This window comes from Pedococcus soli, assembly GCF_054782575.1.
Map to the genome: position 1 here is coordinate 226570 of NZ_BAAGSF010000005.1, position 227288 is coordinate 453857.

Here is a 227288-nt window from a genome sequence, read left to right on the forward strand (position 1 = left end):
GCACGAGCCGGCGTTGCGCGGCGTCACCGGCGCGGTCGCCGGGACGACGATGGGCCGCACGGGTGAGGACGCGGCAGAGCACCCGCGTCCGGCCGAGCCGGCACCGGATCCGCGCCCGGTCGCGCAGGACCCGCCACCCGCCGACACGTCCCGGACCGCGGTGACCCAGGGCTTCGCCTGGACGCCGGAGTCCGACGAGGAGCTGCGTGACGGGGTCGAGCTGGGCCTGGACCTCGCCGAGCTCGCCGAGAGCCTCGAGCTGCCCGAGGACGTCATCGCCGCCCGGCTCAAGGGGCTCGGCCTCGAGACCGGCGCTGCCGCGATGAAGTTCGACTGACCCGAGCACGGGCTCGGACCCGGCTCAGCCGGAGGTGCGGTCGAGGAGCTGCAGGAGGCCGTGGGCCGCGAGCTCGACGTCCTTGTGCCGCCACTCCGAGGCGCGGTACACGCAGGCGATCAGCGCGCTGCGGTGCACCCGTCGGAAGTCGCCTGCCACGAACGCGTAGCGCGCCTTCGTCTCGTCGTTCGCGCCCTCGGTGAGCCCGAGGTGCCAGGCGCCGTAGGCCTCCCAGTCGTGCTTCTCGAGGTAGGCGTTCTGGGCCTCGGCGTCGGGCTGGACGTCCCCCCAGTTGCTGTCCAGGACGTACTGCCTCGCCTCGATCAGGCGGGCCACGTGGTCGACGGCCGCGGAGTTCACCGTGTACTTCGCCATACGGGTGATACTGGCCCCATGGACGACACCCCGCACCTGCTGCTCGTCGGAGACGGACCGGTCGTCGAGGCCCTGACCGCCCTGTGCGTGCCGATGGGTTGGACCACCACGGTGTCGGCCGAGCAGGTGGCCGTAGGACCCGAGCACGATGCCGTCGTGGTCACCAGTCACCACGAAGGAGTGGACGGACCGGTCCTGCGGGACGCGCTCGCAGCCGGCACGGCATACGTGGGGGCGATGGGGTCGCGGAAGACCCAGGCGCGGCGCAGGGAGTGGTTGCTCGCCCACGGTGTGTCCGAGGACTCGTTGGCGACCCTGCACGCCCCCATCGGCCTCGACATCGGCGCGCAGGCGCCGGGGGAGATCGCCGTGGCGATCCTCGCGGAGGTCGTGGCGGTACGCCGCGGCGCGGGCACGGCGGTCACGTCGGTGGCCGACCGGGCCGGGGCCATCCACCCCGAGCTCGCACCCGGCGAGGCGTACTGCCCGGGCGGCTGAGGCTGTCCCCGGGCCGTGGCAGGCTGACCCCGTGACCACCACCGCGACGTCCGTGCCGCCGCTCGTGCTCATCACCGGCCCGGAGCAGGTGATCGCCGACCGCGCGCTCGCCTCGACCCTCGACGAGCTCCGCCAGGGCGACCCGGACCTCGAGGTCGTGCGTCTCTACGCCGCCACCTACGAGGCAGGCTCGCTGGGCATGCATGCGAGCCCATCGCTGTTCGGCGGGTCGAAGGCGATCGTCGTGCACGACCTCGACGAGGCCCCGGACGAGCTGCAGGAGGACCTCCTCGCCTTCCTCGCCGCCCCGGAGGCGGACGTGACGCTGGTGGTCACCCACAAGACGGGTCAGCGCGGCAAGAAGGTGCTCGACACGATCAAGAAGTCGCAGTCCCGGGTGGTCGAGGCTCCGGCCATCAAGTCCGACCGCGACAAGACCGATTTCGCGATGCACGAGTTCCGCCGGGCAGGCCGCAAGGCCACGCCCGATGCCGTGCGGGCGCTCATCGAGGCCGTGGGCAAGGACGTCCGCGAGCTCGCTGCCGCCTGCTCGCAGCTCGTCGCCGACACCACGGGAACCATCGACGACCAGCTCGTCGCCAAGTACCACGGTGGCAAGGTCGAGGCGAGCGGCTTCCGCGTCGCCGACGCCGCGGTGGCCGGCAACGCGGGGGAGGCCCTGCGCCTGCTGCGCCACGCCATCGCCACCGGCGTCGACCCCGTCCCGATCGTGGCGGTCCTCGCCCAGCAGCTGCGCCAGCTGGTCAAGGTCGGCGCCGCCGGCCGCGGGCGCTCCGCCGACGTCGCGCGCGACCTCGGTATGGCGCCGTGGCAGGTCGACAAGGCCCGCCGGGGACTGTCCGGCTGGGGCCCGGAGGGCCTGGCCGACTCGATCCAGGCCGTCGCGCTGGCCGACTTCGAGGTCAAGGGCGGTGGTCGTGACCCCGTCTACGCCGTCGAGCGCGCCATCCTCACCATCACCTCCGCGCGGAACGGCCGCTGACCTGCGGGTCCGTCGGGCCGAGGGACGTTTTGGGGGTGGAGGCTCCTCGCTGGTAGATTTACCCGTCGCGTGCGCGCATGGTCGTGTGCGCATGCAAGCACCACCCAGAGCGTCTCAACCACGGGTGCCCCACGCCCGGTCCCGAGATGCTTCTGCCGCCCTCTAACGGCAACCACCGACCAACCAAGAGAGACACACGTGGCAAACATCAAGTCCCAGCTCAAGCGGATCAAGACGAACCGCACGGCGACCGAGCGCAACAAGGCCGTCAAGAGCGAGCTCAAGACCTTCATCCGCAAGTTCCAGACGGCCGCTGCTGCGGGCGACAAGGACGCGGCAGCGGAGGCGCTCAAGGCTGCCTCGACCAAGCTCGACAAGGCCGTGAGCAAGGGCGTCATCCACGCCAACCAGGCCGCCAACAAGAAGTCGGCCATGGCGAAGAAGGCCAACTCGATCTGATCGAGTCCCTGACATCACGAAGGGGTCCGGTCACCGCACGGTGACCGGGCCCCTTCGTCGTCCCTGCCGGAGTGCCCAGCCGACGGGACGACCGGCTGGGCACCCAACCGGAGCGGAGTTCCGGCTCAGCCGAGTGCCAGCCTCTGCAGGCCGGCGAGGTCGCCGTTGAAGTAGTCCTGGTCGACCGGGGTGTCGCTGTACTGCCAGAACGTGTAGTAGGACCAGCCGGCCGGGAGCGTCCCGACGGTGGTGTTGTACCGCGCGATCCACAGCGGGTTCGTCGACGCGAACTGGCTCGTGTTGCCCGTGCAGGTGCTCCACCAGCTCGTGGTCGAGTAGATGACCGCGTCCCGTCCGGTCCGTGCCTTGTAGCGCGAGGTGAAGGCGGCGATCCAGCTGTTCATCGAGGCCTGGCTCAGCCCGTAGCAGGTGGCGCCGTAGGGGTTGTACTCGATGTCGAGCACGCCCGGGAGCGTCTTCCCGTCGCCGGACCAGGCTCCGCCGTGGTCGACGAACCAGTCCGCCTGGGCCGTGCCTGAGGAGTTGTCCGGCAGGGCGAAGTGGTAGGACCCGCGGACCATCCCGACGCCGTAGGACCCGTTGTACTGCTGGGCGAAGTACGGATTCTGGTACGTCGTGCCCTCGGTGGCCTTGACGTAGGCGAACTTCTTCCCCTGGCCCCAGTAGCTCGCCCAGTCGACGTTGCCCTGCCACTTGGACACGTCGATGCCGGGCGTCTGGGTGGCGGCCGCCAGGCTCGAGGCCCGGGCAGCCTGCTGCGCGGTGGGCTCGGTCCTGCCCGTGGAGTCCTGCGACCACCCCATGTACGCGTCACCGCCGCGCGCGATGCCGGCTCCCCTGGCGTGGTCGGTGGGCCGCGGCGTGCTGGTCGGGCTGGCCGACGACGGTGAGGCCGTGGCGGCGGTGGCCGCGACCAGCGCAGCAGCCGCGGCAGCCAGGGCGATGGCTCGGTGCCGGCGAAGACGCTTCATGGGGTTCCCCTCGGTGGCAGGTGGACGAACACCGCAAAAGGTACAAACGTCACTTCTCCCACGGGGTCAAGGAAGCGTGAGGGGTTCCCCCGGTGCAGGTCAGGACTCGCCCAAGGTGGGCCGCGCCGGCCCCCGGGCGGCCGGGCGCGGGGTGTCCGCGCTCGGGTGGGCGGCGGTGCTCCGGGCTCAGCCGAGGGCGCGCACGGCGGCGGCCACGGCGTCGAACCTGGCGCGGTCCAGGGTGGCGCCTTCGCGACGCACGGCGGCGGGGTCGACCCGGATGACGCGGTCGAGCCGCACCTCGCTGGGGCGACCGGCCCGGTCCCACGCTCCGCTGCCGATGTCCTGCCAGTGCCGACCCCGGCGTGACTCCTGGGCGGCATCACGATCGTGGTCCTTGCTCGTGAGCATCAGGGCGAGCAGCCACCCGCCGTCACGTCCGACGAGCAGCACCGGACGGTCCTTGCCCTGGCTGTGGTCCTCCTCGTAGGGCACCCACGTCCACACGATCTCACCCGGGTCCGGTCGGCCATCGGGGTTGGCGGCATACCTCAGGTCGGGGACGCCACTGAAGTCCCCAGGGTAGGACCCGCCCGCGGCGGGGACGGTGCCTCCGCGGGCCGTGCCGCCCCCGCGCGTGCGGCGGGCGGGGGTACGACCAGTGGTGCCGCGGCCGGGGGTGCTGCTCCTGGATCCCGTGCGGCTCCGCAGCCAGCTGCGGGCGCCGTCGCCGACCGCCCGCCCGAGGAGCTGTGCCAGCTGTTCGCCGAGCCCGCGTCGTGCCATGGCCGTCACGCTACCGGGACGGGCGCTCGGTCAGCCCGCCCAGCCGCGCCGCTGCGCGAGCAAGTCGAGGCAGAGCCGCCCCAGCAACCGCTGGTGGTCGCGGATCGCGTTGAGGGTGGCGGGTGGGGCAGGGTTCCCGGCGTGGCTCAGGAGGTATCCGGCCAGCACGGCGAGGAACGCATCGATGGCCTCGGGTTCGGTGTCCCGGGTGAGCGGTGATTCCCGGCAGAGCCGGTCCACGTCGATGCCGTCCCTGGCCATCAGCGGCCAGAGGCTCACGAAGTCGGTCCACGCGGGACCACGCGTGACCCAGTTCCAGTCGACGATGCGCACCTGCCCTGCGGTGTCCAGCAGCAGGTTGTCGGGACGCAGGTCGCAGTGGACGAGCCGGTCGCCCTCGAGCAGCCGGCACGCGAGGTGCCCGAGCCGGGCCACCTCGCGCATCAGCTCGGGCCGAACCGGCGGCACGGACTCGGGCCAGTCCCGCCTGCCGGCGGCGAGCTCGTCGAGCGTGGTGAGGGCCACCTCGTCACCTCCGACGTCGGCGGCCAGGGACGACGGGGTGAGGGCGGCGACGTCCTCGGGCGGGACGGCGGCCAGGCGCAGGCAGGCGTCGTGGACGACGTCGACCTCGGCGTCGGTCCAGGGCACGCCCGGCATCCGCCCGTCGATGGCCTCGACGACCACGACCTGCCAGTCCTCCAGACCGGCAGCACCGACGAGGGCCGGTGCGGTCAGACGTCCCTCGAAGCGTTCGAGCCGGCCCAGCACCAGGGCCTCCTGCGGGATGGCCACACGCGCGTGCGGTGCCGCCGGCCCGGCCGCCTTGGCGAACACCCGTCGGCCGTCGGCGAGGTCGAGCAGGGCGGCGAACGCCCCGGTGAAGCCCGAGGTCACGCTGGGCCGCGCCGACGCGACCGGTGACCCGGCCACCTCGGCGAGCAGGGCCCGGACGTCTGCGGGGAGGTCGGCGAACTGGGGGCGACGGGAGGTGTGCAGGTAGTCGACCTGCACCGTCACGCGTTGCTCCTCGGGCGCCACAGCAGCCGACCCGGGCGACGGCGGTCCCGCAACGCGTGCGAGCGCCAGACGAGGACGGGGTGGCTGGCCAGGGCGTTGACCAGCCAGACGAAGAAGCCCTTCTCCGTGGTCGCGCGGTCGGCGAAGGCGTTCACGTCGACGGTGCGGTTGAGGTACTTGCCGGCGGCGAGGGTCGACATCGCACCGGCGCTGCCCTGCGGCACGAGGGAGTAGCCGAAGTTGTCCGCGGTGTACTCCTGGCTGCGGCTCAGCGTCGACCCGAGGAACGGCACCCACTGCGCGCCGCTGATCGCGACGACCCGCCAGTAGCTGGTGTGACCTGCGGCGATGTGGCCGACCTCGTGGCCGATGATGAAGCGCAGCGCGTCGGGCTGCCGGGCCTCGCCACCGATCTCGAACAGGTCGCTGTACAGGAAGATGAACCGCTTGAACCCGTGTCCCGAGGCCGCGGCGTTGATCATGCCGTTGCCCAGCACGACGTAGGCGTCCGGGACCCTCGGCAGGCCGTAGTGGGCGCAGGCGTCGAGGAGCATCCGGTGCGCCTCGGGGTACTGGCTCTCACTGATCTTCACGCCGGTCAGCCGCTGCTGGGCGTAGAGCTGGCCACGGAGGAAGTAGACGAGGACCGGCGCGGCCAGGAGGAGCACGGCATACGGGTCGGGGCTCCGGCGGTCGATGATCGCCGAGGAGATCTCGTAGGCGCAGAACGACCAGACGACGACCGAACCGATGATGACCAGCACCAGGCAGAGGTTCTCCAGCGGGTGGCGCAGGTGGGAGCGCACCCGACGGCGGAACCCCGGGGGAGCGAACGGCCCCGCTGGGCCGGTGGGACCGGCGGGTGACCCGAACTGGTCCAGCGGGTGCGGCTGGCTCGGCTGCGGCTGTGGTGCGTGGGTCTGCTCGGCCATGGTCCCCTCGATGTGTGGTCGGCGTCGGGGTCGATGCTATGTCTCGACCGCTGACGGCTCGCGTCGAGGCGGGTACAGGTCGTGGGACAGTCGGGGAATGCACCACGACGCACGATCCGTTGCACCGCTGTGACCGAGTCCGCTCCGCCCGCGCCCGCCGCACTGACCACCGAGCCGAGCGACCCGGTGGGTCCCGCCGTCCGCTCGAGCCACACCAACCTGGCGCTGCTCGCGCTCGCCATCGGCGGGTTCGCCATCGGGACGACCGAGTTCGTCACGATGGGTCTTCTCCCCGAGGTCGCCGACGGGGTGGGCATCTCCATCCCGACGGCCGGTCACGTCGTCTCCGCGTATGCCGCCGGCGTGGTCGTCGGCGCCCCGGTCCTGGCGACCCTGGGCTCGAAGATGCCGCGCAAGCGCCTGCTGCTCTGGCTGATGGGCGGCTTCGCCGTCGCGAACGGCCTGTCCGCGCTCGCCAGCAGCTACGGCCTCCTCATGGGGGCGCGGTTCCTCTCCGGCCTGCCGCACGGCGCCTACTTCGGCGTGGGTTCGCTCGTGGCCGCCTCGCTCGTGCCCGCGCACCGCCGCACGTGGGCGGTCTCGATGATGATCACCGGACTCACCGTGGCCAACATCGTGGGGGTCCCGCTCACCACCCGCCTCGGCCAGTCCTACGGCTGGCAGTGGCCGTATGCCGCGGTGTCCGTCCTCGCGGCCGTCACAGTGCTCGCGGTCTGGCGCTGGGTGCCCTTCTGCCCACCCGACGGGGGAGCGACGATGCGCTCGGAGTTCTCCGCCCTGCGTCGGCCCCAGGTGTGGTTCGCGCTCGCCATCGGCACGGTCGGCTTCGGGGGCATGTTCGCGACGTTCTCCTACATCGCGCCGACGATGACCGAGCTGGGTGGCTTCAGCAAGGGGGCGATCCCCCTCATCCTCGCCGTCTACGGCGTGGGGATGACCGCCGGGGCGGTGGCCTCGGGGCCGGTCTCGAAGCTGGGGCTGCTGCGCGGGATCTGCGTCCTCATGGGGACGATCGCCGTGATGCTGGCGCTCTTCGGTCCTGCCGTCCACCAGGCCAAGTGGCTGGCCATCGTCGCCGTCTTCATGCTCGGCCTGCTGCCGAGCGCGCTGGTGCCGATGCTGCAGACCCGGCTCATGGACGTCGCGCACGAGGGACAGTCCCTCGCGGCGGCGCTCAACCACTCCACGCTCAACCTGGCCAACGCGCTCGGCGCCTGGCTCGGCTCGATCGTGCTGTCCGCGGGCCTGGGGTACGAATGGCCCTCGAGGGTCGGCGCCATACTCGCCGTGCTCGGAGTGGGGATCGCACTGGCCTCGGGGCTGGCGCAACGGCGCACGACCCGACGCTCTCGCGGCGACGTCTCTTCGGCGGTGGCGACCGCCTGACCTCGGGGACCGCGCACGTCGCGTCACGGACAGTGGCGCGGTCGTGGGAGGATGAACCGTTCCCCGCCGTCCCACCCGTGAGGTCGAGTACACCCGTGTCCCCGATGGCCCGCACCGCGCTGCAGCCGCACGCAACGCCGCCGGACCTGATCCGGAACTTCAGCATCATCGCCCACATCGACCACGGCAAGTCGACCCTGGCCGACCGGATGCTCCAGGTCACCGGGGTCGTGGACGGCCGGGCGATGCGCGCGCAGTACCTCGACAAGATGGACATCGAGCGCGAGCGCGGCATCACCATCAAGAGCCAGGCCGTGCGCATGCCGTGGGAGCTCGACGGGATCACGTACGCGCTGAACATGATCGACACCCCCGGGCACGTCGACTTCACCTACGAGGTCTCGCGCTCGCTGGCGGCCTGTGAGGGCGCCGTCCTGCTCGTCGACGCCGCCCAGGGCATCGAGGCGCAGACGTTGGCGAACCTCTACCTCGCCATGGAGAACGACCTCACGATCATCCCGGTCCTCAACAAGATCGACCTGCCTGCGGCCCAGCCGGAGAAGTTCGCCGAGGAGCTGGCCGGCCTGATCGGCTGCGAGCCCGAGGACTGCCTGCGGGTGTCCGGCAAGACCGGTGAGGGCGTCGAGCCGCTGCTCAACCAGATCGTGCGGCAGCTGCCGCCCCCGGTCGGTGACCCGGACGCCCCGGCCCGCGCGATGATCTTCGACTCCGTCTACGACACCTACCGCGGCGTGGTGACCTACGTCCGGGTGATCGACGGCAACCTCAACCCGCGCGAGAAGATCGCGATGATGTCGACCCGTGCGACGCACGAGCTGCTCGAGATCGGCGTGAGCTCGCCCGAGCCCACACCGGCCAAGGGCCTGGGCGTCGGCGAGGTGGGTTACCTCATCACCGGCGTGAAGGACGTGCGCCAGTCCAAGGTCGGCGACACCGTGACCAACGCGGCCAAGCCGGCCAAGGAGGCCCTCGGCGGCTACCGCGACCCCAAGCCGATGGTGTTCTCGGGGCTTTACCCGATCGACGGCTCGGACTACCCCGACCTGCGCGACGCGCTCGACAAGCTCAAGCTCAACGACGCGGCCCTGGTCTACGAACCGGAGACGTCCGCGGCCCTCGGGTTCGGTTTCCGCATCGGGTTCCTCGGGATGCTCCACCTCGAGATCGTCCGCGAGCGCCTCGAGCGCGAGTTCGACCTCGACCTCATCTCGACCCTGCCCAACGTCGTCTACGACGTGACGATGGACGACGGCAAGGTCCTGACGGTCACCAACCCGAGCGAGTACCCCTACGGCAAGGTCTCCTCGGTCACCGAGCCGGTCGTCCGCGCGACGATCCTCGTGCCCAGCGAGTTCATCGGTGCGGTCATGGAGCTGTGCCAGCAGAAGCGCGGCAGCCTGCGCGGCATGGACTACCTGTCCGAGGAGCGCGTGGAGATGCGCTACACGCTGCCCCTGGCGGAGATCGTGTTCGACTTCTTCGACCAGCTGAAGTCCCGGACCCGCGGCTACGCCTCGCTCGACTACGAACCCGACGGCGACCAGGTTGCCGACCTGGTCAAGGTCGACATCCTGCTGCAGGGCGAGACGGTGGACGCGTTCTCCTCGATCGTCCACAAGGACAAGGCCTACGCGTATGGCGTGATGATGGCCAGCAAGCTCAAGGACCTCATCCCGCGACAGCAGTTCGAGGTGCCGATCCAGGCCGCCATCGGGGCGCGCATCATCGCCCGCGAGAACATCCGCGCCATCCGCAAGGACGTGCTCGCCAAGTGCTACGGCGGTGACATCAGCCGCAAGCGCAAGCTGCTCGAGAAGCAGAAGGCCGGCAAGAAGCGGATGAAGAACATCGGTTCCGTCGAGGTCCCGCCCGAGGCCTTCATCGCAGCCCTGTCCAACGACGAGCCCGGCGCGACCAAGAAGTAGCCGCCTCCTCTCCCGCTTTGGGTGCCCAGACGGCCGCCTCAAGTTTTGGGCGCCCAGACGGTCGGATTTCCGACCGTGCGGGCACCCAAAGCGGAGGTGCGGCAGGCTCCCGGTGGTTACCGGTGGGTAATATCGCGCCATGGTCGACACCTACGCGCTCTACCGACGCCTGTCGCGACTGCCTCGCGGTCGCACCGTGTTCTCGCTCGTCTTCGAGCGGGCGGCGCCGTACTTCCGCACCGCGCGACCGCGTTTCGTCGAGCTCGGGCCGAACCGCGCCGAGCTGACGATCCGCAAGCGGCGACGGGTGCAGAACCACCTCGGGACCGTTCACGTCATCGCGATCTGCAACGGGCTCGAGGCAGCGATGGGTGCGCTGGCCGAGGCGACGATCCCGGCGCACCGGCGCTGGATCCCTCGCGGGATGGAGGTCGACTACGCAGCCAAGGCGACGACCGACATCACGTGCGTGGCCACCACCGACCCGGCCGAATGGGCGCGGACCGGTGACGTCGAGGTGCCCGTGCACGTGGTTGCCACCCGCGCTGACGGCACCGCCGTGGTCGAGGGCACCATCCGACTCTGGGTGACCGACAAGCCCGCCCGCTGAGCGCAGGAGACGGGCTTGCGGTCGCCGACCTCCCCGGTGGCGCCGGCCGAGGTCCTCAGCCGGCGGCTCGACGCCCCCGTGACCGTGCGTCCCGGGGGACGCCGCGGGACGCCGCGTAGTCGCTGAACTCGGCACGGCGGGATCCGGGGAGGTCCAGGGCGACTGGCTCACCGTGCTGGGTGATGACCCCGACGACGTCATCCCACGTCCACCGACCCGCCTCGGCCACGGCGGCGATGTCTTCCCACGGCAACACGCGCCACCTCAGCCACCGCCTGGTCCGGATTCCCTCGGGGGAGACGACGGTTCGGTTCCACCACCGCAGGACCATCGGTAGGCCGAAGAGCACTCCGGCGAGCAGCGACCCCCAGCCGAGGTCGGTCACGGCCACCAGCACGACACCAACGCCGATCATGGACAGCGGTGCGACCACGGCCGTCCACACGAGGGCCGGCAGTCGGTGCATCCCCTCGATCTCGGTACCCGCGCGGTCGTCCACCATCCGTTTCCCCCCGTCGATCCGGACCCTGATCGTGGCCCCGCCAGCGAACGTGGTCAGAGTACGGCTCGTCGCGGGCAAAGGGGCCCTGACCTTGTCCGGGTGACGTGGGTATGGAGCGCAGATGCGGCCTGACTCGCCCGTGCTTCGCAGAGGTGCGCAACCGGCGCCGGACCGTGGCCGGTCAGACGGGGACTGTCGACTCCTCGACGGTGCCGAGGTCGCGCGGTGGAGTCGTGGCACCGGAGGCGAAGTCGTCCGCCAGCGACCAGAGCTCGAGCACGGTGCGCGGCCAGACCTCTTCGTCGGTGGCCTCGAGCTCGGCCCGGCTCCACCACCGGTGGTCGGTCATCGTCAGCAGCTCCTGCTCGGTGTGCCCGGCGGTGCTCACCTCGAAGGCGGGCACCCGGACGTACCAGAACGCCTCGTCCTGGGTCGTCACCACGTCGCTGTAGCCGTGGACGACGACCCGGGTGGCCAACGGACCGACCAGGTCCTGCGCCGGGACCTGCACGCCGGTCTCCTCGAACACCTCGCGCACCGCAGCCTCGACATCCGACTCGTCGGGCTCGACGCCCCCGCCGGGGGTGATCCACCAGCGGGGCACGGGCGTCATACCGGGGTCGCTGTCGCGGAAGAGCAGCAGGCGGTCACGGTCGTCGACGAGGAGCACGCGCATGGCGCGCCGTCGCCCGCGCGGGCGACGGTCTGCGTCGTCGGCGGAGGTCATGCGCGCAGGTGGCCGCGGAGCGCCTCGACCTGGTCGACGCTCCAGCCCTGCTCCTGCAGCCAACCACCCGCGCCACCGTGGCGCTCGCGGAGCACCGTGAGGATGCGGGTCATCGTCTCGGGCTTGGGGCGGTGGTGGTCCATCGGCTGGTCCTTGAGCACCTCGCCGTACGCGGGTCTCGCCATGAGCCGGCCCACGATCTGCTCGATGCGTTCACCGGTCGCGACGTAGTCGGCGACGACGTCCTCGTCGGAGACGCCGGCGACCGACAGGGCCAGGCCCACGACGGTGCCGGTGCGGTCCTTGCCGGCCGCGCAGTGCACGACCGTGGCTCCCTGCGCTCGAGAGATGACCTCCAGGGCTCCGAGGATCGAGTCCGGCCGGTCGACGAGGTAGCCGAGGTAGTGGCTGGCCCAGTAGTCGTCATCGAGCCGGGGACGGGCGTCGGCCTCCTTCTGGTTCTTCTTCGACCACGGCACGACCAGGGCGTCCCCGGCGGTGATCTCGCGCTCGTCGTCGCGGAAGAGGGAGTACCGGTGGTGCGTCGCCAGTCCGCGCACCTGCAGTGGTGCCGGGCCCTCGATGTGCACCTCGACGTTGCTGCGCAGGTCGACGATGTCGCTGACCCCGACGACCTCCACGAGGTGGTCGATGTCGGCGTCGCTGAGGTCCTGCAGGTTGTCCGAACGCAACAACCGTCCAGTGGCGACGGTGCCTCCGTCTGTGGTGGGCAGCCCGCCCACGTCACGCATGTTGACGACACCGTCGAGGTCGATCCAGCGGGAGGTGCTCACCCTTGGACCCTACGCGGACCCGGTGTCCACCAGGTGTCCGGCACCCTGCGCCTCGGCGGCGTCGGCCACCGCTGCGGCGACGACCAGGTCGCTGAGCCCGTTGCCGAGGTTCTGGCAGACGATGCGTCCGTCGGGTCGCGGCTGGTCGAGCAGCGAGCCGGTCCACGTCGTCGTCGCCGGGTACTCACCGAGCGTGCCGGCGACCCGCACCGCCTCGAACTGCGGGACGTGGTCGGCCGCGAGCACCGAGGCTCGCGCCAGCGCCGGACCCACCGAGCTGACGTAGTCCAGCGGCAGGACCAGCGCGTCCGGTGCGATCCACGACGGGTCGAGCTCGGCGCCGGTCAGCCCGATCGACAGTCCGGTGACCACGACCGGGCGTCCCAGGACGGCTTCCCGCGCGTCGTCGGTGACGCGAAGCCGTACCCGGGGGACGTGCTCCTCCGCCCACGCCATCAGCTCAGCCCGGGCGTCGGCGCGCCGCGCGTACACGGTGACGTCGAGGTGACCCAGCGCCTCCAGCACGCGCAGGTGCGAACGTGCCTACAGGCCGGCACCGGTGAAGCCCGCGGGCGCACCGGTCGCGGCGAGCGCAGCGATGCAGGCACCCGAGACCGCGGCCGTCCGGGCTGCCGTCAGGGTGCCGGCGGACATGACGGCCCGTGGAGCTCCGGTCCGACCGTCGTTGACGGCCATGAGCCCGCTGACGGTCGGGAGCCCGTGCGACGGGTTGTCCGGGAAGATGCTGATCCACTTGCACCCCAACAGGTTTCGAGCCGGGTATGCCGCGGGCATGGCATTCGCGAACGCTCCGCCGGGTGCGTGGACGGTCGGCTTCGGCGGCACCTCGGCCTCACCCCGGGACAGGGCGACGAGCGCGTCGTGCACGAGGCGCACTGCCTCGGCCGGCGGGGGGAGCAGGGCCTCGACGTCCGCGTCGGAGAGGTGGCGCATCCGACGACGGTAGCTGCGCGGCAGGCTGAGAGGATGGCCGCATGCCCAGCGCCCTGCCCGACGGCGACCCCGCGCCCGCGGACGGTCTCCTGCCCGAGTCGGCCCTGGCGACCCTGTCGTCCCGGCCGTTCGGGATCTACCTGCACGTGCCGTTCTGCTCGGTGCGCTGCGGCTACTGCGACTTCAACACCTACACGCTGACCGAGCTCGGCAACGACGGTGCGAGCGTGGCGACGTTCGCGGGTGCGGCGGTCCGGGAGCTCGACCTCGCCGCCTCGGTCCTTGGTGACCGGGCACCCGAGGTGCAGACCGTGTTCGTCGGCGGCGGGACGCCGACGATGCTGGCCGCCGCCGACCTCGCGAGCATGCTGCACGGCATACGGGACCGGTTCGGGCTGGCCGGTGATGCCGAGGTGACGACCGAGGCGAACCCCGACTCCGTGACTCCCGAGGGCCTTCGCGTGCTGGCCGATGCCGGGTTCACCCGGGTCTCGCTCGGCATGCAGTCCGCGGTGCCGCACGTACTGCGCACCCTCGAACGCACCCATGACCCGGCCAACGTCGCCCGCGCCGTCGACGCGGCCCGGTCCGCGGGCCTGCAGGTGAGCCTCGACCTCATCTACGGAACGCCGGGGGAGAGCCTCGACGACTGGCGCACCAGCCTGCGCACCGCGACCGACCTCGCACCCGACCACGTCTCGGCCTACGCCCTCGTCGTCGAGGACGGCACCAAGCTGGCCGCCCAGGTCCGTCGGGGGCAGGTGCCGGCGCCGGAGGACGACGACGAGGCGGCGAAGTACGAGATCGCCGACGAGCACCTCACCGCCGCAGGCTTCGGCTGGTACGAGGTGAGCAACTGGGCCACCCGCGAGGACGCCCGCTGCCGCCACAACGAGGGCTACTGGGCCGACGGCAACTGGTGGGGGATCGGCCCCGGCGCGCACAGCCACGTCGGCGGCGTGCGGTGGTGGAACGTCAAGCACCCCAACGCGTATGCCGCCCGCGTCGCCTCACCCGGCACGAGCCCGGCCCACGGCCGCGAGACGCTCACCGACGAGCAGCGCTACGACGAGCGCGTGCTGCTCGGGGTACGCCTGGTCGAGGGACTGCCGATCGACGACCTCCAGCCGGAAGGGCGGACGGCTGTCGCAGGTCTCATCGCCGACGAGCTCGTGGACGCGGCAGCGGCCCTGCGCCGTCAGCGGGTCGTGCTGACGAGGCAGGGCCGCCTGCTGGCCGACACCGTGGTGCGGCGGTTGCTCGGGCTGCGTTAGCCCGAGGTCACTTCACCAGCTCGGGCGTGAACGGGTAGCGGTACCACTCACCGTTGTTGGCCTTGATCGCCGCGATGATCGGCAGGACGATCCAGGCGATCCCCGTGGCGATCACGAACGGGATCCCGATGAGCACGAACGACAGCAGTCCGAAGACCCACAGCGCGACGGTGGTGATGATCTGGAAGTTCAGCGCCTGGGCGGCGTGGGCCCGCACGAACGGTCCACGGTCCTTGAGGAGCAGGAAGACGATCAGTGGTCCCAGGAACGGCAGCCCGACGAGGGCGGCGGCGAAGGGAGCCAGGTGGGCCAGGGTCGCCCAGGTCTTCTCGTCCTGCTGCGACATCGGCTTGGGGCCGGAGCCGTAGACCGGGGGCGGTCCGGACGGACCGGGGGGCGGCGGCACCGACTGGGAGCCGGGGGGCGGCGGCACCGACTGGGAGCCGGGGGCCTGGGGCTGCGGTTGTTCGGTCATGGTGTTCCTCCGTGGTGGTGTCTTCCACCAGTGAAACGCATGACGACCCGTGCAGACAGGACTTTCGGGGTCTGGCGAGGGGCGGGTCAGGGGTGCGTCAGGGTCGACCCCGACCCTGCCCCGGTTCAGTGCCCCGGTTCAGTGCCCCGGTTCAGTGCCCCGGTTCAGTGCCCCGGCTCGGTCACGAAGTCGATGAGCTCCTCGACACTGGCCAGCAGGGTGGGCTCGAGGTCGGCGTACGACCGCACCGTGCCGAGGATCTGCTTCCACGCCCGGGCGATGTCGGCCTGGCTGTCGGCCTGCCAGCCGAGGTGACGGCAGATCCCGTGCTTCCACGACTGGCCCCGCGGGATGACGGGCCACTGCTGCAGGCCCAGTCGCTCCGGGCGCACCGACTGCCAGACGTCGACGTACGGGTGGCCCAGGATCTTGACGTGCGCGGCATACGGGCCCCTGCGGCACGCCTGGACGACCTTGTCCTCCTTGGTGCCGGGCAGGAGGTGGTCGACCAGGACCCCCATCCGCTGGCCGGGGCCGGGACGGAAGTCACGGATGGCCCCGGCGAGGTCGTCCACGCCGTCGAGCATCTCGACGACGACTCCCTCGATGCGCAGGTCGTCGCCCCAGACCTTCTCGACGAGCTCGGCGTCGTGGCGGCCCTCGACGAAGATCCGTGAGCCGCTCGCGACCCGCGCCTTGGCGCCCTCGACCGCCCTCGACCCGGACGCCGTCCGCGCAGTCGCCGCCTTCGCCTCGGCGAGCTTCGCGCGGGCGGCAGCGGTCGGCGGCGTGAGGATCACCGGGGCCCCGTCGAGCAGGAAACCTGGCCCCATCGGGAACCCCTTGGTGCGGCCGCGGCGGTCCTCGAGGTGCACCACCCGCATGCCGCCGGCCTTCTCGACGCGCACGACGGCGCCGCACCACCCGGTGTCGACGTCCTCGACGACCAGGCCGGTCTCGGCCTCCACCTCGCGGGAGCGTCCCCTCGGGGGAACCTTCCAGTCGCCGGAGAGGACATCGGAGCCATAGCGGTCGGACACCGACGCAGGGTATGCCGCGTGGCCGACGCCACCGGAGAGGACGCGCCGCCGGTGCGGCCCCGGACCCGGGAACACCGTAGACTTGGCACTCGCTGAGCATGAGTGCCAGCAGACCCGGCGTCGGCCGCCCGACCCGGACCCGCCTGCTGCCACCCGTCGCCAGCGCCGACTCAAGTCCCGTCTCCAGTCCGACCGCAAAGGAGGTGTCCGATGAGTGAGGAACGCCGTCTCGCCGTGCTGCGCGCGATCGTGCAGGACTACGTCGAGACCTCCGAACCCGTGGGGTCCAAGGCCCTTCTCGAGCGCCACCACCTCGGGGTCTCCGCCGCCACCGTCCGCAACGACATGGCCGCCCTCGAGGAGGAGGGGCTGATCGCAGCCCCCCACACGAGCGCCGGGCGCGTGCCCACGGATGCCGGCTACCGCTTGTTCGTCGACCGCCTGAGCTCGGTGAAGCCGATGTCGCCGGCCGAGCGCTCCGCCATCGCCCAGTTCCTCGAGGGGGCGGTCGACCTCGACGACGTCGTGGCCCGCACCGTGCGGCTGCTGTCCTCGCTGACGCGGCAGGTCGCGGTCATGCAGTACCCCTCGTTGACCCGCTCGTCGGTGCGGCACATCGAGTTCGTGCCGATGGGCGCGACCAGGCTGATGGTCGTGCTCATCGTCAACACCGGCCGCGTCGAGCAGAGGGTCATCGAGACGACCCACGACCTGTCCACGACCGAGGGCGAGGCCACCCTGGGGCTGGTGCGAGCGAAGATCAACGCCAGCGCCGTGGGCCAGCGCCTGGTCGACGCAGCCGCTTCCCTCGAGTCGCTGCCGGAGGAGTTCGAGCCGGCCGACCGCGACCTCGTCCGGGCCGTCGTCCGCTCCCTGGAGGACGCCCTGGTCGAGGAGCGCGAGGAGCGCGTCGTGCTGGCAGGCACGTCGAACCTCGCGCGCGTCGGCACCGACTTCCCCCTCAGCATCGGCCCGGTGCTCGAGGCGCTCGAGCAGCACGTCGTGCTGCTCAAGCTGCTCGGCACCGCCAGGGAGACCAGCGACGCCGTCTCGGTCCGCATCGGGCACGAGAACCCGTTCGCCGGACTGCAGTCGACCTCGGTCGTCGCCACCGAGTACGGCAGCGGCTCCGACCTGGTCGCGGGCCTCGGCGTCCTCGGCCCCACCCGCATGGACTACCCCACGACGATGGCGTCGGTGCGGGCAGTCGCCACGTACGTCTCCCGGATCCTGGCGCAGTGACGCCTGTGCCCGACCGGGCTCACCGATCCACCCCTCGCACCACTGACAAGGACTCTCGTTGAACGACTACTACCAGGACCTGGGCGTCTCCAAGGACGCGTCGCCGGAGGAGATCAAGCGGGCCTACCGCAAGATGGCCCGGCGCTTGCACCCGGACGTCAACCCCAGCCCCGAGGCGGAAGAGCAGTTCAAGAAGGTCTCCCAGGCCTACGACGTGCTCTCCGACGCGGAGAAGAAGCGCTCCTACGACCAGGGCGCCGACCCGTATGCCGCCGGTGCCGCCGGGTTCGGCCAGGGCTTCTCCTTCAGCGACATCATGGACGCCTTCTTCGGCGCCGGTGCCGGTCAGGCCCAGCGCGGCCCCCGGTCGCGCCAGCGCCGCGGCCAGGACGCCCTGATCCGGCTCGACCTCGACCTCGCCGACGCCGTCTTCGGTGGCGAGCAGGAGCTCACCGTCGAGACCGCGGTCGTCTGCTCCACCTGCCACGGTGACGGGGCCCAGCCGGGCACGTCCCGCCGGACCTGTGACGTCTGCGCCGGTCGCGGCGAGATCCAGCAGGTGCAGCGCTCGTTCCTCGGGCAGGTCATGACGACCCGTCCCTGCATGACCTGCCAGGGGTACGGCGAGGTCCTCGTCAGCCCCTGCTTCGAGTGCTCGGGCGACGGACGCGTCCGCACCCGTCGCACCCTGAAGATCAAGGTTCCCGCAGGCGTCGACACCGGCACCCGCATCCAGCTCACGGGGGAGGGCGAGGTCGGCCAGGGTGGCGGTCCCGCCGGGGACCTCTACGTCGAGGTCGCCGTCCGTCCGCACCAGACCTTCCAGCGCCGTGGCGACGACCTGCACTGCACGGTCGAGCTGCCGATGACGGCCGGTGCGCTCGGGACGACCCTCAAGCTCGACACCTTCGACGGTGTCAACGAGCTCGAGATCAAGCCCGGCACGCAGTCCGGTGACGCCATGACCCTCCGTGGCCTCGGTGTCACCCACCTGCGCGGTGGTGGTCGTGGCGACCTCATCGTCCACGCGACGATCCTGACCCCGACGAAGCTGGACGAGCAGCAGGAGGAGCTCCTGCGCCAGCTCGCCGCCCTGCGCGGCGAGGAGCGCCCCGAGGGTCGTATGACGCCCGCCCACCCGGGCCTGTTCGGCAAGCTCCGCGACGCGTTCAAGGCCAAGTAGCGGGGCCCGCCCGCACCGCCCCAGGCTGCGCCCATGACCCTCCCGCTCTTCCTCGTCGACCCGGCGCTGCTCGCAGGAGCGGTCCCCGGGGCGAAGGTCGTCCTCGACGGGCCGGAGGGGCGGCACGCCGCGACGGTGCGCCGCATCGCCGCGGGGGAGCGGGTGCTCCTGGCTGACGGGCTGGGGCTGCGCGCGACGTGCGACGTCGTGGCAGCCGGGAGGGCCGAGCTCGACCTGGTCGTCGCCGAGCTGGCCACCGAGCCCGAGGGCGAGCCACGGTTCGTCCTCGTCCAGGCCCTCGCGAAGGGCGACCGCGACGACCAGGCCGTCGAGGCGGCGACCGAGTTCGGGGTCGACGAGGTCGTCCCGTGGCAGGCGTCGCGCTGCATCGTCCAGTGGCGTGGGGAGCGGGGCGACAAGGCCCGTCGCAAGTGGGAGTCGGCCGTGGTCGCGGCTGCCAAGCAGTCGCGCCGGTCTCGCGTCCCGGTCGTCGCGGAGCTGGCCACGACGAAGACCCTGGCGGCGCGTGTGGGCGCCGCGGCGGCGGCATACGTGCTGCACGAGGACGCCACCCAGAGCCTTGCGGCGCAACGGGTTCCGGACTCCGGCGAGGTGCTCGTGGTCGTGGGGCCCGAGGGAGGCATCACCCCTGAGGAGGTGGCCGCGCTCGAGGCTGCTGGCGCGGTGACGGTGCGACTCGGGCCGACGGTGCTGCGTTCGTCGAGCGCCGGACCGGCTGCCCTCGCGGTGCTCAGCGCCGCGGCGCGCTGGCGCTGAGCCCGTCCGCGAGGGCTACTTCACCGTGAAGGTGACCGAGTCCTCGGCTGCGATCGACCCGTCCTTGGCGCTGGCCTCATAGACCTTCACCGTGTAGGTGCCGGGCGCGAGGGTGCCGAGCGAGAAGGAGTAGGTGCCCCGGCTGGGCGCACCGATGGTCGCCATGGCGTTGCCGGTCTTCACGGAGGTCGTGCCTCGGGTGAGCTCCCAGCCCACGGTGGCCTCGAACACGCTCGCCTCACCCTTGACCGTGACGGGTGACGCCGACGGCAGCACCTGGTCGCGCGACGGTGCGGTGACCCAGATCGGCGCGAGGTCCTTCCAGGACTCGTCCGCCGAGGGCCGGGTGAAGGACTGGTCCGTCGAGATCGACCCGAACAGCTTCGTCGCGCCTCCCTCGATCTCGAACCTGACCGGGAGCGGGCCCCGACCGACTGCTGCCTCCGCGGTCCACACGAGCTGCTGCACCGCGAGTCGCTGGACCTCGGGGGGGAAACCTTCGGCGCCGGGACCGCTCAGCCGCACCTCGATGACGTCGTTCGCCACCGTCGCCGCGGTCACGGTGGTGCCCGACCACGGCTGGAGGTAGCCGTCGGTGTTCGAGTACGGCTGGGCGTTCATGGCCAGGGTCAGCGCGACCGTCACCTTGTCCGCCGGAGTGGGGTCGGCTGCCACCTCCTGGCGGATGAACTCCCTGAACAGCTTGTACGTGGGTGTGGAGCCTCCGACAGGCCCGACGAAGTAGGCCGGGAACGTCATGACCACACCGGGCCCGCTGTTCGGGGACGTGGTCGGGCTCGAGGTCTGGGTGGGGGCGGTGGTGGGCTGGTCGGTGGCCGAGGGGCCGGTGGCGGTGGGTGCCGGGACGGTCGCCGACGGGCTGCCCGCGGGGGGCCCGGGGGTCGCCGTGGGGTCCTGGTTTGACAGCCACACGCCGCCGGCGATGGCGGCCACCACGGCGGCCGCGGCCGCGGGCGCGAGCCAACGACGGATCCCGGTCCCACCGGTCGCCGTGACCGGACCGGCGCGGTGGGCCTCGTGCAGGATCGTGTCGAGCCGGTCCGTGGGGCGCATCCGGCCCGACTCCTGGGTCAGCGAACGCCGCAGCTCGCGCTCGATGCGGTCGAACTCGCCCGGCTCGAAGTCGGGGTGCAGGAACTCGGTGCGGTCGCTCATGACGAGGTCTCCATCCGGTCGCGCAGGGCGGCGAGGCCGCGGTGGGCGTGGGCCTTGACCGATCCGGCGGAGATGCCGAGGGCGTCGGCGATCTCGGCCTCGCTCAGGTCGAGGTAGTAGCGCATCGTCAGGACCTCTCTCTGGCGCTGGGGCAACCGCCCGAGCGCCGTGACCATGGAGCTGGTGGCTTCGGCGTCGAGGGCGCGGTCCTCCGCGCTCACCTCGGTGCGTCGTGCGTATGCCGTGGGCTCACCCTGCTCGCGCGTCAGGTACCGCTCCTCGACGCCTCGGTGGCGCAGGCCGGACCGGGCGCCGTTCACCACGGCGCGGCGCAGGTAGGCGGCCGCGCTCTCGTGGCTGCGCAACGAGTCCCACCGCCGGTGGACGGCGATGAAGGCGTCCTGGACGACCTCCTCGGCGGCGAGGTCGTCCCGCAGGAGGAGCCAGGCGAGGCGGACCAGACCGGTCCAGTGCGCGGCATACAGCTCGGTGATGGCGACGTCGGCGCTCGGCACGTCGGCGCCCGGGGTCCTGGCGCCGGCCCCACCGGTGCCCGCACCGCCCCGCCGTCCCCGGGTGTCCCCACCGGGGTCGCGCTCTGCCACGCTCAACAGTCTCACGCTCCCTTGACGCGCAACCAGCGTCCGAGGTTGACGCGCCGATACCCTCGCCTGCATGACCGATCCGACCCGCTCGACGGAGCGCAGCACCGACCCCGACTGCCTCTTCTGCAGGATCGTGGCGGGGCAGATCCCGGCCTCGGTGGTGCACGAGGACGAGGCGACCGTGGCGTTCCGCGACCTCGAACCCCAGGCCCCGACCCACGTCCTGGTCATCCCGCGCCACCACGTGCCGACGGCGGCCGCTCTCGCCGCCGAGCGGCCCGAGGACGCGGCCGCCCTGCTGGCCGCGGTGGCCCGGGTCGCCGAGCAGGAGGGCATCGCCGAGAGCGGCTACCGCACGGTGTTCAACACGGGTGCCGACGCCCAGCAGAGCGTCTTCCACGCCCACCTGCACGTGCTGGGTGGGCGGGCAATGACGTGGCCGCCCGGCTGAGCGGCACCGTAGACTGGGCGGACCATGCCTGAAGCAGATCAACCGACCACGCCGGGGGGCACGCCCGAGGGCGCGCACTCCCTGCCCACCCACACCGTCGAGATCCCTCCGCAGGTCCAGATGGTCACCCTTCTCGGACCCCGCGACGAGCTGCTCCGCACGATGGAGCGAGCGTTCCCGCAGCTGGAGATCCACGTCCGCGGCAACGAGTTCCACCTGTCCGGCCCGAGTGCCGAGGTGGCCCTCGCAGAGCGGACCATCGACGAGCTGCTGCTCGTGATCGAGGGCGGCCAGCCGCTGAACCGCGATGCCGTCGAGCGCTCGATCAGCATGCTGCGCGCCCAGACGACCGAACGGCCCGCCGACGTCCTGACGATGAACATCGTCTCCTCGCGCGGCCGCACGATCCGTCCCAAGACGCTGAACCAGAAGCACTACGTCGACGCGATCGACAAGCACACCGTCGTGTTCGGCATCGGTCCCGCCGGCACGGGCAAGACCTACCTCGCGATGGCGAAGGCGGTCCAGGCCCTCCAGGCCAAGCAGGTCAACCGGATCATCCTGACCCGTCCTGCGGTCGAGGCCGGCGAGCGGCTCGGCTTCCTGCCCGGCACGCTCAACGACAAGATCGACCCCTACCTGCGTCCCCTGTACGACGCGCTGCACGACATGGTCGACCCCGAGTCGATCCCGCGCCTGATGGCTGCCGGGACGATCGAGGTGGCGCCGCTGGCCTACATGCGTGGCCGCACGCTGAACGACGCGTTCATCATCCTCGACGAGGCGCAGAACACCTCGCCCGAGCAGATGAAGATGTTCCTCACCCGTCTCGGGTTCGGCTCCAAGATGGTCGTGACCGGTGACGTGACCCAGGTGGACCTCCCCGACGGGTCGCGCTCCGGCCTGCGGGTGGTCCGCGACATCCTCACCGGTGTCGACGACATCCACTTCTCGGTCCTCAGCCCCCAGGACGTCGTCCGTCACCGCCTCGTGGGTGCGATCGTCGACGCCTACGGCCGCTGGGACGACCTGCAGGGCGAGACGCACGGACAGCAGCAGGGAGGGCGGGCACAGCGTGAGCGTCGACGTTCTCAATGAGACCGACCACCAGCTCGACGAGCTCGAGCTGGTGGCCCTGAGCAGGTACGTCCTGGGCGAGATGCGGGTGCACCCCGGTGCGGACCTCTGCCTGCGCCTCGTCGACGAGGCGGCCATGGAGGTGCTCCACGTGCAGTGGATGGACCTGCCGGGTCCGACCGACGTGATGTCGTTCCCGATGGACGAGCTGCGCCCGGGACGGGAGGGCGAGGAGCCCGAGGAGGGTGTCCTCGGCGACATCGTGCTCTGCCCGTCCGTGGCGGCGAAGCAGGCGGCCGAGGCCGGCCATGCCACGGAGGAGGAGCTGCTGCTCCTCACGACCCACGGCATCCTGCACCTGCTGGGCTACGACCACGCCGAGCCCGAGGAGGAGCGCGAGATGTTCGAGCTCCAGCGCCAGCTGCTGCTGACGTTCCTCGCGGGCCGTGGTCGACCCGCCGGCTGATGGTGCTCCGATGACCCGTCTCGTCCTGGCCGCGTTGTTCAGCATCGCGGTCGCCTTCCTCCTCTCGGCCGCGGAAGCAGCCCTGTGGCGGATGTCCCGGGTGCGCGCCCACGAGCTGCTCGAGGAGAAGCGACCCGGGTCGGCGTCGCTCATGCGCATCGTCGGCGACAGCGCGGCATACCTGTCCGTCACGGCGTTCCTGCGGGTCATCGCCGAGGCGACGACAGCCGTGCTCATCACACTGGGCGCCGTCGACCTCGTCGACGGGTTCTGGAAACCGCTGCTCATCGCCATCGGGGTGATGGCGCTGGTGTCGTTCGTCGTCGTCGGGGTCTCGCCGCGCACGCTCGGACGGCAGAACTCCGACGCCGTCGCCCTCATCGCCTCACCGGTCATCGTGTGGCTCCGTGCGCTGCTGGGCCCGGTCGCCCGTGTCCTCATCGCGCTCGGCAACGCCGTGACCCCCGGTCGTGGCTACCGTGACGGCCCGTTCCAGAGCGAGTCCGAGCTGCGCGACCTCGTCGACCTCGCCGGAGAGAGCGCCGTGATCGAGGCCGGGGAGCGGGAGATGATCCACTCCGTCTTCGAGCTCGGTGACACCGTCGCCCGCGAGGTCATGGTCCCGCGCACCGACATGGTCACCGTCGACAGCGAGAAGACCCTGCGCTCGGCGATGTCGCTGTTCCTGCGGTCGGGGTTCTCGCGCATCCCCGTCGTCGGCGACGGCTCGGACGACATCCTCGGCCTGCTCTACTTCAAGGACGTGGCGCGGCGGGTCAACGCCGACCACGAGGCCGGGTCGCTGCCCGTGACGACGCAGATGCGACCGATGCACTACGTCCCGGAGAGCAAGCCGGTCGACGACCTGCTGCGCGAGATGCAGCGGGACCAGAGCCACTTCGCCGTCGTGGTGGACGAGTACGGCGGCACCGCCGGACTGGTCACCATCGAGGACATCATCGAGGAGATCGTGGGCGAGATCGCCGACGAGTACGACCGGGAGGCACCCGGGGTCGAGGACCGCGGCGACGGCACGTTCCGGGTGCCGGCGACGATGGACATCGACGACCTCGCCGACGAGTTCGACGTCGAGATCGAGGAGGACGAGGTCGACACCGTCGGTGGGCTCATCGGCAAGAGCATCGGCCGGGTGCCCATCGTCGGGTCGCGCGCAGAGGTCGCCGGGCTGGCCCTCACGGCCGAGCGGATGGCTGGTCGCCGGCACCGGATCGCCTCCGTCATCGTGTCGCGCCTGCCGGAGCCGCACGAGGGTGGCGACGAGGGGGTGCCCGAGCGCACTACGGTGGAGCCCGAGCGCGAGGGAGTGTCATGACTGAGAGCGGAACCGGACCGACCGAGGGGTATGCCGCGGGGTCACCGTCGGAGGAGAAGCCGTACCTCGCCGGTTTCGCCTGCCTCGTCGGGCGCCCGAACGCCGGCAAGTCGACGCTGACGAACGCCATGGTCGGCCACAAGGTCGCCATCACGTCCTCGAAGCCGCAGACGACCCGCCACACCATCCGCGGGATCGTCACCAACGAGCGGGCGCAGCTCGTCCTGGTCGACACACCGGGCCTGCACAAGCCCCGGACGCTGCTGGGGGAGCGGCTCAACGACGTCGTCCGCGAGACGCTGCTCGAGGTCGACGTCATCGGGTTCTGCCTCCCGGCGGACCAGAAGATCGGCCCCGGCGACGGGTTCATCGCCCGCGAGCTCAAGGAGATCCAGCAGGGCAAGCGTCGTCCGGTCGTGGCCATCGCCACCAAGACCGACCGCGTCGACCGCCAGCGCCTGGCCGAGCACCTCATCTCCATCGACCAGCTCGGCTCGTGGGACGCGATCGTCCCCTGCTCCGCGGTGGACGGGTCACAGGTGGGTGAGGTGACCGAGGTGCTGTCGAGCTACCTGCCCACGTCGCCCGGCCCGCTGTACCCGGAGGGCGTCCTCACCGACGAGCCGCAGATGGTCATGATCGCCGAGCTCGTCCGGGAGGCCGCCCTCGAGGGCGTCCGCGACGAGCTGCCGCATTCCCTGGCGGTCGTCGTCGACGAGATGGTCCAGCGGGAGGGCCGTCCCGCGGACAAGCCCCTGCTGGACGTGCGGGTCAACGTGTTCGTCGAGCGGTCGTCGCAGAAGGCCATCATCATCGGTCGTGGCGGGTCGCGGCTGCGCGAGGTCGGCACGAACGCTCGTCAGGGCATCGAGGAGCTCCTCGGCCAGAAGGTCTACTTGGACCTGCACGTGAAGATCGCCAAGGACTGGCAGCGCGACCCCAAGCAGCTCCAGCGCCTGGGTTTCTGACCCGCTCGCGACGATCCCGGCCCACCGTGGCGAGGCTCACGGCACACGTGGGATCGATTGTGCTGCAACGGTTTTGGTGAGGTGCGCGGGAAGTTCCCGGCATCCGCGATTTGAGATGTGCCGTGCTTCTCGGCACAGTGGGCGGTCGACCAACGACGGTTTTGATACGCAACCAATCCAGAAACAGCGAAGGAGCGGCGCCCTCCCCAACGAGGGCGCCTACACCACGTGGACTCGACACTGACCAAGACAGGCCCGGCCGCACCGGCCCAGGCCACGGGCGAGAACGAAGCCCTCGACACGCCCCACCCCGCCCTCGACCCCGTCATCGAGGAGCACCCTGCCGAGGAGCCGCAGAAGGTCGACACCATCGTGTTCGGCGTCACCGCGGCGATCGCGATCGCGTTCGTGCTGTGGGGATTCCTCAGCACCGACACGCTGAGCGCGGCGTCCGGCGCAGGGCTCGGGTGGGTCGTGCACAACATGGGCTGGCTGTTCTCGCTGGTCGCCTCCGGGTTCGTGCTGTTCGTCATCTGGCTCGCCGCCAGCAAGTACGGGCGCATCCCGCTCGGGCGCGACGACGAGGAACCGGAGTTCAAGACGGTCTCGTGGATCGCGATGATGTTCTCCGCCGGCATGGGGATCGGCCTGATGTTCTACGGGGTCTCCGAGCCGCTGTCGCACTTCGTCAAGCCGCCGCCCGGGACCGGTGCCGCCGGCAACCCGCAGGCCGTGCAGAACGCCATGGCCACGACGCTCTTCCACTGGACGCTCCACCCGTGGGCCATCTACGCGGTCGTCGGGCTCGCCGTCGCGTACGGCGTCTTCCGCAAGGGGCGTTCGCTGCTCATCAGCTCGGCGTTCGCGCCGCTGCTCGGCGAGAAGCGCGCCGCCGGCCCCGCCGGTCGGGTCATCGACATGCTCGCGATCTTCGCGACGCTGTTCGGTTCGGCCGCCTCGCTGGGCCTGGGCGCGCTCCAGATCGGTTCGGGCCTGCAGATCGTCAGCGGGCTCGGGAAGACCGGCAACATGGTGCTCGTCGGCATCATCGCCGTCCTGACCGTCTGCTTCATCCTCTCGGCCGTCTCCGGGCTGGCCAAGGGCATCCAGTGGCTGTCCAACATCAACATGGTGCTGGCGCTGGCCCTCGCGGTCTTCGTCTTCGTCGTCGGCCCGACCGTCTTCATCCTCAACCTCGTCCCCACCGAGATCGGTTCGTACTTCCAGAACCTGGCGATGATGTCCGCGCGCACCGACGCTGCCGGGGGCGACGCCATGAAGACCTGGCTCTCCGGTTGGACGATCTTCTACTGGGCCTGGTGGGTCAGCTGGACGCCCTTCGTGGGCATGTTCATCGCCCGCATCTCGCGCGGTCGCACCATCCGCCAGTTCGTCACCGGGGTGCTGCTGGTGCCGAGCGTCGTTTCGCTCGTGTGGTTCGCGATCTTCGGCGGCGCGGGCATCGACATGCAGCGCAGCGGCACCGACCTCGCCGGAGCCGGATCCACCGAGGGCACCCTCTTCGAGATGCTCTCGCACATGCCGTTGTCGACCGTCACGTCGGTGCTCGTCATGGTCCTCGTCGCGATCTTCTTCGTGTCGGGTGCCGACGCCGCCTCGATCGTCATGGGCACGCTCTCCGAGCGCGGCACCCTGGCCCCGAGCCGCAAGACGGTGATCTTCTGGGGCGCCGCAACCGGTGCCGTCGCCGCCGTCATGCTCCTCGTGGGTGGCGAGGACGCCCTGTCCGGCCTGCAGAACATCACCATCGTTGCGGCTCTGCCGTTCCTCATCGTGATGATCGGCCTGGCCGTCGCCCTGGTGAAGGACCTCAGCAACGACCCGCTCATCGTGCGTCGCGCGTATGCCGTGGCTGCCGTCGAGCAGGCCGTCGTCGCGGGCGTCACCGAGCACGGTGACGACTTCACCCTGACGTTCGAGGAGTCCGCTCCCGGTGAGGGCGTCGGCGACCTGGTGCCGACCGCGCCCGTGACCGGCAGCGGTCCGGAGGACGAGCTCGAGACTGCCGATGTGCGCGCAGGTTCTGCCACATCGTGAGCCGCTGAACCGTTGCACGACCGAGCCGACCTATCCTTGGTCCCATGAGAATTGGTGTCTTCGGGGCCACCGGGCAGGTCGGCTCGGTCATGCGTGCACTCCTCGCCGAACGGGCGTTCCCGGTCGACGAGATCCGCTTCTTCGCGTCGGCGCGCTCCGCCGGCACGACGCTGCCGTGGGCCGGTGGCGAGGTCACCGTCGAGGACTCGGCGACCGCTGACTTCTCCGGCATCGACATCGCGTTGTTCTCCAACGGGGGAGCGGCCTCCAAGGAGCTCGCACCCAAGGTCGCCGCTGCCGGCGCGATCGTCGTCGACAACTCCTCCGCCTGGCGCAAGGACCCCGAGGTCCCGCTGGTCGTGAGCGAGGTCAACGCCGACGACCTGGACACCATCCCCAAGGGGATCGTCGCGAACCCCAACTGCACCACGATGGCGGCCATGCCGGTCCTCAAGCCGCTGCACGACGAGGCGGGTCTGGTGCGGCTCACCGTCGCGTCATACCAAGCCGTCTCCGGCTCGGGAGGCAAGGGCGTGCAGGAGCTCGACGGCCAGCTGCGTGGCGGGTATGCCGCGGGCGAGCCCGCCGACCTCGCGCTCGACGGGCGTTCGGTCCAGATCCCCGCGCCGAACGTGTACGCCGTGCCCGTCGGGTTCAACGTGATCCCGCTGGCCGGGTCGATCGTCGACGACGGTTCGCTGGAGACCGACGAGGAGCAGAAGCTCCGCAACGAGTCGCGCAAGATCCTGCACATCGACGACCTGCTGGTCTCGGGCACCTGCGTCCGGGTGCCCGTCTTCACCGGCCACTCGCTGGCGATCCACGCCGAGTTCGACCGCGAGATCAGCCCGGAGCGGGCGTTGGAGCTGCTGGCCAAGGCGCCCGGCGTCGTGGTGTCCGAGGTGCCCAACCCGCTCGAGGCGGCTGGGCGCGACGACGTCTACGTCGGGCGGGTCCGTGCCGACCAGGCCGCGTCGGCCGGCAAGGGCCTGGTGCTGTTCGTCGTCGGCGACAACCTGCGCAAGGGTGCCGCCCTCAACGCCGTGCAGATCGCCGAGGAGCTGCTCAAGCGCCGCTGACGCCGGTGACCACCGCGAAGGGTGGCGATCTGCCGTTCCAGGCCCGTGCGAGGCGGCAGATCGCCACCCTTCGTCGTGCCCTCGCGCCGGAGGGCTGACCGTCAGACGTCGGTCATCCAGTGCTGGTAGCTCTGGCTGACCTGCATCCCGACGTGCTCGTACAGCGGGAGGGCGCCGGTCCGTGAGTCGGTCGACAGCTCGCTGCGGGCGGCGCCGTGCTCGCGTGCCCGACCGAAGGCGTCGACGAGCAGCGCCCGGGCCAGGCCCTTCCCGCGCTGGTCGCTGCGGACGGCCAGCTGGTCGACGTACCCGCACCCCTCGGTCACGATCAGGAACGCCACCCCGACGGCGGTGCCGCGGTCGTCCACGGCGAACCGGATCTGCCACGGCTCGAACCCCGGCCGGCGCACCGTGCTCGCGGCCCAGTCGTCGAACGTGCTGGGCTGTCGGTCGGGCCATTCGTTGAACGCGTCCTCGACGAGCCGGTAGGCCGTCTCCTCGTCCTCGCCGACGACGAGGTCGCGCAGCACGTACCCGCGGGGGAGCGGCTGGGGCTCGATCGCCGCGCCCTCGGGGACGACCAGCACCCAGGCCCGCCAACCCTCGCGGTAGCCGAGCGACTGGTAGAGCCTCTCCGCGGAGCCGCCCACCGGCACGCTCTGGCCGACGAGACTGCCCCCACGCCGCCGCGAGCAGTCCTCGACCCAGCGGGCGAGCCAGGTACCGATGCCGCGGCCGCGGTGGTCAGGGTGGACGGTGGCCTCGGCGCGACGGGTCTTGTAGACCTCGCCGGCCGCGACGAGGGTCCCGTCTTCGAACACCCCGATGCTCTCCTGCTCGAGGTCGAAGCTGGGTCGCTGCCAGCCACCCTCGATGTCCTCGAGCTCGACGGCGACCTCACCGGTGTCGGCGAGCTCGGCTGCGGCGAAGAGCGCGTGGACCGCCGAGGCGTCGGACATCACGAGGGGGCGGGCCACGAGACCCGGTGGCAGGTTCATGCCGCCATCGTGGCGGGCCGGGTGAGGTGTGCGCACGTGGATTTCCGCTCTGGCCTGCTCCTGCGATTCGTGAGAGAGTCCTCTCGAAACAGTTCTCTCACATCAGTGGCACAGCCTCCGGGAGGTCCGGTGTCCAACCCGTACGACGACGTCGAGCTCACGCCCAAGGGCATGCGCGCCCTGGCCCACCCGACCCGGCTGGCCATCCTCAGCCGGCTCCAGAAGGACGGTCCCAGCACCGCGACGGCACTCGCCCCCGAGGTGGGCGCGACGCCCTCGGTCACCAGCTGGCACCTGCGGCACCTCGCCGAGCACGGCCTGGTCCGCGACGCCGAGGTGGAGTCCGACGGGCGGCAGCGCTGGTGGGAGGCGGTGGGTCGGGGGTTCCGGTTCACGCCGCCGGCTGACGAGGCCGGCCGCGACGCGGCCACGCTGCTGTCCCGCGTCCTGTTCGAGCAGGCCCAGGACCTGCCCGCGCGCTGGGTCCGCGAGACCGAGCCCCTGCTCGAGGACGGGTGGCGCCGGTCGGCCGGCCTGTCCAACACGACGGTCGTCGTGACCGCGGACGAGCTCGACACGATCGAGGCCGCCATCGAACAGGTCCTCGCGCCATACGTGCTGCGCTCGAAGGGGTCCGCGCCGGAACCGGGCGCACGCCCGGTCCGGATGCTGCGCTACGTCCTCCCCGAAGCGCCGACGCCGTGACGGCGCCGCTGTGGCGGGACCACCGGTTCGGGCGCTACTGGGTGGGTCAGGGGATCTCGCAGTTCGGCGACCGGATCACCGACCTCGCGCTCCCACTGATCGCCGTGACGACCCTGCACGCGAGTGCCCCGACGGTGGGGCTGCTCACCGCCGCCGTGTGGACCCCGAACCTCCTGTCCCTCCTCGTCGGCACCTGGGTCGACCACCACGAGCGGAAGAGGCGGCTGCTGGTCCTCGCCGACCTGCTCCGGTGCGCGGTCCTGCTCAGCCTGCCCGTGGCCCACTGGTTCGGGCTGGTGACGATGGCCCAGCTCTTCGTCGTGGCCCTGGTCGCCGGGCTCGGACAGGTGCTCTACCAGACCGCCTACCCCAGCTTCTTCGTCGCCCTGGTGCGCCGTGACCAGTACGTCGAGGCCAACAGCCTGCTGAGCACGACGCGCTCCTTCTCGTTCGTCGCGGGCCCGGCTGCGGCCGGTGGCCTGATCCAGCTGCTGACGGCCCCGGTCGCGATGTTCGTCGACGCCGTCACCTTCCTGGCATCCGCGGTGCTCATCGGGGGCGTGGACGTGCAGGACCCGCCGGTGGACCGCGAGGGCGCCGCCCCGCTCCTGCGCAGGGCCCGAGAGGGTATGGCGCTCGTGCTGCGCCACCCGTACCTGCGGGTCTCCTTGGCCTTCGCCACCACCGTGAACTTCTTCAACTTCGTGGTGGCGGCCCTGCTGGTGCTGTTCGCCAGCCGCCAGCTGGGACTCTCGGCCGGAGGCATCGGTCTCGCCCTCGGGGTCGGGGCCAGCGGTGGGTTGCTCGGCGCCGTGCTGTCCCGCAGGGCGACCGCAGTCCTCGGGATGGGGCGGACCATCATGGTGGGGGGCGTCCTGTTCTCGGCGCCGGTCGCCCTGCTGCCGCTGGCCGGTGGGCCCCTGTGGCTGCGGGCCGGCGTGCTCGCCCTGGTCGAGTTCGTCACCGGTCTCGGCGTCATGTGGCTCGACGTGCCCCTCAACGCGATGCAGACCGCGGTCGTCCCGGACGAGATCCGCAGCCGGGTGGCGGGAGCCTTCTCGACCGTGAACTACGGCGTCCGCCCGCTGGGTGCGGTGCTCGGCGGGTTCCTGGGGGAGTGGATCGGCATCGCCCCGACGCTGTACCTGGCTGCGGCCGGTGGGACCCTCGCGGTGCTGTGGCTCGTGGGGTCGCCCATCGGCCGGACCCGGACCATCGAGGATCTCGACGGCGTCGCGGAGTCCGCCCGCGGGACTTGACCGCAGGAGCCGAGTGATATGCAATATATCGCGTGCCTGTCCCCGAGTCCTCGATCGCGCCGCGGGCGCTGCTGCGTGACGACGTCTACCTCCGCCTGAGGGACTCCATCGTCGACGGCACGCTCCAGCCGGGCGAGCAGCTGCGCGACCAGGAGCTCGCGGCGTGGCTCGGGGTGAGCCGGACCCCGGTGCGGGAGGCTCTGCTCCGGCTCCAGCAGGCCGGTCTGGTGCGCGCGCTCCCCGGCCGCTCGACCCGGGTCGCGTCCCTCGACGCCCGAGCCGTCCGCGATGCCCAGGCGGTGGTGGCTGCCATGCACGAGCTCGCCGTGCGCGAGGCCGTGCCCCAGCTGACGAGCTCGGACGTCGAGCGCATGCGTCGGGCCAACCTCCGCTTCGCCACCGCACTCGAGGCCGGGGACGCGGACGCGGCGCTCGAGGCGGACGACGAGCTGCACGGCATACCGGTCGCGGCTGCGGGCAACGCGGCGGTGTCCGCCGTCCTCGAGCAGTACACACCCGTGCTGCGGCGCGTCGAGCGGCTCCGGTTCGCCTCCCTGGCGGGTCGGGGCTCGGTCGTGCTGCACGCGCGCCTCGTCGACCTCTGTGAGCAGGGCGATGTCGACGCAGCCGCGCGGGTGTCCTTCGAGACCTGGCAGACCCTCGAGCCGCTGCTGGACTCCCTGGCCCACGATGCTGCAACCGTTGCAGAACAAGGAGATTGACCGTGTCCATCCATGACTTCCCACGCCACCCTCTGACCTTCGGCCCGAGCCCGGTCCACCGGCTGGCCCGCCTGACCGAGCACCTCGGTGGGGCGCAGGTGTGGGCCAAGCGGGAGGACGTCAACAGCGGTCTCGCCTTCGGTGGCAACAAGACCCGCAAGCTGGAGTACATCGTCCCCGACGTCCTCGCGTCGGGCGCCGACACGCTCGTCTCGATCGGCGGCTACCAGTCGAACCACACCCGGCAGGTCGCGGCCGTCGCCGCGCACCTCGGGCTCAAGTGCCGGCTGGTGCAGGAGAAGTGGGTGGACTGGGACGACCCGGTCAACGACAAGGTGGGCAACCTCCTGCTGTCGCGCATCATGGGTGCCGACTCCCGGCTCGACCCGCACGGTTTCGACATCGGCATCCGCTCCTCGTGGGAGGACGCACTGCGCGAGGTCGAGGAGTCCGGCGGGACGCCCTACGGCATCCCGGCCGGGGCCAGTGAGCACCGCCTCGGCGGACTGGGTTTCGCGAACTGGGCCTACGAGGTCGCCGAGCAGGAGGAGGCGCTCGGCGTCTTCTTCGACACGATCGTCGTCTGCACCGTCACCGGTTCGACGCACGCCGGCATGATCGCCGGGTTCGCCGCGATCGAGGACGCGGGAGGTCGGCCGCGACGCGTCCTCGGCATCGACGCCTCGGCGACGATCGACAAGACGCGTGGTCAGGTGCGTCGCATCGCCCAGCACACTGCGGACCTCATCGGCCTCGGGCGTGAGCTGCGCGAGGACGAGGTCAGCGTCCTCGAGGGGTGGGCCGGGGACCTCTACGGCATCCCCGTCCAGTCGACGATCGACGCCATCCGGCTCAGCGGGAGCCTCGAGGGCATGATCATCGACCCGGTCTACGAGGGGAAGTCCATGGCAGGGCTCGTCGACCTCGTCACCTCGGGTGAGATCCCTCGGGACTCCACGGTCCTCTACGCCCACCTCGGCGGGCAGCCCGCCCTCAACGCGTACTCCGGCATCTTCGAGGAGGGGTGGGCCGGCGCGTGAGGCGTCCGGATCGTGGGCCGTGCCCACGTGACGATGGACGTATGCCGCGCGGGCGGCATACCCTCAACACGTGCGTCTCTCGCGCCTCCTTCTTCGCCGCCGCGGCGGGGCCTGATCGATCAGCCGCCCCTCGTCGCGGAGTAGCGTTGCCCAGGCTGAGGTTCTGTCGGAACCATCCAGCAACGAATCGATAGGCGAGAGAACATGATTCATCCCCAGCAGCCGTCAGGCATGCCGGTAGCGAAGTACCTGCCCTTCCAGGAGCAGATCGCGGTCGACCTGCCTGACCGCACCTGGCCGACCAAGGTGCTCGAGTCCGCACCCCGCTGGTGCGCGGTCGACCTCCGCGACGGCAACCAAGCGCTCATCGACCCGATGAGCCCGGACCGCAAGAAGCGGATGTTCGAGCTGCTGGTGCGGATGGGCTACAAGGAGATCGAGGTCGGGTTCCCCTCGGCGAGCCAGACCGACTTCGACTTCGTGCGCATGCTCATCGAGGACGACATGATCCCCGACGACGTGACGATCCAGGTGCTGACGCAGTGCCGCGACCACCTCATCGAGCGGACGTTCGACTCGATCCGTGGTGCCAAGCAGGCCATCGTCCACTTCTACAACTCGACCTCGGTGCTCCAGCGTCGCGTCGTGTTCGGGCTGGACCAGGACGGCATCGTCGACATCGCGCTGCAGGCCGCCCGCCTGTGCCGCAAGCTCGAGGAAACCATCCCGGACACGGTCGTCTACTACGAGTACAGCCCAGAGTCCTACACCGGCACCGAGCTGGAGTTCGCGGTCCGCATCTGCAACGAGGTCGCCGACGTCATCGACCCGACGCCGGACCACAAGATGATCATCAACCTGCCCGCGACCGTGGAGATGGCGACGCCCAACGTCTACGCCGACTCGATCGAGTGGATGATCCGCCACCTCGAGCGGCGCGACTCCATCGTCGTCAGCCTCCACCCGCACAACGACCGTGGCACGGGTGTCGCGGCCGCCGAGCTGGGCTACCTCGCGGGAGCCGACCGCATCGAGGGGTGCTTGTTCGGCAACGGTGAGCGCACCGGCAACGTCGACCTGGTCACCCTCGGCATGAACCTGTTCAGCCAGGGCATCGACCCGCAGATCGACTTCTCCGACCTCGACGAGATCCGCCGCACCGTCGAGCACTGCAACCAGCTGCCCGTCGCCGAGCGCCACCCGTGGGGCGGTGACCTCGTCTTCACGGCGTTCTCCGGCTCGCACCAGGACGCGATCAAGAAGGGCTTCGAGGACATGGAGCGCCAGGTGGCCTCCTCCGGCAAGTCGATCAACGAGCTGGTGTGGGGTGTGCCCTACCTGCCCATCGACCCGCACGACGTCGGCCGGTCCTACGAGGCCGTGGTCCGCGTCAACAGCCAGTCCGGCAAGGGCGGGGTCGCCTACATCCTCAAGGCCGAGCACCAGCTCGACCTCCCGCGTCGCCTGCAGATCGAGTTCAGCGGTGTCGTCCAGGCCAAGACCGACAGCGAGGGCGGCGAGGTCAGCCCGGCCGAGCTGTGGAGCGTCTTCCAGGACGAGTACCTGCCCGCGGTCGACGGCGAGGCCAACGCCTGGGGGCGGTTCACGCCGATCAGCCACGCGCTCGAGAGCCAAGCCGGGGGTGCCGACCGCATCGTCGCGACGATGCTGGACAACGGTGTCGAGGTCTCCATCGAGGGCACCGGCAACGGCCCGATCGCCGCGTTCATCGACGCCCTGTCGACCGTCGGCGTGGACGTCCGCGTCCTCGACTACGCCGAGCACGCGCTGTCCTCGGGTGGGGACGCCCGGGCGGCCGCCTACGTCGAGTGCGCCGTCGGGGACCGGGTCCTGTGGGGCGTCGGGCTGCACAGCTCGATCGTCAAGGCGTCACTCACCGCCGTGCTGTCCGCGGTCAACCGGGCCCTGCGCGACCAGGACTGACCACCACGACGTGCAGTGGCGGCCCGCCGCCGGGAGCTCCTACCGGACGCCCGCGGTGAACGGCGCCACTGCACGTCGTTGCGTCAGCGGACGCCGTGGGGCCGCCGTCGGGTCGGACCTCAGCGCGCTGCGGGGAGCAGCCGTTTGCTCCACAGGCGGATGCCGTCCTCCCCACGGATGGTCACGTAGGTGGTGTCCTCGACCGTCTCGGCGTCGAGGATGGTGCCTGCCGGCAACGGCGCCGAGCTCCAGGTCCCACTGTCGGGCCTGATCCAGACCTGTGGTCCGTCGGCGGTCTGCACGGCCAGGACGAGGCCGTCGTCGAGGAACGAGGTCCGGGCGAGCAGGACCGTGGGCCGCTCTGGATCCAGCTCGGCGACCGGTAGCGGGACCGAGACGAGGCCTCGGCTCGTCGACCTGGTGGTGATGACCACCGCTCGACCGTGGGTGCTCCCGGCCAGCCAGTGGTCGAGGGTCTGGCCCTGGGCGTCGCTGACGCGCTCCATCGCCGTCGGGAGGGGAACGTCCTGCCACTCCCAGCTCCCCTCGGGCGCCGAGTCGTCCGAGGACCCCCACCACGCGTGGACGGTGAAGGGCTCGGTGCTGGAGGCGCCGCGCACCTCCGCGGCGACGAGGATGTCCGGGTCGGTGCCGGCGGCCACCACGGCGCTGCCCGGTCGCACCTCGCAGCACAGCGCTCCACCGGGAGCAGCGATGCCCTGCACCGTGTCGGTCACCGACCAGACCTGCAGCCGCTGCGTGGCGCCGGCCGGGACGGTTCCAGCCACGACGGGGAAGTAGGAGTCGTCGTCGATGGCCGCCGCCGTGATCCGTGCGTCCGCCGGGAGCGAACCATTCGCCGGCACGTGCCGCCCTTCGGCAGCATCGGCGTCGGGAGCCCGGACGTATGCGGTGTCCGCGGTCCAGGTGCGGGGTGCGTTCCCCGCGGCCCCTGTCGCCGCGAGCATCCACTCACCGTGGCCGGCAAGAGCCGTGACCGGTGCGTTCGTGTCGAGCATCGTCCTGCACTGGAGGCTCGTGCCCGGCGTCATCTCCAGGAGGCACGGGTGGCCGCCCCGCAGCCCGGCCGCGAGCAGGTACCCCAGGCCCTCACGGCTGAGCGGACCCGAGAGCTCGTAGGCGCTCTGCACCTGTGACCAGCCCTCGGAGGTCGCTCCGGCCCCTGACGCCTGACGCACCCCACCGACCGCATCCCTCAGGTCGGTGTCGATGCGAGCCAGGACGCCGGGAGCGAGGAACGCCAGCGCCGCGACCACGACCAGCGCCAGGAGGACGTCGCGTGCTCTGCTCATCACTCCTGCTCGGACGGGGGTCGGATCCGAGTCAGTGTGGACCAGGTCGCAGGTCGGTGTGCGGCTTTTCGCCGAGGTCAGCGGACGCCGCGGGGGCGGAACTGGATCGAGATGCGTGGACCGACGGCGTGGCTCGTCTTGGGGATGCAGTGGTCCCAGGTCCGTTGGCAGGATCCGCCCATGACCACGAGGTCGCCGTGGCCGAGGGAGAACCCGATGGACTCGCCGCCGCCGCGGGGTCGCAGCATGAGGGACCTGGCCGAGCCGATCGACAGGATGGCCACCATCGTGTCGTGCTCCTTGGACCGGCCGATCCGGTCGCCGTGCCACGCGACCGAGTCGCGTCCGTCCCGGTAGAGGCACATGCCGGCGCTGACGAAGCGCTCACCCAGCTCCGCGGCATACCAGTCGCTGAGCTGCTCACGGGCGTCGGTGAGCACGGGGTGGGGGAGGCCCTCGCCCTCGGAGTAGAACTTGAGCAGGCGCGGGACATCGACGACGCGCTCGTACATCTCGCGCTTCTCGGCGTACCAGGGGACGTCGTGGTGCAGCGCGTCGAAGAGCTGTTCGGCGCCCCCGAGCCAGCCGGGGCGGTAGTCCACCCAGGCGCCGCGGCTGAGCTGCGTGCGCGTCAGGCGTGAGTCGAGTCCGTGCAGCTCGATCTCGTCGGCGGTGTCGAGGAGGGACCCTTGGAGTGCCATGGCCATGCGCCGAGCATAACCCGGATTCGAACACATGTTCTAGTGTTGTCGGCGGCGGGATGCTTCGTGGTCAGGCGCGCTGGCGTTCGGCCTTGCGCTGGACGAGCTCCTCGACCGCGGAGGGGAGTGTGGTCTCGAAGTCGATGAGCTTCGCCCACGTCGGCGTGACGACGATGCGCACCATGCCGTCGTAGAGCGACCGCACCTCCGCCTCCCACTCCACCCGCTGCTCCGCGGTCATCTCGTAGCTGCCGTTCATCTGCAGGTACTCCTCGGGGATGCCGTCGACGTCGTCGAGCTCGACCCGGCCGCGCAGGAGCAGGATCTTCGGCGGGTGGACCTCGGTGTCGATCGTCAGGGCGACCACGGGGTTGTGCCGCAGGGCATGGAGCTTCGGTGCGTTCCTCGTGGTGCACAGGACGATCTCGCAGCCGTTCCAGGTGAAGGCGATCGGGATGCTGCGCGGAGTGCCGTCCTTGGCGACATAGGCCAGGCGCAGCAGGTCGCGCTGCAGCAGCTCACGGCTCGTGGGGAGGTCCAGGATCCGGGTGATCTCGTCGATCTGCATGGTGTCGCTCCTTCGTCCCGGGTGGCGGGGGCCGGTGCGGCCCCTCGCACACCGGGAACGAAGCCGACCCACCGTTCTCGACATCAGGTCGCGAGCGACTTCTCCCGCTCCGCGGTCAGCCGGTCCAGCTCGCACAGGAGGGCGGCGCGCAGGTCGTCGTGCTGGGGGCCCAGGACGGTCTCCGGCTCCGGTGCCCGCCACCGCTCGATCGGGTGCAGGGCGACCGGTCGCCAGGTGTGGTCCGGCCCCTCCCACTCGTACCGCGGCCACACGTGGGCGTGCAGGAACGCGTCGTGGTTGCCCTGGATCTCGAGGTTGATCCTGCGGAACGCCGGGTCGCGGTCGGCGCACACGCCCTGGACCGCCTCACCGAGCAGCTCCATGTCGGCCAGGAAGTCGAGGCGGCGCGCACGCGGGAGGTCGGTGAGCCGGTCGACCCCGGGGGTGTCGGTGAGGAGCACGCAGTAACCGGGCAGGAACTGCACGTCCCCCATCACCGCGAAGCCGGCTGCCAACCGCCTCAGTACCGTGGGGTTCTCGTCGCGCAGGGCGGCGCCCACGCGGTCCCGTCGCCAGTCCGTCATGGGCCCGGAGAGTAGTGGACGCGGTGAGCACGGCACCGCCTCCCTGCGTCCTGCCGCCCGTGGGAGACAATGGCGCCATGCCCCTGTACCGCGACGAAGGCATCGTCCTGCGCACCCAGAAGCTGGGCGAGGCCGATCGCATCGTCACCCTCCTGACCCGCGGGCTGGGCAAGGTGCGCGTGGTGGGCAAGGGGGTCCGTCGCACCAAGAGCCGCTTCGGGGCGCGGCTCGAGCCGGCGATGATGGTGGACGTCCAGTGCTACGAGGGCCGCAACCTCGACACCGTGACCCAGGCCGAGTCCCTCGCCTCCTGGGGGGACGTGCTCGCCCGCGACTACACGACCTACACCGCGGCGGCCGCGATGCTCGAGACCGCCGACCGGCTCACCGAGGAGCGTGAGCCCAACCTCCAGCAGTACCTCCTCCTCCAGGGCGCGCTCCGCTCGATGGCCGAAGGGGTCCACGACCCGGGCCTCGTCCTGGACGCCTACCTCTTGCGCGCGCTCGCCGTCGCCGGCTGGGCGCCGAGCTTCCACGACTGCGCACGGTGCGGCGCGGAGGGTCCGCACCGCGCGTTCAACCTGGCCTCTGGAGGCACCGTGTGCTCGGTGTGCCGCCCGCCCGGCTCCGCCGCGCCGGCTCCGGAGACCCTGTCCCTCCTCGCGGCGCTGCTCGCCGGCGACTGGTCGATCGCCGACGCGTCGAGCGGACGGCACCGCCGGGAGGGCAGCACGCTGGCGAGCGCGTTCCTCCAGTGGCACCTTGAGCGGGGTGTGCGATCGTTGCGCCTCGTGGACCGACGAGACCCCGACGCCCTGAACCCGTCCAGCTCCCGCGTCACGTGGTCAGCAGTCCCGCTGACGGCGACCGAACCGGTCGACGAGCGCTTCGCTGACGCATTCGCGGCCGTGACGAAGGTCGAGCAGGCGCACGCCGCAGCCCGGGCGGCCCAGGCGTGAGCGCGTCATACGCGAAGCCGTTTGCCCACCCCAGCGGAGCCCAACCGCCATCTCTGCCAAGGGAACTCGTGCCCAACCACGTGGCCGTGGTCATGGACGGCAACGGCCGCTGGGCCAACCAGCGCGGGCTGGCCCGCACCAAGGGCCACGAAGCCGGTGAGGCGGCGCTGCTCGACGTCGTCGCAGGGGCCATCGACATCGGTGTGACCCACCTGTCGGCCTACGCGTTCTCGACGGAGAACTGGAAGCGCAGCCCGGACGAGGTGCGCTTCCTCATGGGGTTCAACCGCGACGTCATCCGTCGTCGCCGTGACCAGCTGCACGAGTGGGGCGTTCGGATGCGCTGGGTCGGCCGACGTCCGCGCCTGTGGGGCTCGGTCATCAAGGAGCTCGAGACCGCGCAGGAGCTGACCAAGGACAACACGGGGCTGACCCTGTACTTCTGCGTCAACTACGGCGGTCGCGCGGAGATCGCCGACGCCGTGCAGAAGATCGCCGAGCAGGTCCAGCGGGGCAAGCTCAGGCCGGGGTCGATCGACGAGAAGACCATCGCGCGCCACCTGCCCGAGCCGGACATGCCGGACGTCGACCTGTTCGTGCGGAGCTCGGGGGAGCAGCGGACGAGCAACTTCCTGCTCTGGCAGAGCGCGTACGCCGAGATGGTCTTCCAGGACACGCTGTGGCCGGACTACGACCGGCGCCACCTCTGGGCCGCGATCCAGACGTACGCCGAGCGTGACCGCCGGTACGGGGGCGCCGTCGACGTCCCCAGCAGCTAGCCGTCAGCAGGCACCGAACCCGCCGTCGCAGTGGACGGTTGTCGGATCAGCGCGAGCAGTCGGCGCAGGTGCCGAAGATCTCCAGCGTGTGGTGGACGTCGGTGAAGCCGTGCTGGGAGCTGACCTTCGTCGCCCATGCCTCCACCGTCGGGCCCTCGACCTCGACCGTGCGTCCGCACACCCGGCACACGAGGTGGTGGTGGTGCCCGGTCGAGCAGGCGCGGTAGACGGCCTCGCCCTCGTCGGTGCGCAGCATGTCGATCTCGCCGTCGGCGGCCATGGCCTGGAGGTTCCGGTAGACCGTGGCGAGCCCGACCTTGTCGCCGGCCTCGCGCAGCAGCGCGTGCAGCTCCTGGGCCGACCGGAACTCGCCGGTGTCGGCGAGCACCGCGGCCACGGCCGCGCGCTGGCGGGTGGGGCGACGGGCGCCTTCGCCGGGCTCGGTGAGTGCGGTCGGGCGTTCCTGGACTCCGGTCATCGCGGTGCCGTCTCCTTCGGTGCGAGGTCGCCGTGGCCCTGGCCGTCGTGGCCGTCGTGGTGGCCGTGTGCGTCGGGGGCGTGCTCGTCGTAGTGGCCCTCGTGCGGCGCGTGACGGTGCCCGTCATGGACGTAGTCGACGTGGTCGTCGTGAGCCACCGCCGCGTGTCCGCAACCCGGACCGTGCTCGTGGTCGTGGCGTTCGGCCAACCGGTGCCGCGCGGCACGGGCCCTGGAGCCGAGCGCGCTGACCGTGGCCACCACGACGAACGCGCCGATCGCGAGCAGCACGATCGTCCCGCCTGACGGGGTCTCCGCGTAGTACGAGGCGATGACACCCCCGACGCTGGAGAGCACGCCGACCAGGACCGCCCAGCGGACCGAGGCGCGGAAGCTGCGTCCGAGCAGCTGGGCCGTGGCGTTGGGGATGATCATTAGGGCGCTGATGAGCAGCAGCCCGACGACCCGCATCGACACCACGACGGTGACCGCGGTGAGGATGGCCAGGGCGATGTTGAGGGCCGTGACGGGCAGGCCGCTGGCCCGCGCGTACTCCTCGTCGTTGGCGACCGCGAACAGCCAGGGCCGCAGCAGCCACGTGGTGAACAGGACGACCGCGGCGAGCCCGGCGAACACCCAGAGGTCGTTCTGGTCCGCCGTGGTGATCGCCCCGAAGAGGTATGCCGTGAGGTTGGCGGGGCTGCTGCTGGGCGACTTCGCGATGATCACGACGCCGGCGGCGATGCCTCCGTAGAACATCACGGCCAGCGCGATGTCGCCGCTCGTGCGCCCTCGGCCCCGGATCACCTCGATCGCGATGGCCGCGGCGACGGCGAAGAGCAGGGCGGTGAGGACGGGGGCTTGGCCGGTGAGGAGCCCGACGGCGACACCGGCGAGCGCGACGTGGCCCATGCCGTCACCGATGAGGGACAGCCGCCGCTGCACGAGGAAGACCCCGACGAGGGGGGCGGCGATGCCGACCAGGAGGGCGGCCACCAGGGCCTGCCGCATGAAGTCCAGGGCGAGGATCTCGCTCATCGACGCGCTCCTTGCCGGGGGTCGAGGGGTCCGGCGGACGGTGCCCCAGGGAGGTGCGGCGCCGACGGGTCGACCTCGTCGTCGTGGTGATGGTGGTCGTGGTCGTGCGCGAAACCGCTTCCGTGAGCGGCGAACTGCTCCGGCGTCCCGTCGAAGGCGATGCGACCGCCCTGCACCAGGACGATGCGGGTCACGATGCCGGCCAGGGCGGCGAGCTCGTGGGTGACGATGACCATCGTCGTGCCGCGGTCCGCCAGCCGGGCCAGCACCGTCGACAGGACGTGCTGGTTCGCGGCGTCGACGCCGGCGGTCGGCTCGTCCATGAGGAGTACGTCGGGGTCGGACGCCAGGGCGCGCGCGATGAGCACTCGCCGCTGCTGCCCGCCGGAGAGGGTCGAGACGTCGGCGGTCGCGCGGTCGGACAGCCCGACGACGTCGAGCGCCTTGTCGAGGATGGCGATGTCCTGCGCGCTGCGCACGACCGGTCGCCACCACCGGTGGTGCGACAGGCGGCCGACCGCGACGATCTCCTCGACGGTGGCGCGCACGGACGCCGACAGCGTGTGGCGTTGCGGGACGTACCCCAGTCGGGCGTGGTCGTGGAACGAGTCCCGCGGCTGGCCGAAGAGGCGCACCTCGCCGCCGAGCTGGTCGTTGAGCCCGAGCAGGCCGCGGACGAGCGTGGACTTGCCCGAACCGTTCGGGCCGAGCACGGCCACCACCTCACCGGCGTGCACGGCGAGGTCGGCGGCCTGGACGATGGTCTGGTCGGCGTAGCCGAACGAGGCGCGCCGGAGCTCGATGATCGGGTCGTCGGTCACGAACACTCCTGTCCTGCCTTGAGGGTGGCCAGGTTCGCGCGCATGACGCCGGGGTAGTCCTGGGCCGCCGACTTCGTGGTGATGCCCTCGATGGGATCGAGCACGGCCAGTGTGGCACCGGTCTCGCGGGCGAGGGTCCTGGCCACGTCCTCGCTCACGAGCGTCTCGGCATACACGGTCGTCGCACCGCTCTCGCGGATGTGCCGGGTGAGGTCGGCGAGGGCGGCGGGGCTCGGCTCGCTGTCGGGCGTCAGGCCGGTGATGCTCTCCTGGGTGAGCCCGTACGCCTTCGAGAGGTAGCCGAACGCGGCGTGCGAGGTGACCAGGTCCTTGATCCTGCAGGACCGCAGCCCGGTGCGGAACTCCCCGTCGAGCGTGGTCAGCTGCGCGCGGAACGCCGTCGCGTTCGCCGTGTATGCCGCGGCGTTGGCCGGGTCCCGTCGGCCCAGCTCGGCAGCGATCGCGTCGCCGACGTCGGCGTAGCGCATCGGGTCGAGCCAGAAGTGGGGGTCCTTCGCGCCGGTGGCGTGGTCGGAGTGCTGCTGCTCCGTCTCGCCGGCGTGGTCGTGACCCTCCTCGGTAGCAGCGAGGTCGAGCCGAGCGGCGGGGGAGACGTCGAAGCCGGTGCCCTTCGCCTCGCTCTTCACCGCGTCGTCGACGGCGGGCTGGAAGCCCTTCTCGTAGACGACGAGGTCGGCCTGGGCGACCTCACCGACCTGCTTGGGGTTGAGCTCGAGGTCGTGTGGCTCGGCCCCCGGCTTGGTCAGCGCCTGGACGTCGACGTGGTCGCCGCCGATCTGCGAGACGGCGTACTCCAGGGGGTAGAAGGCGGCTGCGACGGTCACCGTGCCGTCGGTGGAGCCCGACCCCCCGGTCGCCCCGCAGGCGGAGACCATGGCGATGGCGATTGCGGCGGCGGGCCAACCGAGGTGTCGGGACTTCATGACAACCATTCTCATCTGAAATGAGAACCATTGTCAAAAACCTCACCGAGGTGGCAGTGGTCGGGGGGAAGTCAGGTGCGGGGGAATGCCTGCGTCACGGTGATGGCCGCAGCGATCAGCACGATGGTGATGCGCATCAAGCGCTGCGTGGAGTCCATCGCCGGCCAGGCGAGGTACAGCGTCCAGAGCAGGAACAGGACGACCAGCAGCAGCAGGACCCAGCCCCAGCCGGGCACGAAGAGCCCGGCGAGCATCAGGGCGAGGATCGCCACGAAGGGCACGAAGCGGGGGAGGGCGTTCAACCGCTCGACGGCGGGAAGGCTGGCTCGCTGGATCGACTCACGCAGGGAAGGCACGCAGGAAACCCTAGATGGTGGCCGGCGAACACCGGTGCGGCGGCCGCGCGGCATACCCCCTCCGGTGGCGGGGAAGGGCACAGTAACCTTGCGCGCATGGCTGCGCCCTCCACCGTCGACACCGTTGTCTCCCTCTGCAAGCGCCGGGGGTTCGTGTTCCCCTGCGGCGAGATCTACGGCGGGACGAGGTCGGCCTGGGACTACGGCCCCCTCGGTGTCGAGCTCAAGGAGAACATCAAGCGGCAGTGGTGGAAGAGCACCGTCACCAGCCGTGACGACGTCGTCGGCCTCGACTCCTCGGTGATCCTGCCGCGCCAGACGTGGGAGGCCTCCGGCCACGTGGCGACGTTCTCCGACCCGCTGGTCGAGTGCCTGTCCTGCCACAAGCGCTTCCGCGCCGACCACCTCCAGGAGGCCGTCGCCGAGAAGAAGAAGCTCGACAACCCGGACGACGTCCCGCTGTCGGAGATCGCCTGCGCCAACTGCGGCACCCGCGGCCAGTGGACCGAGCCGCGCCAGTTCTCCGGCCTGCTCAAGACCTACCTCGGCGTGGTGGAGGACGAGTCCGGCCTGCACTACCTGCGGCCCGAGACGGCGCAGGGCATCTTCCTCAACTTCCTCAACGTCATGCAGTCGGCGCGCAAGAAGCCGCCGTTCGGCATCGCCCAGACCGGCAAGAGCTTCCGCAACGAGATCACGCCGGGCAACTTCATCTTCCGGACCCGCGAGTTCGAGCAGATGGAGATGGAGTTCTTCGTCCAGCCGGGTGAGGACGAGACCTGGCACCAGTACTGGATCGACGAGCGCACCAAGTGGTACACCGACCTCGGCATCAACCCCGACAACCTGCGCCACTTCGAGCACGCCCAGGAGAAGCTGAGCCACTACTCCAAGCGCACCGTCGACATCGAGTACCGCTTCAACTTCGCCGGCAGCGAGTGGGGCGAGCTCGAGGGCATCGCCAACCGCACCGACTTCGACCTCAAGACGCACAGCGAGCACTCGGGCACCGACCTCGTCTACTTCGACCAGGCCAGCGGTGAGAAGTACACGCCCTACGTCATCGAGCCGGCGGCCGGACTGTCGCGCTCGCTGATGACCTTCCTCGTCGACGCCTACACCGAGGACGAGGCCCCCAACACCAAGGGTGGGGTCGACAAGCGCGTCGTCCTCAAGCTCGACAAGCGCCTCGCCCCGGTCAAGGCCGCCGTGCTCCCGCTGTCACGCAACGCCGACCTGTCGCCCAAGGCCCGCGACCTCGCGGCCACGCTGCGCCAGCACTGGAACATCGACTTCGACGACGCCGGCGCCATCGGCCGCCGGTACCGCCGCCAGGACGAGATCGGCACGCCGTTCTGCATCACCGTGGACTTCGACACCCTCGACGACCACGCGGTGACGATCCGTGAGCGCGACACCATGGCTCAGGAGCGCGTGGCCCTCGACCAGGTCGAGTCCTACCTCGGGGCGCGCCTGCTCGGCTGCTGACGCTCGGCTGGCGACCTCCGGCTCGCCCACTCTGCCTGTCCCACTTCACCCTGCCCACGATGCGTAGTGGGCAGAGTGCTGTTTGATGGGCAGAGCGTCGCGTACGGCGCGCCGGGGCCAGCGAGGGAGGTGGCATGCAGCACGAGGTGGATGCGGACTTCGCCCGCTACGTCCGTGCGCGCCAGCACCGGCTGCTGCGGGCGGCATACCTCGTCTGTGGTGACACGCGACAGGCGGTGGAGGTCCTCGAGGAGGGCCTCGCTGACGTCGCTGCACGCTGGGGAGCGGTGCGCGAGTACCCGGACACCGTGGTGCGGCAGCACGTGTACCGCAGGGCCGTCGCCGCTCTGAAGCGTGCTCGGCGCGATCCGCAGACACGGTCGCTGGCCGATGAGGTGGGCGACGCGTTCGAGGGGGACGGCACGAGGACCCCGGACGTCCGCAGTGCCCTCGACGCCCTCTCGCCCCGGCAGCGGGCGCTGCTCGTGCTGCGGTACTTCGACGAGCGCAGCGACCAGGACGTCGCCGAGGTGATGGGCGAGTCGCGAGCCCGCGTCGTGGCCGACACGCAGGCGACGGCCGAACGCGTGGCGCAGCAGGTGTTCGGTGGTGGCGACCTCGTGGACCTGTTCGACGTGGCCGCTCAACAGGTGGTCGAGGTGGACGTGGCCGACCGCGCCTGGGCCCTTGCCCTGACCCGACGGCGCACACGTCGTCGGCGGGTGCTCGGCGCCGTGGCCAGCTTCGCGGCGGTGGGAGTGGTGGTCGCCGTGGCACAGGGGGCCGAGCGCGGAGGGGGCACGCCTTCTCCGGCACCGACGACGACGGTCACCGCTCCGGTGAAGCGGCTCTCGGACGGCACGCTGTACGCGTCGATGCCGCTGGAGGGGGACGAGGACCAGCTGCCCGACTACGACGCGGGGCTGCCCTCGCAGATCGACCCGACCGGGCCCGCCATGAAGCTGTCGTCCTCGAAGGTGCCGCCGACCGACGTCGTCGCGGTCTACCTGCGACGTGCCGGCGCCCACTACCGGGCGGTGCTCGTGCCCAAGGGCCGCACGCAGGTCGTGGTCGACTCGCTCGACCTGCTGCCGACGCGCGACGCCGACGGCAACGAGGGAGTTCCCCTGGGGCCCAAGGCGGTCAGCGCCGACGGGCGATGGGTCGTGTTCGCCCAACCCGGTGCTGTCGTGCGGCTCGACCTGCGGACCGGCAGGACCCAGCGGTATGCCGTGCCGGCCTCCGACCTCGAGGTTGCCGGGTGGGGAGATGGCCTCGAGGTCGTGGCTCGCTCCGCCAGTCGGGCGTGGACCCTCGACCTCGGTCAGCAAGGGGCTGCCAGCGGTGGTGGCGCACCGCCGGCTGTCGCGGCTGACGTGCCCGTCCCGATCAACTCCGGTCTGGGCGTCCCGGTCACGGACCTTGCGGGCGAGACGGTCTCTGCCGGTCAGTGGTCGGCGAGCGGGGCCTACTTCGACCAGGACGTCACGTCGCCGGTGATCGTCCGCGGCAACGGGCCGATCTACCAGGGGCTGCTGGCCGTCGACTTCGAGGCGCACTCGGGCCGCGTGCTGCTCGCTCCGGAGTCTCCTGACGGCAGGACCGGGCGGTTCAAGGGGTGCTGCACGGTCCTCGCGTGGGCCGACGCCTCGACCGTGCTGTTCCGGTCCACCGGGTACGACGGTTCCTGGGTCCTCGCGTGGAACGTGCAGACCGGCCGGGTGTACGACGTGACCCGGCTGGACGAGGGCGGGGGAGTCGACTACCCGCAGGCCCTCGCGCTCGCCGTGGGCAGCCGCGGCTAGGGATATCCTCGCGACGTGAGCAGGATCTTCACCGTCAGCGTCGCGTCCGTCTACCCGGGCTACGTGGCCAAGGTCGAGCGCAAGGGCCGTACCAAGGCCGAGCTGGACGAGGTCATCACGTGGCTGACGGGGTTCGACGAGTCGGAGCTGGACCAGCACCTGGCCGGGGGCACGACCTTCGAGGACTTCTTCGGCCAGGCCGAGCTCAACCCGAACGCGTCCCTGATCACGGGGACGGTGTGCGGCATCCGGGTGGAGGACGTCGAGGACCCGCTCATGCAGAAGATCCGTTACCTCGACAAGCTGGTCGACGAGCTCGCCAAGGGCAAGGCGATGGCGAAGGTGCTGCGGGCCTGAGCGGGCCCGCCCGGTCGGTGCCACGGAGGCGTGGCTCGTCAGGCGCGTGGAGGCCTGCCCCGGTCCTCGTCGTGGCCGACTCGTTCGACGGACTCGATGGGCAGGCGCACGGTCACCGTCGTGCCCTCGCCCTCCACCGAGGCCAGTGACACGGTCCCGTGGTGTCGCTGCACGGCCGCTTCGACGAGGGCGAGGCCCAGGCCGGTGCCCTGGATCTCCTCGGCGACCGAGCGGGACGAACGGAAGAACCGGGTGAACACCCGATCCTGCTCGTCGGCAGGGATGCCGATGCCGGTGTCGGCGACGTGGACCACGACGTGCGCGTCGTCCCGCGCCACCCGGGCGCAGACCCTGCCGTCCTCCGGGGTGAACTTCACGGCGTTGTTCAGCAGGTTGAGCACCACGCGCTCGAGGAGGGTGCGGTCACCTTCGACGCTGGGGACCGACTCGTCCGCGGCGACCGTGATGGCCAGCCGTCGGCGTGTCGCCACGGGGAGCAGGGAGCGACGCGCCTCCTGCACGATCTCGACCAGGTCGACCTGCTGCAGCGCCATCGCCTCCTGGTGCTGCTCCAGCTCCGAGAAGGTGAGCAGCTCCTCCACGAGGTGGCGGAGGCGGTGGGCGTTTCGGCTCATGACGTCCACCGCGTTGGACATGGCCGGACCCGAGGGGACGTCACCGTCCTCGATCATCTCCAGGTAGGCGATCATGCTGGTCAGGGGTGTGCGCAGCTCGTGGGAGACCGTGGACAGGAAGGCGTCCTTGGCGTGGTCGAGGTCGCGGAGGCGGCGGATCGCCTCGTCCTGCTGGTCGTGCAGCTCCCGCAGCTCCTGCAGCGAGCCGTACAGCTCGGCCGTGACGCGCTCGCCGATGTCCTCGGCCTCGAGCCTGGCCGCCCGCTCCCGCTCCAGCCGTCGCCGGAGGCGCACGTTCTCCTGTCGATCACGCGCGCCGTCGTCATCGGCGCGCAGCGCCGCTGCGGCGCCACCGTCGTGGGGCAGCACCAGCTAGGCGACGGACTCGATGTCGACGGCGAACGTGCAGTGGTCCCGCCCCTGGAGCATGCAGGCCTCGTGCCGGATCGTGACCTCCTGGCCGTAGTACTCGCCGGCGCCGGCCAGCATGCCTTCGGCCAGGGAGCAGAGCTGGCGGTCAGAGCGGTAGTGGATGTGCAGGGGCTGTGCATCCGGGTCGTCGAACCAGAACTCGGGCGGGCTCGAGTCGGCGTGCAGCTTGCGCACCTCGGCGTGGATCACGTCGTTCAGGGTCAGGACGAAGCTGCGCACGTTGGTGTGCGGCTCGAAGAACTGGGGGTACCGCTCGGCCAGACCGAGGAGGGCGTCACGACCCAGCGCGCGGGTCAGGGCGTCGGGAGGAGTGTCCAGGGCGACCGACCCAGCAACCACGAGCTTGGTGAGGTCCTCGTCGGGGTAGTTGCCCAGAGCCGTGTAGGCGCCCTGGACGTCGGCGGCGTCGACGAGGTCGTCCCACGCGTCTTCACCGTGGTTGCTGACGACTGCATCCTCGATCTGGTTGAAGATGATGCCCTTCACGTCCGCCTCTGCTTCGCTGGGTGGAGCCTGCTCCGGATGAGCAGTGCAACTTTCAACGAGCGTAGGTCGGGGGTGTGGCCTCCGCCCGCCGTGGGGCCAGATGGGTACTTTCGGCCCATCCCGCCGAGAGACAAATGGCTTGGCGATGGTCGGTCCCACGAATCCCACCTCGGACTCGGTCACCAGGCCCAGGGCTGCTCGGTCCGGCACCCTCAGCGGCGCACGGCATACCGCAGGTGGAGCACCCGGTCACCCTCGATCACGACGTCCGGGTCGTCGAGCAGCAGCTGCGAGTCCACCTGCCCGAAGTACCTCTTGCCCTTGCCGAACACCACGGGGACGACGTCCATCGCCACCTCGTCGACCAGACCGAGCGCCAGGGCCTGGCCACCGACGTCCCCGGCGCAGATCGCGACGACCCCATCACCGGCCCGACGCTTCGCCTCCTCGACCGCGGCCGCGACGTCGTCGAAGAACGGGACGTCGGCCTCGGGGTGCCAGCCCTCGGGCTTGGGGCGGTGGGAGACGACCACGAGGTGATCACCGGCTGGCGGCTTGGCCTCCCACCCGTTGGTCAGGTCGAACAGGTGCCGCCCCTGGACGGTGGCGCCGATGCCGGCCCAGAACGTGCTGACGTACTCCTGCGAGGTCGCGCCGACCCGGAACGCGGGGTGGCCATCCTCGCTCCCTGCGTCGGTGATGGGACGGTCGCCGTTGAAGTACCAGTCGAAGAGCGGACCGACGTCGTCGTCCTCATCGGCGATGAAGCCGTCCACGGACACCACTGCATGCATGATCACGGTTGCCATGTCAGTACAGACCGGTCGGCGCGGCGCAACTCATCGCCGCACGTCACCGGCGTCGGGCACGCGACCACCGATGGCGAGCAGGGGTGCTCTCACCTCGACGGTGTCGGGGTACTTGATCCCGGTGCCGGTGTTGATGACGAGCACGTGCTCGTCCTCGCCGATCCAGCCGGACTCGCGCAGGTCCCTGGCCGCGGCGAGGCAGGCCGCGCCCTCGGGGCAGATGAACGCCCCGTCGGACGAGGCCAGCCGACGCTGTTCGGCCAACAGGTCCTCGTCGGTGACCTCGACCGCGCACCCGTCGGTCTCCCGGATCGCGTCGAGGACGAGGAAGTCGCCGAGCGCCTTGGGCACGGTGATCCCGAAGGCGACGGTGCGGGCGTCCGGGAACGGCTCGCTCTCACGGGCCCCCGCGGCATACGCACGCACGATGGGGGCGCACCCGGTGGCCTGGACGGCGACCCACCGCGGCAACGGTCCACTGATCCAGCCCAGCTCGCGCATCTCGAGGAGGGCCTTGTGGATGCCGATGAGGCCGACCCCACCGCCGGTCGGGTAGAGGATCACGTCGGGAAGTCGCCACCCGAGCTGCTCGGCGAGCTCGTACCCCATGGTCTTCTTGCCCTCGAGCCGGTAGGGCTCCTTGAGGGTGGACACCTCCTGCCAGCCGCGGCGCCTGCCGATGGCCTCGTGCACGATGGCGCCGGCGTCCCCGATCAGTCCGTCGACGAGGTACAGCTCGGCTCCGGCCGCCGCGCACTCGACGCGGGTGATCTCCGGTGCGCCCTCGGGCATGATGATCAGCGAGGGGAGTCCGGCGCGGGCGGCGTACGTCGCCCAGGCCGACCCCGCGTTGCCGTTGGTCGGCATCCCGATGCCACGGACACCGAGCTCGGCCGCGCGGGACACCCCGACGGCCGCGCCACGGGCCTTGAACGTGCCCGTGGGGATGAGTCCTTCGTCCTTCATCGCCAGCCGCGGCAACCCCACGGACCGCCCGTATGCCGGGAGGTCGACGATCGGTGTCCACCCCTCTCCCAGCGTGGTCACGAAGCGCTCGTCCCGGACCGGGAGCACCTCGTGGTAGCGCCACAGGTTCGCCGCGCGGGTGGCCAGCTCGGCCTTGTCGAGGGTGGCGGCGACGCGCTCGAGGTCGTACCTGGCCAGGAGGGGCGCGCCGGCCGTGCTCACGCCCTGGACGAGGTCGGCGTCGTGTCGCTCGCCGGTCCGGGAGCATTCGAGGTGGCTGAGGTGGGAGTACACGGTTCCTTCCCGACTGGCGGGTCTGGGCTCGGGTGCGGGTGCGGGTGTCTTCGACCGTAACGCGCGATGGTGTGCCGAACCGTGCTGGACCACGTCGAGCTCGCCGGTTCCGGCCTTTCCCCAGCCCGACACCGATGACGTGATCGACGTGCGTTCGGCGCGGGCACACGTGGTCGACGCGTCGGGGCGCCAGATCGAGAGTGTGGCGCTGGTGTGCACGCTGCGGTCGACGCAGGACTCGGCCATCGGGTCCGGGGACGGGGCCATGGTCCGCCAGACCTGCTCCTCGGTCGTGCGGGGCCGAGGGAATCTCGATGCACCTCGGACGGGAGCACGGCCAGCAGCTGGTGCTCGCCGTCACTGCCTCGGGCAGTGGCAGCGTGGTGATCGAGGGGATGGACGTCACCTACCGCCACGGTCTGCAGCTGGGCACCCAACGAGTCGGCGGCACCCTGAAGCTGTCGACGCCCGGGGCTTAGACGCGCCGGGCGATCCTGCCCACGGGGTGTGGTCTCGCGAGCTCCGACGTCGGACCGGGGACGGTTGCCCGCCGCCCCGCTAGCACGGCCCACCTGAAGGGAACCTGACAGACGTCACGGCGAGGTCGTGACGAGCGTCGCGGGTCCTGAGGGGACACCGCGGGCACGGTGGGGGCATGTCATCGACGCAGACCGTACGACGGCCCAGCGGGGGAGCCGCCGTCCACACCGTTCCCGCGATCGAGCTCAGGGGGCTCACCAAGAGCTTCGGCACCGTCCACGCCGTCCGGGGGATCGACCTCACCGTGGCACCGGGCGAGGTGGTCGCCCTCCTCGGTCCCAACGGCGCCGGGAAGACGACCACCATCGACCTCCTCCTCGGTCTCGCCAGGCCCGATGCCGGTGAGGTCAGGGTCCACGGGCTCGACCCGACCACGGCCGTGCGCCAGGGGCTGATCAGTGCCGTGATGCAGACTGGCGGACTGCTCAAGGACCTCACCGTCAAGGAGACCCTGCAGCTCACTGCGAGCCTGTTCGCCGGCACCCGACCGGTGGACGAGGTCCTCACCCGCGCCGGGATCAGCGACATCGGCGACCGCCGCGTGGGCAAGTGCTCGGGTGGCCAGCAGCAACGGCTCCGGTTCGCCATGGCCCTGCTGCCCGACCCGGAGCTGCTGATCCTCGACGAACCCACGACAGGCATGGACGTCACCGGCCGTCGCGACTTCTGGAACGCGATCCACGAGGACGCCGCCCGGGGTCGGACGGTGGTGTTCGCCACGCACTACCTCGAGGAGGCCGACGCCTACGCAGACCGCATCGTCCTCGTCAGCCACGGCAAGGTCGTCGCGGACGGAACGGCGTCCGAGGTCAAGTCGCTCGTCTCCGGGCGCACCATCCGGGCCACCCTCAGCGACGCGGATCCCGTTGTCGTGCAACAGCTCAGGGACATGGACACGGTCGAGTCCGTCGAGCTCCGTGGCGACACCCTGCTCGTCACCTCGACCGACAGCGACGCCGTAGCCCGCCACCTGCTCAGCACCACCGACGCACGGGACCTCGAGATCACCACCCGCGGCCTCGAGGACGCATTCATCAGCCTGACCTCCGACGGAGCCGAGTCATGACCACCACGACGCAGACCACCTCGACCACCACCGAAGCCACCGGCCGTCGCGTTCCCCCCATGGGCGGACTGAACGCCACCCTCCTGAAGCTCGAGGTCCGACGGCTGCTGCGCAACCGCCGCACGCTGATCTTCGCCGTGATCATGCCGGTGGCGTTCTTCTTCCTCTTCGGGACCGGGCAGTCCTACTCGAACGAGGACGCTGGTCACGGCAACGTCGCCGCGTTCATCATGATCAGCATGGCCCTCTACGGCGCCATGCTCTCGACCACCAGTGCCGGGGCGATGGTCTCCGTCGAACGCAACCAGGGCTGGAGCCGGCAGCTGCGGCTCACCCCCCTGACGTCCGCGGCATACATCACGGTCAAGGTCATCGTCGCGATGCTCCTCGGCGCGGTCTCCGTCGCCGTCACCTATGGTGCCGGCGCGGTCGGCGGTGCCCACGCGGATGCGCTGGTGTGGGTGGAGACGGGCCTGGCGGTCTGGTTCGGGTCGCTCGTCTTCGCAGCGTTCGGGGTGTTCATGGGCTACCTGCTGCCGAGCGAGAACGTCATGCAGATCCTCGGCCCCGTGCTCGCGCTGTTCGCCTTCCTCGGTGGCCTGTTCGTGCCGCTGGACCAGCTCGGGCACGTGTTCCAGGAGGTGGCGAAGGTGACGCCCATGTACGGCCTGAACCAGCTCGTCCACGCACCCCTGACGGGCGACGCGCCCGGGTGGGGCGCCGTCGTGAACGTCGCCGTCTGGCTCGCGATCTTCGTGGGAGGAGCCGTATGGCGCTTCGGCCGGGACACCGCGCGGGTCTGAGGGCGGTCCTTGCCGCCGCTTCGGCGGTGGACTCTGAGAGGCTGGGTGCCGTGAGTGCACCCGGGCAGAAGGACGGCTTCGCCGAGCCGCGTCCCCGGCTGTTCGCGGCAGAGCAGGACCAGGGCTGGCAGGGACGGGTGCTGGGGCTCGGGCTCGCCGCGATCTGGCTGGTCTTCCTGTCCGACGCCTTCTCCGCCGCCTGGCGGCACCGCCTCGAGCTCCGCGGCGACACGGCGCTCGTCGTCCTCGTCCTGTTCGTGACGGTCTACGTCGCCCACTTCAGCCACCTGCGTTCGTCCGTCTGGGGGGAGTCGACGCCCACCTCACACCGGTGGTTCGTGACCCGGACCGGCGTCGTCGGCTGGGTCGGCCTCGCGGTCCTGGCCGCCCTGTCCACGATCACGGTCGGCCAGGAGGGGGCGAGCACGTGGGTGTTCCTGGCCGTCTCGGGGCTCTGGACGTTCCGGTTGCGGCTGGGGCTCGCAATCGGGCTCGGGCTCGTGGTGCTCTACGAGCTGCTCACGTTCCACGTCGACGGGTGGGCGCACGACGCCAGCATCACCATGTCGATGGTGCTCGCCATGGCCGCCGTGACCGGGGGGATGGTCGCGTCCCAGCGCCAGCGCGCCCTGGCCGAGGCGCGGCAGGAGAACGCCCGCCTCGCCATCCAGGAGGAGCGCAACCGGATGGCGCGCGACGTGCACGACATCCTCGGTCACAGCCTGACGGTGATCACCGTCAAGGCGGAGCTCGCGGCACGACTGCTGGAGGTGAGCCCCGAGCGTGCCCGCGCCGAGGTCGCCGACCTCGAACGGCTCGCCCGCGATGCGCTGTCGGACGTGCGCCAGGCCGTGGCGGGGTTCCGCGAGATGTCACTGCCCGCCGAGCTCGCCAGGGCGCGGTCCTCACTCGCGGCCGCGGGGATCGAGGCCGACCTGCCGACCGCTGCCGACGCCGTGCCCACGGACCTGCGTGAGCTCTGCGCCTGGACCCTGCGCGAGGGGGTCACGAACGTCATCCGGCACAGTGGCGCCACCGCGTGCCGGGTCACCCTCGACGACCACGGGATCACCGTGTCGGACAACGGGTCGACGAGCCCGCGCGACCACGGCGACCGTGGTGACGTGACGACCCACGCCGAGGCCGGCACCGGGCTGATCGGCCTGCGTGAACGCGCCGAGGCCGCCGGTGCGCAGCTGCGCACGATCGTGCTCAACCCGCACGGCTTCGAGCTGTCGGTCCGGTCGGCAGGCCGGCCGGTGACCGGCGGGTTCGGCGCAGGAGAGAGGGTGGACGCATGACGATCAAGCTGTTGCTCGCCGACGACCAGGCCCTGGTGCGCGGCGCGCTGGCGACGCTGCTCGGGCTCGAGGCCGACATGGAGGTCGTCGCCGAGGTCGGGCGCGGTGACGAGGTGGTTGCCGCTGCACGGCGGACCTCACCGGACGTGGCGCTGGTCGACGTCGAGATGCCGGGGCTCGACGGGATCGCCGCCACCGCGGCCCTGCACGAGGCGCTGCCCGCGGTGCGGGTGCTCATCGTCACGACCTTCGGCCGCCCGGGGTTCCTGCGGCGGGCCCTGCAGGCGGGAGCCAGTGGCTTCGTCGTCAAGGACACCCCTGCGCGCCAGCTCGCGGAGGCGGTGCGCAGGGTGCACGCAGGGCTCCGGGTCGTGGACCCGGCGCTGGCGGCAGACTCCCTGTCCGGCGGCGAGTCGCCCCTCACCGCCCGCGAGACCGAGGTGCTCATCGCGGCCCGGGACGGCGGATCCGTGTCCGACATCGCGCGCCACGTGAGCCTGTCCGAGGGAACCGTCCGGAACCACCTGTCGTCGGCGATCGGCAAGACCATGGCTCGCAACCGCGCCGACGCCGTCCGCATCGCCGACGAGTTCGGCTGGCTCTGAGACGCGGCTCCGAGGGCGTCCTGTTTGTCTCTGGTGGGCCGCTGCAGCCCTGTCTACCCTGAGGGGATGGCACCGGTACGAGCGGTGTGGAGCCGAGGCAGGCAGCACGCGCAGGAGCGGGCCGACGGTGACGAGGACGTCGTCGTCCGGCAGTACCGGTACCTGCTCAGCACGGCCACGCTCGATGCCCTCGAGAAGGTCCATGAGGAGGTCGTGGTCGGCATGTCCGACGCCGACCGCCGGGCCTTGTTGGGCGGGTTGTCGGACGCGTTCGCGACCGGGCGGCACGTCGAGGTCGTCGAGCACCGGAAGATCGCGCACCTGATCGCCGCCGGCGCGCATCGACACACCCGCGCCTGGCTCGACAGCCTCGACCCGATGTTCGCGCGCCGGCTGGCGGAGAAGGCCCTCGACAGCGAGGCGGCGTTCGGGCGGCTGAACGGGTACGCGTACTGGGACGGCGTGTCCCAGGAGCCGGTCGAGGATCCGGGTCCCAACGACGGCTTCGACCCCGGCGCGAACCGCTACCGCGCCGACGCCGATCCGCGGTTCAAGCAGGGCGGCGGGATCGGCGGCGGCGGCTGACGCCGTCGGCCGTGCGTCGGATCAGCTCGTCGCGACCGGTCGGCTCGGATCGCTGATCCAGTCGCTCCACGACCCGGCGTACAACGTCGCCTCGATGCCGGCCTCGTGCAGGGCAAGGAGCTCGTGGGCCGCGGTCACCCCGGAGCCGCAGTAGACGCCCACAGGAGCGGTGTCGACCCGGATCCCCAGCGAGGAGAACCGTTCCCGCAGCTCGGACGGCGGCAGGAGGCGCCCGTCCGGCCCCGCGTTCCCCGTGGTCGGCGCGTTGACGGCACCGGGGATGTGGCCCGCCACCGGGTCGATCGGCTCGGTCTCCCCGGCGAATCGTTCGGCTGCCCGGGCGTCGACCAGGAGGCCGTCGCGTGCGACCTCGGCGGCCGCGTCGGCGTCGAGGACCGGCAGCGAGCCGGCCTGCGCGACGAAGGAGCCCGGGCTCGGGTCGGGCACGTCAGCCGACGTCGCGCCACCGGCCGCCGTCCAGGCCGTGAGCCCGCCGTCGAGCACCCGCACGTCTGCGAGGCCGGCCCACCGCAGGACCCACCAGGCGCGAGCCGCCGCGAACCCCGGACCCTGGTCGTAGACGACGACCCTGCTGCCGTGGTCGACCCCGGCCCTGCGCAGGGCCGACTCGACCACCGCCACCTCGGGCAGGGGATGACGGCCGCCCACCCCCGCGGGACCGATCGGTCCGGCCAGCTCGGTGTCCAGGTCGACGAACGTCGCGCCGGGAAGGTGCTCGACGGCATACCGCTCGGGACCTGCCGGACCGGCGGCCCCGGTGAGGATCCACTGGACGTCCAGGACCACGGGCGGGGCGGGGGAGGCGAGCTCGGCTCGCAGGTCGGCGGCGCTGACGAGGGCACTCATTCGGCCAGTCAAGCAGCAGATGGGACAATGGTGGCGCCATGACCGCCGCCACCGCCCCCCAGACGCGCCCGACGCAGGCCAGCCCCGGCACGACCCCCGTGCTGCCGCCCCTGCAGATCGGGCGCCACACCATCGAGTCACCCGTCGTCCTCGCGCCGATGGCCGGCATCACCAACCGCGCCTTCCGCCGGCTCTGCCGCGAGTACGGCCGCGACGGCCTGGAGGCCGGAGGTGCCAGCGGCGCGACCTCGTTGTACGTGAGCGAGATGATCACCTCGCGCGCGCTGGTCGAGCGCACCCCGGAGAGCATGCGGCTCATCGAGCACGACCCCGACGAGTCGCCGCGGTCCATCCAGCTGTACGGCGTGGACCCCGCCACCGTCGGTGCGGCCGTGCGGATGCTCGTCACCGAGGACCGTGCGGACCACATCGACCTCAACTTCGGCTGTCCCGTCCCCAAGGTCACGCGCAAGGGCGGCGGTGCCGCGCTGCCGTGGAAGCGGGACCTCTTCACCGCCATCGTCACGACCGCGGTCCGTGAGGCGAGCCGGTATGACGTGCCCGTCACCGTGAAGATGCGCAAGGGCATCGACGACGACCACCTGACGTACCTCGAGGCCGGGCTGACGGCAGAGCGCGCCGGGGTGGCTGCAGTGGCGCTGCACGGGCGGACCGCGTCGCAGGCCTACTCCGGGCAGGCCGACTGGAGCGCCATCGCCCGGCTCAAGGAGACGGTGAAGACCATCCCGGTGCTGGGCAACGGCGACATCTGGTCCGCCGAGGACGCGCTGCGCATGGCCACCGAGACCGGCTGCGACGGGGTCGTCGTCGGCCGTGGGTGCCTGGGTCGGCCGTGGCTCTTCACAGACCTCGCCGCGGCGTTCGCCGGGACGACCGCCCGCGCCGAGCCGACCCTCGGAGAGGTGACGGCGACGATGCGCCGACACACGGAGTACCTCGTCGACTTCTACGGCGACGAGTACAAGGCCTGCCGCGACATCCGCAAGCACATCGCTTGGTACCTCAAGGGATTCCCGGCCGGCTCGACGGTGCGGCACTCGCTGGCGCTGGTGGACTCGCTCGATGCGCTCGACACCCTCATCGCGACGATGGAGGCAGACGCGCCGTGGCCGGGTGAGGCTGCCGAGGGGCAACGAGGACGCGCCGGTTCGCCGCGCCACGTCGCCCTGCCGGACGGCTGGCTGGACTCCCGCGAGCTCAACGACGCCGCGCGCGAGGCGGTCTCTCAGGCCGAGCTCTCCGTCTCCGGAGGCTGACCGCCCTCCTGGGTCGGTCGAGGGGCCGACGCGCCGGGGCCGCGAAGTCCCGACACGTCGCGAACCGCCCGGATTGGGGCAGTTTTCGGACCTGTCGCGCCATGGGGCCGAGGCCTACGGTGAGCGATGGGTCATCACGCCGTGACCCATCCCTATGGAGGAGTTGACTGATGCGACGATCTCGCATGGTCGCCGTCACCGGAGCAGTGGCCCTGGCCACGACCGCTCTGGCGGGGACGACGGCTTCAGCGGCAGTACGAACCACGCACACGACGGCCATGTCCAGCGCAGGTGCTGACACGAGCTATGTCGTCCTCGCCGACCGAGCGGCCGATGCGGACGGCCTCGCGGCCGACCTGCGCCGAGCCGGCGGCCAGGTCACCACGGTCAACCGGGCCATCGGCCTGGTCACCGTCAGGTCGAGCTCGTCCGGCTTCCTGGCTCGCGCCCGTCACGTCGCCGGTGTCGCCGGTGCTGCCCGGGACAGCGTCGTCGGGCGCGCGCCCGATGCAGGCGCCGTCAAGGACCGCGTCCTCAAGGAGCACCAGTCGTCCTCGGGCGGCTCGGCGAGCCGAGATGCCCACTCGGAGAAGGGAAAGAAGGGCAAGGGCAAGGCAGACCCCCTCGACTCGCTCCTGTGGGGGATGGACATGATCAACGCCCCCGCGGCCCACCGGACAGAGCTGGGTGACAAGCGGGTCAAGGTCGGCATCATGGACACCGGGGTCGACGCGACCCACCCTGACCTGGCAGCCAACTTCGACCGACGGCTGTCGCGCAACTTCACCACGGACCTGCCGGAGATCGACGGGCCGTGCGAGCACGTCGGCTGCGTCGACCCGGCGACCGAGGACGACGACGGACACGGCACGCACGTCGCCGGCACGATCGCGGCGGCCCTGAACGGCATGGGGGTCTCGGGGGTGGCCCCGGACGTGGACATCGTCAACGTGCGCGCGGGGCAGGACAGCGGCTTCTTCTTCCTCGGAGCCGCGGCCAACGCCCTGACCTACTCCGGCGACGTCGGCATCGACGTCGTCAACATGTCCTTCTACGTCGACCCGTGGCTGTACAACTGCCGCGGTGGCGCGCCCGAGGACACCCCGGAGCAGGCCGCCGAGCAGGACATGATCATCGCGACGATGAACAGGGCCCTCGAGTACGCCCACCACAAGGGCGTCACGCTCGTGGCCGCCCTCGGCAACGAGCACGACAACGTCTCGAACCCGCGCACGGACACCACCAGCCCGGACTTCCCCCTGGGCACGGAGCACCCCCGGACCATCGACAACGCGAACTGCGTCAACCTCCCGCTCGAGGGTCCCCACGTCATCGGTGTCTCGGCGCTGGGCCCGTCGCAGCGCAAGGCCGACTACTCCAACTACGCGAACGACCTCGGCTCGGGTGAGCTCGAGGTGTCCGCGCCCGGTGGCTGGTTCCGTGACGGTCTCGGCACCGACACCTTCCGCACCAATGGGAACCTCATCCTCTCCACGGCGCCGCTGAACGTCATGGTCGAGGAGGGGCAGGTCGACGCGAACGGCGACATCACCCCGCTCGGAGCATCGCTCGGCACCATGAAGAGCTGCACGACGCATCCGGCCAGGGGCGCGACCGCCTGCGGCTACTACCAGTACCTCCAGGGCACCTCGATGGCGTCACCGCACGCCGCCGGCGTGGCTGCACTGGCGGTCTCGGCCCACGGGAGGTCCACCGGTCACGGTGGGTTCGGCCTCGCACCCGACCGCGTCCGGCGCCTGCTCATGCGGACGGCCACCGACCACGCGTGCCCGACCCCGGCGCTGCAGACGTACACGGACGTCGGTCGCTCGGCCGAGTTCGACGCCCTGTGCGTCGGCGGGACCGACGTCAACAGCTTCTACGGCGACGGCATCGTGAACGCCGCGGCGGTGGTGCGCAAGCACGACTGAGTGCTCTCGGACCTGACGGTCACCACGGTGCGACGTGGGCACGTCGAGGGATCCCTCGACGTGCCCACCTCGGCCAGGAGCTTCAGAGACTCGCTCAGGCCCCCTGCGCGGCAGCGCCGTGCGCGATGGACTCGAGCAGCTGGCTGTTGAACGCCGGCAGGTCGTCGGGGTTGCGGCTCGTGATGAGGTTGCCGTCGACGACGACCTCCTGGTCGACCCAGGTGGCGCCGGCGTTGCGCAGGTCGGTCTGCAGGCTCGGCCACGACGTCAGGGTGCGGCCCTTGAGCACGTCGGCCTCGATGAGGGTCCACGGGGCGTGGCAGATGGCCGCAACCGGCTTGCCGGAGGCGACGAAGTCACGGACGAAGCCGACAGCGTCCTCGTCGGTGCGCAGCGCGTCGGGGTTGGCGACGCCGCCGGGCAGGACGAGGGCGTCGTAGTCGTCCACGGAGGCGGACTTCACGGTCTTGTCGACGGGACGCGTCTCCGCCTTGTCGAGGTGGTCGAACGTCTGCACGTCGCCCTCCTCGGGCGACAGCAGCACCGGGGTGGCCCCGGCGTCGGTGACGGCCTGCCAAGGGTCGGTCAGCTCGACGCGCTCGATGCCCTCGGCGGCGACGAGGAAGGCGATGGTCTTTCCACTCAGATGGCTCATGTCTCCACCCTGCGACGTGCTGCGGGGCCCCGCAATTCGCAGGGGCGGCCTGTGGCTGTGGGGAAGGCCATCGTTTGGAACGGGTCGGACGGGGAACGCCCCCGGCGTCAGACCGTCGTGGCAGGCTGCCCCCATGATCGGGACACCGGGTGGGACCCCGGAGCGGCCGGCGACGTTCTTCGCGAGCCCGGAGGAGTTCGGGCAGTGGCTGGCCGCCCACCACGACAGCGAGACCGAGCTCTGGATGGGTCTGTACAAGAAGCACGTCCCCGAGCGCGGCCTGACCTGGGAGGCGGCCGTGGTCGAGGCGCTCTGCTGGGGCTGGATCGACTCTGTCGCCCAGCGCGTCGACGAGGACGCCGTGCGCCAGCGGTGGACACCCCGCAAGGCGCAGAGCAACTGGAGCAGCGTCAACATCGCCACCGTCGAGCGGCTCAAGGCCGAGGGGCGGATGCAGCCCTCGGGCCTGGCCGCCTACGAACGCCGCACGCCGGAGCGTTCCGGCATCTACGCCTACGAGACGCGTGAGCTCGAGCTCCCGGAGGCGTATGCCGCCCAGCTCGCCGCCGATCCGCGCGTCGCCGCCTTCTGGGCGGTGGCCACGCCGTCGTACCGGAAGATCGCCGTCAACTGGGTGCTCACCGCCAAGCAGGAGGCCACGCGCGAGAAGCGGCTCGCCCAGCTCCTCGACGACTGTGCGCACGGGCGGCTGATCCCGTCCCAGCGGTACGGCAACGCGCCGCGCTGGCTCGAGCGGGCGGCCGAGGCGGCTGCAGCGGCTGGTGGGGACGAGGCAGCCGAGACTGCCGCGACCGAGGGCGCCGGCGACGCCTAGAGTTCCCCGCGTGGGGTACACCGAGGTCGACCGGGAGCGCTGGGTCCGCGAGGATCCGGTCCTCAAGCGTGCGGACCGGGACGACTTCGCCCGTGACCGCGCCCGCCTCGTCCACTCGGCGTCGTTGCGACGGCTGTCGGCCAAGACCCAGGTGGTCCAGCCCGGCGACGACGACTTCGTCCGCAACCGGCTGACCCACTCCCTCGAGGTGGCGCAGATCGGGCGCGAGTTCGGGGCGGCCCTGGGCTGCAGCGCCGACGTCGTCGACACGGCGTGCCTGGCCCATGACCTCGGGCACCCACCGTTCGGCCACAACGGCGAGCAGGCGCTCGACGCCGTCGCCGCCGAGATCGGGGGCTTCGAGGGCAACGCCCAGACGCTGCGCCTCCTGTCGCGGCTGGAGCCCAAGCGCATCCACCCGGACGGCCGGCCGGCCGGCCTCAACCTGACCCGGGCCAGCCTCGACGCAGCCACCAAGTACCCCTGGGCGCGCGGTGCAGCGCCGGTGGAGGTCGGACCGACGGCCAAGTTCGGGGTGTACGAGGACGACCTGCCGGTGTTCGAGTGGTTCCGTGACGGACGCCGTCCCGGCCAGCGCTGCCTCGAGGCCGACGTCATGGACTGGTCCGACGACGTGGCCTACTCGGTGCACGACGTCGAGGACGCGATCGCCTCGGGTCGCCTCGACGTCCGCCGCCTGCGCGACGCCTCCGACGTGGACAGCGTCCTCGCCGTCGCCACCGGTCTGTACGCCGCCGACCTCGGCACCGACGCGCTCGGTGCCGCCCTGGAACGGGTGCTGGCCAGTGGGGCCGTGCCGGCGGCATACGACGGGACGCGGACCGACCGGGCAGCGTTGAAGGACATGACCTCCCGGCTGATCGGCAGGTTCGTCCTGGCGGTGGAGGTGGCGACCCGCGAACGCCACGGGACCGGCACCCTCACCCGGTATGCCGCGGACCTCGTCGTCCCCGACGACACCCGGGCGGAGTGTGCCGTCCTCAAGGCCGTCGCCGCGCACTTCGTCATGCACGCGCAGGAACGGGTGACCGTGATGGCCGGCCAGCGGCAGGTGGTGCGTTCGCTCGTCGAGGCGTACCAGGCAGATCCGCCCGGCCGGCTCGACCCCGACCTGCTCGCCGACTGGAAGGCCGCCGACAGCGACGCCGCAGCCCTGCGGGTCCTCGTCGACCAGGTCGCCTCACTCACCGACGTGCGCGCCCTCGCGCTGCACCAGCGCTGGTGCTGAGGCTCAGGCGGGGCTGAAGGCGCGGGCCTCGCCGACGACGCTCAGGCCGACGATCGAGCCCGTCGCAGGGACGTCGGTGCCGTGGATGCGCGCGGTGACCACGGTGTGGTCGGCCTGCAGTCGCAGGGCGACGAGCGCGTCGTGGCCGAAGTAGGTCGTGGACAGCACCTCGGCGCAGGGGCGGCCCTCGGCCACGGTGCCGAGCTGGATCTGCTCGGGGCGCAGGAGGACGTCGACGGTGCCGGGAGGAGCGGGCTGGTGCACCGGGATCGTGCCCAGCGACGTGGCGACGGAGGTGCCCTCGGCCCGGCCGCGCAGGAAGACGGCGTCACCGAGGAAGGCTGCCGCGTGGCGGTCCGCCGGCGTCGCGTAGACCTCGGTCGGCGCACCGACCTGGGCGAACCGACCCTCGTGCATGATCGCGACCTCGTCGGCGAAGGACAGGGCCTCGGACTGGTCGTGGGTGACGAGGACGACGGTGACGCCCTCGTGGGCCAGGGCGTCGGCCACGGCCTGGCGGGTCGAGGCGCGCAGACCGGCGTCGAGGGAGGAGAAGGGTTCGTCGAGCAGCACCACCGACGGCCGACGGGCGAGGGCGCGTGCCAGCGCGACGCGCTGCTGCTGGCCGCCGCTGAGCTGGTCGGGGCGCCGGGTCGCCAGATCGGGTGACAGGCCCACGAGCTCGAGCAGCTCTCCGACGCGGTGACCGGACCGGCGCGATGCCCGGGGGAGCCCGTACGACACGTTGTGCCCCACCGACAGGTGGGGGAAGAGGTTGCCCTCCTGCGGGACGTACCCGATGCCACGGCGCTCGGGGGCGACCCACGTGCCGGGTCCCACGACCGTCTGCTCACCCAGCTGCACCGTCCCGGCATCAGGCGTCTGGAACCCCGCCACGACCCGCAGCAGGGTCGTCTTGCCGCAGCCCGACGGCCCGAGGATCGCCGTCGTCGTGCCCGACGGGACGACGAGGTCGATGCCGTGCAGCACCGGTCGCGGTCCGTAGGAGGCGTCGACACCGCTGACGCGCAGGGTGGTCACAGGGCAGGCTCCTCGTCGGGGGATCGCAGCAGCAGGTAGGTCAGGGGCGCGGACACGAGCACCATGGCGGCGGCATACGGAGCCGCGCCCGCGTAGTCGATGCTCTCACTCGCGCTCCAGAAGGCGGTGGCCAGTGTCTGCGTCCCGGTCGGGGCGAGCAGCAACGTCGCCGTGAGCTCGGTCGAGACGGCGATGAACACCATCGCGAAACCCGCCAGGGTGCCCGGCAGGGTCAGGGGCAGCAGGACGCGGACGAACGCGCGAAAGGGACTGTCCCCCAACGCGCGAGCCGCGTCGGTGAGCTCTTCCGGCGCGTGCGCCATGGCCGCCCGGATGCTCACCATGGCCCGCGGGATGAAGAGGATCGCGTAGGCCGCGACGAGGACGATGCTGGTCTGGTAGACGGCGTTGGCGTACCGGACCGAGAGGGTGACCAGCGCCAGGGCGATCACCACGCCGGGAAGCGACGACGCGACGTAGGTGGCCCGCTCGACGAGCACCGAGAGCCAGCTGCGGCGGCGCGCGATCAGCCAGGCGATCGGGAAGGCGGCCACGACGGTGATCACGCCGGCGCCGAGGCCGAGGCCGAGGGTGCTGCCGAGCGTCTGGAGCAGCTCGGGCACGTCGGGCTGGGCGTTCCCTGCGGCGAACCAGTAGACGAGGCTGCCGAGCGGGACACCGAGCGACAGGACCGTGAGCAGGGTGAGCCCGAGCAGGGACGGGACGGTCCACCGACCGAGCCGGGCCGGGAGCGCACGCCGTGCGGCCCCGCGCCCGAAGCGCGAGTGCCGCATCGTCCCGCGCAGCAGCAGCTCGACGGTGAGCAGGCCCAGGCACAGGCCGATGAGGACCAGGGCGAGGACGCTGCCGGCGCTGTTGCTGAACGCCACCTGGAACTGCTCGAGGATGGCGGTCGTGAACGTCGGGAAGCGCAGCATGGCCAGCACGCCGAACTCCGACAGCAGGTGCAGCGACACGAGCAGCATGCCGCCGAGCGCTGCCGGCCTCAGCTGGGGGAGCACCGCCCGGAAGAACGTCGGCCACGGCCCGAGGCCGAGCGAGCGGGAGGAGTCCTCCATGCTCTGGTCGAGCCCACGCAGGACCGCGGCCACGGGCAGGAACACGAACGGGAAGTAGGACAGGGTGGTCACGAGGACCGCGCCGGTCAGCCCCTCGAGGTCGGGGCGGACGGTGGTCCACGCGTAGCTGTTGACGAACGCCGGGACCGCCAGCGGGGCGACGAGCAGCACCCGCCAGAACTGCGCGCCGGGCAGCGACGTCCGCTCGACCAGCCAGGCGGCGGCGATGCCGATGACGGTCGTCAGGGCCACGGTGACGACGACGAGCGAGGCGGTGTTGCGCAGGAGCTCGCCGACCCGCGGCCGCCACAGCAGGTCCCAGGCGGCCCCCGCGCCGGTGTCGAACGCCGTGAAGGCGACGACGAGCAGCGGCAGCACGCACAGCGCCGCCACGGCGAGGCTCGCCGTGACGACTGCTGCCGGTGCGGAGGGGGCTCCTCCTCGGGGTCGGCCCACCTAGAGGATGCCTGCCGCCGTCATCATCTCGATGACCTTGGGACCGTTGAGCGTGTAGGGGTCGACCTTGGGTGCCTGGAGGGTGTCCAGCGGCTCGAGAGCCGCGTCGGACGCGACGCCCTTGCCGACGGCGTACTCCTTGGCGTCACTGGTCGCGAGCATCTTCTGGCCCTCGGCGCTGGTGACGAAGGCGAGGAACTTCTGGGCGTTGGCGGCGTGCTTGCTCGACTTCAGCACCGCGCCACCGGAGACGCTCACGAACGCACCGGGGTCCTCGTTGCGGAAGTACAGGAGCTTGGTGTTGCCGCTGCCGGCCTTGGTCAGCGCCTGGTCGCGGTACCAGTAGTAGTGGTACATGATCCCGACCGGGACCTGACCGGCGTTGACGGCCTTCATCACGGCGATGTTGTTCTGGTAGATCTTCGCGCCGTCCTTGAGGCCCTTGAGCCAGGTGGCGGTCTTCTCCTCGCCCTGGGTCGCGAGGATCGCGCTGACGATCGCCTGGAAGTCTGCGCCACCCGCGGCGGCGCCCCACTTGCCGGCCCACTTGGGGTCCTGCAGGTCCATGATCGACTTCGGCAGCTCGGCCTCGGTGATCTTGCCGGGGTTGTAGACCAGCACGGTGGAGCGGGCGGCGATACCGACCCACTCCTTGCTCGACGGCGCGTAGGTCTCGCCGACCTGAGCGATGGTGCTCGCGTCGACCGGGGCCAAGAGCTTGGCGTTCTGGACCGTCGTCATGGCGGGGGAGTTCTCGGTGAGGAACACGTCCGCCGGCGACTTGGCGCCCTCCTGGACGATCTGCGCGCCCATCGAGGAGTCGCTGCCGTACCGGATCTGCACCTTGATGCCGGTGTCGTCCTGGAACTTCTTCGCCCACGCCTCGGTGAGGTTCTCGTGCTGCGCGCTGTAGATCGTCAGCTTGTCGGGGTCGAGGTTCTTCCCCGCCTCGAGGGTGCCGTTGCCACAGCCGGTGAGGGCGAGGGTGGCGCTCGCGGCCAGTGCGACGAGGACGGTCCGTCGGCGGATCACGATCGGGTTCTCCTGTGCGGGGTGGGGGGTGAAGGCAAGCCTTACCTTACTGCTCACCTCCCGGCCGCTGAAATCGCGGGGTCGGGCACGAGCCGACCGGGAGGTATGGGGCCGGCCGGCGGCGCGGCCACGGGACCCCGCGTGGCCGGTGGTCGTGGGGGAGCCCCCACGGCGTCCGAGCCACCACCTAGACTCGGCCGCGACAAGGAGGGCCAGTTGCCGGGTCGGATCAAGGCCGAGGACGTCGCGCTCGTCAAGGAGCGCTCGTCCATCGAGGACGTCGTGCGCGAGCACGTCACGCTGCGCCCCGCGGGTCCGGGCTCGATGAAGGGGCTCTGCCCGTTCCACGACGAGAAGACCCCGTCGTTCAACATCCGCTCGACCGTCGGTGCCTGGCACTGCTTCGGGTGCGGTGAGGGCGGCGACGTCATCTCGTTCGTCCAGAAGGTCGAGCACCTCACGTTCAGCGAGGCCGTCGAGCGGCTGGCGCAGAAGCTCGGCATGGAGCTGCACTACGAGGAGGGCGGCCGCCCCGGCACGGGTGAGTCGCTCGGGCGGCGCTCGCGGCTGGTCGAGGCCCACCGGGTGGCGCAGGAGTTCTACCACCACGCCCTGCTCAACTCGCCCGAGGCGAGGATCGGCCGCGACTTCCTGCGCGAGCGCGGGTTCGACAGCGAGGCGGCCAAGCGGTTCGGCGTCGGGTTCGCCCCCCGGGGCGGCGAGGAGCTGTCGCGGCACCTGCGCGGCAAGGGGTTCACCGACGAGGAGCTGACGCTGGGGGGCCTGTCCGGCCGCGGGAGCCGCGGTCTCTACGACCGCTTCCGTGGGCGCCTGGTCTGGCCGATCCGCGACATCACGGGCGACACGGTCGGGTTCGGGGCACGACGGCTCTACGAGGACGACCGCATCGCCGCCAAGTACCTCAACACCTCCGAGACGCCGATCTACAAGAAGTCGACGGTCCTCTACGGCCTCGACGCGGCGAAGAAGTCGATCGCGGGGGATCGCAAGGCCGTCATCGTCGAGGGCTACACCGACGTCATGGCCTGCCACCTCGCCGGCATCGAGGGTGCCGTCGCCACGTGTGGCACGTCGTTCGGCGTCGACCACATCAAGATGCTGCGGCGGATCATGCGCGACGAGGCCGACCTCGCGCCGGCCAAGGTCGTCTTCACGTTCGACGGCGACGCCGCCGGGCAGAAGGCGGCGATGCGTGCGTTCGGCGAGGACCAGCGCTGGGCCTCGCAGTCGTTCGTCGCCGTGGCCGAGGGCGGCATGGATCCGTGCGAGCTGCGCATCGCCAAGGGCGACGACGCGGTGCGCCACCTCATCGAGGACGCCGTGCCGATGTTCGAGTTCGCGGTGCGGACCACGATCGATCGGTTCGACCTGTCCACCGCCGAGGGCCGCGTGCAGGGCATGCGTGCCGCGGCACCGATCGTCAACAGCATCCGTGACAGCTCCATGCGGCCCGAGTACATCCGCACCGTCTCCGGCTGGATCGGCGTCGAGGTGGAGCAGGTGCAGGCCGAGGTCTCGCGCGCCCAGCGGATGGCCGCCCGCGACGCCAAGGCCGAGGCAGACGCCCCGGGCTCGCAGAACGGCCGGGGCAGCCAGCGCCCCGATGCCGACGTCGTCCCCGAGCCGTCGCCCGAGGAGGTGCGCTCGTCGCTGCCGGCGCCGGACCTGCGGGACCCCGTGGTCTTCGCCGAGCGACAGCTCCTGCAGACGTTGCTGCAGTACCCCGACAGCTTCGACGAGGCCGACATCGACGGCGTCAGCCCCGACGCGTTCACTGCTCCCGCCCACCGCGCCGTGTTCGACGGGGTGCGCAGTGTCGGTGGTCCGCAGCGCGGGATGTCCACCCAGGCCTGGGGCGACGCGGTCGCCGAAGCCGCGCCGCTCTCGGTCCGCACCCTGGTCTCCGAGCTGTCGGTGGCCCCGCTGCCCACGCGGTTCGACAAGGCGACGGGCCTGCCCGAACGCCGTTACATCGACTCGCTGCTCGTGCGGGTCCAGGAGGTCACCTTGACGAGGAAAATCGGGGACGCCATGTCGGCGATGCGCCGGATGGCGGCCGACCCGCACAGCGACCCGGCAGCGTCCCGGACGCTCAGCGGTCAGCTGCAGGACCTGCAGCGCGAGCTCGCGCAGCTGCGCGACCGGGCCAGTTGATGGCGCTCTCGCTGCGTCGCGCGCCCAGACTCCCTGCCGACGTCCGTGCCGCCGTCGGCCTCGGTCCGGGGGAGCGCGTGCTCACCTGGGCGCCGGTGCTCGTCGGCGCCGGCCCGGGGGTGGCAGGGGAGCCCAGCGGCACCACCCTCGTCGCGACCAACCACGCCCTGTATGCCGTCGGCGCTGCCGGCGAGCGCACCCTCACCCGCCCGTGGCACGAGGTGGACTCCGGGTCGTGGTCGGCCGATCTCACCCAGCTGACCGTGACGTGGATCGACGGGACCAGACCGAGCCAGTGGGTCCTCGGTGACACGACGCTCCTGCCGGAGACGCTGCGGGAGCGGGTGCAGGCCAGCGTCGTGCTGACCCAGAAGATCGAGCTCGGCCCCCGCCGCACCGCCCGCGCCGTCATCCGCCAGGACCTCGGCGGTGGCGGCCTCGTCGAGCAGGTCGTCCTCGGGCGTGGCGTGCGGGCGGACGACCCCGAGGTGGCCGCCGCGACAGCTGCCGCCCTGGCCTACCTGCGGGAGCAGGTCGGCCTCTCCTGAGCACGTTTCGCGACCCGGCCCAGGAGCCGACCCGCGCGGCGGGTCCCGTTTTCTGGTCGACGCGCATCCTTTGCTATGGTTGCGCAGCGCGAACGGCGGGTCACCGCCGAAGCACTTTCCCCTGTAGCTCAATTGGCAGAGCAGCCGACTGTTAATCGGCAGGTTGTTGGTTCGAGTCCAACCGGGGGAGCCCGCCGCGAAGGCCCCGGACCACCAGGTCCGGGGCCTTCGTCGTGAGCGGGCGACCGATCAGCTGGACCCGTCGATGGCCCTGGCCGCTCGGAGGCCGGACTCGATGGCTCCTTCGATCCAGGCATGGTGCACCGAGGCGTGCTCGCCGGCGAAGTGGATACGGCCGTGCGCGCTCACGATGTCGTCGTGGAGGGCTGTCTCCTGACCGGGTTCGAACAGGGCGAACGCACCTCCGGCCCACGGGTCGTTCTGCCAGACGTGGGAGGCACCGCCCTCCACCTCGTCCACGATCTGGGGGTGGATCTTCGCCACGTCCTTGATGGCGAGGCTGATCCGCTCGTCGGGTCCCAGGGCGCCCCAGCGTGCCGCGTCCTGACCCCACGTGTAGCTCGCCAGCAGGACGGCTCGCTCGTCCTCGGGGTCGGAGTGGGACGGGTAGACCAGCCGTCGGATCGGGAGGTCCGTGGTCGTGGTGCCACCCACGATCCCGTCTGCGGACTCCCAGAACCTGTGGCGCACCTGGAGGAAGATCTTCGTGGAGGCGTTGTAGTTGAGCTGCCGGATGGCGCGGTACTTCGCGCGGGGCAGCGGGGGTTGGAAGTCGAGGTGCCTCAGCAGCCCGAGCGGCACGGTGCAGACCACGTGGTCCGCGGTCTCCGAGAAGACCCCGGCGCGGGTCCGGTAGTGCACCGTGACCGACCCAGGGTCCTGGGTCACGGCCTGCACCTGCGCCCCGAAGCGGACGCGGCTCCGCAGCTGGCGGTAGATCGCTCTGGGCAGCTGGTCCATGCCGCCGACGACTTCTTGCATGTCCTCGAAGGCGTGCCCGACGATCTCCCTGAACTGCTCGATCACGGCCGCGTTCATGTTGGCCTCGCGAAAGCTCATCAGGCCGTAGAGCTCAAGGGCGCCCTCCGAGAAGCCCTGCCGGAGCAGGAAGTCCCGGATGGAGTCGTGGCTGTACTCCTTGCCGATGCCCGCCAGCGCGGTCGGCCCTTCGCGCGCGTAGCGGTCCCTGATCTCCGTGGTCGCCTCGAGCCAGAGGTCCTCGTACGTCCGTCCCCGCTCCCGTTCGTGCAGGTCGAAGCCGAGCAGGTCCGGCTCGCGGTTGACCTGTTCGTAGGTCCACCGCTTCCCGGCGATGTAGACCAACGCGTTGGGGTTCTCCATGACGAAGGGGCGCAGCCCGAGCCCGAACCGACGGCAGTACTCCAGCGTCAGCTGGTGGACCCGGGCGATCCGCATCGCGCCCGCCTCGGCGTGGAGGCCGGGAGCGAAGTCGCGCAGGGTGAGGATGCGCCCGCCCACCCGGGACTGACCTTCGAGGATGACCGGGTCGTAGCCCAGGTCGACGAGTTCGAGGCAGGCGACCAGGCCCGCCATACCGGCACCGATGACGATCACCCGCGGGCCGCTGCCGCTGGTCGAACGCGCCGGGGACGTCATCGACCCACCGCACCACGGTCCGGACCAAGCACCATGTCGCGCCTCCGCATCCGTCGTCCCCACACGCTAGCAAGGCCCGGACGCGGGGGATCTGGAATACCGGGAATCGTCGCGACCACGGCCCTACAGTGACTCGTAGCCAGAAGGAGTGCGGTCCGTCAGCGGTCTGCATCATCCGGCAGCGGAGAGGCGACGATGCGCAGGTCCCGGCGGCGCAGGCGGATCTCGGTGGGACGGTGACGCGCGGGGCGAGCCGGTCCGCTCCCCGCGACGTGGATGACGAGCAGCTCCACCGACTCCTGGCGCTCTGCGCGGCGCCTCCGCGGGTCCGTGGGTGCTGAGCCAGGACCCCGAGCACGAGGCCTTCGACGCGATCTACTCCCGGTCCGGCTGCGTGCTCGAGCTCGACCACCACTACTTCGGTGGCCCGGCGGCCGAACTGATCTGTGCTGCACCGGAGCTCGTCCCGGCCCTGGTGCGGGAGGTGCTGCGTCTGCGCTCGGCCGGGACCGAACGCGCCCGGCGCGACCGGGAGGAGCTCACCCGGCTCCAGGACCTCTGGGCCGCCCTCGGGTCCGACAGGGCTCTGCGCCAAGCGGTGGCATCGCTGGACCTCAGCCCGTGGGTGGGAGGGCCACGGGCAGGGATGTGGCTCGGACGGCGCCAGCTGAAGGCCCTCGAGGCCCTGGCCACCTCGGCGCCGCCCGCGCCGTGGCACTGGCGGTACTCCGCCGACGGCGTCCCCCGCTCCCTCCGGCACGGTGCAGTTGCCGTGGCCGATGTCGCCGGGATCCCCCCGTCGCCCGCGGATGCAGCGCTGATCGTTGCGGCGAGGGAGCATCTCCAGGTCCTGGTCGACCTCGTGCTCGGTGCGCACAGGCTGTCCCGGCGCACGGCGCGCCCGGCTCTGCGGGTCCTTCGACGGGCGGCGTCGCCCGGGCGGTCGAGTCAGCCCGGGCGAGGTGCCGAGCGGGAGATCAGGAGGGCCCGCCGGCTCATCGACGACTTCTCCCGCTCGCTCAACCAGCTGGGTGACGTCAAGGGACCCAGCGAGTACCGGGGCTCGAGGCCGATGCTGGACCGGAAGGACAGGCGGCCGCCCGGCATGTGATGCCCTGGCGCCGAGGTGTTGGCGGCGGGGTCACCGCGCTCACCCCGGCACCGACGACACGACCTCAGGGGCCCCCTTGCGTCCCGTCGGTGTTGACCACACCCTGGCCACCCAGCGTGGATGCCTCGGGGACGGCGCCGACCACGGCCCCGACGGCCACGACGTTGGCCCGGCCGCGCCGGGACAGGCGACGCTGGACCCGGGAGGCGAGCACGGTGAGCAGGTAGTTGACGATGATGAAGAGCACCGCCGCCACGAGGTAGGCCTGCAGCACGTTGGCGAAGGCCGATCCGAGGGTCTTGGACCAGTTGAGCAGCTCCAGGTAGGTGATCGCGTACCCCAGGGCGGAGTCCTTGAGGATGACCACGAACTGCCCGATGAGCGCGGGCAGCATGGCGGTGAGCGCCTGGGGCAGCTGGATCGACCGCAGCGTCTGCGCCGGGGTGAGGCCCACGCTGAGCCCGGCCTCGGACTGGCCCTTCGGCAGCGAGTGCACGCCGGAGCGGACGAGCTCGGCGATGACCGACCCGTTGTAGAGGGTCAGCCCCGTCACGACACCCGCCAGGGGAGCGGTCTCGGGTGAGAACACGCCGCTGCGGGAGTAGAGGCCGTAGCTGGCGATCATCATGATGAGGACCGGGACGGCGCGGAAGAACTCGACGACGACACTGCTGGCCCACCGGATCGGCGCGATCCCCGAGAGCCTTCCCACCCCGAGCAGCAGCCCGAAGACACCGGCCAGCGCGATCGAGAGGACCGCCGCCTTGAAGGTGCCCAGCAGCCCCGGGAGCAGGTAGTCGCGCCAGACGGAGCGGTCGACGACGAACGGCTTCCACTGCTCGACCTCGAGCTGGCCGGCGTCGCCCAGCTTGCGGACCACGAGGTAGACCAGCCCGACGACGAGGGCGGCGCCGAGGACGGACAGGATCGCGTGACGCCGCCGGGCGCGGGGACCCGGTGCGTCGAACAGGACGTTGGAGCTCATCGCTTCACCGCCAGGCGCCGCGACAGGCTCGTGAAGGCCAGGCCCAGCGGCAGGGTCAGGATGACGAACCCGATGGCGAACACGAGGAACACGACCAGTCCGCCCGTCTCGTTCTCGATGATGACCGCCATGAGGTTGGCGGCCTCGGCGACGCCGACGACCGCGGCCACGGTGGTGTTCTTGATCAGCGCGATGAGCGTCGATCCGAGCGGCGCGATGGCGCCGCGAAAAGCCTGTGGCAGCAAGACTTCTCGCATGCTCTGCCCGAACGTCAACCCGATGGCGCGAGCCGCTTCCGCCTGCCCCGCCGGGATGGTGTTGACGCCGGACCGCAACGCCTCGCACACGAACGACGCGTGGTAGATCGACAGCATGACGATGGCCCAGCGGCTTGCGTTGCCGGTGATCGACGAGGGGTCCAGGTTGAGGCCGAGGATGTACGTCAGGCCCAGGACGCTCAGCACCACGAGCAGGGTGAGCGGGGTGTTGCGGAAGATGTTGACGTACCCCGTCCCGAGCAGTCGCAGCACCCGCACCGGCGACAGGCGCATGATGCCGACGACGGTGCCCAGGAGCAGCGAGCCGATGGCCGAGAAGAACGCGAGGTACACGGTCATGCCGAAGGCGCCGAGGACGTCGTACTTGCTCAGGATGTCACCCATGCAGGGAACCTTCCGTTGCGGTGGGGGGACGTGCAGGACCTCCCGGTATGCCGCCCACGACGTGGGCCCCGCGCGCCGCGCAGGCCGGCGGACGGCATACCGGAGCCTTGGTCTGCACGGTCAGGAGCAGGCGTCCTGCTTGGGCGGGTTGGTGGCCGAGTCGACCTTGAACCCGGCCGGGCCGAGGTTGGCGTCGACGGCCTTCTGCCAGTCGCCGGAGGAGATCATCTTCGCGATGGCGGTGTTGACCTTCTCGCAGGTGGCGGTGTCACCCTTCTTGAGGCCGATGCCGTAGCGCTCCTCGGAGAAGGTCTGGCCGACGACCTTGAGCTTGCCCTTGTACTGCGCCTGTGCGGCGTAGCCGGCGAGGATGGTGTTGTCGGTCGTCAGGGCGTCGACACCCTTGGACGCGAGTGCCGTCACGCACTCGGAGTAGGTGCCGAACTCCTGGAGCTGGACCCCGGGGTACTTGTCCTTGACCTTCTGCGCCGAGGTGGACCCGGTCACCGAGCAGAGCTTCTTGCCCGTGAGGGAGTCGGGACCCGTGATGGAGCTGTCGTCGGCGCGGACGAGGAGGTCCTGGCCGGCGACGAAGTACGGGCCTGCGAAGGAGATCTTCTCCTTGCGGGCGTCGGTGATCGAGTAGGTGGCGACGACCATGTCGACCTGACCGGTGGAGATGAGGGTCTCCCGCTGGGCGGAGGGCGCCTGGACCCACTGGATGTCTGCGGCGTCGTGGCCGAGCTCCTTGGCGACGTAGGTCGCGACGTCGACGTCGAACCCGGTGTACTTCGTGCCCTCCTTGAGCCCGAGCCCCGGCTGGTCGAACTTGATGCCGACCTTGAACGCCTTGCCGCCACCACCACCGCCGGCGCCGCCGTCGGACGCGCTGTCGCTGCACGCGGTCAGGCTGAGCGCGAGCACCGATGCGGCGGCGACGGCTCCGATCTGACGAACCTTCATTGTTTCCTCCTGGTTGTTGATCGCAGCACCGGTGCGCTGCGGTCGAGCAGGTCAGTTGGTCAGTGGGTGAGGATCTTCCCGAGGAAGTCCTTGGCGCGGTCGGACTTCGGTGCGGTGAAGAACGCCTCCGGCTCCTGCTCCTCGACGATCGCCCCGTCGGCCATGAACACGACGCGGTTGGCAGCCTTGCGGGCGAAGCCCATCTCGTGGGTGACGACGACCATCGTCATGCCGTCCTTGGCGAGGGCCACCATGACGTCGAGGACCTCGTTGATCATCTCGGGGTCGAGCGCGGAGGTGGGTTCGTCGAAGAGCATGACCTTGGGGTCCATGGCGAGCGAGCGGGCGATCGCCACCCGCTGCTGCTGGCCGCCGGACAGCTGCGCGGGGAGCTTCTGGGCCTGGTGGGCGACCCCCACGCGCTCGAGCAGCTCCATCGCGCGCTTCTCGGCCTCGGCCTTGGGCGTCCTGCGCGCCTTGATCGGGCCGAGGGTGACGTTGTCGAGGATCGACTTGTGCGAGAACAGGTTGAACGACTGGAAGACCATGCCGACGTCGGCACGCAGCTGGGCCAGCTCCTTGCCCTCCTCGGGCAGCGCCTGTCCGTCGATCGTGATCGAGCCGCTCTCGATGGTCTCGAGCCGGTTGATCGTGCGGCACAGCGTCGACTTGCCCGACCCGGACGGGCCGATGACCACGACGACCTCGCCCTTGCCGATGGACAGGTTGATGTCACGCAGCACGTGCAGGTCGCCGAAGTGCTTGTTGACGTCCTTGAGGACGACGAGGGGCTCCGTCATGTCCGGCAACCTACCGGTTTGCCCCCATCAGGGGACCACCCCGGCCCGGACTGTCACGCAATGGCAACCTGGCGGGCGGGTGCGCGTTCGGGTGCTGCTTCGAAGATCTCGTGCCGTCCGGCACGGCTCAGTCGCCGCCACCGGGCCCACCCCGAGACGTCGCGCTGCTGGCCGAGGAAGTACCAGGCGTAACGGATCTCGTCCGGCCAGCGCCGCCAGCGGAGGCCGGGTTGGGCCGTGAGGTAGCCCAGGTTGCGGAACGTGCGGTCGCGCCTGACCGGGTCCTGCGGCACCAGCACGGTGAGGCGACCGCCGAGCAGCGGCTTCCAGTCGTGGTGGCCCTGCGGGTGGAGGTAGGTCGCGGGGGAGCAGGTGCCGAACCGCAGCTCGCTGCGGCGCAGCCGGCGGTGGACCTCCACCTCGTCGCCCCGCACGAACAGGCGCGGGTCGGGGACGCCGACGACGTCGAGGGCCCGGGCGGAGAAGAGGGCGCCGTTGAAGAGGTTCGCGACGTTCGGCACGAGGACGTCGGGACCGAGCTCGTCGCGGCGCCGGACCCACCGCAGCCCGCGACGCAGCGGGAAGGCCAGCCGGTCGGGGTCGTCCTGGTCGACCACGAGCGGCGAGACGACGTCGAGCCGGTGGTCGGCCGCGCAGGCCAGGAGCCGCCCGAGCGTCCACGGTGATCCGGGCAGCCCGTCGTCGTCAGCGAGCCACACCCAGTCGGCACCGAGCGCGCGTGCGGTCAACACGCCGTACGCGTATCCGCCGGCGCCGCCGAGGTTGGTCTCGCTGGTGAGCAGGGTGTGCGGGATCCCCGTCGCAGCAAGCGCTTCCGCCGCACCGGGTTCCTGGCCGTTGTCGACGACGACGAGGTGGTCCGGACGGTGGTGCTGTGCCGCCACCGACTCGAGGCAGCGACGCAGCAGGCGTGCCCGGTCGCACGTCACGATGACGCACACCACGAAGGGCTCGCCGTGCTGCTGGGGGAGGCTCACGGCCGGAACGCTAGGCGGCCCAGGTGGTGTCCGGGCGGGTTCCCGGTGAACGTCCAGTGCACCGACGGTGTCGACTCGCGCACCGAACCGTGTCCTTGGCCGTCGGTCCACCTCGAGGACGCGGCGTGTTCACCGTCCCGTGGGGCGGCGTGCCTAGCGTCGTCGTTCGTGAGCACTCCCTTCTCCCTGCTCCTGCCCGTGTACCGCGGCGACCGCGCCGACTACCTGGCCAGGGCCTTCCAGAGCACCGTGAGCGAGCAGCTCGTGCGACCCTCCGAGGTGGTGGTCGTCCAGGACGGCCAGATCGGACCCGAGCTGGCGTCCGCCCTCGAGCGCGCCGAGTCCTCGAGCCCGGTGCCGGTGCGCCGCCTCCGGCTCAAGCACAACGTCGGCCTGGCGCAGGCGCTCCAGTGCGGACTGTCGGCCTGCTCCCACGAGGTCGTCGCGCGCATGGACGCCGACGACATCAGCCTGCCGCACCGGTTCGCCGTGCAGCTGCCCATGATCGAGGCAGGGGCGGACCTCGTCGGCGCCGGCATGCGCGAGTTCGGCGAGACGACGCCGACGGGGGGCCTGCTGCGCATCCCGCCGACCGACCCGGCGCTCATCGCCGCCGAGGCGCGCCTGCGCAGCCCCTTCAACCACCCGACGGTCGTCTACCGTCGCTCCGCCGTCCTCCAGGCGGGGGGCTACCGCGAGCTGCCGCTGCTCGAGGACTACTGGCTCTTCACGCGGATGATCGAGTCCGGGTCCGTGGTGGCCAACGTGCCGGAGCCGCTCGTCCTCTACCGCGTCGATGCCGGCTCCTACCAGCGACGCGGGGGACTGCGGCTGCTGCGCTCCGAGCTCGGGCTCCAGCGCCGACTGCGGCGTGAGGGGTTCACGACCTCGGGCCAGATGCTGCGCAACGTCGCGGTGCGCGGGGGCTATCGCGTGATCCCCGTCGGTCTGCGGACCTCGTTGTACCGCAACAAGTTCACGACCTCCGTCGGTGACGCGGGGGAGGTCCTCGGCCGGGAGGCAGGCGGTGGCCCCGGGGTCGCGCCGTCGCAGCGGAAGCGCCACGAGAGGAGCGGGGCATGAGGGCCGACCTCGTCGTCGTCGGGGCGGGCCTGTTCGGCCTCACCGTCGCGGAGCAGGCGGCCGAGCGCGGGCTGGACGTCGCTGTCGTGGACCGTCGTGACCACCCCGGTGGGAACGCCTGGAGCGAGACCGACCCCGACACCGGGATCGAGGTGCACCGCTACGGCGCCCACCTGTTCCACACCTCCAACGAGCGGGTCTGGGAGTACGTCAACCGCTTCACCGACTTCACGGCATACCGGCACCGGGTCTGGACCGTCCACGGTGGTGAGGTCTTCCCGCTGCCGATCAACCTGGGCACGCTGAACCAGTTCTTCCGCTCCAACCACGGCCCGGACGCCGCGCGGGCGCTGGTCGCCGAGCAGGCGGCCGAGCTCGCAGGGGAGCCCCGCAACCTCGAGGAGAAGGCGGTGTCGCTCATCGGGCGCCCGCTCTACGAGGCCTTCATCCGCGACTACACGGCCAAGCAGTGGCAGACCGACCCGCGCGACCTGCCTGCGGAGGTCATCAGCCGGCTTCCTGTCCGCTACACCTACGACAACCGCTACTTCAACGACCGCTACGAGGGCCTTCCCGTCGACGGGTATGCCGCGTGGCTGAGCCGGATGGCAGACCACCCGAGGATCTCGGTGCACCTCGAGACCGACTTCCTCGAAGCCGGGCACGCGCTGTCCCGGGACGCCGTGAGGGGGCAGGTGCCGGTCGTCTACACGGGTCCGGTGGACCGCTACTTCGGCGATGCGCACGGACCGCTCGGCTGGCGGACGCTCGACTTCGAGCGTGAGGTGCTGCCGGTCGGCGACTTCCAGGGCGCGCCGGTGATGAACTACGCGGACGGCGACGTGGACTTCACCCGGATCCTGGAGTTCCGCCACTTCCACCCCGAGCGGGACTACCGCACCGACCGGACCGTGATCGTCCGAGAGCGGTCCCGCACGGCGGGGGCCGGCGACGAGCCGTACTACCCGGTGAACACCCCGCAGGACCGCAGTCTCCTGCTGGCCTACCGCGAGCTCGTGGAGCAGGAGCGGGGACTCGGTGTCGCGTTCGGGGGACGGCTGGGCACGTACCAGTACCTCGACATGCACATGGCGATCGCCTCCGCGCTGCGCCTCGTCGACGACCTCGACGAGCTGGTGCACGGCCGCGGCGCAGCCACGCGACCGGGCTCCGGCAGCCGGGGTCGTGCCGCCCTCGCACCGGCCGGCGCGCCGGCCCTCGCCCCGGCCGGCGCGACGGCTGGAGCGACCACGTGAGCACCGAGCCCCGCGTCCTCGCGCGCGTCGTCTTCCCGACCGACGGCGACCTGGACGTCCTGCCCCTCTACGTCGACGGCCAGCAGGTCCCGGTGGCGGTGGACGACGGCGAGACCGTCCTGCCGGTCGCCTACGACCAGAACCCCGACCAGGTGCTCGGCCGTCGTTCGTACCAGCTCGGCCACGGGCAGCGGGCCTCCTTCGCCACCTACTTCAACGCCTTCCCGGCGGGGTACTGGCGCCGGTGGAGCACCCTGGCGGGCGTCCGGCTCCGGGTGCGGACCAGCGGGGCCGGCACCCTCGTCGTCTACCGCTCGTCCGCCCGCGGGTCGGTGGCCCGCGTGACCTCGCGGTCGCTCGCGGGGTCGTCGGACGAGGGGGTGTCGTTGCCGCTGAACGCGTTCGGCGACGGCGGCTGGTACTGGTTCGACCTGGTGGCCGGCAGCAGCGACCTGGTCCTCGAGTCGGCCGAGTGGCTGTCCGGCGACCTGCGCCCCGAGGCGCAGGAGCCGCCCCGCGGTTCGGTCACCATCGGGATCACGACGTTCAACCGCCCCGCCTACTGCGCGGCACTGCTGGGGCAGCTGGGGGCGGCCGAGGAGCTGCGCGACGTCGTCGACGAGGTGCTGGTCGTCGACCAGGGCACGCAGGCCGTCCGGCAGGCTCCGGGCTTCGACGACGCGGCCACGGCTCTCGGCCGGAGGCTGCGGGTCCTGGAGCAGGGCAACCTCGGGGGTTCGGGTGGGTTCGCCCGCGCCATGCTCGAGACGCTCGACGTGGGCCGCAGCGACCACGTGCTGCTCCTCGACGACGACGTCGTCTGCGAACCCGAGGGCATCGCCCGTGCGGTGACCTTCGCCGACTTCGCGCGGACGCCCACCGTCGTGGGTGGCCACATGTTCTCGATGTACGAGCGGTCGGTGCTGCACGCCTTCGCCGAGCGCGTGGCGCCGTGGCAGTTCCGGTGGGCCCCCGCCGCCGCCACCGAGCACGACCACGACCTGTCGTCGTCCAACCTGCGGTCCACCCCGTGGCTGCACCGCCGCGCCGCCGCCGACTACAACGGCTGGTGGATGTGCCTCATCCCCACGACGGTCCTGCGTGACGTCGGGCTGTCGCTGCCCGTCTTCATCAAGTGGGACGACGCGGAGTTCGGCCTGCGTGCCGCGGCGGCCGGCTACCCCACGGTCTCCCTGCCCGGTGCGGCCGTCTGGCACGTGCCGTGGACCGACAAGGACGACTCCGTGGACTGGCAGGCCTACTTCCACGCCCGCAACCGGTTCGTCGCGGCGCTGCTGCACTCGCCCTTCGAGCACGGTGGGCGGATGGTCCGGGAGAGCCTGGCCATCCAGCTCAAGCACCTCGTCGCGATGCAGTACTCGGCAGCCCACCTGCGTGAGCGTGCCCTGCTCGACGTCCTCGAGGGGCCTGCGGCCCTGCACGGCAGCCTGGCCACGACGCTCGGCGAGGTCCGGACCGCCCGTGCGGATTTCGACGACGCCCGCTTCGCCGCCGACCCCCACGAGTTCGCCGCCGTCCGGCCGGCCAAGCCGCGCCGGCGCGACCCCAGCACGGGCAAGCCGACCAGCCAGGCCGCGACGGTGGTCACCGCCCTGCTCGGTATGGCGCGCCAGCTCACCCCGGTGCCCGCCGCGTCGCGCGAGCGTCCCGAGCGCGAGGTGCCGGCCGTCGACGCAGGCTGGTGGACGCTCTCGCGCCTGGACTCCGCGCTGGTGTCGACCACGGACGGGACCGGCGTCTCGTGGCACCGCCGCGACCGTGCCGCGGCCCTTGCCGCGACGCGGCGCGCCACCGCCGTCCACCAACGGCTCCTGCGGGAGTGGCCGCGCCTGGCTGCGGAGTACCGCGCGGCGCTGCCCGACCTCGTGGGTGCCGATGCATGGCGCAAGACGCTCGACCTCCCGCTCCCGGACCGGGAGGACGGGCAGTGACGGTGTCGCTGCCGACGACCGGCGAGGCGCCGCTGGTGGTCCAGGGACGCAGCGGGGGCCTGCGAGAGGTGGCCGGACGGCGCTTCCTGCTCAGCCTCCTCGTCCGCAAGGAGCTCCGCGTCCGGTACCGCGCGTCGGTCCTCGGCCTGGGCTGGTCCTACGTCAAGCCGGCGGTGCAGTTCGGCGTCTATTTCGTCGGGCTCGGACTCGTCCTGCGGCAGAACGCGATCGGCGACTACGCCGTGTACCTCTTCGGTGGGTTGGTGGTCATGACGGTCTTCGGCGAGGCCGTCGGCAACGCGACGCGCTCGGTGGTGGCCAACGCCGACCTGGTCCGCAAGATCTATCTCCCGCGCGAGCTCTTCCCGGTCTCCAGCCTCTGCGTCGCCGGGGTGCACCTCGGCCCGCAGCTGCTCGTCCTCGTGATCGGGGCCCTGGTCGCCGGGTGGTCGCCGGACCCTGTCGGCCTGCTCGCCCTGCTGGGAGCCCTGTTGCTCGTCGGGGTGCTGGCCCTCGGCCTCGGGCTGCTGCTGGCGGCCGTGAACGTGCTGTTCCGGGACGTCGAGAACGTCGTCGACCTCGTCCTCATGGTCGTCGTCTGGACGAGCCCGGTCCTGTACCCCTGGCAACGGGTCGCAGACCTGCTCGGCCACGGCTCGACGCTCCTGGCGATCTACCAGTCGAACCCGCTCACGGTCGCCGTCGAGCTCGTGCACCGCGGCACCTGGGCGCACGCCTCACCGGGGAACGCCGCTGCCCTGCCGGGTGACCTGGGGGTGCGCGTGGCCAGCTCCTTCGCCATCGCCCTGGCGCTGCTCGCCCTGGGGCAGTGGGTGTTCCGCTCGCTGTCGGGCCGCTTCGCGCAGGAGCTGTGATGGTCGCCCCCGTGTCCGCCGTGGAGCTCGACGGCATCTCCAAGCACTTCAGCCTGCGGCACACGCACTCGCTCAAGGAGAGCGTCGTGTGGGCCCTGCAGGGTCGCGCCCGCCGTGACGAGTTCACCGCGTTGCACCCGGTCGAGCTCACCATCGGCCGTGGTGAGTCCGTGGCGCTGTTGGGGCGCAACGGATCCGGCAAGTCCACCCTCCTCAAGCTCGTCGCCGGCGTCATGGCCCCGGACACGGGCGAGGTCCGCGTGCGGGGACGGCTGGCCGGGCTGCTCGAGGTCGGCGCGGGCTTCCACCCCGACCTCACCGGGCGCGAGAACGTCTACCTCAACGCCTCGATCCTCGGTGTCGAGAGGGCCCGGATCGAGGAACGCTTCGACGACATCGTGGCGTTCGCCGACATCGGGCCGTTCCTCGACACCCAGGTGCGGTTCTACTCCTCGGGCATGTTCCTGCGCCTCGCCTTCGCGGTCGCGGTCCACACCGAACCGGACGTCTTCCTCGTCGACGAGATCCTCGCCGTGGGCGACGAGGCCTTCCGTGCCAAGTGCCTCGACCGCATCGACCTCCTCCGCGCCCAGGGCCGCACCCTCGTCGTCGTCAGCCACGACCTGCCGCTGGTCGAACGGCTCTGCGACCGCGGGATCGTCCTGGACCGGGGCCACCTGGTCGCCGACGCCCCCATCGGCGCGGCCGTCGCCGCCATGCGGGTGGCAGGTTGAGCGCCTGGTGTGCCGCGTGGCCGGCCCTCGTCGCCGCGTGCGGGGTCCTGGTCCTCCCGGGACTGGTCGTCGCCCTGGCAGCCGGGCTGCGCGGCATACCCGCCCTGGGGCTGGCACCGGCACTGTCGGTGACGACGGTGTCCGTCACCGCCGTGGTCGCGGGGCGGCTCGGCGTGCCGTTCGGGATGGGTGTGGTGGCCCTCGGTGCCGTGGTCCTGTCCGCGGCGATGGTGGGGGTGCTCGCGCTGGCCCGTTCCCTGGGGCTGCGGTGCCCCGAGGCGCGAACGGTCGGGCACCTCCCGGACCTGGCCGGGCTCGGCGGGGCCGCCTTCGGGGGCGTGTGCGCCGCCGTTGCCGTCGCCCGCGGGATCGGCCGGCCCGACGTGTTCCCCCAGACGTTCGACGCGATGTTCCACCTCAACGCCGTGTGGACGGCCCTGCGCAGCGGCGACGCCTCGTCGTTGACCCTCGGCACGGTCGCGGCCCCGGAGCGCGCTGCAGGCTTCTACCCCGCCGCCTGGCACGGCGTGACCGTCCTCGTCGCCCAGCTCAGCGGCGCGGGGGTCATCGTGTCGGCGAGCGCGGTGTCGGTGGCGATCGCCGGGGTCGTCTGGCCCCTGGGCTGCGTGTTCCTCGTGCGGCAGACCGTGGGCGTCCGTCCCGGCGTCCTGCTGGCCGGTGGCGTCCTCGCCGCGGCCTTCGGCGCGACGCCCCACCTGCTCCTGTCGTACGGGACCTTGTGGCCTAACGCCCTCGCCACGGTCCTGCTCCCCGCCGTGCTGGCGTGTGCGGTGACGGTGCTGCGGGTCCCCGAGGGCGGGATCGGTCACGGCGGTCCCATCGAAGCCCCCGCGAGCTGGCGGACCGACGAGCTCCGAGCGGCGGACCTGTCGTTGGGCCGGTTCCGGGCGGGTCTGGTCGCCGTGGCGGTCGTCCCCGGGATGGCACTGGCGCACCCGAACGCGGTGCTGAGCGCCGTCCTGCTCGTCACCGTCGTCGCCCTCGTGTCCGGGTGGCAGTGGGTGGCGAGACCACGGACCTCCACCGCCCGGCGGGTCGCGGTCGGCGTCGCGGCCCTGCTGCTGGTGTCGACCGAGCTCGCGGTGGTCGCGCAGTCCCCGGTGTTCGCGGCGACCCGACGGACGAGCTGGCCGGCCCGCCAGGGACTCGCGCAGGCCGCGGGAGAGTGGGCGCTGTCGGCACCGGTGCGCACCCCCGTGCCGTGGCTCGCGGCAGCGCTGGTGCTGGTCGGGTGCGTGACCGCGTGGAAGCGACCATCGTGGCGCTGGTTGGTGCTGGCGCACGCTGCGGCGGGCGCCGCGTTCGTGGTCGTGGCCGGCAGCGACGGACCGGTCTCCCGCACGCTGAGCGGGCCCTGGTACGACGACCCGTTCCGCCTCGCCGCCCTTCTCGGGGTGACGGCTGTTCCCCTTGCGACCGTGGGTCTGGCCCACCTCGCCGACGGGGTGGGTGACCGAGCAGCGGCGTCGCGCTGGCCGGAGCGTCTCGTCGCCGCCGCGGCGATCGGGTTCGTCGTCGTGACCGGCGGCGTCTACACCGGCTCCAACACCCGGGTCGTGGCCACGTGGTACGCCGGCCAGGGCATGGTCGGCTCCGGTGAGGAGTCGCTCCTGCGCCGCCTGCCCGAGCTCGTCCCGGCCGGGAGCACCGTGGCCGGGAACCCGTGGAACGGCTCGGTCCTGAGCGCGCCGCTCGGCGACCGGGCTGCGCTGTTCCCGCACCTTCAGGGCAGCTGGGGGCCGGACCGTGCCCTGGTGGCCGCGGACCTGTCCGCTGCCGGCAGCGACCCCGACGTCTGCCCGGCCGTGCGTCGCCTGCGGCTGGGGTACGTGCTGTCGGGCCCGGTCTCGTTCTGGAAGGGCGACTGGCGTCAGGCGGCCTACCGAGGGCTGGACGTCTCCCGTGCACCGGGGTTCGTCCCCGTGGCCAGCGGCGGGCGCCTCACGCTCTACCGCATCACCGCCTGCTGATGCGGCGGCCGGGTTGGCTGCCGCCACAGGCGTCCCGACGAGTTGAAGGCTGAGGTTCCCGGGGAACGCGAAAGCGCCTCCGCCGTCCCAGAGCGGGAGCTGGCGGAGGCGCTGGACGTGCGGCCTACCCCTGATTGTCGGCCGCAGTCGGGGCCCGCGGCGGATGAGACCGGGACCTTCGACGCTGTCGGGGGGCTTCGCCGCTGGAGTGGGGGTGCGCTTGGCCGTCCCGACACGTCGAAGGTACGCCTCGGCGGTGCGCGAGCGGCAGTGCCTTGACCGGACCTTTGCCCTCCGGGGGCCAAGTCCATACCCCGGCGCCCGTCAATCCACCTCATATCTCGCATGCTGGGCTCCGGTGGATCAGGCGCGGCTGCTCGGGTGGCCGTAGGCTGGTGGACCGACCACGGACACCACTGACTGCGGCAGAGAGCAGGACCGAGAGCCATGCCTGGGTTTGCCGGACCGCCACGGTCACGCGGGTGAGCGAGGCACCCGACCGACTGCACCGGCTGCAGGCGCTCGTCGACGTCGAGGCGCCGGCCGATGTCGCGAGTGGGCTGGCCGGGAAGCTGGACCGGATCTGCGGTGCGGCCGTGCGGATCCTGGCCGTGGCCGGGGTCGGGGTGTCGCTCATGGACAGGGCGGCGCGACCGCTCGGCACAATTGCCGCGTCCAGCCCACTCGTCCGTCGCCTGGAGGAGGTCCAGTTCACGCTCGGTGAGGGCCCCAGCGTGGAGGCCTCCTCGGCGCGGAGCCCGGTCCTCGAGGACGACCTGACCGGTTCCGGCGCACGCCGGTGGCCCGCGTATGCCGCCGCAGCCCAGGAGCAGGGGGTGAACGCCGTGTTCGCCTTCCCGATCCACGTGGGCGCGGCGCGCCTGGGGGCGATGGTCGTCTACCGCCACGAGGGTCGTCCGCTGGACCACGAGGTCGTCCTCGACGCCCTGGGGCTCGCGCGGATCTGCCTGAACACCATGCTGAGCGTGCCTGCCGCCTCGTTGGTCGGCGCCACGGACGGGCTCGGCGACGGCCTCGGCCTCAGCTCGGAGGTCTACCAGGCGCAGGGGGTCCTCACGGTGCAGCTGGGAGTTCCCCTGTCGGAGGCGATGCTGCGGCTCCGGGCTCGTGCCTACGCGACCGAACGTTCGCTGGAGGAGATCGCCGCGGACGTCCTCGCCGGTAGGATCGACCTGACCCGGGATGACCTGTGACCACGAGCATGGCCCGTCCGAACCGGGTCGACGGGAGCGCACCATGAGCACCATCTCCAGCGAACGGCTGGCGGAGACCTTCGTCCAGGTCGCCGACACCCTGGTGGATGACTTCGACCTCATCGACTTCCTCACCCTGGTGACCGAGCGCGCCGCCGAGCTGGCCGGGTCGTCCGCGTCCGGCCTGCTCCTCAGCGACGAGAACGGTCGACTGCAGTTCATGGCCGCCTCGACGGAGTCCGCCAGGATCATCGAGCTGTTCCAGGTCCAGCGTGAGGAAGGTCCGTGCCAGGACTGCTTCCGTAGCGGGGTGGCGATCTCGGAGTCCGCACTCGAGGACAGTGCGGCGCGGTGGCCGAGCTTCGCGCCCCGCGCCGTCGCGGCGGGCTTCCGCTCCGTCCATGCCTTCCCCCTGCGCCACCAACAGACGCTGATCGGCGCCCTGAACCTCTTCGACGCGGTGCCGCGGGACTTCTCCAGCGCTGATGCGAACCTGCTGCAGGCCCTGGCCGACGTGGCGACGATCGGCATCCTGCAGGAGCGCGCCATCAGGCGCGGAGAACTGCTCACCGAGCAGCTGCAGCGGGCCCTCAACAGTCGCATCACCATCGAGCAGGCGAAGGGAGCCCTGTCGCAGCTGCACGGCACCACGCCGGACGCGGCGTTCGAGATGCTCCGCTCGTACAGCCGCGGGCGCCACCTTCGGCTCACGGACGTCGCCGATGCCGTGCTGCACGACCCCACGAGCCATCCGGACCTGACCTCGGCCCAGCACCAGGGGTGATCGGGCCCGGGGCGCGAGCGCGCCCCCTCGACCAGAGGCGATGGGGGGATCCCTCGGGAGGGGGCGCGCTGGGACCTGCCCCGGCGCCGGTCCCCCCACGGAAGCATGCTCCAGAGGACCGAGGCCATGGTCTGGGGCAGCACCTCCACCATAGAACTCATCAGGCGCCATCAACAGCCCCTGGCGTGACTACCTTTCCCGCTCCACGACGCCGGTGGGGCGGACGAGCGCCAGCAGCGCGTGGTGGGTGACGGCGCCGCGCTCGTCGATCACGTTCGTCGCGATGTCGGCGAGGGCGCGGTCGGTCTGCCTGCTCAGCTCGCGCAGGCGTTCGAGGGCGCTGTCACGGCTCAGTCCCTCACGGACCATCAGCAGTCCCGTCGCCGTGCCGATGTCCAGGGCGGCCTGGTGGGTCGACGGAGGAGGGGCAGCGAACGGCTCGTGGTCGAGCGCGCGATCCAGGGCGGACTCCACCTGGATGGTCAACAGCTCAGCGGTGATCGAGGCGATCCAAAGGTCGTCGTCGTCACCGTGGACCGACACGGAGACGGTGCCCGCCGCGGGGTGGCCCCAGAGGGAGATGTCGAAGGACACGACCTTCGTTCCGGTCGCCACCGAGGTCAGTCCTCCGTGCCCTTCCCTGGTCGCGACGCGGGTGAGGACCTCGGAGTCGCCCGGGCGCTTCAGCGCGAGCTCCACGCGGCTCGCGCAGGGGAGCGCCTCGAGCAGAAGGACCGGGGCGGCTTCGGTGACGCCGTCGAACGAGGCGCCGGAGAGGACGCGCGATGCCTCGACGACCATGGCCAGAGCCAGGCTGGGGGTCAGGATGGGCGGGGGTTGGTTCACGGCGTGCCGTCCCGTGGTTCGGGGGTCCGATCGCCGCGGGTCCGGGCAGCACCGCTGTCTGCGGTCCCGTCCAGCATCGGCACGGGCGTGATGGGTGTCAAGGGCCGGCCGACATCGTGCCGGAGGTGGTGGGGCAGGTCGGGCTTGAACCGACGACCGACGGATTATGAGTCGGTCAGTCCACGTCCCGGTAGGTCCCACCCGGCTCTCACGCGTGCTCATGAGAGCCACGGTGGCGAGGCCGGATGCCTGCGGATTCCACCCGATCCCGGCGGGTGCCGTAGCACCGCGTTAGCACTGGGGGCGCGTGGGCGGTGTGGCACGCGGCCAGCCGAACATTCGGTCCTGGCCCTGCGCCTGTGCTGGTTGTGCCACCTCGTTGCTATCGGGAGAGTAAGGGCATGAGCAGCCCGCTCCTCACCCTGGCGGACGTTGCAGCCCGGCTGTCCATCCACCCAGAGACGGCCGCGCTCTGGATGCGCACCGGGCACCTCTCGGCACACAACCTCTCGAGCGGTAAGCGCTCGCGCGCGGATCTACGCCATCGCCTCCGGGAAGTCCTGACGATGCGATGGGTGCTCCTGGTCGCCGGACTGGCGCTCATCGGCTGGTGGGCGTGGGACCGAGCCCGTGGCTGACCACCAGTGGCAGCTCCTCGAGCTCACCCTCGCGACCCCTGAAACCGCGCCGTGCTTGGCGCCGGACTGCAAAAGAATGTGCGACTGGGTCAAGCGCCGCGGCCCACGACAGATGTACTGCTCACGAGCCTGCGCCCAGCGCACACGCGCCACCAGGGAACGCCTCGAGGACGCCCTGCGATGCTTCGCGACAAGATCCAGCCGGCCGCCAAGGGACACGCACTCCAGGACTCTGACGAGCTCGAGGCCCACATCCTCTGGATCCTGCGGCGCTACCCGGCACCGGGGTGGGAGGAGTAGCCCGGCAACTAAGCGAACGCTACTTGTAGTCCTTGCGGTCTCGCGAGTTCACGAAACAGGCCCCACTCAAGAACGTGTGCCATGCCGGGCGTCCGGGGATTACGAGCCGCTTGCAGTTTGCCCACCCCGCGGTCTCGATCGCGACCCGCCCCTGTGCCACTGCGTCCGTCTCCAACGCGTACTCCAGCGCAGGCTCGAGGTCCGTGTCGTGGGCCGCGAGGATGACCACGTCGTAGTCTTCCGAATCGACGGACTTCACCACCTCGATGGCGACCCGTACGTCGACGCCCTTCTCCTGCGCAGTCCAGTGGCCCGTGTGGTCATAGGTGTACTTGAGCGGCCGGTAGTTCACCTCCACCCGCCTGTCACGGGTCCACTCAGACTTTTGGGCTTGGTTACGACGGTAGAAGTCGGGCTGCTGCCGGTTACCCGGGAGCCCCCGGAATACAACAACGCGCGCCAAGTCGAGGGCCTCTGCCTCTAGACCTTTCGCTGCGCGCGCCACGGATCGCGCCTTCAGTATCTGGTTCGCGAGATGGAGAGGGTGCACCAGGCTCTCGTGCTTCGCGGTGCCGTTCGGTGCGAACTGCTCGTGCGCCGTCAGGTGAATGTTCTGGTAGTCGATGACGACGATCGCCTTACCCATGGCCCCCCCGGGAAGAAAAAAGCCCCGCCAGTCCCGGAGGACGGCGGGGAGCAATACGGGAAAGATACGTGCGCGTCAAGAAACTGTCAAAGCCAGCATGGCCCGAACGGACTAGTATTGTCGTCAATCCGCCAGAATTTGAACTCAGGTGCGGCGAGTCCAGAGGGCTGTCGAAATGCGACATGGACTAGTTCAAGGTAGTAATACAACACCTCAAGCGTAGCCCGCTTGGGCCCATGGCCGACCGGAGCAACGTGCGAAGAACGGCGCAGGTAGCCCACCTGCATGGTCTACCCCGGCCGGCCGGTGCTCGAGCGCTGCCGCAGTTCCGCGGCACGGCCAGCCCGCAGCCCACCGCGCAGCAGCGTCGAGAGCTGATCGAGTTCGTGGCCCGCCAGTATCAGGGAGGACGATCGCTGCGCGAGCTGGCCGAGCTCACCGACCGGACCCAGAGCGCCGTCGGTCGCGCCCTTGATCAGGCCGGCGTGCCAATACGCGGACCGGGGGCGCAGAGGGTGTCAGATGGGCCGTCTGTGGATAAGTGATTCGGCGTTGTCGCCCCGACTGGGTACGGTCACGCCAGATCACCGCGCCTGGCGTGGTGGCAGATGAAGGGGTGGGGAATGGCTCCGAACGAGTACGACGGTCCGATTCACCGGGATCCGCCGCCGCCGAAGGGCAAGAGCGGGCACCTCGAGTACGAGGACGAGCCCTGCCCGAAGTGCGGGAAGCCGCTTCTCGGCAAGTTCAGCGACCAGGTACTGCTGGGTGGCAGGACGGTCCGTCAGGTGGGTTCGGGCCGTGAGTGCAGGAACGGGTGCCCTGAGGGCCGGAAATTCAGCTAGCGGGCTAGGGGCTCCGTCGCCGTGCCGATCTGCTCACGGTGGCGGAGCCCCAGAACTCCTCGTCGTTCCGCTGGGCCTGGAGCTTCTCCATGGCCGCGGTGCGCTGGGCGTAGGTGCCGGGGTCGTTGGCGATGACGTTGCCGGTGTGCAGGACGGACACCTTGCTGTTGCCCACGTAGGACTTCGGCTGCACCTGCAGCCCGAACAGATCCGCGGTCTGGCCCAGCACTGCGAGGGCCTGCTTCCGCTTCCCGGGCGCGTGGGGGATGAACGACTCCCCGCCGGCGCGCGGCTCGTTGAAGACATGCTTGATGCCCTCGCCCGCGCCGAAGATGCGCGGGGTGCCGGGCCCGTAGTAGCCGCCGTCCTCGTTGAAGGTCTGGCCGCCGGCCGTACCGCGGCCGCCGTTCGCAAGCCTCCCGGCATTCCAGGAGGACGAATCCACGTTCGCAACAGGGCTTCCGGTGACGCAACCAAGAGGTAGCTCCACATCTGCGATCACCGCCAGCTCGTCCATCAGCGGGCCGCCCAGCCAGGACACGTCAGGCCGTTGCGACGAACATCGACGGCGAGACCGCGCTGCAACAGCGCAAGGACGGCGCGAGCCGTCGAAGGAGTCAGGAGCGCGTCCACAGAGCCGCACTGGAGGGAGTCCCGTGTCACCTGCGGCCCCTAGGCTCAAGGCTCCAACTAGCCAGGGGAACACCATGACCGACAAGCTCGAAGACGTGTGGGCCAGCAGGGACTTTCCCGTGCTGCGCGAGGCGGTCCGGATGAAGGACGCCGACCCGCGCATTGTCATCACACAGGCCCAGTTGCAGGAAGCCACCGGACTGGACGAAGACATGGTGAGCCGGTCCATCGTGGCCCTCAGCCGAGCAGGCCTGGTTGAACTTCTTGGTCGCATGTCCGGGTACGGACATGTCTCGAATGTGTCGCCCGCGGCATACCAGCTTGTTGGCCTCTGGCCAGACGCGTCCGACGCGACGGACCGAGTCCTGTGGGAGATCGAACGACGCATCGAGACTGCGACCCCGGAGGAACGAACCAAACTGCAGAAGCTTCGAGACGGGGTCGTGGGCGTCGGGCGCGACCTGATGACCGACGTGATGGCCTCTGTCATTACCAAGCAGATCAACGGGGCCTGACCGTGGAGAACTACACCCCCGACCAGATCTCGGCCTTCTGGTCCGGGGTCGGTGCCATCGCAACAGCCGCTGCGGCGATCGTCGCCATCGTCACGCTGCTCGCCCTCAAGCAGGACAGCCGGGACCGCACCCGGCCGCAGATGGGCGCCTTCCTCCAACCGGACGTGCTCACGAAGGCGACGGCCATCTTGGTGGTCAAGAACTACGGACCAACCGCCGCCGTCAACGTCAAGGTCACCTTCGACCCCCCGCTGCCGCAACTCGAGGGAGCCGAGGCGCAGGGGCTCGTGACACCCTTCCTCGAGCGTCGGTACCGGGGTGTAATCCCGACGATTGTGCCGCAGATGGAACTGGTGAACGTCTACCAACAGGGCTACGGAGGCGAGAGTCGTGAGCCCGTCGCAGACGAGGTCACCGTCACCTTCCACTACACCGACGCCGAGAAGCGGTCGAAGTACACGGACGCCTACGTCCTCAGCATGGCAACTCTGAAGGACGCCACTGGCTCCTACCCCGCCAACGACGACGAGAAGGGCATGAGGAAGCGCAGCATCAAGGCGCTCGAGGCCATCGCTCGAGGCATTGGCCGGCACTGATGCTGATAGCAAGCCGTTAGCAGGCATCGAGTTTGCGCAGGTCAGAGACTTGCGGGAGGGGCGAAACGGATCGGTCATCCCGTTGTCACCTCCTCGGCATCGACCACATCCGCGCCCTCGAGCGCACCCGATTCACGGTCCAGACCCATCGCACGAGCGAGCTCGCCCAGCAGGCTCTTCGGCTGCTCCGCCTCGCTCATGATCAGGCCGGCGGCACGCAGGCGCACCAACAGCTGCGCCCTGGACTGCGGATCCAGACCCAGCCGCTCGCCGGCACGCTCCGCCGTCCGGTTGGCCCGCTGCCACCGCTCCTCCAGGGGCAGGCACCAGGCGCACCCACCGCACACTCCCCGAACGACGAGATGTTTCGGGAGCGTGGCCAGTGACCGTCGTTAGCAGTTCCGTAGCAATAACGATCGGAGAGACCATCTTCGAACGTCTACTGCAGGCCGCTGACCTGCGTAAACACCTGTGGGGCAGGTCGGGCTTGAACCGACGACCGACGGATTATGAGTCCGCTGCTCTGACCGACTGAGCTACTGCCCCGGCACCAGCTCGGCTGTCACCGGCTGGGCGCGGTGAGCCTACCGGCAGCCCTCACAGGGAGTCACAGGCACCGACAGCCCCGGCACTCCTCCCGCAGTGCTCCGGCACAGACGCCGGTCGCACGGTGGAGCTCCACCAACCAAGGAGCACCCCGTGAAGATCACCATCGTCCCCGTCGCCGCCGGTCTCGCGCTCGCCACCGGCATCGCCATCACGGGCGCGTCCCTGGCCAGCGCCGACCAGGTCACGTCGTCCACCGCCACGTCGTCGTACCCGCCGTCGACCGGGTCCGGCGCGGCCGCCGACCCCAGCAGGCCCATGCGCTCGGACGAGAAGCTCCTGACCGGGGACGTGGCCGCGAAGGTCACCGCGGCCGCCAAGGCCAAGGAGCCCACCGCGACGATCGAACGGGTCGAGACCGACTCCGACGGAGTGTTCGAGGCCCACATGGTCCGCGCCGACGGCACCCACGTCATCGTCCAGATCGGCAAGGACTACGCCGTGACAGCGGTTCAGGAGGGCGGCCAGGGCGGTGGGCCGTCCGCTGGGCAAGGAGCCGGGGGAGCGGCGCCCACCCAGGGCGAGGCGCCGGCAGCCACCTCCAGCTCGACGACCTGACCGCACCATCCTCCTGTCGCACCCACCCCGCACCAGCATGGGCGGGGTGGGCGCGGCAGACCGGTATGGCGCGCGGCCGGGCGCTGCTCACCGCCCGCCATACCCGTCGGTGACCATGTGCTGGACGGGACTCGTGATAACGCTGGTGCCGAAGTGGTGCGTGGTGCACAATGGTCGCCAGCAGGTCCCAACTGAAGATCGCGGCAACACGCCGGTGACCCGAGATGTGCGCAGGTTCGTGGGGAAGACGTCCCTCGCACACCCAAGGAGGCCCGGATGTCTGTCGCGATGCCGCGTGTCACGACTCGCGGGGTGGTGTTCATTCACTCCACCCCCAAAGCGCTGTGCCCGCACATCACCTGGGCGCTCGAGTCAGCCCTCGACCGCCCACTGTCCATCGACTGGACCCCGCAACCGGCCGGCGCAGGACTGGTGCGCGCCGAGCTCGCGTGGACCGGTGTGCAGGGTAGTGGTGCCAAGCTCGCCTCGACGCTGCGCGGGTGGGACAACCTGCGCTACGAGGTGACCGAGGAGCCGAGTCCCGGCGCCGACGGGTCACGCTGGTCGCACACGCCGGCTCTGGGCATCCACCACACCTGGACCTCGGCCGCGGGAGACGCCGTGGTCAACGAGGACCGGCTGCGGGAGGTCCTGCGGTTGTCGCAGGGTTCCCCGGAGGCGATGTCCGACATGCTCGAGGAGATCCTCGGGTCGGACTGGGACGCGGAGCTCGAGCCGTTCCGCTACGCCGGTGACGGCGCGCCCGTGCGATGGCTCCACAAGGTCGGCTGACCCAGGTCAGCAAGGCAGGGACGAGCCGGCGAGGCCTCCGGGGGGAGGCTCGCCGGCTCGTCTGCGTGCCGGGCCGCAGCCGGCCGGAGAGCGATCCCCGCTGACCTGCGGGATTCCCGGGTCCTGGACGGGTTTCGGTAGCGTGTCACGCTGATCGTCCGACCCTGGAGGTATCTGTGACCCGCCCCAAGGCCAGTCCGCTGGTGTTCGTGGGGGTGCTGGCCACGGCTGGTGTGGGGGTCCTGCTGTGGTGCGCCTGGCTAGTCCTGACCGCCCCGCTGCCCGGCGACGCAGCGGCCGCAGCCTGGGCCCTGTGGCTGCTCGCCGTGGCCGCGTTCGCCACGCTCATCGCCTACCTGAGCGAGCTGGTCCGGCACGGCGCACTGGCCCGTCGCGGCAGCTGGAAGCCGCGGCCGGGGCTGCTGCTGCTCTGGGTCGCCGGTCTCACGGCCCTGCTGGCGTTCCCGTTCGTCCTGCCCGAGCGGTCCGACGCGACCCGATCCGACCGGCCCGCCACCCAGAACCGGTCGGTGCCCGATGCGGCGCTCACAGGGGGAGGGGCGCCGGACGGCAGCACGGTGTCGCCCACCTTCGCGACGACAAGCTCCTCGCGGTCCTCGACCGCCACGCGAGCGACCTCCCCGGCCGCCGACCACCTCCACGGTCGTCACCGGGTACGCCCATCCGCGGCGTGACCCTGGCCCCAGCCCCGCGCTGAACCGGGTCTGGACGGAGCGGGGCGAGACGCCCGCCGTCAGCGGACGATGCGGCCGACCCGACCGGCCCGCCCCTGGACCATCGCGTGCTGCCCGACCTCGAGCGGCTGCTCGGTGGTGCCGGCGGACGGCAGGAAGGTGCGCCCGGCCCGGGCGCGGATGACGCTGAGCTCGTGCACCTCGAACAGCTCCAGGGGCAGCGTCCAGAACGACGGGCTGTGCTCGATGACGACCACGTCGCCGTACTGGTGCACACCGGTGATGAGCGAGTAGCCGTACTCGACGGACGAGTCGTGGTCCCGGACCCGCAGGCTCTCCTGCCCGACGGTGACGGCGATGAACCGTCCCGGGACCACCTCACGGGCCAGCCACGCCTCGTTGCGGCCCATGGTCATCAGGACGATGGCGCCATATGCGGCGAGGGCCACCGCGGCGAGCCCGCCCATCAGCCACCAGGTCAGCTCGGCGGCCCCGCCGGGGTGCCGCCAGGCACAGAACAGGGCCGTCAGGGCTGCCACGGCGAGGACGGGCGCGAGCTGGCGCAGGACGAGGGGGCTGCGGAGGGTGTGCGACCACAGGGCTGCCCGGAACCGTCGGGGCAGGCGGTCGTCGACGACCTGGATGCGTTCGACGCCCCAGCCCCGCGCTCCCGATGCACCAACCACCCGCGACCTCCCTGATCGGACTCACGGCCGCAAACTGGCCGCGACTCGATGATCACGAAGACATCACGGGACGACCACCCTCCGAACGGCTGACTTGCCGTTAACTCAGGCAACCGCACGGGTCACGGTGAAGTGAAAACCACCGCCACGTTGTGACCACCGAACCCGAACGAGTTGTTCAGTGCGGCGATGTCGCCGGCGGGCAGCTTGCGCGCCTCACCGTGCACGACGTCGAGCTTGATCGCCGGGTCGAAGTCGTCGAGGTTGATGGTGGCAGGGGCCAGGCGGTGGTGCAGGGCGAGGATCGTCAGGACGCCCTCGAGCGCACCGGCGGCACCGAGCAGGTGCCCCGTCATCGACTTGGTCGCGCTGACGGGCATCCCGTCCGCGTCGTCGCCGAACGCCCGGCGGATCGCGTTGGACTCGGCCACGTCGCCGACCGGCGTCGACGTCGCGTGGGCGTTGACGTGGACGATGTCCTTGGGCGTCAGGCCGGCGCGCTGGACGGCCTCGACCATGGCTCGGGACGCACCAGCACCCTCGGGCTCGGGCGCCGCGATGTGGTGGGAGTCCGCGGACATGCCCACGCCCCCGACCTCGGCGTAGATCTTGGCACCGCGGGCCTTCGCCGCCTCGTACTCCTCGAGCACCACGACGGCCGCACCCTCACCGAGGACGAAGCCGTCGCGCCCGGTGTCGTAGGGGCGCGAGGCGCGCTCGGGGTCGTCGTTGCGGGTCGAGAGGGCCTGCATCGCGGCGAACCCGGCGATGGGCAGCGCGTGCACGGCACCCTCGGTGCCACCGGCGACGGCGATGTCCGCACGACCGTTCCGGATCATGTCGTACGCGTAGCCCATCGCCTCGAGGCCGGAGGCGCAGGCGGAGACGGGGGTGTGGGCGCCGGCGCGGGCCCCGATCTCGAGCGAGACCGCGGCCGACGAGGCGTTGGGCATCAGCATGGGGACGGCAAGGGGGAAGACGCGGCGCGGGCCCTTCTCGCGCAGGTTGTCCCACTGCGACAGCAGCGTCCACACGCCACCGATGCCGGTGCCGATGCAGGCAGCCAGGCGCTCGGGGTCGCCCTCGGGCGACCCGGCGTCGGCCCAGGCCTCACGCGCGGCGATGAGGGCGTACTGCGCGCTCGGGTCCATGCGGCGGACCTCGACCTTGCTCAGCACCTCCTCGGCGGGGGTCTTCAGCGTCGCGGCGAACTTCACGGGGAGGTCGTACTGCTCCACCCACTCGTAGGGCATGGTCCGGGCACCGGACCGGCCGGCGAGGATGGCGTCCCACGTGTCGGGGACGTTGCCGCCCACGGGGGTGGTGGCTCCGAGGCCCGTGACGACGACGCGTCGTTCGGCGGTCATGTCTGGGTGCTCCTTCGTGAGGGGTGCTGCGGTGGAGGGTGGTGCGTGGTGCTGCGGTGGAGGGTGGTGCGTGGTGCTGCTGCGGGGTGGCGGCCGGCGAGCCGGGTATGGCGCGGGCGCGCCACCCCGCGGGTGGTGCGGGTGCGGCGTCAGCCGCAGGTCAGCTCTGGCTCTTCGAGATGAAGGACACGGCGTCGCCGACGGTCTTGAGGTTCTTGACCTCGTCGTCGGGGATGCGCACGCCGAACTTCTCCTCGGCGTTGACCACGATGGTCATCATCGACAGGGAGTCGATGTCGAGGTCGTCGGTGAAGGACTTCTCGGACTGCACCGAGTCGGTGTCCAGACCGGTCTCCTCGTTGACGATCTCGGCCAGTCCCTCGAGGATCTCCTGCTCGCTCTGTGCCATGTGCTTGCGCTCCTTGGTTGTCCGACGGGTGTCGGTGTGGTTGGTCGTTGGTCGGCCCGGTCGTGCACCCCGCGGGCCCGCGGGAGTCGTGGGTGCCGCTAGGGCAGGACGATGACCTGCGCGGCATACACCAGGCCGGCACCGAAGCCGATCTGGAGGGCGAGGCCGCCCCGTGGTGCCTCACCCTCGCGCAGCATGCGCTCGGTGGCGAGGGGGACGGAGGCGGCGGAGGTGTTGGCGGTGTCGGCGATGTCGCGGGCCACGGCGATGTCGCTGGGCAGCTTGAGCTGCTTGATCATCGCGTCGATGATCCGCATGTTCGCCTGGTGGGGGATGAACGCGTCGAGGTCCTCGGGGCGCACCCCGGCGGCGTCGAGCGCCTTGAGCGCGACCGGGGCCATGCCCCAGACCGCCCAGCGGAACACGGTCTGGCCGGCCATCCCGATCGCCGGCCAGCCGAGGTCCTGGTCGCGGACGTCGACCCAGGAGTCGCGCTGCGAGATGGCCTTCCACTGCGCGCCGTCCGAACCCCACACGGTGGGGCCGATGGCCGGGGTGTCGGACGGCCCGACGATGGCCGCGCCGGCGCCGTCGCCGAAGATGAAGGCGGACCCACGGTCGTTGAGGTCGGTGAAGTCGGAGAGCTTCTCGACGCCGATGACGAGGACGTGGCGGGCGCTGCCGCCACGCACCATGTCGCTGGCGAGGCTGATGGCGTGGCAGTAGCCGGCGCACGCGGCCGAGATGTCGAACGCAGCGGCCTGGATGCCGAGCCGGTCGGCGACGATCGGCGCCGCGGCCGGCGTCTGGAACGGATGGGTCACGGTCGCGACGATGACGGCGTCGATGGCGGAGGCCTCGAGCCCCGCCATGGCGAGGGCCTCGTGCGAGGCGGCGACGGACATGTCGACGACGGACTCGTCCTTGGCGGCGAAGCGGCGGCTCTTGATGCCCGAGCGCTCCTGGATCCACTCGTCGGAGGAGTCGATCGCCTCGACGAGCTCGGCGTTCCACACGACCCGCTCGGGGCGGTAGCCGCCGACGCCGAGGATCCGCGAGAACGTGGCTCCGGCGGGAGCGGTGATGGTGCCGGTGCCCTTGGGGGCGGGTGTGGTCATGTCAGGCCTCTTGCGCGTCGTCGGAGATGAGCTGCTGTGCCGCCGCGAGGTCGTCGGGCGTCTTCACTGCCAGGGTGGTGACCCCGGGCATCCCGCGCTTGGCGAGCCCCACGAGGGTGCCGGCCGGGCTGAGCTCGATGAGCGTGGTGACGCCCTGCTCGACCATCGTCTGCATGCACAGGTCCCAGCGCACCGGGTTGCTCACCTGCTGGACCAGGCGGGTCAGGACCTCGGCGCCCGAGCCGACCGCGGCGCCGTCGCGGTTGGACAGCAGGGTGACGCCGGGATCGCTGACGTCGAAGCCCTGGGCGAGCTCGCCGAGCGCCTCGACGGCGGGGGCCATGTGGGTGGTGTGGAACGCGCCCGCCACCTGCAGCGGGATGACGCGCGCCTTGGCCGGCGGGTCGGCGAGCAGCGCTGCCAGCTGGTCGAGGGTGCCGGCGGCGACGGTCTGGCCGGCGCCGTTGGCGTTGGCCGCCGTGAGGCCGTGGCGTTCGAGGACGGCGGCCACCTCCGCGGGGTCGCCACCGAGGACGGCGCTCATCCCGGTGGGCGTGGTGGCGCTGGCGGCTGCCATGCCGGCGCCGCGCTCGCGGACGAACACCATCGCGTCGTGGTCGGACAGCACCCCCGCCAGAGCCGCCGCGGTGATCTCGCCGACGGAGTGGCCGGCGGTGACGCCGACGGTGCCCGCCGGGCCGCTCGGCAGCAGCACCGCGGCGGTGGCCAGGCCCGCGCCGACGATGAGGGGCTGGGCGACCGCCGTGTCCTTGATCGTCTCGGCGTCCGAGGTCGTGCCGTGCGCCACGAGGTCGAGACCGGCGACGTCGGAGAGCGACTCGAGCCGCTCGCGGAAGGCAGGCAGCTCGAGCCAGGGCGCGAGGAAGCCGGGGGTCTGGGAGCCCTGTCCGGGGCAGACGATTGCGAGCACGGTCCCAGCCTTGCGGTCCCCACCCGACGGAGGCGTGACCGTTCCGCACGAACATCCCGGGCCCGTTTTGGAGGTTTCCTCCAATTGATCTCCGCCGGCGTGACCGGCGCCACGTCGTCAGCCGGCGGGCGTGTAGCGCACCGCGGAGGGGCCGGGGCGGCTCAGCCGACCCAGGGCCAGGGCGATCCGCACCGTGTGGGCGTCGTGGGGATCGGTCAGGTGGTAGCCGGTGAGGTCGGCGATCTTGCCCAGGCGGTAGCGCACGGTGTTGGGGTGCACGAAGAGCAGCCGGGCCGTGCCCTCGAGGCCGCCCCCGGTCTCGAGGTAGGACGCCGCGGTCTCGAGCAGGGCACCCCCGCTCGAGGAGAGCGGGTGCCAGATCCGGTCGAGCATGAGCGCGCGGGCAGGGGCGTCGCCGATGAGGACGCGCTCGGCCAGGAGGTCGTCCGCAGCCACCGGTCGGGGTGCTTCGGGCCAGGCCTGCGCGCACGAGTGGCCGGCGAGCGCCGCCCGCGCGGAGCGGCCGGCGGCGAACAGGTGGGGCACCGTCGGACCGACGACCACGGGGCCCTCGCCGAACTGGTCGCCCACCTCACGCGCCGCCACCATGGCGTCGTCGACGTTGCCGATGATGCAGACCAGGCGGCGTCCCTGGACCGCGGCGAGGGTGTCCACTCCCACGCGCTCAGCCGCCCTGCGCAGGCCGTCGACCACTCCGGCCGAGCTCCCGGGAGGCGTGCTCCCGGCGATGACGGCCACGCGGGTGGTCGAACCCCAGCCCAGCGCGGCGGCCCTCGACTGCATGGAGTCGTCGGCCTCACCACGCAGGACTGCATCGACCACGAGCCCCTCGAGCCGCGCGTCCCACGCCCCGCGGGCCTCGGCCGCGTGCGCGTAGACCTCGGCCGCTGCGAACGCGATCTCGCGCGAGTACCGCAGCACCGACTCGCGCAGGGCCTGCTCCTCACCGGGCTCCGCGAGGGCCGTGGCGTCCTGCTCCACGACGTCGACCACCGAGCGCACGAGGTCGAGGGTCTGCCTCAGCGTGATCGACCGGGTGAGCTCACGGGGTGCGGTGCCGAAGACGTCCGCCGTGACGGGGATGTGGTCGCCGCCCTCGCGCAGCCACGCGATGAAGGCCGCGATGCCGGCCTGGGCGACCAGCCCGACCCATGACCGGTCCTCCGCCGACAGGGCGCGGTACCAGTCGTGCGCGGTCTCCATCCGCCGGGTCGCGCCGCTGGACAGCTCCCCGGCGGCACGCTCCACCCGTTGCAGGGTGGCGGGGGAGGTCGTGACCGTCGCGGGCGCCATACGGGGAGTCTATTTGTATGACGCCCACAACCACCGGGGGAGCGGCCCCAACGGTTCGACGCACCTTCACCTGACCGACACCGCAGGGTCGCCCACGGCCGGGGGCGGGTTCCTAGCGTCGCGGGCATGACCAGAACCCTCCCCGCCCTGGCCGTCACCGGTGCCCTCGTCCTGGGTGCCACCGTTGCCCTCGCCGGGCCGTCCGCGGCTGCACCCTCGGGCCGCACGACCACCTCCTCCGCCACCGACCGCGCGGACCGCACCGCCACCATCGACCGGGTCCGCAAGACCACCGGGCCCCTCGTCATCGCGCACCGTGGTGCCTCCGGCTACCGGCCCGAGCACACCAGTGGTGCCTACGAGCTCGCGGTCGCGCTCGGTGCCGACTACATCGAGCCCGACCTCGTCATGGCCAAGGACGGGGTCCTCGTCGACCGGCACGAGCCCGAGATCTCCGGGACGACCGATGTCGCCGACCACCCGGAGTTCGCGTCGCGTCGCACGACCAAGAACCTCGACGGTGTCGCGACGACCGGGTGGTTCACCGAGGACTTCACCCTCGCCGAGCTGCGCACGCTGCGGGCCAAGGAGCGGCTGCCCCAGATCCGACAGGAGAACACGCTCTACGACGGTCGGTACAGGGTGCCGACGTTCGAGGAGGTGCTGGCGCTGCGCGAGAAGCTGTCCAAGGAGTACGGCCGGAAGATCGGCATCATCCCGGAGATCAAGCACTCGACGTACTTCCACGCCAAGGGGCTCAACCCCGAGGCTGCGCTCATCAAGGCCGTCCGCAAGCACCGGCTCGACACGCCGAAGGCGCCACTGTGGGTCCAGTCCTTCGAGCTCACCAACCTCGTGGAGCTGCGGACGACCTACGGCTACCGCGCCAACGAGGTCTTCCTCGCAGGCGCCACCGGGGCGCCGTACGACCTCGTCAGCAAGGGCGACCCGCGCACGTACGCCGACCTGCTGGCGCCGGCCAGCCTGAAGCGGCTGTCCCGGACCATCGACGGCATCGGTCCCGACAAGAACCTCGTGATCGGCCGCCGCGCCGACGGGACGCTCGCCTCTCCGACCGGTCTGGTCGCTGCCGCCCACGCTGCCGGCCTCAAGGTGACGCCGTACACCTTCCGTGCGGAGAACACCTTCCTGCCGACGGACTACCGCGTCGGGTCCGACCCCGCCGACTTCGGACGGGCGGTCGACGAGGTGGTGGAGTTCATGAAGGCCGGTGTGGACGGCGTCTTCTGCGACCAGCCCGACATCTGCGTCACCGCGCGCAAGGACTTCCTCGGGCAGAGCGAGTGAGCGAACCCGTTCCGACGACGAACGCCCGGTCCCTCGGGGGCCGGGCGTTCGTCGTGCGTCAGGTCGACGGAGCTCAGACGTGGTCGCGCCACGAGTGCTGCGGGTCGTAGCCCAGGACCCGACGCGCCTTGTCGATGCCCAGCAGCGTCTCGTGCTCGCCGAGCTCCTTGCGCACCTCGACACCGGGGAACACCTCGGCCACCAGCTCGGCGCTCGACCGGCTCATCACGGTGTCGGCGTTCGCGATGACGAACACCTCGACGCCGGGCTCGGTCCGCTCGAGGCCCAGGCGCACGGCCTGGGCGCCGTCGCGGGCGTCGATGTACCCCCAGAGGTTCCACTTGCGCAGGGTCGCGTCGGCGTCGAACGACGGGAACGCCTGGTAGTCCTCGGGATCCATCACGTTGGAGAAGCGCAGCCCGACCATGGTGAGCTCGGGGTCCCAGCGGCAGAAGTGGGCCGCCATCTCCTCCTCGAGCGCCTTGTTGAGCGAGTAGGTGCTCTCGGGGCGGGGGTGGTACTCCTCGTCGACCGGGACGTACGGCGGGGGAGTGTCGAAGGGCAGGCCGAGGACCGTCTCGCTCGAGGCCCAGACGATGCTGCGGATCCCCAGCGCCCGGGCGGCGGCGAACACGTTGTAGGTGGCCGCCGAGTTGTTCGCGAAGGTCGCCGCGTTCGTCGTCAGCCCGGGGGCCGGGATCGCCGCGAGGTGCACGACGGCGTCCACCGGCCCGGTGTGCTCGTCCACCCCGCCGGAGAACGCCTCGAGGACCTGGCCGTAGTCGGTGAGGTCCACGGCGACGAACGGGGTCTGCGGCGACTCGGGCCGGGTGCGGTCGAGGGCGAGGACGTCGTAGCCGCTCTCGGCGAGGTGGGCGACGACGGTGCGGCCGAGCTTGCCGGAGGAGCCGGTCACGGCGACGCGGCGCCGCGGGTTCTGGGGGGATGGGGAGGTCATGTCCCCATCCTCTCCCAGACTGCGCCGGCCCACAGAATGGGTATGCCGCCTGCTCACGGTGAGCAGGCGGCATACCTGTTGTGCGACAACCGAATCAGGCGGTCAGCTGTCGCCGCCCGCGTTGCCGGAGGTGCCGGCGGTGACGTCGAGCAGGCGGTAGCGGGCCGCCGCCTCACGCGGGACGTTGCCGTCGATCTCGCCACGGGCGGCCAGCATCTGCAGCGCGCGCACCGCGACCGAGGGGCCGTCGATGTGGAAGTAGCGACGCGCAGCCGGTCGGGTGTCGGAGAACCCGAACCCGTCGGCGCCGAGCGACGCGAAGTCTCCGGGCACCCACTGCTGGATCTGGTCCTGCACCTGGCGCATGTAGTCCGACACCGCGACGACCGGGCCGCGGGTGTCCTGCAGGCGCTGGGTGACGTAGGGGACCCGGCGCTCCTCGTCGGGGTGCAGGAACGCCTGCTCGTCGCAGGCGAGCCCGTCACGACGCAGCTCGTTCCACGAGGTCACCGACCACACGTCGGCGACGACCCCCCATTCGTTGCGCAGCAGCTCCTGGGCCTCGAGCACCCACGGCACGCCGACACCCGACGCGAGCAGCTGCACGCGCGGGGCCTCGTCGCCCAGGCCGTCGGTGATGCCGGGGGCGAAGAGGTACATCCCCTTGAGGATGCCCTCGCTGTCCACGTTCTCCGGCTCGGCGGGCTGGCTCATCGGCTCGTTGTAGAGCGTCACGTAGTAGATGACGTTCTCCGGGTTGTCGCCGTACATCCGGCGCAGCCCGTCCTGCATGATGTGGCCGATCTCGAAGGCGAACGCCGGGTCGTAGGACACGACCGCGGGGTTGGTCGCCGCGAGGATGTGGCTGTGGCCGTCGGCGTGCTGCAGTCCCTCACCGGTGAGGGTCGTGCGGCCGGCGGTGGCACCCATGAGGAAGCCGCGCGTCATCTGGTCGGCAGCCGCCCAGATCGAGTCGGCGGTCCGCTGGAACCCGAACATCGAGTAGAAGACGTAGATCGGGACCATGGGCTCGCCGTGCGTGGCGTAGGACGTGCCGGCGGCGGTGAAGGCCGCGATCGAGCCTGCCTCGTTGATGCCGAGGTGGAGGATCTGCCCGTCCTTGGCCTCCTTGTAGGCCAGCATGAGCTCGGCGTCGACGGAGGTGTAGTTCTGCCCGTGCGGGTTGTAGATCTTGATCGTCGGGAAGAACGAGTCCATGCCGAACGTGCGGGCCTCGTCGGGGATGATCGGCACGACGCGCTTGCCGAACTCCTTGTCGCGCATGAGCTCCTTGAGCAGCCGGACGAACGCCATCGTCGTGGCGACCTGCTGCTTGCCGGTGCCCTTCTTGACGATGTCGTAGGCCGACGAGTCGGGCAGCTTCAGCGGCTCGTGCTCCACTCGGCGCAACGGCAGCGAGCCGCCGAGCTTCTCGCGGCGCTCGCGCAGGTACTGGATCGTCGGGTCGTCGGCTCCCGGGTGGAAGTACGGCGGACGGTACGGGTCCTTCTCGAGCTGCTCGTCGCTGATCGGGATCTTCAGGCTGTCGCGCAGGCCCTTGAGGTCGTCGAGGGTGAACTTCTTCATCTGGTGCGTGGCGTTGCGGCCGGCGAAGTGGCTGCCGAGCCCGTAGCCCTTGATCGTCTTCGCGAGGATGACGGTCGGCTGGCCGGTGTGGTTCATGGCGGCCTGGTAGGCGGCGAAGACCTTGCGGTAGTCGTGGCCACCGCGCTTGAGCTTCCACCAGACGTCCTCGTCGGACCAGTCCTTGACCATCTCGCGCGTGCGCGGGTCCTTGCCGAAGAAGTGCTCGCGGACGTACTTGCCGTCGTTGGCGCGGAACGTCTGGTAGTCGCCGTCGCTCGTGGTGTTCATGATGTGCGCGAGGGCACCGTCACGGTCGGCCGCGAGCAGCGGGTCCCAGCCACGGCCCCAGACGACCTTGATGACGTTCCAGCCCGCACCACGGAAGAACGACTCGAGCTCCTGGATGATCTTGCCGTTGCCGCGGACCGGGCCGTCGAGGCGCTGCAGGTTGCAGTTGATGACGAAGGTGAGGTTGTCGAGCTCCTCGCCGGCCGCCAGCTGCAGCAGGCCGCGCGACTCCGGCTCGTCCATCTCGCCGTCGCCGAGGAATGCCCAGACGTGCTGCTGGCTGGAGTCCTTGACGCCACGGTTGTGCAGGTACTTGTTGAACTGCGCCTGGTAGATCGCGTTCATCGGGCCGATGCCCATCGACACGGTCGGGAACTGCCAGAAGTCCGGCATGAGGCGCGGGTGCGGGTAGGACGGCAGCGCGAGCGGCTTGCCGGCCACGACGTGGCTGTGCTCCTGGCGGAACCCGTCGAGCTGGTCCTCGGAGAGGCGGCCCTCGAGGTAGGCGCGGGCGTACATGCCGGGGGAGGCGTGGCCCTGGAAGAAGACCTGGTCGCCACCGCCGGGGTGGTCGGCGCCGCGCCAGAAGTGGTTGAAGCCGACCTCGTAGAGGGTCGCTGCGGAGGCGTACGTGGAGATGTGGCCGCCGACGCCGATGCCCGGGGCCTGGGCGCGGTGCACCATGACGCCGGCGTTCCAGCGCAGGTAGGCGCGGTAGCGGCGCTCGACCTCCTCGTCACCGGGGAACCACGGCTCTGCCTCGGGGCTGATCGTGTTGATGTAGTCGGTCGCCGTCAGCGACGGCACCCCGACCTGCATCTCCCGAGCGCGCTCGAGCAGCTTGAGCATGACGTAGCGGGCTCGCTGGCGACCGCCCTCCTCGATGACTCCGTCGAGGGAGTCGAGCCACTCCTGGGTCTCATCGGGGTCGATGTCCGGGAGCTGGCTGGGGATGCCGTTGAGAATGGGTCCGGCTTCCTCGCGTGCGGCCACGGTGGTGAGTCCTTTCTCGCGCCACGGTCGCGGGGTTGCCTGCGACCAGCCCCTATCTTCCCCCCTCGGGAGGCGTCGGTCACAACCCGGTCGGGGCTACTGGCCAGTATCCGGAGCAGGCGCCCACATATATGTGCCGCGGTGGTGGGGCCGGGCGCCGCGACGACGCCGTGGCCACGCGACGGTGAGTCGGTGATCAAGCGACGGTGAGGCGGTGGCGACGCGGTGGCGACCCGACGACCGGGTCAGTCGAGGTCGAGCCGGTGCTCGCCGGAGTAGACCGTGAGCCGCGGGGCCCGGGCGAAGCCGACCAGGGTCAGCCCCGCCTCGCGGGCCAACCCGACCGCCAGCGACGACGGCGCGGAGACCGCGACCAGGGCAGGGATCCCGGCCATGACGGCCTTCTGCACCAGCTCGAAGCTGGCCCGGCCGCTCACGACGAGGACGTGTCCGCTCAGGGGGAGCCGCCCTTCGCGGCCGGCCCAGCCGATCACCTTGTCGACCGCGTTGTGGCGGCCGACGTCCTCGCGGACCACCAGGGGCTCGCCCTCGGGGGTGAACAACCCTGCCGCGTGCAGGCCGCCGGTCTTGTCGAACACCTTCTGCTGCGTCCGCAGGACGTCGGGCAACCCCGCCAGGACGGCAGGGGCGAGGCGAACGGCGTCGGAGTCGACGGCATACGGGCGGTGGGTGGTGATGGCCTCGATGCTCGTCTTGCCGCACACGCCGCACGCGCTGGTCGTGTACTGGTTCCGCTCGCTGCGCGAGAGGTCCACGGTCACGTCGGGGGCGAGCGTCACGTCGACGACGTTGTAGGTGGGGGAGCCGTTCTCGTCCTCGTCGAGGCAGTGCATCATCTGCGCGACGTCGCTGCCGTGGCGCAGGACGCCCTCGGTGAGCAGGTAGCCCAGGGTGAGGTCGAAGTCGTCGCCGGGCGTGCGCATGGTCACCGAGATCGAGGTGCCGTCGACGCGCATCTCCAGCGGCTCCTCGACGGCGACCGTGTCGGGGCGCGACCGCGACACCACTCCCTCGGGGGTCACCTCGAGCCGGATCGCCGGAGTCCGCTGCGTCACCCTGCCCATGGCGCCACGGTATGCGGCGCGGCCGCGCGCCGCTCGCCCGGCCCGGTCCGCAGCCGTCCTCGTGTCCCGTGCTCGTGCCTCGTCCTCGTGCCTCGTCCGCGTGCCTCGTCCTCGTGCCGGAGACCAGTTGCCGCGCGGTTGTTCGCGACCCGGGGTAGCGTCAACCGCGGCTCCTGCACCGCTTCGTCCTGCTGTGGGGGCATTGCCACGTACAAGGAGGTATGTGCATGTCGATCCTCGACCGCAGCCGCTCGGTCGCCCGTCCGGGCTACAGCAAGTGGCTCATCCCGCCGGCCGCGCTCGCGGTGCACCTGTCGATCGGTCAGGTCTACGCGTTCAGCGTCTTCAAGACCTCCCTCGTCGACCACTTCGGCACCTCGCAGACCCCGGTCGCGGCGATCTTCTCGATCGCGATCGTCATGCTCGGCCTGTCCGCCGCTGTGCTCGGCACCTGGGTGGAGCGGGAAGGGCCGCGCAAGGCCATGGTCGCCGCGGCCCTCTGCTGGGGGATCGGCTTCATGGTGGGCTCGCTCGGCATCGCGACCAGCCAGCTCTGGCTGCTGTACCTGGGGTACGGCGTCATCGGCGGCATCGGGCTGGGCATCGGCTACATCTCCCCGGTCTCGACGCTGATGAAGTGGTTCCCGGACCGCCCCGGCCTCGCGACCGGCATGGCCATCATGGGCTTCGGTGGCGGTGCGCTGATCGCCTCGCCGCTGTCCAACAAGCTGCTCGGCACCTTCGACTCCGGCTTCGACGGCAAGACCGGCTCGGTCGCCGACGGCCACGCCCTGACGATGACGTTCCTCGTCCTGGGCGTCGCGTACCTCGTCTTCATGCTGTTCGGCGCCTCGCTCATCCGGGTGCCCCCGGAGTCGACCGACGCCGCGGGCACGAAGACCCCGGCGGGCCAGATGACCGGCCGCAACGGCGCCATGGTTCGCGCGTCGGAAGCCATTCGCACCAAGCAGTTCTGGCTGCTCTGGGTCGTGCTCTTCTGCAACGTCACCGCGGGCATCGGCATCCTCGAGCAGGCTGCGCCGATGATCCAGGACTTCTTCCGCGACGGGAAGACCTCGACCGTCACGGCGGCCGCCGCCGGCGGCTTCGTCGGGGTGCTGTCGCTGGCCAACATGGCGGGTCGGTTCGTCTGGTCGAGCACGTCCGACCTCATCGGGCGCAAGCCGATCTACATGATTTACCTCGGCGTCGGCATCGTGACCTACCTCCTGCTCGCCACCGTCGGCCACACCTCGACCGGGCTGTTCGTCCTGCTGGCGGCCGTCATCCTGTCCTTCTACGGCGGCGGGTTCGCGACGATCCCGGCCTACCTCAAGGACCTGTTCGGCACGTTGGAGGTCGGCGCCATCCACGGCCGGCTGCTCACCGCCTGGTCGGCCGCCGGAGTGGCCGGACCCCTGATCGTCAACGGGTTCCTCGACGCTGCGGGCAAGCCCGGCAGCCTGACCAACGGCGACTACCGCCCGGCGCTGTTCACGATGGTCGGTGTCCTCGTCGTCGGGTTCGTCGCCAACCTCCTGGTGACCGACGTCAGCCGGGACCACTTCGACGCCGGCGCCACGAGCGAGTCCGCTCCTGACGCCCGCGCCTCAGACACCGTCGACGAAGGAGCCCTTCGATGAGCGACACCCGAGCCACCGCCACCGCCACCGCGGCCTCGACCACCAACCCCCTCGTCGTCACGGCCGCCTGGCTGGTCGTGGGCACGCCGCTCGCGTACGGCCTGTGGCAGACGATCCTCAAGGCTGCCAAGCTCTTCGGCGGCTAGGTTGGGGGCGTGACCGACGCGCCCCACCTGTACCCACCGGACCCCAGCGCCGCCCCGACCGGGCTCGCGTCGGTGCGGCTCTACGACGACGGCGGTATGCCGTGGCAGCCGGTGTCGCAGCGGCTCGCCACGGCGCGCCACCTGGTCCTCGGGATCGTGCTGGTCCCGGTCCTGGTGGTCCTCGTCGTCCTCGCGGTCTTCGTCTGGTCGTGGACCTGGGTGCCCGTGGCTGTCGTGGCCGTTGCCGGAGGCTGGGCGTGGTGGGTGGTCGGCCGGCAGGTGTCGGCGATCAGCTGGGCGGAGGGCGCGGAGGAGCTGGTCGTCCGTCGCGGCCGGTTGTTCCGGTCGGTCGTGTCGGTGCCGTACGGCCGCCTGCAGTACGTCGACGTGCAGTCCGGGCCGCTGGAGCGGCGCTTCGACATGGCGACGGTCGAGCTGCACACGGCCTCGCCCGAGAGCGGCGGCCAGATCCCCGGTCTCCCGACCGCCGAGGCCGAGCGGCTGCGCGAGCGGCTCGCCGCCCGCGGGGAGTCGCAGCGGGCCGGCCTGTGAGCGAGCCGCACCCCGACGCGGTCGAGCGGCCGTGGCAGCACCTGCACCCGTTGTCGCCGCTGCTCCGGGGCGGGCTGGCGTTCGCCGCCGTCGTGGCCTACCTCGTCTCCCAGCAGCTCGACACGCTCTTCGGCGCGGCCGCCGACGACCCGACGCGGGGACACCTCGGCTGGGCTGCGCTGGCCGTCCTGGGAGTCCTGGTGGCGATCATCGCGGGGTCGTGGCTGTCCTGGCGGTTCTCGCGCTACCGCCTCGGCGCCACCCTCATCGAGCTGCGCACGGGGTTCCTCTTCCGCCAGCACCGTCAGGTGCGCTTCGACCGGATCCAGGCCGTGGACGTGGGCCGACCCCTGTTGGCCCGGCTCACGGGGTTGTCCGAGGTGGTGGTGCAGTCGGCCGGGGGCAAGGACTCCCAGCTCAAGCTGTCCTTCCTCGCCGACACGCGCGCCCAGGAGGTCCGCGAACAGCTCATGTCGCTGGCCGGCACCACCGACACGCCCACGCCCGGCTCGGCCGTCGCCCCTGGCGACGTACCCACCGACGCCGCCGCACCACTCGGACGCCGCGTCGTCCTCGTGCCCAACTCCAGGGTCGTCCAGTCCGTGCTCTACACCGGCCAGAGCCTCTTCCTGGTCCTCGCCGTCCCCGGGTTGGTGGGGTCGCTCATCGCCGGGATCGGGGGCATGGTCGCGTGGCTCGGCCCGGCCACGTTGGCGGTGGGCAGCGGGCAGCTCAAGCGACTGCTGCAGGAGGGCAACTTCGAGCTGCTCCACGGCGGCGACCGGCTGCGGATCCGGCACGGCCTGACCGACCTGCGCGCGACCACGGTGCCGCTGCACCGGATCCAGGCGGTGCAGGCCAGCCAGCCGCTGCCGTGGCGGCTGACGGGGTGGTGGCGGCTGCAGATGAACGTCGCCGGCGCGGGCCGGGGCGAGGACTCGACCGAGACCGTCCTGCTGCCGGTCGGCACCCTCGCGGAGGTCCTCGAGGTCATCGTGCTGGTGCTGCCCGGAACCACCAGGGAGATGGCCGCGGCGGCCCTGCTCGGTGAGGGCGGCGACCACGGCTTCACCACGGCCACCGCACGGGCCCGTCGGCTGGACCCGGTCGGGTGGCGCCGCCTCGGCTACACGGTCGCCCCCGAGGTCCTGGTGACCCGCCGGGGTCGGCTGTGGCGCGTGGCGCAGTTCGTGCCGCACGCCCGCGTGCAGTCGCTCAAGGTGTCGCAGGGGCCCGTGCAGCGCTCGCAGCGGGTGGCCTCGGTGACCCTGGTGTCGACACCCGGGCCGGTGAGCCCGGTCGTGGCCCACCTCGACCTGCCCGAGGCCGAGCGCCTGCTCGAGGAGCAGGTCGTGCGGTCCGGGCTGGCGCGCCGACGCAGCTGACGCGCCATACGGCAGGCGGAGGTCAGCGGCGGGCGGGAGGTCAGCGGCGCTCGAGGCGGATGACGAGGGCCTTGGCGACCGGGGTGTTGGACCGCAGGGCCACGTGGTCGGCCGCCATCAGCACGTTGGTCTCGGGGTAGTACGCCGCCGCGCACGACTGGGCCGTGGGGTACGACACGAGGGTGAAGCCCTCGGCCCGGCGCTCGGTGCCCTCGAACTCGCTCACGACGTCGACGACCTGCCCCTGGTGGAAGCCGAGCCGGTGCAGGTCCTCGGGGCTCACCAGCACGACGCGGCGGTTGCCGCTGATGCCGCGGTAGCGGTCGGCGTGGCCGTAGATCGTCGTGTTGAACTGGTCGTGGCTGCGGATGGTCTGCAGCAGCAGCCGCCCCTCGGGCACCTCGAGCATCGGGACGTCGCGCGCGAGGAACTCGGCCTTCCCCGACGGGGTGTCGAACTCGCGGCTGTCGCGCGGCTTGTGGGGGAGCAGGAAGCCACCCGGCTCGCGGACCCGGCTGTTGTAGTCCTCGAAGTTCGGGACGACCCGGGAGATGTGGTCGCGGACGAGGTCGTTGTCCTCACCCAGCGCACGCCAGTCGACCGAGCCCACGTCGGGCACGAGGCGCTCGGCCAGCCCCGCGACGATGGCGACCTCCGAGCGGCACTGGTCCGACGGGGGATCGAGGCGCCCCTGCGACAGGTGGACCTGGCCCTGGGAGTCCTCGACGGTGACGCCCTGGTGCCCCCGCGGGGTCGCGTCCCGGTCGGTGCGGCCGAGGCAGGGCAGGATCAGCGCCTCGCGCCCGGTGACGGTGTGCGACCGGTTGAGCTTCGTGGAGACGTGCACGGTGAGGTCGCACGCGCGCAGGCCCTCGTGCACCACGGGGGTGTCCGGCGTGGCCATCGAGAAGTTGCCGCCCATGCCGAAGAAGACCCGGACCGACTTGTCCCTCAGGCGCTGGACGGTGGCGACGGCGTCGACACCGTGGTCGGTCGGCGGGGCGAACCCGAACTCCGCCTCGAGCGCGTCGAGGAAGGTCTGCGGCATCTGCTCCCAGATGCCCATGGTGCGGTCGCCCTGGACGTTGGAGTGGCCGCGGACCGGGCACGGTCCGGCCCCGGGCTTGCCGATGTTGCCCTGGAGGAGCAGGACGTTGACGACCTCCTGGATCGAGTTCACCGCGTGCACGTGCTGGGTCAGCCCCATGGCCCAGCAGACGACCGTGGCCTTCGACTCGACGAACCGCTGGGCCAGCGCCTCGATCTCCGAGCGCTGCAGTCCTGTGGCGAGCTGCGTTGCGTCCCAGTCGATCTCGCGGACCGCAGCGGCGTACTCGTCGTACCCGGCGGTGTGCGACTCGACGAACGCCCGGTCGAGGACGGTCCCGGGCGCGGACTCCTCGGCCCGCACGAGCAGGTGGCCGACGGCGCGGAAGAGCGCGTGGTCGCCCCCGAGCCGGATCTGGAGGAAGTCGTCGGCCAGGGCCGTGCCCGGGCCGATCATGCCGCGCGGCGTCTGCGGGTTCTTGAACCGGATCAGGCCCGCCTCGGGCAGCGGGTTGACCGCGACGATGACGGCACCGTTCTTCTTCGCGTTCTCGAGGTGGGTGAGCATGCGCGGGGCGTTCGTGCCGGGGTTCTGCCCGGCGATCACGATGAGCTCGGCCTGCTCGAGGCTCTCCAGCGTCACCGCGCCCTTGCCGATGCCGATCTGCTCGCTCATCGCCGTGCCCGAGGACTCGTGGCACATGTTGGAGCAGTCGGGGAGGTTGTTGGTGCCGTATGCGCGGACCATGAGCTGGTAGAGGAAGGCGGCCTCGTTGCTCGTGCGGCCGGACGTGTAGAACACGGCGTCGTCCGGGGTCGGCAGGGCCTTGAGGTGGCGGGCCATGAGCTCGTTGGCGGCGTCCCAGGAGATGGGCTCGTAGTGGGTCCCGCCCGCGCGCAGGTGCATCGGCTCGGTGAGCCGGCCCTGCTGCCCGAGCCACCACTCGCTCTGCTCGTCGAGCGCTGCGACGGGGTGCTTCGCGAAGAACTCGCGGTCGACGCGCCGCTTGGTCGCCTCCCAGGCCACCGCCTTGGCCCCCGACTCGCAGAACTCGGCCACGTGCCGGTCGTCGGTCTCGGGGTCTGGCCAGGCGCAGGACGGGCAGTCGAAGCCTTGGTCCTGGTTGAGCCGCCCGAAGACCCGTGCCGTCCGCGGCAGCCCCATCTGCTCGACGCCGTGTCGGAACGAGTTGACCACCGCCGGCAGCCCCGCCGCCCACTGCTTGGGCTGGTGCGCCTCGGCCGCCCCCGTCGGGTCGGCGGTGGCCAGGGGGTCGGTGCTGGTGAGGTCGCTGGGGGTGGCCATACGGCGACCCTAACCCGGCTCTGGCGCGCCCGCGCCGTGGGCGGGCAGGCGGTCGCGCGGGGCACGACGGCGTCCAGATCGCGGCTGATCTGCGACGATTCTGTGGAGTTGGTTGCGCAAACGGCCCGGACAGAGTGGACTGTGCGCCACAGTCCCCGACCACCGAGGTCGACGACGAGAAACAGGAGAAGGCACGTGAGCACGTCCGCACAGGCGGCGCCGCACGGTGGGGCCGACCGTCTGGGGTTCACCGCAGGTCAGGTGATCCAGGAATTCGGCTACGACACGGACGTCGACGACGACCTCCGCTTCGCCATCGAGGACCTCACCGGCACCGAGCTGGAGGACGAGGACTACGGCGACGTGGCCGACTCCGTCCTCATCTGGTGGCGCGAGGACGACGGCGACCTCGTCGACGCAGTCGTCGACGCCCTGACCAACCTGGCCGACGGTGCCTTCATCGTCATCCTCACCCCCAAGGCGGGCCGTCCCGGCCACGTCCAGGCCAGCGACATCGAGGAGGCCGCCACCACCGGCGGCCTCCACACGTCCGGCACGGTCAACGCCTGCGAGGACTGGACCGCGACCCGGCTCGTCGCCCCCAAGTCGGCCCGGCGCTGAGTTCGCTGGCAGACTGCCAGCCATGACCTCACCGCTCGCTGTCGGCGACATCGCCCCCGACTTCACCCTCAAGGACCAGAACGGCCAGGACGTCACGCTGTCCTCGTTCCGCGGCGACAAGTTCGTCGTCGTGGTCTTCTACCCGTTCGCCTTCTCCGGGATCTGCACCGGCGAGCTCTGCGAGATCCGCGACAATCTCGGCGCCTTCGTCTCCGACGACGTCCAGGTGCTCGGCATCTCGACCGACCACATGTTCACCCAGCGCGCCTGGGCCGACAAGGAGGGGTACTTCTTCCCCCTCCTGTCCGACTTCTGGCCGCACGGGGCCGTCGCGCAGTCCTTCGGCGTCCTGCACGAGGGTGCCGGCGCCGCCGTCCGCGGGACCTTCCTGATCGACCGCGAGGGCGTCGTCCGCTGGTCCCTGGTCAACGAGATCGGCCAGGCGCGCGACTTCACCGGCTACCACGAGGCGCTGCGCGAGCTCGCCTGAGCGCGTGCCGGGTCCTCCCGGCGCCCCCGACGACGACAGGGCCGGTATGCCGCGTGTGCGGCATACCGGCCCTGGTTCGTTCGGTGCTGGTTACTTCTTCGGCGGGGTCACCATGAGCCGCGCCATCTGGTTGTTCTGCATCGTCATCGCGACGGTGATGGTCGTGCCGTAGCCGACCTTCGAGTCCGCCGGGTTGCCGGTGCCGAGTCCGTCGCCGTACTGCGCCGGGAGGAGCTTGCCGTTCTTGTCCACGATCTTGACGGTGTACGGCGAGTTGCCCTTGGAGGGGACGACCACCGAGGCGTCAGCGTCGCGGTAGAAGTACGGGTTCTTCGCGTCCAGGTCGGGGCGGTACTCGATACCGGGGTACCAGCCCTTGTTGTCCGTGAAGGTCCGCACCGCGACCTGCTTCGGGTAGGTGTTGCACGCGGTCTTGGTGACCGCGTCGTTCGTCACGCACTCCTTGAAGGGGTAGGTCCCCACGAGGCCGAACGCGGCGTTGGACGACTGCGGGCGCGACGGCAGGTTCTTCAGCAGCGTCGGGTCGAGCGCTGCCGCGGCGCCGGTGCGGCGCAGCGGGTCGAAGTGGCTGTCGACGATCAGCAGGCCGCCCTTGGTGCCCTCGCTCGGGAGGTCCGAGAGGTTGTTGAGCACGTGGTTGGCGTTGCCGTACGTGGTGTCGCGGTACCAGATGAGGGCACCGGGAGCGTTGTACTTGATCTTCTCGACGTTCCACGCGCCCTTGGCCTGGTAGGTCGTGTCGTAGCCGTACTGCAGGCCCTTGTCGAACCCGTCGAAGTTGCGCCACTCGACCAGGTAGTACTGCGCCTTGGTCTGCGTGCCGGTGTCGAGGATCCAGCCGGCACCGGTGGTGTCGACGTGCGTGCCGACCTTGGCGGTCCAGCCGTTGTTGGCCTCGGCGTTGTCGCTCCAGACCGTGCTCGCACCGTTGGTGAGCGAGAGGTCGTCGACGAACCAGCCACGGTCCTCGAAGGCGGCGTCGGTGGCGTAGTGCAGGCGGACCTGGATGGTCTTGCCGGCGTAGGGCGTGACCTTCGCGTAGTGGTGCTCCCAGCCGTCGGTGGCGCCGGTGAGTCCGTACTTCTTGTTGCCGAAGGTCTTGAGGTTGCCGTTCGGGTCGGCGTAGGTGTCGGAGGTGCTGACCTCGGCGCCCGTGGTGTCGTAGACCTTCTGCTCGGTCCACGTGGCGCCACCGTCGGTCGAGACCTCGACGAAGCCGAAGTCCCAGTCCTCCTCGATGGAGTAGTTGTTCCACATCCAGAACTTCGCGTCGGTCGAGCCCACCGGGACGCTGACCGTGCGGGTCAGGGTGTTGTCGGCCCACGACTGGTCGCTGCTGGAGAACCACATCTTCGCGCCGCTGTGCGGGGTCGCGAGGGTGATGGTCTTGTTCGGCAGGTTGACCTTGAGGCCGTCCTGCGTGCCACGCGGCGTGCGCGACGACTGGCCGACGAGGACGGACTGACGCGGGTCACCGGGGTTGATGACCTTCGGGTCGGCCCAGCCGAGGACGTACTTGTCCCAGATGCCCATGTGCGTCGGCATCGACTGGAAGATCGGGCCCGAGTGCGAGCCGGAGCTCATCAGGTCCCAGAAGTCGACGTCGGAGTCGCCGCCGCTGGCGGTGTCGTAGAGGTCCGGCAGACCGAGGTCGTGACCGTACTCGTGGGCGAACACACCGACGCCGGAGTCCTCCGGCTGCACGATGTAGTTGCTCAGCTTGAGGTTGGTCCCGGGAACGGGAGCGCCACCGGCGACGGCCGACGAGTGCGCCCAGATGGCGTAGGTGCCCTGGGCACCGCCCCCACCGGACTTGTCCGAGCCGGCGTGGACGAGCACGACGTGGTCGATGACGCCGTCCGGCTCGTTGAAGTTGCCGTCACCGTCGACGTCGCCCTGGTCCTCGAGGTCGTAGTCGGCCCAGGGGAAGTTCGGCTGGGCCTTGGCGAGGGCCGCCACGGCGTCGATGGGCAGCTGGCCGGCGCCGAGCGGGTTGCTCGGGTGACCCTGCATGTCCTGGATCGCGTCGTAGGTCCAGACGCCGTTCTCGTCCTGGTGGCACCGGGTGGCGCCGTAGTAGGCCTCCGAGTGCGGCACCGTGATCCACGGGGTCGCAGCACCGTCGACGGTGTACGCGCCCTTGGACATCTCCTCGTACATGTTCTTCATCGTGTAGCCGGAGATGTCGAAGCCGGGCTTGCCGTCAGGGCCCTTGAGGTCGGTGCGCACACGCTGGGTGATGCCGGTCTTGGTGTAGAGCATCGTGTTGTAGTGCGCGGACGAGAAGTCCTTGACCCACATGGAGTTGTTGTCGAGCAGCGGGGCGCTCGCCGGGTTGGGGATGGTGTTGTGCTTCGGGCCGTTCTGCACGGAGCCCAGCTTGCAGGTGTCCGAGCCGAACTCGCTCGGGACCATCGACGTGCGGAAGTCGTCGTTCGCCTTGTCGTTGAACTCGACGAGGATCGTGAGCAGCTTGGCCTCCTGCATGGCAGGGGCCTGCTTGAACTTGCTCTTGATCGCCGCGGGGCTCTGGCCGGTGCGCAGCGACTGCGCCTCGATCTTCGCCAGGCCGCGTGCGGCGACCGGGTTCCCCTTGGCGTGCTTGGCGTCGTACTTCTTGGCCTTCTCCAGGACGGCGGCCTGGCGGGCCAGCACCTTCTTGTCCTTGGTGACCCGGGTGTCGGTGCCGAAGGCTTGCTCGGCCCGGGGGGCCACGGTGTTCAGGTAGGTGCTGCCTCCTGCGGCGGCACTGGGACTGGCCGGCGCGGGTGCGGGGGCGGCCGACGAGGTGCCCGCTGCGCCGACAGCCGCGAGGCTGGTGGCGACGAGCGCGAACGTCGGAACCACCGCGGCGGCCCGGAGAGCGCGCCCCGTGATCCTGCGATGAGTCATTTTTCCTCCATGTTCTGACCCGGCCGCGGAGTAGCCGGGTTCAGGGACCTCTCTCTGCGAGAGACCACAATGAGGGGCATCTTGCACCGCGTGGGGGCCTTTGGGAAGGAAAATCACCACATCCCGCCCCGCCTGCCGAAATTTCCCTCGCACCCCTGCCCACCTGACACAATGGCGCCGCGCGGTTCGGCTGGGTCGACCGTGCGGAGGGCCTGTAGCTCAGTTGGTAGAGCACCGCGTTTACACCGCGGGTGTCGTCGGTTCGAGCCCGGCCGGGCCCACGTGCACCCCACCCTCGCCGACGCCGTCCACGCCCTCGAGGGCTTCTACCCGCCGTCCACGGCGCAGTCGTGGGACCAGGTCGGCCTGGTGTCCGGCGACCTCGAGCAGCCGGTGTCGCGGGTCCTGTTCGCCGTCGACCCCACGCTGGCGGTCATCGACGAGGCGCGCGAGCTCGGCGCCGACCTCCTGGTCACCCACCACCCGCTGCTGCTCAGGGGCATCCACAGCGTGGCGACCTCGACGGCCAAGGGGGCGAGCGTCACGGCCCTGGTCGTGCACGACATCGCGCTGTACGTCGCCCACACCAACGCCGACGTCGCCGAGCCCGGCGTCAACGACGCGCTCGCGGCCGCCTGCGGGCTCACCGACGTGGAGCCGCTCGCCGTGGTCGAGGGGCAGCCCCTCGGCCGGGTCGGCAGCCTCCCCGCCCCGAACACCTTGGCCGAGTTCACCACCGCCTTGTGTGCAGCGCTCCCGCCCTCGGCGGGGGGCGTCCGGGTGGCGGGTCCACCCGGAGCCAGGGTCCAGCGTGTCGCCGTGATGGGCGGTGCGGGGGACGACATGTTCGACCACGTCAGGGCTGCGGGAGCCGACGTCTTCGTCACTGCGGACCTGCGCCACCACCCCGTGCTGGAGGCGCGCGAGGAGGCCCGCGGCGGCACGCCATACCTGGTGGACGCGGGGCACTGGGCGACCGAGTCCCTGTGGCTCACCGAGGCCGCGCAGCGGCTGGAGGCGGCGCTTGCGGACGGGGACCCGTCGGCCTCTAGAGTGGAGACTCACATTTCCACACTGCGCACCGACCCGTGGACCTTCGTCGTCGGTGCCGAGCCGCCCGGAGGTACGTCCTGAAAGCCGACCCGTCCCGTCAGTGGAGGCTCCTGGACCTGCAGGCGATCGACACCCGTCTCGACCAGATCGCCCACGCGACCAAGAACCTGCCGCAGCGAGCCCAGCTCGCCGAGCTCGAGCGGCGCGCAGCGGCCCTCGACTCCGACCTCGTCCGTGCCCAGACGGCCCTGGGCGACGTGCAGCGCGAGGTGGCCAAGGCCGACACCGACGTGCAGTTGGTGCGTGACCGTGCAGCGCGGAACCGGGCGCGGCTCGACGCCGGTACCGGCACCGCCAAGGACCTGCAGGCGCTCCAGCACGAGCTCGACTCCCTGAACCGGCGCCAGGCCGAGCTCGAGGACGTCGAGATCGAGGTCATGGAGCGGGCCGAGGCCGCCGAGGCCGCTGTGGCCCGGCTCGAGGCGGAGCGGGCGGCCCTCGCGACCGAGCTCGAGGCGGCCTCCGCAGCCAAGGACGACGCCCTCAAGGACTTCGAGGCCGAGGCCGCCAAGGTCTCCGCCCCCCGGGCCGACACCGTCGCGGGCGTCGGCGCCGACCTGGTCGCCCTCTACGAGAAGATCCGCACCCAGACCGGTGGACTGGCGGCAGCGGCCCTGCGCCAGCGACGCTGCGGTGGTTGCCAGCTCGAGCTCAACAACGTCGAGATGAACCGCATCAAGGCCGCCCCGGACGACGAGGTGCTGCGCTGCGAGGAGTGCCGCAGGATCCTGGTCCGCACGTCCGAGTCCGGCCTCTGACCGGTGGGTCGTCAGCTCGTCGTCGAGGCCGACGGCGGCTCCCGGGGCAACCCCGGGGTCGCCGGCTACGGTGCGCTCGTCCGTGACCGCGCCAGCGGCACGGTCCTCTGGGAGGGCGCTGCGCCGCTGGGCAAGGAGTCCAACAACGTCGCGGAGTACTCCGGCCTGATCGCCGGGCTGCGGGCCGCCCAACGCATCGACCCCGGCGCCCACGTCGAGGCGCGCATGGACTCCAAGCTCGTCGTCGAGCAGATGTCGGGCCGCTGGAAGATCAAGCACGAGGACATGCGGCGACTGGCCCTCGAGGCCCGCGAGCTGGCCGCGCTCATCAGCCGCGGTGGTGGCTCGGTGTCCTACACGTGGATCCCCCGTGAGAAGAACAAGGATGCGGACGCCCTGTCCAACGACGGCATGGACGGTCGCACCATCGACCGGATGCTGGGCGATGCGGCCGTGGCAGAGGGGGACACGTCGGCCGACGAGCTCGTCGAGGAGATCATCGACCCCAACCCCGCCTCCACGGCCCTGCCGCCGGCTGCTGGCCGGGGGACGCCCACCCGCCTCGTGCTGGTGCGCCACGGCGTCACCGACTTCACCGTGCACGCCCAGCTCGACGGTCGGGGCGGCGCGGACCCCTCCCTCAACGAGACGGGTCGTGCCCAGGCGCGGGCCGCCGGAGCCGCCGTCGCCCACCTCCTGGGGGGCGCCGACGCACGGGTCGTCACGTCGTCGCTGGCCCGCGCCGTCCAGACGGGTGCCGCGGTCGCCGCGACCATCGGCGTCGACGCCGAGCAGGACGAGGACTGGGACGAGCAGGACTTCGGCGACTGGGACGGCGTGAGCGTCCACGACCTCGCCCGCGAGCAGGCCGACGAGCTGGACCGCATGCGCAGCGACGCGGCATATGCCCGTCCGGGCGGGGAGACCCACCTGGAGCTGGCCGAGCGCGTCCTCGCCGCGTACGAGCGCGTGGTCGCCGCGGGCGGCACGACCGTCGTGGTCTGCCACCGCAAGCCGATCATGGTCGTCCTCGCGCACGTGCTGGGCATCCCGCACGACCGGATCTGGCGGCTCGCCGCGGCACCGGGCTCGCTCACGGCGCTCGAGGTCTGGCCGGACGGCAACGTCTCGGTCGCGTTCACCAACCGCACCTGAGGGGACGGACGACCCGCCCACGATGTGGCCGGGTCGTCTCGCCATGTGGCGGTCCGTCCTACGCTGGGGACATGAGCTACGCAGGAGACGTCGCCCCCCAGGATGCGTATGCCGCGCTGGCGGCCGACGAGGACGCGGTCCTCGTCGACGTGCGCACCAGCGCCGAGTGGAACTACGTCGGGCTGCCCGACCTCACCGGGCTGGGCAAGAAGGTCATCTGCGTGGAGTGGCAACGCTTTCCGGACGGAGCGGTGAACGGCGACTTCGTCGAGCAGCTGCGCGACGCGGGCCTGCCCGACGGTGCCCCGATCTACTTCCTGTGCCGCTCTGGCGTGCGCTCGGTGGCCGCCGCGGAGGCCGCCACCGGTGCGGGGCTGGAGCCGTCCTACAACGTCACGGAGGGCTTCGAGGGACCGCACGACGACCAGGGGCACCGCTCGGTCTCCGGCTGGAAGAACTCGGGGCTGCCGTGGAGGCAGGGATGACCGAGGGCCGCTCGTTCCGACCGGACACGGTCGCGGTGCGGGGAGGCCTGTCCCGCAGCAACTTCGACGAGACGTCCGAGGCGCTGTACCTCACGTCCGGCTTCGTCTACGAGAGTGCCGAGCAGGCCGAGGCGGCGTTCAAGGACGAGGTCGACCACTTCATCTACTCGCGCTACGGCAACCCGACGGTGTCGATGTTCGAGGAGCGGTTGCGCCAGCTCGAGGGTGCCGAGGCCTGCTTCGCGACCGCGTCCGGCATGTCGGCGGTGTTCGTCGCCCTGGCTGCGCTGCTCGGACAGGGGGACCGCGTGGTGTCCTCGCGCGGCCTGTTCGGCTCGTGCTTCGTCATCCTCGACGAGATCCTGCCGCGGTGGGGCGTGGAGACGGTGTTCGTCGACGGACCGGACCTCGACCAGTGGCGCGAGGCGCTGTCCGTGCCGACGCAGGCGGTCTTCTTCGAGACCCCGAGCAACCCCATGCAGGAGCTCGTCGACATGCGGGCCGTGTCGGACCTGGCGCACGCCGCCGGGGCCCAGGTCGTCGTCGACAACGTCTTCGGCACGCCGGTGTTCTCCCGTCCGCTCGACCACGGTGCCGACGTCGTCGTGTACTCCGCGACCAAGCACATCGACGGCCAGGGCCGCACCCTCGGCGGAGCCGTGCTCGGCACGTCCGAGTTCGTCGACGGGCCGGTGAAGAACCTCATGCGGCACACCGGACCGGCGATGTCGCCGTTCAACGCGTGGGTCCTGGTCAAGGGCCTGGAGACGCTGAGCCTGAGGGTGCGCCAACAGGCGGCCAACGCCCTCGCCGTCGCGGAGGCCCTGGAGGCCCACCGGTCGGTGACGAAGGTGCTCTACCCGTGGCTGCCGTCGCATCCTCAGCACGAGCTGGCGCAGCGGCAGATGCTCGGCGGCGGCACCGTGGTGACGTTCGAGCTCGACGGGGGCAAGGCCGAGGCGTTCGCGCTGATGAACGCGCTGCAGGTCGTCGACATCAGCAACAACCTCGGTGACGCGAAGTCGATGGTCACGCACCCGGCGACGACGACCCACCGCAGGCTCACGCCCGAGGCGCGCGCGGCCGTCGGCATCACCGACGGCACGGTCCGCATCTCGGTCGGTCTGGAGGACCCCCAGGACGTCATCGAGGACCTGCTCCGCGGCCTGCCGGGCTGACGGGCGACACGCACGACGTGCCGCGCCTCGGGTCAGCCGGCGACGGCGAGCGCAGCCACGGACAGGCCGCCTGCGACCACGGCGCAGGCCAGGCCCTGGGCCGCCAGCCGCCACGGGTTGACGGTCAGCCCGCGAGCCCGGCAGCGCTGGGCCCACAGCAGCGTCGCCAGGGACGCCCACGGCGTCACCAGGGGCGCCACGTTGACCCCGATGAGCAGGGCCATCAGCCGTTGTGGCGCGTCGGCCGTGACCGACTCCAGGGCGATGTAGGCCGGGAGGTTGTTGGCCACGTTGGCGGTGAGGGCGCCGCTGCCGGCCACCCGCGCCAGGGCAGCCGCGTCGGTGCCCGTGCCCGTCAGGGACTCCAGCACCGGCTGCAAGCCGTGGCGCAGCGCCACGTCGATGACCACGAAGAGCACCGCGACGCCCAGGGCCATCTGCCACGGGAGGGCCAGCCGGCGCAGCAACGGACGGTCCCGCACCGCGACCAGCACCAGCAGGACGGCGGCGGCCACGGAGGACACCCAGGCGGGGGCGAGGCCGAGGGCGAAGAGCGGGCCCACGGCGAGGCAGACCCCGCCGGCGACGCGGAGCATGACCGCGTCGTGCGGCTCCGGCGGCGCGTCGGGCTCGTAACGACCGCGCAGGTCCTTGCGGTGGAAGACCCACAGCACGAGCAGCGTGCCGACGACCGCGGCCAGCGCCGGGGTGGCGGCCAGGCGGACGTACCCGGCGTGACCGACCCCCAGCTCGTCGAAGTGGTGCAGCGACAGCAGGTTCGAGAGGTTGGAGACGGGCAGCAGCATGCTGGCCGTGTTGGCCAGCCAGAGCGTCGTCATCGCGAACGGCAGGGGCGAGATGCCCAGCTGCGCCGCGATGGCGAGCCCGACCGGTGTCAGCAGGACGGCGGTGGTGTCGAGGCTGAGGAAGACCGTGCAGACCACCGCGAGGAGGACGAACAGCAACCACAGCAGGGGTACTCGGTGCCGACCGGCCCGCGACGTCCAGTGCCCAGCGACGTCGAACACGCCTGCGGCGTCGGCGATCTCGGCCACGACGGTGATCGCGACGAAGAAGATCAGGACCGGGGCGACACGGCTGACGAGGTCGGCGAGCTCGGTGCCGTTCACGCGGTGGTCGTCGAGGTCAGGGAGCGGGCCGTCGCGTCGAGGACCCACGGCCGACCGGGCCGCTCGGGCGGGGTCAGCGCGACCTCGAAGGCGTCGTCGAGGACGTCGAGCAGCTGGGAGACCCTGCGCACGTCCCGGCCCACCTGGCACAGGTGCCGGGTGACCAGGCCCCTGGTGTGCTTGGCCATGTGCGTGGCACCGGGAACGCGCACCTGCACCCAGCGGTCGGCGAGGGCGCCCTGCGGAGTCCACGCCGCGGCATACGTGCTGGAGCGACAGTCGACCACCAGCCCACGTCCAGCGACCTCGGGGAGCACCTGCGCGAGCTCGGGCTTCCACGCGCTGGCAAGGGGGCCGATTCCGGGCAGGTTCACCGCCATCGAGAGCCGGTACGGCGCGATGGCGTCGGTGGGGCGCACCGCACCGTAGAGGGCCGAGACGACGACGACCCACCGGTTCGCGCGGCGCTTGGCCGCCGGGTCGAGGGAGGCGTGGCCGAGGGCGTCGTAGAGGACCCCGGAGTAGACGCGAGACGCGGGCAGGGACGGTGCGCTGTCGAGCACCGTGTTTCGGGCGATCTCGGCGGTGAGGTTGGGGCTGACGCCGAGGACCTCCGCAGCAGAGGGGTGGGCGCTCACCTTGGCCACCGCGTCGACGACGGCGCGTCGGGTGTCGGTCAGCTCGGGGAAGCTCAGGGTCCCGGGGTCGACCGGGCGGCCGCGGGACCGGCCCGTCTTGGACTCCGAGGGAGGGAGCAGGATCAGCACGGGGCAAGCCTAGGTCCGGCCTCCGACGGGTGCCGCGTCGGTCCGCTGGATAGGTTGGCGGCATGCCCCAACGACGAATCCAGGTCGAGAAGCCGGTGGCCGCGAAGGCCGTGGCCCAGTCCGCCGAGCTCCAGGCCCGGTTCGACGCGGTGCGCGCCGAGAACGCGGTGCCGAAGGAGTTTCCGCCGCAGGTCCAGGCTGAGGCCGAGCAGGTCGCGGCCGCCCCGGACCTGCCCGAGCGGGACGAGACCGGGGTCGCCTTCTGCACCATCGACCCGCCCGGGTCGATGGACCTCGACCAGGCCCTGCACATCGAGCGCGAGGGCGAGGGCTACCGCGTCCGCTACGCCATCGCCGACGTCCCGGCGTTCGTCCGGGCGGGGGGCGCCATCGACGCCGAGACGCGCCGGCGTGGGCAGACAATCTACGCGCCGGACCACCGCACCCCGCTGCACCCCCCGGTGGTGAGCGAGGGTGCCGCGAGCCTGCTCCCCGACCAGGTGCGACCGGCGTTCGTCTGGGACCTGCGGCTCGGCGCCGACGGCACGACCACCTTGACCAGCCTCTACCGCGCGATGGTCCGCAGCACCGACCGCTACGACTACGACCACGTCCAGCAGGCCGTCGACGCCGGCGGCGCCGACGAGCGCCTGGAGCTGCTCAAGGAGGTGGGCACACGCCGCCTCGAGCTCGAGCGCCAGCGGGGCGGTGCGAGCCTGCCCATGCCCGAGCAGGAGGTCACCGAGGACGCGAACGGCCACTACCGCACCCACTTCCGCCCGCCGCTGGCGGCGGAGGACTGGAACGCCCAGATCTCGTTGATGACCGGTATGGCGGCCGCCGACCTGATGCTCGGCGCGAAGGTGGGGATCCTGCGCACCATGCCCGCCCCGGACGACGGCGCGGTCGCCCGTTTCCGGCACGCCAGCCGGGCGCTCGGCGTCGAGTGGCGCAAGGACGTGCCGTACGGCGAGTTCCTGCGCACGCTGGACCGCACCGACCCCCGGCACCTCGCCCTGATCCACGAGGCGACCGCCTTGTTCCGCGGTGCCGGCTACACGCCGTTCGACGGGACGGTCCCCGCGGACCCGCAGCACTCGGCCGTGGCTGCCGCCTACGCCCACGTCACCGCGCCCCTGCGTCGGCTGGTCGACCGGTTCGGCCTGGCCATCTGCGAGGCGATCAGCGCCGGGACCGAGGTGCCCGGTTGGGCGCGCGAGGCGCTCGCGTCACTGCCGGAGGTGATGGCCGCCTCGGACAAGGTGGCCGGTGCCGTCGAGCGCGGGTGCGCGGATGCCGTCGAGGCAGCCTCGCTCGAGGACCGTGTGGGTGAGGTGTTCGACGCGATGGTCGTCGACCAGCGGGACAAGGGCCGGCTGGTGGTTCAGGTCGACGAGCCCGCGGTCCTCGCGAACGCGACGGGCGACCACGCCCTCGGCACCCGCGTGAAGATCAGGCTGACCGAGGCGAACATCAGCACCAGCACGGTGAGGTTCGACATCGTCGGCTGAGTCGGCCAGCTCGTCGGGCGAACCACCAGGCCGAGACCGTTGCCGGTCGACGGGGTGTCGGTGGGAGCCGCGCAGGACCCGGGGGACGAGTCCCCGGACGTGGCGCTCGTCGCGCTCCCTGCCGAGGTCGTCCCGGTGGCCGTCGTCACGGAGGTGGACGACGTGCTCGTGCTGCTCGTCGCCGACGATCCGGTCGTGGTGGACGGCGTGGGCAGCTTCGTCGTCGATGCCGCGGTGGCCGTGGCGGTGGTCGACGGGGTGGTCGTCGACGGGGTCGGGCAGGCCGTGGTGGTCGAGCTCGACGAGGGTGTCGTGGTGGTGGACGAGGTCGAGGTCGTCGTGCCCGTGGCCGACGTGCTGCTCGTCGACGACGGCGTGGTGGTGGAGCTCGAGGTCGTCGAGGACGTGGATGTCGAGGACGCCGATGTCGACGACGTGGACGAGGGGGACGTGGACGACGTGGTGGTCGTCGTGGAGCTGCTCGTGCCGGTGCTCGTCGTCGACGAGCTGGTGGTGGAGGTCGACGTCGTGGTGCTGGTGGTGGGGTGCGACGTCGTGCTCGAGGACGGGTGGGAGCCCGGGGTGCCCGGCCTCGGTGCGGCCACGACCGGTGGACGCGACGGCGGGCCGACGGGCGGTGGGGGCGACGAGGGCAGGGTCACCACGGAGCGGGGGACCGCACCGCCGGGGGACACCGTCTGCATGAGGCGCAGGACGTCCCGCAGGTACACGTCCGAGTGGTTGTACGACAGGATCGCCGAGCGCAGTCCGGCAGCGGTCGACAGGTCCCGGCCCCCGGCGCAGAGGTACGCGGCGGCGGAGAAGGCGCTGTCCTCGACGTTCTGCGGGTCACGGATGCCGTCGCCGTTGCCGTCGCGGCCCCAGCGCTGCCACGTCGAGGGGATGAACTGCATCGGCCCGACGGCCCGGTCCCAGACCCGGTCCGCGTCATAGCGGCCGTTGTCGGTGTCGAAGATCGCGGCGAAGGCACCGCCGTTGAGGACGGGCCCGTAGACGGCAGGGACGGCTCGGTGCCGGCTGTCGAGGCTCCGTCCAGCCAGCGAGCCGGACTCGACCTGGCCGATGGCGGCGAGCAGCTGGACCGGAAGCCGGCACGAGGTGGGGGCGGACGCGACCGCCGAACGGTAGGCGCTCCACAGGACGACGGGGACGCTGGTGCTCCCCGCGGCCCCTTGCGGGACGGGCGGGTCGACCACCGACGGCTGGAGCGCGGCGGCGAGCGTGGCGAGCCGCAACGGCCCGGCGATCACCTGGTCGACGCTGACCAGTCCCGTGCGCTCGCCGACCACGAGGTCGCGCGGGGTGACGTCCCAGTCCGCCGCGGTGCTGGGACTGGGCGACGGGGCCGCCTGGGCGGGCCCGGTCGGTCGGCCGGCGCTGGCCGGTGCGTCGGCAGGGCTCCCGCCCACGAGCAGGGCCGCACCGAACGCCATCACGGACAGGGCCGTGGCGAGCGGGCGCGCGACCGGGATGCGGACCACCCGTGGTCCGCGCTCCGGGTGTGGCTCGGCCATCAGACCTCCCCGCTGGTTCGGCCGTCGTTCATCGCACGCCAGATCGACGCGGTTCCCCCTCGGGCCGATCGTAAGCCGCAACCGGCGGCGAATCGACCCCCAGATGGCGGGGAATCCGGGCCGCCTGTGACGGGTGTGACCCCATGGGTCCGTGGGACCCATGGGGCACCCGTCGCTGCGTTGCTCGGGGTCACGACGGCCTCAGCAGGCGCTTCCGTCGACGAGCAGGATGGGGCAGGTGCCGGTCGACGGGGGGAGGACCCGTTGCAGGCCCCAGATCCCGACGGCGGTGAACGGACGTCGCTGGTCACCGTAGAAGTAGTCGCCGGGCACCTCCGCGGTCCCGCCGGCACCACCGACGACGTTGAGGTCGAAGGTCTCCCACGGCGCCATACCCTGCGCCGTCATCCACGGCGACCGGCCCACGAGCGGGTCCTCGTCCCAGCGCAGGCCTCCGAGGCTGAACACGTGGTTGTTCTCGCTGCCGGGTGCCACCATGACGTGCACCAGCTCGGGATCGCCTGCGAAGGCGGTGAGGTATGGCACCTGTCCGGGGTTCTTGAACGACGTCGCGCCGTCCCCTGCGGGGGCCGTGAGGTAGTTGATGTTCGACCGTCCCGCGGTGGCGTTGGTCGGGTACGGCATGAAGTCCTGCCCTATCTGGGTGTCGTCGTCGGCGATGGTGACCGAGAAGTCCCGGTAGTCCTGCGGGGTCCCGCCGGGCACGTGGACGATCACCTGGGCGCCGAGGTCCTTGGCGTCACCGGTCACCGGGTCGCTGAACTCAGTGGACAGGCCCGGCACCTTCGAGGCGGGAGCCACGACGACCAGTCCGTACAGGCCGTTCTTGAGCCGGCCGTTGGACGCGAGGTCGCTGACCACGGCTGAACCCACCCGGTGCTCCGGCACGTAGTAGACGTACGAGCGCGTGGCGTTGGGTGCGGTGTTCTGGTCGGTCGAGAAGCCGATGTTCACTCCACCGGAGCCTGCTTCCCGGTCCAGCTTGCCGACCGAGAACCCCACGGGGGTCGTGAGCAGGTTGGTGAGGTTCACCGTGACGCACTCACCCGCGACGACATGCATGACGAGGGGCACCGGGACCTTCAGGCGCGCCTTGATCGACGCCACGTCCGCGTTCGGGACGTATGCCGTGCGCCCGCCGCTGACGTTGCCCGACCGGTCGATCGCGCTGAGGCCAAAGGTGCGCTGGGGCGCTCCTGACGGACACGGGTTGCCCGGTGACGTCGTCGGCGGAGGGGCCGCCCCCGTGGGTGTCGGCAGCGTGTAGTCGGGGCCGTCGGGCGAGTTGCCCGGCAGCGGCCGCAGGGAGTCCACGCGGCCGGGCAGCACCCGCACGAGACCCCAGGCGCCCTGCTGCGTGCGCAGCTCGGTGCCGTTCGCGTAGAAGTAGTCCCCGGGCCTCAGTCGCAGGTCGGGATCGGTACCGCCGATGACGAGGCTGTCGCGCTCGCTGATCCCGGCGTGCAAGGCGTCGATGATCGACTCCTTCGTCTCCCGGAGCTCCTGGTTGGTGCGCGCGCCGACGAAGTGCAGGGAGTCGACGGTGGGCGAGACGCTGATGGAGCGGACGACGAGAGGATCGCCGGGGTACAGGCGTGGCAACGGTGTCACAGGATCGCCGTACTTCCACGAGCTGAACTGGTTGGCCTTGTCGGTCCGGCCGGCGAGCGGGTTGGCCTTGAGGTTGAGCGTGGACCAGCCGGCCGCGTCGTTGTCGTTGATCGTCCACAGGACCATCTCGCGGAAGCTGCCGTCGACCACTCCCGGGACGAGCGAGTTCGAGGTGTGGATGTCCACGATCGTCCCGGAGTCGACCTCGGCACCGGAGACCGGGTCGTGGTAGGTCGAGCCGCGGGGTTCCACGATGAGCTGGCCCACGAGGCCGTGGCCCCAGCCGTGGATGCCGTCGACGTGGTCGTGCCAGAAGACGTTGTCCAGGGCCACGTCCGGGTACCAGCGGTACTGGATGAACTCGGTGCCCGCGAACTCGGAGGCCGCGTGGTCCTTCGTGAGCGGGGACGTCAGGGTGACCGTACCGGCCACCGTGTCGACCGACGCGACCTGTGCCGGCTCGATCGACTCCGTGCCCTCACCGACCGCCAACCAAGGATGCGTGGGCCGGCCGTTCGCGTCGGTCCCCACGAACTTCGCCACCGACGTGAGGTGCAGGACGCTGTCACCCACGTGCGCCGGGTCGACGAGCTTCGCGTCGGTGACCGTGTAGGGCCGCACGCTGTGCTCGTAGGCGAATCCGGCGGAGACGCCGTCGGAGCCCTGGACGTCGAACTGCACGTGGTGGATGTGCATGGAGGTCTTCGAGAACTTGTCGAAGGCCGAGGCGTCGGGGATCTCGCTGGTCAGCGTGATCGCCACGCAGTCACCTGCGTTGGCGCGGATGGCCAGCGGATCGGACTTCGCCGGGTCGGCGAGCGTCGCTGCCTTGTCCTTCGCGAGGACGAACAGCTTGCCGTCCGGGTCGTTGACGGTGGGCGTGCGGGGGATCGTCTTGCCGATGGCCACGACGTTGTACGTGCGCTGTTGCCGGTTCTGCGGGCACAGGGCGTCGTCGCGGTTACCCCATGGGTCCGTGGAGGACCCGGAGTTCTGGTAGTTGTTGGCACCGAGCCACGGTGCTCCGGAGTGGCCGTTGGCGGTGAACGGTGGTCGCTTGCCGATGTTGGTGCGCAGCAACGGATAGGCGGGTCTGCCGTTCACCGGGTTGAACAGGATGGCAGGCCGGTTCCCGACGAGGTGGCCGACGTCGACTGCCAGCAGGTTCGGCTGTCCCTGGACGACCTGCACCGAGTCGGGGAAGAGGGTGGGGTCAGCCGGTGCGCCGAGGTACAGCGGCGCGTCGGACGTCCCCGCGACCTTCCAGTCCCAGACCGTGGGGTCCTGCCCGTTCTGCGGTATGCCGGACGGCGGCAGCTGCGGGCGGATCCAGTCGTCGAGGTTGTCCTTGGTCAGGGTCGTGCCGTTGATTGTCCGGCCGAGGAGACCGGTGGAGTCCACGGCGCCCGGGGGGGCGGTGCGGTCGCCGATCGGCACCAGGTCGGGCTGCAGCGTGTCGTAGACGCGCCACAGGCCCCACATGCCGGAGGTGTAGTGCTTGGCGATGTGGCAGTGGAACAGGAAGTCGCCGGCACTCTGCTGGACGCCGCCGGCGCCGCCCTCGATCTCGAGGTTGTAGGACTCGCCGGGGCCGACCGACTGGGAGTCGAGCCGCTGGGACTGCGAGCCGGTCTCGGGGTCCTTGTACAGGCCCGTCCTGGCGTAGCTGATGGCGTCGTCGGCCACCGGGTTGGCCCGCCACCGGTCGCCGCCACCGTGCAGGTGGAAGACGTGGAACTTCTCCGCGCCCACGTGCATCAGTCGGATCTTCGTCGGGTCGGCGAGGTACCCGCGCATGATCGGCGTGGCCGGCTCACCGAAGGTGTAGGAGCTGTACGAGTGCGACTTCTCCTTCGGGAACGCCAGCAGGCGGTTGCGGAAGGGCTCCGAGCGGTAGTTCAGGGCGAACGCGCCGGGACGGTACGTCCCGGTGATGTTGTCGACGAGCGGGATGTCCAGGTTGTTTTTGTCCTTGAGGAGCTCGTTGTCGTTCCCGATCTCGTGGTGCAGGAGGGCCGCCTCACGGAAGCCGCACGTGGGCATCGTCGAGTTCCGGTCGCAGGCGACGTCGGTCCCGGCGGGCTTGATGATCGCCTCCCACCCGGAGGTGAGCGGCAGGCCGGCCGTGGTCGGGTCCCAGTACGTCGAACCCTTCGGCTCCACGACCAGGGCACCGAACAGCCCGTGGTTGACGGCCGCACGGAATCCCGGTCCCGGGTGGATGTAGTGGCCGCCCTCCTCACGCGGGTCGTCCGGGACGCTGAACCGGTAGGTGCGCGTGGCGTTCAGCGGGACCGTCGCCGCGGGGTTCTTGCCCAGGGTGTTGCCGGACGAGGCGAGGGTGAACTCGAGACCGTCGATGTGGAAGCCGTACGAGCCGGTCGTCGACCGGTTGGTGTACTTCACCTGGACGCAGTCACCCTCGTTGGCGCGGATCACCAACGGCTGTATGGCGTCGCCGTGCAGTCCCACGGACACCTTCTGGGAGAGGGCCTGGGCCTTCACTGCGGCGACCTGGCTCGTGAGCGTGTAGATCTTGCCCTTGGGGTCGTGGTCACCGAAGCGGTTGAGCGGCGTGTCCACGTCCATCGCCGTGACGTCGAAGACCTTGTCGGCAGGGCCCCCGGCGAAGCAGCTGGTCGATCCGGGCGACGGCGCCGCCGCGGCGGGGACGGACGAGGCCGCAGCCGTGGCGGCTGCGACGGCCGCCACCGACAGCACCGCGACCGTGCGACGGCTGCGGGCGACCCGGCGCACGAGGGAGGGGAGCGCGCGGGGGAGCCGCGGTGCGATCAGGACGATGGCGGCGAACGGCAGGTAGACGACGAGCAGTGACGCGGTGTCCGCGAGCAGAGCGACGACCGGGAGGGCGCCGCTGCCCGCGTCGAAGAAGGTGGATCGGATGCCGTTCCCGGCGGCTGCCGCGAGGGCTGCGGTCATGGCCAGCTGGAGGGCCGCCACGACCGGGGAGCCCGGGAGGGCCGCGTCGGGGAGGTGGTGGCCGATCGACGGGTTGCCCGCACCGACCTGTCCCCGGCGGTCGTGGGCCAGCACGGTCGGGACGGCGATGACGAGCAGCGGCAGCAGGAACCCGGTCGCAGGCAGGCCGTCGAGTGCGGCCCCTGCCCCGACGTGACCCTGCGCCCCCGCCAGCTCGAGCCACCCCAGCCACAGGGCACCGAGCACGGCGAAGGCGCAGGCGATCAGGACGTCGCGGGTGATGCGGGCGACGAGAGGGACGGGTCGTGGTGACTGAGTCATGGCGAGACCTGCTTCGGGACGGTGGTGCTGGTGACCGGAGGTGCGTTGGAGGGTGGGCCCGACCTGCCGTGGTCGTGCGTGGCGGCCGGGCCCGCGGTGTCGACGCGGAGCAGGGGGACCGCCACCTGGCCGGGTGCGGTCAGGCGCAGCTGGGCTCCGTTGCGGGGCACGACATACGAGAGGGCGCCCTCGAGGTGGCCCCCGCGACGCAGCGAACCGCGCTTCATCGACCCCGCCACGGGGTCGAGGGGGACCGTGCCGGCGAGGGCGCGCAGGACCGAGGTGTCGTAGCCGGCGTCCGCGTCGGACGCCGCGACCTCGAGGGTGACCCGGACGAGCGCCCGGTCGGTGGTGACGAGGCTGTTGACCCCGTGGGACATCCCACCCAGGTCGGCGTCGCTGAGTCCGCTCACCTGCTCGACGTGCAGGACGCGATAGCTGATCCCGTTGACCTGCAACGTCATCGGGTCAGCAGGCCCCTTGAGCACCGACACGACGTGACGGGCGCCGAAGGCGGTCGCCGTCAGGACGAGCAGCGCCACGAGGGCCACACGCCACAGCCGTGGCGCGGCACTCGACGTCGTGAGGGACATGGGTCGATGGTCGACCCGGCACCTTGGGCAAATCTTTGGGTCATCCTCGGGGCGGAGTTGCGCCGGGCGCCCGCCCGCTACGCTCCGGGGCGTGGTCTCCGGCCGTGGGCTGCGTGGTGCGGGCGCCACCGCACTGGCGGTGGTGCTGTCCTGCTGCGCGATCATCTGGTTCACCGCGACCGCCGCGCAGGCGCACGCCCAGCTGGTGCGCAGCTCACCTGCCGCCGGGTCGGTCGTCGCCCGCGCCCCGCAGGTCGTCACCCTGACCTTCGGTGAGGAGGTGCAGGCGGGGGACGGCGGGATCGACGTCTACGACGACCGGTTCGCCCCTGTCGACGCCGGCCCGGTCCTCGCCACCCCGGGGGATCCGTTCACGCTGCGGGTCTCCCTCCCTCCCGGGCTGGCACCGGGCACGTACACCGTTGCCTGGCGGGTCAGCTCGGGCGACACCCACCCCGTCGCTGGTTCCTTCCGGTTCTCCGTGGGGAGCCCCAGCCAGGTCCGTGGCACCCTGCCCGACCCCGGGCGCAACGAGGGGGTCGGGACGTTCCTGGGGGTGCTGCGGTGGGTCGGCTTCGTGGGTGCCGCGCTCGGACCAGGGGCCGTCGTGGCTGCGCTCCTCGTGTGGCCGGCAGGGTTGGGGCAGCGCAGGATCCGCGTGCTCGTCGGCACGGGTCTGGGCCTGCTCGCGGTGAGCACGGCCGGCGGCATGCTGTTGCAGGGGGTGTACGCGAGCGGCCGACCGCTCGCCGCCCTCTGGCAGGCGCCGCAGACCCTCGACAGCCACTCCGAGCGTTTCGACCGGGTGTATGCCGTGCGCAGCTACCTGCTCGTGGCGGCGGCCGTCGGGGTGGTGGCCCTGCTCGGCCTCCCCGCGCCGGCGCGTGACCGGTGGCGCAGGGTCTGGGTCGGCGTGGCCGTGGTCGCGACCCTGGCACTGCTGGCCACCTGGCCGTTGGTCGGCCACTCCGCGGTGCCGCCCGGCGAGACCCTGGCTGTCGGCGTGAACCTCGTGCACATCGCCGCCATGGTCCTGTGGCTCGGTGGGCTCTGCGTGGTGCTCGTGGGCCTCTCTGTCGACCGCGACACGGTCGCACGCAGCGCGCTGCCCAGGTTCTCGGTCCTGGCGCTCGGGAGCGTCGCGGTGCTGGTCGCCTCCGGGGTGGTCCTGGCGTGGCGCGAGGTCGGCACCGTGGGGGCGCTGGGGGCCACGACGTTCGGACGCGTCCTGCTGGCGAAGAGCGTCGCCGTCGTCCTGCTGCTCGGCGTGGCCAACCTGGCCCGCCGGTGGGTGGCTCGTCGATCAGCGCCTGTGGAAGGGCCCGATCACGCTGGCAACACGGGCGATCCGGCCTGGAGACCGTTCAGGTGGGGACTCGTGGGCGAGGTCGCCCTGGCTGCCGTCATCCTCGGGCTCACGGCGGCGCTGGTGTCCATCGTCCCGGGCCGCCAGGCGGCCCAGAGCACGCCGGATACCTCATCCTCGTCGGGGACGTCCGGCTCCCGCGTCGTGACGGGCGCCCCCTGACCCGAACGGGTCCTGCCCGGCTGCGCCAGCAGCCAGCCGGTGCTGGAGTCGGACGGCACGAATCGCGGTCTTCACTGCTGGGCCTGGCTGCACCTCCGGGCCGGCTGCACTGCTGGGCCGGGCTGCACGGTGAGCCGCTCGCGCGCACGGCCGACCCGGCGGCATACGGGGGCACTGGCCGAACGGGCGCAGCACAGTGCCCGGCACATCGGGGGTGATGTGCCGGGCGCTGTCGGAAAGGGCGGTGCCCCGGACTGAGTGAGGGGGTGGTCCGGGGCCCGCGGATGTGGGGTCCTGCTAGGGAGCTGCCGGTCCGGGCCGCCCCTCGCGCGCCCCGGACCGGCTCACCTCAGCTCATCTGGCCACGACCGTGGTGGACTTGTCCGACGGGACGCTGTCCCCGAGGGCGTTGATCGCCACCACCTCGAACTGGTAGTTGCCGGTGGGGAGGGCGATCGTCCTGGGAGTGACGGTGCCGTTGAAGGTCGTCTGGCTGAAGAACGTCAGCGTGACGCCGTCTGCGGCGACCCGGTAGGCGTTCACCCGGTAGTTCGTGATGGTCGAACCACCGTTGCTGGCAGGAGCACTCCAGACGGCTTGAGCGTTGCTCGCACCGCCGGCGACACCGGCGATCGGAGTCCCGATGCCCGGCTTGCCCGGCACCGTTGCCGGGGTCACCGTGTTGGAGCTGGCCGACGCCGCGCCGGTGCCGTTGGCGTTGACCGCCTGCACCCTGAAGTTGTACGCGGTGCCGTTGGTGAGGCCCGAGACGAGCGCGCTCGGCGTGCTGCCGGAGACGGTGTCCGTCCTGACGGTCGTACCACCGATCCGGACCTGGACGAGCCAACCCGTGACCGGCGACCCTCCGTCGCTACCCGGGGTCCAGCTCAGGCTGACGCTGGTGTTGCCCCGGACCGCCGTGACCGCTGTCGGTGCGCTCGGGACGCCCACGGGGGTGACCGCGTTGGACGGCGCCGAGAGCGGACCCGCTCCGAAGAGGTTGTTGGCGCGCACCTGGAAGGTGTACGGCCTGTTGGTCACCAGACCGGTGACCACGCGGCTGACGGCCGTGCGGGCGATCCCGGTGATGGTCTGGGTGACCACACCGTTGGAGCTGACCACGATGTCGTAGCTCGTGATGGGCGAGGTGCCCGCGGGCAGGACCGGTGCGGTCCAGGTGACGGTGGCCGATCCGGTGGCGGCGGCACTCGGCGTCGTCGTTGCGGCGACGTTGGTGGGTGCCGGCGGCGGGGTGAGCAGCAGCACCTGGTCGGTGAACTGCAGCCGCTCGATGTTCCGCAGCGTGTCGATGCCGTCGGACACCTTCTGGGTGGCCCGGTTGACCGCCCCGGTCTGGGTGACCGTGAAGCTGCCGTTGGCGTTGCGCACCACGGTGAACGACGCCCTGGGGGCGAGGAAGACCGCGGTGTCGACACCGGTGTCACCAGCGGGGGCCGGCACGATCTCGCGCACCATGACCAGCTGGCCGGGGTCGACGGTCCCGTCGAACACTGCCTGCTGCAGCGTCTTCGGGTTGCCCGCCTGGTAGGTGCCCTCCATCAGCGTCGCCGACCCGATCTCCGGGCCGGTGCCGTCCGCGTTGGTGCGGACGCTGATGCGGACCTGGAGCGAACGGTCGCCGTCGATGATGTCGTCGGCGCCACGACCGGTGATCGTGTCGCTGCCTCCACCACCGAGCAGGATGTTGCCGTCACCCCAGATGGGTCCGGAGAGCGGGCAGGTGCCTGCGGCCGAGTTGGCCACGACCGGAGCCAGCGCACCGGTGAGGGGCGGCAGGATCGCCGAGAGCCCACTGATGCGGTTGACGCCTGCCTGGTCGAGGACGTCGCAGCCGGTGAAGCCTGCGCCGCCGATCGCCGAGGGGACGTCGTCGTTGCCACGGATGACGTCGTTGCGCGCGGAGCCCGAGTCGGCCTCGGTCTCCTGCCAGCGGTCGCGGTTGACGACCACCTGGATCGGCAACGGGCCGAGGTTGTTGTTGATGGCCATGTCGTCGTCGGCGGCCACCGTGTCGTACTGGTGGATCGCCCAGTCGAACCCTCCGGCGCCCGCGTTGCGGTCGACGAACGAGTTCTGGCTCATGATGTCGTCGCCACCCTCGGTGTCGTAGTCGTTCTCACCGACCTGGCCGATGAAGATGTCATGACCGGGGCTGGTCTCGGCGGGGTCGTCGAAGAACGGTGCACCGTGGTCGCCGATGAGCAGGTCCTGACCGGACCCACCTTGGATCCAGTCGTCGCCGCCACCACCGAAGGCGGTGTCGGTCCCGGCACCGGCGATGATGAAGTCGTCGTCAGGTCCGGCGAACTCCTCGTTGTCGTTGGCGCCGCCGTTCATGAAGTCCCGGCCGTCGCCACCCATCATGATGTCGATGCCGTTTCCGGCGTCCATGGCGTCGTTGCCCGGACCACCCTTGAGGACGTCGGCACCACCGGTGTCGGTCATCCGGTCAGCACCGTCGCCTCCGATGACGACGTCGTCGCCGGAGTTGCCGTCGAGCCAGTCGTTGCCGTCATTGCCGAGGATGGTGTCGTTGTCGATGCCGCCCTTGATCCGGTTGGACGTCAGGTCGCCGTTGTAGACGGACTGCCCGTTGATGCCCGCGGGGTCCACGGAGTTGATCAGCTTGTAGGTGATCTGGCCGTTGGCCGAGCGCGTCAGCAGTGCGTTCTCGTCACAGTCGGTCGTGGGGTCGTCGGTGACGGAGGCACCGAACTGCGTGAACCCTGCGGCGGTGTTGGCGAGGTTGGCCAGCTGGAACTTGCAGTCGGCCGTCGCGAACGCGTCCTGCTTGAGCGTGTGCGTGTTGTCGGTGTTGCGCATGATCAGCTCGGCGAAGCTGTTGCTCTCGAGCTGCGTCCGCAGGTTCATGCCGGGGGTGCGGGCCAGGTAGTACAGCCGGTCCCCGTTCTGGAGGTTCGTCAGCGACGTCTCGAAGACGTAGTTGAACGTCTTGCCGAGCAGCCCGCCGTTGATGTCGGTCGACTCGGCGAGACCACCGACCCAGAGGTCGACCTTGTTGAGGCCGGTCTCCTGGTTCGCCCACGCACCGGCGCCGTTGATGAAGTCCATCTCGTCCTGGGTCGGGCTGAGGCCCACGCCCGGGTCGATGATGGCCTGCGCAGCGGCGCGCTTGGCCTGGTAGGTGGTGGCGTTGACGATGCTCGGGTACGTGCCGTAGGCAGCCACGAAGTTCACGAGGGACTCCGGGTGCTTGAGGTTGTTGCCCAGGTCGGCCCAGCTCGTGTACGGCGCCAGCTGCCCGTCGTTGGTGACGGAGAAGATCTGGCGGCGCAGGTTGTTGAGCGTCGGGATGCCCTCGGACCGGGCGCGGGTCATGTTGAGGGTCGGGAGGTCGAGCGGCAGCCCCAGCAGGTTGTTGCGGAGGGTGTCGGTGACGAACTCGTCGATCTCCTGCCCGACCTGGTCGGACATGCCCATGATGATCCCGCCGGCAGCGGCCTCAGAGCTGAGCGCGCTCCCGTTCAGGCCCCGGTTGTACTCCGGGGGGTTGAGGAACCCGTCGAGCAGCTTGATGTCGTAGTGCTGCGGTGGCGAGGTCGAGCCTGCCGGGAGCGGGGCCGTGCGGTCGATCGTCTCGGTCAGCATGGAGTGGCCGAAGCGGTAGACGGCGGCGGCGAACTCAGCGGGGATCGTCGGGTTCACGTCGGAGTGGTAGACGTGGAACGGGTCGATCGCGGGCTGCACCTTGCGGGCGAACTCCTCGAACACCAGGTGCTGGTACTCCATCTCGGTGACGAAGCGAGCGGCCTGGAAGAGGCGCTGGCCGTAGTTCCACCCGGACGGGCCGTCCGTGCGGGTCCACTGCTGGAGCACCGACTGGGGGACCTTGGTGGTCAGGGTGTTGTTGATGTCGCCGACCAGCCGGTCGTGCTCCGAGTGGAAGATCTGGTGCACGGTGGTGAGGGCGATGTTCTCGTTGACGCGACCGTCACCGGCGGTGAAGTGCGAGTCGAGCAGCTCGTCGTCGTAGGTGCCGGCGGCCTGCCCGTCGAGCTGGGTGCCGGCGGTGGTGTCGGGGTCGGGGCTCTTGCAGCCGGACGGGGTGTTCGGGGCGGTGCACGGACCGACGGAGCCGGGGTCGGCGTCGTGGGCGATGTCCGTCAGGAACGGCGTGTGGAAGTGCAGCACGTTGGCCGGCGGCTCGACGGGGGACGCGAGGTTGCCCTCGACGAGACCGGTCTGGGTGACGTACTGCGGAAGGCCACGGCCCGGTCCGGGGACGAAGTTGCCGTAGGGGTCGGTGGCGAGCATCGGGATGTCGAGCACGTCCACGTCACGGAGCTTGAGCCCCAGGACCCGAGCCGCCTGGTCCTTGGTGGTGGCCCAGGTCGACATGCCGTTCTTGCGCAGGTCGTCGGTGGCCAGCCCGTTGGCGACGCTCGGGCCTCCGAGGAGGCGGCCCGTGTCCTTCGGGTGGTTGGCCGCGTCCAGCTCGTACTCACGCAGGAACGCCTGGTGCGATCCGTGCGAGGTATAGGTCTGGCTCTGGTCGACGAGCGGGGTGTCGGTGTTGGCCGGGTCGAGGTCGTCAGCGGTGCCGAAGACGCCGTCCGGGCCGGGCTCGTTCTGGCCACGGGTCAGGACCATGAACCGCAGGTTCGGGTCCAGGTCGTCGGCGTTGCCGAAGATGTGGTCCGGGCCCGCGACCAGCGGGTCGTCGTCGCGCAGCGGCACGAACACGGTGCCACCGCCCTTGACCGTCTGGTCGACGCCGTGGTCGAAGAACTGCCCGAAGATCGTGAACAGGCCGTTGAACGGAGGCGACAGACCCACGTCCGTCGTGATGTTCGGGATGGAGAGGGTCTCGCCAGCGGGTGTGCAGCCGGCGGGGAGGTTGTTGGCGTCACACGGGAAGACCCCGGTGTTGCCCTGGCTGCGCACCGGGTGTCCGGCGGCGGCCACGGCGGCCGGGTTCGTGGCCGTCTGGTCGACGATGAGGTTGCTGATCATGCGCGGCTGGGTGTCGAACACCATGTTGCCCGGCTGCTTGGTGTTGTAGGTCGTGGGGGTTCCGGCACCGGGGAAGCCCGCCGGGACGTTCTCCGCGTCCTTGAAGTCGGCGGGAGCCATGCGCTCGAAGGGCACGTCGGCCGCGGCGAACTTCTCGCGTCCGGGGACCAGGTTGTTGCACTCGCCGCCGACGGTGCGAAGGCCGTAGGAGGTGAGGACGTCGGGTACCTGCTCGGCATCCGGGATCCCGTCGCCAGGCTGGTTGAGCAGTCCCTTGCAGGGCTCTGCCGGCGTCGCCGTCGCGGCGTGCCGCTCAGCGATGTTGATCTGCTTGAGGATGAACGAGAGGTCACCCGCGGTGATCGTGAATCCTGCCTCGACCGGTGCCGAGGCGGCGTTCGCAGCCAGCGACGGTTGGAGCAGTAGGGCGGCGACGACGGCGCCGACGGATCCGAGGACCGTCAGTCGCGCCGGGCGTCGCAGGGTTGTGCTGCGTCTGCGGCCACTCGGACCGGACCGACCTTCTCCGGGGTCCCGGAGCTCTCGGGCAACACGCTCGAACCGTGCGTGGGAACTGGCCATGACACACCTGCCTCCTGAGGAAATGACAGGCCCACGGTGGAGGCACGACCTTGGGAAAATCTTTCTGCCGGGTCAGCGGGGGAGCCGGGCGCGCACGACGGTCCCGTGCGGACGCCTGCCCTCGACGACGACCGAGCCCCCGGCCTCGGTGATCGTCTCCCGGACGATGTCGAGCCCGACGTGCCCGGCGATCCGGGTCGCCACGGCAGTGCCGCCGCTGGTGACCAGGCCGCGACCGTCGTCCGCCACGCGCAGGCTCACGGCATACGGCGTGATGATGAGCTCCACGTCGACCACGCCGGCCTCGGCGTGCTTCGCCACGTTGACCATCGCCTCGCGTGCCACGCGGTAGATCAGTCCCGCGGTGACGGGGTCGACGCCGGTGTCCTCGTCGAGGTCGAGCTCGACCCGCAGGCCCTGCTCCCCGAGCCCGGCCGCGAGGTCGCGGATCGCCGCGTCGAGGCCGGCCTCGTGGGGTGTCACGGGGAAGAGGTTGGCCACGATGTCGCGCAGGAGGCGGATGTCGCGACGCAGGATCTCCGCGGCCCGGTCGGCCGTCGGGTCCGAGCCGTCGCCGGCCCTCCCGAGGGCCTCGAGGCTGACGGCCGCGCCCGAGAGGTCCTGGATGACGTCGTCGTGGAGGTCCTGTGCGAGCCGTTGCCGTTCGAGCTCGACGGCCTTGACGGTCTGGGCCAGCAGGCGGGTACGCGACCTGCGGATGCTGCTGACGCGTCGGGCGAGGCCGATGGCCAGCGGCAGCTGCGACAGCGTGAGGGCGCCGAGGGCGAGAACGCCCACGGGGGCGATCTTGGCGAGCAGCTCGTCACGTTCCCGCTCGACGCGGACGAGGGGGAAGTACATCTCGTAGACGACGTCCTGTCCCGCGTGTGAGGACGACATCGTATAGACCTCGACGAGGCTGTCGGTGCCCGTCTCGAAGACGTTCTCCTCCTCGTCGAGTTTGGAGATCGCCGAGACCGGCTCACCACCCGGGCGGAGCTTCGACAGGTCGGGGTCGGACGAGAAGTTCCGCCCGATGAGGGCGTGCTCGTCGGAGTAGATGATCACCCCGTCGGGCTTCCAGATCTTGACCCGCGCCAGGGATCCGTCGCTCATGCGCGGCCCGAGGCGGCGGTCCATCGCGGCGATCGCGTCCGGCTGCGAGGCGATGAGGGCCTCGGTGACCCCCGGCGCGAGCAGCCTGCGGGCGATGCTGGCGCCGTCCTCCGCCGCGTTGTCGAGGGCGTGCGCCTCCGCGATCCGTTCGAAGGCCAGGAAGGTCGGGACCGACACGACGACGAGCGCCACCGCGCCATACAGGAGGTGCCGCACGACGGCGCGCCGCACTTCGGTGCTCTCCGAGGAGGACCCGCCGCGGCCCCACATCAGCGGAAGTCGTCTCGCAGCTGGCGATCGGGCTGCTCGATGGTGACCAGTCCGAGCTGGGCGGCGATGATGACCGCCTCCAGCTGGCTGTGTGCCTTGAGCTTGGTCAGGATCGTCTGCACGTAGCTGCGACACGTGCTCAACGAGATGTTGAGCTCCTTGGCGATGTGCTGCACGTCCTCGCCGCGGGCGAGCAGGGCGAGCACGTCGAGCTGCCGGTCGCTCAGCCGGACCGGGGTCGTCGTCGGTTCCGCGGCCTCCGCGATGAGGTTGACCATCAGCTCGGGGTCCACGGCGACGTGGCCCGGGCCGGCGGTGCGCACCGCCTCGAGCATGTCGGCCAGGGTTCCGTCCTTGGCCAGGAAACCGCAGGCGCCGGCGACGAGCGCGTCGCCGGCGAACTCCGGCTTGGCGTGGGCCGTCAGGACGATAACCCGGGCGAACGGGTCGATGGCCATGATCTGGCGGGTGGCGTCGAACCCGGTCGAGTCCGGCAGCTGCACGTCCATGAGCACCAGCTCCGGGCGCAGCTCGCGGAACATCGCGACCCCTTGGGCCGCTGTCGTCGCGTGGCCGACGCTCTCGAGATCGGCTTCACGGTCGAGGGCGTTCGTCAGCAGCTCGGCGAACGTCTTGTGGTCGTCGACCACCAGGACGCGCGTGACCGTCTCCTGCACCTCCATGCGACCAGCCCCCTCCGTCGCGCTGCTGCCAGCCCAGGCCGAGGTCGAACGTGGTCCATCCCGACCTGTACGACCCGCCCCCGATTGTCAGGCCGATCGCGCCGCGGCGGCTCCACCATTCGTCGTGCTCCCTGCTCGTGCCAAGAGCGTGGACAGCACCAGTCGAGCCTCCTCGAAGGAGACGGGGGGCGTGCTACGGGGAGCAGGTCCACGGTGCAGCGACGACGCCGGTCCGCGGCTGCCTGCCACGCTGTGCAGGCTGACGACGGCATCGAGCAGGCGGCTGAGCTCACCGTTCGCCTCGTTCGCCCCGCGCAGCAGGCGGACGTACGTCTCCTGCAGCACCCGGCCGGGGGAGCAGCCCAGCTCGCGGGCGAAGACCTGCCGGCAGTCGTTGTAGGCGCGCAGGCCCTCGGCGTGCTGGCCGAGCCGCTCCAGGCTGGACAGGTAGGAGATCCAGGCGGCCTCGTCGAGGGAGTCCTGCTCCAGCGCGAACATCGACCACTGACGCGACAGTGAGGGTGCGAGGTCGAGGACCTTGACCGCTCCCTGCACGAGGAGGGTGCGCATGCGCCCGACGTGCAGGCGTCGCAGGTCGACGAGCCACTCCAGCTCGCCCTCCTCGGGGAGCACGTCGGCCTGCCCCAGGGCGAGGGCCTCGACGAACAGCGGTACGGCGTCAGCCGCCGCGGTCCGTGGGTCGGTCGCCCGCCGGATCAGCTCCTCGTGCCGGTCGAGGTCGAGCTCTACGCGCGACATGTCGAGCGTGTAGCTCCCGGCCACCGAGCCGATGACGTCCTCGATGCCGGGCGCAGCCGCGTGCAGGTGCTTGCGCAGCACGCACACGTACGTCTCGAGGTTGGCCCTCGACCCCTTGGACCCGTCGCCCTCCCAGAGCATCGAGACCAGGCGGTCCTTGCTCACCGGGGCGCCGCCGTGGGCGAGCAGCGCCTCCAGGATCAGTCGCGGCTTGGTGCCGCCGAGCTGGCGTGGTCCGAGGACCACGGCGCCGACCCGTAGGTGGAACCCGCCGAAGAACCTGACCTGCATCCGCGCAGGTCGCCCGCCGCCCCTCTGGGCTGGACGTGCTGTCGTGCTGTCGTACGTCGTCATGTGACCCCTCCTCACCGCGTCCGAGGCTGTCGCATCCTGCGTCCGTGCACACGGTGCATTCCGCTCAGAAGGTCACCCCCAATCCGCTGTGGCCCGACGTGACCATGCGCCCTGGTCCGCAGGGACTAGTCACTCCCCAGTCGCCCCCCTTCGGACGGCAGGTATGGCGCGTGGCCGGCCACGCGCCATACCTGCCCTATCCTTGGCGACGGATGAGTCGGCCAGGCGGTCGCGTCGGTGGGCAACCACCGCCGAGGAACGTCCGGGCTCCACAGGGCAAGGTGGTGGCCAACAGCCACCCGGGGTGACCCGCGGGACAGTGCCACAGAGAACAGACCGCCACGGTGGACCACGCAGCTCCGGTTGCGCAGGCACCGCGGTAAGGGTGAAACGGTGGTGTAAGAGACCACCAGCGGGCCAGGTGACTGGCTCGGCTAGGTAAACCCCACCTGGAGCAAGCTCAGACAGTGTGCGTCCGAGGGCTGCCCGCCCGAGCACACGGGTAGAGCGCTGGAGGCAGTCGGCAACGGCTGTCGTAGATGGATGACCGTCACCACGGCCCGGGCAACCGGGCCGCGGGACAGAACCCGGCGTATCGGCCGACTCATCCACTTCAGGTCTCTTGCCTTCGGTTTGTCTCCTCGAGCCATTGCTGGTCCGCAAATGGTCAAGCACACTTTCCGGGCACTCCGTCGAGAGCTTCCCTGGTGCGCTCGTGGAACCGGACTGGGGGACTTCCGCTGCCGTGAGTGCGCGGTCCATTCGGGCCAGGACGCAGATCGCCGCATGGGCATGCCAACCTCGTTGGTGAGACCAACGAGGTCGCGGGGTAGCTCTCCAGATGCGCGCTCAGCGCCTCCGACTGCTCCAGGTCGCGACCGTCGATGTTGAGGCTGAAGAGCTGGCCCTCTCGCAGCCCGGTGCCGGTCGCCATGTGACGGCCCCTCGGTCAGTCGTCCTTCTTGAGACTCGGGTACTTCTTCTCCACCGCAGCTCGTACTTTCTGCTTCTCCGCTTCTGATCCATGCTGGGCTACCCGAGCCAACGCGTTCCGCGCATGCTCGATGTCGGGGATGGGGTACTTCTCCTGTTCCGGCAAGGCGAACGACGACTTCTTCAGCCGCTTGCGGTTCCGGCTGTCACTCAGATCCTTTGACATCTGATCTCCTTCCCTGGGGTCTTCCATCTCCGATCTACCCGCATGACCCATGGCCCAATCAGGAGTCGGCCACGTACCGACGAAGACGCAACCTGGTGCGGCACACCCGAAGTTGCCCTGCTCGGCCCCGAAGCGGCCCAATGGACTGGTCCGCCGGGAACGTCGCTGTCGACAGTGTCCGGAACCCAGATGGCCGGTTGGCGGCGCGCCAGCCCACCCCAGATCGCGATCGCGCCACCGCTCGATGTTCGACCTCTCGACGGGCGAACTCGAGCACGGCAGCCCGTGCAAGGGAGCAGATTCCCGAGTCGGGAAGCCCCAACACGGTTGAGAACCCCCTTGTCAGGGCACACCACAGACATGCCAGCAATGACCGACTGTCCAAGCCACAGTCAAAGTCCATTCCGGGCTGCCCTTGATCGTCAGCCCGTCCGCGAGCTCCCTGCGGGGGTGTCATCCGGACCACGCGGCAGCCGCCGCGTCGGCCCGAGCGCACCACCATCCCCCGAGCCAAGGACGCGCAGGACCCGGCGCCGGTCAGGTGACTGCGCGAACCCAGGAACCAGGCAGGGCCCGATGGGCGAAAAGCAACGCGAACAGGCGGAGGGCCGGGACTGTGGCAACGGGGGGCCCGGGCTCGGCCCGTCACGCCCACCCGGGACCCGGACAGGTGAGTCCGCCGTGCTCGGGGGAGCCGTGCGCGTCGGTGGCTGCGCCAAGGCGGACCCACACCGCCTTCGAGATCGGTTGCTGCCGACCCGCAGGTCCCTACCTCCATGCCTGTGGGCGCTGGGCCAACGGAGGTGCGCATGACCGACAGCCTGTCCCGACTTGAGCTACTCGCGGCACTGCTGCAGGAACGCGGTCGGACGGTCGCAGTGGCGGAATCCCTTACCTCCGGCGCCATCGCCTCGGAACTGGGCCGTGGTCCTGAGGCTGCTTCCTGGTTCCTCGGGGGCATCGTTGCCTACGCCTCCCGCACGAAGTTCGACATCCTGGGCGTCTCGCCGGGCCCGGTGGTCAGCCCGACCGCCGCCTGCTCCATGGCGGCCTCAGCAGCGGAACTCTTCGGCTCGGATCTCACTCTGGCTGCCACGGGAGTGGGGGGACCCGGGCCCCGAAGTGGGGTGGCAGCCGGAACGACCTGGCTTGCCGTCCGACGCCGGGACCACGTCGAGACACACGTGTTTCACTTCAGCGGGCTCCCTGAGCGGGTGATCGGCCAGACGGTCGACGAAGCTGTACGACTGCTGATCCGGGCCTGCCGCGGACCACGGGACCCCGACCGTAGCCGCACCGAGCCCGGCTCACTGACAGATCGTCCAACGGAACCTCGGCCAGTGTCGGCTCCCGTCGCGGCCGACCTCGCTACGACCCCGACCTGGTCCACAGACGGCCAGTCGGCCGGCTGAGAAGCTTCGCTCCATGATGAGGGGGCCCAGGTCGACCTGGGCCCCCTCAAGGCCACGTTCACCCCGCCCGGCAACAGTTCCGACTGCGAAGTCGGGATGCCGTGCACGAGACGCTGTGCTGCTCGTACCGCATCCTCCTTTGCGACTGAAACCATCGACGTCGAGGAACGGGCGCTGCGTTCTACTCCTGGGTTGAGCGCACCGTGTCGGCGGACGACTGGGCCTGGGCCTTGACGTCGTCGGCGGTGGCCTTCCCTTCCTCGGTCACCGTGCCGGCGGCATCCGTGGCCGCGGTCTTCACGCTCGCGGCTGCCTGCTGGGCTGGCTCCTTGAGCTCCTGGGCGGTGTCCTGCGCCACGGACTTCGCCTCCTCGATGAGCGGCTCGGCCTTGTCCTTGAGCGCCACCGCGGCCTGCTTCTCCTTCTCCGAGGCCGGCAGCATCGAGCCGACGAGCCATCCTGCGCCGAGGGCGATCAGCCCTGCGGCGAGGGGGTTGCCCTCAGTCTTGCGCCGCGCCTTGTCGGCTGCCGCGCCAGGGGCCCGACCGACGCTCGAGGCGGCGTCGGAACCGCTGCCCCGGACGTCGTCGGCGGCACCCATCACGCGCTCCTTGACGGAGGTGGCCACGCCAGCGACCTTGTCGGCCTGTCGGCGGGCGACGTTGGAGGGGCTCACGGTCTCGGTGAGTGCGTTCACGTCATTGCTGAGCCGACCGCGGGTGTCCTCGATCTCCCTGCGGATCTGGTCTGGGTTGTTCGTCATGCGTGGTCCTCGTTCCCTTTGAGCGCGTCGGGGATCTCCCGGGCAGTCTTGGTTGTCTGTGGAATTCCCTTGACCTGCTTGATCTCTCCTCGTCCTCGTGCAGCCAGAACTGCAGCGATGACAGCCCACACGCCTGCCACGACGAGGGCTGACCACCCACGTCCGATGTGGTTGCCCAGTCCCCACCATGCGGCGACGGACAGGAAGAGCAGGACGAAGTGACCGGCGACACCGGCTCCGGCGAGCATCCCGGCGCCCTTGCCCGCCTTGGTGGCGGACTCGCGCATCTCGACCTTGGCCAGCTCCATCTCCTGGCGCACCAGGGTTGACAGGTCGCGACTGATGTCCGCGAACAGCTCGCCGACGTTGCTCAGCGAGCGGGCCTGGGGGTCGTCGAGCTGGTCGGGGTGGCTCATCGGGGCGACTCGCCGGTGCTGACGGGCGCGCTGTAGGCGGAGAACCCGGCAGTGCTGTGGTCGACAACCGGTGCGACCGGAGCCGCGGCCGGCGCCGTGGTCGTGGCTGCATCGGTGGTCCCGCTAGCGTCCTGGTCCTGGTGGTCTGCCACGAGTCCACGGCTCAGGCGTCCCCCCACCAGGCCAACCAGGGCCGCGGTCGCGAGGAAGGTGCCCGGACGCTGGCGGGCGAACTGCTTCACCTCGGAGACCAGCGAACCAGGATCGCGCTGGTCCAACCACGCCGCCGCATCGCCCATCCGCTGTGACGCCTTGTGGGCAAGGTCGCTGGCGACGCCCTGCTGCTCGGAGCCACGGGCCATGCCCGACAGCTCCTCGCTCAGGGAACGCAGGCCCTCGGCGACCCGGGTCTGCTGCTGGGCACTCTGGTCCATCAGCTGCGTGCGCGTCTGCTGCCAGAGTTCCTTGGCCTGCTGGCTGGTCTCCTGGGCGACGTTCTTCACCTCGTCCCTGCCAACCTGTGCCACGTGCGCCGCACCGTCCTTGACCTGCTCGCCGGTGGCCTTCGCCTCCTCCTTGGCGACGTCCTTGGTGCCGGCCGCGTCGTTCGTACTCGTGGCGCCGACCTCATCCGAGAAGGCACGGTCCTCGCGCCCGTGGGTCACCTCGACGGTGCCCAGTTCACGCGTGTTGTCGTAGTCGTCCCTACTGGTCGTTCCGTACATCTCACTCATGTCTCGTCCAGTCCTGTTGAAGGGGGTGGCACGCCGTTCGGTGCTGGGCGCCTTCTCCCTATCTACCCCCGGCCTGCCGCCCCAAACCATTTGTGAGCCCCTGACCTGCGCAGATGTGCTGAGCGGCTCGCGCACCGCTGCCCACGCAGTGTGGCGATGGCACGTTCTGAGCGGGGTCTCGCGTAGGACGACCGTGGTCAGCCTCGAGGGAACTGCGGCCAGCGCGTAGGCCCGATCAGCGTCCGCCGTCGATCGGCGAGCCACGGGTCGTGGGACGTTGCGCGTGCCCCCATCAAGGTCGAACGCGAACCGCTCACTTGTCGCGTGCCGCTGAGTCAAGGGACACGCGACAACAGCCGACCCAGGTATGCATGCCCCGGACTGAACGGGGTATGGCTCGCTCATGGACACACGAGCAGATCTCTCGAACATTGCTGGACAACGACAGGACTGGCCAGGCGCCGTTGGTGACCTCGACCCCCGACCGGACCACGGCGAAGAGTCGTATGTGGGCCGCGGCAGGCTGGCGGGCAAACGCGCGGTGATCACGGGCGGAGACTCGGGGATCGGGAGAGCGTGTGCCGTCGCCTTCGCCAAGGAGGGTGCCGATCTCGTGCTGGCCCACCTCCCTGAGGAGCAGGCCGACGCTGACGAAACAATCGCCTTCGCGCGGTCCGTGGGTAGGCAGGCGCACTCCGTCCCCGGCGACCTGCGCACCTGGGAGGCGAACAAGGACCTTGCCGACCGCGCCGTTGAGTTGCTGGGCGGGCTGGATGTCCTCGTCTGCAACGCGGCCTACCAGATGACACATGACGAGCTCAGCGACTTCTCGCCAGAGCAGATTCGTCGAACGTTCGAGACCAACGTCTTCTCACCGTTCTGGCTGACCGAGGCTCTGGCCCCACAGCTGAGTGGTGGCGGGTGCGTGGTCGTGACGACGTCGGTTCAGGCATATTCGCCCTCGCAGCATCTCTTGGACTACGCCGCGACCAAGGCCGCTTTGAACAACCTGGTCGTCAATCTCGCACAGGAGTTGGGCCCTCAAGGGGTTCGCGTGAATGCCGTCGCGCCCGGTCCGATCTGGACGCCGCTCATCCCGGCAACCATGCCGGCCGAGAAGGTCCACGGCTTCGGCTCGGACACGCCGCTGGGTCGTGCCGGCCATCCGGTTGAGGTCGCCTCCGCCTTCGTCTTCCTTGCCTCGGACGAAGCGAGCTTCGTCTCCGGTTCTGTTCTGGGCGTCACTGGCGGGAAACCCGTGTTCTGAAGCCTTCTTCTACCCCCGTCCACCTCCAGAGTCGTCCCCAGACGGGGTGCAGTCGAAGGTCGTCGGGCAATGTCAGATGTCCGCTCACCAGTTGACGCCTTGCGTCGGTCTGGCGCACCGCGCCAGATCGACGCGCGCGGGGCGCACACAGGTTGCGCGGTCCGATATGGGGTGCTTGTCTTTGGGGAACGCATGGTCCAACAGCGGCGCCGGTGCATCCCACGAGCACGAAGGGCGCCCGCCTATGGACCCGTTGACCACACAGTCTCACCCCTTTCCTCGAGGCGCTGGCCGAGACACTGACCTCCGGCGAGCGGAGTCGCTGCTCGAAGCCGCGCTCGTGTGCCAGGACGCGAGAGAGGCCGGCCGCCTCAGGCACGATGCCGTCCTGCTGTGCCTCGACCTGGCCGACTCCTGTGCACGGCGCTACGTGCAGCGAGGTGTCGAGCTGGAGGACCTGTCGCAGGTCGCCCATGCGGCTCTCGTCAAGGCGGCCATCCGGTACGTCAGCGGTAAGGGCTCCGGCTTCGCCGCGTACGCCCGCGCGACCATCCAGGGGGAGATCAAGCACTACTTTCGTGACTGTTGCTGGGCGGTGCGACCCCCGAGGAGCCTGCAGGAAGGCCGTGAGCCGATGCTCGCCGCTCAGGAGCGGTTGCGCCAGGAGTTGTGCCGCGAGCCCACGGCCGCTGAGCTCGCGACCTCGCTGGGTTGGAGCACCGAGGAGGTCGACCAGGTCATGGCCTGCCGCAGTGCCTTCCGGGCCGCGTCGCTGGACCATGACCTTCGTGCTCCGTCCGGATGGGTGGACTCCCTGCTGGCCCGGGACCAGTCCGCCACCGTGGACGACCATGTGGTCCTGTCGACGAGTCTGCAGAAGCTGAGCGACCGGGATCGGCGGATCGTCCACCTTCGGTTTGTCGAGGAGATGACCCAGTCGGCGATCGGCGAGGAGCTCGGCGTGAGCCAGATGCAGGTGTCACGCCACCTCACCCGCATCGTGGCCCTGCTGCGTCACGACTTGGAGGTGTTCGTCGCGGTCGCCTGAGGCCGAAGCACCTCGCCCTGCCTCTCCTCAGCGCCCACGTGTTTCTGCGAGTCACCAGCGGGTAGAAGATTGCTCGTCCATGCGGTGCATTTCGATGGCATCGCATGGAGTGCCTGGCGCGGCCGGGCCGACCGGTCCGTACCACCCCGCGAAAGGATCCCCCGATGGTGATTCCCCAGCTCGCCGGTCCGCTCACCGGAACCCATCCGAGCCCCCCGCCCTGGCCGGACCCCGTCGCGCCGACGCCCCGCCCAAACCCGGACCGCGGCGCGCTCAGGTGAGCCCACTTGACCGCACGCGACGAGGTCAGCCCGACGAGCAGGTTCAGCCCTGAGGCGCGACACCGGGCGCGTGCGGGTCGGCACCTCGGGCTGGCGGTACGTGAGCTGGCGTGGCGACTTCTACCCCGCGGGGTTGAGGCAGCGCGAGGAGCTCTCCTACCTCAGCCGGCTCGTCACCAGTGTCGAAGTGAACGGCTCGTTCTACTCCCTGCAACGCCCTGAGCGGTACCGAAGCTGGGCCGCCGTGGCCCCGCCGCACTTCCAGTTCGCCGTCAAGGGCGGCCGGTACATCACCCATCTCCGCCGGCTCCAAGGTGTCGAGACCGCGCTGGCGAACCACTGGGCCTCGGGAGTCCTCGCCCTGGGACCGGCTCTGGGGCCCACGCTGTGGCAGCTGCCGGCGCGGTCCGCCTTCGACGAGGACCGTCTCGACCGCTTTCTCTCCCTCTTGCCGCGTACCGCAGGCGAGGCAGCCGAACTGGCTCACCAGCACGACGACAAGGTCGCCGAGGGCCGGGCCCAGACTCACCTGGAGGCTGGTGTGGACCCGGCCTCACCGCTGCGTCATGCGCTGGAACCCCGGCACCAGAGCTTCGACGACCCCCGGGCGCGCGCACTCCTGGACAGTCACGGCGTGGCGCTGGTCGAGTCGGACAGCGCGGGCACCTGGCCCAGGTTCGCGGCGCTCACCACGGACCACGCGTACGTCAGGCTGCACGGGGAGGACAGGCTGTACGGGGGCGGCTACGCGGCGAAGACACTGGACGCGTGGGCAGGACGTATCCGGGGCTGGAGCGCCGAGGGGATCGACTCCTACGTGTACTTCGACAACGACATCGACGGCCGGGCTCCGCACGACGCAGTGTCACTGCTCGATCGCCTGGCCGACATCCTCTGACTCCACCACAGCACGAAAGGGGAGCGGGTGGCGGACCGAGCGGCCACCCGGCACGCGCGATCGGGCTGGCGGTAGCGGCGGCCCCCGACCCCCGTCCCCACCTGCTCAACCGCTCAGTCTCGTCGGGGCCTGGCGAGTCCCGGGAACGCGCAGAGGTCATGCGCCGATGCGCGGATACCGGTCGGGTCCAAAGGCGGTTGAAGTCGTCCTCGCCGGGGCACAGGACGGACATGCCAGCAACGACGCACACCGACACCTCACCCGGCACCCCCGCAGGCGACGCGCCAGAGGGGCAGCCGGACTCCCCGACAGACGTCTCGAAGGAGTCATGGCAGTTCATCGCCCGCAAGACCTTGAGGGAGTTCAGCAGGGACCAGTGCACGGACCTCGCGGCGGCCCTGACCTACTACGCCGTGCTGGCGCTCTTCCCGGCGATGATCGCGCTCCTCTCGCTCGTGGGCCTCGTCGGGCAGGGCCGCACGACGGTCGACACGCTGCTGAGCATCTTGCGTGACCTGGGTGCCGGCTCTGCCGTCACGACGCTGGGCCCCACGCTGCAGTCCCTTGCAGACCGTGGGGGAGCCGCGGGCCTCGCGTTCGTCGTCGGCCTCGCCGCCTCCCTCTGGTCCGCGTCGGGCTACGTCGGCGCCTTCGGCAGGGCCATGAACCGTATGTACGAGGTGGAGGAGGGCCGCCCGTTCTGGAAGCTGCGGCCGGTGATGCTCGTGGTGACCCTCGTCGCCCTCGTCCTCGTGGCGCTGGTCGCCGTCGCCCTTGTGCTCACAGGTCCTGCGGCCAAGGCCGTGGGCGACGCGATCGGTGTGGGGTCCACCGCGCTGCTCATCTGGAACATCGCCAAGTGGCCAGTCGTCCTCGTCGTGGTGGCGCTCGTGGTTGCGCTGCTCTACTACGCAACGCCCAACGTCGAGCAGCCGCGGTTCCGGTGGCTCAGCGTGGGGGCGTTGGTGGCCATCGTCGTGTGGGTGCTGGCCTCCCTCGCATTCGGCCTCTACGTCTCGACCTTCGCCAGCTACGACAAGACGTATGGTGCCCTCGCGGGGGTCGTGGTCTTCCTGCTGTGGTTGTGGATCACCAATCTCGCACTCCTCTTCGGCGCGGAGCTGGACAGCGAGCTCGAACGTGGCCGTGAGCTCCAGTCGGGGATCCGGGCGGAGCGCACGCTGCAGCTGCCACCCCGGGACACGCGCACCAGCGACAAGGCGCGGGCCAAGGAAGAGCGGGATGTTGAGCGCGGGAGGCGGCTGCGGGTGACCAGAGGCCACACGGACCCCGAGGCGTGATGTTCAACCCGGACGGGCGGAGTGCCGGGCCTCCAGCGGGGGGATGCTGCGCTCGGCCCTCGACGCCCGCCCGGGGCCCCGAAGGGCGTTTCCCAGCCTATGTCGGCACGTTGTGAACGGCGTGAACCGATTCCAGGGCCCACGCGGCAACTTGGTCCCCAACCGCCGAGACGGTGATCGGGGGCGGCGACGCCGTCACCTCAGCCGCGCAGTGAGCACGCCACGCGGCGAGCATGACCGACGCCCAGACTGGTGCCGCAGCCGTCGCCGATCTGGCGCGGAGACACGGTCGGGGCGTGGTGCCACCACGTGTCGGCCTGGCTGTTTTCGTCCGACTTCCTGGTCATCGTCACCGGCCGATGAACGCCGTTGATGCCTCAGCGTCAAGCCTCACGCTGGATCGGTGTCGACGGCTGTTGGACGGTACGCGTCAAGCCAATCCAGAAGTTCTTCCAACGTGTCGAACCTGCGTTGGCGCGGGAGGACCGAGAGGTACCAGACCAAGCGGCTGGGGGCGTGCTGTCGCAGCAGCAGGGCTGCCAGGTCATCATGCGTGGCTGGGAAGCACCGGGGCGCCAGATGTGCCGCGAGCTCGCTACCCCAAGCCTGGGACTGCGCCTGATTTGTCGCTGTCACGAAGTACACACCTTTCGATATCGTCAGAACTTCTTGGTGTGACTCTTGCCCCGTCAGTGACCATCCCAAACCACGGACGGCCGGATTTGGGGACGCAGCGGCGATGACACGTTCCGGCACCTGCTGACCCCTCTCGGGAGGCGGTGGGCTGCGTCCACGTGACCCACCTCAGCCCTTCACCCGCGGCCCTTGGACGCTGTTGCACGACGACCCCGGGACGCCTACTTTGTCGACAAGCGCCAGATCCCGCCGGCAGGGGAGAGGAACGTGCGGAACATCAACCGGCCTCCTCGACAGCCCTTCAGGGCCAGCTGTGCTAACGCTCTCAGCCCGCGCTGAGGTAGCAGACGGGCATGGCTGTTTCGGTGTCGAAGAAGGAGATGAGTTCATGCCGAAGAAGAGCCCAGGGCCAAGTGTGAAGGACCCAGAGGTGTATGAGGCATTGCGCGACGAGGGGTCTTCGAAGGAGAAGGCCGCACGCATCGCCAACGCGGCCGCAGCCTCATCTCGAACGTCCGTCGGACGCAAGGGTGGGAAGGCCGACGACTACGACGAGCGGACGGTCGCTCAACTCCGTAAACGGGCCAGCGAGCTCGGGATCGAGGGCCGCAGTTCGATGAACAAGGCCGAGCTGGTGCACGCCCTGCGCAACCGGTGACCCGTCAACCCCCTCTGGCTGTGCCGCGAACGGGGGGAGTGGCCAGCAACCGAGGGGGCGCGGGGGACGTGCGCCTCTGGTCACGCTCCGGTTGTAGGGATGCCTCCCGCCTCGAGGCCTGCGATGGCATGCTGGTGCCGGTTCAGTAACACCGGTCGTCCGACCCCCTCTGTGGGCACGTCGCGTAGGAGGCGTTGCATGCCGTCAGGTCCCCCGAGCGAGGCCGTGTGGCCTTTCGAGTACGACGTACCGGCCAAGCGTTGGGGGTGGGCCCCGGGGCTTCGTGACCTGCATGGTCTCCGGCCTGAAGAGTCCCCCACCACGCAGGTCATGCTGGCGCGCATGCTGTTGCAGGACCGAAATCTGATGCGCAAGCGGTTGAACGAGCACCTCGCGGCGCCCGGGACCTTTTCGTACACCTATCAGTTGCGGGACGGACGTGGACGGGTCCGCCGCATCAGGTACGTGGGCCAGAGCGAGGCGGTTGCCGGAGAGGTCAACCGGCTGCACGGGTTCGTCATCGACATCACCGACCTGCTGGCCGAGACTGCGGCGGATGCTGTGGCTGGCGCGGTGGAGCACCGCGCCAGCATCGAGCAGGCCAAGGGCGCCATCATGCTCAGCTTCGGGATCAACGGCGAGGCCGCCTTCGACCTGCTCCGTGGCTACTCCACGCGCTCCAACATCAAGCTGGCCTCTGTCGCCGAACACATCGTTGATGGGCTGTCAGACCCTTCGTACTCCAGGGACGACCCGGTACGCGGGCTGCTGGACATCTTGCTGGCTTTGGAACAGCCCGCGGCCGGCGCCGCAATTCTCCGACACCAGATCTGATGGCCCGGTTGCCCGCGCCTCGTCGGGTGTGCTCTGAGAGTTTGCTCCCCCTGCGGGCGACCGTCCACCAAAGGCAACGGTCGCCCCGAACCTCGTCGGACAGCCGGGATCTTTCACCGTGGACTGCCTTCCCCTGATGAGGTCCTTTGCCGAGGATACGCCGCTCTGACCTGCGGCGATAGGCATAGGGAGGCGGTTGGCACGCGGTGCGCGCAGCGGCTCGTCCAGGGCTTGATGGTCGTCGCAAGGCTCTTGGGCGTGCCTCCTGCGGCCGTAGGGCGCTGTGGACGAGTCACCGCGTCACGTGAGGGGGGCATCGGCGTCCGCACGGCGGCCGTCTGCGTGCAACACGTCGGCGCGCCCCAGGTCTGATCCGTGTGTGACAGCTCTTGGCCACGATCCAACGCGCTCCGGACGCGCCTCCGAGTTCCTCCTCGCCGCGTTCGGGCAGCTACAGGCGCAAACACGAGCGAACCGTCGCACCATCGCCGCGTCATGTCGACGGGGTGACGGGGTCTTCATGGGTGTGACGGGAGAGTGCAGGACCGACCCGGTCCGCCGTCAGCCGTCAGCAGCAACTCGATCCGCAAAGGGGCCCAGCCGGCCCCGCCCAAGGAGAAGCTCATGATGAAGACCAAGCTCATCGGAACCGGAACAGCCATCCTCATCGCAGGCGCCGTGGGGCTCGTCCCCTCAGCCACCTCGGCGAGCGCGGCCTCGGCCCGCGCGACGGTGGCCCCGGCGGCGCAACCCGCAGCCACCACGCTGCCCGTGACGGGAACGCTGCCAGACGGCACCGCCTTCGTCGGCAGCCTGAGCAACCTGACGACCTCGGTCGTCAACGGAGTGGTCCAGCTCTCGGGCACCATCAGCGGCACCGGCCTGCCGACGGGTGGAACGACCTTCACGGCCCCCGTGCAGAACCTCGCCGCGCCCAACGGATGCAGCATCCTCAACCTGGACCTCGGCCCCCTCCACCTCGACGTGCTCGGGCTCGTCATCGACCTCGCGCCAGTCGTCCTCGACGTCACCGCCGTGCCGGGGGCGGGCAACCTCCTCGGCAACCTGCTGTGCGCCGTCGCCGGGCTGTTCGACGGCCCCGGCAACGCGCTGGGCGGTGTCGCGGCCCTGCTCAACCGCCTTCTCACGGGCCTGGGTCTCTGACCCCAGGCCCCTTTCCTACCCCGCGGTGGCGCTCCACCCCTCATTCCGGAGTGCCACCGCGGCCCCACCGCCATCATCCCGTCAACCGTCAGGAGCCCCTGATGACCGTGATCGCCTTCAAGCCGAGAGCTCGATCCAGTTCGTCCGAGCGGCATCCATGCGACACCACCCCGATCGTCGGTCGCTTCCGCTCACCGCGGGGACGAGTGGGGACGATGGTGGGCAGCCTTCGTCTCACCCGTCTGGTCATCGCGCCTCGGGGCGCATTCGTCTATGGCATCTTCACCGGGGAGCTCCGCGAGCCGGACGGCACCCTGATCGGCGTGGACACCCGACGTGCCACCGTGCCCGCAGAACTCGTGCGTGACGAACAGGGTCTTCGCCCCGTCGTCCGTGGATTGAAGCTCGAACTCATGGGTATGACCATCGACGTGGATGCCTTCGTCATCGATCCCTGCCTGGCCTTTCCCCGCGGTCAGGGTTCCCGCCGCGGCAGGCCGGCAGCAGCAAGGGATGTGGGCCGTCGGTGATCGCTCTCGCCCTCATGACGCCCCTCCTCGCCCTGGGTCTCATGCATCTGCTGCACAAGGTGGAGCTCTGGACGCTGCACGGGGAGCCTGGCCTCAAGGCACGACGGCCGTGACCGCAACCACCACGTCAGACCAACCTGACGCTCCTCCCCAGCTACGTCGGAAGGAGGTCGCCAGTGTCCTGCCCCGATGGTGACCATGGGGATGTGCATGAAGACCCAGCCGGACCCGGCTCGGTGGACGCCGTTCCCGTCCCCCTTCCCCGAGACCCGCCCCTACCGCCCGGGTATGTCGACCCGCTCGCGGACAGCACGCTGCTGGCTGAGATGGCTCCCGTCAGGGGCCTCGACACCCAGGCCTCGGGCGCCGAGATCGATGACGCCAAAGGCGACCCTGATAGTTCCTGAACCGGGTCACGGGTGCAGCACCGGCAGAAGCCCTACCTTGCTGTCCACTGCCTCGCGCTACGACAAAGCCGCACGTCAGAGAGCTGGCACGCCCTCCTCCGGCGTAGGGTCGGCCTCGTGACGACGGCCAGGATGGCGGACCAGCCTCCGGAGCCGGGAGGGGCGGAGGACGTCGCCGCTCTGATCCCGATGCTGCGCCGCATCGTCGCGGCTCGCGTCGGACAGCATCCGTCGGCCGAGGACCTCGTGCAGGAAACCCTTGTGCGGGTCCTGGCCGCTGAGGACCGGATCGAACCCGGCATGATCGAGCCGTACGCGATCGCGACCGTCCGCAACGTCATGGCGACGATGTGGCGCACCGACGACCGTGAGGTGCGCAATCGCCACAGGGTGTTTGATCCCACCCAGCCGGACGACGTCGAGAACGTGCTGGTTGCCTCGGAGGAGCAGCTCGCCATCAACGAGGCCCTGCGCAGGCTCACCGACCGCGAGAGACAGGTGCTGCTCGCACACGAGGTCCGCGGCGCCGCCACGCAGGTGCTGGCTGACGAAGCGGGTAGCACGGCCGGCGCTGTTGCCGCCCAGCTCAAGAGGACACGCGCGCGGCTCCGAGTCGAGTACCTCTTGGCGCTCGACCACATCGAGCCACCCACCGACAGGTGCAGGCCTGTCCTGCTGGCTCTGTCGAGTGCTGACCGGCGTCGCCAACGTGAGGTGGACGCTGCCCGGCACCTGCTGGAGTGCGATGTGTGCGCCCGGCTCAGCGAACCGCTGCTGGACCGTGGACCGGTCCGGGACGACGTGCTCCGCGTGCCCATCGGAGCCGACCCTGACATCGTGTCCGCCCGGCGAGCAGCACGAGACCTGGCCGCGCAGGCCGGGTTCACCGGGACCGACCTCACCATGCTGGCCACCGCTGTCTCCGAGGTCGCCCGCAACATCGTCCGGTTCGCCGACAACGGCGACGTCACGATCGAGCTCCTGGAGCGGCCACGACGCGGGATCCGGGTGGTCGCCAGGGACATGGGGCCGGGCATCGCGGACGTCGAGGCGGCGCTCCAAGACGGCTACAGCACCTACAGCGGGCTCGGGTTGGGACTGCCCGGCGCCCGACGACTCATGGACGAGTTCAACCTTGTCTCGGAAGCCGGTCACGGAACGACTGTCAGCATGACCAAGTGGTTCGACCCGAAGGGATCCGCATGAACACCAACGAAACCGAGATGGACACGGAACCAGGCTCCTCGTTGTCCGGAAACCATCTCCTGCCGCAGCTCGTGGCTCACCTGAGGGAGCACCGGGCCAAGCTGCGCGACGAATGGGCTTCGCGGATCCGTGACGCCCACCTGCTCGAGGCGATGACCCCACAGGAGATGGTCGCCGAGACCACGTCGGTCTACGACAACTACGTCGAAGTGCTGGAGACCGGGAGCGTCGAGGCACTGCAGCACTACGCACGTGACCTCTCAGAACGCATCATCCCCCGAGGCGTGGAAACCCATGAGGTCGTCGGCATCGTTCTCCTTCTGCGCGACGTCCTCGCACGCTCGCTGTTCGAGAAGTACCAACGAGACTTCGGGCTCCTGAACCAGATCCTCGATGCCTACGAGCCCGCCGCGAACCGCATAGCGAACACCGTCGCCGTGAGCTTCGTCGACGAGCGCGAGCGAGTCATCCGTCAGCAGCAGGACGCCATCCGTGAGCTGTCCACGCCTGTCCTACCCGTGCGCGAGAGACTTCTCATCCTGCCCATCATCGGCGTCCTGGACAGCGAGCGCGCCAAGCAGCTCACCGAGCAGCTGCTGAGCGGCATACGGACCCATCGCGCCAAGGTGGTCGTCATCGACATCACTGGTGCTCCGGACGTCGATGAAACGGTCGCCAACCACCTCGTCCAGACCGTGGACGCGTCGCGCCTGATGGGGGCCAGCGTCATCATCACCGGCCTGTCACCCACCATCGCCCAGACCCTCGTCACCATCGGCGTGGACCTGAGCAAGATGAACACCATCGGCGACCTCCAAGGGGGTCTCGAGGAGGCAGAGCGCCTCCTTGGCTACTCCGTGACCCGTAAGGAGGTGAGTGAAGGCTCGTGAACTCAGGACCGGCGCTCGTCTCCATCCTGCGACAAGGCGACACCCTTGTGGCGTCGGTTCACACTGCCCTCGACGACTCCGAGATGATCCGGTTCCAGAACGACCTCGTGAGGCAGATCGGCGAGGTCCGGGCGCGGGGGATCATCATCGACGTCGCCGCCCTCGACGTGATCGACAGCTTCGGTTCCCGAACCCTGCGCTCGATCGCCGACATCGCCAGGCTGCGGGGCGCGACCACCGTCATCGTGGGCATCCAGCCCGAGGTCGCCTTCGCGATGGTGCGCCTGGGCATGGACATGGGGCAGGTGCCGACCGCCTTGGACCTGGAGGAAGGCCTCGCCTACCTCGCTCGACTGCGGGGGGTGGGCGCTTCGTGACCAGGCTGGAGGACCTGCTCCGCGACTACCGGGCTGCATTCCTGCGCTACCTACCCCAGCGGAGTGAAGCAGCGCTGGCTCTTGGCTACCAGCTGGGGCGCAACGCGATCGACGACAGGGTGAGCCTCCTGAACCTTGTCGGAGTCCATCACCGAGTGTTGGCCGAAGTGCTCGCCGGTGCGCCGGAGCAGGACATCCCGTCGATCACGGCGGCGGCGAGCGACTTCCTCGTCGAGGTCCTGTCGACCTTCGACATGGCCCATCGAAGCGTGCACGACCGCCCAACGGCCTTCCCGAGGGACGAATGAGACCAGCGCGGCGGCGCTCTCCGACTGCCTTTTGGTCGCAGGTCAACCACGTGCTGGGACTGCTCAGGGGGAACAAGGTGCAGAGGTCAACGGATCGACAACAGACGCTGTTGTTGGCGCGGAGGTTGTCATATCCTGATCGCGGTCAAGGAGTGGCCTTCTCGCTTGGGAGATCCTTTTGGATCGTCACGTAGGAGGTGACTGTGGATCTGCAGACCATGCAGAGCGATCGGCAGACGCTGGCCTTCGAGTACCAGGCCGACAGCGGTCGATGGTCCTGGTCGCAGGGCCTTCGCGACCTGCACGGACTTCTTGACGGTGAACATCCCACGACACAAGTGCTGCTGAACAAGATGGTCGCCGAGGACCGGCCGCTGATGCTGGCGCGATTCCAGCACCACCTCGAGAACGAGGGGCCGTACTCCTGCGTCTACCGGATGACTGATCCGATCGCTGAAACGCGACGCCTCGTGTTCGTCGGTCAGAGCGAGGCAGTCGCCGGTACCGTGAAGCGGCTCACCGGGTTTGTCGTGGACATCACTGAACCTGTGCGCGAGGGCGCAAGACAGGCGGTGAAGGCTTCTTCCAAGCACCGCGCCGCGATGGAGCAGGCCAAGGGTGCCCTGATGATCACATTTGGTGTTGACGACGAGATCGCCTTCGAGCTCTTGAAGGCGTACTCGAGCCTCAACAACATCAAACTCGCATCGGTGGCTGAGCAGATCGTTGTGGGACTGGCGGACCCGTCCTTCAGCCGAGACGAGCCCGTCCGGTGCCTGCTCGACATCGTGACTGCGCTCAGCGGCCCAACGGGACCCGCGGGCGCGGGGGCCCTGCTCCACGACCGGTGAGGCGAGCGACCAGGCGGATCGGTGCGAACTCTACGTCCATCCGGGTGCAGGCTGGGGGAACGGCGGGTCTTGGACGTGGCCCCTCACGGCGGTTGCTTGCGGGTCCGCGCGAGTGCATCGGGAACCGGCTGGGCGACGCGCCGATAGGAGGGGTCATCCAAGCCGCACCTCGATTCGTCAATCGCTGGCCTGACCGCGTGTGTCCACACGTGGCGCGGGATCCCACTGGTGACCGCAGGAGAGGCACCGAGCTACATGATGGGTTCTGGCGGGGCGTGCGTCGTCTCTGACCCGAGGAACGGTGACGATCGTCCACTTCGGCGATGCGCACCTGGGGCAGGTCTCTGAAGCTCGGACCATGACTTGATGGTCACACGCCGGATGTCGCAAGCCAAGACGGTGCGCCGGTCTGTGGGCCCGGGCCAGGACGGTGCCGCGTTCGCTGAGCGATCCCAGGTCCGTCCTGCGTCCCACCAGCGCCGCGCTCTACAGCAAGCGCCCGACGAGGAAGCCTTCTGCCAACCAGTAAGCGGCCACCCGTTGTCTGGCTGAACCGGCGGATCGCTGCCCACGGCCCACTTCAAGGTTGCCCGACACCACGTGACCGGCGGACGGGCTCGCTGACCCGTCTGGCATGACGTATGGCCTTTCGCCGGGCCGTGATCACCGCTATGCATGGCACGTGACAGCGGCACAGTGGTTCCTCGATGGTGCAGGGCGCGGCAACGTTGAGACTTCCCTCGACCGACGGCACTCGGACGGCAAGGCTTGGACCGAGGGCAACACAGTCGTCCCGCTCGTGCACGGTGTCGCCTACTACGCGGAGCTGCACCGTGGCGTATCCAACATGCGTGACGGCGACCTGCTGCTCTTCGTCGACTGGCGCGGCGACCCCGACGAACAACTGCTGGGCGAGCCTGGCAGCGAGATCGCTCGTGTGTTGAGCCGTGCGGCTGAGCGTGGAGTGGACGTGCGCGGGCTGATGTGGCGGTCTCATCTGGACCGGCTGCAGTTCTCCGCCACCGAGAACCGTCACATGGGCGAGGACATCAACGCGGCAGGCGGCGAGTGCGAGCTCGACATGCGCGTCCGCCCCGGCGGCTCACACCACCAGAAGTTCGTGGTGCTTCGGCACCCCGGTCGCCCCGAGCTCGACGTGGCCTTCGTGGGCGGGATCGATCTCTGCCACAGCCGCCGGGACGATCGTGACCACCACGGTGACCCCCAGACCCAACCGATGGCGAAGGTCTACGGGAAGCGGCCGCCGTGGCACGACATCCAGCTGATGGTGAAGGGCCCAGCCGTCGGTGACGTTGAGACGGTGTTCCGCGAGCGTTGGGACGACCCGCGGCCCCTGACCCGAGATCCGTTGCGGCTGCTCGGCGACCGGCTGCGCAAGGACGAACCGAGGCGGCTCCGACCGCTGCCCCCACAGCTGCCGGATCCCGAGCCGGTCGGCGAGATGCCGTTGCAACTGCTGCGGACCTATCCGAACCGTCTCCCGGGGTACCGCTTCGCACCGAAGGGCGAGCGGAGCGTCGCGCGCGGCTACACGAAGGCGATCCGACGCGCCCGGCGGCTGATCTATCTCGAGGACCAGTACATGTGGTCGCGGCACGTCGCGGAGACCTTCGCGCAGGCGCTGCGCGACAACGACGAGCTGAGGCTCATAGCTGTCTTGCCGCACCACCCGGACCAGGACGGGTACCTAAGCCAGCCGCCGAACTTGATTGGTCGAGAACGTGCGGTCGACATCCTGCGGCAGGCGGGTGGTGACCGGGTCGCCTTCTACGGTCTGGAGAACCACGCCGGAGTACCCGTCTATGTGCACGCCAAGGTGTGCATCATCGATGACACCTGGGCCACCGTCGGGTCGGACAACTTCAACCGCCGGTCATGGACCCACGACTCCGAGGTGTCGGTCGCGGTGCTCGACGAAGGCTACGCCCGAGGGCTGCGCACGACCTTGGCAAACGAGCACCTCGACCAAGCGGAGGGTGGCGAGGTCGAGCTGTCAACCATGTTCGAGGCCTTCGCCGAGTCGGCGCGGCGGCTCCAGCAGTGGCACGGTGTCGGGCGGGTGGGCGAGCGCCCGCCGGGCCGACTGCGTCCCCTGGCGGAGCCTCGTCTGTCGCCTTGGACGCGGATCTGGGCCACGCCGATGTACCGCACGCTCTACGACCCGGATGGAAGGTCCGCCATTCAGCGAATGACCCGCCGTTACTGAGCGTCCTGCGCACGAGGAGGAGGAACGCAACAACAGGCCCGTGGTGGCCGCCGCCGGATCCCCTTCTGCGGTACCTCGGGCAAGGGCCGTTCGGCCTCTGCCGGTCCACTTCCAACGGGAGGCCATGCTGCCCTGTGACCCCAAGTGACACAACGGATACATGGCCGGCACCTCCGTGCTCCTCGCGAGGGATGTCCGGCGCGTCCGACGGTTTCTGGAAGAGCGCGCGCGAGATGCCTTTCTGCTCAGATCAGTTCGACGCGATCGGCCTGTGGTCCTCGGTCGCTCTGACGCACCTGGTAGCGGACCCGATCGCCCTCGTGCAACGCCTCGGCGCCCCTGACGACCGACACGTGCACGAACAGGTCCGCGCCACCGGCGTCCGGGGCGATGAACCCGAACCCCCGGTCCGCGTCGTAGCGTGCAACCACGCCCTCGCCGCCGCGCACCGGTGCGTCGGTTGGCTCCCGGTGTCCCGACCGAGCGCGGGTCGGCGACGTCGAGGGTGCGCCCCTCGATGTCGAGCTGCGCGCGAGGCGCACGTCGCGAGCCTGCGGGCCCTTGTCGCTCACGACCACGTCGTACGTCACCCTGTCGCCCTCGTCCAGCTCTGCCAGTCCGTGGGCCAGTTCGCGGACGTGGACGAAGACATCGGAGCCGCCCGACTCGGGGGTGATGAACCCGAAGCCCTTGTCCACGTCGTACCAGGAAACCGTGCCGTCTGCCCCGTCGGAGGACTGGGCCTGCTGGGCGGCCTGGGCTGCCTGAGCTCCCAGGGGGAGCAGAGGGTCAGCCTGCAGTCCCCTCTCCCCGTCGACGACGAGGAACGCCACCCGTTGTCCCTCGCGGACGACGCCGCCCCCCACGATGGCCGAGCTGTGCACGAACACCTCGCCGTCACCGTCGTCGGGAGTCACGAAGCCGTACCCCTTGGCGGGCTCGTACCAGGAGACGGTGCCGAGCACGCCCAGCGGCGTATCCGCGGCCTGGTCGGCCGTGACCCGGACGCGGCGCGCCTGCGGTCCGCGGTCCCCTTCGCCGATCTCGAACTCGACCACCTGCCCCTCGCGGAGCAGCTTCATCGCGTCGTTGCTGATGATTTCGGACGCATGCACGTACAGGTCCTCTGCCTCCGGCCCGAGGGCGATGAAGCCGAACCCTCGGTCGGCATCGAACCAGCGAACGGTTCCCTCGGTCACGGTGGGCTCCTTGTCAAAGCTTCGGTCGGTGTTCCCCCCAGTCTCCCTGACGGCACGGGACGAGTGGAAACGCGTGTCAGGCTCGCTCGGCTTCCACTTGTGGTCGTAGCTCACGACCCCGTCGCCGCGACCCAACCGTCAGCGGTGAGAACGAGCCGTGAGTCCACGAGGGGAGCGCCGCCATCGCGTAGAGATAGGTGTTCCTCATCCACGCGTCGGCCGCAAACGACCCGCGTTCGTGACAACTGTCATTGCTGGGCGGCAGGTGGTGCCCCAAGATTCCTTCAGCCGGAACGGTCTGGCGTGATTTGGGGGCAGTCATGTCGGGTGGCGCGCAGAACGAACATGGGTCTCACCGTCCTGTCACAGGTCGAGGTGGTCGGCGGTCCGCTCTTGTCCTGGGTGTGCTCATCGCAGTCACCGTTCCTGCCCTCAGTGCCGGGTCGGCTTCTGCCGTCGACGGGAATCGGACCGTCAGCGGCACTGCAGTGGGAAATGCCAGTCTCGCCGGACTGGCGCCCAACGTGACCGTTCCCCCGATCATGCACAGCCCCACCATCGTGCCGGGGGAGGAGATGGTGACCGTACGGTGGTTGGCGCCCTACAGCGGAGACACACCGACCACCGGGTTCGTCGTCACCGTCGTCCAGCCCGAGAAGACCGTCACGGTCGGTGCGTCCGCACGATCGGTCACGATCACCGGCTTGACGGACATGCAGTCGTACACGATCGCGGTGCAAGCCAACAGCGACATAGGGCTCGGGCCGAAGGTGTCGCAGACTGTCATCCCACGAGCGCACGGGCAGCGAATCATCGCCACGGGTAGCTGGGACGACACGTGCTCAGACCTGGTCACTGTGAGCTCCGCCGGAGTGGTTGCACTTCACCGGGGCAACTGCCGAGGCGGATTCACGGGCAGCACGGCAATCATCGGTAGAAACCTTCAGGACGAGCGCATCCTGCTTCCCCACTACGGACCCGTTCCCCAGAACGAGATCCGCACCTTCTGGAGCGTCAACTACGACGGCACGTTTCGCGAGCATCTCGCCACGGGCGTCCATCAGTGGAACCTCAACTATGAGTACGCGCTGTCGCGCGGGTGGACCCGAATGTCCAAGGTGTTCTCTTCCGACGATTGGTCGGGCGATGGTGAACCGGACGTCATGGGCGTCAAAGCCACTGGCGAGCTGTACTACTACCGGCACACCAATCAGGACACCCTCGCCGGCGGTGTGCGTCTTGGCAGCGGTTGGGGCGGCTACCGCCAGCTGCTCGGGGCTGGCGACCAGAATGGCGACCACCACCCCGACATTCTGGGTCTACGCACCGACGGCACCATCTGGTTGTTCCCTGGCAACGGCCATGGAGGGTTTGCCCACCGTGGATACAAGATCGGCAGCGGGTTCAGCAACGCTCTCACCATCCTCAGCACCGATTGGAACGACGACGGAGCCGCAGACCTCCTCACGGTCGACCGTCGTGGCTACCTACGCTGGTATGCCGGCAACGCCCGCGCGCAATTCACCTCCCGGGGCGTCGTCGGTGGCGGGTGGGGCGGATACCTGTAGACACACAACGGTGCCCCGCCGGGTTCGCGAGGGCTGTTGGGGGACCGGTGCCAGCCTCGGGACCTGCTGGACAATCGGCCCTGAGCGCTGTGGCGACCCTTGTGCTCCATACGAGCAGACCGCCGGCAGGCCAATCGGGCCGGGTCGCTCGTCGTCAGATCATCGAGGTGCGCACTCCGCTCCTGCGGGCAATTGCGTGGAAGGCTCGCTCGTTGACAGTGACGAGTCGGTCACAGCCTGCTCGTGCCGACCTCAGTGCGCTACGGCTTCACGGTCACTGTGACGGGAGCCGGGACGGGCACCTGGTCGGCTACGCCCCACGTGGTTGCTGCATACCGGCCCGGGGGTAGGCCCGGCATGGAGCCGTTGGGCAGGCAGGAAGCGAAACCCTGGTCACCCCGGGGTGAACACTCGCTGTAGGTCGCGGCAACCGTGACCGGGTAAGTCGTATCGCCCTTGGGGATCGTGATCGGTTTGGCGCAGTCCAACCATGAGGGACCGGGCGTGTAGCCGTTCCCGGTCAGGAGCACTCTGTAGATGGGCCCGCACCCGACCAGGTGGATCTCCTGCCCGGTGTTGTTGGTCAGGATGATCTGGGCCGTCACCGACTCGCCGGTGCGGATCGTGGTGGTGGGCAGGATCAGGCGAGCCGTGAGCGACCCGGCGGGCGGGGCCGCAGCGGTTCTCATCTGGCAGAAGACCGTCACACTCGCGAGGTCGGTTCGGCTGACCGTGACCGGGTCAGTGGCGCGGCACGTGGACTTCCCGTCGCCGTATCGCGGGCTGGTGCCGGTGACCGTGTACGTCCCTGGCTTGACGGCGGTCGTGAACGTGCCGTCGCTCCCAGTTTTGGTGGTGGTGGTCTCGCCGGTGGCTGACTCGAACACGATCACGCCAGGCAAGCCGAACTGCCCAGTACCTACCGGTCCTCCGCTGGAGCGCAGGACGCCTGTGACCGTTGCCGCCGATCCGGGCCCGACGACGACGCTTGTGGTCGGGGGTCGTTGCGCAGCAACGAGCGTGGGAACCAGTGCCACACCGGCAACGGCCGCCACGAGGAGGGAACCTGCGGCGATGCGCCCTCGACGGTCGCGCCCTCGGCGTGCCCGAATCAGGTCCTCGAACGGGGGCTGGCTGGTCGGCTCCTGTCGGCGCGCTTCCGCGGCCAGGAGCTCGGACAGGTCAGGCATGGTGGGCCTCCTCACGCAGCAGGGGACTGAGCGTGACGCGGGCGCGGCTCAGCCGGGACTTGACGGTTCCTTGGGCGACCCCCAGCTCGGCGGCGGTCTCGGCCACCCCCAACCCGATGAGGTAGTGCAGGACCACAACCTGCCGTTGCGCCAACGGCAGACTCGCCAATGCCCGCTGGATGTCCATGGAGTCGTCGGTCGGCACCGAAGGCGACGCGGGATGGCCGAGGCGCATCAGGGCCTTGACTCCGTTGCGGGCCTTGCGGCGCCGGTTCGACAACAACCTCAACGCCACTCGCCGGGTCCACGCTTCTGGGCTGTCGAACTGGGACACGGTGGGCCACTCGCGCAATAGGCGTATGAACGCCTCTTGGACGCACTCTTCGGCTTCCGCACGGCTGCAAGCCGCCAGAGCAACGACGGCCACCAGGCGCGGGTAGCACCCTTGGTACAGATCGCGCACCGCTGCGTCGCTGGTCGAAGTCGAGTCGCTCACAGCACATACACCCGCGAACTCGCTCGATGGTTCCATGCGGACCGTGCTTGTTGCCGACACACCGTCGCACCGCGCGTCAGTCGGGCCCACGGGTGCACGGTCGGCGTACGAGCAAGCAAGGGGCTCACAGACTTGTCCTCGGCACGACCCTTCGACGCGGCCAGAGGCCGTTCGGCTCCCTTTGTGAACGAGGCCCGGATCATGGCGCCCCCGAAGTGACGCGTTGAGAGATCACCGTGCGCGAACCAGCTCTGACGCGACCACTGGCATCCGAGTTCGGAGCCAGGTTTGAGCGGCCATCGAGGTCGCACTCCATCGGGGGCCGCTCTACACGCCCTCCTTTCCCCGTCGTCGCCGCGAGCGACCGAGCATGGCCGACTGGATCGTCGGGACCTACCTCCTCGGATCACGCTTCCCGAGCATCCGCTCATCGGCATGCTCGATCCTCGCGCTTCGCGGCATGAGCGGACGACGGCGCAGATATGTTGGTGTGGTGTCGGTGAACGAGGAGTGGGAGCCACCTATGGTGTGCGACCAGTGCCAGCACCCGATTGCCCAGCATGTTCTATGGCAGCCAGATGCGATTTGTGATGGATGGATGCACTGCGGCGCTCCAGGTTGCGATCGATGCTGGCACGAGTGGCCGCGCCTCTCACCTCAGACCACGGCCTGATCCATCGGATCGCGGCATGCGGGGACGTTCGCTCTGCAATCAGAGACCGGTCGCCGCTGCCCTCTGATTGCAGGGTGACGGCGAGGCAGTTCTCGGCCCTGACCACGGGTCCGTCCCGATGCGTTGAGGCGGCTGGCTGGCACCATGAGCCACATGACCGAACCGACTGCCTGGGACGCGCTGCGCCTTCGCATAGGAGCGCTCGCCCCGCAGCGACGGGCGGCCTTTGCCCTGGCGTGCGCGGAGCATCTCGTCGCGATGGAAGCCACGCCTCGGGAGGCCGAACTGCGAGCAGCACTCGTGCACGGATGGGAAGCCCTACTGGGCGCCCAGGACGACTTGGGTCCCCTTCGTGCCAGGCTTGAAATACGCGCGGACCTCGATGACGACGAAGTGGCAGGCGTCGCCCTCGCCCTTGGCGCCGTCATGGGCGGCAGCGAGGACGCTTGGTGGGCAGCGAACCGCGCCAGAGACGCAGCCGATGCGAGAGTCTCCTACCGCGAGCCGTCCTTTCGACCGACCGACGCGGACGCCGCCGAGCGCATCATGCAGAACGAGCTCAACTGGCAGCTTGACGCCATTACGGCCCTTGAGGTGGACGAACCGCTGTCGACGGTTGTGACCCAACTACGGTCCTGAACCAAAGACATCCGGCCCCCATCGCGGGGCGGGTTGCGGGTCCAACTTGGCCTCGCACACCGCAATCAGACGGGGCGCCCTCGGGCAGCTGCTAGAGCGCCCGAAGGACCCCCGTCGGTGAGGCGAGCATCGGGGAACGCACGGACTGGGCGTGGGTTGTGCTCGATCCACCTCTCGAGGTGGATGGCCTCCCTCGATCGCAGGTCCTCCTGGGAGCGCGCCACGAAGGAGACTCGGTCTGGTCCGAGCCGGAGCGGTGGCCCATGCACGTTTACGTCTGCTTGCCCCACTCCGGCGACGCGCGAAGCAGGCACTTCGCGCGAGATGAGGTCACGAACCGCTACTGGGGCCTGCTGCATCAGACCCGCGAGCGCGCTCAGCTCGACGTGTACTGATCCCTCTCGACCCACCGCTCATCGGCACGGCCGCGCGATCTGCGGCATGAGCGTGCGGATTAATGGGACCGACGCTGAGGCGGGTAGTACTCGTCATACGCGCGCTGCCACTCCTCGCTCGTGAGCGGATACTCCCGGCTACTGCGAGGTATGGGCTCCAGGCGCGGGAGCATCTGGCCCCATTCGAAGGCACCGCCGCGCCAAGTCTTTCGAATGCGCTTGCCGTTGCTGGTCAAGCGGAACCGTCCGTCGGTGACGTCAACAAGTCCGGCATCAATAAGGGCGCCGACGCTGGAAGCGAGTTGGTCACGGCTCGGGATGTCGTGGTTGAACGCATCTGCAGTGCCGATCAAGCCGCGCAGAGTGGAGCCTCGCCGCGAGGTGGTGATCGAAGCCAAGATCCACGCATCGGGGCTGGTCCAACCTCGCACCTCAACCATGACTGGAGGCTATCGCGAGGGGTCGTACCGGTGGGGTTGGCATCGCCGGGTTCAACGCCAACGCGCACCCCATCTCGGCAGGACCGATCGCCCTATCCGCGGCATGAGAGTGCGGACTCAGGCAGACTCACCGCATGCCGCAGACCCCTACCGAGGAACAGGACCCGCCGAGCCGGCGAGTGGTCGAGCAGCGTGTCCGGAACCGCGTCATCGAGTACCTCGAACTCGCTTCCTCGTTCGAAAAGCAACGGGAGTACGAGCGAAACGCTCCGATCGCACACATCCCGTACGAGGTCATCAACCAGTGGGAGGACTGGGTCTACAAGGACCCGAGGGAGGACGGCAACCTCTCGGACGTCTACGACAAGCCCGAGTCTGAGGCCATGGGCCACTTCCATGCGGCGTGGGAAGCCGCTGCGTCAGCGGTACCCAACAACTACCCGCCGCTCTTCGAGGTTCAGTCGCTACCTGAGTGGGGGCGGCTCTGCGATGCCGCTGCGTCTGCGCTCTCGGTGTTCATGAGGCGGGGAAAGATGCCAGAGGATCACGAGGTCGAGAACTGACCGCTCATCGGCAGATCCGGTAAACGCGCGTCGTGCACGGAGCCGTCAGTACCGACACACCCAGTCAGGGCAACCGCCCAGCACTGCCTGTGACAGACGTCGGACATGCGCCGAGCGGTTGGACGTCCATTACAACCGCGCGAACCCACAGTCGTGAAAAGATGACACGGTGACCGACCGCGGACCGGCTGACGGGTGGCGTACGGGTTGGCAGCACACTCATTGGCTGAACCCGCCCCCGATGGTCTCCCGCGACCAGGACGATCTGCTCGTCACGGCGGCGGAGGGCAGCGACCTGTGGCGAACCACTTCTTACGGGTTCATCCACGACACAGGCCACGCCCTGCTCGCCGACTTCCCCGACGGGACGGCAGCCGAGGTCACGTTCATCGCTGACTTCTCGGCCCAGTTCGACCAGGCGGGCCTGCTGATCCGTGCCGACGAGGAGCAGTGGATCAAGGCCGGTGTCGAGTTGGCCGACGGCGTCCTGCAGCTGGGAGCAGTCGTCACGCGGGGCGTCTCGGACTGGTCGGTTGCCCCAGTGCCGGAGTGGTCGGGCCACGAGGTCGTCGTACGGGCGAGTCGCAACGGCGACGCACTCACGGTGCGGGCCAGGAGCGGTGACGAAGCGTGGCGGCTCGTGCGGGTCGCACCCTTGCCGCCCGGGCCTCTCCGCGTAGGACTTCTGTGCTGCGCGCCGACGCGCTCGGGCCTGGTTGTGCGGTTCACCGACCTACGGCTCGTCGAGGCGGACCAGGCTCTGCACCCCTGAACGGACCCGCAGGCATGAGAGGTCGTTCCGCGCGATGACCCGGGCCGACTCGTGTGTCCCGACCTCACTAGTGGTCATACCCGAGTCATGACCTGACGAGTCGCACTCCGGTCGCGATGAGCCAGACGAGCCATGACGCGAGGCCGAGCAGACCCACGAAGATCAGCGCTGAGCCGTCGGCGACGGCGAGGTTCCCGATGCCTGCCGCGAGCAGCAGGCCGCCGCCCACGAGGCCGAGCATGCGCAGCCACGCCGGCGTCAAACCGCTCGCGTGGGTGGCCAGAGCCGTGCCCGCGAAGGTGGCCGCGAGCATCGGCAGCGCCAGCGCGAACGCGGCCGCGTGGACGCGCCATACGAGCTCGAGTAGGGGAGTCGGCTCCGACTGGCCGCCAGCCGAGAGGGCGAGCCCGACTTGCAGGACGTTGACCAGGACGAAGACGCCCGACAGCGTCGCGCCAGCGGCGACGGCGAGACGCGCCCACTCGGCGCCCTTCGCACCGCGCCGGCCCACAAGCCCCTCCAGCCCGGTCAGGAAGAGGAGCAGCAGCGGCAGGTACACGGCCACGACACCTGACGCGATCGCGACCGCCGCGCGGTTGGCCGCGTAGTAGTCCAGGACCTCGTTCATCGGGGAGGCGAAGGACGGTGCGCCTGTTGCTGCCAGCGCGACGTTCTCCACGATCACCAGTACGGCCACCGCCATCGCGGCCGCGCCGACGAACCGGCCTCGAGCGATCGGGCCTTGGGTCGGGGTGGTGGTGGCTTGCAGTCCTTCCATGGTCGTGCTCCTTCGTTCAGGGGTATGGGGTGATGGGCCAGTTGGCTCCACCAGGTGCGACGACTTCGCGGGAGACCCGTGGTCAGGCGGGCGGTCAGCTGCCCCCGAGGGAGGCCAGGAGGGCGGGAACGGGGTGCACCCACGTGCTCGCGTTCGCCAGGGACAGCACGAGGAAGATGCCTCCCGCAGCGCCGTACAGGGTGGTCTGCACGAGCCACGTCGGGTCCGCGGAGCGCGCCGATCCGCGGAGCCGCCACCGTCGCCAGACCGCGCGAAGGGCCAAGGAGGCGAGCGCAACGCCGGTGACAGCAGCCAGCACCGCGAACACCGCGTGGTAGAGGGTGAAGTCGCCGAGCAGCTCACTGGCGATCCCTCCAGCGGGGGAGGGGGCCCCGGCCTCCACCGCGCGCCGCAGCTGACCCAGGACCCCGGACAGCTCACCGGACGCGTGCCCGGGTGGCAGGAGCGAGGCGACTGACGCGAACGGGGCTGCGGCGCCCTGCACGTTCGCGAGCAGGACTGTGAGCGCGCCGAGGAGCCAGACCACCACTGCGCCGTAGGCCACGAGCAGGAGCCGGCGACGACCACGTCCTGCGGCCTCCATCCGACGGCGCACCGTCGAGGCCAGGCCCACGAGGGCCAGGACGAGCAGGCTGGCGATGAGTGCCTTGACGAGGTGGAACTCCCGCCAGACGGCGGTCAGCTCGGCCAAGGACGGCGAGTCGGTCACGGGCCTCGACAGGTCGGCACCGATGAAGCCAGATTCCGAGGCCACGACGAGGTCGGACTCGCCGGTGTAACCGCGACGGGCGACGAAGCTGGCCGGGACGAGGAAGACGGCCGGGGTGAGCAGCGCCGCCGCCCACAGCACGAGGTGATGGCGCACCGGAGTGCGGGCCCTCACGACACGGCTGCCGCCGACCGCGGCCGGCGGTGCGACCTTCAACCACCGCGCGACCCAACGATTCCACGCCGCGCTCTGCGAGCGGACGGTGCGATCGGGGGCGCCGGTCGACGCCGACGTGGCACAAGACAGTGCAGTCACAAGATGACCTCCCGACGAGACTCTTACAGCGTAAAGCACGATACTTTACTTCGTAAAGGTCGATGCCCAGGTGCAACAGGAGTCAGGGATGAGTCAGGGGCAACCCCTACAGCGCGGCGCCCTGACGGTTCAGGGCATCCTCGAGGAAGCGACGGCTCTCGCCGACGACGGTGGTTTGGCGGCACTGTCCATGCGGGCGCTCGGGCGACGGCTCGGTGTGGAGGGCATGGCCGTCTACCACCACTTCGCGAACAAGGAAGCGCTCCTCGATGCCCTCGTCGACCGGGTCTTCAGTGAGATGGCCCTCCCCGAGGGTGAGGACTGGCGAGTCGGCCTGCGCGCGAGGTCGGTGTCGGAGCGCCTGGTCCTGCGCCGGCACCCTTGGGCCATCGGGCTGGTCGAGTCCCGTACCGCGCCGGGGCCGATCACGCTGGCACACCAGGACCACGTCATCGGCTACCTCCGTGCTCGCGGCTTCGCTGGCCGAGGGTCGGCGCAGGTCCTGGCCTTCCTCGATGCCTACGTCTACGGGTTCGTCCTGCAGGAGCTGGCCCTGCCCACCGATCCCACCCCCGTCGTCGACGTGGTGCGCGACCACGAGGGGCCGAGTCCGTATCCCCATCTCGACGCCCTCATCACCGAGGTCGTCGAGGCCGGCTACGACTTCGCCGACGAGTTCGACGTCGGTCTCGACCTGCTGCTCGACGCGATGGGGGCCTTGCGAGGCTGATCCGGGGCGGTGCGATCCCTTGACAGCAATTGGGCATCCTGCGACGTTTGTCCGTGACCCACTTCGGTGGCGCCGTCCCGGACCCGGCGGTGACAGGAAAGTCACAGGCACGTCGGGACGGGGTTCTTCCATGTGGCGCTGCGACACGACGCAGCTGGACGCTCGGGAGATCGAGTGTTGCCCGGTCTGCGACGGTGGGTCGACGTGAGCACCATCCTCAGCGACGTGGCGACCACGTGTCGCGCACTGGAGGCGGTCGCCGAGGCGGCGACCGGGCTGATCGGCAGGTCCTTCGACGACATCGTCCGTGCTGCCCCGGCCATGGTGCTGGAGGCCGTGCCCGGTGCCAGCCACGTCGAGCTGATGGTCACCCGCGCCGGCCGGGCCGACCCACTGGTGGTCAGCGCCGACCAGGAGCAGCAAGAGCAGTCACGCCCCACAAGACTCTCCACAGAGGTGCTCCTCGACATCGCGGTACCCGACTGCAGAGCGGTCGGGCACCTCGTGGTGGCCACGACCGCGCCGCAACGCCTGCTCCAGCTCGCGGCCATGACGGCGGAGCTCATGGCGATCCAGGTCGAGCTGGCGCTCGACCTCGCCAACACCAAGGAGGTCAACCAGGACCTGCATTCCCTGCTGCGGACCGCCCGGGACTCCGGCATCGTCAGGGGCCTCCTCATGGGTGACGGTGACCTGAGCGAACAAGCCCTCCTGGAGCTGTTTCGCGAGCTGGCCCACGAGACGGTGGAGGCACCTGCGCCCGACCTGCTGGAGCTGGACCCTCCACCGGAGTCGAAGTCGCCCAACCTGCGCCTCGTCTGAGCTCGGAGGCGCTGCTCGACCACCTTCACGGCAGACGCGCGGTCCGCCCGCCTCGCCGCGTCGATGGCTCTCCCCAACCCTCGTCACCGGCCCGGGGGTGTCCGCGCGGGAGGTCTTCGCCATGATGGGTCCGACGCGAACACGGCCGACTCAGAGAGGAGGAGGTATGCAGGACGTGGCAGTCCCGGTCTTCTTCCTGTCCGACAGCACCGGCATCAGCGCGGAGACGATGGGCAATGCACTCCTCATCCAGTTCCCGGACCTCGTCTTCGAACGCCGCCTCATCCCCTTCATCGCCACCGCCGACGAGGCCCGCAAGGTCGTGGCGATCCTGGATGCGGCGATGGACGGGCCGGTGACACCGCTGGCGTTCACCACGGCCGCGACCGACGAGGTCCGCGAGATCCTGCACACCTCCAAGTGCCCCATCATCGACTTCTTCGAGATGCACATGGAGAAGGTCGAGGCGATCCTCGGCAAGTCCGGGGCGCGGGTCGCCGCACGACTGCACGGCGTCGGCGACATCAAGCGGTACAACTCGCGGATGCAGGCGATCGAGTTCGCGATCGAGCACGACGACGGGCAGAGCCTGCGCGCGCTCGACCGGGCCGAGGTCATCCTCGTGGCGCCATCGCGGTGCGGGAAGACGCCGACCACCATGTACCTCGCTCTCCAGCACGGCGTCTTCGTCGCCAACTACCCCCTGCTCGACGAGGACCTGGAGAGCACGCAGCTGCCCCGCCCGCTCGCCCAGCTGGGGGACCGGTGCTTCGGCCTCATCGCCACCCCCGCGCGGCTGAGCGAGGTCCGCCAGCAGCGCCGCCCGAACTCGCCCTACGCGTCCCTGGAGCAGTGCTCCAAGGAGCTGCGCCGGGCCGACGCGCTCTACAAGGCCAACGGCATACCCGTCATCAACTCCACGACGAAGTCGGTCGAGGAGATGTCCACCCTCATCCTGCAAACCCTGGGTTCGCGCCCCTCCCACGAAGGAAGTCGCCCATGACCAACGTCCTGTGGTTCTCCACCATCGGCATGAAGGACATCGACCAGGTCGGCGGCAAGAACGCCTCGCTCGGGGAGATGGTCAGCAACCTGGCGTCGGCGGGAGTGCGTGTCCCGGACGGGTTCGCGACGACGGCCGACGCCTACCGCCGGTTCATCGCCCACGAGGGGTTGTCGCAGACCATCGTCGAGCTGATGGCCGGGCTCGACAGCGAGGACGTCATCGCCCTGGCCGACGTCGGCCGGCAGGTCCGCGAGGCCATCGTCCGGCAGCCCCTGCCGGACGACGTGGAGGCCGACATCCGGGCCGCGTACGACCAGCTGGTGGCCGACAACGACGAGGCCTCGTTCGCGGTGCGGTCGAGCGCCACCGCGGAGGACCTCCCCGACGCGTCGTTCGCGGGACAGCAGGAGACCTTCCTCAACATCCGCGGCGTCGACGCGGTCCTCCAGGCCGTCAAGGAGGTGTATGCGTCGCTGTACAACGACCGCGCCATCGCCTACCGCGTCCACCACGGGTTCGAGCACGAGGAGGTCGCGCTCTCGGCCGGGGTGCAGCGCATGGTCCGCTCGGACGTCGGCGCCTCGGGCGTGATGTTCACGATGGACACCGAGTCCGGCTTCGACGACGCCGTCTTCATCACCTCGTCCTACGGGCTCGGTGAGGCGGTCGTGCAGGGCGCGGTGAACCCCGACGAGTTCTACGTCTACAAGCCGGGCCTGCGCGCCGGCCGCCCGGCCATCCTCAAGCGTGGGGTGGGCGGCAAGGCGACCAAGATGGTCTACACGTCCGACGCGGCCGTGGGCAGGACGACGGAGTTCGTCGACGTCGACCCGGCCGACCAGCCGCTGCTGAGCCTCACCGACGCCGAGGTCGAGGAGCTGGCGCGGCACGCGCTGGTCATCGAGGACCACTACGGCCGTCCCATGGACATCGAGTGGGGCAAGGACGGCACCGACGACCAGCTCTACATCCTTCAGGCGCGGCCGGAGACGGTGAAGTCACGTCAGTCGGCGACCACGATCTCGCGCTACCGGATCAACGAGAAGGGGCCGCTGCTGGTGGAGGGTCGGGCCATCGGGCAGAAGGTCGGCGCCGGCCCGGTGCGGGTGCTGAAGTCAGCCGACCAGATGCGCGACTTCCACCCGGGCGAGGTCCTCGTCGCGGACATGACCGACCCCGACTGGGAGCCGATCATGAAGCGGGCCAGCGCGATCGTGACCAACCGTGGTGGCCGCACGTGCCACGCCGCCATCATCGCCCGCGAGCTCGGCATCCCCGCCGTGGTAGGTGCGGGCAATGCGACGCAGGAGCTCCCGGATGGGCGCGAGGTGACCGTCTCGTGCGCCGAGGGCGACACCGGGTACGTCTACGACGGGCTGCTCGACTTCGCCGTCGAGGAGACGGACATGCAGGCGATGCCTGACATCCCCGTCGGGATCATGATGAACGTCGGCACCCCCGACCAGGCGTTCGCGTTCTCCCGCCTGCCGAACGAGGGCGTCGGGCTGGCACGCCTGGAGTTCATCATCAACCGCCAGATCGGCATCCACCCCAAGGCGTTGCTCGACCACGAGCAGCTGACCGGCACGGTGCGCGAGCACGTGGACGCGGCCGTCGCCCCCTACGCCTCGCCGAGGGAGTACTTCGTCCAGCGGGTCGCCGAGGGCGTGGCCACGATCGCAGCGGCGTTCGCGCCCAAGCCGGTCATCGTCAGGATGTCGGACTTCAAGTCCAACGAGTACGCGAACCTCGTCGGTGGCGAGCTCTACGAGCCGCACGAGGAGAACCCGATGATCGGCTACCGCGGGGCGTCCCGGTACCTCTCCGAGGAGTTCCGGGAGTGCTTCGCCATGGAGTGCGAGGCGCTGCGGTTCGTCCGCGACGACATGGGCCTGACCAACGTCAAGGTGATGATCCCGTTCGTCCGCACCGTCACCGAGGCAGAGGGCGTCATCAAGCTGTTGGGGGAGAACGGTCTTCGCCGCGGCGAGAACGACCTGTCCGTGATCATGATGTGTGAGCTGCCGTCCAACGCGGTCATCGCCGACCAGTTCCTCGACCACTTCGACGGCTTCTCCATCGGCTCCAACGACATGACGCAGCTGACTCTGGGTCTCGACCGCGACTCCAGCCTCGTCGCGGCGGGCTTCGACGAGCGCGACCCAGCAGTGAAGTTCATGCTCTCCGCAGCCATCACCGCCTGCAAGGCGCGGGGCAAGTACGTGGGCATCTGCGGCCAGGGGCCCAGCGACCACCCCGATCTGGCCGAGTGGCTGCTCGAGCAGGGCATCGACACCATGTCGCTCAACCCCGACACGGTCGTCGAGACCTGGACCCGACTGGGCCGCCGGAGCTGATGCCACAGCGCCCCCACCCTCGACGAGGGTGGGGGCGCTGCGGGTGGGGGGCTGAGGGACGGGGGATCGCTCAGGCGACGGTCACGGTCTCGTCGGCGACGAGGGTGCCGGAGGTGCGGACGACCTTCGGCTTGCCGGCCCACGCGCCACCCATGCCCATGACGCGGGAGACGTAGGCGGCGCCACCGGAGACGGCGATCACCGGGACGGACTCGGACGTGGCGCTCGCGCGGCAGGTCCAGGTGTTGGTGATGAGCGCGGTGCCGCCCTTCACCATGATCAGCGCGGTGTCCTTCTGGTCGGTGAAGTCGGTGGGGCGGGCCATGCCGAAGTTGAGCTTGGTGTTGGTGAAGGAGACGCCGCCGCCCTTGACGACGATGAGGGCACCCATGGCCGGGTCGTTGAGGTTCTGTCCCTCCACGACGCAGTCGGAGATGTCGAGCCCACCCTGCTGCGACGCGGGTCCCTCGACGAGGATCGCGCGGGAGCCGCCGCGCGCGGTGAGGTACATGTGGCGGACGGACGTCTTGGCCAGGTTGCTGAAGCGGATGAGGTACTTGCCGCCGTTGGCGCCGGCCCAGCCGTAGTTCATGTCGCCGGCGACCCACAGGAAGTTGTCGGAGCCGCGCAGGGAGAACTGCGTGTCCTGCACCGCGACGCAGGTCCAGGAGCCCTTGGTGGTGACCAGCGTCATCGAGAACGGGTCGGCCGGGGTGCCCAGGACGTGCTTGAACCCGTAGAACGACAGGGTGTCGAAGGTGGCGGCGTAGCAGGTCCCGGCGCTGTAGGGGTGGTGGTAGAACTGCGTGACGCCGTTGCCCGACTTGAAGGTGATGCCGGCGATGGTGACGTTGTACGTCGTGCTCGTCCCGACGAGCCAGGAGTTGCCGGCGTTGCCGCAGTTGAGCGTGACGGTGCACTGCGGGAGCGCGCCACCCGTGCCCGAGATCTCGGGGTTCTGCCAGCCGACGTTCGGGCCGAGGATCCGCAGGCCGGAGAACGTCGTTCGCGTCTGCGTGAAGGTGTGGGCGCGGCCGGCGAGACGGATGGCGCGGCGCGGGCACGAGACCTTCGCGACGGCGAGCGCCTGGGTGAGCTTCTCGTCGTCGGTGCCGGTGAACGAGTCAAGGAGGATGTCGTCCTGCGCCGTGGCTGCGCCGGCAGGAGCGGCGCCGGTGACGGCAGCTCCGGTGGCGACGACGGCGGCGACGCCAAGCGTCTTCAGGACGGTCCGGCGGGCTGAGGTGCTGGTCTCGACAGACATGGGTGATCTCCGTTGCTTCCAGGTGGTCGGGTGGTCAGGGGAACCACCACGACTCGCAGATCGGGGGCTCCGCGACTCCTCCATCGTGGGCACTGGGCCGCGCCGGGCTGGTCGACTTGGCCAAGCCTTGACGGTCGTCTCGTCCGTTCGTCCAGCCCGGTCTCAACCAAGCGGTGGCCCACCGTCGTCACTCACCCGAGGTGGGGCGCTGCGAGCAGTCCCCACGCGCCATACCTGCCGGTGCATCCGCACCAGGCGCCGGCCGAGGCCTCACGACGCACACGAACGGCGTTCAAGGGCAAGCCGATTCGGGGGTAGCGTCGAAGCACCCTCATGGGACTCCGCGCCGACCTGACCGCCTGGACCATGGGGCGCGGAGCATCGCGCACCGTGACGTACGGCGACGCCCTCCAGTTCGAGGGCGGCGACCTCGCAGCACCGACGGAGGTTCGCGTCGCGACGCGCCACGGTTCGGTGCGCTGCGAGGTGTACCGGCCGCACGGTGAACCCACCGGGGTGCTCGTGCACCTGCACGGTGGTGCGTTCGTCATGCGGTACCCGGCGATGGACGACTTCTGGGCTCGCTACATGGCAGCCCGTGCGGGGGTGGTCGTGCTCAACGTCGACTACGACGTCGCCCCCCGGCACCGTTACCCGGTGGCGCACGAGGAGGCTCACGACGTCCTGGCCTGGGCCGCGTCGCCCGCCCAGACGCTGGTGCCCCGCGGCACGGCCGTGGCGGTCAGCGGCCTCAGCGCCGGGGGCAACCTCGCGGCGGCGGCGTGCCTGCTGGCCCGTGACGACAGGTCTGTCCGGCCGGCCCTCCAGGTCCTCGGGGTGCCGTCGCTCGACGTGGCCGAGCCCGTCGGCACCAAGGTGGCACGAGCACCTCGAGCCATGATCGGGACGGAGCTGCTCCAGCTCGTCCGCGCGACGTACTTCCGCGACGGCTCCCGCCGCGGGGAGGCCTACGCCTCACCCTTGCGCGCCGAGCGGCTCGACGGCCTCGCCCCGGCCCTCGTCGTGACGGCGCAGCACGACGTCCTGCGCCACGAGGGCGACGCGTATGCCGCGCGGCTCGCGGACGCGGGCGTGCCCGTCGAGCACCTCGTCGTCGCAGGGGCCGACCACTACTTCCTCGACGGCGACCCTCAGCGGGCGCGGGAGATCCTCGAACGGGTCGCGGTCCACCTGCGGGCGTCGTTGACGGCTCGCTGAAGGACCTCGGGACCGCTGGGCGGCCGCGGTGGGTCAGACGCTGGTGGCGGCCTTGCGGAACAGTCCCGAGAGGTTGTTGCCCAGCAGGACGACGGCAGCGATGATGACGATGGCGATCAGCGCCACCATCAGGCCGTACTCGACCGCGGTCGCGCCGCGCTCCCGGGACAGGGTCGTGAGGCGTGCAGCCAGCCGGTGCGTCATACGGCGTCCTTCGTTCATGGTGGGCCCCTGGGTGCGGTCCAGGGTGGGGGAGCACCAGTCTTTCCCACCTGCCCCAGCGGTACCTCCCCGTAACGGGTTCGTGTCCATCGACCGAACGGGGGAGGGGGTGCCGCGTCCGGCGACGCGCCCTACGGTGGATCCATGCGGATCACCCACCTCGGCCACGCCTGCCTCCTCGTCGAGCTCGCGGACGCACGCATCCTGATCGACCCGGGGACCTTCTCCCCGGACGCCATGGGCCAGCGCGACCTCGACGCCGTGCTCGTCACGCACCAGCACCCCGACCACCTGGACGTGCAGCGACTGCCGGGACTGCTGTCGGCGAACTCCGGTGCTCGGCTCGTCACGGACCCCGAGACCGCGAAGCAGCTCGAGGACAAGGGAATCGACGCTGAACCCCTGCCGGCCGGCGCCGAGGTATCCGTGGGTGCGGTCACGGTGACCGGGGTGGGCGAGATGCACGCCCTCATCCACGACGACATCCCACGGATCCACAACACGGGGATGCGCGTGACGGCACCGGGGGAGCCGACGTTCTTCCACCCGGGCGACGCCCTCGACGCCGAGCCCGGGAAGGTCGACGTCCTCGCCTTCCCCCTCAGCGCACCGTGGGCGCGCAGCCGCGACATGACCGGCTTCCTGCGCAGGCTCGCTGCCCCCCACGCCATCCCGGTCCACGACGCCCTCCTCAGCGAGGTCGGGCGCACGCTCTACCTCACGCAGGCGGCCAACCTCGGGTCCCCGGACACGCAGATCCACGACCTGTCGGGCGGCGCGAGCCGGGAGTTCCACTCCTGACCGGTGGCCGGACTGGATTTGGCGGTTAGGTAAGCCTCACCTACGCTCGTGACGTGCCCAAGGACCCCAAGGCCAAGGCGACCACGACCGCGAAGGCCAAGAAGAAGTGCTGCAAGGACAAGCCGCGCTGCAAGCAGTGCCCGGTCGTCCTCATGCGCCTGGAGAAGATGGGCTACGCCGAGCAGGACGACACGAAGCCGCGGCGCTACACCGTTCGGTCTGACGTCCCGAAGAAGGCCATGCTGGTGGCGCGTCAGCGCTAGCGTCGTGGCCATGCCGGACGACCAGATCGCCCTGGGCCTGCGGGGCCTGACCAAGCGCTTCGGCGACATGGTCGCCGTCGACCACCTGGACCTTGACGTCCCGCGGGGCTCGTTCTTCGGCCTCGTCGGTCCCAACGGTGCCGGCAAGACGACCACGCTCTCGATGGCCACCGGCCTGCTGCGCCCCGACCAGGGCACGGCCCACGTCCTCGGCGCCGACGTGTGGAGCGACCCGGTCGCGGCCAAGGCCCGGATCGGGGTGCTGCCCGACGGCCTGCGGTTGTTCGACCGGCTGACCGGTCGTCAGCTCGTCACCTACGCAGGCCTGCTGCGGGGCATGGACCGGGAGCTCGTCAGGCAGCGGACCGACGAGCTGCTGGCGGCCCTCGGGCTCACCGACGCCGCGGAGAAGCTCGTCATCGACTACTCGGCCGGCATGACCAAGAAGGTCACGCTGGCCTGTGCCCTGATCCACGCCCCGCGCTTGCTCGTCCTCGACGAACCGTTCGAGGCGGTCGATCCCGTCTCGGCGCGGACCATCCGCGGCATCCTGGAGGACTTCGCCGCCAACGGTGGCACGGTCGTCCTCTCCAGCCATGTCATGGACCTCGTCGAGCGGATCTGCACCCACGTGGCGATCATCGCCGCCGGACAGGTGCGCGCCCACGGCACCGTCGACGACGTCCGGGCCGGGATGAGCCTCGACGACCGCTTCCTCGACCTCGTCGGGGGACAGACCGACGTGGAGGGGCTCGCATGGTTGCGCACCTCCTCCGACTGAAGCTCGACCTGCTGCGCAACGGGTTCCGGCGCAGCGTGGCAGCCCTGGTCGGGATGGTGCTGGGCATGCTCTACGGCGGCGGCATCGTCATCGGGATCCTCGTGCTGATGGCGACGCTGCGATTCCAGGGGGACGCGGAGCTGACCCGCACCGTCCTCACCGTGGGTGGAGCAGGCCTGGTCGCCGGCTGGGCGCTGCTGCCCGTCGTCCTCTTCGGCATCGACCCGACCCTGGACCCGACACGGTTCGCGACGTTCGCGGTCCGGGAACGGACGCTCGCCGTGGGGCTGCTCCTCAGTGCCCTCGTCGGGCTGCCGGGGATCGGGACCGTGCTGATCGTCCTCGGCATGGTGTTCGCCTCCACGCGCAGCCCGCTCGCGGCCCTCGTGGCACTCGTGGGAGGGGTGCTGGGCCTCGCGGCCTGCCTCATCGCCAGCCGGGTCGTCTCCGGCGCCGCCGCCGCGGTGCTGGCCTCGCGGCGGGGCCGCGACGTCGCCGGTGTCGGGGGACTGTTGTTCTTCCTCGCCGTGGGACCGCTCCTGGGCTTCATCAACGACGGGGGTGTCACCCGTGAGCGCCTCGTCGGCCTGGCCGACGTCCTCGCGTGGACGCCGCTCGGGTGGGCGTGGGCGGCGTCGGGCGACGTGCTGCTCGGTCACTGGGGCCAGGCCGGCCTGCGTCTTCTCCTCGCAGCGGCCACGGCGCTGGCGCTGTTCCTCGTCTGGGAACGCCTGCTCGTGTCGGTCCTGCGCAACCCGAGGGGGTCGACCGGGGAGGGTGGCGGCGCCCGCCGGGGCCTGGGCCTGTTCGCGGCGCTCCCCGGCACACCGATGGGCGCGATCGCGGCCCGGGCCGGCACCTACTGGATCCGCGACCCGCGCTTCAACTTCCCGGCCATCATGACGGTCCTGCTCCCGGCCGGGCTGCTGTTCCCCGGACTGGCTGGTGACGGGTCGGACGGCCTGCTCGCGGTCATGCCCCTCGTGGCCGCCTACCTCATCGGCTGGGGGCAGCACAACGACGTCGGCTACGACTCCACGGCCTTCTGGCTGCACGTGGCCTCGGGAGTGGACGGGGTGGCGGACCGGGTGGGACGGCTGTTCCCCTCGGGGGTGCTGGCCCTCGTCTGCGTGCCCGGCTACGCCCTCCTGGGACCCCTGCTGGGCGGCTCGTGGGCGTACTTCCCGGCGGCGCTGGGCACCGGCGTGGCGGTGGTGCTCAACGGGTTCGCCGTCGCGTCGGTCACCAGCGCGGTCAAGCAGTATGCCGTGCCCTCGCCGGGTGAGAGCCCGTTCAGCAGCCGCCCGGGTTCGGTCGGCGTGACGTTCGCGGTGCAGACCGTCTGCGGGGGCGCCGTCATGGCGTTGTCGCTGCCGGCGCTGGTGCTGTTCGCGGTGGCCCTGTTCGGGCATGCCTGGGCGGCCTGGCTGGTGCTGGTCATCGGACCGGTGCTGGGGGCCGCGGCCTTCGTCGTCGCGGTGCGCGTGGGTGCCGACCTGTTCCGCAGGCGCCAGGCGGACCTGCTCCAGGACCTCGTCTCGATGCGCTGACGTGCCTCGCCCCGTCCGCGCTGTGAGGTCGGTGGTCGTGCTGGCCACCGTCACGGTGGTCGGTGCCTGCTCGACGGCGCCGGCGACCGGCGAGTCGTCCGGTCGGAGCGCGACTCCCGCGGCGACCGCGACGACCTCGGTGCGACCTTCGGGAAGCACCACCACCTCGCGGCCGGCGGCCGCGGTCCACCTGCCGCCCACGACCGGGGCGTTCGACTACCAGCTGGACGAGCCCTACCCACCTGCTGCGGGTGTCACCGTCGTGGTGCGGGACCGCGAGTCGCCGAGTCCGTCGGATCGCTACGGCGTCTGCTACGTCAACGCCTTCCAGACCCAGCCGCAGGACCGGCACGCATGGCTGAGGGACCGCGCAGCCCTCGTCGTGCGCGATGCGTCCGGTGCTCCGGTCACGGACCCCGGCTGGCCCGGCGAGCTGCTGATCGACATCGGCCGTCCAGCGCTCCGGCAGGCGGCCGCGACGGTCGTCTCCGCCCAGCTGGACTCCTGCGTCGGCCAGGGTTTCGAGGCCGTGGAGCTCGACAACCTCGACTCGTGGACCCGGTCCGGTGGGCGGCTGACGCAGGCCGACGCGGCGGCATACGCGAAGCTCCTGGTCGCGGCCGCGCACGCCCGCGGCCTCGCGGTCGCCCAGAAGAACACCGTCGAGCTGCTCGACGCACCCGGGCGACCGGCGTTCGACTTCGCGGTGACCGAGGACTGCGGCCGGTACGAGGAATGTGGTGCGTTCACCCGGGTGTACGGCACCCGGGTCCTCGACGTGGAGTACACGGACCGTGGGTTCGCCGCGGCGTGCCGGACCTCGCCGTCGGTGCGCGTGGTCCGTCGGGACCTCGAGCTGGCGGCGCCCGGTGGGGCCGGGCACGTGCTGCGCTACTGCACGCCCTGACCCGGCCCCGGGGGGACTACTTCTTGCGCCGGTCGTGCTCCTCCTGTGCGAGGTGCGCCGCCCCGATGATGCCCGCCTTGTTCTGGAGGGTCGCTGCCACGATCGGGGTCTTGAGCTCGAGCAGGGGCAGGAACTGCGCGGCGTCCTTGGAGACCCCGCCACCGACGACGAAGAGGTCCGGCCACAGCAGGGCCTCGACGTGGCTGTAGTAGCGCTGGAGCCGCTCGGCCCACTCGGGGTAGCTCAGGCCCTCCTTGTCCTTGATCGAGGAGGCCGCTCGCGACTCGGCGTCGAACCCGTCGATCTCGAGGTGGCCGAGCTCGGAGTTCGGGATGAGACGGCCGTCGAAGATCAGGGCCGAGCCGATGCCGGTGCCGAGCGTCGTCATCACGACGAGACCCTTCTGCCCCTTGGCAGCGCCGTAGTGCAGCTCCGCCACCCCGGCGGCATCTGCGTCGTTGACCAGGACGATGTCGTGGCCGAGCTTCTTCTCCAGCATCGGCTCCGCGTCGAAGTCGAGCCACGACTTGTCGATGTTGGCCGCTGAGCGCACCACACCGTGCGTGACGACGCCGGGGATGGTGACACCGATGGGGGAGTCGCCGCGGACGTCCTCGAAGTGGTCGACGATCTGGTCGATCACCTCGGCGACGGCCTCCGGGGTGGAGGTGGCCGGGGTGTCGATCCGCATCCGTTTCGAGGCGAACGACCCGGAGGACAGGTCGACGGGCGCGCCCTTGATGCCGCTGCCCCCGACGTCGATCCCGAGCGGGAGTCCCTGCGTGGCGTGCTTGGACATGGTGTGCCGCCTCCTTGCGGTCGCCGCGCCGTGCGGCGGGTGGGTGGTGCGTTACGGCAGCGTCAGGATCTCGTTGCCGTTCTCGGTGATGAGGATGGTGTGCTCGAACTGCGCCGAACGCCGGCGGTCCTTGGTGACGACCGTCCAGCCGTCGTCCCACATGTCCCAGTCCGGGGTACCGAGGTTGAGCATCGGCTCGATCGTGAAGGTCATGCCGGGCTCGATGATCGTCGCGTACGAGGGCGCGGCGTCGTAGTGGGGGATGATCAGTCCGCCGTGGAACGCGGTGCCGATCCCGTGCCCGGTGAAGTCGCGGACCACGCCGTAGCCGAAGCGCTTGGCGTAGCTCTGGATCACGCGGCCGATGATGTTGATCTCACGCCCGGGGACCGCGGCCTTGATGCCCCGCATCATCGCCTCGTGGGTGCGCTCGACCAGCTGGCGCGACTCCTCGTCGACTTCGCCGCACAGGTAGGTGGCATCGGTGTCGCCGTGAACGCCGCCGATGAACGCCGTGATGTCGATGTTGACGATGTCGCCGTCCTCGAGGGGGCGGCTGTCGGGGATGCCGTGGCAGATGACCTCGTTGACCGAGGTGCACAGCGACTTCGGGAACCCCTTGTAACCCAGTGTCGACGGGTACGCCCCGTGGTCCATGAGGAACTCGTGTCCGACCCGGTCGACCTCGTCGGTCGTCACACCGGGGGCGATGACGGCTGCAGCGGCGGCCATGGCCTGGGCGGCGATCCGGCCGGCGACGCGCATCTTCTCGATGGTCTCGGCGTCCTTGACGTCGCCGCCCTCTTCGCGCTTCGGGGCCGGCCGGTCGACGTACTCCGGTCGCTCGATGGTCGCGGGGACGGCGCGACGCGGCGACACCTCGCCCGGGGCCACGCTTGCGTAGGTCGTCGGCATACGGTGGAGTCTAGAGAGGTCCACAGATCCGTCGAGTTGGAGGGCACCCCCCATGGCTTACTGGTTCAACGTCGATACCCACCAGGTCGAGAGCGACGACGACAAGAGTCAGGGCGCCCAGCTGATGGGGCCCTACGACTCCCAGGAGGCTGCTGCGTCGGCCCTCGAGAGCGCACGGAAGAACACCGAGGACTGGGACGCCGAGGACAAGGCGTGGAACGAGGGCACCACCGAGGCCTGAGCGGCCCCCGCCTGCCGTGTCAGCTCAGTCGTTGAGGCGGTGCACCGACACGGCATACCCGCCGCCGTCCACCCACGGCGACCGCTCCCAGGTCGCGTAGCGGCGCAGGAACGACAACCCGGCGACGTCGCAGGCCCGGTCGTAGTCCGCGAGCGGCGTGACCGGACAGCCGCCGGGCAGGTGCGCGGCGTCGAGCCCGAAGCCGGCCACGAGCAGGCCGCCGGGCTGCAGGTGGGCGGCGACCCGGCCGACCGCCGCGAGGAGGGTGCCGGGGGCGAGCAGCGGCACGACGTTGCCGGCCAGGACGGCGAGCTCGAACGCCTGCGAGCGCAGCTGGAGCCGGCTGAGGTCCTGGCGCACCCAGGTCGTCGACGGGTCCCGCTGCTCGGCGACCGCGATCATGTCGGCGTCGGCGTCCACCCCGACGCAGTGGTAGCCCAGCGCGGTGAGCTGGATCGCCACGCGGCCCGTCCCGCAGCCGCCGTCGAGCACGCGCACCGGGGGAGACACGAGGGAGGCGACGAAGGCCGCCTCCCCGTGGATGTCCACGCCCTGGCCCGCCAGGTCGTCGAAGCGTTGCTGGTATGCCGTGGCAGCGCCGGGCCCGCCGGACACCTCGGACCAGCGCGTGCGGGGCTCCATCTCGGTCATGATCGTCCCTCTCGTGCCAGGCTCACCCGGTCGGTCGACCGTCCGTACCCAGCGTAGATTCGGTTGGGGCGCAAGGGAACCCGCGGTCAGCCCAACTCGCGCAAACCGGGCAGCACGCGGTCGGCGAAGGTCGTCAGGAAGCGCGACTGGTCGGCGCCCGGACCGTGGAACACCAGGTGGTTGAAACCGAGGTCGACGTACGGCTTGACCGCCGCGACGACCTCCTCGGGGTCGTCGGTGACGATCCAGCGCGACGCCACCTGCTCGTCGGGCAGCTCGTCACCGAGCCGCTCCATCTCGAGCGGGTCGCTGGTGCCGTGCTTCTGCTCGGGGGTGAGGGACAGGGCCGCCCAGAAGCGGCAGTTCGCCACGGCCTGCTCGCGGTCGGGGTCCCACGAGAGCTTGACCTCGATCATCCGGTCGAGGTCGTCGCGGGTGCGGTCGGACTTGGCCAGGCCCTCGTCCACGGCCGGCAGCAGCTTGTCGCGGTAGAGCTCCTCGCCCTTGCCGGAGGTGCAGATGAAGCCGTCACCCGCGCGGCCCGCGTAGCGGGCGACGAGCGGCCCGCCGGCGGCGACGTAGACGGGCACCGGCTGGTCGGGCTTGTCGTAGATCGTCGCGTCGGTGGTCCGGTAGTACTCGCCCTCGAAGGTGACCCGGTCCTCGGTCCAGAGCAGGCGCATGAGCGTCACCGCCTCCCGGAGCCGCGCGAACCGTTCCTTGAACTCCGGCCACTCGTCCACCGAGCCGACGACGACCTCGTTGAGGGCCTCGCCCGTCCCGATGCCGAGCATGACCCGGCCGGGTTGGAGGGAGCCGAGGGTGCCGAACGCCTGGGCGACGACCGCCGGGTTGTAGCGGAAGGTGGGGGTCATCACCGAGGTCCCGAGCTGCACCCGCTCGGTGCGCTCACCGAGGGCAGCGAGCCAGGCGAGCGAGAACGGAGCGTGGCCGCCGTGGTGCCGCCACGGCTGGAAGTGGTCCGAGACCATCACGCTGTCGAGGCCCACCTGCTCGGCCTGGACGGCGAACTCCAGCAGGTCGCGGGGGGAGAACTGTTCGGCGGAGGCCTTGTACCCGATGCGCAGCGTCATGACCCCACCGTAGGCTGCGGCCCCTCGGCCCGCGCGGGCCGTGGCAGGCTCGCGCCATGACGTCCCCACTGCAGGCCCCGACCGAGCAGGAGCGCCGCGTCCTCTCGGCCGTCGACACCGACGCGCTCCTGGCTGACCTCGCGGCGCTCGTGGCGTTCGCCCCGGTGGGTGGGAGTGCCGGTGAGGTGGCCGTGCAGCGTTGGTGCGCCGGGCGCCTCCGCGAGCTGGGCCTGCACGTCACCGAGTGGGACGTCGACCTCGCGGCGGAGGCGGCCCACCCGGACTTCCCCGGCATGGAGGTGGCACGAGATGCGGTCGTCGGCGTGGTCGGCACCTGGGGACCGGCCGGCCGGGACGACCTCCCCGCACTCGCCCTGTGCGGGCACACGGACGTCGTGCCGGTCGAGGACCCCGCCCGGTGGCGGACCGATCCCTTCGTCCTGGGTGTGGCCGGTGGCACGGCTGCGGGACGCGGAAGCTGCGACATGCTCGGCGGCGTCGCCTCGATCCTGGCGGCCGTCCGGGCCCTGACGACGGTGGGCGTGACGCCGACCCGCTCCCTTGCGGTGCACCTCGTCAGCGGGGAGGAGGACGGGGGAGTGGGTGCGTTCGCCACCCTCCGCGCCGGGCACCTCGCCGACGCCTGCCTCATCGCCGAGCCGACGGGTGGTGCGGTCATCCCCACGAACGCAGGCTCCCTGACCTTCCGGCTCGAGGTCGACGGCCGCGCGGCCCACGGGTCGACCCGCACCGTGGGCGAGAGTGCCCTCGACCACCTGGCTGCGGTGCAGGACTGCCTGCGAGACCTGGAGGCGACCCGGAACGCGGACGCACCAGCCGCGTTCGCCCACCTCGACCTGGTCGCGCCCATCTCCATCGGGATCGTGCGCGCTGGCACGTGGGCGAGCACCGTGCCCGACCTGCTGGTCGCCGAGGGGCGGTACGGCGTGCTGCCCGGAGAGCCGCTCGACGCGGCCAGGCGGGTGTTCGAGGACTCGATCGTGCAGCTCGGAGAAAGAAATCGGTGGCTGGCCGAGCACCCCGTCCGCGTGACCTGGCCCGGTGGTGCGTTCGCCTCCGGAACGCTGCCGGAGGGCCACGCCCTGCTGGGCGAGACGGTGGAGGCGGCGGTGCACGCTGGGGCCGCGGCTCCCCGCGTGGAGGGTGCGCCGTACGGCTCGGACCTGCGGCACTACGCCGCCCAGGGGGTGCCGACCCTGCAGTTCGGTCCGGGGGAGCTGCGCCACGCCCACGCGGTGGACGAGTCGGTGGCGGTCGACGAGCTCGTGGACTGTGCGCGCACCTACGCCCTCCTGGCGTTGCGGCGGTGCGGGGCCACCACCCCCTGACGTCCCGCTCCGGCGACGGCGGCACCCCGTCGCCGGGTCAGGGCGACGACGCGGCTAGAACCTGATGCCGCGAGCGGCGAACCGGTCCTTCACCAGGGCCGCAGCGGCTGCGCCGTCCTTGGCGAGGGCCTCGGCATACGTGGCCTTCGCGGCTGCGGAGAAGCTCGTGCCGGGGGCGTAGGAGAACTGGCTGTTGACCAGGGTGCGGTCCCAGGCCGCACTGGTCTTCCCCATCGCCTGGTAGCCCTTGCGGATCTCCCAGAGCGCCTGGCTCCAGATCTGGCCGTCGTAGTGGACCTCGCCCTGCTTGTCGGCGACCGTGAGGCCCAGGTCGAACCGGCGGATGCAGTGGGGTGCGCCCGTGTACGAGGTCGAGTCCCAGTCCATCGGGCAGGCCTCCTCGGCCTTGACCGGCCACCCGTACTGCTTCGCCGCGGCCAGCCCGACCGACACGGCGAGGTAGTCGCCGAAGGACTCACCGATCGCCCCGGCCTCCTCGCTGGTGCCGTAGCCGGGGACCTGGGAGGCGTGCACGGCGTGGCCGTACTCGTGGACGATCACCTCGGCGTCCTCAGCGTCGTCGACGCCCCCCTTGCCCAGCCGCACCCGGTAGGGCTTGTCGGTCTGGTAGGAGTTGTCGCCGCCGTACTGGTCCACCTTCACGTCGAACGACTGGTGCACGATGCCCGGCAACGTCGACCCGAACCCGAGCGACTGCAGGTACTCCTGCGCCTGGTTCACCCAGAAGTAGGCCATCACCTGCTCGAACTGGTCCTGGTGCCGGGTGTAGGTGAACGTGTTGGTGGCGCTGTAGGCAGGGGTCCCCGTGGCCGACTGGACCGTCACCCAGGACCCGCGGAGATACCCGGAGCCGTCGAGATTGCGCAGGGCGACCTTCGCGTAGGCCGACGCCGGGACGGCCGCGTCCGAGTCCTTCTGGTCGGTGAGCGACTGGTCGCCGGAGGACTGCACGGGGTTGACCATGAAGACCGAGCCGGACCCGGTCGTGGTGCTCGCGGCCCTGGTCGCCTGGGCCGGTCCGGCAGCGAGACAGAGGGCGAGGGCGGTCACGCCGAGTGCGGCCAGGGTCGTGGTGCGTCGGTGAGGGGTCACGAAGGTCCTCCGATGACGAGGTGGGGCGGACCCGGTCCGAGTCCTCGGAGGGACGCTAGCCGCGCAGGACGCTCCTCGGCTCCTACCGTTGCGCGATCTTTCGCGGATCCACCCGGCAGCAGCGCCGGTGCCTACTCGGAGAAGGAGTGCTCCGCCGCCGGGAACGCCCCGCTGGCGACGTCCGCGGCATACGCGGCGGCAGCGCGGCCGAGCTCGCCCCGGAGGTCGGCGTACTTCTTGACGAACCGGGGTGCCTTGCCGCCCCGGAGGCCGGCCATGTCCTGCCAGACCAGGACCTGCGCGTCGCACTCGGGCCCGGCACCGATCCCGATCGTGGGGATCGACAGGACCTCGGTGACGCGGGCGGCCAGCGGCGCCGGCACCATCTCCATGACGACGGCGAAGCACCCGGCCTCCTGCAGGGCCAGCGCGTCCTCGACGAGCCGGTCGGCGGTGTCGCCGCGGCCCTGCACCTTGTACCCACCCAGGACGTGCTCGCTCTGCGGGGTGAACCCGATGTGCCCCATGACGGGGATGCCCGCCCGGACGAGCAGCTCGACCTCGGGAACCATGGGCGCACCGCCCTCGAGCTTCACGGCGTGCGCCATGCCCTCCTTCATGAACCGCGTCGCGGTGGCGAGGGCCTGCTGGGGGCTGGCCTGGTAGGAGCCGAACGGCAGGTCCGCGACGACCATGGCGCGTCGGGCCGCCGAGGTGACCGCACGCACGAGGGGCACGAGGTGGTCGACGGTGACGGGCACGGTCGTCTCGAACCCGTACACGTTGTTGCCGGCCGAGTCGCCGACGAGCAGCACCGGGATGCCGGCCTCGTCGAAGATCTCGGCGGAGTACATGTCGTAGGCGGTGAGCATCGCCCACTTCTCGCCGCGCACCTTCATGGCCTGCAGGTGCGGGATGCGCACTCGCCGCTGGGGCGCGGCCTGCACCCCGGTGCCGTAGGGAGCGGTGACCTCGGAGGAGGCCGTGGGGGAGGTGGGCTGGTCGCTCATGCCCGCATCCTATGCAGGGCAGCGGGTGCGGGCCCCGACTCAGGCCTTCGGGACGTGGCGCTCGATCTCGGCCAGCCACGCGGTCGCACGGGCGTCCGAGGGCATGCGCCAGTCACCGCGCGGCGACATCGTGCCGCCCTGGCTGACCTTCGGCCCGTTGGGCAGCGCGGACCGCTTGAACTGGTTGGCGAAGAACCGGGTCACGAAGACCTCCAGCCAGTGCCGGATCTCGCCGAGGTCGTATGCCGTGTGCCGGCTCTCGGGGTAGCCCGCCGGCCACTGGCCGACCTGGGCGTCGTGCCAGGCGTGCCACGCGAGGAACGCGATCTTGCTCGGCCGGTAGCCGCGGCGGACGACGTGGAAGAGGGTGAAGTCCTGCAACGCGTACGGCCCCACCGAGTCCTCCGTTGACTGGATTCGCTCGCCCTCCTTGGTCGGCACGAGCTCGGGGCTGATCTCCTGGTCGAGGATCTCGGTGAGCGTCGCGTTGACCTCGCCCTCGAACTGCCCGCTCGAGACGACCCAGCGGATCAGGTGCTGCATCAACGTCTTCGGCACCCCGCTGTTGACGCCGTAGTGCGACATCTGGTCGCCGACGCCGTAGGTGCACCAGCCGAGGGCGAGCTCGGACAGGTCGCCGGTCCCGAGGACGATCCCGCCGCGCTGGTTGGCCGCACGGAAGAGGTAGTCCGTGCGCAGGCCGGCCTGGACGTTCTCGAAGGTCACGTCGTAGACCTCCTCGCCCCGACCGAACGGATGGCCGAGGTCCCGCAGCATCTGCGTCGCGGCGGGGCGGATGTCGAGCTCCTCCCACGTCGTGCCGAGCGACTCCATGAGGTGGAGGGCGTTCTTCTTCGTGCCCTCGCTCGTGGCGAAGCCGGGCATCGTCAGGCAGACGATGTCGGTACGGGGGCGACCGAGCCGGTCCATCGCCTTGGCCGCGACAATGAGGGCGTGCGTCGAGTCGAGCCCGCCGCTGACCCCGATGACGATCTTGGGCTGCCACGTGTCCGTGGCCATGGCGCGCAGCCGCTGCTCGAGCCCCGAGACCTGGATGTTGTAGGCCTCGTAGCAGTCGAGCGCCAGCCGCTCGGCGTCGTCGGGGACGAACGGGAAGCGGTCGACCTTTCGGCGCAGGCCGATGTCGGTGCGTGGCGGGTTGAGCGTGAACTCCCTGACCCGCACCGGGTTTCCATCACCCAGCAGCGTCGCGGCGTGGCGGTTGTCGTCGAAGGAGCCCTGCCGGATCCGCTCCTGGCGCAGCCGGTCGAGGTCCACGTCGACGACGGTGGCCTGCGGACCGCGCGGGAAGCGCTCGGTCTCGCCGAGGAGGTCACCCATCTCGTAGACCATCGTCATGCCGTCCCACGAGAGGTCGGTCGTCGACTCCCCGCTGGAGGCGGCGGCATACAGGTAGGCGGCGTTGCACCGCACGCTCGCCGAACGGGCCAGCAGGTGCCGGTCCTCGGCGCGGGAGACGGTGATGGGGGAGGCGGACAGGTTGAGCAGGATCGTGGCTCCCTGCAACGCCGCTCGTGAGCTCGGGGGCACCGGGACCCACATGTCCTCGCAGACCTCCGCGTGGACGGCGAGCCCGGGCAGGTCGACGGCCTCGAAGACGAGGTCCGTCCCGAACATGACGTCGCCGTCCTCGTCGGCTCCCGGCCAGTGCGGCACGTGCAGGTGCTGGTCCTGCAGCTCGGCGCCCGAGGCGAACCAGCGCTTCTCGTAGAACTCCCGGTAGTTGGGCAGGGCCGCCTTCGGGGCCACTCCGAGGACCTCGCCACCCTGGATGACGACGGCGCAGTTGTAGAGCCGGTTCCCGTGTCGCAGGGGCGCCCCCACCACGATCACGGGGCGCAGCTTCGCGCTGGCGCGGGCGAGCTCGACCACCGCGGCGTCGACCGCGTCGAGCAGCACGTCCTGGAGGAAGAGGTCGTCGATGGCGTAGCCGGAGAGGCTGAGCTCGGGGAACACGGCGACGGCGACACCCTCGTCGTGCAGGGTCCTGGCCTGTTGGAGGATCGCCGCGGCGTTGGCCGCCGGGTCCGCCATCGTCACCGGCGTGGTGCAGGCCGCGACACGCGCGAAGCCCTGGTCGTAGGCCGAGGAGAAGTTCACGGGCGAGAGTCTAGGGAGCCCGTGTCCAGCCGCTGCGATGTGACCTGGCTCACCATGTTCGTTAACACGTCGCCCATCGGCCGAACGGGTGAATTTCTTTACGCTTTCCTGACCAATCCGGACAATCCGCCAGACCTGATCCCGTGTTTGGCTCGCCCTTGTGTGTGCCGGACCCAGGTGCACACGTGGTGAACGTCAATTGGAGGATCAGTGAAGAGACGTTACGTCAGCGTTCTCTCGGGGGTGGCCGTCGCGGCCGTCGCCATGAGTGTGGCTTCCGCCCCTGCGCAGGCAAAACCTGCCCCGGTGGTGGCCAAGGACCCGAACTACACGAACCGGCCGCACGACCTGCCGAACCCGCTCGGTGACGCCCAGCGCGACCTGCGCGAGGAGGCCGTCAACCAGCTCATCAAGGGCGAGGCGACCACCGAGACCCGTGGTGGCCAGCGCGTCATCAAGGTCAAGGGCAGCAAGAACGCCGCGGCCCGCGGTACGAAGGCGGCCAAGGACAAGTACGTCTCGTGGCCGGTCAACCGCGAGGAGGACATCTTCACTGTCCTCGCCGACTTCGGCTCCAAGACCAAGACGACCACCGGTGGCACCGCCGGCCCGGTCCACAACCAGATCCCGGCCCCCGACCGCAAGTGGGACGGCAGCAAGACGGACGACAACTCGACCTACTGGACCAAGGACTTCAACCGCCAGCACTACCTGGACATGATGTTCGGCGAGGGCGAGTCGTTCAAGGACTTCTACACCAAGCTCTCCAACGGTCGCTTCCTCGCCAAGGGTGACGTCTCCAACTGGGTCTCCGTGCCCTACAACGAGGCCGCCTACGGCAGCAACAAGCAGAGCGACGCCGCGGGTTACTGGCCGTTCATCGCCGACACCGCGACCGCTTGGTACAACGACCAGAAGGCCCAGGGCAAGACCGACGCCCAGATCAAGTCCTACCTGTCGCAGTTCGACAAGATCGACCGCTACGACTACGACGGCGACGGCAACTTCAACGAGCCCGACGGCTACATCGACCATTTCCAGGCCATCCACGCCGGTGAGGGCGAGGAAGCCGGTGGCGGCGCCCAGGGCGAGGACGCCATCTGGTCGCACCGCTGGTACGCCTACTCGAACAACCAGGGCAAGACCGGCCCCGCCGGAAACCTGCTCGGCGGTGTGCCGCTCGGCAACTCGGGCATGTGGATCGGTGACTACACGACCGAGCCGGAGAACGGTGGCCTCGGTGTGTTCGCGCACGAGTTCGGTCACGACCTCGGTCTGCCGGACCTGTACGACACCGCGGGTGGCGACAACGGCACCGGCTTCTGGACGCTGATGTCCGGTGGTTCGTGGCTCAACAAGGGCACCGACTCGATCGGCACCACGCCCGGCAACATGGGCGCCTGGGAGAAGCTGCAGCTCGGCTGGCTGGACTACCAGCAGGTCAACCACGGCTTCGACCGCGACGTGAAGATCGGCCCGGCCGACCGCGACGACGCCAAGCTGCCGCAGGCCCTGCTCGTCAACCTGCCGGACAAGACTGTCACCACGACCTACAACAAGCCGCACAGCGGTTCGTTCGAGTGGTGGGGCGGTTCGGCTGACGGCCTCAACTCCACGTTGGCCCGCACCATCGACCTGACCGGCAAGAAGTCCGCGTCGATCTCGGCCTGGCTGCAGTACAACATCGAGCAGGACTACGACGCCCTCTACGCCGAGGTGTCGACCAACGGTGGCGGCTCGTGGGAGCAGGTCGGCGGACTCGTCGACGGCCCGGCCGGCAACGCTGGTCTGACGCCGTGGGCCCAGAAGACCTGGGACCTGTCGAAGTACGCGGGCCAGAACATCACCTTCCGGTTCCGCTACGCCACCGACGGTGGCCTGCACTACGAGGGCCCGTTCCTCGACGACATCGCCGTCACCGCTGACGGTGCGAACGTCCTCACGGACACCGTCGAGAACGGTGACAACGGTTGGACCGCCAACGGGTTCAAGCGCACGGGTGGCTCGACCTCCGAGGTCGTGCAGCACTACTACCTCGCCGAGAACCGCGTCTACAACGGGTACGACAAGACCCTCAAGACCGGCCCGTACAACTTCGGCTGGTCCAACACCCGTCCCGACTGGGTGGAGCGCTTCCCGTACCAGAACGGCCTGCTCGTGACGTACGTCGACGGCCAGTACGGCGACAACAACACCAGCGTGCACCCCGGCCACGGCCAGGTGCTCCCGGTGGACGCGCGCTACCTGCCGGTCAAGTTCCCGAACGGCACCCTGCTCGGCAACCGTCGTCAGCCGTTCGACGCCACCTTCGGGCAGGAGAAGACCGACGCGGTCACCTTCCACATGAACGGTGTGCCGACCACGGTCAAGTCGAGCAAGGCGATCCCGACGTTCTACGACCTCGACAAGAAGAAGTACTGGACTGCGGACAACCCGCAGAACTCGGTCCAGGTCGCCGGCTCGGGCACCAAGATCACGGTGGCCAAGACGACGAACAACGCGCAGGACATGCTGCTCAAGGTCCGCTTCGACCGCTGAGTGCTCTGACCTGATCGTCAGCTCCAGTGAGGCCCCGGGATCGATTGATCCCGGGGCCTCGCTTGCTGGTGCTGTCGGCCACCGCCAGGTGGCCCGGTCAGGTCATCCCGTCACGGACACCACGGTCGTGGCCACCCCCACTCCGCCGATGGCGTGGCTGACCGTGCCCAGGTAGTCGGTCCCGGCGGTGAGGCCGGACCAGGCCAGACCGACGGTGGTGCTGCCACCGACCGTTGCGGTCACGGGACTGCCCGAGGTCACCTGGAGGCTGCCGCCGGTGGCGTCAGGAACCAGCCAGCTGCGCAGGTCGTACGCCGTGCCCGGCGTCCCGACGGCCCAGCCGTGGACCACCATCGTGTAGGTGCCGTCAGCCGGGTTCTCCAGGGTGATCTCCTCGTTGGTCCCACCGTTGGTGCTCTGGGCGACGATGCTGCCGTCAGGACCACGCAGGTAGAGGTCGAGGTCGGTGGCGCCGGGGAGCACCAGTGACCACCGGGCGAGGTTGACGCCGCTCACGGTGAAGGGGATCTGGTCGACGCCCGAGCCGTCGTCGGCACTCGGGTACGTCTGGTCGGGATCCTGGTCGATGGTCCCGTTGGTGTCCGTCGCAGGCACCAGTCCGTGCGGGGTGGCCGTGTACGCGCCGGCCCGCCCGAACTGCACGGGGATCGATGCCGTGCCTGACGTGCCCGTGCCCGAGACGGTGGCCGGCGTCGCGATGTCCACGCCCTTGACCGCGATGGCGCTGCGCACGGCATACCCGCTGCCTACCCAGGTGAGCGAACCGAACCGCCACTCGCCCGACGGAGCCTGCCCCCCGTTGGTGAGGGTGACGGTGAACGTCGCCGACTCGTCGGGTGCGAGCCGCAGGGTCGACGGCGTGACCTTGACCGAGTACCCGGGCGGGGCGCTCGACCGGGCCGTGAACGTGGCCTTCTTGCCGGACACGTTGGTGACCGTCCGGGTGACCGTGGTCGCCCCGGGGACGGCCTCTGCGCCGATGGAGGCGTAGTTGAGGTCGGACGCCACCGTCGGGACACCTGCCGCCCGGAGGCTGGCACAGGTGGCATCCGGATTGCTGAACGCCTCCGGTCCCTCGGCGCACAGGAAGCCGAGGTAGTCCAGGAACCCGGCGTCGTAGACCAGTCCCGGTCGGAACGCGGATCCCTTCTCGCCCGGCTCACCGACCACGGCCAGACCGGCGCCCATGGCGAACGGCCCGGCCTGGGTCCTGCGGTCGTTGTCGCGGACGCGGGTGTCGGCGGTCGTCATCAGGGCCGACTTGGCGGCGGCGGCCGACCAGTCCGGGTGCGCCTGCTTGAGCAGGGCGTAGGAGCCCGCGACGACCGGCCCGGACATCGAGGTCCCGGCGATGGCCTGGAAGAGCTCACCGGCCGGCTGGGTGCCGGGCGACGGGAACGGCGTGTTGCCGGCCATGATCTGGACACCCGGCGCGCTGATGTCGGGCTTGATGATGTCGCCCGACGTGGGGTTCTCGCCACGGCTGGAGAAGCTCGCGACCGTCGGGGTCGGGAACGGAGCCTTGCTGATGCCACCGTTGACGAGGCTGCCGACCGGGTGCGCAGTCGAGTTCACCCAGGCGCGGATCGCGGTGCCCGGGGAGTTGTCCACCATCACCGTCGGGACGAAGAAGTTGTCCGTGAAGATGTTGTCCACGTCGTTCTGGTTGTAGAGCACCATGCCGATGCCGCCGGCGCGCTGGACCTCGAAGCTCTTCTCGATCCGACCGTTGGTGCCGCGACCGCAGAGCACGATCTTGCCGGTCACCTTGGCGGGGTCGAGGGTGCCGGCGAGGCAGAGGTCGGAGCCGGCAGATCCGGCGCGGGCACCGTCGACGAACTCGGCCCTGGCCGTTCCCCTGGTCACCGATCCGCCCACGTAGCTGCGTCCGTTGCCGAGCTTGACGACCCCCTTGTAGAAGGTCGGGTAGGTCGTGGCTCCGACGCCGGTCACCCACGGCACGTCTGCGGGACCACCGATCGTCGCAGCACCGGGTCCGGAGTTGCCGGCCGACACCGCGGTGAAGACGTCGGCGTCCGCCGCGAAGAGGAAGGCGATGGTGTCGGCGCTGACGGTCTGTGCGCCGCCACCGATCGAGTAGTTGATGACGTCCACGCCGTCGGCGACGGCCTGGTCGATCGCGTCCGCGAGGTCGGAGGTGAAGCCACCGAGGTCTCCGAGCGCCTTGTAGGCGATCACCTGGGCGTCGGGGGCGATGCCCGAGACGACGCCCTTGCCGACGCCGAAGATGCTGGCGCGGACGTTGCCGTTGCCGGCGGCGGTCGATGCCGTGTGGGTGCCGTGGCCCTCGTTGTCACGGGCAGAGTCGAACTCGTGCGCCTCGAGACCCTGGTTGGCCTTGTAGGTGTCGAGGAACTCGCGGGCTCCGACGAGCTTGTTGTTGCAGGCGAAGGGCTTGTCGTTGGGGTTCCAGGCTGTGTTGCCGAAGGCGCAGGCGGAACGCTCGGCGGTGTCGAACACCGGTGCGGCGGGAAGTCCCGGCCTGGCGGCGAAGCTGGGGTGCTCGGGCCAGATGCCGGTGTCGATGACCCCGACGAGGACGCCCTTGCCGGTGATCCCCCGGGCATAGGCGTCACCCTTGCCGGTCAGGCCGAGGAACCTGTTGAGGCCGTTGACGGACAGGCCCCGCCCGTCGTCGTGGCCCCGCGAGTCGCTGGCGACCGCCGTGGGCTGTCGCAGCTCGTCCGGCAGGACCAGCGCCACGCCGGGGTCGCGGGCGATCTTCTCGGCGCTGCGAAGGCTGGTGCGCACGGCGAACCCGTTGACGGCGTTGCTGTAGTCGGTGGTCCTCTGGGTGGTGGAGACACCGGCGCGCTTGAGCACCGCGTCGTGGGTCGCCCGCAGAGCGGCCTTGCGTTCCCGTCCCCGGGGGGTGCCCAGGTCCTTGACCTTCATCGAACGCACGAGCGGGTCTGCCTTCATGACGACGATGTAGCTGCCCGTCGCGCTCTTGGTGACACTCGGTACGACCGAGCTCTTTGCCGGGGACGCCGACGTGGGCGACGCGGTCGCCGCCCAGCTCGGTGTCGTGGCCATGCACAGCGCCGCAGCCGCGGCCCCTGCCATTGCAATGATGCGCCTCACGACAACACTCCTCCCGTCCGGCTCACCACCGGACACGGCCAACAGGTGGCGGGGTCTCGCGAAGGGCCGTCGGGACGGTCACACGTGCCCCGTGCCGGAATGTATGCCCGGAAGGAGTTCGAGCACATCCCCCGCCGCTGCACTTTCTTGCGTGACCACGGTGCGGTCGACCCCGACCTGCGGCGGACGGAGGGTACGGGGGCGACCGCTCAGCCGTCGCAGAGGAAGATGGGGCGACCTCCGCCGCCGTGAAAGTGGAAGACGCGTCCGCCCGCGCGGAGGCGGACGTACGCCCCGTCGACCGGCCCCTGGGCATACGACCGGTCGGGCTGGGGGCACCCGCACGAGCTGTCCGACCAGGTCACCGATGCCGCAACCTCCACCACCACCTCGTCCGGTGGGACCCCCACCCGGTCCGCCAGGTCCGTGACGGCACGGTCGATGAGGGGCTGCAACGAGGCATCCACGCCGTCGACCTCCAGGGGTCGTCGTGACGGACGGCGTCCCGGCAGCCCGGCGCGCGGGCGCACTGCGGCCCTCAGGGCGTCGCCGTCCGGCGGCGTGGTCTCGTCGCGTCGACCCGAGGGGCGGCTCACCGTCCCACCGTAGGCCCTGACGCAGGGGCGGCCGGGCGGACCGGGTGCCGGACTCCGCCTGCTCGACAGCCCGTAGGCTCGGCGCCGTGAACTACGACGACGTCGTCATCGGTGCCGGCCACAACGGGCTCACCGCCGCCGCCTACCTCGCCCGAGCCGGCCGAAAGGTCCTCGTGCTCGAGGCTGCCGACCACGTGGGGGGCGCGGCCGTGTCTGCCCAGGCCTTCCCCGGCGTGGACGCCCGCCTCTCGCGGTACTCCTACCTCGTCTCGCTCCTGCCCAAGCAGGTGATGACCGACCTCGACCTCGACGTCCGGCTGATCCGTCGCCGGTACTCCTCCTTCACCCCTGTGCCGGCCGACCCCGCCCGCGGTCTGCTGGTCGACCACGGCGACCCGGGCGCGACCGCCTCGGGCTTCGCCGCGCTCACGGGTGGTGCCGGCGAGCACACCGCCTGGGACGACTTCTACGGTCGCGTGCAGCGCCTCGCGGAGAAGGTCTTCCCGACGGTCCTCGAACCCCTGCGGACCGAGGACGACCTCGCCGCCCTCGTGGGCGACGACGAGCTCTGGCAGGCGTTGGTGCGCCGTCCGCTCGGCGAGGTGCTCGAGGCGACGTTCACCGACGACACCGTGCGCGGGATCGTGGCCACCGACGCGCTCATCGGCACCTTCGCCGACCTGCGCGGTGACGACCTGCGGCAGAACGTCTGCTTCCTCTACCACCTGATCGGTGGCGGCACGGGCGACTGGGACGTCCCGGTCGGGGGGATGGGCGCCGTCACCGACGGCCTCGCGCGCGCTGCCGTCGCCGCCGGTGCCGAGATCCGCACGGGGACAAGGGTGCTCGCCCTCGACCCCGAAGGGGAGGTCCGCTGGGACGGCGGCTCCGCGACGGCCTCGACCATCCACGCGGCCTGCGCACCGGTGGTGCTCAACCGACTGCTCGAGGCCGCGGGGGCAGACCCCGTCGAGACGGAGGCCGAACCCGAAGGGGCCCAGCTCAAGGTCAACATGCTGCTCTCACGGCTGCCCCGCCTGCGCGACTCCTCCGTGGACCCGACCGGGGCGTTCGCCGGGACCTTCCACATCAACGAGGGCTACACCCAGCTCCAGGACTCGTATGCCGCGGCGGCGGCCGGGCGCGTGCCCGACCTGCCGCCGTGCGAGATCTACTGCCACAGCCTCTCCGACCGTTCGATCCTCGGTGCCGAGCTCGCCGCCACCGACGCCCAGACGCTGACGCTGTTCGGCCTGCACCTGCCTGCCCGCCTCTTCCGGGGCAGTGCGGAGGAGCACGACGCCGCCAAGGACCTCGCCCTGGCCCGCATCCTGGAGTCGTTGAACTCGGTGCTGGCCGAGCCCATCCAGGACGTGCTGCTCCGGGACGGTGACGGGGCGTTCTGCCTGGAGGCCCGCACCCCGGTCGAGCTCGAGGCGGACCTGGGGCTGCCGGGCGGCAACATCTTCCACCGCTCCCTGCAGTGGCCCTGGGCCGAGCAGGCGAGCGAGGTCGGCACGTGGGGCGTCGAGACCCGGCACCCCAGGGTGCGCATCGCGGGCGCCGGCGCTCGCCGCGGTGGCGGCGTCAGCGGCATACCGGGCCACAACGCTGCGCAGTCGGTTCTCGCCAGCTGAACACCACGGTGGTGCGGCACCCCCCGCGTCACCCTTCTAGGGCAGGATCACCCCCATGGATCGTCAGCAGGAGTTCGTCCTTCGCACCATCGAGGAGCGGGACATCCGCTTCGTGCGGTTGTGGTTCACCGACGTGCTCGGGACCCTGAAGTCGGTGGCCGTCGCGCCGGCCGAGCTGGAGGGCGCGTTCGCCGAGGGCATCGGGTTCGACGGCTCGGCGATCGAGGGCTTCGCGCGCGTCTACGAGGCCGACATGCTGGCCAAGCCGGACCCGGCGACGTTCCAGGTGCTCCCGTGGCGCGGTGAGAACCCTGGCACGGCCCGGATGTTCTGCGACATCACCCTCCCCGACGGATCGCCCAGCTTCGCCGACCCCCGCCACGTCCTGCAGCGCGCGCTGGGGAAGGCGTCCGACCTCGGGTTCACGTTCTACACGCACCCCGAGATCGAGTTCTACCTCCTCAAGCAGGGCTTCACACCCGGTGACAGCCCGGAACCGGTCGACCAGGCCGGGTACTTCGACCACGTCCCGCACGGCACCGGGCACGACTTCCGCCGCGCCGCGATCACGATGCTCGAGTCGATGGGCATCTCGGTGGAGTTCAGCCACCACGAGGGCGGGCCGGGGCAGAACGAGATCGACCTGCGCTACGCCGACGCCCTCTCCACCGCCGACAACATCATGACGTTCCGGACGGTGATCAAGGAGGTCGCGCTCGAGCAGGGCATCTTCGCCTCCTTCATGCCCAAGCCGTTCGCCGACCACCCCGGCTCCGGCATGCACACCCACATGTCCCTCTTCGACGGCGACAGCAACGCCTTCTACGAGGCCGGGGCGCCCTACCAGCTGAGCAAGGTGGGCCGCCAGTTCATCGCCGGCCTGCTGCGCCACGGCGCCGAGATCACGGCCGTGACCAACCAGTGGGTGAACTCCTACAAGCGCCTCTGGGGTGGCGGCGAGGCGCCGGCCCACCTGACCTGGGGCCACAACAACCGGTCCGCGATGGTCCGTGTCCCGATGTACAAGCCGACCAAGGGACAGAGCAGCCGGGTCGAGGTGCGCACCCTGGACGCGGCGTGCAACCCCTACCTGGCGTTCGCGCTCATGCTGTCCGCGGGCCTCAAGGGGATCGAGGAGGACTACGAGCTGCCGCCCGAGACCGAGGACGACGTGTGGGGCCTGACGTCGGCCGAGCGCCAGGCGATGGGCATCGAGCCGCTGCCGACGTCCCTGCACGAGGCCATCCGGGTGATGGAGAAGAGCGACCTCGTCGCCGACACCCTCGGCGAGCACGTGTTCGACTTCTTCCTGCGCAACAAGCGCGCCGAGTGGGACGACTACCGCGGCGAGATCACCCGGTTCGAGCTCGAGCGCTACCTGCCCGGACTGTGAGGACCGGTATCGCGCCGGGACCGCGTCCGCCACGGCGCGGCCGGCGGCAGGCCGGTCCCCTCCGGTCACGCGGCGCGTGGTCGTGATGGCCGGCCGGGCGGTCTCCCAGACCGCGACCCTGGCTCGGCTCGGCTTCGCCGACCCGCCGCGCGCCGAGCAGCTCCTGGCCGACCGGGCGCTCGCGGGACTCGTCGACCCGTTCGACGACCTCTTCAACGACGGCCTGCCGGACGCCCTGTCCGCGGTCGCCGACCCCGACCTGGCGCTGCTCAGCCTGGTGCGCCTGATGGAGTCGCTGCGTGCCGGCGAGCCGAAGCGACGCGACGCCGAGTCCGGGACGGGTGTGGAGGTCAGCGGCCTCGTCGCGGCCCTGCGCCACTCCGGCCCGGCCCGCGACCGGCTGTTCGCCGTGCTCGGTGCCTCGACCGCGCTCGCCGACCACCTGGTCGCGCACCCCGAGCACTGGCGCAGCGTCACCGAGGCCGCACCCCGCACCCCCGCGCAGCGCGTCCACGACCTCGTGGACGCGGTCCGGGACCCCGGTGACCGCACGGCATACGACGCGCTGCGGATCGGCTATCGACGGCAGCTGCTCGGGATCGCGGCCCTGGACCTCACGACGGACGACCCGCCTGCAGCCCTGCCGGAGGCGGCGGCAGCGCTCGCCGACCTCGCGGAGGCTGCCCTCGAGGCCGCCCTGGAGATCGCCCGTCAGCACGTCGGGGAGGACGCCGACCTGTGCGACTTCACCGTGATCGGCATGGGGAAGACCGGTGGGCGCGAGCTCAACTACGTCAGCGACGTCGACGTCATCTTCGTGGCCGAGCCGCGCGAGGGCGTCGAGGAGGCGCGCGCCATCGGTGCCGCGACCTCGCTGGCCACCCACCTCATGCGCGCCTGCTCCACCTCGACCGGCGAGGGCACCCTGTGGCCAGTCGACGCGGCGCTGCGCCCCGAGGGCAAGAACGGGCCCCTGGTGCGGACCATCGAGAGCCACCGCGCCTACTACGAGCGCTGGGCGAAGACCTGGGAGTTCCAGGCCCTGCTCAAGGCGCGTCCGGTGGCCGGCGACCGCGCGCTCGGGGAGGCCTACCTCGACGCCGTCCGCCCCATGGTGTGGCAGGCGGCGTCCCGCGAGAACTTCGTCGAGGACGTCCAGTCGATGCGGCGCCGCGTGGAGCAGCACGTCCCCGCCGCTGAGGCGGACCGCCAGCTCAAGCTCGGTCCCGGCGGGCTGCGTGACGTCGAGTTCAGCGTGCAGCTGCTCCAGCTCGTCCACGGCCGCTCCGACGACTCGCTGCGCTCCGGCACGACCCTCGAGGCCCTGGACGCGCTCGCGCGGGGTGGGTACGTCGGGCGCGAGGACGCCGCCACGCTCGACGACGCCTACCGCCTGCTGCGCACCCTCGAGCACCGCATCCAGCTGTTCCGGCTCCGGCGGACGCACCTCATGCCGACGGGGGAGGCGGACCTGCGCCGCCTCGGCCGGGCGCTGGGACACCGCTCGGACCCCGCCAAGGCGGTCGTCACGCAGTGGCAGCAGCAGGCGCGCGAGGTCCGCCGCATCCACGAGCGCCTCTTCTACCGGCCCCTGCTGGCTGCCGTCGCCAAGCTGAGCAGCTCCGAGGCCCGCCTCGGTCCGGAGGCCGCCCGCGAGCGGCTCGCGGCGCTCGGCTTCCGTGACCCCGCCGGTGCCATCCGCCACCTCGAGGCACTCACCTCAGGCGTGAGCCGCCGTGCGGCCATCCAGCGCACCCTCCTGCCGGTGATGCTGGCGTGGTTCGCCGACGAGGCCGACCCCGACGGGGGGCTCCTGGCCTTCCGGAAGGTGAGCGAGGAGCTCGGCTCGACCCACTGGTACCTGCGCCTCCTGCGCGACGAGGGCACGGCCGCCGAGCGCCTGGCGCACGTCCTCGGGCGCAGCCGGTATGCCGCCGACCTCCTCGTCGGTGCCCCCGAGTCCGTCGCGATCCTCGGCGAGACCGGGGGGCTCACGCCCCTGCCGCGCGCCGACCTGGTCAAGCGGATGACCGCCGCTGCAGGTCGTCAGGAGGACCCGGACCGGGCCGTCCGCGCAGCGCGGAGCCTGCGCCGCCAGGAGCTCTTCCGAATCGCCGTCGCCGACCTGACGGGGCAGCTGGACCTGCGCGAGGTCGGCACCGCGCTGACGGACCTCGTGGCCGCGCTCCTCGAGGCAGCGCTGTCCGTGGCCGTCCGCGTCGTGGCGGAGCAGCACGGCCCGCCCGCCACCCGGCTGCTCGTCGTCGGCATGGGACGACTCGGGGGCGGCGAAGTGGGGTACGGCTCCGACGCCGACGTGCTGTTCGTCCACGAGCCCGTCGACGGCGCCTCCGAGGCCGCCGCCCAGGACCAGGCCCTCGCCACGGTGCAGGAGCTGCGCCGCCTGCTCGGCGGTGCCGGACCCGACACCGGGCTGGGGCTCGACGCCGACCTGCGCCCCGAGGGCAAGAACGGACCACTCGTGCGGAGCCTGGAGAGCTACCGCGCCTACTACTCGCGCTGGTCGCTCACCTGGGAGTCGCAGGCGCTGCTGCGCGCGACCCCCATCGCCGGCGACGTCGGGCTGGGGGAGAGGTTCGTCGAGCTGATCGACCCCCTGCGCTGGCCGGACGCCGGGCTCACCCCCGATCAGGTCCGGGAGATCCGCCGCCTCAAGGCGCGCATGGAGGCCGAGCGGCTGCCCCGCGGGGCCGACCCCAAGAGCCATTTCAAGCTCGGGCGCGGTGGCCTGACCGACGTCGAGTGGACGATCCAGCTGCTCCAGATGCAGCACGCCCACGACGTGCCGGGCCTGCGGACCACGAGCACGCTGCCTGCGCTCGAGGCGGCCGAGGGCGCCGGACTCATCAGCGCCGAGCACGCCGAGGCCCTGCGGGAGTCCTGGACCCTGGCCTCCCGGCTGCGCAACGCCGCGGTGCTCTACCGCGGCCGGCCCGTCGACAGCGTGCCCTCCGACCTGCGGGTCGCCGACGGCGTGAGCCGCATCCTCGGTGGCGATCCGGGCTCCGGAGCAGACCTCGCGGGCAGGTACCGCCGGGCGGCCCGACACGCCCGGACGGTGACCGAGTTCGACTTTTACGGTTCGCGGTAGCGAGGTACGGTCGGCGCATGGTCAGGGGCAGGGACGGTGCCGTTGTGGTGCCCTCGTACACCGAGGTGCTTCGCGCCCCGGTGTTCCTGCCCGTCTTCATGGCCGCCACGCTGTCGACGTGGGGCGACTACATCGCCCGCATCACGATCGCCTCGGTCGTGTTCGCCTGGACCGGTTCGGCCCTCGCCACGGCGGCCACGTTCGCCGTGTCCCTGGTGCCGAGCATCCTCGGCAGGGCACTGCTGTCGCCCCTGTGCGACCGCTGGCCCGCACGGACCGTCATGGTCGGCACGCACCTCCTGCGCGCGCTGCTCGTCCTGGCCCTGATCGCGACCGTGTCGACGACCGAGTCGCTCGCGCTCGTGCTGTCGATCGTGTTCGTGCTCGAGTTCGTCGGCGGTCCGGCCATCACGGCCGGCCAGGTGCTGCTCACCGACATCTTCCCCGACCGCCGGCTCTACGCCCGCGCGTTCGGGCTGAACACCCTCGCCACCCAGATCAACCAAGCCATCGGCCTGGCCATCGGTGGTGTCATCGTCGGGGTCATCGGGGACACCCAGGCCCTCCTGCTCGACCTGGCCACCTTCGTGCTCGGTGCCGCCCTGCTCATGTGGATCACTCCGCCGAGGTCGCTGGCCGAGACCACGGAGACCCCGCTCTACAGCCTGGCCGGCGACCTGGCCCACGGCTGGCAGCAGATCCGTTCCAGCCGCGTCCTGACCATGCTGCTGCTGCTCTCGCTCGCCAGCGCCCTGGCCATCGCCGCGCCCGAGGCCGTCGCCCTGCCGTACGGCACCCAGCACAGCGGCTCGTCCTCGTGGGGCGGCCTGCTCATGGCCGCGCCCATCCTCGGTGCAGTCGTCGGTGTGCTGCTCATCGCCAGGCTCCCCGCCGAGCGCCAGTTCCGGCTCGTCATGCGCCTCGCGGTGCTCATGCCGCTGCCGTTGCTCGCGACGATCTTCGAGCCGCCGCTGCCCGTGGTGTGGGTGGCGTGGTTCCTCTCGGGCGCCCTCCAGTGCTACATGCTGCCGCTCCAGTCGGCCTTCACCCTGCTGGTCCCACCCACGATGAGGGGCCGCGTGTTCGGTCTCGCGGGGGCCATGTCCGTCGGCGTGACGGGCGTCTGCTTCCTCGCGGCGGGGTGGATCTCCGAGCACACCTCGGCCGCGGCCGCGGTCGGTATCTGCGCGGTGATCACCCTCGGCGTGCTCGTACTGCTGGCTGCCCGGTGGCCCCGCGACGAGGTGGCCGACAGCATCGAGGCGACCTTCCGCCACGACGCCCGCAGCGCTGACGGGCAGGTGGACCCCGACGGCTCCACGAGCCGCCCGGGTGCGGGCGGGCTGGGCCCGGACCCGCGGGTGGGCCCCGAGGTCCCGACGGACCCGCTCATGCCACGCCAGGGCTCCGGGGGCTGAGACCGCCACAGGAGCCGCGAACGGCCCCGCCTAGACTTGGCCCCATGATGTCCACGATCGACCTGCGCGGACGCGTGCTCGGTGTCCGCGAGCTGCGCCACCTCCTGCCCCGCGCCGAGTTCGACGTCGCGGCGGCGGTCGAGACCGTCCGGCCGCTGTGCGAGGACGTGCGGCACCGCGGCGCCGAGGCCCTCTACGACCTCGGCGAACGGTTCGACGGGGTCCGCCCCACGAGCCTGCGCGTGCCCGCCGACGTCATCGCCGCGGCCCTCGACACCCTGGCCCCGGACGTGCGGACCGCGCTCGAGGAGTCGATCCGCAGGGCGCGCATCGTCCACGAGGACCAGCGCCGCACCACCACGACGACCACGGTCGCCGAGGGTGGCACCGTCAGCGAGCGCTGGGTCCCCGTCGACCGCGTCGGCCTCTACGTGCCCGGTGGCCGTGCGGTCTACCCCTCCAGCGTCGTGATGAACGTCGTCCCCGCACAGATCGCCGAGGTCGGCTCGCTGGCCGTCGCCAGCCCGCCCCAGCGCGAGAACACGGGTGTGTTCGCCGGTTACCCCCACCCGACCGTCCTCGCCGCCTGCGCGCTGCTGGGCGTCGACGAGGTGTATGCCGTGGGTGGTGCCCAGGCGGTCGCCGCGTTCGCCTACGGGTTCACCGACGGGGAGGGCGAGGAGGCCGTCGTGGCCGAGCCCGTCAACCTCGTCACCGGCCCCGGCAACGTCTACGTCACGGCCGCCAAGCGCCTGCTCAAGGGCCTGATCGGCATCGACTCGGAGGCCGGGACCACCGAGATCGCCGTCCTCGCCGACGACTGCGCCGACCCGGTGCACGTCGCGGCCGACCTCATCAGCCAGGCCGAGCACGACCCGAACGCCGCATCGGTCCTCGTGACCGACAGCCCGGAGCTCGCCGCTGCGGTCGCCGCGGCCGTGGAGCGCCGAGTCCCGGCGACCAAGCACGCGGAGCGCGTGCGCACCGCCCTCACCGGCCCGCAGTCCGGCGTCGTCCTCGTGGACGACCTCGAGCGAGGCCTGGACGTCGTCAACGCCTACGCCGCGGAGCACCTGGAGATCCAGACGCGGGACGCGTCCTCGGTCGCCGCCCGGGTGCGCAACGCCGGCGCGGTCTTCGTCGGCCCGTACTCACCCGTGAGCCTGGGCGACTACATCGCCGGGTCCAACCACGTGCTGCCCACCGGCGGGTGCGCCTGCCACAGCAGCGGCCTGTCCGTGCAGTCCTTCCTGCGTGGCATCCACGTCGTCGACTACAGCCGGTCCGCCCTCGAGGAGGTCGCGCACCACGTCGTGACGCTCTCCCAGGCCGAGGACCTGCCCGCCCACGGCGAGGCGGTCACGGCCCGCTTCGACGCATCCTGAGCGGGGCGGACGTCGTGAGCGACCTGACCCCCCTCGAGGAGCTGCTGCGCCCCGACCTGCGTGGCGCGAGCCCCTACGGCGCGCCCCAGCTCGACGTGCCCGTGCGCCTCAACACCAACGAGAGCTCCTACCCGGTGCCGCCCGACGTCGTGGCCGACATCACCGCCCGCGTGGCCGCCGTGGCACCGGACCTCAACCGGTACCCCGACCGGGAGTTCACGGACCTGCGGACCGCCCTCGCGGCATACCTGTCCTCCACCACGGGGGTGGCGCTGGAGCCGGCTCAGCTGTGGGCCGGCAACGGCTCCAACGAGGTCCTCCAGCACCTCGTGCTGGCCTTCGGCGGCCCGGACCGGACGGCCCTGGGCTTCACCCCCGCCTACTCCATGCACCCGCTCATCAGCACCGGCGTGGGCACGACGTGGGTCGACGGGCTGCGAGGGCAGGGGACCGACGCACCGTTCGACCTCACCGTGGCGTCGGCGGTGGAGCAGGTGCGGGCGCACCAGCCGCACGTGGTCTTCCTCTGCTCACCGAACAACCCCACCGGCACCGCGTTGCCGCTCGACGTCGTCGAGGCCGTGTATGCCGCGGCGGAGCGGGCCGTGGTGGTGGTGGACGAGGCCTACGCCGAGTTCGCCCGCCCCGGCACCCCGAGCGCCCTGACCCTCCTCGAGGGACGACCGAGGCTCGTCGTGACGCGCACCATGAGCAAGGCGTTCGCGTTCGCGGGGGGACGGCTCGGCTACCTCGCCGCCGACCCGGCTCTCGTGGACGCGCTGCGGCTGGTGCGTCTCCCGTACCACCTGTCGGCGCCGACGCAGGCCATCGCGCTGGCGGCTCTCGCGCACGCCGACCAGATGCTCGGGACCGTCGAGGTCATCAAGGAGCAGCGCGATCGGATGGTCGCCGAGCTGGCCGCCCTCGGCTACGACCCGGTCGCCAGCGACGCCAACTTCGTGCTCTTCGGCGGACTCGTCGACGCTGCCGCGACGTGGCGCGCGCTGCTGGACCGCGGGGTGCTGGTCCGCGACGTCGGCATTCCCCACTATCTTCGTGTGACGGCCGGGACCCCGGCCGAGACGGACGCGTTCCTGGCCGCCGTGGCCGAGATCGCTGCAACAGCCACGGACAGGAGCCCGTCGTGACCGCAGGTGACCGCAGGGTCTCGCTGAGCCGCTCGACGTCCGAGTCGAGCGTCGAGCTCGAGCTGGACCTCGACGGCACGGGCGTCGCCGACGTGTCGACCGGTGTGCGGTTCTACGACCACATGCTCACCTCGTTGGCCAAGCACTCGCTGATCGACCTGCGCATCAAGGCGACGGGCGACGTCGACGTCGACGCGCACCACACCGTCGAGGACGTCGCGATCGTGCTCGGCGACGCGCTGCGGGAGGCGCTCGGCGACAAGAGCGGGATCTCCCGGTTCGGTGACGCCACCGTGCCCCTCGACGAGGCGCTGGTGCAGGCCGTCGTCGACGTCGCAGGCCGTCCCTACGTCGTCCACACCGGTGAGCCGGAAGGCCAGGCCTACGTCCTCATCGGCGGCAACTACGTCGGCTCCCTGACCCGTCACGTCTGGGAGTCCTTCGCCTACCGCGCCGGCATCGCCCTGCACGTCCGGGTCCTGTCCGGACGCGACCCCCACCACGTCGTCGAGGCGCAGTTCAAGGCGGTCGCCCGCGCGCTGCGGGCCGCGGTGGCCCGCGACCCGCGGGTGGTCGGCGTCCCCAGCGCGAAGGGCAGCCTCTCCACGTGAGCGTCCCGTGGCAGCCCGCGCGGGACTCGCGCGGACTGCTCCTGGTGCGGGCCAAGCCCGGCCCCGTGTCCGGCTGGGTCCGCAGGGGGCTCGTCGCCTGCGACGTCGTGCCGTTGGGGGAGTGGACGGCGCTGCTGCCGGCCGAGCGCTCCTCGCGCGCCCGGGCCCCGTACGACGACGCGGTCACGGTGCTTGCGGGACGGCCCGTGCCCCTGCGGCTGCGGCCGTCCATCGGGGTGTTCGTCATCGACCACCGCGCGGTGGTCAGCCTGCAGCCCAAGGGGTTCCGCGCCGGCCACCGGTGGCTGGTGTGGGAACCCGAGAACGGCCCGCTGCGCACGCCGGGACTCGACCCGGCCCGTCCGCCCGAGCTGGTGGCGGCCGCGCACAGCCGGACCAGCCCTTCCGCGGTCCACGCGGTCCTCAAGGACGGCTCCGGCGACGCTTTGCGGTACCTGCGGCGGGTGCTCGAGGTCCTGTCCCTGCCCGGCGGCGACCTGCTGGCACCGTCCGACCACCCCCGCGGACAGGTCGTCGCACCCACCGCGCAGGCGGTGGCGCGCTTCGAGTCCCGCATGGCAGAGCAGGCGCAGCACCGCGCCGAACTGGAGGAGAGCTGATGGCACACGTGGTGGTGTTCGACTACGGCAGTGGCAACGTCCGCTCCGCGGTGCGTGCCCTCGAGCACGTCGGCGCGCAGGTGACGCTGACGGGTGACCGTCGCCTGGCCCTGGAGTCCGACGGGCTGTTCGTCCCCGGTGTCGGCAACTTCCACGCGTGCATGGCCGGCCTGCGTGCCGCCGACGGGCCGCTCGTCATCGAGACCCGCCTGGCCGGGGGGCGGCCCGTCCTCGGGGTCTGCGTGGGGATGCAGGTCCTGTTCGACGGTTCCGACGAACCCACCGGCACGCCCCAGGAGGGCCTCGGGGAGTGGCCCGGCACCGTCGCCCGGCTCCGCGCCGAGGTCGTGCCGCACATGGGTTGGAGCGGGGTCGAGGCGCCGGGCGACTCACGGCTGTTCTCGGGCGTCGAGTCCGAGCGCTTCTACTTCGTCCACTCGTATGCCGTGCAGGACTGGGTCCTGGAGCCCCCCACCGGCGCGTTCGCCGCGGTGGCGCCCAAGGTCACCTGGGCCGACCACGGTGGCCGCTTCGTCGCGGCCGTCGAGAACGGCCCCCTGTCGGCGACGCAGTTCCACCCCGAGAAGTCCGGGGACGCCGGGCTGGCGCTCCTCGAGAACTGGGTCCGCACCCTCTGAGGTGTCCCCCACCCTGTCGGAACACCCTGTCCCTCAGGCAGAACAGTCACCACCGACCGACACCACTGACGCACCCCACCGACCGCCGCACGACACGTGAAGGACATCGCATGACCACGCCACGCCTCGAACTCCTGCCCGCCGTCGACGTCGCCGACGGCCAGGCCGTCCAGCTCGTGCAGGGGGTGGCCGGCACCGGTGGCCAGTTCGGCGACCCGTGGGAGGCGGCGCTCGCGTGGCAGGAGCAGGGTGCCGAGTGGCTGCACCTCGTCGACCTCGACGCGGCCTTCGGGCGTGGCTCGAACCGCGACCTGCTCGCTGACATCGTCGGGCGCCTCGACATCAAGGTGGAGATGAGCGGCGGCATCCGCGACGCCGCCTCCCTCGAGGCGGCCCTGGCCACCGGCTGCCGCCGGGTCAACCTCGGGACGGCGGCGCTGGAGGACCCGGAGTGGACCGCCGCCGCGATCGCCGAGCACGGTGACCGGATCGCGGTCGGCCTCGACGTCCGGGGCACCACGTTGGCCGCACGCGGCTGGACGCAGGAAGGTGGCGACCTCTGGGAGACGCTCGAGCGGCTCGACCGCGAGGGCTGCGCGCGCTACGTCGTCACGGACGTCAACAAGGACGGCATGCTCAAGGGGCCGAACCTCGAGCTGCTGCGGGACGTCTGCGCGCGCACCGACCGCCCGGTCGTCGCCTCGGGCGGAGTCTCGACGCTCGCCGACATCGAGGCCATCCGTGGCCTGGTCGCCGACGGCGTCGAGGGTGCCATCGTGGGGTCCGCGCTCTACCGCGGGGCGTTCACGCTGCCCGACGCGCTCGACGTGGCGGGACGACCGTGAGCGGGTCGACGCCCTCGCACGACTCCGCGGGCATTCCCTTCGGCGGTCGTGAGCTGACGGGAACGGGGTTCGACGGTGACACCGGCGCCGCCGACCCGGCCCTCGCGGCCGCGCTCGCCGACCCGTCCGACGAACGCGCCCTGATGGCCGCGGTGGCCGGCGCCCGGCTCCTCGTCCCCATCGTCGCCGAGCCGGTCTCGGTCGACGACAGCGGCGAGCACCTGGTCGAGAAGCAGACGGACATGGCCGCCGTGACGCTGGTCGCGCCGGACGGTGCCCGGGCCCTGCCCGTCTTCACCTCGATGGACGCGATCTCCGCCTGGGACCCGCAGGCGCGCCCCGTGCCCGTGACCGCCGCCCGCGCAGCGCAGGCCGCCGTGAGCGAACGGTGCGACGTCATCGTGGTCGACGTCGCGGGCGAGCAGCCGCTCGCCCTGCGCCCGAGCATGGTCTGGGCGCTGGCCCAGCAGCGCGAGTGGCTCCCGGCGCACGAGGACCCCCAGGTGGCGGCCGCCGTGGCGGACGCCCTGCACGAGCAGCCCGACGTGGTCGGCCACGCCCTCACCGGCGGGACGCCGGGTGAGGGCGTTCTGCGCGTCGCCCTCACGCTCGTGCCCGGCCTCCCGGCTCAGCGGGTCCAGGAGATCGCCACGGCCGTGGGGGAGCGGCTGGCGACGGACGGCGAGATCCGCGCCCGCATCGACGGGCTGGCCTTCTCGATCAGCTGAGCGGCCGCGGGTCGACGTCCTCGCCGTGCGGGGGTGCGAGCTCGGTCACGTGCACGACCGCGGCCGTCGGCAGCGCGGCATACAGGTGCGGGAAGGTCTCGCCCGTCGCCGGGTTCCCGACCTCGACGACCGGCGGCTCGGCGAGCGCGTCGACGTCGATCTCCAACAGCAGCAAGGGTTCTGGCACGTCGGCGTAGAAGTTGCGGCGCACCACGAGCCACTGCTCCGCGGACGAGCAGTGGATGAACCCCTCCTGCTCCATCGTGCGTCCGCGTGTCGACTGCGTGTAGCTGCCCGAGAGCTGGGCAGCGGCCCAGTGGGCGGGTTCGGCGAGGTGGAAGATCGTCACGACGACCACGGTATGCCGCGTGCCCCGGGTGGTTCCGGGGGCACGCGGCACACGGTGTCGTGGGACTAGCTGGACGCCTGCGTGTTCGTCTCCACGATCGGGTCCTGGACGACCTTGGCGTCGTCGGCCATGCCGCCGGGGTTGTCGCCACCCAGACCGGCGCGGACGAGCTCCTCGATCTGCTTGCCCGTGTCGGCGTCGACGTTCTTCCAGTAGTCGAACGCCTTCTCGAGCACCGGCGACTTCACGCCACCGAGCAGGTGACCGGCCACGGTCTCGACGAACGACTCGCGCTGCGCGTCGTCCCAGACCTCGCGGACCAGCGTGCCGGCCTGACCGAAGTCGTCGTCCTCGGCGCGCAGCGTGTAGGCCTGGCGCACCATGGCGCCGTCGGCCTCCCAGCCGTCCTCGACCTCGCCGACCTGGTCGGCGTAGCCGCGGCCCTGGCTGTTGGGGGCGTAGACCGGGGCGTCACCGCGGTGCTCGAACGCCATCGCACCGTCCTGCGTGTAGGTGTTGAGGTTCTCCACGCGGGGACGGTTGACGGGCAGCTGCAGGTAGTTGGCGCCGATCCGGTAGCGGTGGGTGTCGGAGTAGGCGAAGGCCCGACCGAGCAGCATCTTGTCGGGGGAGAAGCCGATGCCGGGCACGACGGCCGACGGCTCGAACGCCGCCTGCTCGATCTGGGCGAAGAAGTTGTCCGGGTTCTTGTTCAGGGTCATCGTGCCGACCTTGATCAGCGGGTAGTCGCTGTGCGGCCACACCTTGGTCAGGTCGAACGGGTTGAACCGGTAGGTCTTCGCGTCCTCGTAGGGCATCGCCTGGATCGAGAGCGTCCAGCTGGGGAAGTCACCGGCCTCGATGGAGTCCCAGAGGTCGCGGCGGTGGTGGTCGGCGTCCTGCCCGGCGATGCGGGTGGCCTCCTCGCCGGTCAGTCCCTCGACGCCCTGGTTGCTGTGGAAGTGGTACTTGACCCAGTGCTTCTCACCGGCCTCGTTGATCCACAGGAACGTGTGCGACCCGTAGCCGTTCATGTGCCGGAACGTCTTCGGGATGCCGCGGTCACCCATGAGGTACGTGACCTGGTGCGCCGACTCCGGGTTGAGGCTCCAGAAGTCCCACTGCATGTGGTTGTCGCGCAGGCCCGAGCCGCCGAGGCGCTTCTGGCTGCGGATGAAGTGCGGGAACTTCATGGTGTCGCGGATGAAGAACACCGGGGTGTTGTTGCCGACGAGGTCGTAGTTGCCTTCGGGCGTGTAGAACTTCAGCGCGAACCCACGGGGGTCGCGCCACGTGTCGGGGGAGCCCTGCTCACCGGCCACCGTCGAGAAGCGCGCGAGCATCTCGACCGTGGAGCCCTGCTGGAAAAGCGCGGCCTTGGTGTACCGCGAGACGTCCTCGGTGGTCTCGAACGTGCCGAACGCTCCCGAGCCCTTGGCGTGCACGTTGCGCTCCGGCACGCGCTCGCGGTTGAAGTGTGCCATCTGGTTCAGGAAGTGCACGTCGTGCAGCAGGATCGGGCCGTCGGCGCCGAGGGTCAGGGAGTTGCGGTCGCTGGGGGCCGGTGCGCCGTTGTCGGTGTGGGAGCCGAGCCGGGCCTCGTCAGAGGGTGCGGTCTGGATGGACTCGCCGGTGTTCTGGGTGGTCATGGTGCTCCTCGGGATCGTTCGTTGCGGTCAGGTCGGTCAGGTTCGGGTATGGCGCGGAGCCTGCCTCCACCCTCGCCGATCCGGGCGGGGTCCGCATCCGAGGGAGCCCGGCCGCGCCGTGGGGGTGAGCTGGTCACGGACGGGGTCGACGGGTTGCTCGTCCCACCGGGGGACGTCGCGGCGCTGGCCGGGGCGCTGGACAGGGGGATGGGCGACGCAGCTCTTCGCGAGCGCCTCGGACGGGCGGCTCGTGCTACCACCTCGGCCTACTCACGCGACCGGGTGGACGTGCTGCGGGAGGAGCCGTTGTCCGGCCGGTAGGGCGCCTCGACGAGCCGCGTCGACACCTTCGAGCCCGGTCCCGGGTGTCAGGAGCGAAACCCATTTGGCTGGTGTCGGTCCCGACTGCGACAGTGGGGGAGTGCTCCACCGCTACCGCCGCGTCCTCGCCAGCTCCGCCCTCCGCCGGGCGCTCGTGCTGGGCTTCCTCGTGCGCATGCCGGTGTTCGCCGGAGGCATCGTCCTCACCCTCCACGTCGTGTCCGCCCTCGACCGCCCCTACGCCGCGGCCGGCCTGGTCTCGGCCGCTGCCACCGTCGCCATCGCCGTGAGCGGCCCGTGGCGTGGGCGGCTGCTCGACCGGATGGGCCTGCGCCGGGTGGTCGTGCCGTCGATCGTCGTGGCCGCGGTCTGCTGGTCGATCGCGCCGTTCGTGTCGTACTGGCCGCTGCTGGTGCTGGCCTCGGTCGCCGGACTCTTCGTCATCCCCGCGTTCTCCATCATCCGGCAGGCGATCATCGTCGCCGTCCCCGAGGACGACCGCCGCACGGCCATCTCGCTCGACTCGGTGGCCGTGGAGCTGTCCTTCATGGTCGGCCCCGCACTCGGGGTCTGGGCCGCGACGGTCTGGCCGACCACGTGGGTCCTCTTCGCCATCCAGATGCTCGGCGTCGCCGCGGGCATCCTGCTGTGGGTGGCCAACCCGGTCATCCGTGAGGACGCACCGCGCGAGGTCGACGACCAGGGCGTGGCCGTCGCCGCGGCGGCCTCCGTGCCGCGCTCGTCGTGGCTGCGGCCACAGTTCATCGCCATCTGCCTGGGCGCCAGTGCGGCCACCCTCGTGCTCGGGGGCTCCGACATCGCCTTCGTCGCGGCCTTGCGTGACTTCCAGTCGCCCGGGTCGATCGGCTGGGTGCTGGCGGTCTGGGGCCTCGGGTCGCTCGTCGGCGGGCTCGTCTACGGCGGGCTGCGCCGGTCCATCTCGGCCTTCTGGCTGCTCGGGGGGCTGGCCCTGGTGACCGCACCCATGGCGCTCGCGTCCGGGGCGCCGTCGCTGGCCGTCCTCGGGTTCGTGGCGGGGCTGTTCTGCGCGCCCACCATCACCGCGACCGTCGACCAGGCGAGCCGCGTGGTCCCCGCGGACGCCCGCGGGGAGGCGATGGGCTGGCACGGGTCGTTCATGACGGCCGGAGGGGCCATGGGCGCGCCCCTGGCCGGTGTCGCCATCGACCACGTCGGGTGGGGTGCGGGGTTCCTCGTCGTCGCGGCGGCAGGGTTGGTCATCGCGCTCGTGGGTGCTGTCGCCACCTCCGGCCGCGCCCGCCGCCACCGGGCCGGGCGGGCGAAGCAGTCCGCCGAGCGCGCCCGCGCCGCAGCCACCGTCTGAGCGCCCGCGCCATACCGGTCCGGCCTGGCGGCTCGGCGCCGCTCCGGCGAGGTCAGACGACGGAGCCGGTGAGCTTCTCCCCGGGACCCTGACCCGGCGCGTCGGGGATGACGGAGGCCTCGCGGAACGCGAGCTGCAGGGACTTCAGGCCGTCGCGCAGGGGAGCGGCGTGCTGGCTGCCGAGGTCGGGGGCCGAGGCCGCGATGAGGCCGGCCAGGGCGTTGATGAGGCGACGGGCCTCGTCGAGGTCGAGGTGGTCGGCGGCGTCGGGGCCCTCCGCGAGCCCGCACTTCACCGCGGCAGCGCTCATCAGGTGGATCGCCGCGGTGGTGATGACCTCGACGGCCGGCACCTCGGAGATGTCACGGGTCTGCTGCGCGAGCTGCCCGTCGTCGGCAGGGGTGGTCTCGTCGTAGCGGGAGGTGGTCGGGTGGGGATTGGGAGATTCCGTGCTCACGCTGGTAGCCTTGCAGATCGACCGGCCGTGACCACTCACGGGGTCGCCTTCGGGTGGCCACACAGGTGGGCGCGGTGTGCAAGAGAAGCAGCACCTGCTTCCACCCGCGTCGACCACTTCGGTCGCCGGGTTCCCGGGTCCACCGAGGCGTGTGCCGCGGGCGTCAGCCCGCACCGCACACGGTACTCGGGGCACCCGTGACGGAACTGGTGAGGCTTCTCGCGCGACAGCGGCGGGGAGCCTCTTCTCGTTGGGTGCGGTCGGACGATTCCCTGACCGAAGGAGCACCACCATCAGCGAGCCTCGCATCAACGACCGCATCCGGGTGCCGGAAGTGCGGTTGGTTGGCCCCAACGGAGAACAGGTCGGCATCGTGCGCGTCGAGGACGCGCTGCGGCTCGCCGCCGAGGCTGACCTCGACCTCGTCGAGGTGGCCCCGATGGCCAAGCCTCCAGTCGCCAAGCTCATGGACTTCGGCAAGTTCAAGTACGAAGCGGCACTGAAGGCGCGCGAAGCGCGTAAGAACCAGGTCAACACGGTCATCAAGGAGATCAAGCTCCGCCCGAAGATCGACCCGCACGACTACGGCACCAAGAAGGGCCACGTCGAGCGCTTCCTCAAGGGCGGCGACAAGGTCAAGGTGACGATCATGTTCCGCGGACGCGAGCAGTCGCGCCCCGAGCTGGGCTTCCGCCTCCTGCAGCGCCTCGCCGAGGACGTCATCGAGCTGGGCACGGTCGAGTCGGCCCCCAAGCAGGACGGCCGCAACATGATCATGGTGCTCGGTCCGACGAAGAAGAAGTCCGAGGCGATGGCCGAGCAGCGCCGCGCGCGCACCGCCGCCCCGGCCTCCGACGCGGACCAGGCCCAGGACGTCTCCACCGAGACGGCCGCCGAGCCCACCGCCCCCGAGGCAGAGACCACCGAGCCGGCCACCTGAGCCCGGTTCCACCCCTGCACCACCCGCACGAACGACACGGTTACACCAACAGCAAGGAGATCGGCCTCATGCCGAAGATGAAGACGCACTCCGGTGCGAAGAAGCGCTTCCGGATCACCGGCACGGGCAAGGTCATGCGCGAGCAGGCTGGCGGTCGCCACCTCCTCGAGCACAAGTCCTCGCGCTTCACGCGCTCGATCGCGAACGACGTCGAGGTGTCCAAGCCGGACTCCAAGAAGGTCAAGAAGCTCCTCGGCCGCTGAGCCGAGCCCCACCCAACCCCATTGTTTGGCCGGGCTCGACAAGCAGCCTCGCAAGCAGTTAGACAGCAAGGAGAACTCACGTGGCACGCGTGAAGCGGGCAGTCAACGCCCAGAAGAAGCGCCGGGTCGTCCTCGAGCGCGCCAGCGGTTACCGCGGACAGCGTTCGCGCCTCTACCGCAAGGCCAAGGAGCAGGTCACCCACAGCCTCGGTTACGCCTACCGTGACCGTCGGGCCAAGAAGGGCGACTTCCGTCGCCTGTGGATCCAGCGCATCAACGCCGGCGCCCGCGCCAACGGCATGACGTACAACCGCTTCATCCAGGGCCTCAAGGCTGCTGAGATCGAGGTCGACCGTCGCATGCTGGCCGAGCTGGCCGTCAACGACGAGGCTGCCTTCGCCGCCCTCGTCGAGATCTCGCGCGCGAACGTCCCGGCCGTGGCCGAGACCGCGAACGCCTGATCCAGCGCGTCACAGCACTCCACCCGAGCGCCGGGACATGCCCCAGCCGAACACCCTTCTGACCAACACCAGGTCGGACCGGGTCAAGTCGGTCAGGGCACTGTCCCGGCGCTCGGTGCGTGACCGGACCGGCCGGTTCCTCGTCGAGGGGCCGCAGTCCGTCCGCGAGGTGGTCCGCCACCACCCGGAGCTGGTCGTCGACCTGTACCTCACCCCCGACGCCGCGGTGCGGTACGTCGAGGTGGTGACGGCGGCCTCCGCTGCCGGCCTGTACGTCCACGAGGTCACCGACGAGGTGCTCGCCGCGATGAGCGAGACCCCGACCCCGCAGGGGCTCGCGGCGGTCTGCCGTACCCCGGTGGCGACCCTCGACGACGTCCTCGCGGGGTCGCCGCGGCTGCTGGTCCTGCTGACCAACGTCCGCGACCCCGGGAACGCCGGCACCGTGATCCGGGGAGCGGATGCCGCCGGGGCCGACGCAGTCCTCGTGAGCGACGCCTCGGTCGACGTCCTCTCCCCGAAGGTCGTGCGTTCCACGGCGGGCTCGCTCTTCCACCTCCCGGTCGTCACGGGGTTGCGCGTCGACGCGACGATCACCCGACTCCGGGACGCCGGGATCCGTGTCCTGGCCGCCGACGGCGCCGGCACGGTGCTGCTCCCGGACGTCGACCTCGTCCCGTCGCACGCCTGGGTTATGGGCAACGAGGCGTGGGGACTGGAGGAGGAGGTCCGGGCGCAGTGCGACGAGGTCGTGCGCGTCCCGATCTACGGAGCGGCCGAGTCGCTCAACCTGGCCATGGCCGCCACCGTCTGTGTCTACGCCTCCGCAGCGGCACAGAGGGGCTAGGGTTCCCCGCATGGACTACCGGCCCGGAGCCATCCTCGACGCCGAGCGGGCCGCCATGGCCAGCGAGGTCCTCCCCGACGGCCTCATCGCCGCCGAGGCGGACGCGAGGATCAGCTTCCTCAACCGCCGCGCGGCGAAGGTCCTCGGCATGCGTGCCCGCGACCTCGTCGGCCGCGACATCCGTGAGGCGCTCACGCTGCGCGACAGCGACGGCACCGACTGGTGGGACGTCACGGACCCGTGGCGCGGGCTCAACATCCGCACGGGCCACCGCGAGAAGTTCCTCATGCTCGAGGGTGGCCGCGAGGTCCTCGTCACCGCGAAGTACCTGCGGCCGGGGCGCAACCAGCCGGTCAACCGGGTCATCGTCATGGTCCGCGACGCCGAGGCCCGCCGCCGCCTCGAGGCCGACCACGCCGCCCTCATCTCGACCGTCGCCCACGAGCTGCGTTCCCCGCTGACGTCCGTCAAGGGCTTCTCGTCGACGCTGCTGCGTCGCTGGGACCGCTTCACCGACGACCAGAAGCGCCTCATGATCGAGACGATCGAGGCAGACGCCGACCGGGTCACCCGGCTCATCACCGAGCTGCTCGACATCTCGCGCATCGACGCGGGCCGCCTGCAGATCCGCCCCCAGCCCGTCGACGTCGCCGCGGTCTACGGGCGGCACGTCGAGCGCGCGGTGGCCTCCGGGCAGGACCGCGAGCGGTTCGCGATCGAGGTCCAGGACGACCTGCCCGAGGTGTGGGCGGACCCCGACCGGCTCGACCAGATCCTGTCCAACCTCATCGAGAACGCGTTCCGCCACGGCGAGGGTGTCGTCACCCTCGCGGCGAGCAAGGCCTGCGGGGACGCCCAGGAGCTGCTCGAGTCCAAGGGCCACCACCACCAGGGGATCGACCTCGTGGTGAGCGACCAGGGCAAGGGCATCCCCGACGACCACCGGGACATCGTCTTCAGCCGGTTCTGGCACGGCGCGAGCCGGGGGAGCACCGGCCTGGGCCTCTACGTCGTCAAGGGCCTGGTCGAGGCGCACGGTGGCCAGGTGCAGGTGGAGTCGGCCCCCGGCGGTGGGGCGCAGTTCCGCCTGAGCCTGCCGTCGGAGCCGCCGGACTACCTCGCGTGAGCGCGTCAGCCGCCCACGGAACCTGGTTGCGTGGCCACGCGGTCCTGGGTCAGGCTGGTGCCATGACCCGTCTCGCCGAGCGATTTACCGCGCCTTCGGACGCGGTCGCACGGCTGCGCTGAGGGCACCCACCGCGGACGGTCCCGTCCCGCGCGCGCCGGCTCGGCGCCATACCCGTATGCGGGGTGGCCACCACCGAGCCCCCGCTCCGCCCCGCGCCTGCTCGCCGCCACCGAAGGCGCAACCCAGCCCCCAACCCAACACCGGGGACGCCGTCGTGCGCCCCTAGACTCGGTGGGCCCGACCCGGGCGCCGAGCCGTGCGCGCCCACGGGTGGAGAGCCCCCGAGGCTGCGCCGACAGAGGAAGTGGCATGTCAGGACCCAACAAGCAGTACGACCCGGTCGAGGTCGCAGCGCTCGATCCTGCGGTGATCGACCAGGCCGTCGCCGACGCCGTGGCAGCGATCGCCGCAGCCGACTCGCTCGACGCGCTCAAGGCGGCCCGCCTCGCGCACCAGGGGGAGAAGAGCCCTCTGGCGCTGGCGAACCGTGAGATCGGTGCCCTGCCGCCGAGCGCCAAGGCCGAGGCCGGAAAGCGCGTCGGGCAGGCGCGTGGTCGTGTCGGACAGGCGCTCACGGCCCGGCAGGCCGAGCTCGAGGCCGAGCGCGACGAGCGGATCCTCGTCGAGGAGACCATGGACCTCACGGTTCGCGCGCCGCGGCGCCCGCTGGGGGCCCGCCACCCGATCAGCCTCGTGTCCGAGCGGATCGAGGACATCTTCGTGGCCATGGGCTGGGAGATCGCCGAGGGTCCCGAGGTCGAGTCCGAGTGGCTGAACTTCGACGCCCTCAACCTGTCGCCGGACCACCCCGCCCGTGGTGAGGCCGACACGTTCTTCGTCGCGCCGGCCGGCAGCGGCCTGGTGCTGCGCACGCACACCTCGCCAGTGCAGATCCGCACGATGCTCGATCGCGAGCCGCCCATCTACGTCCTCTGCCCGGGCAAGGTGTTCCGCACCGACGACCTCGACGCGACCCACACGCCGGTGTTCCACCAGTTCGAGGGCCTGGTCGTCGACGAGGGCATCACGATGGCCCACCTCAAGGGCGCGCTCGACGCGTTCGTCCAGCGACTGTTCGGTGACGGCATCGTCACGCGGCTGCGCCCCAACTACTTCCCCTTCACCGAGCCCAGCGCCGAGATCGACTGCCAGTGCTGGGTCTGCGGCGGCCAGGACCCGTCCTGCCGCACGTGTGGCGGCACCGGCTGGATCGAGCTCGGTGGCTGCGGCATGGTCAACCAGCGGGTGCTGCGGGCCGCCGGCGTCGACCCCGAGCGCTACTCCGGGTTCGCCTTCGGCCTCGGCATCGAGCGGTCGCTGATGCTGCGCCACGGCGTGGGGGACATGCACGACATCGTCGAGGGAGACGTCCGTTTCTCCCGCCAGTTCGGAATGGAGATCTGATGCACGCGCCCGTGTCCTGGCTTCGTGAGCTGGCCGACGTGCCCGCCGACGCCACCGGTGCCGACATCGCCGCCGCCCTCGTCCGCGTGGGGCTCGAGGAGGAGGGGCTGAGCGGTGGCGACATCAAGGGCCCCATCGTCGTCGGCCGCGTCCTGACCGTCGAGCCCGAGCCGCAGAAGAACGGCAAGACGATCAACTGGTGCACCGTCGACGTCGGGGAGCACGGCCAGCGGGTGACCGAGGGCAAGGCCCAGGAGATCGTCTGCGGGGCGCACAACTTCGGTCCCGGCGACCTCGTGGTCTGCGTCCTCCCGGGTGGGGTGCTGCCCGGCGGTTTCGAGATCTCGGCGCGCAAGACCTACGGCCACGTCTCCAACGGCATGATCTGCTCGGCCCGCGAGCTCGGGCTCGGCGACGACCACGACGGCATCATCGTCCTGTCGACCCTCCTGGGCGCCGAAGCCGCCGCCGCGCTCACGCCCGGTGACGACGCCATCGAGCTGCTCGGGCTGGCCGACGAGGTCGTCGAGGTCAACGTCACCCCGGACCGCGGCTACTGCTTCTCGCTGCGGGGCATCGCCCGCGAGTACGCCCTGTCGACCGGTGGTGTGTTCCGTGACCCGGCCCACCTCGACGTCGCAGCAGCCAACGACGACGGGTATGCCGTGAACGTCACCGACGGGTCGCCGATCGACGGCGTCCCCGGGTGCGACCGGTACGTCGCGCGCATCGTGCGCGGTGTCGACACCACGGCCGCCACGCCGCAGTGGATGAGCAAGCGCCTCACCCAGCTCGGCATGCGGCCCATCTCGCTGGCTGTCGACGTCACCAACTACGTGATGATGCTGCTCGGCCAGCCGTTGCACGCCTTCGACCTGTCGACCCTGTCCGGTGGCGTCGGCACGCGCCGGGCCCGGCCGGGCGAGAAGCTCACCACGCTGGACGACGTCGCCCGGGCGCTGGACCCCCAGGACCTGCTCATCGTCGACGGCGACGACCGACCGCTGGCGATCGCCGGCGTCATGGGTGGCGAGTCGTCCGAGGTGACGGCCGCGACGACCGACGTGCTCATCGAGGCAGCGCACTTCGACCCGATCTCGGTGGCCCGGTCCTCGCGACGGCACAAGCTCACCACCGAGGCGTCCAAGCGGTTCGAGCGCGGGGTCGACCCGGCGGTGGCCGCTGCCGCCGCCCAGCTCGCCGTCGACCTGCTCGTCACCCACGGTGGTGGCACGGCGGACCCCGGTGTCACGGACGTGGACCAGCGCTCGTCGCGCGGCCCCATCACCTTCGACACGACGCTGCCCACCCGCTACGTCGGGCTCGACTACCCCCAGGACGAGGTCGTCGGCACGCTGCGTGCCATCGGCTGCGACGTCACCGACGAGGGCGTCGCCGAGGGTGGTGTCGTCGTCTCGGTGCTGCCCCCGACCTGGCGCCCCGACCTGACCGACGGGCCGGACCTGGTGGAGGAGGTCGCGCGCGTCCGCGGGTACGACCAGATCCCGTCCGTCCTGCCGACCCCCAGGGCCGGGCACGGACTGACCCACGGCCAACGGGTTCGCCGGGTCGTGGCGAACACGCTCGCGCAGCAGGGGCTCGTGGAGGTGCTGACCTACCCGTTCGTGGCTCCTGGCCTCTTCGACGCCCTGGGCTACGCGCCCCAGGACGTCCGGCGCCGCGCCGAGTCGCTCGTCAACCCGCTGTCCGACGAGCTGCCGCTGCTGCGCACCTCGGTGCTCGACACGTTGCTGGAGGCGTTGCGGCGCAACGTCGCCCGCGGTCAGCGCGATGTCGCGGTCTACGAGCTCGGACTGGTGACCATCGGTCGTGACGAGCCGTCGAAGGCGCCCGTCCCCGGCATCGAGGTCAAGCCGGACGACGAGACGCTGGCACGGATCCGCGCTGCCGTGCCGGACCAGCCACGGCACGTCGCCATGGCGGCCGCCGGCGACGTCGAGCGGGGCGGCCCGTGGGGCCCCGGCCGCAAGGTGGATGCCTCCGACGCGGTCGCCTGGGCGCTGTCCCTGGGGACGGCCCTCGGCCTCGACCTGGTCGTCACCGCCACCGAGCGTGCGCCCTGGCACCCCGGCCGGGTGGCAGGCATCACGCTCCAGGACGGCACGGTCGTCGGGTACGCCGGCGAGCTGCACCCGAAGGTCACCTCCGCCCTCGACCTCCCGGCGCGCACCGTGGCCGCCGAGCTCGACGTGGACGTGCTCGTGGCCGCCACCGGGGTCCCGCTGCAGGCGACCGAGCTGTCGACCTACCCGCCGGCCCACACCGACGTGGCGCTGGTCGTCGCGGAGGACGTGCCTGCGGCTCACGTCGAGGCGGCGCTGCGGTCGGGCGCCGGCGACCGGCTCGAGTCCGTGCAGCTGTTCGACATCTACCGGGGCGAGCAGGTGGGCGACGGTCACAAGTCCCTGGCCTACCGGCTCACCTTCCGGGCCGCCGAGCGCACCCTGACCACCGACGAGGTCAGCGCCCTGCGCGATGCCGCCGTCGCTGCAGCCACGGAGCGCACCGGCGCGGTGCAGCGGTGACCGTGGCCGCGATGTCGAGCGCCCCGGTCGTCGTCGTCACCGGCGCGTCCCGGGGGATCGGCCGACACCTCGCCGACGCCTTCGAGCAGGCCGGGTATGCCGTGGAGCGGGGCTCCAGCGCCGTCGCGGACGTGACGGACCGGGTGGCCGTCGAGCGGTGGGTGGGCGAGGTGCTGGGCCGTCACGGCCGGATCGACGTGCTCGTCAACAACGCCGGCGTCATCGACACCGAGGTGCCGATCCACGAGGCGGACCCCGAGGAGTGGTGGCGCACCATGGAGGTCAACGTCCGCGGGCCGTTCCTCGTGACCCACGCCGTCCTGCCGCACATGGTGGCCGCAGGCTCTGGCCGGGTGATCAACGTCAACAGCGGTGCCGGGGTGCGTCCGGGCGCCGTGGCGTCGGCCTACAACGCCAGCAAGACGGCCCTGGCCAGGCTGACCGGTTCCACGGACCTCGCCGGGCGTGACCACGGCGTCTTCGCCTTCGACCTGGCCCCCGGGGTCGTGCGCACCGACATGACCGAGGCGATGGTGGCGCACGTGAGCCGGACCGAGTGGACCGACCCGGGCGAGGTCACCGCCCTGGCCCTTGCCCTCGCGGCCGGGGAGCACGACGTGTGGTCGGGCCGCATGGTCCGGGCCGGGGTGGACACCCCGGCGTCGCTGCGCGACCGGGCCGCGGGCGGGCTGGATGCCGCGGACCGCACGATCACGCTCGTGCCATGGGGGGACGACGACCCGCTGGGTTGAGACCCGGCACGGCGCCCCGCACGGAGGGTGTCCGGACAACAAGCACGTGACTGCATGAACTCTCATTGGGGTGTATGTTCATGCACATGCAGCGCGTGGCAGTCGCCGGAGCCAGTGGCTACGCCGGGGGAGAGATCCTCCGGCTCCTGCTGGCGCACCCCGACGTGGAGATCGGCGCGGTCACGGCCGCCTCGAGCGCCGGGCAGCTGCTCGGCGCCGTCCACCCGCACCTCACGCCGCTCGCCGGCCGCGTGATCGAGGAGACCACGCCCGAGACGCTCGCCGGCCACGACGTCGTCCTGCTCGCCCTTCCGCACGGGCACTCCGGTGCCCTGGCATCCCAGCTCGCGGACGACGTCGTCGTCATCGACTGTGGCGCCGACTTCCGGCTGGCGAGCTCCGCGGCCTGGGAGGCGTTCTACGACACCCCGTACGCCGGCGCCTGGGCGTACGGCCTCCCCGAGCTGCCGGTGGGTCACGGCGAGCAGCAGCGCGCAGTCCTCGCGGGGGAGCGGCACGTCGCCGTGCCCGGGTGCTACCCGACGGCGGTGTCCCTGGCCCTCGCGCCGGGCTACGCGGGCGGCGTCCTCGCCCCGCAGGACGTCGTCGTGGTCGCCGCGTCGGGCACCTCCGGCGCCGGGAAGTCCCTCAAGCCCCACCTGCTGGGCGCCGAGGTCATGGGTGCCATGTCGCCATACGGGGTCGGCGGCACGCACCGCCACACCCCGGAGATCGAGCAGAACCTCACCCGCGCCGCGGGTGAACCCGTCACCGTCTCGTTCACGCCCACGCTGGCTCCGATGCCCCGCGGGATCCTCGCGACGTGCACGGCGCCGCTCGCCGAGGGCGTCGACCCCTCGAGCGTCCGGTCCGTGTGGGAGGAGGCGTATGCCGCGGAGCCGTTCGTGCACGTGCTGCCCCAGGGGTCCTGGCCGTCGACGGGCAGCGTCCTCGGGAGCAACAGCGTCCACCTGCAGGTCGTCGTCGACGAGCGCGTCGGCCGCGTGGTCGTCGTCGCGGCGATCGACAACCTCACCAAGGGGACGGCCGGCGCAGCGGTCCAGTGCCTGAACCTCGCCCTCGGCCTCCCGGAGACGACCGGCCTCCCCGCAGCGGGGGTGGCACCGTGAGCCTGCCCCTGCACCTCATGCGCCACGACCAGGCCGTCGCGTTCGTCCGGCTGCCCGCCGGCGAGGAGCCGTCGTGGGACTGGCGGACCGGCCCGTTGGCGTCGATCACGTACACCGACAGCGAGACCTCGATCGTCTCGGCGTTCGACACGCTCCCCGACGGGGTCCAGAAGGAAGGACCGCTCACGGCGTTCGAGATCGCCGGGCCCCTCGACTTCACCATGGTCGGCGTCCTCGCCGGCCTGCTGGAACCCCTGGCACGCAAGAAGATCAGCATCCTCGCGCTCTCGACCTACGACACCGACTGGATCCTCGTGGACAGCGACCGTGCCGACGACGCGATGGACACCTGGCGCCGCGGTGGGCACACCGTCGCGCCGGCCAAGCTCTCCGGAGGCCTCTCGTGAGCACCACCACCCCAGCCGGGTTCCGCGCTGCCGGCGTCGCCGCCGGGCTGAAGAGCACGGGTGCACCGGACCTGGCGCTCGTCGTCAACGACGGGCCCGACCACCACGCCGCTGCCGTCTTCACGAGCAACCGGGTGGAGGCCGCCCCGGTGACGTGGTCGCGACAGGTCCTCACCGACGGTCGCGTCGATGCCGTCGTCCTCAACTCGGGCGGGGCGAACGCCTGCACCGGGGCCCAGGGCTTCGCCGACACGCATGCCACCGCGGAGAAGGTCGCCGACGTCCTGGGTGTCTCGGCGGGGGACGTGGTCGTCTGCTCGACCGGGCTCATCGGTGAGCTCCTCCCGATGGACAAGGTGCTCGGGGGCGTGGACGCCGCCGCGGCCGCCCTGCACGCCGACGGCGGCGAGGATGCGGCCGTGGCCATCAAGACCACGGACACCGTGCACAAGCAGGCCATCGCGCAGCGGGACGGGTGGAGCGTCGGCGGGATGGCCAAGGGCGCGGGCATGCTCGCCCCGGCCCTGGCCACGATGCTGGTCGTCGTGACCACGGACGCCGTCGTCACCGGCGGGGAGCTGGACGCGGTGCTGCGGGCGGCGACCGCTGCGACGTTCGACCGGATCGACTCCGACGGCTGCCAGTCGACCAACGACACCGTGGTGCTGCTCGCGTCCGGTGCGTCGGGCGTCACCCCCGGCGCCGACGAGCTCACGGCCGCGGTCACGGAGGTCTGCGCCGGCCTGGCCCGGCAGCTCATCGCCGATGCCGAGGGTGCCCACCACGACATCGCCATCGAGGTGCGGGCGGCCGCGAGCGAGGCGGACGCGCTCGAGGTGGCCCGCTCGATCGCTCGCAACAACCTCTTCAAGTGCGCCGTCTTCGGCAACGACCCCAACTGGGGGCGGGTGCTGGCAGCCGTCGGCACGACCCGGGCGGCCTTCGACCCCCACCAGCTCGACGTCGCGATGAACTCTGTCCAGGTGTGCCGGGCCGGCGGGGTGGGGGAGGACCGCTCCCTGGTCGACCTCACGGCACGCGAGGTGCACGTCCTCGTCGACCTCCACGCCGGCGACGCGACGGCGACGGTGTGGACCAACGACCTCACCCACGACTACGTCCACGAGAACTCGGCCTACTCGAGCTGAAGGCAGCCCAGACCCCATGACCGACACCACCAGCCCGGCCACCACCGCCCCGGCCACCACCGCCCCGACACCGAACGGGGCCACGACCACGAGCACGGTCCGCGGCCACATCGGGAAGGCCGCCCTGCGCGTGGCGCGGGGCAAGGCCCAGACGCTCGTCGAGGCCCTGCCGTGGCTCGAGCGTTTCCGCGGGTCGCTGGTCGTCGTCAAGTACGGCGGCAACGCCATGGTCGACGACGAGCTCAAGGCGGCGTTCGCCCAGGACGTCGCGTTCCTGCGCTACGCCGGCCTGCGTCCTGTGGTCGTCCACGGCGGCGGCCCGCAGATCGCCCAGATGCTCGGGCGCCTCGGCCTCGAGAGCGAGTTCCGCGGTGGCCTGCGCGTCACGACCCCCGAGGTGATGGACGTCGTCCGCATGGTGCTCACGGGGCAGGTGGGCCGTGAGCTGGTCGGCCTGCTCAACCAGCACGGCCCCGTGGCCGTCGGTCTCTCGGGCGAGGACGCAGGCCTGTTCGGCGCCCGTCGCCGAGGCACGGAGGTCGACGGCGAGGAGGTCGACCTCGGGCTCGTCGGCGACGTCGTCACGGTGAACCCCGGCGCGGTGCAG

Annotated in this window: 214 protein-coding genes, 3 tRNA genes, 1 other RNA gene and 1 pseudogene (2 of these 219 only partly in view); 130 read left to right on the forward strand and 89 right to left on the reverse strand. The window is 70.8% G+C overall.

Annotated features, from left to right (window positions below; genetic code table 11):
- Positions 1-337 carry the final stretch of an ATP-dependent DNA helicase gene (locus tag ACYVKF_RS14150; protein WP_056919972.1) on the forward strand. 1946 nt of this gene lie to the left of the window's left edge, so 337 of the gene's 2283 nt are visible here — the last part of the coding sequence; its start codon lies off the left edge, out of view; it ends in the stop codon at positions 335-337.
- 24 nt (positions 338-361) lie between these two features.
- Here ACYVKF_RS14150 and ACYVKF_RS14155 read toward each other — a convergent pair whose 3' ends face one another.
- A complete protein-coding gene (locus ACYVKF_RS14155) occupies positions 362-712 on the reverse strand; it encodes a hypothetical protein (RefSeq protein WP_460967219.1) in 351 nt (116 codons plus the stop codon).
- Between the two features lie 18 nt (positions 713-730).
- Here ACYVKF_RS14155 and ACYVKF_RS14160 point away from each other — a divergent pair, with 18 nt between their 5' ends.
- The 3 genes from ACYVKF_RS14160 to rpsT all read left to right on the forward strand — a co-directional run bounded on the left by ACYVKF_RS14160 (position 731) and on the right by rpsT (position 2672).
- Positions 731-1210 carry an XdhC family protein gene (locus tag ACYVKF_RS14160; RefSeq protein ID WP_460967221.1) on the forward strand — a complete coding sequence of 160 codons (480 nt, stop codon included), beginning with the start codon at positions 731-733 and terminating at the stop codon, positions 1208-1210.
- Positions 1211-1241: 31 nt separating this feature from the next.
- Positions 1242-2213 carry a DNA polymerase III subunit delta gene (gene holA / locus ACYVKF_RS14165; protein WP_460967223.1) on the forward strand — a complete coding sequence of 324 codons (972 nt, stop codon included), beginning with the start codon at positions 1242-1244 and terminating at the stop codon, positions 2211-2213.
- A 198-nt stretch (positions 2214-2411) separates the two neighbouring features.
- Positions 2412-2672: a 30S ribosomal protein S20 gene (rpsT, locus tag ACYVKF_RS14170; RefSeq protein ID WP_056917676.1), complete on the forward strand. Its 261-nt coding sequence runs from the start codon at positions 2412-2414 to the stop codon at positions 2670-2672.
- 125 nt (positions 2673-2797) lie between these two features.
- Here the strand turns inward: rpsT and ACYVKF_RS14175 are convergent, their stop codons facing one another.
- The 4 genes from ACYVKF_RS14175 to ACYVKF_RS14190 all read right to left on the reverse strand — a co-directional run bounded on the left by ACYVKF_RS14175 (position 2798) and on the right by ACYVKF_RS14190 (position 6402).
- Positions 2798-3664, reverse strand: coding sequence for a lysozyme (locus ACYVKF_RS14175; RefSeq protein ID WP_460967225.1), 867 nt, complete (start codon positions 3662-3664; stop codon positions 2798-2800).
- A 186-nt stretch (positions 3665-3850) separates the two neighbouring features.
- The gene (locus ACYVKF_RS14180; RefSeq protein WP_460967227.1) at positions 3851-4450 is read right to left on the reverse strand and encodes a type II toxin-antitoxin system PemK/MazF family toxin; all 600 of its coding nucleotides are present in this window, start codon (positions 4448-4450) and stop codon (positions 3851-3853) included.
- A gap of 30 nt (positions 4451-4480) precedes the next feature.
- On the reverse strand, positions 4481-5470 hold the full coding sequence (locus tag ACYVKF_RS14185) for a phosphotransferase family protein (RefSeq protein ID WP_460967229.1): 990 nt from the start codon (positions 5468-5470) through the stop codon (positions 4481-4483).
- Positions 5467-6402, reverse strand: coding sequence for a M48 family metallopeptidase (locus ACYVKF_RS14190; protein WP_460967231.1), 936 nt, complete (start codon positions 6400-6402; stop codon positions 5467-5469). Before ACYVKF_RS14190 ends, ACYVKF_RS14185 begins: the two co-directional genes overlap by 4 nt.
- Positions 6403-6531: 129 nt before the next feature.
- Here ACYVKF_RS14190 and ACYVKF_RS14195 point away from each other — a divergent pair, with 129 nt between their 5' ends.
- The 3 genes from ACYVKF_RS14195 to ACYVKF_RS14205 all read left to right on the forward strand — a co-directional run bounded on the left by ACYVKF_RS14195 (position 6532) and on the right by ACYVKF_RS14205 (position 10365).
- Positions 6532-7809, forward strand: a complete 1278-nt coding sequence (locus ACYVKF_RS14195) for an MFS transporter (RefSeq protein ID WP_460967233.1) — start codon at positions 6532-6534, stop codon at positions 7807-7809.
- A gap of 104 nt (positions 7810-7913) precedes the next feature.
- Positions 7914-9755, forward strand: coding sequence for a translation elongation factor 4 (gene lepA / locus ACYVKF_RS14200; RefSeq protein WP_056917671.1), 1842 nt, complete (start codon positions 7914-7916; stop codon positions 9753-9755).
- 139 nt (positions 9756-9894) lie between these two features.
- A complete protein-coding gene (locus ACYVKF_RS14205) occupies positions 9895-10365 on the forward strand; it encodes a hotdog fold domain-containing protein (RefSeq protein WP_460967235.1) in 471 nt (156 codons plus the stop codon).
- 55 nt (positions 10366-10420) lie between these two features.
- On the opposite strand, the gene ACYVKF_RS14210 is transcribed toward ACYVKF_RS14205, so the two are convergent.
- The 5 genes from ACYVKF_RS14210 to ACYVKF_RS14230 all read right to left on the reverse strand — a co-directional run bounded on the left by ACYVKF_RS14210 (position 10421) and on the right by ACYVKF_RS14230 (position 13342).
- Positions 10421-10867: a PH domain-containing protein gene (locus ACYVKF_RS14210; RefSeq protein WP_460967237.1), complete on the reverse strand. Its 447-nt coding sequence runs from the start codon at positions 10865-10867 to the stop codon at positions 10421-10423.
- A gap of 181 nt (positions 10868-11048) precedes the next feature.
- Complete coding sequence (locus ACYVKF_RS14215) at positions 11049-11594, reverse strand: NUDIX hydrolase (RefSeq protein ID WP_460967239.1); 546 nt, start codon at positions 11592-11594, stop codon at positions 11049-11051.
- Complete coding sequence (locus tag ACYVKF_RS14220) at positions 11591-12388, reverse strand: tyrosine-protein phosphatase (RefSeq protein ID WP_460967241.1); 798 nt, start codon at positions 12386-12388, stop codon at positions 11591-11593. The genes ACYVKF_RS14215 and ACYVKF_RS14220 overlap by 4 nt, the downstream gene beginning before the upstream one ends.
- A 9-nt stretch (positions 12389-12397) precedes the next feature.
- A complete protein-coding gene (locus ACYVKF_RS14225) occupies positions 12398-12913 on the reverse strand; it encodes a hypothetical protein (protein WP_460967243.1) in 516 nt (171 codons plus the stop codon).
- An 18-nt stretch (positions 12914-12931) separates the two neighbouring features.
- On the reverse strand, positions 12932-13342 hold the full coding sequence (locus tag ACYVKF_RS14230) for a hypothetical protein (RefSeq protein WP_460967245.1): 411 nt from the start codon (positions 13340-13342) through the stop codon (positions 12932-12934).
- A 41-nt stretch (positions 13343-13383) separates the two neighbouring features.
- Between ACYVKF_RS14230 and hemW the strand changes: the two genes are divergently transcribed.
- Positions 13384-14616, forward strand: coding sequence for a radical SAM family heme chaperone HemW (hemW, locus tag ACYVKF_RS14235; protein ID WP_460967247.1), 1233 nt, complete (start codon positions 13384-13386; stop codon positions 14614-14616).
- A gap of 7 nt (positions 14617-14623) precedes the next feature.
- On the opposite strand, the gene ACYVKF_RS14240 is transcribed toward hemW, so the two are convergent.
- Positions 14624-15091 (reverse strand): DUF4870 domain-containing protein, encoded by a 468-nt coding sequence (locus ACYVKF_RS14240; protein WP_460967249.1) that lies wholly within the window; start codon positions 15089-15091, stop codon positions 14624-14626.
- Between the two features lie 164 nt (positions 15092-15255).
- A complete protein-coding gene (locus ACYVKF_RS14245; protein WP_056917876.1) occupies positions 15256-16131 on the reverse strand; it encodes a DUF3097 domain-containing protein in 876 nt (291 codons plus the stop codon).
- Positions 16132-16341: 210 nt separating this feature from the next.
- Between ACYVKF_RS14245 and hrcA the strand changes: the two genes are divergently transcribed.
- From hrcA to ACYVKF_RS14260, 3 genes are read left to right on the forward strand one after another with little or no spacing between them, the layout of a single operon-like run.
- Complete coding sequence (gene hrcA, locus ACYVKF_RS14250) at positions 16342-17373, forward strand: heat-inducible transcriptional repressor HrcA (protein WP_056917665.1); 1032 nt, start codon at positions 16342-16344, stop codon at positions 17371-17373.
- Between the two features lie 58 nt (positions 17374-17431).
- Positions 17432-18556: a molecular chaperone DnaJ gene (gene dnaJ, locus ACYVKF_RS14255; RefSeq protein ID WP_056917664.1), complete on the forward strand. Its 1125-nt coding sequence runs from the start codon at positions 17432-17434 to the stop codon at positions 18554-18556.
- A gap of 33 nt (positions 18557-18589) precedes the next feature.
- Entirely contained in the window at positions 18590-19333 is a 744-nt protein-coding gene (locus ACYVKF_RS14260) for a 16S rRNA (uracil(1498)-N(3))-methyltransferase (protein WP_460967251.1), read from the forward strand.
- Between the two features lie 15 nt (positions 19334-19348).
- Here ACYVKF_RS14260 and ACYVKF_RS14265 read toward each other — a convergent pair whose 3' ends face one another.
- Both ACYVKF_RS14265 and ACYVKF_RS14270 read right to left on the reverse strand, forming a co-directional pair.
- Complete coding sequence (locus ACYVKF_RS14265) at positions 19349-20509, reverse strand: Gmad2 immunoglobulin-like domain-containing protein (protein WP_460967253.1); 1161 nt, start codon at positions 20507-20509, stop codon at positions 19349-19351.
- Positions 20506-21114 carry a SigE family RNA polymerase sigma factor gene (locus tag ACYVKF_RS14270; protein ID WP_235529267.1) on the reverse strand — a complete coding sequence of 203 codons (609 nt, stop codon included), beginning with the start codon at positions 21112-21114 and terminating at the stop codon, positions 20506-20508. Before ACYVKF_RS14270 ends, ACYVKF_RS14265 begins: the two co-directional genes overlap by 4 nt.
- A gap of 70 nt (positions 21115-21184) precedes the next feature.
- Here ACYVKF_RS14270 and ACYVKF_RS14275 point away from each other — a divergent pair, with 70 nt between their 5' ends.
- The 7 genes from ACYVKF_RS14275 to ACYVKF_RS14305 all read left to right on the forward strand — a co-directional run bounded on the left by ACYVKF_RS14275 (position 21185) and on the right by ACYVKF_RS14305 (position 28546).
- On the forward strand, positions 21185-21565 hold the full coding sequence (locus tag ACYVKF_RS14275) for a histidine triad nucleotide-binding protein (protein ID WP_460967256.1): 381 nt from the start codon (positions 21185-21187) through the stop codon (positions 21563-21565).
- Positions 21566-21589: 24 nt separating this feature from the next.
- Entirely contained in the window at positions 21590-22663 is a 1074-nt protein-coding gene (locus ACYVKF_RS14280) for a PhoH family protein (RefSeq protein ID WP_082553370.1), read from the forward strand.
- Entirely contained in the window at positions 22641-23108 is a 468-nt protein-coding gene (gene ybeY, locus ACYVKF_RS14285; RefSeq protein WP_460967258.1) for an rRNA maturation RNase YbeY, read from the forward strand. Before ACYVKF_RS14280 ends, ybeY begins: the two co-directional genes overlap by 23 nt.
- A 10-nt stretch (positions 23109-23118) precedes the next feature.
- Positions 23119-24441: a hemolysin family protein gene (locus ACYVKF_RS14290; protein WP_460967260.1), complete on the forward strand. Its 1323-nt coding sequence runs from the start codon at positions 23119-23121 to the stop codon at positions 24439-24441.
- Entirely contained in the window at positions 24438-25409 is a 972-nt protein-coding gene (gene era / locus ACYVKF_RS14295; protein ID WP_056919955.1) for a GTPase Era, read from the forward strand. Before ACYVKF_RS14290 ends, era begins: the two co-directional genes overlap by 4 nt.
- Before the next feature lie 228 nt (positions 25410-25637).
- Positions 25638-27467, forward strand: a complete 1830-nt coding sequence (locus tag ACYVKF_RS14300; RefSeq protein WP_460967263.1) for a BCCT family transporter — start codon at positions 25638-25640, stop codon at positions 27465-27467.
- A gap of 44 nt (positions 27468-27511) precedes the next feature.
- Positions 27512-28546, forward strand: a complete 1035-nt coding sequence (locus ACYVKF_RS14305; RefSeq protein WP_460967265.1) for an aspartate-semialdehyde dehydrogenase — start codon at positions 27512-27514, stop codon at positions 28544-28546.
- A 101-nt stretch (positions 28547-28647) separates the two neighbouring features.
- Here the strand turns inward: ACYVKF_RS14305 and ACYVKF_RS14310 are convergent, their stop codons facing one another.
- Entirely contained in the window at positions 28648-29544 is an 897-nt protein-coding gene (locus tag ACYVKF_RS14310) for a GNAT family N-acetyltransferase (RefSeq protein ID WP_460967267.1), read from the reverse strand.
- Between the two features lie 105 nt (positions 29545-29649).
- On the opposite strand from ACYVKF_RS14310, the gene ACYVKF_RS14315 reads away from it, so the two are divergent.
- From ACYVKF_RS14315 to leuA, 5 genes are all read left to right on the forward strand, one after another.
- Positions 29650-30249, forward strand: coding sequence for an ArsR/SmtB family transcription factor (locus ACYVKF_RS14315; RefSeq protein ID WP_460967269.1), 600 nt, complete (start codon positions 29650-29652; stop codon positions 30247-30249).
- The gene (locus tag ACYVKF_RS14320; protein WP_460967272.1) at positions 30246-31508 is read left to right on the forward strand and encodes an MFS transporter; all 1263 of its coding nucleotides are present in this window, start codon (positions 30246-30248) and stop codon (positions 31506-31508) included. Before ACYVKF_RS14315 ends, ACYVKF_RS14320 begins: the two co-directional genes overlap by 4 nt.
- A gap of 32 nt (positions 31509-31540) precedes the next feature.
- Positions 31541-32230 (forward strand): GntR family transcriptional regulator, encoded by a 690-nt coding sequence (locus ACYVKF_RS14325; protein ID WP_460967273.1) that lies wholly within the window; start codon positions 31541-31543, stop codon positions 32228-32230.
- A gap of 2 nt (positions 32231-32232) precedes the next feature.
- Positions 32233-33270 carry a 1-aminocyclopropane-1-carboxylate deaminase gene (locus ACYVKF_RS14330; protein WP_460967275.1) on the forward strand — a complete coding sequence of 346 codons (1038 nt, stop codon included), beginning with the start codon at positions 32233-32235 and terminating at the stop codon, positions 33268-33270.
- 204 nt (positions 33271-33474) lie between these two features.
- The gene (leuA, locus tag ACYVKF_RS14335) at positions 33475-35214 is read left to right on the forward strand and encodes a 2-isopropylmalate synthase (RefSeq protein WP_056917650.1); all 1740 of its coding nucleotides are present in this window, start codon (positions 33475-33477) and stop codon (positions 35212-35214) included.
- 119 nt (positions 35215-35333) lie between these two features.
- Here leuA and ACYVKF_RS14340 read toward each other — a convergent pair whose 3' ends face one another.
- The 4 genes from ACYVKF_RS14340 to ACYVKF_RS14355 form a co-directional block, all read right to left on the reverse strand.
- Positions 35334-36527, reverse strand: coding sequence for a hypothetical protein (locus tag ACYVKF_RS14340; RefSeq protein ID WP_460967278.1), 1194 nt, complete (start codon positions 36525-36527; stop codon positions 35334-35336).
- A 77-nt stretch (positions 36528-36604) separates the two neighbouring features.
- Entirely contained in the window at positions 36605-37234 is a 630-nt protein-coding gene (locus ACYVKF_RS14345) for an alpha-ketoglutarate-dependent dioxygenase AlkB (protein ID WP_460967280.1), read from the reverse strand.
- A 64-nt stretch (positions 37235-37298) separates the two neighbouring features.
- Complete coding sequence (locus ACYVKF_RS14350; protein ID WP_460967282.1) at positions 37299-37796, reverse strand: pyridoxamine 5'-phosphate oxidase family protein; 498 nt, start codon at positions 37794-37796, stop codon at positions 37299-37301.
- An 83-nt stretch (positions 37797-37879) separates the two neighbouring features.
- Positions 37880-38380, reverse strand: coding sequence for an HIT family protein (locus tag ACYVKF_RS14355; RefSeq protein ID WP_460967284.1), 501 nt, complete (start codon positions 38378-38380; stop codon positions 37880-37882).
- Positions 38381-38457: 77 nt separating this feature from the next.
- Here ACYVKF_RS14355 and recO point away from each other — a divergent pair, with 77 nt between their 5' ends.
- Both recO and ACYVKF_RS14365 read left to right on the forward strand, forming a co-directional pair.
- Positions 38458-39339 (forward strand): DNA repair protein RecO, encoded by an 882-nt coding sequence (gene recO, locus ACYVKF_RS14360; protein ID WP_082553369.1) that lies wholly within the window; start codon positions 38458-38460, stop codon positions 39337-39339.
- Positions 39336-40118, forward strand: a complete 783-nt coding sequence (locus ACYVKF_RS14365; RefSeq protein ID WP_056919946.1) for an isoprenyl transferase — start codon at positions 39336-39338, stop codon at positions 40116-40118. The genes recO and ACYVKF_RS14365 overlap by 4 nt, the downstream gene beginning before the upstream one ends.
- Before the next feature lie 46 nt (positions 40119-40164).
- Here ACYVKF_RS14365 and ACYVKF_RS14370 read toward each other — a convergent pair whose 3' ends face one another.
- The 5 genes from ACYVKF_RS14370 to ACYVKF_RS14390 all read right to left on the reverse strand — a co-directional run bounded on the left by ACYVKF_RS14370 (position 40165) and on the right by ACYVKF_RS14390 (position 43754).
- A complete protein-coding gene (locus tag ACYVKF_RS14370) occupies positions 40165-40596 on the reverse strand; it encodes a Fur family transcriptional regulator (RefSeq protein WP_056917645.1) in 432 nt (143 codons plus the stop codon).
- A complete protein-coding gene (locus ACYVKF_RS14375; protein WP_460967287.1) occupies positions 40593-41633 on the reverse strand; it encodes a metal ABC transporter permease in 1041 nt (346 codons plus the stop codon). Before ACYVKF_RS14375 ends, ACYVKF_RS14370 begins: the two co-directional genes overlap by 4 nt.
- Positions 41630-42454 carry a metal ABC transporter ATP-binding protein gene (locus tag ACYVKF_RS14380; protein WP_460967289.1) on the reverse strand — a complete coding sequence of 275 codons (825 nt, stop codon included), beginning with the start codon at positions 42452-42454 and terminating at the stop codon, positions 41630-41632. The genes ACYVKF_RS14375 and ACYVKF_RS14380 overlap by 4 nt, the downstream gene beginning before the upstream one ends.
- A complete protein-coding gene (locus ACYVKF_RS14385) occupies positions 42451-43398 on the reverse strand; it encodes a metal ABC transporter substrate-binding protein (RefSeq protein WP_460967291.1) in 948 nt (315 codons plus the stop codon). Before ACYVKF_RS14385 ends, ACYVKF_RS14380 begins: the two co-directional genes overlap by 4 nt.
- 71 nt (positions 43399-43469) lie before the next feature.
- On the reverse strand, positions 43470-43754 hold the full coding sequence (locus ACYVKF_RS14390; protein ID WP_056917641.1) for a DUF6703 family protein: 285 nt from the start codon (positions 43752-43754) through the stop codon (positions 43470-43472).
- Positions 43755-43850: 96 nt separating this feature from the next.
- On the opposite strand from ACYVKF_RS14390, the gene ACYVKF_RS14395 reads away from it, so the two are divergent.
- The 3 genes from ACYVKF_RS14395 to ACYVKF_RS14405 all read left to right on the forward strand — a co-directional run bounded on the left by ACYVKF_RS14395 (position 43851) and on the right by ACYVKF_RS14405 (position 47404).
- A complete protein-coding gene (locus ACYVKF_RS14395; protein WP_056917640.1) occupies positions 43851-45242 on the forward strand; it encodes a glycine--tRNA ligase in 1392 nt (463 codons plus the stop codon).
- 134 nt (positions 45243-45376) lie between these two features.
- Positions 45377-47047: a sigma factor-like helix-turn-helix DNA-binding protein gene (locus tag ACYVKF_RS14400; RefSeq protein ID WP_460967294.1), complete on the forward strand. Its 1671-nt coding sequence runs from the start codon at positions 45377-45379 to the stop codon at positions 47045-47047.
- A gap of 15 nt (positions 47048-47062) precedes the next feature.
- On the forward strand, positions 47063-47404 hold the full coding sequence (locus tag ACYVKF_RS14405) for a DUF2200 domain-containing protein (RefSeq protein ID WP_460967296.1): 342 nt from the start codon (positions 47063-47065) through the stop codon (positions 47402-47404).
- 38 nt (positions 47405-47442) lie between these two features.
- Here the strand turns inward: ACYVKF_RS14405 and ACYVKF_RS14410 are convergent, their stop codons facing one another.
- The 4 genes from ACYVKF_RS14410 to ACYVKF_RS14425 form a co-directional block, all read right to left on the reverse strand.
- Positions 47443-48408, reverse strand: a complete 966-nt coding sequence (locus ACYVKF_RS14410) for a sensor histidine kinase (protein ID WP_460967298.1) — start codon at positions 48406-48408, stop codon at positions 47443-47445.
- Positions 48409-48411: 3 nt separating this feature from the next.
- Positions 48412-48957, reverse strand: a complete 546-nt coding sequence (locus ACYVKF_RS14415) for a heme NO-binding domain-containing protein (protein WP_460967299.1) — start codon at positions 48955-48957, stop codon at positions 48412-48414.
- Positions 48958-49169: 212 nt separating this feature from the next.
- On the reverse strand, positions 49170-49766 hold the full coding sequence (locus tag ACYVKF_RS14420) for a dihydrofolate reductase family protein (protein ID WP_460967301.1): 597 nt from the start codon (positions 49764-49766) through the stop codon (positions 49170-49172).
- Positions 49767-49796: 30 nt separating this feature from the next.
- The gene (locus tag ACYVKF_RS14425) at positions 49797-51026 is read right to left on the reverse strand and encodes a threonine synthase (protein ID WP_460967303.1); all 1230 of its coding nucleotides are present in this window, start codon (positions 51024-51026) and stop codon (positions 49797-49799) included.
- Between the two features lie 314 nt (positions 51027-51340).
- Between ACYVKF_RS14425 and ACYVKF_RS14430 the strand changes: the two genes are divergently transcribed.
- The 6 genes from ACYVKF_RS14430 (at position 51341) to ACYVKF_RS14455 (ending at position 55926) form a co-directional block, all read left to right on the forward strand.
- Entirely contained in the window at positions 51341-51505 is a 165-nt protein-coding gene (locus ACYVKF_RS14430; protein WP_460967305.1) for a hypothetical protein, read from the forward strand.
- Positions 51506-51681: 176 nt separating this feature from the next.
- A complete protein-coding gene (locus ACYVKF_RS14435) occupies positions 51682-52632 on the forward strand; it encodes an ABC transporter ATP-binding protein (protein WP_460967307.1) in 951 nt (316 codons plus the stop codon).
- Positions 52629-53435 (forward strand): ABC transporter permease, encoded by an 807-nt coding sequence (locus tag ACYVKF_RS14440; RefSeq protein WP_056917633.1) that lies wholly within the window; start codon positions 52629-52631, stop codon positions 53433-53435. Before ACYVKF_RS14435 ends, ACYVKF_RS14440 begins: the two co-directional genes overlap by 4 nt.
- A gap of 50 nt (positions 53436-53485) precedes the next feature.
- On the forward strand, positions 53486-54736 hold the full coding sequence (locus ACYVKF_RS14445) for a sensor histidine kinase (protein ID WP_056917632.1): 1251 nt from the start codon (positions 53486-53488) through the stop codon (positions 54734-54736).
- Entirely contained in the window at positions 54733-55341 is a 609-nt protein-coding gene (locus tag ACYVKF_RS14450; RefSeq protein ID WP_056917631.1) for a response regulator transcription factor, read from the forward strand. Before ACYVKF_RS14445 ends, ACYVKF_RS14450 begins: the two co-directional genes overlap by 4 nt.
- A 66-nt stretch (positions 55342-55407) precedes the next feature.
- Positions 55408-55926, forward strand: a complete 519-nt coding sequence (locus ACYVKF_RS14455; protein WP_460967310.1) for a hypothetical protein — start codon at positions 55408-55410, stop codon at positions 55924-55926.
- A 21-nt stretch (positions 55927-55947) separates the two neighbouring features.
- On the opposite strand, the gene ACYVKF_RS14460 is transcribed toward ACYVKF_RS14455, so the two are convergent.
- Positions 55948-56793 carry a sulfurtransferase gene (locus ACYVKF_RS14460; protein ID WP_460967312.1) on the reverse strand — a complete coding sequence of 282 codons (846 nt, stop codon included), beginning with the start codon at positions 56791-56793 and terminating at the stop codon, positions 55948-55950.
- Positions 56794-56831: 38 nt separating this feature from the next.
- Between ACYVKF_RS14460 and dusB the strand changes: the two genes are divergently transcribed.
- Positions 56832-58070, forward strand: a complete 1239-nt coding sequence (gene dusB, locus ACYVKF_RS14465) for a tRNA dihydrouridine synthase DusB (RefSeq protein WP_460967314.1) — start codon at positions 56832-56834, stop codon at positions 58068-58070.
- Positions 58071-58240: 170 nt separating this feature from the next.
- The gene (locus ACYVKF_RS14470; protein WP_460967316.1) at positions 58241-60001 is read left to right on the forward strand and encodes a S8 family serine peptidase; all 1761 of its coding nucleotides are present in this window, start codon (positions 58241-58243) and stop codon (positions 59999-60001) included.
- Positions 60002-60095: 94 nt separating this feature from the next.
- Here ACYVKF_RS14470 and ACYVKF_RS14475 read toward each other — a convergent pair whose 3' ends face one another.
- Positions 60096-60656 (reverse strand): type 1 glutamine amidotransferase domain-containing protein, encoded by a 561-nt coding sequence (locus tag ACYVKF_RS14475; RefSeq protein WP_460967318.1) that lies wholly within the window; start codon positions 60654-60656, stop codon positions 60096-60098.
- A gap of 133 nt (positions 60657-60789) precedes the next feature.
- Between ACYVKF_RS14475 and ACYVKF_RS14480 the strand changes: the two genes are divergently transcribed.
- Together ACYVKF_RS14480 and ACYVKF_RS14485 are read left to right on the forward strand one after the other, a co-directional pair.
- The gene (locus ACYVKF_RS14480; protein ID WP_460967320.1) at positions 60790-61491 is read left to right on the forward strand and encodes a YdeI/OmpD-associated family protein; all 702 of its coding nucleotides are present in this window, start codon (positions 60790-60792) and stop codon (positions 61489-61491) included.
- 10 nt (positions 61492-61501) lie between these two features.
- The gene (locus ACYVKF_RS14485) at positions 61502-62740 is read left to right on the forward strand and encodes a deoxyguanosinetriphosphate triphosphohydrolase (protein WP_056917624.1); all 1239 of its coding nucleotides are present in this window, start codon (positions 61502-61504) and stop codon (positions 62738-62740) included.
- 3 nt (positions 62741-62743) lie between these two features.
- Here the strand turns inward: ACYVKF_RS14485 and ACYVKF_RS14490 are convergent, their stop codons facing one another.
- From ACYVKF_RS14490 to ACYVKF_RS14500, 3 genes are read right to left on the reverse strand one after another with little or no spacing between them, the layout of a single operon-like run.
- The gene (locus ACYVKF_RS14490; protein ID WP_056917623.1) at positions 62744-63781 is read right to left on the reverse strand and encodes an ABC transporter ATP-binding protein; all 1038 of its coding nucleotides are present in this window, start codon (positions 63779-63781) and stop codon (positions 62744-62746) included.
- Entirely contained in the window at positions 63778-65316 is a 1539-nt protein-coding gene (locus ACYVKF_RS14495) for an ABC transporter permease (RefSeq protein ID WP_460967323.1), read from the reverse strand. Before ACYVKF_RS14495 ends, ACYVKF_RS14490 begins: the two co-directional genes overlap by 4 nt.
- Entirely contained in the window at positions 65317-66351 is a 1035-nt protein-coding gene (locus ACYVKF_RS14500) for an iron ABC transporter substrate-binding protein (RefSeq protein ID WP_460967534.1), read from the reverse strand.
- A gap of 213 nt (positions 66352-66564) precedes the next feature.
- On the opposite strand from ACYVKF_RS14500, the gene dnaG reads away from it, so the two are divergent.
- The 3 genes from dnaG to ACYVKF_RS14515 all read left to right on the forward strand — a co-directional run bounded on the left by dnaG (position 66565) and on the right by ACYVKF_RS14515 (position 69261).
- Complete coding sequence (gene dnaG / locus ACYVKF_RS14505) at positions 66565-68523, forward strand: DNA primase (RefSeq protein ID WP_056919929.1); 1959 nt, start codon at positions 66565-66567, stop codon at positions 68521-68523.
- Positions 68523-69071, forward strand: a complete 549-nt coding sequence (locus ACYVKF_RS14510; RefSeq protein WP_460967325.1) for a hypothetical protein — start codon at positions 68523-68525, stop codon at positions 69069-69071. Before dnaG ends, ACYVKF_RS14510 begins: the two co-directional genes overlap by 1 nt.
- Before the next feature lie 117 nt (positions 69072-69188).
- Positions 69189-69261: transfer RNA gene (locus tag ACYVKF_RS14515), tRNA-Asn, on the forward strand.
- Positions 69262-69320: 59 nt separating this feature from the next.
- On the opposite strand, the gene ACYVKF_RS14520 is transcribed toward ACYVKF_RS14515, so the two are convergent.
- Entirely contained in the window at positions 69321-70709 is a 1389-nt protein-coding gene (locus ACYVKF_RS14520; protein ID WP_460967326.1) for a flavin monoamine oxidase family protein, read from the reverse strand.
- A gap of 334 nt (positions 70710-71043) precedes the next feature.
- Between ACYVKF_RS14520 and ACYVKF_RS14525 the strand changes: the two genes are divergently transcribed.
- A complete protein-coding gene (locus ACYVKF_RS14525) occupies positions 71044-71820 on the forward strand; it encodes a hypothetical protein (RefSeq protein WP_460967328.1) in 777 nt (258 codons plus the stop codon).
- A gap of 64 nt (positions 71821-71884) precedes the next feature.
- Here ACYVKF_RS14525 and ACYVKF_RS14530 read toward each other — a convergent pair whose 3' ends face one another.
- The 5 genes from ACYVKF_RS14530 to glfT1 all read right to left on the reverse strand — a co-directional run bounded on the left by ACYVKF_RS14530 (position 71885) and on the right by glfT1 (position 76228).
- Positions 71885-72805 carry an amino acid ABC transporter permease gene (locus ACYVKF_RS14530; protein WP_056919925.1) on the reverse strand — a complete coding sequence of 307 codons (921 nt, stop codon included), beginning with the start codon at positions 72803-72805 and terminating at the stop codon, positions 71885-71887.
- Positions 72802-73467, reverse strand: a complete 666-nt coding sequence (locus ACYVKF_RS14535) for an amino acid ABC transporter permease (protein WP_056917615.1) — start codon at positions 73465-73467, stop codon at positions 72802-72804. The genes ACYVKF_RS14530 and ACYVKF_RS14535 overlap by 4 nt, the downstream gene beginning before the upstream one ends.
- Positions 73468-73587: 120 nt before the next feature.
- A complete protein-coding gene (locus tag ACYVKF_RS14540) occupies positions 73588-74430 on the reverse strand; it encodes a glutamate ABC transporter substrate-binding protein (protein WP_460967331.1) in 843 nt (280 codons plus the stop codon).
- A 59-nt stretch (positions 74431-74489) separates the two neighbouring features.
- Positions 74490-75230, reverse strand: coding sequence for an amino acid ABC transporter ATP-binding protein (locus tag ACYVKF_RS14545; protein ID WP_157581634.1), 741 nt, complete (start codon positions 75228-75230; stop codon positions 74490-74492).
- Between the two features lie 53 nt (positions 75231-75283).
- Complete coding sequence (gene glfT1, locus ACYVKF_RS14550; protein WP_460967334.1) at positions 75284-76228, reverse strand: galactofuranosyltransferase GlfT1; 945 nt, start codon at positions 76226-76228, stop codon at positions 75284-75286.
- Positions 76229-76396: 168 nt separating this feature from the next.
- On the opposite strand from glfT1, the gene ACYVKF_RS14555 reads away from it, so the two are divergent.
- From ACYVKF_RS14555 to ACYVKF_RS14590, 8 genes are all read left to right on the forward strand, one after another.
- Complete coding sequence (locus ACYVKF_RS14555; protein ID WP_082553367.1) at positions 76397-77311, forward strand: glycosyltransferase; 915 nt, start codon at positions 76397-76399, stop codon at positions 77309-77311.
- The gene (gene glf, locus ACYVKF_RS14560; RefSeq protein WP_460967336.1) at positions 77308-78567 is read left to right on the forward strand and encodes a UDP-galactopyranose mutase; all 1260 of its coding nucleotides are present in this window, start codon (positions 77308-77310) and stop codon (positions 78565-78567) included. The genes ACYVKF_RS14555 and glf overlap by 4 nt, the downstream gene beginning before the upstream one ends.
- The gene (locus ACYVKF_RS14565) at positions 78564-80519 is read left to right on the forward strand and encodes a glycosyltransferase (RefSeq protein WP_460967338.1); all 1956 of its coding nucleotides are present in this window, start codon (positions 78564-78566) and stop codon (positions 80517-80519) included. The genes glf and ACYVKF_RS14565 overlap by 4 nt, the downstream gene beginning before the upstream one ends.
- Positions 80516-81394, forward strand: a complete 879-nt coding sequence (locus ACYVKF_RS14570; protein WP_460967340.1) for an ABC transporter permease — start codon at positions 80516-80518, stop codon at positions 81392-81394. Before ACYVKF_RS14565 ends, ACYVKF_RS14570 begins: the two co-directional genes overlap by 4 nt.
- Entirely contained in the window at positions 81394-82128 is a 735-nt protein-coding gene (locus ACYVKF_RS14575) for an ABC transporter ATP-binding protein (RefSeq protein ID WP_460967342.1), read from the forward strand. Before ACYVKF_RS14570 ends, ACYVKF_RS14575 begins: the two co-directional genes overlap by 1 nt.
- Positions 82125-84119 (forward strand): DUF6541 family protein, encoded by a 1995-nt coding sequence (locus ACYVKF_RS14580; protein ID WP_460967344.1) that lies wholly within the window; start codon positions 82125-82127, stop codon positions 84117-84119. Before ACYVKF_RS14575 ends, ACYVKF_RS14580 begins: the two co-directional genes overlap by 4 nt.
- Positions 84120-84601: 482 nt before the next feature.
- Entirely contained in the window at positions 84602-85333 is a 732-nt protein-coding gene (locus ACYVKF_RS14585; protein ID WP_460967346.1) for a GAF and ANTAR domain-containing protein, read from the forward strand.
- Positions 85334-85376: 43 nt separating this feature from the next.
- Positions 85377-86117, forward strand: a complete 741-nt coding sequence (locus tag ACYVKF_RS14590) for a GAF domain-containing protein (RefSeq protein WP_460967348.1) — start codon at positions 85377-85379, stop codon at positions 86115-86117.
- A gap of 189 nt (positions 86118-86306) precedes the next feature.
- Here the strand turns inward: ACYVKF_RS14590 and ACYVKF_RS14595 are convergent, their stop codons facing one another.
- Positions 86307-86918 (reverse strand): ANTAR domain-containing protein, encoded by a 612-nt coding sequence (locus tag ACYVKF_RS14595; RefSeq protein WP_460967350.1) that lies wholly within the window; start codon positions 86916-86918, stop codon positions 86307-86309.
- 446 nt (positions 86919-87364) lie between these two features.
- Here ACYVKF_RS14595 and ACYVKF_RS14600 point away from each other — a divergent pair, with 446 nt between their 5' ends.
- On the forward strand, positions 87365-87601 hold the full coding sequence (locus ACYVKF_RS14600) for a hypothetical protein (protein WP_460967352.1): 237 nt from the start codon (positions 87365-87367) through the stop codon (positions 87599-87601).
- Positions 87602-87920: 319 nt separating this feature from the next.
- Here ACYVKF_RS14600 and ACYVKF_RS14605 read toward each other — a convergent pair whose 3' ends face one another.
- A complete protein-coding gene (locus ACYVKF_RS14605; RefSeq protein WP_460967354.1) occupies positions 87921-88601 on the reverse strand; it encodes an NYN domain-containing protein in 681 nt (226 codons plus the stop codon).
- Between the two features lie 182 nt (positions 88602-88783).
- On the opposite strand from ACYVKF_RS14605, the gene ACYVKF_RS14610 reads away from it, so the two are divergent.
- Positions 88784-89092, forward strand: a complete 309-nt coding sequence (locus tag ACYVKF_RS14610; protein ID WP_460967355.1) for a helix-turn-helix domain-containing protein — start codon at positions 88784-88786, stop codon at positions 89090-89092.
- Positions 89093-89396: 304 nt separating this feature from the next.
- Here ACYVKF_RS14610 and ACYVKF_RS14615 read toward each other — a convergent pair whose 3' ends face one another.
- Positions 89397-89837 carry a hypothetical protein gene (locus tag ACYVKF_RS14615; protein WP_460967357.1) on the reverse strand — a complete coding sequence of 147 codons (441 nt, stop codon included), beginning with the start codon at positions 89835-89837 and terminating at the stop codon, positions 89397-89399.
- A gap of 262 nt (positions 89838-90099) precedes the next feature.
- Between ACYVKF_RS14615 and ACYVKF_RS14620 the strand changes: the two genes are divergently transcribed.
- Both ACYVKF_RS14620 and ACYVKF_RS14625 read left to right on the forward strand, forming a co-directional pair.
- Positions 90100-90540: a hypothetical protein gene (locus tag ACYVKF_RS14620; RefSeq protein ID WP_460967359.1), complete on the forward strand. Its 441-nt coding sequence runs from the start codon at positions 90100-90102 to the stop codon at positions 90538-90540.
- A gap of 2 nt (positions 90541-90542) precedes the next feature.
- Positions 90543-91136: a hypothetical protein gene (locus tag ACYVKF_RS14625; RefSeq protein WP_460967361.1), complete on the forward strand. Its 594-nt coding sequence runs from the start codon at positions 90543-90545 to the stop codon at positions 91134-91136.
- 74 nt (positions 91137-91210) lie between these two features.
- On the opposite strand, the gene ACYVKF_RS14630 is transcribed toward ACYVKF_RS14625, so the two are convergent.
- The gene (locus ACYVKF_RS14630) at positions 91211-91366 is read right to left on the reverse strand and encodes a hypothetical protein (RefSeq protein ID WP_460967362.1); all 156 of its coding nucleotides are present in this window, start codon (positions 91364-91366) and stop codon (positions 91211-91213) included.
- Between the two features lie 242 nt (positions 91367-91608).
- Positions 91609-91682: transfer RNA gene (locus ACYVKF_RS14635), tRNA-Ile, on the reverse strand.
- 153 nt (positions 91683-91835) lie between these two features.
- On the opposite strand from ACYVKF_RS14635, the gene ACYVKF_RS14640 reads away from it, so the two are divergent.
- The 3 genes from ACYVKF_RS14640 (at position 91836) to ACYVKF_RS14650 (ending at position 93787) form a co-directional block, all read left to right on the forward strand.
- Entirely contained in the window at positions 91836-92300 is a 465-nt protein-coding gene (locus ACYVKF_RS14640) for a hypothetical protein (protein ID WP_460967364.1), read from the forward strand.
- Positions 92301-92576: 276 nt separating this feature from the next.
- Complete coding sequence (locus tag ACYVKF_RS14645; RefSeq protein WP_082581052.1) at positions 92577-93092, forward strand: DUF3145 domain-containing protein; 516 nt, start codon at positions 92577-92579, stop codon at positions 93090-93092.
- A gap of 176 nt (positions 93093-93268) precedes the next feature.
- A complete protein-coding gene (locus ACYVKF_RS14650; RefSeq protein ID WP_460967366.1) occupies positions 93269-93787 on the forward strand; it encodes a hypothetical protein in 519 nt (172 codons plus the stop codon).
- A gap of 59 nt (positions 93788-93846) precedes the next feature.
- On the opposite strand, the gene ACYVKF_RS14655 is transcribed toward ACYVKF_RS14650, so the two are convergent.
- The 6 genes from ACYVKF_RS14655 to ACYVKF_RS14680 form a co-directional block, all read right to left on the reverse strand.
- Positions 93847-94473 (reverse strand): hypothetical protein, encoded by a 627-nt coding sequence (locus ACYVKF_RS14655; protein ID WP_460967368.1) that lies wholly within the window; start codon positions 94471-94473, stop codon positions 93847-93849.
- Positions 94474-94595: 122 nt separating this feature from the next.
- Positions 94596-95840: a beta-ketoacyl-ACP synthase II gene (gene fabF / locus ACYVKF_RS14660; RefSeq protein WP_056917603.1), complete on the reverse strand. Its 1245-nt coding sequence runs from the start codon at positions 95838-95840 to the stop codon at positions 94596-94598.
- A gap of 160 nt (positions 95841-96000) precedes the next feature.
- Complete coding sequence (locus ACYVKF_RS14665) at positions 96001-96249, reverse strand: acyl carrier protein (protein WP_056917602.1); 249 nt, start codon at positions 96247-96249, stop codon at positions 96001-96003.
- A gap of 98 nt (positions 96250-96347) precedes the next feature.
- A complete protein-coding gene (locus ACYVKF_RS14670) occupies positions 96348-97367 on the reverse strand; it encodes a beta-ketoacyl-ACP synthase III (RefSeq protein ID WP_056917601.1) in 1020 nt (339 codons plus the stop codon).
- 1 nt (position 97368) lies between these two features.
- Complete coding sequence (locus tag ACYVKF_RS14675; protein WP_056917600.1) at positions 97369-98298, reverse strand: ACP S-malonyltransferase; 930 nt, start codon at positions 98296-98298, stop codon at positions 97369-97371.
- A gap of 117 nt (positions 98299-98415) precedes the next feature.
- Complete coding sequence (locus ACYVKF_RS14680) at positions 98416-99612, reverse strand: PucR family transcriptional regulator (RefSeq protein WP_460967371.1); 1197 nt, start codon at positions 99610-99612, stop codon at positions 98416-98418.
- A 126-nt stretch (positions 99613-99738) separates the two neighbouring features.
- On the opposite strand from ACYVKF_RS14680, the gene ACYVKF_RS14685 reads away from it, so the two are divergent.
- On the forward strand, positions 99739-100920 hold the full coding sequence (locus ACYVKF_RS14685; protein ID WP_460967373.1) for a glycerophosphodiester phosphodiesterase: 1182 nt from the start codon (positions 99739-99741) through the stop codon (positions 100918-100920).
- A 73-nt stretch (positions 100921-100993) separates the two neighbouring features.
- Here the strand turns inward: ACYVKF_RS14685 and ACYVKF_RS14690 are convergent, their stop codons facing one another.
- The 3 genes from ACYVKF_RS14690 to fdhD all read right to left on the reverse strand — a co-directional run bounded on the left by ACYVKF_RS14690 (position 100994) and on the right by fdhD (position 105831).
- A complete protein-coding gene (locus ACYVKF_RS14690; RefSeq protein ID WP_056919913.1) occupies positions 100994-101878 on the reverse strand; it encodes an NAD-dependent epimerase/dehydratase family protein in 885 nt (294 codons plus the stop codon).
- Between the two features lie 102 nt (positions 101879-101980).
- Positions 101981-104746 (reverse strand): pyruvate dehydrogenase (acetyl-transferring), homodimeric type, encoded by a 2766-nt coding sequence (gene aceE, locus ACYVKF_RS14695; RefSeq protein WP_460967376.1) that lies wholly within the window; start codon positions 104744-104746, stop codon positions 101981-101983.
- Positions 104747-104991: 245 nt separating this feature from the next.
- Positions 104992-105831 (reverse strand): formate dehydrogenase accessory sulfurtransferase FdhD, encoded by an 840-nt coding sequence (gene fdhD / locus ACYVKF_RS14700; protein WP_056917595.1) that lies wholly within the window; start codon positions 105829-105831, stop codon positions 104992-104994.
- Positions 105832-106058: 227 nt separating this feature from the next.
- On the opposite strand from fdhD, the gene ACYVKF_RS14705 reads away from it, so the two are divergent.
- From ACYVKF_RS14705 to ACYVKF_RS14720, 4 genes are read left to right on the forward strand one after another with little or no spacing between them, the layout of a single operon-like run.
- The gene (locus ACYVKF_RS14705; protein ID WP_200947841.1) at positions 106059-107474 is read left to right on the forward strand and encodes an L-lactate MFS transporter; all 1416 of its coding nucleotides are present in this window, start codon (positions 106059-106061) and stop codon (positions 107472-107474) included.
- Positions 107471-107620, forward strand: coding sequence for an MFS transporter small subunit (locus tag ACYVKF_RS14710; protein ID WP_460967378.1), 150 nt, complete (start codon positions 107471-107473; stop codon positions 107618-107620). The genes ACYVKF_RS14705 and ACYVKF_RS14710 overlap by 4 nt, the downstream gene beginning before the upstream one ends.
- A 9-nt stretch (positions 107621-107629) precedes the next feature.
- On the forward strand, positions 107630-108172 hold the full coding sequence (locus ACYVKF_RS14715; protein WP_235529263.1) for a PH domain-containing protein: 543 nt from the start codon (positions 107630-107632) through the stop codon (positions 108170-108172).
- Positions 108169-109557 (forward strand): PH domain-containing protein, encoded by a 1389-nt coding sequence (locus tag ACYVKF_RS14720; protein WP_460967380.1) that lies wholly within the window; start codon positions 108169-108171, stop codon positions 109555-109557. The genes ACYVKF_RS14715 and ACYVKF_RS14720 overlap by 4 nt, the downstream gene beginning before the upstream one ends.
- A gap of 40 nt (positions 109558-109597) precedes the next feature.
- Here ACYVKF_RS14720 and ACYVKF_RS14725 read toward each other — a convergent pair whose 3' ends face one another.
- On the reverse strand, positions 109598-111910 hold the full coding sequence (locus ACYVKF_RS14725; protein ID WP_460967382.1) for an FdhF/YdeP family oxidoreductase: 2313 nt from the start codon (positions 111908-111910) through the stop codon (positions 109598-109600).
- 195 nt (positions 111911-112105) lie between these two features.
- On the opposite strand from ACYVKF_RS14725, the gene ACYVKF_RS14730 reads away from it, so the two are divergent.
- A complete protein-coding gene (locus tag ACYVKF_RS14730; protein ID WP_056917592.1) occupies positions 112106-112531 on the forward strand; it encodes a DUF3052 domain-containing protein in 426 nt (141 codons plus the stop codon).
- 22 nt (positions 112532-112553) lie between these two features.
- A complete protein-coding gene (locus ACYVKF_RS14735; protein WP_056917591.1) occupies positions 112554-113021 on the forward strand; it encodes a peroxiredoxin in 468 nt (155 codons plus the stop codon).
- A gap of 90 nt (positions 113022-113111) precedes the next feature.
- Here ACYVKF_RS14735 and ACYVKF_RS14740 read toward each other — a convergent pair whose 3' ends face one another.
- The gene (locus ACYVKF_RS14740; RefSeq protein ID WP_460967385.1) at positions 113112-115934 is read right to left on the reverse strand and encodes an immune inhibitor A domain-containing protein; all 2823 of its coding nucleotides are present in this window, start codon (positions 115932-115934) and stop codon (positions 113112-113114) included.
- Positions 115935-116142: 208 nt separating this feature from the next.
- Here ACYVKF_RS14740 and ACYVKF_RS14745 point away from each other — a divergent pair.
- The 6 genes from ACYVKF_RS14745 to ACYVKF_RS14770 all read left to right on the forward strand — a co-directional run bounded on the left by ACYVKF_RS14745 (position 116143) and on the right by ACYVKF_RS14770 (position 120623).
- Positions 116143-116215, forward strand: a tRNA-Val gene (locus tag ACYVKF_RS14745).
- Between the two features lies 1 nt (position 116216).
- Complete coding sequence (locus tag ACYVKF_RS14750) at positions 116217-117068, forward strand: Nif3-like dinuclear metal center hexameric protein (protein WP_460967387.1); 852 nt, start codon at positions 116217-116219, stop codon at positions 117066-117068.
- On the forward strand, positions 117023-117805 hold the full coding sequence (locus tag ACYVKF_RS14755; protein WP_369796245.1) for a zinc ribbon domain-containing protein: 783 nt from the start codon (positions 117023-117025) through the stop codon (positions 117803-117805). Before ACYVKF_RS14750 ends, ACYVKF_RS14755 begins: the two co-directional genes overlap by 46 nt.
- Positions 117806-117808: 3 nt before the next feature.
- A complete protein-coding gene (locus tag ACYVKF_RS14760) occupies positions 117809-118960 on the forward strand; it encodes a bifunctional RNase H/acid phosphatase (protein ID WP_460967388.1) in 1152 nt (383 codons plus the stop codon).
- Between the two features lie 71 nt (positions 118961-119031).
- Entirely contained in the window at positions 119032-119445 is a 414-nt protein-coding gene (locus tag ACYVKF_RS14765) for a rhodanese-like domain-containing protein (RefSeq protein WP_056917588.1), read from the forward strand.
- Entirely contained in the window at positions 119442-120623 is a 1182-nt protein-coding gene (locus tag ACYVKF_RS14770; RefSeq protein ID WP_460967390.1) for an O-succinylhomoserine sulfhydrylase, read from the forward strand. The genes ACYVKF_RS14765 and ACYVKF_RS14770 overlap by 4 nt, the downstream gene beginning before the upstream one ends.
- A 32-nt stretch (positions 120624-120655) precedes the next feature.
- Here ACYVKF_RS14770 and ACYVKF_RS14775 read toward each other — a convergent pair whose 3' ends face one another.
- Positions 120656-121753, reverse strand: a complete 1098-nt coding sequence (locus ACYVKF_RS14775; protein ID WP_460967392.1) for an SLC13 family permease — start codon at positions 121751-121753, stop codon at positions 120656-120658.
- Positions 121750-122520, reverse strand: coding sequence for a YaaA family protein (locus ACYVKF_RS14780; protein ID WP_460967394.1), 771 nt, complete (start codon positions 122518-122520; stop codon positions 121750-121752). Before ACYVKF_RS14780 ends, ACYVKF_RS14775 begins: the two co-directional genes overlap by 4 nt.
- 62 nt (positions 122521-122582) lie before the next feature.
- On the opposite strand from ACYVKF_RS14780, the gene ACYVKF_RS14785 reads away from it, so the two are divergent.
- Complete coding sequence (locus ACYVKF_RS14785; protein WP_460967396.1) at positions 122583-124031, forward strand: RNB domain-containing ribonuclease; 1449 nt, start codon at positions 122583-122585, stop codon at positions 124029-124031.
- A gap of 809 nt (positions 124032-124840) precedes the next feature.
- Here the strand turns inward: ACYVKF_RS14785 and ACYVKF_RS14790 are convergent.
- From ACYVKF_RS14790 to ACYVKF_RS14800, 3 genes and pseudogenes are all read right to left on the reverse strand, one after another.
- A pseudogene (locus ACYVKF_RS14790) lies at positions 124841-125728 on the reverse strand (lytic murein transglycosylase); the annotation flags it as partial.
- 39 nt (positions 125729-125767) lie between these two features.
- Entirely contained in the window at positions 125768-130459 is a 4692-nt protein-coding gene (locus tag ACYVKF_RS14795; RefSeq protein WP_460967398.1) for a multicopper oxidase domain-containing protein, read from the reverse strand.
- Entirely contained in the window at positions 130456-131052 is a 597-nt protein-coding gene (locus ACYVKF_RS14800) for a hypothetical protein (protein ID WP_460967401.1), read from the reverse strand. The genes ACYVKF_RS14795 and ACYVKF_RS14800 overlap by 4 nt, the downstream gene beginning before the upstream one ends.
- 91 nt (positions 131053-131143) lie before the next feature.
- Here ACYVKF_RS14800 and ACYVKF_RS14805 point away from each other — a divergent pair, with 91 nt between their 5' ends.
- On the forward strand, positions 131144-132580 hold the full coding sequence (locus ACYVKF_RS14805) for a copper resistance CopC/CopD family protein (protein WP_460967403.1): 1437 nt from the start codon (positions 131144-131146) through the stop codon (positions 132578-132580).
- Between the two features lie 354 nt (positions 132581-132934).
- Here ACYVKF_RS14805 and ACYVKF_RS14810 read toward each other — a convergent pair whose 3' ends face one another.
- From ACYVKF_RS14810 to ACYVKF_RS14825, 4 genes are all read right to left on the reverse strand, one after another.
- Entirely contained in the window at positions 132935-138157 is a 5223-nt protein-coding gene (locus ACYVKF_RS14810; protein ID WP_460967405.1) for a peroxidase family protein, read from the reverse strand.
- 72 nt (positions 138158-138229) lie between these two features.
- Positions 138230-139504: a sensor histidine kinase gene (locus ACYVKF_RS14815; RefSeq protein ID WP_460967407.1), complete on the reverse strand. Its 1275-nt coding sequence runs from the start codon at positions 139502-139504 to the stop codon at positions 138230-138232.
- A 38-nt stretch (positions 139505-139542) separates the two neighbouring features.
- A complete protein-coding gene (locus tag ACYVKF_RS14820; protein WP_460967409.1) occupies positions 139543-140226 on the reverse strand; it encodes a response regulator transcription factor in 684 nt (227 codons plus the stop codon).
- Positions 140227-140313: 87 nt separating this feature from the next.
- On the reverse strand, positions 140314-141339 hold the full coding sequence (locus tag ACYVKF_RS14825; RefSeq protein WP_460967411.1) for an AfsR/SARP family transcriptional regulator: 1026 nt from the start codon (positions 141337-141339) through the stop codon (positions 140314-140316).
- Positions 141340-141552: 213 nt separating this feature from the next.
- Here ACYVKF_RS14825 and rnpB point away from each other — a divergent pair.
- Positions 141553-141950: RNase P RNA component class A (gene rnpB, locus ACYVKF_RS14830), an RNA gene on the forward strand.
- 338 nt (positions 141951-142288) lie between these two features.
- Here the strand turns inward: rnpB and ACYVKF_RS14835 are convergent.
- The gene (locus ACYVKF_RS14835; RefSeq protein ID WP_056917577.1) at positions 142289-142498 is read right to left on the reverse strand and encodes a DUF6582 domain-containing protein; all 210 of its coding nucleotides are present in this window, start codon (positions 142496-142498) and stop codon (positions 142289-142291) included.
- A gap of 809 nt (positions 142499-143307) precedes the next feature.
- Between ACYVKF_RS14835 and ACYVKF_RS14840 the strand changes: the two genes are divergently transcribed.
- A complete protein-coding gene (locus ACYVKF_RS14840) occupies positions 143308-143910 on the forward strand; it encodes a CinA family protein (protein ID WP_460967414.1) in 603 nt (200 codons plus the stop codon).
- A gap of 181 nt (positions 143911-144091) precedes the next feature.
- On the opposite strand, the gene ACYVKF_RS14845 is transcribed toward ACYVKF_RS14840, so the two are convergent.
- The 3 genes from ACYVKF_RS14845 to ACYVKF_RS14855 are packed head-to-tail and all read right to left on the reverse strand — an operon-like array spanning position 144092 to position 145823.
- Positions 144092-144673 carry a DUF3618 domain-containing protein gene (locus ACYVKF_RS14845; protein ID WP_056917576.1) on the reverse strand — a complete coding sequence of 194 codons (582 nt, stop codon included), beginning with the start codon at positions 144671-144673 and terminating at the stop codon, positions 144092-144094.
- Entirely contained in the window at positions 144670-145089 is a 420-nt protein-coding gene (locus ACYVKF_RS14850) for a phage holin family protein (RefSeq protein WP_056917575.1), read from the reverse strand. Before ACYVKF_RS14850 ends, ACYVKF_RS14845 begins: the two co-directional genes overlap by 4 nt.
- Positions 145086-145823: a hypothetical protein gene (locus ACYVKF_RS14855; protein WP_460967417.1), complete on the reverse strand. Its 738-nt coding sequence runs from the start codon at positions 145821-145823 to the stop codon at positions 145086-145088. Before ACYVKF_RS14855 ends, ACYVKF_RS14850 begins: the two co-directional genes overlap by 4 nt.
- A gap of 403 nt (positions 145824-146226) precedes the next feature.
- On the opposite strand from ACYVKF_RS14855, the gene ACYVKF_RS14860 reads away from it, so the two are divergent.
- The 4 genes from ACYVKF_RS14860 (at position 146227) to ACYVKF_RS14875 (ending at position 150618) form a co-directional block, all read left to right on the forward strand.
- A complete protein-coding gene (locus tag ACYVKF_RS14860; protein ID WP_460967418.1) occupies positions 146227-147090 on the forward strand; it encodes an SDR family oxidoreductase in 864 nt (287 codons plus the stop codon).
- 244 nt (positions 147091-147334) lie between these two features.
- Positions 147335-148138, forward strand: coding sequence for a sigma-70 family RNA polymerase sigma factor (locus tag ACYVKF_RS14865; protein ID WP_460967420.1), 804 nt, complete (start codon positions 147335-147337; stop codon positions 148136-148138).
- 351 nt (positions 148139-148489) lie between these two features.
- Positions 148490-149317, forward strand: coding sequence for a DUF72 domain-containing protein (locus ACYVKF_RS14870; RefSeq protein ID WP_460967422.1), 828 nt, complete (start codon positions 148490-148492; stop codon positions 149315-149317).
- A 230-nt stretch (positions 149318-149547) separates the two neighbouring features.
- A complete protein-coding gene (locus ACYVKF_RS14875) occupies positions 149548-150618 on the forward strand; it encodes a YihY/virulence factor BrkB family protein (protein ID WP_460967424.1) in 1071 nt (356 codons plus the stop codon).
- 390 nt (positions 150619-151008) lie between these two features.
- On the opposite strand, the gene ACYVKF_RS14880 is transcribed toward ACYVKF_RS14875, so the two are convergent.
- A complete protein-coding gene (locus ACYVKF_RS14880) occupies positions 151009-151374 on the reverse strand; it encodes a DUF2795 domain-containing protein (protein ID WP_460967426.1) in 366 nt (121 codons plus the stop codon).
- A gap of 268 nt (positions 151375-151642) precedes the next feature.
- Here ACYVKF_RS14880 and ACYVKF_RS14885 point away from each other — a divergent pair, with 268 nt between their 5' ends.
- The 10 genes from ACYVKF_RS14885 to ACYVKF_RS14930 all read left to right on the forward strand — a co-directional run bounded on the left by ACYVKF_RS14885 (position 151643) and on the right by ACYVKF_RS14930 (position 160706).
- Positions 151643-151912 (forward strand): DUF7218 family protein, encoded by a 270-nt coding sequence (locus tag ACYVKF_RS14885; protein ID WP_056917568.1) that lies wholly within the window; start codon positions 151643-151645, stop codon positions 151910-151912.
- A gap of 342 nt (positions 151913-152254) precedes the next feature.
- Positions 152255-152746, forward strand: coding sequence for an ANTAR domain-containing protein (locus tag ACYVKF_RS14890; RefSeq protein WP_460967428.1), 492 nt, complete (start codon positions 152255-152257; stop codon positions 152744-152746).
- A 624-nt stretch (positions 152747-153370) separates the two neighbouring features.
- The gene (locus ACYVKF_RS14895; RefSeq protein WP_460967430.1) at positions 153371-153910 is read left to right on the forward strand and encodes an ABC transporter substrate-binding protein; all 540 of its coding nucleotides are present in this window, start codon (positions 153371-153373) and stop codon (positions 153908-153910) included.
- Positions 153911-154011: 101 nt separating this feature from the next.
- Positions 154012-154440, forward strand: coding sequence for a hypothetical protein (locus ACYVKF_RS14900; RefSeq protein WP_460967432.1), 429 nt, complete (start codon positions 154012-154014; stop codon positions 154438-154440).
- A gap of 524 nt (positions 154441-154964) precedes the next feature.
- Positions 154965-156053, forward strand: coding sequence for a sigma-70 family RNA polymerase sigma factor (locus tag ACYVKF_RS14905; protein WP_460967434.1), 1089 nt, complete (start codon positions 154965-154967; stop codon positions 156051-156053).
- A complete protein-coding gene (locus tag ACYVKF_RS14910; RefSeq protein WP_056917564.1) occupies positions 156050-156943 on the forward strand; it encodes an STAS domain-containing protein in 894 nt (297 codons plus the stop codon). The genes ACYVKF_RS14905 and ACYVKF_RS14910 overlap by 4 nt, the downstream gene beginning before the upstream one ends.
- On the forward strand, positions 156940-157320 hold the full coding sequence (locus ACYVKF_RS14915) for an STAS domain-containing protein (RefSeq protein ID WP_460967436.1): 381 nt from the start codon (positions 156940-156942) through the stop codon (positions 157318-157320). Before ACYVKF_RS14910 ends, ACYVKF_RS14915 begins: the two co-directional genes overlap by 4 nt.
- A complete protein-coding gene (locus ACYVKF_RS14920) occupies positions 157317-157628 on the forward strand; it encodes a phosphatase RsbU N-terminal domain-containing protein (RefSeq protein WP_460967438.1) in 312 nt (103 codons plus the stop codon). Before ACYVKF_RS14915 ends, ACYVKF_RS14920 begins: the two co-directional genes overlap by 4 nt.
- 203 nt (positions 157629-157831) lie before the next feature.
- Positions 157832-158479, forward strand: coding sequence for a PAS and ANTAR domain-containing protein (locus ACYVKF_RS14925; RefSeq protein ID WP_460967440.1), 648 nt, complete (start codon positions 157832-157834; stop codon positions 158477-158479).
- Between the two features lie 682 nt (positions 158480-159161).
- The gene (locus ACYVKF_RS14930) at positions 159162-160706 is read left to right on the forward strand and encodes a phospholipase D family protein (RefSeq protein ID WP_460967441.1); all 1545 of its coding nucleotides are present in this window, start codon (positions 159162-159164) and stop codon (positions 160704-160706) included.
- Positions 160707-160951: 245 nt separating this feature from the next.
- Here the strand turns inward: ACYVKF_RS14930 and ACYVKF_RS14935 are convergent, their stop codons facing one another.
- Complete coding sequence (locus ACYVKF_RS14935) at positions 160952-161905, reverse strand: cold-shock protein (RefSeq protein WP_460967443.1); 954 nt, start codon at positions 161903-161905, stop codon at positions 160952-160954.
- Between the two features lie 404 nt (positions 161906-162309).
- Between ACYVKF_RS14935 and ACYVKF_RS14940 the strand changes: the two genes are divergently transcribed.
- Complete coding sequence (locus ACYVKF_RS14940) at positions 162310-163473, forward strand: FG-GAP-like repeat-containing protein (RefSeq protein WP_460967444.1); 1164 nt, start codon at positions 162310-162312, stop codon at positions 163471-163473.
- Positions 163474-163733: 260 nt separating this feature from the next.
- Here ACYVKF_RS14940 and ACYVKF_RS14945 read toward each other — a convergent pair whose 3' ends face one another.
- Both ACYVKF_RS14945 and ACYVKF_RS14950 read right to left on the reverse strand, forming a co-directional pair.
- On the reverse strand, positions 163734-164360 hold the full coding sequence (locus ACYVKF_RS14945) for a peptidase associated/transthyretin-like domain-containing protein (protein ID WP_460967445.1): 627 nt from the start codon (positions 164358-164360) through the stop codon (positions 163734-163736).
- A gap of 295 nt (positions 164361-164655) precedes the next feature.
- On the reverse strand, positions 164656-165195 hold the full coding sequence (locus ACYVKF_RS14950) for an RNA polymerase sigma factor (RefSeq protein WP_460967447.1): 540 nt from the start codon (positions 165193-165195) through the stop codon (positions 164656-164658).
- Between the two features lie 781 nt (positions 165196-165976).
- On the opposite strand from ACYVKF_RS14950, the gene ACYVKF_RS14955 reads away from it, so the two are divergent.
- Positions 165977-166471, forward strand: a complete 495-nt coding sequence (locus ACYVKF_RS14955; RefSeq protein WP_460967448.1) for a hypothetical protein — start codon at positions 165977-165979, stop codon at positions 166469-166471.
- A 454-nt stretch (positions 166472-166925) separates the two neighbouring features.
- On the opposite strand, the gene ACYVKF_RS14960 is transcribed toward ACYVKF_RS14955, so the two are convergent.
- On the reverse strand, positions 166926-167306 hold the full coding sequence (locus ACYVKF_RS14960) for a hypothetical protein (RefSeq protein WP_460967449.1): 381 nt from the start codon (positions 167304-167306) through the stop codon (positions 166926-166928).
- A 134-nt stretch (positions 167307-167440) separates the two neighbouring features.
- Here ACYVKF_RS14960 and ACYVKF_RS14965 point away from each other — a divergent pair, with 134 nt between their 5' ends.
- Together ACYVKF_RS14965 and ACYVKF_RS14970 are read left to right on the forward strand one after the other, a co-directional pair.
- Complete coding sequence (locus tag ACYVKF_RS14965) at positions 167441-167869, forward strand: hypothetical protein (RefSeq protein WP_460967451.1); 429 nt, start codon at positions 167441-167443, stop codon at positions 167867-167869.
- A 169-nt stretch (positions 167870-168038) separates the two neighbouring features.
- Positions 168039-168641, forward strand: a complete 603-nt coding sequence (locus ACYVKF_RS14970; RefSeq protein ID WP_460967453.1) for a DUF1349 domain-containing protein — start codon at positions 168039-168041, stop codon at positions 168639-168641.
- A gap of 85 nt (positions 168642-168726) precedes the next feature.
- On the opposite strand, the gene ACYVKF_RS14975 is transcribed toward ACYVKF_RS14970, so the two are convergent.
- Both ACYVKF_RS14975 and ACYVKF_RS14980 read right to left on the reverse strand, forming a co-directional pair.
- A complete protein-coding gene (locus ACYVKF_RS14975) occupies positions 168727-169419 on the reverse strand; it encodes a hypothetical protein (RefSeq protein WP_460967455.1) in 693 nt (230 codons plus the stop codon).
- A gap of 94 nt (positions 169420-169513) precedes the next feature.
- The gene (locus ACYVKF_RS14980) at positions 169514-170305 is read right to left on the reverse strand and encodes a hypothetical protein (RefSeq protein ID WP_460967457.1); all 792 of its coding nucleotides are present in this window, start codon (positions 170303-170305) and stop codon (positions 169514-169516) included.
- Positions 170306-170552: 247 nt separating this feature from the next.
- Here ACYVKF_RS14980 and ACYVKF_RS14985 point away from each other — a divergent pair, with 247 nt between their 5' ends.
- The 4 genes from ACYVKF_RS14985 (at position 170553) to ppsA (ending at position 175379) form a co-directional block, all read left to right on the forward strand.
- Positions 170553-171194, forward strand: coding sequence for a TetR/AcrR family transcriptional regulator (locus ACYVKF_RS14985; RefSeq protein WP_460967458.1), 642 nt, complete (start codon positions 170553-170555; stop codon positions 171192-171194).
- Positions 171195-171398: 204 nt separating this feature from the next.
- On the forward strand, positions 171399-172016 hold the full coding sequence (locus ACYVKF_RS14990) for a hypothetical protein (RefSeq protein ID WP_460967459.1): 618 nt from the start codon (positions 171399-171401) through the stop codon (positions 172014-172016).
- A 166-nt stretch (positions 172017-172182) separates the two neighbouring features.
- The gene (locus tag ACYVKF_RS14995) at positions 172183-173019 is read left to right on the forward strand and encodes a pyruvate, water dikinase regulatory protein (protein ID WP_460967461.1); all 837 of its coding nucleotides are present in this window, start codon (positions 172183-172185) and stop codon (positions 173017-173019) included.
- Positions 173016-175379, forward strand: a complete 2364-nt coding sequence (ppsA, locus tag ACYVKF_RS15000) for a phosphoenolpyruvate synthase (protein WP_460967463.1) — start codon at positions 173016-173018, stop codon at positions 175377-175379. The genes ACYVKF_RS14995 and ppsA overlap by 4 nt, the downstream gene beginning before the upstream one ends.
- 70 nt (positions 175380-175449) lie before the next feature.
- Here the strand turns inward: ppsA and ACYVKF_RS15005 are convergent, their stop codons facing one another.
- Positions 175450-176643, reverse strand: a complete 1194-nt coding sequence (locus ACYVKF_RS15005) for a hypothetical protein (protein ID WP_460967465.1) — start codon at positions 176641-176643, stop codon at positions 175450-175452.
- A gap of 333 nt (positions 176644-176976) precedes the next feature.
- On the opposite strand from ACYVKF_RS15005, the gene ACYVKF_RS15010 reads away from it, so the two are divergent.
- Positions 176977-177861 (forward strand): alpha/beta hydrolase, encoded by an 885-nt coding sequence (locus tag ACYVKF_RS15010; RefSeq protein WP_460967467.1) that lies wholly within the window; start codon positions 176977-176979, stop codon positions 177859-177861.
- Positions 177862-177894: 33 nt separating this feature from the next.
- Here ACYVKF_RS15010 and ACYVKF_RS15015 read toward each other — a convergent pair whose 3' ends face one another.
- Positions 177895-178083 carry a Flp family type IVb pilin gene (locus ACYVKF_RS15015; RefSeq protein ID WP_460967469.1) on the reverse strand — a complete coding sequence of 63 codons (189 nt, stop codon included), beginning with the start codon at positions 178081-178083 and terminating at the stop codon, positions 177895-177897.
- A gap of 144 nt (positions 178084-178227) precedes the next feature.
- Between ACYVKF_RS15015 and ACYVKF_RS15020 the strand changes: the two genes are divergently transcribed.
- From ACYVKF_RS15020 to ACYVKF_RS15040, 5 genes are read left to right on the forward strand one after another with little or no spacing between them, the layout of a single operon-like run.
- Complete coding sequence (locus ACYVKF_RS15020) at positions 178228-178884, forward strand: MBL fold metallo-hydrolase (RefSeq protein WP_056917540.1); 657 nt, start codon at positions 178228-178230, stop codon at positions 178882-178884.
- Between the two features lie 53 nt (positions 178885-178937).
- A complete protein-coding gene (locus ACYVKF_RS15025; protein ID WP_056917539.1) occupies positions 178938-179147 on the forward strand; it encodes a hypothetical protein in 210 nt (69 codons plus the stop codon).
- A 10-nt stretch (positions 179148-179157) separates the two neighbouring features.
- Entirely contained in the window at positions 179158-179928 is a 771-nt protein-coding gene (locus ACYVKF_RS15030) for an ABC transporter ATP-binding protein (protein WP_056917538.1), read from the forward strand.
- Entirely contained in the window at positions 179904-181478 is a 1575-nt protein-coding gene (locus tag ACYVKF_RS15035) for a hypothetical protein (protein ID WP_460967471.1), read from the forward strand. The genes ACYVKF_RS15030 and ACYVKF_RS15035 overlap by 25 nt, the downstream gene beginning before the upstream one ends.
- A gap of 37 nt (positions 181479-181515) precedes the next feature.
- On the forward strand, positions 181516-182385 hold the full coding sequence (locus tag ACYVKF_RS15040; protein WP_460967473.1) for an endo alpha-1,4 polygalactosaminidase: 870 nt from the start codon (positions 181516-181518) through the stop codon (positions 182383-182385).
- Between the two features lie 16 nt (positions 182386-182401).
- Here the strand turns inward: ACYVKF_RS15040 and ppgK are convergent, their stop codons facing one another.
- Complete coding sequence (gene ppgK, locus ACYVKF_RS15045; RefSeq protein WP_056917536.1) at positions 182402-183184, reverse strand: polyphosphate--glucose phosphotransferase; 783 nt, start codon at positions 183182-183184, stop codon at positions 182402-182404.
- Between the two features lie 51 nt (positions 183185-183235).
- Positions 183236-184099, reverse strand: coding sequence for a type I methionyl aminopeptidase (gene map, locus ACYVKF_RS15050; RefSeq protein WP_460967475.1), 864 nt, complete (start codon positions 184097-184099; stop codon positions 183236-183238).
- Between the two features lie 52 nt (positions 184100-184151).
- On the opposite strand from map, the gene ACYVKF_RS15055 reads away from it, so the two are divergent.
- Entirely contained in the window at positions 184152-184340 is a 189-nt protein-coding gene (locus ACYVKF_RS15055) for a hypothetical protein (RefSeq protein ID WP_056917534.1), read from the forward strand.
- 24 nt (positions 184341-184364) lie between these two features.
- Here the strand turns inward: ACYVKF_RS15055 and ACYVKF_RS15060 are convergent, their stop codons facing one another.
- Positions 184365-184991, reverse strand: a complete 627-nt coding sequence (locus tag ACYVKF_RS15060; RefSeq protein ID WP_056917533.1) for a class I SAM-dependent DNA methyltransferase — start codon at positions 184989-184991, stop codon at positions 184365-184367.
- Positions 184992-185077: 86 nt separating this feature from the next.
- The gene (fgd, locus tag ACYVKF_RS15065) at positions 185078-186085 is read right to left on the reverse strand and encodes a glucose-6-phosphate dehydrogenase (coenzyme-F420) (RefSeq protein WP_460967478.1); all 1008 of its coding nucleotides are present in this window, start codon (positions 186083-186085) and stop codon (positions 185078-185080) included.
- Between the two features lie 56 nt (positions 186086-186141).
- Between fgd and ACYVKF_RS15070 the strand changes: the two genes are divergently transcribed.
- Entirely contained in the window at positions 186142-187434 is a 1293-nt protein-coding gene (locus tag ACYVKF_RS15070) for an ArgE/DapE family deacylase (protein ID WP_460967480.1), read from the forward strand.
- Between the two features lie 54 nt (positions 187435-187488).
- On the opposite strand, the gene ACYVKF_RS15075 is transcribed toward ACYVKF_RS15070, so the two are convergent.
- The 3 genes from ACYVKF_RS15075 to ACYVKF_RS15085 form a co-directional block, all read right to left on the reverse strand.
- Positions 187489-188547, reverse strand: a complete 1059-nt coding sequence (locus ACYVKF_RS15075) for a M36 family metallopeptidase (RefSeq protein ID WP_460967481.1) — start codon at positions 188545-188547, stop codon at positions 187489-187491.
- 131 nt (positions 188548-188678) lie between these two features.
- The gene (gene panB / locus ACYVKF_RS15080; RefSeq protein ID WP_056917529.1) at positions 188679-189557 is read right to left on the reverse strand and encodes a 3-methyl-2-oxobutanoate hydroxymethyltransferase; all 879 of its coding nucleotides are present in this window, start codon (positions 189555-189557) and stop codon (positions 188679-188681) included.
- Positions 189558-189596: 39 nt separating this feature from the next.
- Entirely contained in the window at positions 189597-191678 is a 2082-nt protein-coding gene (locus ACYVKF_RS15085; protein WP_460967484.1) for an NAD(+) synthase, read from the reverse strand.
- Positions 191679-191888: 210 nt separating this feature from the next.
- On the opposite strand from ACYVKF_RS15085, the gene ACYVKF_RS15090 reads away from it, so the two are divergent.
- On the forward strand, positions 191889-194216 hold the full coding sequence (locus ACYVKF_RS15090; protein ID WP_235529261.1) for an immune inhibitor A domain-containing protein: 2328 nt from the start codon (positions 191889-191891) through the stop codon (positions 194214-194216).
- 102 nt (positions 194217-194318) lie between these two features.
- Here ACYVKF_RS15090 and ACYVKF_RS15095 read toward each other — a convergent pair whose 3' ends face one another.
- Entirely contained in the window at positions 194319-197342 is a 3024-nt protein-coding gene (locus ACYVKF_RS15095) for a S8 family serine peptidase (RefSeq protein ID WP_460967486.1), read from the reverse strand.
- 209 nt (positions 197343-197551) lie between these two features.
- The gene (locus ACYVKF_RS15100; RefSeq protein WP_460967488.1) at positions 197552-197938 is read right to left on the reverse strand and encodes a hypothetical protein; all 387 of its coding nucleotides are present in this window, start codon (positions 197936-197938) and stop codon (positions 197552-197554) included.
- Positions 197939-198024: 86 nt separating this feature from the next.
- Here ACYVKF_RS15100 and ACYVKF_RS15105 point away from each other — a divergent pair, with 86 nt between their 5' ends.
- The 11 genes from ACYVKF_RS15105 to ACYVKF_RS15155 all read left to right on the forward strand — a co-directional run bounded on the left by ACYVKF_RS15105 (position 198025) and on the right by ACYVKF_RS15155 (position 211473).
- The gene (locus tag ACYVKF_RS15105) at positions 198025-199575 is read left to right on the forward strand and encodes a phytoene desaturase family protein (protein ID WP_460967490.1); all 1551 of its coding nucleotides are present in this window, start codon (positions 198025-198027) and stop codon (positions 199573-199575) included.
- A gap of 55 nt (positions 199576-199630) precedes the next feature.
- Positions 199631-200968, forward strand: coding sequence for a type I glutamate--ammonia ligase (gene glnA / locus ACYVKF_RS15110; protein ID WP_056917524.1), 1338 nt, complete (start codon positions 199631-199633; stop codon positions 200966-200968).
- Between the two features lie 85 nt (positions 200969-201053).
- Positions 201054-204080, forward strand: coding sequence for a bifunctional [glutamine synthetase] adenylyltransferase/[glutamine synthetase]-adenylyl-L-tyrosine phosphorylase (locus ACYVKF_RS15115; RefSeq protein WP_460967536.1), 3027 nt, complete (start codon positions 201054-201056; stop codon positions 204078-204080).
- Between the two features lie 17 nt (positions 204081-204097).
- On the forward strand, positions 204098-205498 hold the full coding sequence (locus ACYVKF_RS15120; protein WP_082553353.1) for an MFS transporter: 1401 nt from the start codon (positions 204098-204100) through the stop codon (positions 205496-205498).
- A gap of 44 nt (positions 205499-205542) precedes the next feature.
- Positions 205543-206883 (forward strand): histidinol dehydrogenase, encoded by a 1341-nt coding sequence (gene hisD / locus ACYVKF_RS15125; RefSeq protein ID WP_460967493.1) that lies wholly within the window; start codon positions 205543-205545, stop codon positions 206881-206883.
- Positions 206884-206906: 23 nt separating this feature from the next.
- Positions 206907-208031, forward strand: coding sequence for a histidinol-phosphate transaminase (locus ACYVKF_RS15130; RefSeq protein ID WP_460967537.1), 1125 nt, complete (start codon positions 206907-206909; stop codon positions 208029-208031).
- Positions 208028-208642 (forward strand): imidazoleglycerol-phosphate dehydratase HisB, encoded by a 615-nt coding sequence (gene hisB, locus ACYVKF_RS15135; protein ID WP_056917521.1) that lies wholly within the window; start codon positions 208028-208030, stop codon positions 208640-208642. Before ACYVKF_RS15130 ends, hisB begins: the two co-directional genes overlap by 4 nt.
- Positions 208639-209262 carry a hypothetical protein gene (locus tag ACYVKF_RS15140; protein ID WP_460967496.1) on the forward strand — a complete coding sequence of 208 codons (624 nt, stop codon included), beginning with the start codon at positions 208639-208641 and terminating at the stop codon, positions 209260-209262. The genes hisB and ACYVKF_RS15140 overlap by 4 nt, the downstream gene beginning before the upstream one ends.
- Positions 209262-209900, forward strand: a complete 639-nt coding sequence (hisH, locus tag ACYVKF_RS15145; protein ID WP_056917519.1) for an imidazole glycerol phosphate synthase subunit HisH — start codon at positions 209262-209264, stop codon at positions 209898-209900. The genes ACYVKF_RS15140 and hisH overlap by 1 nt, the downstream gene beginning before the upstream one ends.
- 110 nt (positions 209901-210010) lie before the next feature.
- Positions 210011-210745: a bifunctional 1-(5-phosphoribosyl)-5-((5-phosphoribosylamino)methylideneamino)imidazole-4-carboxamide isomerase/phosphoribosylanthranilate isomerase PriA gene (gene priA, locus ACYVKF_RS15150; protein ID WP_460967498.1), complete on the forward strand. Its 735-nt coding sequence runs from the start codon at positions 210011-210013 to the stop codon at positions 210743-210745.
- Positions 210742-211473 (forward strand): SseB family protein, encoded by a 732-nt coding sequence (locus tag ACYVKF_RS15155; protein ID WP_460967500.1) that lies wholly within the window; start codon positions 210742-210744, stop codon positions 211471-211473. The genes priA and ACYVKF_RS15155 overlap by 4 nt, the downstream gene beginning before the upstream one ends.
- Here ACYVKF_RS15155 and ACYVKF_RS15160 read toward each other — a convergent pair.
- Positions 211466-211822 carry a DUF952 domain-containing protein gene (locus ACYVKF_RS15160; protein ID WP_460967502.1) on the reverse strand — a complete coding sequence of 119 codons (357 nt, stop codon included), beginning with the start codon at positions 211820-211822 and terminating at the stop codon, positions 211466-211468. The genes ACYVKF_RS15155 and ACYVKF_RS15160 overlap by 8 nt on opposite strands.
- A 65-nt stretch (positions 211823-211887) precedes the next feature.
- A complete protein-coding gene (locus tag ACYVKF_RS15165; RefSeq protein ID WP_200947839.1) occupies positions 211888-213471 on the reverse strand; it encodes a catalase in 1584 nt (527 codons plus the stop codon).
- Between the two features lie 48 nt (positions 213472-213519).
- Here ACYVKF_RS15165 and ACYVKF_RS15170 point away from each other — a divergent pair, with 48 nt between their 5' ends.
- Both ACYVKF_RS15170 and ACYVKF_RS15175 read left to right on the forward strand, forming a co-directional pair.
- Complete coding sequence (locus ACYVKF_RS15170; RefSeq protein ID WP_460967504.1) at positions 213520-213792, forward strand: hypothetical protein; 273 nt, start codon at positions 213520-213522, stop codon at positions 213790-213792.
- 100 nt (positions 213793-213892) lie between these two features.
- Positions 213893-215137 (forward strand): MFS transporter, encoded by a 1245-nt coding sequence (locus ACYVKF_RS15175; protein WP_460967506.1) that lies wholly within the window; start codon positions 213893-213895, stop codon positions 215135-215137.
- 52 nt (positions 215138-215189) lie between these two features.
- On the opposite strand, the gene ACYVKF_RS15180 is transcribed toward ACYVKF_RS15175, so the two are convergent.
- A complete protein-coding gene (locus tag ACYVKF_RS15180) occupies positions 215190-215594 on the reverse strand; it encodes a DUF1844 domain-containing protein (RefSeq protein ID WP_460967508.1) in 405 nt (134 codons plus the stop codon).
- 334 nt (positions 215595-215928) lie between these two features.
- Here ACYVKF_RS15180 and infC point away from each other — a divergent pair, with 334 nt between their 5' ends.
- The 12 genes from infC to argB form a co-directional block, all read left to right on the forward strand.
- Positions 215929-216534, forward strand: a complete 606-nt coding sequence (gene infC / locus ACYVKF_RS15185) for a translation initiation factor IF-3 (protein WP_056919864.1) — start codon at positions 215929-215931, stop codon at positions 216532-216534.
- Between the two features lie 68 nt (positions 216535-216602).
- Positions 216603-216797 (forward strand): 50S ribosomal protein L35, encoded by a 195-nt coding sequence (gene rpmI / locus ACYVKF_RS15190; protein WP_056917513.1) that lies wholly within the window; start codon positions 216603-216605, stop codon positions 216795-216797.
- Between the two features lie 80 nt (positions 216798-216877).
- The gene (rplT, locus tag ACYVKF_RS15195; RefSeq protein ID WP_056917512.1) at positions 216878-217258 is read left to right on the forward strand and encodes a 50S ribosomal protein L20; all 381 of its coding nucleotides are present in this window, start codon (positions 216878-216880) and stop codon (positions 217256-217258) included.
- 37 nt (positions 217259-217295) lie between these two features.
- On the forward strand, positions 217296-218105 hold the full coding sequence (locus tag ACYVKF_RS15200; protein ID WP_460967510.1) for a TrmH family RNA methyltransferase: 810 nt from the start codon (positions 217296-217298) through the stop codon (positions 218103-218105).
- 10 nt (positions 218106-218115) lie between these two features.
- Positions 218116-219231 carry a PAS domain-containing sensor histidine kinase gene (locus ACYVKF_RS15205; RefSeq protein ID WP_056917510.1) on the forward strand — a complete coding sequence of 372 codons (1116 nt, stop codon included), beginning with the start codon at positions 218116-218118 and terminating at the stop codon, positions 219229-219231.
- 372 nt (positions 219232-219603) lie between these two features.
- Entirely contained in the window at positions 219604-220698 is a 1095-nt protein-coding gene (gene pheS / locus ACYVKF_RS15210) for a phenylalanine--tRNA ligase subunit alpha (protein WP_460967513.1), read from the forward strand.
- Positions 220698-223244: a phenylalanine--tRNA ligase subunit beta gene (pheT, locus tag ACYVKF_RS15215; RefSeq protein ID WP_460967515.1), complete on the forward strand. Its 2547-nt coding sequence runs from the start codon at positions 220698-220700 to the stop codon at positions 223242-223244. The genes pheS and pheT overlap by 1 nt, the downstream gene beginning before the upstream one ends.
- 11 nt (positions 223245-223255) lie before the next feature.
- Positions 223256-223996: an SDR family oxidoreductase gene (locus tag ACYVKF_RS15220; RefSeq protein ID WP_056917855.1), complete on the forward strand. Its 741-nt coding sequence runs from the start codon at positions 223256-223258 to the stop codon at positions 223994-223996.
- A gap of 86 nt (positions 223997-224082) precedes the next feature.
- Positions 224083-225126: an N-acetyl-gamma-glutamyl-phosphate reductase gene (gene argC, locus ACYVKF_RS15225; protein ID WP_460967517.1), complete on the forward strand. Its 1044-nt coding sequence runs from the start codon at positions 224083-224085 to the stop codon at positions 225124-225126.
- The gene (locus tag ACYVKF_RS15230; protein WP_235529260.1) at positions 225123-225533 is read left to right on the forward strand and encodes an ACT domain-containing protein; all 411 of its coding nucleotides are present in this window, start codon (positions 225123-225125) and stop codon (positions 225531-225533) included. The genes argC and ACYVKF_RS15230 overlap by 4 nt, the downstream gene beginning before the upstream one ends.
- Positions 225530-226681 carry a bifunctional glutamate N-acetyltransferase/amino-acid acetyltransferase ArgJ gene (argJ, locus tag ACYVKF_RS15235; RefSeq protein ID WP_460967519.1) on the forward strand — a complete coding sequence of 384 codons (1152 nt, stop codon included), beginning with the start codon at positions 225530-225532 and terminating at the stop codon, positions 226679-226681. Before ACYVKF_RS15230 ends, argJ begins: the two co-directional genes overlap by 4 nt.
- Before the next feature lie 16 nt (positions 226682-226697).
- A protein-coding gene (gene argB, locus ACYVKF_RS15240) for an acetylglutamate kinase (protein WP_460967521.1) crosses the window boundary here: on the forward strand, positions 226698-227288 show its 5' portion. 453 nt of this gene lie beyond the right edge of the window; 591 of the gene's 1044 nt are visible here — the first part of the coding sequence; it begins with the start codon at positions 226698-226700; its stop codon lies off the right edge, out of view.

Bases quoted from the DNA above. Each gene is read 5' to 3' on its own strand.
- ACYVKF_RS14155 (WP_460967219.1), bottom strand. From the start codon at position 712: ATGGCGAAGTACACGGTGAACTCCGCGGCCGTCGACCACGTGGCCCGC.
- ACYVKF_RS14160 (WP_460967221.1), top strand. From the start codon at position 731: ATGGACGACACCCCGCACCTGCTGCTCGTCGGAGACGGACCGGTCGTC.
- ACYVKF_RS14175 (WP_460967225.1), bottom strand. From the start codon at position 3,664: ATGAAGCGTCTTCGCCGGCACCGAGCCATCGCCCTGGCTGCCGCGGCT.
- ACYVKF_RS14180 (WP_460967227.1), bottom strand. From the start codon at position 4,450: ATGGCACGACGCGGGCTCGGCGAACAGCTGGCACAGCTCCTCGGGCGG.
- ACYVKF_RS14190 (WP_460967231.1), bottom strand. From the start codon at position 6,402: ATGGCCGAGCAGACCCACGCACCACAGCCGCAGCCGAGCCAGCCGCAC.
- lepA (WP_056917671.1), top strand. From the start codon at position 7,914: ATGGCCCGCACCGCGCTGCAGCCGCACGCAACGCCGCCGGACCTGATC.
- ACYVKF_RS14205 (WP_460967235.1), top strand. From the start codon at position 9,895: ATGGTCGACACCTACGCGCTCTACCGACGCCTGTCGCGACTGCCTCGC.
- ACYVKF_RS14210 (WP_460967237.1), bottom strand. From the start codon at position 10,867: ATGGTGGACGACCGCGCGGGTACCGAGATCGAGGGGATGCACCGACTG.
- ACYVKF_RS14215 (WP_460967239.1), bottom strand. From the start codon at position 11,594: ATGACCTCCGCCGACGACGCAGACCGTCGCCCGCGCGGGCGACGGCGC.
- ACYVKF_RS14230 (WP_460967245.1), bottom strand. From the start codon at position 13,342: ATGCGCCACCTCTCCGACGCGGACGTCGAGGCCCTGCTCCCCCCGCCG.
- hemW (WP_460967247.1), top strand. From the start codon at position 13,384: ATGCCCAGCGCCCTGCCCGACGGCGACCCCGCGCCCGCGGACGGTCTC.
- ACYVKF_RS14240 (WP_460967249.1), bottom strand. From the start codon at position 15,091: ATGACCGAACAACCGCAGCCCCAGGCCCCCGGCTCCCAGTCGGTGCCG.
- hrcA (WP_056917665.1), top strand. From the start codon at position 16,342: ATGAGTGAGGAACGCCGTCTCGCCGTGCTGCGCGCGATCGTGCAGGAC.
- ACYVKF_RS14260 (WP_460967251.1), top strand. From the start codon at position 18,590: ATGACCCTCCCGCTCTTCCTCGTCGACCCGGCGCTGCTCGCAGGAGCG.
- ACYVKF_RS14265 (WP_460967253.1), bottom strand. From the start codon at position 20,509: ATGAGCGACCGCACCGAGTTCCTGCACCCCGACTTCGAGCCGGGCGAG.
- ACYVKF_RS14275 (WP_460967256.1), top strand. From the start codon at position 21,185: ATGACCGATCCGACCCGCTCGACGGAGCGCAGCACCGACCCCGACTGC.
- ACYVKF_RS14280 (WP_082553370.1), top strand. From the start codon at position 21,590: ATGCCTGAAGCAGATCAACCGACCACGCCGGGGGGCACGCCCGAGGGC.
- ACYVKF_RS14290 (WP_460967260.1), top strand. From the start codon at position 23,119: ATGACCCGTCTCGTCCTGGCCGCGTTGTTCAGCATCGCGGTCGCCTTC.
- era (WP_056919955.1), top strand. From the start codon at position 24,438: ATGACTGAGAGCGGAACCGGACCGACCGAGGGGTATGCCGCGGGGTCA.
- ACYVKF_RS14305 (WP_460967265.1), top strand. From the start codon at position 27,512: ATGAGAATTGGTGTCTTCGGGGCCACCGGGCAGGTCGGCTCGGTCATG.
- ACYVKF_RS14310 (WP_460967267.1), bottom strand. From the start codon at position 29,544: ATGAACCTGCCACCGGGTCTCGTGGCCCGCCCCCTCGTGATGTCCGAC.
- leuA (WP_056917650.1), top strand. From the start codon at position 33,475: ATGATTCATCCCCAGCAGCCGTCAGGCATGCCGGTAGCGAAGTACCTG.
- ACYVKF_RS14340 (WP_460967278.1), bottom strand. From the start codon at position 36,527: ATGAGCAGAGCACGCGACGTCCTCCTGGCGCTGGTCGTGGTCGCGGCG.
- ACYVKF_RS14345 (WP_460967280.1), bottom strand. From the start codon at position 37,234: ATGGCCATGGCACTCCAAGGGTCCCTCCTCGACACCGCCGACGAGATC.
- ACYVKF_RS14350 (WP_460967282.1), bottom strand. From the start codon at position 37,796: ATGCAGATCGACGAGATCACCCGGATCCTGGACCTCCCCACGAGCCGT.
- ACYVKF_RS14355 (WP_460967284.1), bottom strand. From the start codon at position 38,380: ATGACGGACTGGCGACGGGACCGCGTGGGCGCCGCCCTGCGCGACGAG.
- recO (WP_082553369.1), top strand. From the start codon at position 38,458: ATGCCCCTGTACCGCGACGAAGGCATCGTCCTGCGCACCCAGAAGCTG.
- ACYVKF_RS14370 (WP_056917645.1), bottom strand. From the start codon at position 40,596: ATGACCGGAGTCCAGGAACGCCCGACCGCACTCACCGAGCCCGGCGAA.
- ACYVKF_RS14375 (WP_460967287.1), bottom strand. From the start codon at position 41,633: ATGAGCGAGATCCTCGCCCTGGACTTCATGCGGCAGGCCCTGGTGGCC.
- ACYVKF_RS14385 (WP_460967291.1), bottom strand. From the start codon at position 43,398: ATGAAGTCCCGACACCTCGGTTGGCCCGCCGCCGCAATCGCCATCGCC.
- ACYVKF_RS14395 (WP_056917640.1), top strand. From the start codon at position 43,851: ATGGCTGCGCCCTCCACCGTCGACACCGTTGTCTCCCTCTGCAAGCGC.
- ACYVKF_RS14400 (WP_460967294.1), top strand. From the start codon at position 45,377: ATGCAGCACGAGGTGGATGCGGACTTCGCCCGCTACGTCCGTGCGCGC.
- ACYVKF_RS14420 (WP_460967301.1), bottom strand. From the start codon at position 49,766: ATGGCAACCGTGATCATGCATGCAGTGGTGTCCGTGGACGGCTTCATC.
- ACYVKF_RS14430 (WP_460967305.1), top strand. From the start codon at position 51,341: ATGCACCTCGGACGGGAGCACGGCCAGCAGCTGGTGCTCGCCGTCACT.
- ACYVKF_RS14435 (WP_460967307.1), top strand. From the start codon at position 51,682: ATGTCATCGACGCAGACCGTACGACGGCCCAGCGGGGGAGCCGCCGTC.
- ACYVKF_RS14440 (WP_056917633.1), top strand. From the start codon at position 52,629: ATGACCACCACGACGCAGACCACCTCGACCACCACCGAAGCCACCGGC.
- ACYVKF_RS14450 (WP_056917631.1), top strand. From the start codon at position 54,733: ATGACGATCAAGCTGTTGCTCGCCGACGACCAGGCCCTGGTGCGCGGC.
- ACYVKF_RS14455 (WP_460967310.1), top strand. From the start codon at position 55,408: ATGGCACCGGTACGAGCGGTGTGGAGCCGAGGCAGGCAGCACGCGCAG.
- ACYVKF_RS14460 (WP_460967312.1), bottom strand. From the start codon at position 56,793: ATGAGTGCCCTCGTCAGCGCCGCCGACCTGCGAGCCGAGCTCGCCTCC.
- dusB (WP_460967314.1), top strand. From the start codon at position 56,832: ATGACCGCCGCCACCGCCCCCCAGACGCGCCCGACGCAGGCCAGCCCC.
- ACYVKF_RS14470 (WP_460967316.1), top strand. From the start codon at position 58,241: ATGCGACGATCTCGCATGGTCGCCGTCACCGGAGCAGTGGCCCTGGCC.
- ACYVKF_RS14475 (WP_460967318.1), bottom strand. From the start codon at position 60,656: ATGAGCCATCTGAGTGGAAAGACCATCGCCTTCCTCGTCGCCGCCGAG.
- ACYVKF_RS14480 (WP_460967320.1), top strand. From the start codon at position 60,790: ATGATCGGGACACCGGGTGGGACCCCGGAGCGGCCGGCGACGTTCTTC.
- ACYVKF_RS14510 (WP_460967325.1), top strand. From the start codon at position 68,523: ATGGCGCTCTCGCTGCGTCGCGCGCCCAGACTCCCTGCCGACGTCCGT.
- ACYVKF_RS14520 (WP_460967326.1), bottom strand. From the start codon at position 70,709: ATGACGTCCCCGGCGCGTTCGACCAGCGGCAGCGGCCCGCGGGTGATC.
- ACYVKF_RS14530 (WP_056919925.1), bottom strand. From the start codon at position 72,805: ATGAGCTCCAACGTCCTGTTCGACGCACCGGGTCCCCGCGCCCGGCGG.
- ACYVKF_RS14535 (WP_056917615.1), bottom strand. From the start codon at position 73,467: ATGGGTGACATCCTGAGCAAGTACGACGTCCTCGGCGCCTTCGGCATG.
- ACYVKF_RS14540 (WP_460967331.1), bottom strand. From the start codon at position 74,430: ATGAAGGTTCGTCAGATCGGAGCCGTCGCCGCCGCATCGGTGCTCGCG.
- ACYVKF_RS14545 (WP_157581634.1), bottom strand. From the start codon at position 75,230: ATGACGGAGCCCCTCGTCGTCCTCAAGGACGTCAACAAGCACTTCGGC.
- glf (WP_460967336.1), top strand. From the start codon at position 77,308: ATGAGGGCCGACCTCGTCGTCGTCGGGGCGGGCCTGTTCGGCCTCACC.
- ACYVKF_RS14575 (WP_460967342.1), top strand. From the start codon at position 81,394: ATGGTCGCCCCCGTGTCCGCCGTGGAGCTCGACGGCATCTCCAAGCAC.
- ACYVKF_RS14590 (WP_460967348.1), top strand. From the start codon at position 85,377: ATGAGCACCATCTCCAGCGAACGGCTGGCGGAGACCTTCGTCCAGGTC.
- ACYVKF_RS14595 (WP_460967350.1), bottom strand. From the start codon at position 86,918: ATGGTCGTCGAGGCATCGCGCGTCCTCTCCGGCGCCTCGTTCGACGGC.
- ACYVKF_RS14600 (WP_460967352.1), top strand. From the start codon at position 87,365: ATGAGCAGCCCGCTCCTCACCCTGGCGGACGTTGCAGCCCGGCTGTCC.
- ACYVKF_RS14610 (WP_460967355.1), top strand. From the start codon at position 88,784: ATGGCCGACCGGAGCAACGTGCGAAGAACGGCGCAGGTAGCCCACCTG.
- ACYVKF_RS14620 (WP_460967359.1), top strand. From the start codon at position 90,100: ATGACCGACAAGCTCGAAGACGTGTGGGCCAGCAGGGACTTTCCCGTG.
- ACYVKF_RS14645 (WP_082581052.1), top strand. From the start codon at position 92,577: ATGTCTGTCGCGATGCCGCGTGTCACGACTCGCGGGGTGGTGTTCATT.
- fabF (WP_056917603.1), bottom strand. From the start codon at position 95,840: ATGACCGCCGAACGACGCGTCGTCGTCACGGGCCTCGGAGCCACCACC.
- ACYVKF_RS14665 (WP_056917602.1), bottom strand. From the start codon at position 96,249: ATGGCACAGAGCGAGCAGGAGATCCTCGAGGGACTGGCCGAGATCGTC.
- ACYVKF_RS14670 (WP_056917601.1), bottom strand. From the start codon at position 97,367: ATGACCACACCCGCCCCCAAGGGCACCGGCACCATCACCGCTCCCGCC.
- ACYVKF_RS14680 (WP_460967371.1), bottom strand. From the start codon at position 99,612: ATGGCGCCCGCGACGGTCACGACCTCCCCCGCCACCCTGCAACGGGTG.
- ACYVKF_RS14685 (WP_460967373.1), top strand. From the start codon at position 99,739: ATGACCAGAACCCTCCCCGCCCTGGCCGTCACCGGTGCCCTCGTCCTG.
- ACYVKF_RS14690 (WP_056919913.1), bottom strand. From the start codon at position 101,878: ATGACCTCCCCATCCCCCCAGAACCCGCGGCGCCGCGTCGCCGTGACC.
- fdhD (WP_056917595.1), bottom strand. From the start codon at position 105,831: ATGGGCAGGGTGACGCAGCGGACTCCGGCGATCCGGCTCGAGGTGACC.
- ACYVKF_RS14705 (WP_200947841.1), top strand. From the start codon at position 106,059: ATGTCGATCCTCGACCGCAGCCGCTCGGTCGCCCGTCCGGGCTACAGC.
- ACYVKF_RS14710 (WP_460967378.1), top strand. From the start codon at position 107,471: ATGAGCGACACCCGAGCCACCGCCACCGCCACCGCGGCCTCGACCACC.
- ACYVKF_RS14725 (WP_460967382.1), bottom strand. From the start codon at position 111,910: ATGGCCACCCCCAGCGACCTCACCAGCACCGACCCCCTGGCCACCGCC.
- ACYVKF_RS14735 (WP_056917591.1), top strand. From the start codon at position 112,554: ATGACCTCACCGCTCGCTGTCGGCGACATCGCCCCCGACTTCACCCTC.
- ACYVKF_RS14740 (WP_460967385.1), bottom strand. From the start codon at position 115,934: ATGACTCATCGCAGGATCACGGGGCGCGCTCTCCGGGCCGCCGCGGTG.
- ACYVKF_RS14765 (WP_056917588.1), top strand. From the start codon at position 119,032: ATGAGCTACGCAGGAGACGTCGCCCCCCAGGATGCGTATGCCGCGCTG.
- ACYVKF_RS14770 (WP_460967390.1), top strand. From the start codon at position 119,442: ATGACCGAGGGCCGCTCGTTCCGACCGGACACGGTCGCGGTGCGGGGA.
- ACYVKF_RS14785 (WP_460967396.1), top strand. From the start codon at position 122,583: ATGCCCCAACGACGAATCCAGGTCGAGAAGCCGGTGGCCGCGAAGGCC.
- ACYVKF_RS14795 (WP_460967398.1), bottom strand. From the start codon at position 130,459: ATGACTCAGTCACCACGACCCGTCCCTCTCGTCGCCCGCATCACCCGC.
- ACYVKF_RS14800 (WP_460967401.1), bottom strand. From the start codon at position 131,052: ATGTCCCTCACGACGTCGAGTGCCGCGCCACGGCTGTGGCGTGTGGCC.
- ACYVKF_RS14810 (WP_460967405.1), bottom strand. From the start codon at position 138,157: ATGGCCAGTTCCCACGCACGGTTCGAGCGTGTTGCCCGAGAGCTCCGG.
- ACYVKF_RS14820 (WP_460967409.1), bottom strand. From the start codon at position 140,226: ATGGAGGTGCAGGAGACGGTCACGCGCGTCCTGGTGGTCGACGACCAC.
- ACYVKF_RS14825 (WP_460967411.1), bottom strand. From the start codon at position 141,339: ATGACGACGTACGACAGCACGACAGCACGTCCAGCCCAGAGGGGCGGC.
- ACYVKF_RS14835 (WP_056917577.1), bottom strand. From the start codon at position 142,498: ATGTCAAAGGATCTGAGTGACAGCCGGAACCGCAAGCGGCTGAAGAAG.
- ACYVKF_RS14840 (WP_460967414.1), top strand. From the start codon at position 143,308: ATGACCGACAGCCTGTCCCGACTTGAGCTACTCGCGGCACTGCTGCAG.
- ACYVKF_RS14845 (WP_056917576.1), bottom strand. From the start codon at position 144,673: ATGACGAACAACCCAGACCAGATCCGCAGGGAGATCGAGGACACCCGC.
- ACYVKF_RS14850 (WP_056917575.1), bottom strand. From the start codon at position 145,089: ATGAGCCACCCCGACCAGCTCGACGACCCCCAGGCCCGCTCGCTGAGC.
- ACYVKF_RS14855 (WP_460967417.1), bottom strand. From the start codon at position 145,823: ATGAGTGAGATGTACGGAACGACCAGTAGGGACGACTACGACAACACG.
- ACYVKF_RS14860 (WP_460967418.1), top strand. From the start codon at position 146,227: ATGGACACACGAGCAGATCTCTCGAACATTGCTGGACAACGACAGGAC.
- ACYVKF_RS14865 (WP_460967420.1), top strand. From the start codon at position 147,335: ATGGACCCGTTGACCACACAGTCTCACCCCTTTCCTCGAGGCGCTGGC.
- ACYVKF_RS14875 (WP_460967424.1), top strand. From the start codon at position 149,548: ATGCCAGCAACGACGCACACCGACACCTCACCCGGCACCCCCGCAGGC.
- ACYVKF_RS14885 (WP_056917568.1), top strand. From the start codon at position 151,643: ATGCCGAAGAAGAGCCCAGGGCCAAGTGTGAAGGACCCAGAGGTGTAT.
- ACYVKF_RS14890 (WP_460967428.1), top strand. From the start codon at position 152,255: ATGCTGTTGCAGGACCGAAATCTGATGCGCAAGCGGTTGAACGAGCAC.
- ACYVKF_RS14895 (WP_460967430.1), top strand. From the start codon at position 153,371: ATGATGAAGACCAAGCTCATCGGAACCGGAACAGCCATCCTCATCGCA.
- ACYVKF_RS14900 (WP_460967432.1), top strand. From the start codon at position 154,012: ATGACCGTGATCGCCTTCAAGCCGAGAGCTCGATCCAGTTCGTCCGAG.
- ACYVKF_RS14910 (WP_056917564.1), top strand. From the start codon at position 156,050: ATGAACACCAACGAAACCGAGATGGACACGGAACCAGGCTCCTCGTTG.
- ACYVKF_RS14950 (WP_460967447.1), bottom strand. From the start codon at position 165,195: ATGGAACCATCGAGCGAGTTCGCGGGTGTATGTGCTGTGAGCGACTCG.
- ACYVKF_RS14955 (WP_460967448.1), top strand. From the start codon at position 165,977: ATGAGCCACATGACCGAACCGACTGCCTGGGACGCGCTGCGCCTTCGC.
- ACYVKF_RS14960 (WP_460967449.1), bottom strand. From the start codon at position 167,306: ATGGTTGAGGTGCGAGGTTGGACCAGCCCCGATGCGTGGATCTTGGCT.
- ACYVKF_RS14965 (WP_460967451.1), top strand. From the start codon at position 167,441: ATGCCGCAGACCCCTACCGAGGAACAGGACCCGCCGAGCCGGCGAGTG.
- ACYVKF_RS14975 (WP_460967455.1), bottom strand. From the start codon at position 169,419: ATGGAAGGACTGCAAGCCACCACCACCCCGACCCAAGGCCCGATCGCT.
- ACYVKF_RS14985 (WP_460967458.1), top strand. From the start codon at position 170,553: ATGAGTCAGGGGCAACCCCTACAGCGCGGCGCCCTGACGGTTCAGGGC.
- ACYVKF_RS14995 (WP_460967461.1), top strand. From the start codon at position 172,183: ATGCAGGACGTGGCAGTCCCGGTCTTCTTCCTGTCCGACAGCACCGGC.
- ppsA (WP_460967463.1), top strand. From the start codon at position 173,016: ATGACCAACGTCCTGTGGTTCTCCACCATCGGCATGAAGGACATCGAC.
- ACYVKF_RS15005 (WP_460967465.1), bottom strand. From the start codon at position 176,643: ATGTCTGTCGAGACCAGCACCTCAGCCCGCCGGACCGTCCTGAAGACG.
- ACYVKF_RS15010 (WP_460967467.1), top strand. From the start codon at position 176,977: ATGGGACTCCGCGCCGACCTGACCGCCTGGACCATGGGGCGCGGAGCA.
- ACYVKF_RS15015 (WP_460967469.1), bottom strand. From the start codon at position 178,083: ATGAACGAAGGACGCCGTATGACGCACCGGCTGGCTGCACGCCTCACG.
- ACYVKF_RS15020 (WP_056917540.1), top strand. From the start codon at position 178,228: ATGCGGATCACCCACCTCGGCCACGCCTGCCTCCTCGTCGAGCTCGCG.
- ACYVKF_RS15030 (WP_056917538.1), top strand. From the start codon at position 179,158: ATGCCGGACGACCAGATCGCCCTGGGCCTGCGGGGCCTGACCAAGCGC.
- ACYVKF_RS15035 (WP_460967471.1), top strand. From the start codon at position 179,904: ATGGTTGCGCACCTCCTCCGACTGAAGCTCGACCTGCTGCGCAACGGG.
- ppgK (WP_056917536.1), bottom strand. From the start codon at position 183,184: ATGTCCAAGCACGCCACGCAGGGACTCCCGCTCGGGATCGACGTCGGG.
- map (WP_460967475.1), bottom strand. From the start codon at position 184,099: ATGCCGACGACCTACGCAAGCGTGGCCCCGGGCGAGGTGTCGCCGCGT.
- ACYVKF_RS15055 (WP_056917534.1), top strand. From the start codon at position 184,152: ATGGCTTACTGGTTCAACGTCGATACCCACCAGGTCGAGAGCGACGAC.
- ACYVKF_RS15060 (WP_056917533.1), bottom strand. From the start codon at position 184,991: ATGACCGAGATGGAGCCCCGCACGCGCTGGTCCGAGGTGTCCGGCGGG.
- fgd (WP_460967478.1), bottom strand. From the start codon at position 186,085: ATGACGCTGCGCATCGGGTACAAGGCCTCCGCCGAACAGTTCTCCCCC.
- ACYVKF_RS15070 (WP_460967480.1), top strand. From the start codon at position 186,142: ATGACGTCCCCACTGCAGGCCCCGACCGAGCAGGAGCGCCGCGTCCTC.
- panB (WP_056917529.1), bottom strand. From the start codon at position 189,557: ATGAGCGACCAGCCCACCTCCCCCACGGCCTCCTCCGAGGTCACCGCT.
- glnA (WP_056917524.1), top strand. From the start codon at position 199,631: ATGGATCGTCAGCAGGAGTTCGTCCTTCGCACCATCGAGGAGCGGGAC.
- ACYVKF_RS15115 (WP_460967536.1), top strand. From the start codon at position 201,054: ATGGCCGGCCGGGCGGTCTCCCAGACCGCGACCCTGGCTCGGCTCGGC.
- ACYVKF_RS15120 (WP_082553353.1), top strand. From the start codon at position 204,098: ATGGTCAGGGGCAGGGACGGTGCCGTTGTGGTGCCCTCGTACACCGAG.
- hisD (WP_460967493.1), top strand. From the start codon at position 205,543: ATGATGTCCACGATCGACCTGCGCGGACGCGTGCTCGGTGTCCGCGAG.
- hisH (WP_056917519.1), top strand. From the start codon at position 209,262: ATGGCACACGTGGTGGTGTTCGACTACGGCAGTGGCAACGTCCGCTCC.
- priA (WP_460967498.1), top strand. From the start codon at position 210,011: ATGACCACGCCACGCCTCGAACTCCTGCCCGCCGTCGACGTCGCCGAC.
- ACYVKF_RS15165 (WP_200947839.1), bottom strand. From the start codon at position 213,471: ATGACCACCCAGAACACCGGCGAGTCCATCCAGACCGCACCCTCTGAC.
- ACYVKF_RS15170 (WP_460967504.1), top strand. From the start codon at position 213,520: ATGGCGCGGAGCCTGCCTCCACCCTCGCCGATCCGGGCGGGGTCCGCA.
- rpmI (WP_056917513.1), top strand. From the start codon at position 216,603: ATGCCGAAGATGAAGACGCACTCCGGTGCGAAGAAGCGCTTCCGGATC.
- ACYVKF_RS15200 (WP_460967510.1), top strand. From the start codon at position 217,296: ATGCCCCAGCCGAACACCCTTCTGACCAACACCAGGTCGGACCGGGTC.
- ACYVKF_RS15205 (WP_056917510.1), top strand. From the start codon at position 218,116: ATGGACTACCGGCCCGGAGCCATCCTCGACGCCGAGCGGGCCGCCATG.
- pheS (WP_460967513.1), top strand. From the start codon at position 219,604: ATGTCAGGACCCAACAAGCAGTACGACCCGGTCGAGGTCGCAGCGCTC.
- pheT (WP_460967515.1), top strand. From the start codon at position 220,698: ATGCACGCGCCCGTGTCCTGGCTTCGTGAGCTGGCCGACGTGCCCGCC.
- ACYVKF_RS15220 (WP_056917855.1), top strand. From the start codon at position 223,256: ATGTCGAGCGCCCCGGTCGTCGTCGTCACCGGCGCGTCCCGGGGGATC.
- argC (WP_460967517.1), top strand. From the start codon at position 224,083: ATGCAGCGCGTGGCAGTCGCCGGAGCCAGTGGCTACGCCGGGGGAGAG.